We start from the raw sequence: 161,514 nt of genomic DNA on the forward strand, positions 1-161,514 counted from the left end.
CTGATGGATTCGATGGCCCAGAAGGCAAAGGCCTCCAAGGCGCTCGCCTTGGAGGCCCATGAGTTGCGCCGTGCGGCTTGGGCCGCGTTCGAGGCGGCTCTGTTCGAGCCTAGTGCCTGAAGTCGACTTACAGAGATGTCTCGTTGGTCTGGGTTGTGCCTGACAGGCGAAGCCGGTCGAGATGATCGGCCCAGTCCTGCAGCATCTGGCGGCGCTCGTCCAGATATTCGTGGCGGTTGTAGGTAGCGCGAGACTTGTTGCCGTGTACGTGGGCCAGACAGCGTTCGATCACGTCTGGGTTGGCCTGGAGCTGGTTGAAGTGCGTACTGAACGTGGACCGATGGCCGTGAGGCGTGCCCTTGCTTTGAAACCCCAAGCGGCCCATCAGTGCGTTCAAGGAGCCGCGAGCCATTGGGCGCTGTGCGCTGCGCCTGTTTGGGAAGACGAAAGGGGAGGTCCCCGCAGCCATGGCCTTCCATGAGGTAAGCAGTGCGATAGCTTGGCGCGACAGGGGGACGCAATGGGGGAGGCGCTCCTTCATTCGTTCCTTGGGAACCTCCCACTTGGCCTCATCAAAGTCGAATTCACTCCAACAGGCGCCGGTCACCTCTCCTCTTCTACCGGCGGTGAGGATGAGAAGTGTCATCGCCACCTTGGCGTGCTGTTGCATCTCGCGTCTGCGCTGACTGGCGGTGGGGGCGCTAATGCCCTTTTCGGTGACCTCCATCCAGCGCTCGAACGCGACATGGAAGGAGCTCTCCTTCTTGAGCTTCTCGGCCAGGATGTTGGCCTCCCGCATACGCTGCCGTTCTGCATTCGGGTTCTTGCCCGCTTTGACCAATTTCCGCGCGGCATCACGGAGGGCGCGTGCCTCCTTGAGCGGAAGTGAATCCTTGTCGTACACGCCGATGGAGTGCGTGTTCTCCTTGCCGCTCAGTTTGAAGCGGTACTGCCAGAGCTTTTCTCCGGAGGGCCGAACAACGAGGTGAAGGCCACCTCCGTCACGGAGCTTGGCGCCCGGCTTGGCATTTTTGATTTTTACGTCGGTGAGCAGGTTCTCTTTTCCCATGCCACCTATGTTACCCGCTGAGTTACCCGCCTATGTGCTCCGCTGTAGCTGATTTTTGTTGGATCACGCTAGACGTCGTTCTTGTCTAACTTATTGAATTTAATTGAGTTTTTTCGAGATTTTGTACGTGACTGGTCGTGGATGGATGTCAATTGACATTCCAGGTGGCGAGCTTCATGGCAGGGTTTCCAGAAAGGCGATCATCTGTTGTACGTTCTCGATGGGCCTGGGGTTGGTGGCGGTCCAGCGGTCTTGCATGACGCCTTCGGCCAGGCGAGGGATGTCCCGCCGATCGAAGCCCACCTCGGCCAGTGAGCGCGGCATGCCCAGGCTGCGGATCAGCCGGTCCAGCAGCGCGCTCGCGGGGGCGTGGGCGTCGCCCAGCGATGCGCTGATGCGCAACTGGCGTTCGCCGTTGAAGCCCTGGTTGAAGGCCAGCGAGGAAGGGGCAACCACACAGGAGGTGTGTCCGTGCGAGACCCCGAAGCTGCCGCCCAGCACGTGGCCGGTGGCGTGGCTGATGCCCATGGGGATGCCGGCGGCCAGCGGCGTCATGGATTGCCAGGTGGCGGTCATGCAACGCCCGCGTGCGGCCAGATCGTGCGGTTGTACGTGGCTGCGCGGCAGGGCCTCGACCAGTGTGCGCAGCGCACTTTCGGCGAGCGCATCGCCGTAGGCGTTGGAGCGCAGCGAACCCAGGGTCTCGACCGCGTGGTCGATGGCACGCACGCCAGTGGAGATCCACAGCCAATGCGGCGTGTGCAGGGTGATGGCGGGATCTAGGATGATCGCGCGCGGCACCATCCGCCGGTGGCCGAAACTCTGCTTGCGGCATTCGCGTTCGTTGGTGATGCCGCCGGTCTCGTAGAACTCGGCGCCCGACAGTGTGGTGGGCACGGCGATGACCGGCACATCCGGCCCTTCAAAGGCCGGTGGCAGGCGCTGTCCTTGCGGATCGACCTGCACACGGTAGGCATCCATGCCTTCGTGCGTGGTCAAGCCATGCTTCAGGCACAGTGCGACCACTTTGGTGGTGTCGATGATGGAGCCGCCACCGATGGCCACCAGCGCATCCGCACCCGCAGCGCGGGCCTGGGCGGCAACGGCCAGGACGGCCGCGCGCGAGCTGTGCGGCGGCACTTCGTGGAAGGTGCCCACATGGCGCTCACCCAGCGCCTGCTGCAAGGCTGCGACCGCGGGCGTGGCCGTGGCCAGTGTGCGGCTGCAGACGATGAAGGCGCGGCGCCGTCCGGTGCTCTCGAGTTCGTGGGTCAGTGCCGTTGCGACCGGTTCGCCCACATAGATGCGTTCGGTGGCGGATTGCGCATGGACCGCGCGGCCAGGCTCCAGGCTCATGGAGGCGTGCGGGTGTAGGTGACGAAGGCGAACGGCAGGCCCGCAGCGGACGTGTGGGTTTCGCGCGCGGTTTCTTGCCATTCGGGCCCGAGTTCCGGCGCATGCGCATCCCCCTCGAAGTCCTGCGCGATCTCGGTCACTACCGCGCTGCTGGCCAGCGGTACCGCGGCCGCGTAGATCTGCGCACCACCGATCACCCAGGCATCGGCACCGGCCGGGCAGTGCGCCAGTGCCTGCTCCAGCGAACCCGCGCGCAGTGCTCCCTGGGCCTGCCATTGCGGGTCGCGGGTGACCACGATGTTGAGGCGCCCGGGCAGCGGGCGAAATCGCGGCGGCAGCGAGTCCCAGGTCTTGCGGCCCATGATGACCGGGCTGCCCAGCGTGGTGCGCTTGAAGTGGGCCAGGTCCTCAGGCAGGTGCCAGGGCAGTTGGTTGTCGCGCCCGATCACGCCATTGGCTGCGCGCGCGTAGATGAGGTGCAGGCGCGGCCCACTCACACGGCCACCGGTGCCTTGATCGCTGGGTGATGCTGGTAGTCCAGGATCTCGAAGTCGTCGAGCCCGTAGTCGAAGATCGACGGCGGTCGGCGCTTGATGCGCAGCGTGGGGTAGGGGTGTGGCGCGCGCGAGAGCTGCAGCGCCACCTGCTCCTGGTGGTTGCTGTAGATGTGGCAGTCGCCGCCGGTCCATATGAACTCACCGACCTGCAGATCGCACTGTTGCGCGAGCATGTGGGTCAGCAGCGCATAGCTGGCGATGTTGAAGGGCACGCCCAGAAAGATGTCGGCGCTGCGCTGGTAGAGCTGGCAACTGAGCTTGCCTTCGGCGACATAGAACTGGAAGAAGGCGTGACAGGGCATCAGCGCCATCTTGTTCAGGTCGGCCACGTTCCAGGCGCTCACGATGATGCGTCGCGAATCCGGGTTGGTCTTGAGCTGGCGGACAACCTCGGCGATCTGGTCGATGTGGCCGCCTTCCGGCGTAGGCCAGCTGCGCCACTGCACGCCGTACACCGGGCCGAGATCGCCGTCCTCTCGCGCCCACTCGTCCCAGATGGTGCAGCCGCGTTCCTGCAGCCACTTCACATTGGAGTCACCACGCAGGAACCAGAGCAGTTCCACGATGATGGCCTTGGTGAACACCTTCTTGGTGGTCACCAGCGGGAAGCCCTCGTTGAGGTCGAAGCGCATCTGGTGGCCGAACACGCTGGTGGTGCCGGTGCCGGTGCGGTCGGTTTTTTCCACCCCGTGCGTGAACACGTGGCGCATGAAGTCTTCGTACTGGGAGCGGATGGTGCGCTGTTGCGGCTGGCTCATGGGCGTTGGCTGGTCTGGGTGCCGTTGATCACGGGCGAGGGCGGCGTGATGCGTTCGTCGAAAGGGTGTTGCTGCAGGGCAAAAATCTCCCTGATGCGCCGAATGTACCCCTGTGTTTCAGGAAAGGGCGGCACGCCACGGTAGCGCTCCACCGTGCCTTCGCCTGCATTGTAGGCCGCCAGTACCAGCGGCACATTGCCCTGAAAGTAGGCCAGCAGCCACTGCAGGTAGGAGAGGCCGCCGCGGATGTTCTGCTCCGCATCGAAAGGCTTGTTCACCCGGAAGCGCGCTGCGGTCTCCGGGATGAGCTGCATCAGACCCTGCGCGTTCTTGTCGGAGAGCGCGTGGACGTCGAAGTTGGACTCTGCGCGGATCACGGCGAACGCCAGCCCCGGCTGGATGCCGAACTGCGGCGCGAGCTTGTAGACGATCTTCATGATGCGCTGGCGCTCGGGCGTGTTCACCAGCTCGCGGTAGCGGGTGGTGATGGCCTCCATGTCGGCCGCCTGCTGCGCGGCCTGCCGCTCCTGCTCCACTTTCTGCTGTTCCACCCGCTCGGCCTGAAGAACGCATTCGGGTTTGTCGGCGGGCGTCCCGAGGCGCTGGAACATGGCTTCGGCATGCGTGTCGCCCAGCAGGGCGGCGCGTGCGAACCAGTGGGCGGCATAGCCATCGTTGCGCTGCGTGCCACGGCCATTGGCGTAGAGCCAGCCCAGGTTGTAGGCGGCGACCGCATCGCCAGCCAGCGCGGCCTGGCAGTACAGCCGGATGGCGGCGTCCACGTCGCGCTTGACACCCTCGCCGTGTTCCAGCGCCTGGGCCTGCTCGCGCCAGGTCTGGCGCTGGGCGGCGTCCACCGCCGCCTGCGCCGTGCCGTTGCAGAACAGGGCAAGCGCCAGCAGCCAGCCGGTCGTGGAAATGCGTGCGAGCAGTGTCATGGCGTGTGGAGAACGCGTCCGGGGTTCATCACCTGGTCAGGGTCCAGCGCCTGCTTGATGGCGCGCATCAGCGCCAGGGCGACCGGGTCCTTGTAGTGCGGCAGGTGGGCGGCCTTGAGGCTGCCCACACCGTGCTCGGCGCTGATCGAACCATGGTAGCGCGCCACCGCGTCGAAAACCAGACCGTTCACCCGGCTCTCCTGCTCCAGCAGGAATTTTTTGGCATCTCCGCCTTCGGGAGCCTGCACGTTGTAGTGCAGGTTGCCGTCGCCGAGGTGGCCAAAATTCACCAGCCGCACGCCCGGCACTTCGCGCTCCAGCAGGGCGTCCGTCTCGGCGCAGAAGGCCGGGATCGTGGAGACCGGGATGCTGATGTCGTGCTTGATGTTCAGGCCTTCCTCGGCCTGGGCCAGCGGAATGCTCTCGCGCACATGCCAGAGCCCGCGTGCCTGCGCCAGGCTCTCGGCCACCACCGCGTCGCTCACCAGGCCCTGGGCAAAGGCGGTCTCCAGCAGGCGCTCGAACTGATCGCGCGCGTGCGTTTCGGACTCGCTGTCGCTGTTCTCCAGCAGGACGCAGTACGGGCTTTCCCGCCACAGCGGCGTGCGCAGTTGGGGGAAATGCTTGTCCACCAGGCTGAGCGCGAACTGGCCCATGACCTCGAAGCCGGTGAGGCCCGCGCCCAACTGCCGGTGCGCCAGTCCCAGCAGATCCACTGCCGCCTGCAGGCCGGGCACGGCGGCCCAGGCGGTAAGCTGTGCGGCCGGCAGCGGGTACAGCTTGAGCGTGGCGGCGGTGATCACGCCCAGCGTGCCTTCGCTGCCAATGAACAGGTCGCGCAGGTCGTAGCCGGTGTTGTCCTTGCGCAGGCCGCTCAGGCCGTGCCAGACCTCGCCCTGCGCGGTCACCACCTCCAGGCCCAGGCAGAGTTCACGTGCGTTGCCATAGCGCACCACCTGCGTGCCGCCGGCATTGGTGGCAAGGTTGCCGCCGATGGTGCAACTGCCCTCGGCCGCCAGGCTCAGGGGCAGCAGGAAGCCTGCCTGTTCGGCCGCGTCCTGCAGGTTCTGCAACACGCAGCCGGCCTCCACCGTCATGGTCAGGTTGGCCGCGTCGATGCCACGCACCGCGTTCATGCGGGTCAGGCTCAACACGACCTGCGTGCCGCTGTCGTCGGGTACCGAGCCAACCACCAGGCCGGTGTTGCCGCCCTGCGGCACGATGGACACGCCCGCTGCCGCGCAGGCCTTCACCACGGCGGCCACTTCGGCGGTACTGCCCGGGCGAGCCACCGCCAGCGCCCGGCCGCGCGCGCGTTTGCGCCAGTCCTGTTCCCAGGCGGCAAGGTCGGCGCCGGGGTCGTCGTGCGTGAGCACGTGGGCGTCCCCCAGGGCCGCGCGCAACGCAGCGAGCAGTTCGGCGTGTGGGGCGTGGCTCATGGCTGGACAGCAGGCGGCAGGTTGGCGGCGGCGCGCAGGCGCATGCGCACATGCAGGGCGCAGGCCGTGAACAGCGCGATGCACAGCAGCACCTGCAGGCTCGCCAGCAGCGTGGACATGCCGCTCTCACCGCTGGTGGCGCGCACCACGCCCTCGGCGAAATACAGCCAGACCAGCAGGCTCACCCAGCGGTAGGTGTACATGCGGTTCTTCAGCAGGCCGGCCAGCGGCACGGTCAGTGGCAGCACCTTCAGCGCCCACCAGGAACCTCCCTCGCGCAGCGGTGCCAGCCAGAGTTCCCAGGCCAGGCCCAGCGCGATCAGGCCCAGCAGGCTGCCCACGGCCAGCCAGCGGGTGAAGCGCACGGCTGGCGATGCGGGGACGGAGGCGGAGGGGAGGGCGGCGGCAGAGGACGGCTGAGACATGGCAGGGGGCTCGCGGGGCAGGTGGCATGATACCGGGATGACCCTGACCGAGCGCCTGCGGGCCATCGAGACCCTGGCGCGCGCGCTGTGGCGCGACGCGCTGAAATTTCCGTGGGCCAACACGGCCATCACGCTGCGCGAACGCTTCCGGGAAGACCGCCTGGGCATCACCGCCAGCAGCCTGACCTTTACCACCACCATCTCGCTGGTGCCCCTGTTCACGGTGGCACTGGCCGTCTTCAGCGCCTTCCCCATGTTCGAGCGCCTGCAGATCACGCTGCAGCGCTGGCTGGTGCAGAGCCTGGTGCCGCCGGACATCGCCAAGCAGGTGCTCATCTACCTCAACCAGTTCGCTGGCAAGGCCGGGCAGATGGGCTGGGCCGGCGCCCTGGTGCTGCTGGTGACCGCGCTCGCGCTCATTCTTACCATCGACCGCAAGCTCAACGACATCTGGCGCGTGCGCCAGGCCCGGCCGCTGACGCAGCGCATCCTCGTGTACTGGGCCGTGCTCACGCTGGGCCCGCTGCTGCTGGCGGGCAGCCTGACCGTGACCTCGGTGGTGGTCAGCGCCTCGCGCGGCGTGATCGCCTCGCTGCCCGGCGGGGTGCGGCTGCTGCTCGAATCCCTGCAGTTCCTGCTGCTGGTGGGTGGCATCGCCGCGCTCTACCGGTATGTGCCCAACACGCGCGTGCGCTGGAGCCATGCGTTGCTGGGGGCGCTGTTCGTGGCCACTGCGCTGGAGGTGGCCAAGAAGGTGCTGGCGTTCTACCTGGCCCAGGTGCCCACGTATTCGGTGGTCTACGGCACCTTCGCCACCGTGCCCATCCTGCTGGTGTGGATCTACGTGGCCTGGGTGATCGTGCTGCTCGGCGCCGTGGTCGCGGCCTACCTGCCCAGCCTGCTCTCCGGCATTGCGCGCCGCGGCGACACGCCGGGCTGGAACTTCCAGCTTGCGCTGGAACTGCTGGCGCAGCTCAAGGCCGCGCGCGACACCGACTTCAAAGGCCTGAGCCTGCAAGGCCTGGCCCAGGTGCTGCGGGTCGATCCGCTGCAACTGGAGGAACCGGTGGCGGCCCTGGTGGCGCTGGACTGGCTGGGGCGGCTGGATGAGGACGTCGAACGCTACGTGCTGCTGGTGGACCCCTCGGTCACGCCGGTGGCCCCGCTGGTGGAGCGCCTGCTCCTCGCCCAGCAGCCCCATACCGAACGCTTCTGGTTCGAGAGCCACTGGGGCCGGATGACTGTGGCGCAGGCCTTGGGAACCTGAGGCGATCGGCCCCTCATTCCACCGCGAAATCCGCCCGCAGGAACCCCCGGAAGCGCGCCCGCCCGCCCCTCACGGGCACCTGCGTCAGTCGGTAGCGTGGGAAGCGCCGCAGGAAGCGGCCGATGGCGACGCGGCCCTCCAGACGCGCCAGGCTCAGCCCGGCGCACTGGTGGATGCCAAAACCGAAGGCCAGGTGCTTGTTGCCCTCGCGCGCGAGGTCGAGCACCTCGGGTTGGGCGAACTGCGCCGGATCCCGGTTGGCCGCGCCTATGCACAGCGTGACCAGCGTGCCGGCAGGCACGGCCACCTCGCCGATCCGCGTGTCCTTCACGGCACGGCGGTTGCCCAGTTGGTTGGACGATTCGAAGCGCAGGAACTCGTCGACCGCGAGGCTGAGCATGGCTTCCTGCGCGGCCTCATCGCCGCCGGCCTGCGCCATGGAAGCGAGCAGGCCGGCGAGCGCCTGCGGGTGTTCCTGCAGCGTGATCAGGCCGTTGCCGATCAGGTTGGTGGTGGTCTCGTGGCCCGCGTTGAGCAGGAAGATGCAGTTCTGCAGCAACTCCGCTTCGCTGAGTTGCTCGCCACCGGCCTCGCCCAGGATGAGGCGCGTGAGCACATCGCGCTGCGGGTCGCCCGGCTGGCGGCGGCGCGCGGCCACCAGGGTGCGCAGGTAGTCCAGCATGTCGGTGACGGCCTGGTTGCCCAGGGCCTGCTGCTGTGGCGTCAGCGTGGGTTCCAGCGCGCCCAGGATGGCCAGCGACCAGGCGCGCAGCGGGCCACGCTCGGTGTGTGGCACGTCCAGCAGGTTGCCGATGATTTCCACCGGGATCGCGGAGGCGAAGTCCTCGATCAGGTCGCCACCGCCTCGGGCCTCAATGCGGTCGAGCAGCCCGTCCACCAGCGTCACCAGGCCGGGCTCCATCTCGTCGATGGCGCGCCGGGTGAGCGCACCCATGATGAGCCGGCGCACCCGGGTGTGCAGCGGCGGGTCATTGAACACCAGGCTGGTGGTGTGGTGCTCGAACAGTGGCGAACCGCGACCGTACTTGGGCGCGAACTCCACCTGCTTGTCCGAACTGAAGGCCGCTGCGTCGCGGTAGACCGCCATGAGGTCGGCGCAACGCGTGAGAAAGAGGGAACCATCGGGCATGCGGCGCACGGGCTCGCTGGCGCGCAGGGCGGCGTACACCGGGTAGGGGTTGGCCAGGAAGTCGGGCGGCAGGGCACGCAGATCGAAGCCGCGCGCGATCTCCTGCGCGCGGTCTGGCGCCATGGCTGGGGTGATGTCCGTGAGGTTCATGGCCGCAGGAAATCGCGCAGTGCCGCCAGCATGGCGTCGGGCGTCTCGTTCATCTGGTGGTGGCCCACGGGCAGGCTGGCCACCTGCACCTGCCGGCCTGCCGCGCGGGCTGCTTGCACCAGGGCCTGTGCGGCCTTCGGGGGCGTCATCTGGTCCTGGTTCCCGAGCACGAACAGCACCGGGCAGGTGATGCGCGCGATGGCCGCCTCGCCACCCGCATAGTTGTCGCAGGCCACGAAGCCCCGGTGGAAGACGTTGACCTTGGGGTTGCTGCGCAGCACGCGGCGGTTGAGCGCCACGTTGGCGCCATGCACCCAGGTGCCCGGGCCCAGCGCGGATGGCGGAGCGGCCAGCGTGCTGCGGGAGAACACATTGATCATCTGGATCGCCTTTTCGGGTTCCTTGAGCGAGGACTCGATCAGCGCTGGCGACACCTTCATGGGCGCAGCCGTGCCGACGAGCACCAGATGGCTCACACGTTCGCCCAGGCGCGCGGCGGCTTCCAGCGCGATGAGCGACCCCCAGCTGTGGCCCACCAGCGCGGCGCGCTGCACGCCGGCCGCGTCCAGCAGGGCGGCGATGAAATCGGCCGCGGCCTCCACCGAAGCCGGCGCCTCGCCTTCGCTGCGGCAGTGACCAGGCAGGTCCAGCGCCAGCACGTTCCAGCCGTGGTGCGCGAGGTAGCGGCTCTGCAGGATCCACACGCTGTGGTCGTTGAGCACGCCGTGGATGAAGACCACGGTGGGCTTGCCGGCATCGAAAGGCTTGCCGCCGGTGTAGCAATAGGTCTTTGCGCCGTTGACCAGGAGTTCCATGTCGGGTCTTTCGTCTGTTCCCCTGAACTTGTCCATCGGGGCGGGTTGGGGTGGTTGGGAGGGGCTTCGACAGGCTCAGCCCGAACGGGAGGGGGCTCAGCCCGAACGGGAGGGGGCTCAGTCCGAACCGGGAAGTCGCCACGAACCGGGGGCTTAGCCTGCCTTTTCTGCGGCTTTGAGCGCGCGCTTGAGATCGTCGATCAGGTCATCAGGGTCCTCCAGTCCGATCGACAGGCGGATCGTGCCCGGCCCGATGCCTCCGGCAGCCAGTGCTTCGTCGCTCATGCGGAAATGGGTGGTGGAAGCGGGGTGGATCACCAGCGAGCGACAGTCGCCCACGTTGGCGAGGTGGCTGAAGAGCTTGAGCGCCTCGATGAAGGCTTTGCCTTGCGCGCGTGAGCCTTTGATGTCGAAGCTGAAGACGGAGCCCGCGCCCCTGGCGCCGAAGCGCAGCAGCTTTTGCGCCAGTGCGTGGCTGGGGTGCTCCGGCAGCAGCGGGTGGCCCACGCGGCTCACCAGCGGGTGGCTGGCCAGGAACTGCACCACTTTCTCGGTGTTGCCCATGTGCCGTTCCATCCGCAGCGAAAGGGTCTCGATGCCCTGCAGGATCAGCCAGGCGCTGTGCGGGCTCATGCAGGCGCCAAAGTCGCGCAGGCCCTCACGCCGCGCGCGCAGCAGAAACGCACCCACCGTGCTCTCTTCAGTGAACACCATGTTGTGGAACCCTTCGTACGGCTCGGAGAGCTCCGGAAAGCGGCTCGAGGCGGCCCAGTCGAAGCTGCCCCCATCCACCACCACGCCGCCGATCACGGTGCCGTGGCCGCTGAGGAACTTGGTGGCGGAGTGGTAGACGATGTCGGCGCCCAGCTCCAGTGGCCGCACCAGGTAGGGCGTGGTCAGCGTGGAGTCCACCAGCAGGGGCACGCCGGCCTCGTGGGCGATCTGGCTCACGGTGGGGATGTCCAGCACGTCCAGGCCGGGGTTGCCCACCGTTTCACCAAAGAACAGGCGTGTGTTGGGCCGCAGCGCGTCGCGCCAGCCGTCGATGTCGCCCGGCTTGACGAAGGTGGTCTCGATGCCGAAGCGGCGCAGCGTGTAGTGCAGCAGATTCTGGCTGCCGCCATAGAGCGCGGTGCTGGCCACGATGTGCGAGCCCGCGCCCATCAGCGTGGCCACGGCCAGGTGCAGCGCCGCCTGGCCGCTGGCGGTGGCGATGGCACCTATGCCGCCTTCGAGTGCGGCCATGCGCTGCTCGAACACCGCGTTGGTCGGGTTGCTGATGCGGCTGTAGACGTGGCCCGCGCGCTCCAGGTTGAACAGCGCCGCCGCGTGGTCGCTGGACTCGAAGACGAAGGAGGTAGTGAGGTGGATGGGCACCGCGCGCGCACCGGTGGCCGGGTCGGGCGCGGCGCCAGCGTGCAGGGCCAGGGTGTCAAAGCCGGGGTCAGCATAGCCGGGCATGGGTAATGTCTCCTGGGCAATGGATGTGGAAACGGTGGAAGCGGCCCACCACCGGACCGTGCCAGGGCAGGTCGGGCCCCTGGAAGGGGCGACCCGCGCAGCGGCGCAGCGTGGGGAATTCGGGGATTGTGGGCTATATTGCACGAACGCCAGCCCCGCTGGAGACACCCCTACACAGAGATCAAGGCAAGCCGAGGAGAACGGTCATGAAAGTCAGCGACATCCTGCGCGTCAAGGGCGGCACGCTCTACACCATCCAGCCGGAAGAGTCCCTGGAGCAGGCCGTGGAGACCATGGCGCAGTTCGACATCGGGTCCCTGGCCGTGATGGACCATGGCGACCTCGTGGGCATGCTCACCTTCCGCGAGATCATCCACACCCTCGCACGCAACGGTGGCCAGCTTGGCGGCAAGACGGTGCGCACCGTGATGGACGACCACCCCATGAGCTGCACCCCGGAGACCGAGCTGGACCAGGTCCGCCCCATGATGCTGGAGAGGCACACCCGCTACATGCCGGTCATGGACAACAAGATGCTGATGGGCGTGATCAGCTTCTACGACGTGGCCAAGGCCGTGGTGGACAGCCAGAACTTCGAGAACAAGATGCTCAAGGCCTACATCCGCGACTGGCCTGAGGAAGAGACGGGCAAGAGCGAGCCCAATTTCCCCTGAGCAGGCCGGGGCCGCTCACTCCGTCGCAGAGTGGATCATCTCCCGCACGCGCGGGTAGATCTGCTGGTTCCACTTGCGCCCGCTGAACACGCCGTAGTGGCCCACGCCGGTCTGCACGTGGTGCGTCTTCATGTAAGGCCGCACGCTGCTGCACAGGTCCTGCGCGGCCACGGTCTGGCCGATGGAGCAGATGTCGTCGCGCTCGCCTTCCACGGTCATGAGCGCGGTGCGGCGGATGGCGGCGGGGTTGACGGTGCGGCCGTTCCAGGTGAGCACGCCGCGTGGCAGGTCGTAGGTCTGGAACACCTTTTCCACCGTTTCCAGGTAGAACTCGGCGGGCAGGTCGTTGACCGCCAGGTATTCCTCGTAAAAGTCCTGGATCACGCCAGCCTCTTCGGTGCGGCCGGCCAGCAGGTGGTCGTAGATGTTGCGGAAGGACTGCTTGTGCCGGTCCGGGTTCATGCTCATGAAGGCGGTGAGCTGCACGAAGCCTGGGTACACGCGGCGCATGAAGCCCGCGTGCGGCAGCGGCACGTGGCTGATGAGGTTCTTCTCGAACCAGTCGATGGGTTTGCTGGTGGCCAGCCGGTTCACCTCGGTGGGGTTGACGCGGCAGTCCACCGGGCCCGCCATCAGCGTGAGACTGCGCGGCTGGGCCGGGTTGTCGTCTTCCGCCATGACGGCCGTGGCCGCCAGCGCGGCCACGCAGGGTTGGCAGACCGCCACCATGTGCGCGCCGGTTCCCACCGCTTCGGTGAAGCGGATCATGTAGGTGATGTAGTCGTCCAGGCCAAAGGCGCCGTGGCGCAGCGAGACATCGCGCGCGTTGTGCCAGTCGGTGATGTAGACATCGTGGTCCTGCAACAGCGTGCGCGCGGTCTCGCGCAGCAGCGTCGCGAAGTGGCCAGACAGCGGTGCCACCAGCAGCACCTTGGGCTGGGGCTCTACCCCTTCCTTGCGGAAGCGCAGCAGCGTGCCGAAGGGCAGCGTCAGCACCACCTCCTCGGTCACGGGGATCGCCTGCTCGCCCACCATCACCTGCCGGATGTTGTAGGGGGGGCGCGTGTGCGTGAGCCGCATGCGGGAGATCACGTCGCACGCGGCGGACATCTTGCGCAGCAGCGAACCTTCGGTGTTCTTGAGCCAGAGCGCCGCACTCAGGTGCTGGGCGCTCATGCGCAGGGGCGAGACCAGGTCGGATTGGAGCTGGTAGGCCTGATACATCATGGTGTTGTCCTGGTGGGAACGTGCCCTCGGTGCAGGCAAGTTGCGGGCCAACCCTCGTCCGCACCGGTGAGGTGCGCACCACCAGCACCGAGTTGGCACAGGCCTTGCTGTGACGTGGTTCCCAGAGGAGCAACCCACCATGGCCAAAGCGGTACTGACCATCAGCAGCAAGAACTACGGCGCCTGGGCCCTGCGCGGCTGGCTGATGGCGCGGCTGGCCAAGCTGGACTTCGTCGAGCATGTGATCCCACCCGACGACCCGGCCATGAAGGCCGAGATGCTGCTGCTCTCCGCCTCCATGCGCGTACCCGCGCTGGAGCACGACGGCATCCACGTCTGGGACACGCTGGCCATCGGCGAGTACCTCAACGAGATCAAGCCCAAGGCCGGCCTGCTGCCCGCCGACCGGGCCGCGCGCGCCCACTGCCGCGCCATCTGCGGCGAGATGCACTCGGGCTTCTCGGCCATGCGCTCCTCGCTGCCCATGAACATCAAGGCCTCGTTTCCCGGCTTCAAGCTGTGGTCCCGCGCGCGCACCGACATCGACCGCGTCGAGGCCATCTGGACCGAGTGCCTGGATACCTACGGCGGCCCGTACCTCTTTGGTGAGAAACCCTGCATGGCCGACGCCATGTTCGCCCCGGTGGTCACGCGCTTCATCACCTACGAGGTGGAGATCTCCGAAGCCAGCGTGGCCTACTGCGACACCATCATGGCGCTGCCCGCCATGAAGGAATGGGTGGCCGCTGCCGAGGCCGAGCCGGACGACATTGACGAGCTCGACGCCGAGTTTTGACTCACCCCCGCCGCGCCTTCTGGGCGGGCGGGCAGGGCGTGCGCAGCGCTATTTCCAGGGCGTGGGCGGCGGAATGTCGCAGACCGGGTCCACGTCCACGGTCTTGAAGTCGGCGGGGGAGACGATCTCCAGGTACTCCATGTCGGGCGAGTAGTCGAACAGGTAGTGGCGGATGCCAGGGCGCTGGTGCACGCAGTCGCCGGCCTGCACCAGGGTGACCTGGTCCTCGTACATGAACTTGGCCCAGCCCTTGACCATGATCACGATCTGGAAGTCCGCCTCGTGGCGGTGCCAGCCGGTACCGCCGTCGGGCGGCATATTGGCCTTGACCAAATGCGCGATCACCTTGCCGTGCGTGGCCTCGGCGATGCCCAGGTCGCGGTACAGGAAGAAATCGCGCAGGCCACCGCCCTTGTACTCGCCTTCATCGGCCTTGACGTGGGAGAACAGCGTGGAGGTTCTGTCGAGCATGGAAGCGCTCCTTTCTGGGGATTCACAGCCACAAATCTGCTGCGGTGCAGCACGAAGCACGAAATGTTCCCGTGTCACTTCGGCCCGGCGGGGCATGAAAGCGGCTGGTGCGTGCACCAGACTGGCTCACCGGCGCACCAGCAGGCCTCGGGGATAATCGGGTCCCATGAGCGGCAACACCTTCGGCACCCTGTTTTGCGTCACCAACTTTGGTGAGTCCCACGGCCCGGCCATCGGCTGCGTCATCGATGGCTGCCCGCCGGGCATGGCACTCAGCGAGGCCGACATCCAGGGCGACCTGGACCGCCGCCGACCCGGCACCAGCAAGTTCGTCACCCAGCGCAACGAGCCCGACACGGTGGAGATCCTCAGCGGCGTCTACGAGGGCCGGACCACCGGCACGCCCATCGCCCTGCTGATCCGCAACACCGACCAGCGCAGCAAGGACTACGGCAACATCCTGCAGACCTTCCGCCCCGGCCATGCCGACTACACCTACTGGCAGAAATACGGCATCCGCGACCCGCGCGGTGGCGGCCGCAGCTCCGCACGCCTGACCGCACCCACCGTGGCCGCCGGCGCAGTCGCCAGGAAATGGCTCAAGGAACGCTACGGCACGACCTTCCGCGGCCACATGACGCAGATCGGCGAGATCGGCATTCCCTTTGAAAGCTGGGACCACGTCCCCAACAACCCCTTCTTCGCCCCTGTGGCCGATGTCTCCGAGATCGAGGCCTACATGAGCGAACTGCGCAAGAGCGGCGACTCCTGCGGCGCGCGCCTGCGCGTGACCGCACAAGGCATGCCCGTGGGCCTGGGCCAGCCGCTGTACGACCGGCTCGACGCCGACATCGCGTACGCCATGCTCGGCATCAACGCCGTCAAAGGCGTGGAAATCGGCGCCGGATTCGACAGCGCCGGGCACCTGGGCAGCATGCACGGCGACAGCCTCACGCCCGAGGGCTTCAAGGGCAACAACGCCGGGGGCGTGCTGGGAGGCATCAGCACCGGGCAGGACCTGGAAGTCTCCATCGCCATCAAACCCACCAGCTCCATCCTGGTACCGCGCGAAACCATAGACACTTCCGGCCAGCCCACCGAGGTCGTCACCAAGGGCCGTCACGACCCCTGCGTCGGCATCCGCGCCACCCCCATCGCCGAAGCCCTGCTCGCCCTGGTGGTCATGGACCATGCCCTGCGCCACCGCGCCCAATGTGGCGACGTGAAACTGCCCACCCCCGACATCGCGGCCAAGTCGCGCACGTGAACGGACACCTGCTCGAACCGAGCGCTCGCCAGATTGAGCAGAGTCCGCAGCCTTTTGGAGCGAGCCCTGATCCGTTCATAGCGCGTCCTCGTCGGTCCCGGGTCGGTCCTGGCTGCTTCGGAGTAAGTCCTGGCCGGTTCGGAGCGAGTCCTGGCCCGTTCGGAGCAAACCCTGGTCCGTTCGAATGGAGCTCCGATCCGTTCGGACTGAGCTTGTCGAAGTCCTCACCAACCACGCACGCGCGTTTCGACAAGCTCAACGCGAACGGACATACGCTCAACGCGAACGGATGCAGACCCAATGGAAATGGATATCGACCCAATGGGAGCGGATATAGGCCCAACACACACGGATGCAAGTCCAGCGCGTACCAGCGGAAGCCCAGGCCGAACGGTGACCTGACGACGCACCAGAGACGGAGAGCACCGTGAGCCAGAACAGGCACCTGCTCGCCTTCTCCTGGCTCAGCGCGAGCTACTTCGCGCACATCGGCTTTTTCAACCCCTACCTCCCGCTCTGGCTCAAAGGCCTCGGGTTCGGTCTCATCGCCATCAGCGTGCTGACCTCGGTGCAGTCCGCCACGCGGCTCTTCGCGCCCTACGTCTGGGGTTCCCTGAGCGACCGCAGCGGCGAGCGCGTGCGCCTGCTGCGCTACGGCGCCAGCGCCGCGCTGCTGCTCTCGCTCGGGCTGTGGTTCCAGTCCATCGGCCCGGTGCTGCTGTTCGTGGTGCTGCTGCTCATGTTCAGCCACACCAGCGGCATGATGCCCATGAGCGAAGCCGCGCTGGCCCATCTCGTCAGCCGCGAAGGCAGCTTCGACCCCCGGCGCTACGGCCGCGTGCGGCTCTGGGGGTCGCTCGGTTTCCTGGTCACCGTGCTGGCCGCCGGCCTGTGGTTTGAACGCTTTGGCCTGCGCGACTTCCCCCTATGGGCCACGGGCACGCTGGCCGCCGTGGCCTTGAGCACCTGGCTGCTGCCGGACCTGCGCGAACCGCCGCACCCCGGCGGCGAACCGCGCCCCCGCATCGCTCCCGTGCTGCGCCAACCCGCCGTGCGCTGGTTCTTCGCCGCCATGTTCTTCCATGTGCTCGCGCACATCTTCATCTACATCTTCTTCTCCCTCTACCTCGACGCCCTGGGCTACAGCAAGGCCGCCATCGGTCTCTTCTGGGCCGTTTCGGTGGTGATTGAGATCGGTTGGTTCTTCACCCAGGGGCGCTGGCTGCCGCTGCTGTCCTTGCCCGCCTGGCTGGTGCTGGCCGCCGCCCTCATGGCCCTGCGCATGGGCCTTACCGCCGGCCTGCCCCTGGTCTGGCCCCTGTTGCTGCTGGCCCAGACCCTGCACGCCATTACCTTTGCCGCGCACCACACCGTGTGCATCGCCCTCATCACCCAGTATTTCCCGGGCCGCCTGCGCGGGCGGGGCCAGGCACTCTACAGCGTGCTCGGCTACGGCCTGCCCGGCGTGACCGGCGGCCTGGTCGGCGGCGTCATCAGCGCGGCCTTCGGCCTGGCCAGCGTATTCTGGCTGTCGGCATGTTGTGCACTGGCCGCCTGCCTGTGCGCCATCCGCATGCGCACACTGCCGCCGCCGCGGCCAGCCCGCGAAACCATTCGTGCCTGAACAGGCGTGACTGGTGGCGGCAACGCCCACTCTCGTCAAGCTGCACGCCCAACCCCATCGCGCGGGGCCACGATTCCCCCCGACCGCTCGGCGCTCGCCTCGGGCGGGAAGGAAGGACGACCGTGATGCACAACAGCCTGCCCCCCATCCACCTCGTACTGCTCATCGCCCTGCTGGTCTGGTCCGTGGCCGGCATCGCGTGGCTGCTGCCCATGAAATGGCGCCTGCTCAAGCGCGTGGGCTTCGACAAGAGCAATGGCTTTCTTCTGGAACTCGCCTTCAAGGGCGACCACGACGCCCAGAAACTCCACCGTTGCACCCGAGCCTATCTGGCGGTCGGGATCCTCTGTGCGCTGGGGCTGGCGCTCATCAGGGGCAGCGCGGCGGGGTGAGACGAGGGCGGTATGCGCCTCCGCATGGCATGCACCGGTCTTCGCGGCTCAGCCGGTCGGAGGCGAGGCAGATGCTTCCATTTGAACGGAGAGCACAGGGAATTCTGGCGCCATGTTGTCCCATGGGGAGATCTCCAGTTCAGGTCAACGCAATGCGGAATCATGCCCGTTGCGCAAAACTCCTCTGGACCTTTATTGAGTAACGCATGTCTTCTTTTGAAATCTTTGTAGTCGTTGTCGTGACGGCTACAGCGTGCTTTGGAATGATGAGCTACGTGTTGGAGCGTTTTTTTTACAAACGACCCGTGACTGCGCAAGAGGTGCGAGCAGGTTTTATTTACTTGCTTCTTCTGGTTGCCATCGCTTTTGCCATTTTTGAAATGTTGAAGCGGGTACTTGTTGGGTGATTGAAGATGGCCGGATAGACGACAGTGCCGCAATAGAGACGGCCAGACCGACGCGGGCGAACTGATGACGCTGGCGCAGGCAGGGGTGCTCAGGCTGAACGTGGCGTACACGGAGCACGGCAGCGGCACGGCGCTGGACGCGCAGGGCAGCCAGCACCGGCAGACGGGCAGCTATGTGGCGGCAGATGGCAGCACGCGGGCGATGAACGACGTGTGGTTTGCGGTGGATCTGGGGCAGACGGTGGACCTGAACCCCGTGCCGGTGAGCGAGGAGATCGCTGCGTTGCCGGACTTGGCGGGCATGGGCAATCTGCCGAGCCTGCACCAGGCCATGGCACGTGATGGGAGCCGAACAACAGCAACGAGGAAGAGACGCATGGCGCAGCGCCTGTGCCGCCATCGCGTGGTGGGGCCGACTGCAGCCTGAGCGGGCTCGACTTCTCCCTCAGTCTGCAGCGCGTGTACCCCTATCCGTAGTTACTGTCGCGGACCAGTCGCTTGGTGCCGCATTTCGATCGGAACGAACCAGGGTTCGTGGCGCTGTGTTGTTCATCCGTAAATAAATTCCCTCTTTCTGAGGCGCTTGAATGACGATGCGAATCTGCAAGCGCATGGCATCGAAAGCTTGGTTCGAATTGCTGTGGTTATGTCGTAGGGGTCTGTGCAAATATGTGGATGGCTGTCTTGCTATTTCTGGTTGCTATTGTTGCATTTTTTGTGGCAATGCTTGGGTATGTTGCGCTGCTCTTGAAGCTTAAAAGACCTGTCTATTTTTTTGACCTGCCAGATTATGGTCGATGTGGATATCGATTGGCATGGTGTGTTTATTGGATTTGGGGCGTCTCTGTCGGTGTGGCTTTGATTGGTGTGGCTCTTGCTCTCGTTTTATTGAATGATGCGATTGGTTTAATTTGTGCTGCAACTTGGCAAGAGACTTTTCCTGGTATGTCTTTGATTGTGTTGAATCAAAGAAGTGAAGGTTGGTTGGTGAGCTGTTTGCAAATACCAAAATCTTGGCTTGTGCAGTGGGGCATGACTCTATCGACTGGATTTTTTGATTAACAGATGACCGAAGGCCATTCCTGCCGATTTTGTATCGTAATGGTCAAAAAAGAAAGGTAATGGGATATTTAATGTGGATGCATTTCTAACTATTTTGGTCGACATAGTCTTTTACTTCTTTGGAAAAGGCGCATGGCTGATCCTTCGATTTTTGAGGGTTCCTGTGAAAGATCTTGGGCACAGCGGCTATGTAGTGGCCGGACTGCTCTTGTTTATCTTTGTGCTTGTTGTGTTATTTATATTATGGGGGTTGGATATGCTTGAATCATCGTCGACATGGATGTCTGTAATGGATTCAAAGGTTGGGAAATCCATTCTTTCTGTTGAATGGTGATAAATGTGGAGGTCTATTGGCGTGATGTATTTAATGAATGGAACTCTTTTGTGTCCTGAGTGGCGTCCCTTTGGCCTTGATTTTTGATTGACTCTATCGAGTTTTTGGGCATGAAAAAGATGAAGATTTTTATCAATATTGGCGTGGCGATTCTGTTGTTCTTGGCGCTTATAGGAGGGCTATTTTTCTCAGTCGATGATTATATTTCTTGGGTGCCGTTGGGGATCATTCTGGGTGGATGCTTTTCGATAGCTTTGGGCTGGCATTGGTTTGTGATTTTTCAGCGAAGTACGAAGTACTGTGAAGTGAAAGAGGGGGCCGCCTTGGCACATCCGATGCGGGGAGAATTGTTGTGGTTGCAGGCTTGCCATCCTCCCATTTTCTTCGGTAACTTGAATAGGCCTGCCCATGAAATTCGGCAACTTATATATTCTCATTTTCTTTCAGGGTTTATTGGGGGAGTGTGCGCCTTTTCCGTCGGCATGCTGGTTTTGATTGGAGGGGGGTATGCCTTGAGTGAGGGGTTGTTTAGATCGCTGTTTTCCACGAGGTTGGGAGAGGGCGCGTTCGTTTCGTTTTTGTTGTATGTGTTTATTTCGAGTGGTGGTGCTATTTCCTTTGGTTTGCTAGGCAAATTGTCAAAAAGGTCGAGTAGATATGGGGCTTGATTTCTTGGAGCTAATTTTTCAGATGATCGGCCGAGGTCTGTGCTGGGGGTTGCGATCGATCACCGGTTGGAAATGCCATTTGTCTGATAGTGGATATGAGATTTTTGGCTTCTTTTTTTTCTTGATCTTCATCATTGTCTCGATACTTATTTTTGGGGCGGTAAATGTCTAAATTTACAAAATTTCTAATAAAGCTTGGTGTAAACAGTGCTGCAGTTGACTCCATCGGCGGAAGGGTCGTGGGTGCAACATCATCTTTGAACTCAAGCAATGCTGGCGGCTATATGGATCCCAATAAAATTAATGGGTATACATACAACGAAGCTGATGGACAATGGTACGGTTATCCACCGAAGCCCGATTATGGGGTCTATGGTTGGTTTGATCCCGCCTCACCAGCCGCACAGGCTGAATTAAACCAAGCGCGGTACTGGCGAGAGATGAATAATCATGTCGAAGGAGCATCGCCAAGCCAAGGAGAGGCCGGCTCGCTTAGTAGCCCCTCGTTGCGGGATTTGATCAATCGCCTTCCTGAGGTTATTGATAGATATCAAGAAATAGCTCCGGATATTTGGGGTGAATTAAAGAATTACTTTGGGTTCGATTTAAATGGGCTGGTGGCAAAACTCCGCGACTTCTTCAACCTGGCCCAATCCCAGTCCTCCCCGATCATCCTGGACCTGAACGGAGACGGCGTGGTGGGCACGACGGCGCGCGGAGAAACCGGCCCGGGTTTGTTCTTTGATCTGGACAACACGGGGTTTGCCGAACGCAGCGGTTGGGTGGGCAAGGGGGATGGCCTGCTGGTGCGGGACCTCAATGGCAACGGCCGGATTGACAGCGGTGCCGAGCTGTTTGGCAACCACACGAAGCTGGCCGACGGCAGTCGGGCGGCCCACGGCTTTCATGCGCTGGCCGAGCTGGACAGCAACCGCGATGGCGTGGTTGACGCCCGGGATGGGGAGGCGGCGTTCGCCAGGGTGGGATCGAGTTCAACAACTACGGCCACAGCAGCCTGACGGACTACCTGGTGCAGGTGCAGAAGGGGGTGGGGTGGGTGTTGATATGAGGGGGTGGGTGGGGTGTTTGGGTGGGTGAGGTGTGGGTGAGGGCTTCGACAGGCTCAGCCCGAACGGAGGAGGGACTCAGTCCGAACGGAGGAGGGACTCAGCCCGAACGGAGGAGGGACTCAGCCCGAACGGAGGAGGGACTCAGCCCGAACGGGGGAGGGACTCAGCCCGAACGGGGGAGGGACTCAGCCCGAATGGGGGAGGGACTCGGCCCGAACGGGAATGGCTCAGTTCGAACGGCATGGTGGTGCTCAGTCCGAGTGGAGGGAGCCTACCTGGCCGGGCGGATTTCCTCGTCCCGTTCGCCCTGAGCCTGTCGAAGGGCTTTTCCCCGATCATCCCGAGCTTGCCCTACGGGGGGATCTGTGTGCGAGGGCTTCGGCCCTTTGGCCAGCTCCAGACAGTTTAGGTAGCCCCGTGGGCTTTTCTGGCTTCAGGACTTGCCTGCCGCTGCCTTGCGGGCGAGTCCTTCGATGCCCAGCAGGTAGCCGTCGGTGCCGAAGCCGACCACGATGCCCGCCGCCACCGGCGAGATATAGGAGTGGTGGCGAAAGGTCTCTCGGGCGTGCACATTGGAGATGTGCACTTCGATCACTGGCAGGGGTTTGACGCCGGCAATGGCGTCGTGCAGTGCGACCGAGGTGTGGGTGTAGGCGCCGGCATTGAACAGGACGCCCATGAGTTCACCTGCCTTGAAGCGTCGGCCGGCATCATGGATCTTGTCGATCAGCGCGCCTTCATGGTTGCTCTGGAAGGCTTCCAGCTCGAAACCCAGTTTTTGGGCGTGGGCGCGGGATTCGTTCTCTACGTCCGCCAGTGTGGTGGCGCCGTAGACCGCGGGTTCCCGGGTGCCGAGCAGGTTGAGGTTGGGGCCGTTGAGCAGCAGGATGGTGGTGGGCATGTGGAAGCTCCTTCTCTGTCTCTGTAGGGGTACCTGGCGGCGGGTTCAGACCAGCGGCACGGTGAGCTGCTGGATGACGGCACGGGTGTCCGGGCGCACGCCGCGCCAGAGCGTGAAGGCCTCGGCGGCCTGTTCCACCAGCATGCCCACGCCATCGGCCAGGGTGCCTGCGCCTGCGGTGCGCGCCTGGCGCAGGAAGGGCGTGAGGCCTTTGCCATACACCATGTCGTAGGCCAGGGCACCGGGGGCGAAGACGCTGTCGGGCAGCGGCAACGCCGTCTGCGTGAGGCCGGTGGAGGTGGCGTTGATGACCACGTCGAAGGCCTCGCCGCTGAGTTCGTCCAGGCCACCGGTTTGCAGCGTGACATGGGCGGCGAAGGCCTGGCGCAGGGCATGGGCCTTGTCGGCGGTGCGGTTGGCCACGGCGAGCAGGGCCGGGCGTTGTTGGGCAATGGGCAGGATGGCGCCGCGCGTGGCACCGCCAGCGCCCAGCAGCAGCACGCGCTTGCCGGCCAGCGTGAAACCCTGGTTGCGCTGGATGTCGTTGACCAGGCCGGAGCCGTCGGTGTTGTCCGCGAAGATGCGCTCGCCGGGGCCGAACTTGAGGGTGTTGGCCGCGCCGGCCAGGCGGGCCGTTTCACTGGGGTCGGTGGCGATCTCGAACGCCTGCAGCTTGAAGGGCAGGGTGACGTTGCTGCCGCGTCCGCCTTCGGAGCGAAAGCGGTTGAGGGTGTCGAGGAACCCGTCCAGGGGGGCTTCGATGGCGGTGTAGGTGAGATCCTGGCTGGTGGCCTTGGCGAAGAGGCCGTGGATCAGGGGGGACTTGCTGTGGCCGATGGGGTGGCCGATGAGGGCGTAGCGGTCGGTCATGGTGATGGTTCAACGAAAGGACCGATTGTCGCTTAAGCGGATGCAGAGGCCCTGATACGGCCACGGTCAAGCGCGCCTGCCTACCATGTGGGCCATGAACCCACCTACCCCTGCTTCCCTGAAGATCGATTTCGTGTCCGACGTGTCCTGCCCCTGGTGCGCCGTGGGCCTGGGCGCGTTGGAGGAGGCCCTGCGCCGGCTGGACGGCGAAGTGGCCGCGGACCTGCATTTCCAGCCCTTCGAACTCAATCCCCGCATGGGGCCGCAGGGGCAGGACATCGGCGAGCATTTGAGGGAGAAGTACGGTTCCACGCCAGAGCAGCAGGCGCAGATCCGCAACACCATCCGCGCGCGCGGCGCCGAAGTGGGGTTTGCATTCAACCCCGAGGGTCGCGGCCGCATCTGGAACACCTTCGACGCACACCGGCTGCTGCACTGGGCCGACGAAGAAGGCGCAGCGGGCCAGCAGCATGCGCTGAAGAAAGCCCTGATGGCCGCCTGCCATACCCGCTCCGAAGCCATGGGGCACCACGGTGTGCTGCTGGCCTGTGTGCGGGAGGTCGGGCTCGACGAGGCGCGTGCCGCGCAGATACTGGCCAGCGACGAGTTCGCCCAGGCCGTGCGCGAGCGCGAGGCCTTTTACACCGGCCATGGCATTCATTCCGTGCCCGCCGTGATCATCAACGACCGGCATCTGATCTCCGGCGGTCAGCCGGCCGATGTGTTCGAGCAGGCCTTGCGCCAGATCGCCGGCGGCGCGGCGGCGGCGTCTTCCTGAGGCGGCTTTAGCCGGGCCGTGCCAGTGCCTTGGCGATGCGGTGCCGGCCCACGCTGGCCTTGGGCACCTTGCCGGGCAGGTGACTGAACCAGGCGCGCACGTCCTCGTCCAGCCCGATACCGTGCATGTAGTTGTAGATCGCCTTGCGCAGACCCACGCCCAGCGCATCGTGGTCCACCCCCGTGGGGTCGAAGAAGCCCACGTCGTTGCGCGCGAAGGTGGCCGGCGGCTGGGGCAGGAGTTCGATGCCATAGGCGGCCGGGTCCTGCCCCACGGGCGAATGCACCGTGCAGGCGAAGCGGTGGAAGAAGCCGCTCTGGATGCAGCCGTTCTCGAACAGCTGGCGCACGTACTCCAGTGCATCCACTGTGTCTTGCACCGTCTGGGTGGGAAAGCCGTACATGAGGTAGGCGTGCACCAGAATGCCCGCATCGGAAAAGCCCTTGGTCACACGCGCCACCTGTTCCACCGACACCCCTTTTTTCATGAGGGCGAGCAGGCGGTCAGAGGCCACTTCGAGCCCGCCGGACATGGCGATGCAGCCGCTGTCGGCCAGCAGTTGGCAGAGGTCGGGTGTGAAGGTCTTCTCGAACCGGATGTTGCCCCACCAGGAAATCGGCAACTGGCGGCGCAGCAGTTCCTGGGCCAGCGCCTTGAGCGCCTTGGGTGGTGCTGCCTCGTCCACGAAATGAAAGCCGGTCTGGCCCGTCTCGCCGACGATGGCCTCGATGCGGTCGGCCAGCGTGGCGGCAGAGGCGGTTTCGTAGCGGCCGATGTAGTCCAGCCCCACGTCGCAGAAGCTGCATTTTTTCCAGTAGCAGCCGTGCGCCACGGTGAGCTTGTTCCAGCGCCCGTCGCTCCAGAGCCGGTGCATGGGGTTGAGCATGTCCAGCAGGCTGAGGTAGCGGTCCAGCGGCAGGCCGTCCCAGGTGGGCGTGCCCACGTCCTCGAAAGGAATGTCGGGCTCGACGAAGTTGATGTACCTCACCGCCGCGTCCGCGCCTTCGCCTTCTCTCGTGAAAGTGCGCACCAGGCGCTGGCGTGAACGCTGCCGGCCCAGGTACTCCAGCAGGGCGAGCAGGGGGCGTTCGCCCGCGTCCAGCGTCACGTAGTCGACGAAGTCGAACAGCCGCGGCTCGGCCAGTTCGCGCAGTTCGGTGTTGACGAAGCCGCCGCCCAGCACGATGGCGATGTGCGGGTTTTGTGCCTTGATGGTCTGTGCGATGCGCAGCGCTGCATACAGCGCGCCGGGGAAGGGCACGGAGAGCAGCACCACGTCGGGCCGCTGGCGCGCCAGCGTGGCCAGTGTGAGGGTGTGCAGCAGCTCGTCGATCAGCGTCGGTGGCGCGGCCAGCGCGGCGGCCATGGGGTCGAAGCTGGGCTGGCTGCTGGCCAGCGATTCGGCGTAGCGCACGAAGGCAAATCGCTCATCCACGGCATCGCGCAGCACGTCGGCCAGGTCATTGAGGTAGAGCGTGGCCAGATGGCGGGCCTTGTCTTGCACGCCCAGTGCGCCAAAGGCCCACGCCAGCGGGTCGCCATCTTCCTCCCCCAGGGCGGCGTCCACATAGACCGACAGCGCGTCGAAGCGCGGGCCCTCGGGCAGCAACTCGCGCGCCGCGATGCGGTGCGCCAGCGTCGAGTCGCGCCCTTGCAGGAACGCGATCACCGGGCCGATGGTGGTGCGGTAGCGCTCGAACTGGTCCAGGAAGGCATGCACGCTGGCCGAGCGCCGGGTCTCCGGCAGCGCCAGCGCGCGCCCCTGCACCGCCTGCAGTCCCGCGGGCGTGAACACCTGCAACACCAGCGCCAGCGCCAGATCCACCTGCACCGCGTCGACACCGCGCGAACGCAGGAAGCCGGTAAGGTAGGCCGTCGAGGGGTAGGGCGTGTTGAGCTGCGTCATCGGCGGAATGACGCTGAGCACGCGCAGGCTGGGGGTTTTCATGGCGGGTCCGTGGAGCTGGGGCGATCTTACGGGCTGCAGGCCATACGCTCCCAAATGAGGGTGGACGGTGATGCTTGGCCGTTCTAGCATCCCCGCTGGGCCGGATGGCCGGCCGCCTACGGTGTGGGAGTTTGCTCATGGACAAAGGATGCCTGTTCCGAACAGTGGGCCTCGCGGGTCTGCTGCTGTGTCTGGGGTCTGGCGCCACCGCGCAAGGCCGGCTCGAGGCCGACGTGCTCAAGCTCTATGGCGGGGTCTATGCGGTGGATTGCGCGCAGCCGCAATCGCCCCGCGTGCGGGTGGGCGCGGATGCCATTCTGGTGGAGCAGGGCGACCGGCGATTGACGGCGCAGTCCCTGCAAGCCTCGCATTCCTTCTTCGGCCAGTCCGCGCCGCCCGGGTTCTTCGTGGCGCTGATGGGCATGATCCAGGGTCGGCACGACATCGTGTTTCTGGTGCAGGGCGATGCCCGTGGCCAGTACCTTGCACTCGATGGCAACCCCACGGTGCTGGCCAACCTGGGCGGGCTGGCGAAGTCGACGTTCCGCAGTTGCGATGCGGCCATCAACCAGCGGGTGGCAGGCGAGATGAAGGCGGAGCAGCAGGCCCAGGCAGCGGCGAGGGCGCCGGTGGCCAGTGGTACGGCGAAATGGCCGTCGGAACTGATTCGGGATGCGCGTTTCAAGACGGCCTATGGCCGCACGCTGGGGCCATTGGCTGGCCAGGCCTGGTTGGCGCGCATGGATGGCCCGGGGGTGGAGCTGTCGCAAGCCCAGGTGGCGGGAGAGCGCTACCAGCTCGCCGCCTTCTGCAAACAGCACGACTGCGGGGACCACAACGCGGTGTTGCTCTACGATGCGCCGCGCGCCAGGGTGTATGGCCTGGTGCACATGGCCGGGCGTAACCAGTTCATTGGCTCGCCGCCACAGCCGGTGGCGGCCGAGTTGAACCGCCTGTGGCGCAGGGAGTGGCGGCAGGGGCGCTAGATAGAGTGCTGAGTGCGCGGAGGGCTTCGACAGGCTCAGCCCGAACGGGCGTGGTTTCGTCCGAACTGGCATGTTCCTTCCGAACAGGAGACGTTCCATCCGACGGGAGTGGCGGGGCCAGGCGCGGTGAGGAGCATATGTGCTCCGTTCGCCCTGAGCTTGTCGAAGGGCTTGCACAGACAGATCGCGCGAGGGCTGAAGGGCCTTTGCCGTGCCGGGGGTTTCAGCACTCGACGATGTTGACCGCCAGCCCGCCGCGCGAGGTTTCCTTGTACTGCGTCTTCATGTCCGCGCCGGTTTCCCGCATGGTCTTGATGACCTTGTCCAGGCTGACGTGGTGCACGCCGTCGCCACGCAGGGCCATGCGCGCGGCGTTGATGGCCTTGACCGAAGCGATGGCGTTGCGCTCTATGCAGGGAATCTGCACCAGCCCACCCACCGGATCGCAGGTGAGGCCCAGGTGGTGTTCCATGCCAATCTCGGCCGCGTTCTCCACCTGTGCGGGTGTGCCGCCCAGCACGGCGCAGAGCGCGCCGGCGGCCATGGAGCAGGCCACGCCCACCTCGCCCTGGCAGCCGACCTCGGCACCGCTGATGCTGGCGTTTTCCTTGTAGAGAATGCCGATCGCCGCAGCGGTGAGCAGGAAGTCGACCACGCCCTGGTCGGTGGCGCCTGGCACGAAGCGGCGGTAGTAGTGCAGCACCGCGGGCACGATGCCGGCCGCGCCGTTGGTGGGTGCGGTCACGACCCGACCGCCAGCGGCGTTCTCCTCGTTCACCGCCAGCGCGTACAGGTTGACCCAGTCCAGAACCTGCAGCGGGTCCTTCAGCGCTGCTTCGGGGTGGCTGGTGAGGTCGTGCCAGAGCTGGTGGGCGCGGCGGCGCACCTTGAAGCCACCTGGCAGCAAGCCCTCGGTGGCACAGCCGCGGCGTACGCAGGCCTGCATCACTTCCCAGATGCGCAGCAGGCCGGCATCCACCTCGGCATCGGTGCGCCAATGGCGTTCGTTGACGCGCATCACGCCCGCCACCGAGAGGCCGTGCGCCGCGCACTGCCGCAGCAACTCGTCGGCACTGCGAAAGGGCAGCGGCAGCACGGTGGCATCGGGGGCGATCACCTTGTGCCGCGAACCGTCTGAGGCCGCTTCCTCGCTGACCACGAAGCCACCGCCCACCGAATAGAACGTGCGCTCGGCCAACGGTGTGCCCTGCTCGTCCCAGGCGGTGAAGCGCATACCGTTGGCGTGAAAGGGCAGAGGTCTGCGGTAGAACAGCAGATCGTCGGCTTCGTTCCAGCCCACGCCGTGCTGGCCCATCAGCGGCAGGCGCCGTTCGCTGCGGACTTGCTGGACGAGTGGCTCGACGCCGTCGACGTCCACCGTCTCGGGTTCGTGGCCGCACAGGCCGAGAATGACTGCCTTGTTGCTGCCGTGGCCCTTGCCGGTGGCTCCCAGAGAGCCGTGGAGCGCGCACTGCACCCGCGCCGCCGAGGCCAGAAGGCCGGCCGACTGCAGTCCGGCGGCGAACATGCGGGCGGCGCGCATCGGGCCCACGGTGTGCGAGCTGCTGGGGCCGATGCCGATCTTGAACAGATCGAAGGTGGAGACGGCCATGCGGTGCCCCGTCGGTTCAGGTCAGCTCTGTCAGGGGCACGCAGCTACAGAAGAGGTTGCGGTCGCCATAGACGTTGTCCACGCGGCCCACGGGCGGCCAGTACTTGGCATGCGCACGGGTGGAGGCGCTGGCCGCGCCGGTCTCGCGTGAATAGGGGCGATTCCAGTCCCCCTTGAGAAGGCTTTCCGCGGTGTGCGGCGCGTTCTTCAGCGGGTTGTCGTCCTGCGGCCAGGCGCCTTGCTCCACCTGCCGGATTTCCTCGCGGATGGCGATCATGGCGTCAATGAAGCGGTCGATCTCTTCCAGCGTCTCGCTCTCGGTCGGCTCCACCATCAGGGTGTTGGCCACCGGGAAGGACAGCGTGGGGGCGTGGAAACCATAGTCCATCAGGCGCTTGGCCACGTCCTCGGCCATCACGCCGCTCGTGTCCTTGAAGTGCCGCAGGTCCAGGATGCACTCGTGCGCCACATGGCCATTGGCGCTGGCGTAGAGCGTCGGGTAGTGCGGTGCGAGCCGCTTGCTGATGTAGTTCGCCGCGAGGATGGCGGCCTCGGTGGCGTGCTGGAGACCGTCGGCACCCATCATGCGGATGTACATCCAGCTGATGGGCAGCACCGCCGCGTTGCCCAGGGGAGCCGCCGAGATGGCGCCCACACCATGGACCGGGATGCCGCCGGTCGCATGCCCAGGCAGGAAGGGCACGAGGTCCTCCACCACGCAGACCGGGCCCACGCCCGGGCCGCCGCCGCCGTGGGGAATGCAGAAAGTCTTGTGCAGGTTGAGGTGGCTCACGTCGCCGCCGAACTCGCCCGGCGCGGCCACGCCCACCAGGGCGTTCATGTTGGCACCGTCCACGTAGACCCGCCCGCCGTGCCGGTGCACCAGCGCGCAGAGTTCCTTGACCGTGGTTTCGAACACGCCGTGCGTGCTGGGGTAGGTGATCATCACCGCCGCCAGGTTGGCGCTGTGCTGCTCGCACTTGGCCTGAAGGTCGGCCATGTCCACATTGCCGTTCTCGTCGCATTTGGTCACGACCACCTGCATGCCGACCATCTGGGCAGAGGCGGGGTTGGTGCCGTGGGCGCTGCTGGGAATCAGGCAGATGTTGCGGTGCGCCTCTCCGCGCGATGCATGCCAGGCCTGGATGACCAGCAGGCCGGCGTACTCCCCTTGCGAACCGGCGTTGGGCTGCAGGCTGATGCCGGCGTAGCCCGTGGCCTGGCAGAGCCAGGCGCGCAACTGCTCGTCCAGCAGGCGGTAGCCCTCGCGCTGGTCGGCGGGGGCGAAGGGGTGCATGTTGGCGAACTCCGGCCAGGTGATGGGGATCATCTCGCTGGTGGCGTTGAGCTTCATGGTGCACGAGCCCAGCGGGATCATGCTGCGGTCCAGCGCGAGGTCCTTGTCGGAGAGCGCGCGGATGTAGCGCAGCATGCCGGTCTCGCTGTGGTGGCTGTTGAACACCGGGTGCGTGAGAAAGGCGCTGGTGCGCCGCAGCCCTTCGGGGATGCGCGGCTCGATGCCTTTCTCGAACGAGGCGAAGCCGGGCGCGCGGACCCCTTCGCGGGCAAACACCGACCACAGCTTCTCGATGTCCTCGCGCACGGTGGTTTCGTCCAGCGAGATGCTGACGTACTGTCCCCAGGACAGGCGCAGGTTCATGCCCGCGGCAAGGGCCCTGGCTACTGCGGCCTGCGCATCGGCGGCACTGGCTGCCCTGATCGTCACGGTGTCGAAGGCGCTGTCGCTGGTGAGCTGGCAACCCAGTTGCTCCAGGCCCTGGGCCAGGATGGCGGCGTAGGACGCGACCCGTTGCGCAATGCGCTTGAGGCCCTGCGGTCCGTGGTACACCGCGTACATGCTGGCCACCACGGCCGGCAGCACCTGCGCGGTGCAGATGTTGGAGGTGGCCTTTTCGCGGCGGATGTGCTGTTCGCGCGTCTGCAGTGCCAGCCGGTAGGCAGGTCGCCCGTGCACGTCCACGCTGACGCCCACCAGGCGGCCGGGCAGCGAGCGCTTGAATTCGTCGCGGCAGGCCATGTAGGCCGCGTGCGGGCCGCCCGCGCCCATAGGCATGCCAAAGCGCTGTGTGGTGCCCACCACGATGTCGGCCCCCCACTCCCCGGGCGGCGTGATGAGCGTGAGCGCCAGCAGGTCCGCCGCGGCGATGAAGGCCGCGCCCTTGGCCTGCACCCTTTTCACGTCGGCGGCGAGGTCGTCGATCCGGCCGCTGGTGCTGGGGTACTGCGCCATCACGGCGAAGTAGTCGTCACCGGCGAGCGCGGCGTCCCACTCGGGTGCCGAGTTGGCCAGCACGACCTGGATGCCCAGCGGCCGGGCACGCGTCTGCACCACCTCGATCGTCTGCGGGTGGCAGTCTCCGCCCAGCACGATGGTGTTGCCCTTGGCCTTCACCGAACGCCGGGCCAGGGTCATGGCCTCCGCGGCGGCGGTGGCCTCGTCGAGCATGGAGGCGTTGGCAATGGGCATGCCGGTGAGGTCGCAGACCATGGTCTGGAAATTCACCAGTGCCTCCATGCGGCCCTGGGAAATCTCGGCCTGGTAGGGCGTGTAGGCGGTGTACCAGGCCGGATTCTCCAGGATGTTGCGCAGGATCACGCCCGGCGTGTGCGTGCCGTAGTAGCCCTGGCCGATGAAGCTGCGCAGCACGCGGTTCTTGCCGGCCAGTGCCTTGAGTTCGGCCAGCGCCGCGGCTTCGGTGACGGCCGCCGGCAACTGCATGCCCTGGCTGCGAGCGATGCTGCGCGGCACGATGCCCTCGATCAGCGCGCGGCGCGAGGCCTCGCCGATGACCGAGAGCATGTGGGTTTCGTCGGCCGGCCCGATGCCGATGTGGCGGGCGACGAACTCGGACGGGTTTTCGAGCTCACCGAGGGGTTTGACGGACGGCATCAGCATGGAGGTAGGCCTTTGACCGTTCGCGGGTTCCGTGCGTCCTGAGCTTGTCGAAGGACGAAGGGCCGCGAACGGGGTTATGCGGGAGGGCTTCGACAGGCTCAGCCCGAACGGGTGTTTCAGGCGTTGGCGGCGAAGGCGTTGTAGGCGGTCTCGTCGAGCAACTTGTCGATCTGGCCGGCGTTGGACAGCCGGACTTTGAAGAACCAGCCAGCGTCCAGCGGGTCGCTGTTGGCCAGCGAGGGATCGTCACGCAGGGATTCGTTGACCTCGGTGATCTCGCCGTCCACCGGCATGTAGACGTCCGCGGCGGCCTTGACCGACTCGACCACGCCGGCCACGTCCTTCTGCGCGAAAGTCTTGCCCACTTCGGGCAGATCGACGAACACCACGTCGCCCAGTGCGTCCTGCGCATGCACGGTGATGCCCACGGTGGCGATGTCGCCCTCGACGCGGATCCATTCGTGGTCTTCGGTGTACTTGATGGTCATGTGGGCTCCAGTGGTTGAAAGAAGAAACAAGGGTAGACGGATCAGCCGCGGTGGTAGCGGTTGGGCACGAAAGGCATGGCGGTCACTTCCATGGGAACGGGCTTGCCGCGCACGAGGGCCTGTATGCGCGTACCCACGGCCGCATGCTCCGGACGCACATAGCCCATGGCCACGGGCCGGTCGGCGCTGGGGCCGAGCAGGCCGCTGGTGACTTCGCCGATGCTTTCGCCGTCGGTGTTTTGCAATTCGGTGTGTTCGCGCACGGGCACGCGCTCCAGGGCGACCAGGCCGACGCGCTTGCGCGGCAGCGCGTCGCGGCCATCGAGCTGGGCCAATATGCGGGCCGCGCCAGGGAAGCCACCAGCGCGTGCCCCACCGGTGCGGCGCACCTTCTGGATGGCCCAGGTCAAAGCGGCCTCCACGGGCGTTGTCGTGACGTCGATGTCATTGCCGTAGAGGCACAGGCCGGCTTCCAGGCGCAGCGAGTTGCGCGCGCCCAGGCCGATGGGCTTGACTTCCGGTTGGGCCAGCAGAGCCCGGGCGAGGGCTTCGGCACGGTCACCGGGCACCGAGATCTCGAAGCCATCCTCGCCGGTGTAGCCGCTGCGGGTGATGAAGAGATCGGCGCCGTTCCAGTCGAACGCGGCGCCGGTCATGAAGACCAGTTTCTCCACGCCCGGCAGGAGGCGCTGCAGCGCGGTCACCGCCTGCGGCCCCTGCAGGGCGAGCAGGCCCCGGTCGGGCAGCGGAATGACCTGGCAGCGCGAGCCGATGCGGGCCTGCATGTGCGCGATGTCACCGACCTTGCAGGCGCCGTTGACGATGACGAAGAGATCGGTACCGCGGTTGACGAACATCAGGTCGTCGATGATGCCGCCCTCGTCGTCGAGCAGCAGGCCGTAGCGCTGCTTGCCGACGGCGAGATCGATCACGTCCACCGGCATCAACGACTCGAAGGCGGCGGCGGCTTCGGGGCCGACCAAGCGGAGCTGCCCCATGTGCGACACGTCGAACAGGCCGGCGGCGGCACGGGTGTGGTGGTGTTCGGCCATCAGGCCGGCCGGGTACTGCACCGGCATGGAATAGCCCGCAAAGGGCACCATGCGGGCGCCGAGTTCGATGTGCAGCGCGTGCAGTGGGGTCTGGAGAAGATCGGTGTCGGACACAGGGGACTCGCAGGCAGAAGGGCAGACCCCGGAGGGCGGAACACGGTGCATCCGTGCGCTGCCCCACTGTCCGCTCTACCTGAGAGATTCACACGGGCGATACCGCGCTTGCTCCTTCGGTGGACGGCCTCGGGGACCGCCTCTCTCCAGGGGGGACGCGGGCCTCTCGGCCCGCGTTTGCCAGTCCTTTTGCCTGAGCGTTCAGGGCTGCGTGAGCTGCCTCCTGCGCCTTCGGCGGCCTCCGCAAGGGGAGGCGCTCTCCTGACAGTTCGAGATTCTAGTGCACGACTTCGGCGTGGGGCCTACATCCCGGAATACGTGGGGCCTCCGCCGCCTTCCGGCGTCACCCAGACGATGTTCTGCGTGGGATCCTTGATGTCGCAGGTCTTGCAGTGCACGCAGTTCTGCGCATTGATCTGCAGGCGGTCGGTGCCGTCGTCGTTCTTCACGAATTCGTACACGCCGGCTGGGCAGTACCGGCTTTCGGGGCCGGCGTACTGGGCCAGGTTGATCTGCACCGGCACGCTGGCGTTCTTGAGCGTGAGGTGGGCGGGCTGGTTCTCTTCGTGATTGGTGTTGGAGACGAACACGCTGGAGAGGCGGTCGAATGTGAGCTGGCCGTCGGGCTTGGGGTAGCTGATCTGCGGCATCTCTGCGGCGGGGCGCAACTTCTCGTTGTCCCGCACCGTGTTGTGCAGCGTCCAGGGCGGCGAGGAGACGCCGACCTTGGGCAGGAGCCACTGTTCGATGCCGGTCATGAGCTTGCCCATGAGCGGGCTCTTCTTGAACCAGAGCTTGAAGTTGCGCGTCTGCTGCAGCTCTTCGTTGAGCCAGCTCTTTTCGAAGGCCTGGGGATAGGCGGCGAGTTCGTCGCCGGCACGGCCAGCGACCACCGCCTCGAAGGCCGCCTCCGCCGCGAGCATGCCGCTCTTGATGGCGGCGTGGCTGCCCTTGATGCGCGCCGCGTTCATGTAGCCGGCGTCGCAGCCCACCAGGGCACCACCGGGGAACACGGTTTTGGGCAGCGCCTGCGGGCTGCCGTTGTTGATGGCGCGCGCGCCATAGCTCAGGCGCTTGCCTCCTTCGAGGTGGGCGCGGATGGCCGGGTGGGTCTTCCAGCGTTGCATTTCCTCGAACGGCGACATCCAGGGGTTCTGGTAGTCCAGTCCGATCACAAAACCCAGCGTGACCTTGTTGTCTTCCAGGTGGTAGAGGAAGCCGCCGCCAAAGGTGTCGTCGGTCATGGGCCAGCCGGCGGTGTGCACCACCAGGCCTGGCTTGGCCTTGGCGGGATCGATCTCCCACAGCTCCTTGATGCCGATGGCGTAGGTCTGCGCGTCCTTGCCCTCGTCGAGCTTGAACCTGGCGATCAACTGCTTGCCAAGATGGCCGCGAGCGCCTTCGGCGAAGACGGTGTACTTGGCGTGCAGCTCCATGCCGAGCTGGAAGTTCTCGGTCGGCTCGCCGTCCTTGCCCAGGCCGAGGTTGCCGGTCGCCACACCCTTGACCGAACCGTCGTCGTTGTAGAGCACTTCGGCCGCGGCGAAGCCGGGGAAGATCTCCACGCCCAGTGCCTCGGCCTGTTCGCCGAGCCACTTGACGATGAAGCCCAGGCGCACCACGTAGCAGCCGTGGTTGTGGAAATTGCGCGGCACCAGCCAGTCGGGCGTGCGGCTGGAGCCGGTTTCGGTGAGCACCAGCAGATCATCGCCGGTCACGGGCTGGTTCAGGGGAGCGCCGCGCTCCTTCCAGTCAGGGAAGAGTTCCGTGATGGCGCGGGGGTCCATGACCGCGCCGCTGAGGATGTGCGCGCCGGGTTCAGAGCCCTTTTCCAGCACGCACACGCTGATGTCGCTGCCTTTTTCGGCGGCCAGTTGCTTGAGCCGTATGGCGGTGGACAGGCCGCTGGGGCCGCCGCCGACCACGACCACGTCGTATTCCATGGCTTCGCGCGGGCCATAGGTTTCAAGAATGTCTTGGGGCGTCATGTGAGGGTCTCATTCTGGCGGGAGATCGGCTCCCGGGGAGGGGCTTGGCGGCTGCGTGGGCCGCGGTTGCGCTGGTGGCGCTCGCGGGCAGTCCGGTGTCGTGGTTGTGACCGATTTTAGTGGGCCATGGCGCACAATCCCTCGGACGGGCCTGCCAGGTTCGCCGGGTGCTCCAGCCGCACGCCGGTTTTTTGTTTTCAAGGAGGTGTTCCCATGGCATACAGCCTGGATCTTTCAGGCCGCGTGGCCTTGGTCACCGGCGCATCCGGCGGCCTGGGCGAGCAGTTTGCCAAGACGCTTGCGCGGGCAGGTGCCGCCGTGGTGCTGGCGAGCCGGCGCACCGACCGGCTCATGAGCTTGCGCGCCCACATCGAGGCCGCCGGCGGCGATGCGCACGTGGTGGCTCTGGACGTGACCGACCTGGCCTCCATCAAGGCGGCGGTGGCGCACGCGGAGACCGAGGTCGGCGCCATCGACATCCTGATCAACAACTCCGGCGTGAGCACGACGCAGCGCCTGCAGGATGTGACCGAGGAAGACTACGACTACGTTTTCGACACCAACACCAAGGGCGCGTTCTTCGTCGCGCAGGAGGTGGGGCGGCGCATGCTGGCGCGTGCAAAGGGGGCAGCGCCCGGCACCTATGTGGGGGGGCGCATCGTCAACATCGCATCCATGGCCGGGCTCAAGGTGCTGCCGCAGATCGGTGTGTACTGCATGAGCAAGGCCGCCGTGGTGCAGATGACCAAGGCGATGGCGGTGGAGTGGGGCCGGTTTGGCATCAACGTCAACGCCATCTGCCCGGGCTACATCGACACCGACATCAACCACCACCATTGGCAGACCGAGCAGGGCCAGAAGCTCATCGGCATGCTGCCCCGCAAGCGCGTGGGCCAGCCCGCGGACCTGGACGCGCTGCTGGTGATGCTGTGCTCGAACGACAGCCATTTCATCAATGGTGCCGTGATCGCTGCAGACGACGGGTTCGGCGCATGACGGCCGCCACGGTTGGGCGGCCGGTGGGTTGGCCGCCCGGCATGGCCGGTGGCGTCGCCGCCGGGCTGGGGGCCGGGGCCTTCTGGGGCACCACGTTCATCGCGCCCTTGCTCACGCCGGGTTTCAGCTTCATCGACCTCACCGTGGGACGCTACCTTGCCTGCGGCGTGCTGGCCGTGGTCCTGCTGTTGTGGGCGGGCCTGCGCGGCCAGGCCCGTTGGCCCACTCCCCGTCAGATGGGCGCCGCGCTCTGGCTGAGCCTGCTGGGCTACACCGGTTACTACCTCTTGCTGGTGCTGGCGATCCAGGCCGCCGGCGCGGCCTTGCCAGTGCTCATCATCGGAACGATCCCGTTGTGGATCATGCTGCTGGGCAAGCCGCTGGGTTTGCGGTGGCGTGCCCTGGTGCCGGGCGTCCTGCTGACGGCTGCGGGCATGGCGCTGATGGTGCGTGCCAGCGCGCACGGTGCAGACGGTGCTGTCGGCGATGGTCCCGGCTTCTGGCTGGGCATCTTCTATGCCGTGCTGGCCATGGCCGCCTGGACCGCGTTCGGGTTGCTGAACGCGCGCTGGCTGCTGCGGCATCCGCAGGTCAATTCCACCGAGTGGGCCAACTGGCTGGGTGTGGCCGCCGGCCTGGGCGCGCTGGCCATCTGGGCGGTTGCGGGCAGCGACCTGGACGTGCTGGTGCAGCGCCCGGGCTTGGGCCCGTTCCTGCTGGTCTGTGCCGTCACAGGCATTGGCGCCGCCTGGATCGCCTCCGTGCTCTGGAACATGGCCAGCCGCCGCCTGAGCCCCAGCCTGGCGGGTCAGCTCATCGTGAGCGAGACCGTGTTCGGTCTCGTCTACACCTTTGCCTGGAACGGGCAATGGCCCGCGCCGGTGCAGTGGGCAGCCTGCCTGCTGTTCGTGCTGGGTATCCTTGCGTCCATCCAGGCGCACCGTTGACGACACGCTTATCTCCTCATGAAGTACGAACTGCCCGAACACAAGAAACAGGTTTTCCGCATGACCATCCCCATCCGCTGGGGCGACATGGACGCCATGGGCCATGTCAACAACACGGTCTATTTCCGCTACCTGGAGAACATCCGCATCGAGTGGATGCGCAGCATCGGCTGCGAGCCCGACCCACAGGGCGAGGGGCCGGTGATCGTCAACGCCTTCTGCACCTTCCACAAGCAGTTGGAATACCCGGGCGACGTGGTCGCCACCATGTACGTGAGCGATGCCGGACGCAGCAGCTTCGAGAGCTGGTGCGAGCTCGCACGTGCCGATGATCCGGGTACCGTGTATGCCTCGGGCGGCGCGACGACTGTGTGGGTGGATTTCCCGAAGCAGAAGTCGGCGCCGCTGCCCGACAGCATCCGCGCGCACCTGGATTGACGCCACCGCCGGGGTCGGCCCGGCCGCACATTTGCTTGCACACGCATCCCGGTGACCGCCTAGCATGGAGCGATGCCCGCTCGCTCTCATGCTCTCTCCACCGCCGCGCTGTTGGGCGCGGCCCTCCTGGCGGCGGCCTGCGGGGGCGGCGGTGGCGAGGGGGACGGCGCCGTGCCTGGGGCAGGCGGCCCATCTCCGGCCACGCCGGGCAGCCCGGACTTCGTACCCACGACGGCGGCGCTCACGGTTACCGAGCTGGCCACGAACCTTCCCAACCCCTGGAGCCTGGCCTTTCTGCCGGATGGGCGCATGCTGGTGACCGGGCGTACCGGCGTCCTGCGCCTCTACGCCGCCGATGCGGGTTCGTTCCAGAGCATCGGTGGCTTGCCATCGGTCGCGTCGGCGGGGCAGGGCGGGCTGCTGGACGTGGCGATCGACCCGGCCTTTGCGTCCAACCGCCGCATCTACCTGAGCTTTTCGGAAAGCGACAGTGGCAACGCCACGCTCAATGGCACGGCGGTGGCGCGTGCCGAACTCGACACCACCGGGGCGACGCTGGCCAATCTCCAGGTGATCTACCGCCAGACGCCCAAGGTGGCCAGCAGTGGGCACTTCGGCTCGCGCCTCGTGTTCGACCGCGAAGGGCATCTTTTTGTGACCATGGGTGACCGGCAGAACAGCGACCAACGCCCTTACGCGCAGGATCTCTCGCGTGGTAACGGCAAGGTGGTGCGCATCACCACGGCTGGAGCCGCCGCACCCGGCAATCCCTCGCTCAGCGGTGCGCAGGCCGGCTTGTGGAGTTACGGTCATCGCAACCCGCAGGGTGCGGCGCTTCATCCGGACACCGGGGAACTGTGGACCAGCGAACATGGCCCGCAAGGAGGCGACGAGGTGAACCTGACCCAGGCCGGACGCAATTACGGCTGGCCCGTCATCAGCCATGGACAGGAGTACGGCACCACCACACCCGTTGGCGAAGGCACTGCCAAGGCGGGCATGGAGCAGCCGGTGGCGTTCTGGGAGACGATCGATGGCTCGGCATGGAGCGGTGGACAGAAGTCGTCCATTGCGCCAAGTGGCCTGGCTTTCTTCACGGCCGATGAGCCTGCGCACTGGCGGGGCAGCCTGTTCGTGGGCGCGCTCGCGGGCCAGGCCTTGTGGCGGCTGCAACTGGACGGAGCCCGCGTGGTCGGGCGCGAGCGCTTGCTGGCGGCCCGCGGCGAACGCATCCGCGACGTTCGCCAGGGGCCGGATGGCCGCCTGTACCTGCTGACCGACGGTGCCGTCGGCAAGCTGCTGCGCATCACCGGCGGCGGCTGATCGCAGTGCCGCTGGACGGTTTGCCTTACGGCTTGTTTTCGCGGGCCTTGGCCTTGTACTCGATGTCATCGGCGTACAGGCGGCCATCGCGGCGGTCGATATCGATCTCTACATAGTGGCCGACGCGCAGGTCCTCGAAACGCTTGTAGTCGTTCTCGTAGTCGGTCTTGTCGGTGACGTAGATCTGCTCGCCATTGACGGCGAAGCTGCGCGCGGAGAGGTCGATGGACTGGATGCGGCCCTTGATGTCTTCCGCATGGGCGAGGCCCGTACCCAGCGCCAGGGCACTGATGAGCAGGAGTTGGCGGACGGTGTTTGAACGAATGCCGGACATGGATGGCTCCCGGTGGTTTGTCATGGGGCCATTGAACCGTCCGTGGGCCTGGCGCGCTGTTTTCTTTTGTTGGGCGGCGGTATCCGCCCGTAAACCCGGCCTTGTCCTACAACCTGCGGCTAGCGCAGGTGTCAACCCTGAGGCTTGGCCTTGGGGACGCGGCCCATGAGGTAGAACTCCGGATTGGGCATCATGTTGCTGAAGCTGGCCAGCCGGTTGGACAGACCGAAGAACGCGGTGATGGCGGCGATGTCCCAGATGTCCTCGTCGGAGAAGCCGTGGGCGTGAAGAGGCGCGAAATCGTCCTCGGCGATTTCATGCGAACGCAGGCAGACCTTCATGGCGAAGTCCAGCATGGCGCGTTGGCGGGGCGTGATGTCGGCCTTGCGGTAGTTGACGGCTACCTGATCGGCCACCAGCGGCTTCTTCTCGTAGATGCGCAGGATCGCGCCGTGCGCCACCACACAGTAGAGGCACTGGTTGGCCGCGCTGGTGGTGGTGACGATCATTTCGCGCTCGCCTTTCGTGAGCGAGCCGTCCTCCTTGAGCATGAGCGCATCGTGGTAGGCGAAGAAGGCGCGCCATTCGGCCGGGCGGCGTGCCAGCGCCAGGAACACATTGGGCACGAAGCCCGCTTTGTCCTGTACTTCCAGTACGCGGGCCTTGATGTCGTCGGGCAGGTCTTTGATCTCAGGGGCGGGATAGCGGGTCATGGTCTCCTCCGGGTGGATGTCGCCGGCTTGTCGGCGCGGCCATCGTACAGCGCCAACAGGGCGGCCGAGTGCCGGTATGCTGCGGGTTTCGCTCTCAAGCGGTTTCCCCTTTTCTCCTTTTCTTTTTCGCAAACCGTCCTCAACCCGTCTTACCTGGAGTTGCATCCATGAGCACCCCCCAAGCCGCCACCCTTTCCCGCCGTCTGGCGATTGCCCTTGGCGCCACACTGTGCATGGGCCTGGCCCAGGCGCAGACCACGACGCGCATCCTCGTCGGTTTCCCGCCCGGAGGCGGCACCGACGCCATCGCGCGCATCCTCGCCGAACGGCTCAAGGACGAGGTCGGCCATTCGGTGGTGGTGGAGAACAAGCCCGGCGCGGGTGGGCAACTCGCGGCCCAAGCCCTCAAGGCGTCGGCACCGGACGGCGGCACCGTGTTCCTCAGCCATGACCACAGCATCACCATCCTGCCCATGGTCACCAAGAACCCGGGCTATGAGCCCGCCAAGGACTTCGTGCCCGTGGCGGGCTTTGCCACTTTCGTCAATGCGTTTGCCGTCTCGGCGGGCACGCCGGCGCAGACCTTCAAGGCGTACGTGGACGGCGTGAAGGCCGCCGGGGGCAAAGGCTCGGTGGGCATTCCCGCGCCGGCTTCGGTGCCGCAGTTCCTGGTGCAGGTGATCGCGAAACAGAACGGCCTGGACCTGGTGGCCGCACCCTACCGGGGCAGTGCGCCGCTGATGGCCGACATGCTGGGCAATCAGATCCCCGCAGGTGTAGCTTCCATCCCGGACTTCATCGAAAACCACAAGGCCGGCAAGCTGCGCGTGGTCGCGGTGCTGGGCTCGCAGCGCCAGGCCGCCATGCCCGACGTGCCCACCTTCGCCGAACTGGGCCTCAAGGGCTTCGAGGACGTGCCGTACTATGGTCTGTTCGCACCCGCTGGCACACCCAAGGCCGCGCTGGACAAGCTGGCCCAGGCCGTGCAGAAAACCATCTCGCAGCCCGACGTGCGCGAGAAGCTCACCGCGATGGGACTGACGGTGGGTTTCATGAGCGGTGAGCAGCTCGGCGCTCGCGAAGAGGCCTACCGCAAGGTCTGGGCAAAAATCATCCAGGACAGCGGCTTCCAGCCGCAGTGAGGTAGCCCCCACGCTCCGCCGCTTCGCGGGTCGCTGCCCCCCGAGGGGGCTGACCCCGCCTTGGGGCGGCCCGGCGGCGGGGTCTGCGGCCCCCACGCTCCGCCGCTGCGCAGGTTGCGGCTCTCTGCCGGGCTTTCAGCCTGCCAGCAGGCGGTGCATCAAGTCTGGCGTGCTGTGGGCTTGGTATTTGCGCATGAGCCGCGCGCGATGGATCTCCACGGTGCGGTGGCTGATGCCCAGGGCCTTGCCGATCTGCTTGCTCGTCAGTCCATCCATGAGAAAGGCCGCTACCTCGCGTTCGCGGGGTGTGAGCTCGGCCTTCACCGTGCGCTGTGAACTCAGGTCTTCGAAGCTCCATATGCCCGCAGCGTGCGGTGCATGGCGGTCCAGTGCACGGCCGGTGACGTGGCACCAGAAGGTCTCACCCTTGAGGCGTCCGCCCACGCGCTTCATGATCCGGTTGTCGGCGTAGGTGCCCTTGCGGCCCATCAGGGGCTCGATGCGCGCTCCGGTGCGTTCGTACTCGTCGGCGCTGGGGTACAGGATCTCGAAGCTCTGGCCGACCAGTTGTTCCCGGCTGGCACCGAACATGTCGCACAGGGCCTGGTTGCAGTCCACCATGGTGCGCTGGCGAGAGAGCGCCAGGCCCACGGGAGCGAGGTCGAAGGCCAACCGGTAGTCGATGTCCATGCGGGTTTCGCTTTACGAAATACTACGTATGTCTTTACGTAGTATCGTAGCGCCTTCCCCGGTTGTTCCCAGGAGACTCGCACGTGAACAAGATTTACCCGAGCGCGGCCGACGCGCTGAAAGGCATCGTGGCCGACGGCCAGTTGCTCGCCGTGGGAGGCTTCGGCCTTTGCGGTATTCCCGAGGCGCTGATCGACGCGCTGCGCGACAGCGGCGTGAAGAACCTGACCGTCGTTTCCAACAACGCTGGCGTGGACGGTTTTGGCCTGGGCAAGCTGCTCGACACGCGGCAGATCAAGAAGATGATCAGCAGCTACGTGGGCGAGAACAAGGAGTTCGAGCGCCAGTACCTCGCGGGCGAACTGGAGCTGGAGTTCACGCCGCAGGGCACGCTGGCGGAAAAGCTGCGCGCCGGTGGCGCGGGCATTCCCGCTTTCTTCACCAAGACCGGTGTCGGCACCATCGTGGCCGGCGGCAAGGAACTGCGCGAGTTCGACGGTGAGACCTATGTGATGGAGCGCTCGCTGGTGCCGGCGGTATCGCTGGTGAAGGCGCACCGGGCGGACAAGTCGGGCAACCTGCAGTTTCGCCTGACCGCGCGCAATTTCAACCCGGCCGCGGCCATGGCGGGCAAGATCTGCGTGGTGGAGGTCGAGGAGATCGTCGAGACCGGCGCGCTGGACCCTGACCAGGTGCACCTGCCCGGTATCTACGTGCACCGCATCGTGCACAACCCGAACCCCGAGAAGCGCATTGAAAAGCGCACCATCACGGAAAAAGCAGGAGCCTGACATGCCTTGGACCCAGGACCAGATGGCCGCACGCGCGGCACAGGAACTCGAAGACGGTTTCTATGTGAACCTCGGCATCGGCATCCCGACGCTGGTGGCCAACCACACCGGTGACAAAGAGGTCTGGCTGCAGAGCGAGAACGGCATGCTCGGCATCGGACCGTTCCCCACCGAGGACCAGGTGGACGCCGACCTGATCAACGCCGGCAAGCAGACCGTGACCACGCTGCCGGGATCCAGCATTTTCGGCAGCCACGACAGCTTTGCCATGATCCGCGGGGGCAAGATCAACCTCTCCATCCTGGGTGCCATGCAGGTCAGCGAGAAGGGCGACCTGGCCAACTGGATGATCCCGGGCAAGATGGTCAAGGGCATGGGCGGGGCGATGGACCTGGTGGCCGGCGTCAAGCGCGTCATCGTGCTGATGGAGCACGTGGCGAAGAAGAAGGACGGCACCGAGGACCTGAAGATCCTGCCCGCCTGCACCCTGCCGTTGACCGGTGTGGGCGTGGTCGATCGCATCATCACCGACCTGGGGGTGATCGACGTGACGCCGCAAGGGCTCAAGCTGGTGGAACTGGCGCCGGGCGTTACGCGCGAGTTCATCCAGTCGAAGACGGGTGCCCCCCTGATCTGATTTGGATAGGGTAGGCGGGTATACTTCCGCCTCACCCGTCATTGGGGAGTAGCCGACCTGCAAGCCTTTTGCAGGGGTCTGCGTCAACACACTTGGCCCCCACGGCCATGGCGCAGACAGCATCCAGCCTGGCAAGACCTTTGACCGCACTGCCTCCGGATGGGCCGGGGATGCCGTGTGGTCTTCTGGTTTGCGCCGGCCCTGGAGTCCTGTCTTGGAAGCATTCCTCATCTCCACCGGCATCGTCGCCCTCGCCGAAATGGGCGACAAGACGCAATTGCTCTCGCTGGTGCTGGCCGCCCGTTTCAAGCGCCCCTGGCCCATCGTCTGGGGCATTCTGACCGCCACCTTGCTCAACCACGCGCTGGCCGGCGCCGCGGGGGCCTGGATCATGGCCACCATCGGGCCGGACGTGATGCGCTGGGTGCTGGGCGTGTCCTTCATCGCCATGGCGGTGTGGATGCTGATTCCCGACAAGCTCGACGACGACGAGGCCGTGCCCAAGCGGCAGATGGGTGTGTTCTTCGCCACCACCTGGGCCTTCTTCCTGGCCGAGATGGGCGACAAGACGCAACTGGCCACGGTGGCGCTGGGTGCCCAGTACGAACCGCTGTTCGCGGTGGTGATCGGCACCACGCTGGGCATGATGCTGGCCAATGCGCCGGTGGTGTTTTTCGGTGATGCCATCACGCGCCGGGTGCCGATCAAGGTGGTGCACGTGGTCGCCGCGCTGATCTTCGCGGTGCTGGGCGCGCTGGCGCTGTTCGGGGTAGGGGTGGCGACTGCCGTGGGTTGACCGGGACGTGCCTGCTGTCAGCGCGCTGACAGGGTCATGGATGCGTGGACGGTGGTGTACCAGGCATGCATCTGGCGCAGGGCCTCGTTCCTTTGCTCGCGGCTCAGACTGGCCGCGATGTCGCGTTGCTCGAAGAGGTCGTTCCGGATGTCGAAGACCTTGAGCCTGTCGTTCTCGTGCTCGTAGACGTACTTGAGCGACCCTTGGCGCATCGCCATCGACGACTCTTCCAGGGTGCCGTTGTGAAACACCCTGCGCTGAGGGTCATGTTCGGTGAGCAGGGAGACACCGGGCAAGCGTCCGCCCACCATGGTCAGGCCCAGAAGGTCGGCCACCGTGGGGAGGATGTCAACCTGTGACCGGGGGCCGGCCACACGCCCAGGCGCCTTGCCCAGGGACGTCGGCAGCCGAATGAGCATGGGGACGTGCAGGACCTCGTCGTGCACGGAGATCACTCTGGCGCGCTGTCCATGTTCGCCGAAGGTGTCGCCATGGTCGCCCAGCACCATCAGCACCGTGTTCTCCCGCAGGCCTCGCTGGTCGAGCTGGGAGACCAGATCCTGCAGAAAGCTGTCAATGTAGGCGATGCAGTTGAGGTACTTGTGGTGGTCCGGCGTGACGCCTTCCCTGAAGGTTCTGTTGGGCCAATGGGCGGGGGTGGCGTAGGCATGGTGGCCCACATTGGTCATCACCTTCAGGAAGAAGGGGGTGTTGCTGCCGCGCTGCTCGTCCACCCAGGCCATCAGGGGGTCCAGCATCACACGGTCTTCCAGGCCGAAGTAGTTCACCCGCTCGGAGACCGGGCGCTTGAAGTCTCGTTCGCCCACCACCTTGTCAAAGCCGAAGTTGGCCAGGATCTGGGCCTCGTTCTCGTACTCGTCGTGTGTGGTCGAGAAAAAAGCTGAGCGGTAGCCGTGTTCCCGCAACAGCCTGGGCAGGCTGGCAAAGCGCGGATGGCCAGCTTCGCGCTGGGCCCAGTAGGCCACGGAGTTCGTTGCGCCCGCATAGATGCCCTGCAGTGCACTGATCCACGCAACCGAGGTCCTGGAGGAGGGGGCGTACATCTCTTCCACCATGAGCGACTGCTGGCTCAGAGCCAGCAGGAAGGGCGTGTTGGACAGCGCCGGATCGTGCAGCCCGGTCGAACGCGCCCGCACGGACTCCAGCATCACCACCACGACATTGAACTTGCGCGTCTGCGCGGAACCCTCCAGCCGCAGCCCCATGGACTGGCGGGCAAGGTCCAGGCCGGCGTCGCGGGCGGCCTGCGAGAGCATGTCCGGCACCGCGAGGTCGATGGTCATGCGGGAAACCACGTTGCCTTTGAGCCGTTGATGACCGTCGGTGGACAGCATCTCGGGCATGGCCAGCAGGGCCAGGCCCGGCCAGAGGAGCCGGCCCATCTGGAAGCGCGCAGTCGCCGCGCCACCGCGTGGCTTGAGGGGCGTGCTGGCCAGCAGATAGCTGGCCAGCAGCAATGCCGGCAAGGGGGCCAGCCACCACAGCAGATCAGGCAGCCGAACTTCCGTGCCGGCCAGGTCCCAGACATCCTCGGCATTGGCTATGAAATAGAGCAACAGGGCCGCGCTGCCGTTCACGCCAGTGACGAGGTAGTGCGCGAGTTCCAGCGCCAGCACGAGCGCGATCAGCAGGTTCAGGCCGACCAGTGCGGCGAAGGCCGTGCGGGTCCATCGTTCGGGCAAGGCCCCCAGAATGGCCATGCACAGCAGCAGGTGTGCGCCGGCATAGGCCAGGTCGGCGCGGAACAGGGTGTACAGGTACCAGATCTCGTGTCCCAGTTCGCCATAGACGCGGGCCAGCCACGCCAGGCCAATGGGGGATTCGAGCAGGAGCGGGTTGCCGCTCCAGAGCGCACGTCCCGTCTGCAGCACCGCCAGCAGGACCAGTGGCAGCAGGACGATCGCCAGGGCGCGCGCCCCGCGGGAGAGTGTGGGCCGCAGGCGCAGCGCCAGATACGTGAGCAGGGCCGCGGCAAGCACCACGCTGAAGGACTGGGTGAGCACTCCCGCAAGCCAATGGCCCAGCGAGGGGCGGGTCCAGCCATCGGTGTTGCCCGTGACCGGCCACAGCGCAAAGCCGAGCTTGTAGGTCTTGATGGCCATCACCAGCGACAGCATGGGCATCACCAGCGCCAGAGCCAGACGCACGGTCCGCGGCTGGATCGGCAATGCCAGGGCGGACCATAAGGTTCTGCCCAGCCCGGCTGTCGCTGTCTCCATAACTCATCCCTTCGTGGTTTTCTTGTTTGTGACGTTTGGATGACATTGTGCTGGCCCGTAGCTGCTACAGACAACATGAGGGCGATGTAAGGCTAGGATCGCGCCATGATTTCCGGATCCTGGCGTTCCGCCATTGAGGTCGATGCCTTCGCGAGCCTCACGCTGGCCATCCTGTTGCTGTTCATCGGCAAAGGGCTGACGCGGCGTGTCGAATGGCTGCGCCGCAACAACATTCCCGATGCCGTGATCGGTGGCGTGCTCTGCGCGCTGGTGGTGTGCGCGCTGTACTACGCGTTGGGCCTGCGCGTGGGTTTCGGCCTGGGCGCGCGCGACATGCTGCTGCTGTACTTCTTCGCCGCCATTGGCATGGGCACCGACATACGCACGCTGCGCGAGGGTGGCCGGCCGCTGGTGGTGCTGCTCACGCTGGCCTGCCTGTTCATGGTGCTGCAGAACGGGCTGGGCATGGCGCTGGCCGGCGCGTTTGGCATGGATCCGCGCGCCGGACTCATGGCCGGCTCGATTTCATTGACCGGCGGTGTGGGTACCACTTTGGCGTGGACGCCGTACTTCACGGAAGAACTGGGGATCGCCACCGCCGGTGAACTCGGCCTGGCCTCCAACATGGTCGGCCTGATCGCCGCCTGCGTGGTGGGTGGGCCGGTGGCGGCCTGGCTCATGCGCCGCCACCGCGTTGTGCCTTCGGGTGCCGCAGATGTGGAGGTCGGCACGCGTTACCAGGACGAAGCTCACGCGCGCCTGGACTACCACGGCGTGCTGCTGGCGCTGCTGTGGCTCAATCTCGCGCTGATCCTGGGCAACGGTGTCAATGCGCTCATTGGGCTGAGCGGCCTGCGTCTGCCGGATTTCGTAGGATGCCTGTTGGCGGGCATAGGTCTGCGAGGAGTGGGGCAGTGGCTTGCACCCAGTGGCGGACGCCTGTGGGACTGGGCCAGCATGCGCCTGGGCGTGGCCCTCATCTGTGACATCTGCCTTGGCCTGTTCCTCACCATGGCCTTAATGGGGCTGCAGCTCTGGGAACTGGAGCCGGTGCTGCGCTTCATCGCGACGGCCATGGCGCTGCAGATCCTCCTGGCGGTGCTGTTCACCGTGTTCATCGTGTTCCGTTGCATGGGGCGGGACTACGAGGCGGTGGTGATCTGTGCAGGCTTCGGGGGCATCACGCTGGGCTCCACGGCCACCGCCATCGCCAACATGGGCGCCATCGTGCGCGCCCACGGAGCCGCCCCGCGCGCCTTCATCGTCGTGCCGCTGGTCTGCGGCTTTTTCATCGACCTGGTGAATGCGCTGGTGATCGGGCTGCTGGCGCGCTAGGGGTGGGCCGAGAGGCGCTAGAATCCGCTTCCACTGCGGGTGTAGTTCAATGGTAGAACGGCAGCTTCCCAAGCTTCATACGAGGGTTCGATTCCCTTCACCCGCTCCATGAATCGCCAGCTCTGACGCTGGGAGACCTTGTAAATCAAGGGCTTACCAAGATTCGACTGTGCATGGTTCCGTGACACGTTGACATCAACCCAACGAAGAAGAAATCATGTCCAACGGCACAACCGCCCCCAGAAGCTACGCCAGCGCCTACGCCAAGGAACGCCGCGCCCCTCTTGGTTGCCGAACGCATCGCGCAGGCCGACAGCTATCTGACTGAGCGTCTGGAACGGGGCTCCAAAAGACGCATTCGGTCTCCGTGCTTTCATGGCGGGGTATCAACCGGGTGTCAGATCCAGATGGTCTTTCAGCAGACGCGGTTCGGGTAGTGCCAGACGCGGCAACGCCGCGATGCGTCCGACCAGACCCGAGGGATCTACCTCCAGATCGACGAGGCATGACGCTTTGTTTGCTGCCCTCGTGAGGAGGAAACCGTTCGGTAGCGTCAGCGACAGGATCGAGCGATAAGGGGCGCGATCGCCTGTCGGACTCATGGGATGCTGGCGGCGCGACGACGTCGTGCAACGATCCTGGTCTGGGTTGACTGCCTGTTATTTTTTCGTTCAAATATGAACCTTTATTGAATAAATAAGTTCATATTTGAGGCAATAAATGATGTCGTCTTCCGAACAGAAGCGCTCCGGCGCGCAGGTGGCCATGCCGCAGCCCGTCGCGCGCGCGCTGCGCCACCTGGGGCAAGACATCTCGGCGGCGCGGCGCATGCGCCGGCTGAGCCAGGAAGATCTGGCGCAGCGCATCGGCACGTCCCTAAGCACCGTCCGGCGCATGGAGGATGGGTATGCCGGCACCGCGCTGCACACGTTCTTGCGCGCGCTGCACGTGCTGGGCCGGCTCGACGACCTGGCCCGGGCGATGACTCTGGAGAACGACGCGCTCGGCATGGAACTGGTTCGGGAGCAGTTGCCGCAACGGGTGCGCACCTCGTCCGGCAAGAAGCGCCCGGCGGTTCGTTCGAAGACAGCGGCCGGCGAAGGCGACACGCACGGGCACTCCGATGAATTGGAGGGATTCTGATGGCAACGCCTCGACCTTCCCGGCGCCCGGACCTCGAAGTCCACCTGGGGGCGAGCGGCCGGGTCCTGGGGCGCTTGCACCTGGGCAACGGCAGGCGCAGCGCGTTCAGCTACGACGAAGGCTGGCTGCGGGATCCCCGGTTCTTCACGCTGTCGCCCGACCTCCAGCCGATGGCCGGTGTGCAGCATCCCCGGCAAGTGTTCTTCCTCGCGCTGGAGGACACCGCGCCCGATGCCTGGGGCGAGCGCGTGATCCGGCGCGCCCATGCGAGGTTGCGGCAGGAAGACCGCGACACGCCCGCATTGAACCCCGTGGACTTCGTGATGTGGGTGGACGACGAGGCGCGTGTCGGCGCGCTGCGCCTGTTCGATCCGCAGGCCGGTGCCTACCTGCGCGACGGCGGGCCGCACAGGCATGTGCCACCGCTGGTGGAGCTGGACAGGGTGCTGCACGCGGCGCGCGCCCTGGAGGACGGCACGGAGAGCGCGCAGGATCTGCGCTACCTGCTCGGGCAAGGGACGTCACTGGGCGGCGCGAGGCCCAAGTCCACGGTGCGCGATACCGATGGCCGGCTGGCGGTAGGGAAGTTTCCCAGCCAGGCGGACCGGCGCGACGTGATCCGGGGCGAAGTGCTGGCCATGCAACTGGCGGCCAAGGCCGGCATCCGCGCGGCGCCGGCCCGCGTGGAAGTGATCGGTGGCACGGCGGTCGCCGTCGTCCGGCGTTTCGACCGCACCGACGATGGCAGCCGCATCCCTTACGTGTCGGCCGCGACGATGCTCCAGTCCGATGGCCGCGATGCGACGCACGCTTACTCCGAACTGGTGGACGTGCTGCTGCAAGCAGGTGCCGATCCAATTGCCGACATCCATGAGCTGTGGCGCCGACTGGTCTTCAACTTCCTGATCTGCAACACCGACGACCACCTGCGCAACACCGGTTTCCTGTACGACGCGCGCCAGCGCGGCTGGCGCCTGTCGCCGGCCTTCGATCTGAACCCGATGCCGGGCGACCGTCGCGAGAGCAAGACCTGGCTGACCGAGGACACCGGCGTCATCGACAGCCGGGGCATGCTGATGGGTGCCGCGCCGTATTTCAGGCTGGAGACGGCGCAGGCCGAGGCGATCTGGAGCGAGGTGGCCCAGGCTGTGGCGGGCTGGCGCGCAGTGGCCCGAGGCTTGGGCATGCGCGGTACCGACCTGCTGGATTTCGAACCGGCGTTCGTCGAATCGACCACGCCCTGACGACATCGGCAGGAAATGCCGCTACGGCCGAGAATCGTCCTGGACTGTTGTCGCCAACGCCGCGCATAGCGAGCGATAGCCGATGCGTTCCTGTTCCAGCCGCAGTTGTGGCCGGATTCGATCATTACGCAAGTCGTCGTACCTGCTTGTGGTGCAGGGCAAGGGCGCGCTGGGCATGTGAGGATCTTTCCATCGTCCCAAATATCAATCAACGATTTGAGTGCGGCGTGATGCTCCCTTCACCCGCTCCATCCTCTTCTGCCCGAGTGCCTTTCCAGACCGACGTCACTTCAGCACGTCGCCGATGCACAGGTACTTGATCTCCACATAGTCGTCCATGCCGTGGTGCGAGCCCTCGCGGCCAAGGCCGGATTGCTTGACGCCGCCGAAGGGTACGTGTTCGGTGGCGAGGATGCCGACGTTGATCCCGACCATGCCGTATTCCAGTGCTTCGCCCACGCGGTAGATGCGGCCGATGTCGCGGCTGTAGAAGTAGCTGGCCAGGCCGAACTCGGTGGCGTTGGCGGCGTCTATGGCCTCCTGTTCTGTCTGGAACTTGAATACCGGTGCGAAGGGGCCGAAGGTCTCCTCCCTCGCGCACAGCATGTCGGCGCTGGCGTCGGCCACCACGGTGGGTTCAAAGAACTGGCCGCTGCCCAGGCTGGAGAGGCGCCGGCCGCCGGCCACCACGCGCCCGCCCTTGGCCAGGGCGTCGTCCACATGGCGCTGCACCTTGGTCAGCGCGGCTTCCTCGATCAGGGGGCCCTGGTTCACACCTTCGCCGAAGCCGTTGCCGACCTTGGCGGTCTTCACCTTGGCGGCGAACTTCTGCACGAACTCGTCGTACACACCGGCCTGCACGTAGAAGCGGTTGGTGCAGACGCAGGTCTGGCCGGCGTTGCGGTATTTGCTGGCGAAGGCGCCCTCCACGGCGCTGTCGACGTCGGCGTCGTCGAAGACGATGAAGGGCGCGTTGCCGCCGAGTTCGAGTGAGAGCTTTTTCACCGTGGGTGCGCACTGGGCCATCAGGATGCGCCCGACCTCGGTGGAGCCGGTGAAGCTGAGGTGGCGCACCACGTCGCTGGCGCACAGCACCTTGCCCACGGCGATGCTGTGGTCGGCGTCGGCGGTGATGACGTTGAACACGCCGGCGGGGATGCCCGCGCGGATGGCGAGTTCGGCGGCGGCCAGAGCCGTCAATGGGGTAAGTTCGGCCGGCTTGATGACCACCGGGCAACCCGCGGCCAGCGCGGGCGCGACCTTGCGGGTGATCATGGCGAGCGGGAAGTTCCAAGGCGTGATGGCCGCGCACACCCCAATGGGCTGGCGGATCACCATCAGGCGCCGGTTGTTGTCGAACTGCGGCAGGGTTTCGCCATTGACGCGCTTGGCCTCTTCGGCGAACCACTCCACGAAGCTGGCGCCGTAGGCCACCTCGCCCTTGGCCTCGGGCAGGGGTTTGCCCTGCTCGGCGGTCATGAGCCGGCCGAGGTCATCCTGGTGGGCCATCAGCAGGTCGTACCACTTGCGCAGGATCTGGCTGCGCTCCTTGGCGGTCTTGCCTTTCCAGGCGGGCCAGGCGGCGTTGGCGGCGGCGATCGCGGCCTCGGCGTCCTGCGGACCCAGGTTGGCCACGTCGGCCAGCTTCAGGCCGGTGGCGGGGTCGTTGACGGCGAAACGGCTCTGGCCAGCCACCCACTGCCCGTTGATGAGGCCATCGGTCTTGAGCAGGCTGGGGTCGTTCAGCAAGGAGAGGGGGGAGGTCTTGGTGTCCATAGTCTGTCTCCGTGGCTGGGCGTGAAAACTTAATATGTTAATCAATTGCCTGAGAGGGCTTCCGGCGAAGGTCGCGCCTTGTTGGAAAATAGCAGGTTTGGCGCCATGCGCGCCCTTCAGTTTCCCGACCATCACAAGGCTCCCATGACCCGCCCCGCTTCTGTTGCCGACATCCGCAAAAGCTTCCTGGACTTCTTTGCCTCCAAGGGCCACACCGTGGTGGCGTCCAGCCCGCTCGTGCCTGGCAACGACCCCACGCTCATGTTCACCAATTCGGGCATGGTGCAGTTCAAGGATGTGTTCCTGGGGACCGACAAGCGGCCTTACGTGCGCGCCGCCTCGGTGCAGGCCTGCCTGCGCGCCGGTGGCAAGCACAACGACCTGGAGAACGTGGGCTACACCGCGCGCCACCACACGTTCTTCGAGATGCTGGGCAACTGGTCTTTTGGAGACTACTTCAAGCGCGAGTCGCTCACGTGGGGCTGGGAACTGCTGACCGAGGTCTACAAGCTGCCCAAGGAGCGCCTGCTGGCGACGGTCTACATCGACGACGATGAGGCCTACGACATCTGGACGAAGGACATCGGCCTGCCGCCCGAGCGCGTGATCCGCATCGGAGACAACAAGGGCGGCAAGTACAAGAGCGACAACTTCTGGATGATGGCGGACACCGGCCCCTGCGGTCCGTGCAGCGAGATCTTCTACGACCACGGCCCGCACATCCCCGGTGGCCCGCCCGGCAGCCCCGACGAAGACGGCGACCGCTTCATCGAGATCTGGAACCACGTGTTCATGCAGTTCGACATGAAGGAAGACGGCAGCGTGGTGAAGCTGCCCGCGCCCTGCGTGGACACGGGCATGGGTCTGGAGCGCCTGGCGGCGATCCTGCAGCACGTGCACAGCAACTACGAGATCGACCTCTTCGAGGCGCTCATCAAGGCCGCCGCCCGGGAGACGCACACTAGCGACCTCGCCAACCCTTCGCTCAAGGTCATCGCCGACCACATCCGCGCCACCGCCTTCCTCGTGAGCGACGGCGTGATCCCCAGCAACGAAGGCCGTGGCTACGTGCAGCGCCGCATCGTGCGCCGCGCCATCCGCCACGGCTACAAGCTGGGCCAGAAGACGCCGTTCTTCCACAAGCTGGTGCCGGACCTGGTGAAGCTCATGGGTGACGCCTACCCGAACCTGGCACGCCAGGAGCAGCGCATCATCGAGGTGCTCAAGGCTGAGGAGGAGCGTTTTTACGAAACCCTGGCCAATGGCATGGAGATACTGGATGCGGCGCTGGGAGACGGGCAGAAGGTGCTGCCCGGCGACGTGGCCTTCAAGCTCCACGACACCTATGGCTTCCCGCTGGACCTCACCAACGACGTCTGCCGTGAGCGCGGTGTGGCCGTGGATGAGGCCGGCTTCGATGCCGCGATGGACCGCCAGAAGGCGCAGGCGCGCGCGGCCGGCAAGTTCAAGATGGACAAGGCGCTGGAGTACAGCGGCGCGGGCAACACCTTCGTGGGCTACGAGAAGCTGGAGGCGCCGGCCAAGGTGGTCGCGCTCTACCTCGATGGCACGCCGGTGCAGAGCCTGCAGAGTGGCCAGAGCGGCGTCGTGGTGCTCGACAGCACCCCGTTCTACGCCGAAAGCGGCGGGCAGGTGGGTGACGAAGGCACGATCAAGGCCGCCGCCGCGACGTTCGTGGTGAGCGACACCCAGAAGATCAAGGCCGACGTGTTCGGTCATCACGGCACCGTGGCGCAGGGCACGCTGTCCGTGGGCGACACCGTGACGGCCAGCGTGGACACGGCGCTGCGCGCCGCGACCGTGCGCAACCACAGCGCCACCCATCTGATGCACAAGGCGCTGCGCGAGGTGCTGGGTGACCACGTGCAGCAGAAGGGCTCGCTGGTCAACGCCGAGCGCACGCGCTTCGACTTCGCGCACAACGCGCCTCTGACGGACGCGCAGATCCGTGCCATCGAGGCCCAGGTGAACGCCGAGATCCTGGCGAACGCCGCCACGCAGGCACGCCTGATGGACATCGAGTCGGCGCAGAAGACCGGCGCGATGATGCTGTTCGGCGAGAAGTACGGCGACACCGTGCGCGTGCTCGACATCGGCAGCAGCCGCGAACTCTGCGGCGGTACCCATGTGCAGCGCACCGGCGACATCGGCCTCTTCAAGGTGGTGGCCGAAAGCGGTGTGGCCGCGGGTGTGCGCCGCATCGAAGCGATCACCGGCGCCCATGCCCTGTCCTACCTGCAGTCGCTGGAGGACACCGTGTCGCAGGCCGCTGGCGCACTCAAGGCGCCCACGGCCGAACTGACGGCGCGCATCGCGCAGACGCTGGAGCAGGTCAAGTCCCTGGAGAAGGAAGTGGCCGCGCTCAAGGGGCGCCTGGCCTCCAGCCAGGGCGACGAACTGGTGGCCCAGGCCGTGGATGTCAAAGGCATCAAGGTGCTGGCCGCGGTGCTCAGCGGCGCCGACGCCAAGACGCTGCGCGAGACCCTGGACAAGCTCAAGGACAAGCTCAAGACCGCGGCCATCGTGCTGGCGGCGGTGGAGGGCGGCAAGGTTCAGTTGGCGGCCGGCGTCACGGCCGACAGCGTGGGCCAGGTCAAGGCGGGCGAACTGGTGAACTTCGTGGCCCAGCAAGTGGGCGGCAAGGGCGGCGGCAAGGCCGACATGGCCATGGCTGGCGGCACCGATGCGGCGAGCCTGCCCAAGGCGCTGCAGTCGGTGCAGGCCTGGGTCGCGGAGCGCCTCTGAAGCTCAGCCGTCTTCGTCGGGCCAGTCCAGGGCGAGCTGGCTGCGAAAGGCGCGCGCCTCGCCCGTGACGGGGTCGTCGAATGCGATGGCGCGTGCCAGCAGGCGCAGCGGTTGCGTGAAGTCTTCCGCCTCGGCAGGCCCGCGCCGCACCCGGGGGTAGAACTGGTCGCCGGCGATGGGCATGCCCAGCGCATTCATGTGAACGCGCAGCTGGTGGCGCTTGCCGGTGACCGGTGTGAGCCGGTAGCGCGCCCAGCGGCCGCGAAGCTCCAGCAGATCGACGTGCGTCTCACTGTTGGGCTGGCCCTCCGGGGTTTCAACCATGCGGAAAAAGGCCTCCACGTCTTCCTCGATGCGGCTGCGCCGGGTCAGCGGAACCCTGAGCTCCGGTTGATGGCGTGCGATCGCCTCGTAGTCCTTGCGCACCACGCGCTCGCGGAACAGCGCGTGGTAGGCGTTGCGCTCCTCCGGCCGGATGTTGAACACCACCAGTCCCGCGGTTTCGCGGTCGATGCGGTGGATGGGGTTGAGCGTGTCGATGCCCGTGCGCTGCTTCAGCCGCACCATGAGGCTGTGCCGCACATACGGGCCGCTGGGCGTGACCGGCATGAAGTGGGGCTTGTCCGCCACCAGGAGCCGTTCATCCTGGTACACGATGCGTTCCTCGAAGGGAATGGCCTTCTCCTTGTCGAGTTGCCGGTAGTAGTAGAGGCGCGCGCCGGGCTCGCAGGGAGCCTGCGCCGCCACGGAGTGCCCCTGGTCGTCGAGCACGTCGCCGCTGGCCAGTCGCCGTGCCCACTCCAGCGGGTCGATCGCGGGCAGGCGCTCGCTGAGAAACGCCAGCACCGACGGCCAGGGCGATGGCCTGGTGGAGGGCAGCGCGACGCAGCTTGGCGAGACGCCGTCTCGCGCGGGAATCAGCGGATTCTTCGGGCGGTGCGCCACGGCACGGGCTTCAGTGGCGCCGGAACACCAGATCCCACACCCCGTGGCCCAGCTTGAGGCCCCGGTTCTCGAACTTGGTCAGCGGCCGGTAGTCCGGCTTGGGCACGTAGCCGCTGCCACCGGGCGCGGCCGTGTTGTGCAGCAAAGGCTCGGCGCTGAGCACCTCCAGCATCTGCTGGGCATAGGGTTCCCAGTCGGTCGCCAGGTGCAGGTAGCCGCCGGGCTTGAGGTGGCGCGCGAGCCGGTTCACGAACGGTGCCTGTATGAGCCGGCGCTTGTGGTGCCGGCTCTTGTGCCAGGGGTCGGGGAAAAAGATGTGCACGCCGTCCAGGCTGTTCTCGCCAAGCATGTGGTCCAGCACCTCCACCGCGTCGTGGCGCAGGATGCGGATGTTCCCCAGTCCCTGTTCGCCCGCCAGCTTGAGCAGGGCGCCCACGCCCGGTTCATGCACCTCGCAGCAGAGGAAGTTGTCCTGCGGCCGCAGGCCGGCGATGTGCGCGGTGGCGCCGCCCATGCCAAAGCCGATCTCCATGACCAGCGGCGCCGCGCGGCCGAAGGCGGCGGTGGCGTCGAATGCGCCCGGCGCGTAGTTCAGCAGGAAGCGTGGGCCGAACTGCTCATAGGCTCGGGCCTGTCCGGGTCCCATGCGGCCCGCCCGCAGCACGTAGCTCTTCACCTCGCGCAGGTAGGTGTTCTCGGGTGGCGCGGAGCGCGGCTGGGCGTGGCGGGGGTCGGTCATGGGCGGCGGTCTGAGGCGCGCTCCAGGGGCGGGCGCGGCGGGCTATTTTAGGTGGGCCAGGCCGCCGTCCAGAGTGCCAGCGCCGCTGCCGGCACATGGCTCTCCCGGGCGTCTGGCAGGCCCAGCGCGGCGGCGGCCTGGCGCAGCGCGGCCAAGGGATCCGCCAGATCCAGAGCCTGTGCCCCGTTTTGCTTGCTCAGTTTCTCGCCGTTCGCGCCCAGAACCAGCGGTGCGTGCAGGTAGTGCGGGGTCGGCAGGCCCAGCGCCCGCTGCAGCAGGATCTGGCGCGCCGTGTTGTCGGCCAGGTCCTCGCCCCGCACCACGTGGGTGATGCCTTGGTCGGCGTCGTCCACCACCACCGCGAGCTGGTAGGCCCAGAGGCCATCGGCGCGCAGGAGCACGAAGTCACCCACCTCGGCGGCCACGTCCTGCACCTGTGGCCCCAGCCGGCGATCGGTCCAGTGCACCGGCGGCTCGCCGGCCACGTCGAAGCGCCAGGCGCGGGCCGGCTTGCCTTGCAGACCTCCGCGGTCGGGGCGGCAGGTGCCGGGGTAGATGGCCGCATGGTGGCGTTCGCGCGCCACGCCCTGCGCCTGCAGCGCGGTCTCGATGTCCCTGCGCGAGCAGCCGCAGGGATAGGCCCGGCCGGTGCCGGCGAGATGGTCCAGCGATGGCCGGTAGCGCGTGCCCTGGTCCGATTGCCAGCGCACCGGCTCGTCGCTCACCAGTCCGCAGGTGGCCAGTTGTTGCAGGATGAGTGCGTCCGCGCCCGGCACGCAGCGTGGCGTGTCCACATCCTCGATGCGGACCAGCCAGGTGCCGCCATGGGCTCGGGCGTCGAGCCAGCTGGCCAGCGCGGCCACGAGCGAGCCCGCGTGCAACGGGCCGGTGGGGGAAGGGGCGAATCTGCCACGGTAGGTGGCCATGGGAGGCAGGAGCGCGTCAGGCGATCGCCAGGGCCAACGCCAGCCCGGAGACAAAGGCGTCTTCGACGCGGTGACCCAGGCACCAGTCGCCGCAGGCGCCTATGCCCAACTTGTCGTCAAACAGATGGCTGCGGCCCAGCGGTGTCTGGGTCTGGGCGAAGCGCCAGCGGTGTACCTCGGCGTGGCTGGGCGTGGCGCGGATGCCGGTGATTTCGGCAAAGCCCTTGAGCAGCTTGGCCTTGGCGCGCTCGGGGTCGTCCTCCAAGTGCTTGGCCGACCACACCGGGCTGGCCTGCACGGTCCAGCGCTCGATGGGGTCGCGCCCCGGTTTGCTCGATTCCCTTGTGAGCCAACTGATGCGGTGGTGTGTGCTGCGGGCCGCATTCCACTGCGGCCCCAGGTGAGCCAGCCCGGGCTGCATGGCCTGCGGGAAGGCCACCATGAGTGTCCAGCAGGGCGCCACATGCACCGCCGTGAGCGCCTGGCGCAGTTCCGGTGCCAGGCCCGATGCCAGCAGCAGGTCGTGCACCTGCGGGTGCGGGATGGCGAGCACCACGCGGTCGAAGCCGCCCAGCACCTGTTGGCCGCCTTGTGCGTCCTCGGCGCGAAGCTGCCATTGCTCCGGATGAAGGGCATCGCGTTCGATGCGGTTGACGTGCGTGTCCAACAGGGTACGGGCCAGCAGCCCGCCATGCAGCTCAGGGTGGGCCAGCGGCTGCGCCCAGAGCGAGACCAGCGCGTCCATTCCCGGCGAGGCCACGAAATGCGGTTCGCTGGGCGGTGGCGCGCTGGCCAGCACATGGCCGAGTTCGTCCAGCACGCGTACCGTGCTGGCGCTCCAGGGGCGCACCACGGCGCTGGTGTTCGTGGCGCGCAGCGCGGCGTCGAAGCGTGCGTCGCGCACCGTGAAGTACTGGGTGCCGTGGTCGAAGCCGCCGAATTCCGTGCGCCGCGTGGCCATGCGCCCGCCAAAGCCACGGCTCTTCTCGAACAGGGTGACGCGGTGCCCGGCCTGCAGCAGCGTGCGCGCGCACGCCACGCCAGCCATGCCGCCGCCCACCACCGCGACGTGCAGTGGCATCTTCTCTGCCGCAGCGGCGGCTCGGACACGGGACGCAGGGCGGGTGGCGCGGGCGCGTGGGGCTTGAGGCATGTCTCTGGGGCGCGTTGTGCGGTGTTGTAGCGGGTGTCGCCGACTGTATCAGCCCGCTCGCGGTTTGGCAGCGCGGTACGTCACAACTGGTGGTGCTGGTGCAGCAGCGCATGGCGCGTCTTGGCGCTTTGCAGCCGGTCCAGCCACCAGCGCAGCGCGCGCCCGGTGTCGCCCGCGGCGCGCGGCGCCCGCCAGGCGTAGGCGACGCGCAGGCTGCGGTTGGGCCGCTGCACCGTCTTCACCACCAGCCGCCCGGCATTGATGAACGGCTGGGCCAATGCCTGCGGCAGAAAGCCGCCGCCGAGCCCACGCAACTGGGCCTCCAGCTTGTGCTGCATGGTGGGCACCGTGAGCACGTCTTGCCCGGGCAGCAGGTTGTGCGTCACGCCCCGGCCGCGCTGGGTGCTGTCGGCCACGGCCACCGCGCGGTGCTCGCGCAGTTCTTCGTCGCACAGGCTGTGCGTGGCGGCTGCCAGTGCGTGGTGGGGCGCCACGGCGTACACGAATGCCACGTTGCCCAGGTGCGCGGACTGCACGTCGCTGAGCGCCAGGTCGCCGGGCACGCCCAGTGCGATGTCGGCCTGTCCGCTCTGCAGCGCCTCCACCGTCCCGGACAGCGTCTCGGCACGCAGTTTCAGCCGTGTCGGCGCGCCTTCGGCGTAGAAGGCTTCGCACAGCTCGAACAGCGTGGCGCGGGCGATGATGGCATCGGCCGCGATCGTGATCTGCGGCTCCCAGCCGGTGGCCACGCGCTTGACACGCTGCGCTACCGCATCGAGCTCATGCAGCAGGTATTCGCCTGAGCGCAGGAGTTCGGCGCCAGCGGGTGTCAGCACCGCGCGGCGCGCACTGCGGTCGAAGAGCAGCACATCCAGGGCGTCCTCGATCTGCCGCACGCGGTAGGTCAGCGCGCTGGGCACCATGCCGAGCTCGCGCGCGGCAGCGGCCATGCTGCCAAGGCGGGCAACGGCTTCGAGCAGGCCCAGGTTTTCGGGCGACAGGGCGGCGCGAGGCGAAGAGGAGGGCATGGTGGGCTGGCTCAATCGTTCAAATGATTTGAATGATGCCATCAAATTCGTGCAGACAAAACGCCATGAATGCGGCCCAGAATCCTTCCCATGCCAGCCGCCATGCCTTGAGCAAGGTGGCCAGCCCTACCGACAGAAAGGAATCCACCATGCTCCAGATCCGACGCTCCGATGCCCGCGGCTATGCCGACCACGGTTGGCTCAAGAGCTTTCACTCCTTTTCGTTCGCCGAATACTTCGACCCTGCCTGGATGGGCTGGGGCAACCTGCGCGTGATCAATGAAGACCGCATTGCCCCCGGTACCGGCTTCGGCACCCATGGCCACCGCGACATGGAGATCATCAGCTACGTGCTCCAGGGCAATCTGGCGCACAAGGACAGCATGGGCAACGTCAAAGGCATTCCGCCGGGCGACGTGCAGCGCATGAGCGCTGGCAGCGGTGTGCGCCACAGCGAGTTCAACCACGCACCCAACAGCACCACGCACTTCCTGCAGATCTGGATCGAACCCAACGTCAGCGGCATCGAGCCCAGCTACGAGCAGAAGAGCTTTGCCGACGCCGAGAAGCGTGGCCGCCTGCGGCTCGTGGCCTCCGGCAGTGGCGCCGATGGCTCGGTGAAGATCCACGCCGATGCGGCCATGTACGCGGGTTTGCTCGACGGTCAGGAGAGCGCCGAACTGGCGCTGGAGCCTGGGCGCAAGGCTTATGTGCATCTGGTGCGCGGCGCGCTGGAGGTCAATGGCCAGCGCCTGCAGGGTGGCGACGCAGCCGCGCTGACCGGCGAGAACCTCGTCAGGCTGGGCAATGGCGAGGACGCCGAAGTGCTGGTATTCGACCTGGCCGCCTGAGCATCTTTCTTTTTTTCCTCAACTGCTTTTTTTTCAAGGAGCCTTTCCCATGAACGCACTGCAAAACCCCCTGGCCCTGATCGGCCGCATCCTGCTGGCCATCGTGTTCGTGCCCGCGGGTTTCAGCAAGATAGCCGGCTTCACCGGCACCGTCGGCTACGCCACGGCCATGGGGCTGCCGCTGCCTTCCGTGGGTGTGGCCATCGCACTGGTGATCGAACTGGCGGGTGGCCTGGCCCTGCTCATCGGCCTGGGCACGCGCTACGCCGCCCTGGCACTGGCCCTGTTCACCCTGGTGGCCAGCTACTACTTCCACGCCTACTGGGCCCTGCCGGCCGAGCAGCAGATGATGCAGCAGCTCATGTTCTTCAAGAACATCGCCATCACCGGTGGTCTGCTGGCTTTCGCCGCCTTCGGTCCCGGCGCACTCAGCGTCGACGCCCGCCGCAAGGCCTGATCCCTCATTTCGCACAGGAGCATGCACATGACCAAGATCGTTGTTGTCTACCACTCGGGTTATGGCCACACCCAGCGCATGGCGCAGTCGGTGGCCGATGGTGCCGGCGCGGACCTGCTCGCCATCGACGCCGATGGCAACCTGCCTGAAGGCGGGTGGGACACGCTGGACGCGGCCGATGCCATCATCTTCGGCTCGCCCACCTACATGGGCAGCGTGAGCTGGCAGTTCAAGAAATTCGCCGACGCCTCCAGCAAGGCCTGGTTTGCCCAGAAATGGAAAGACAAGGTCGCTGCCGGGTTCACCAACAGCGCCGGCATGAACGGCGACAAGCTCAGCACCCTGAACACGCTGTTCACCCTGGCCATGCAGCACGGCATGGTCTGGGTCAGCCAGGGCCTGATGCCCAGCAACACCAAGGGCGCCCAGCGCAACGACGTGAACTACCTGGTGAGCTACAGCGGCGCCATCGCCCAGAGCCCGTCCGATGCGGGCGCGGCCGACATGCTGCCCGGCGACCTCGAAACCGCACGCCTGTTCGGGCAACGCGTCGCCGCCGTGACGGCGAAGTTCAAGGGCTGATCCCGATGTGATGAGGTCTTCATGCCGCAGTAACATCCGCGGCATGAAGATCCTCAGCATCATCCCCTGGGCCGACTGGCTGGCGCTGGCCGGCTTCCTGACGCTCTGGGTGGGGTATGCGTGGTTCGCGCGGCTTTGGGGGCGGCGGGTGGGCTCACTGATCCAGACCACCAACCGCTACCGGGCCTACTGGATGATGCAGACCACCGCGCGCGACCCGCGCATGCTGGACGGCCTCATCACCCAGACGCTGTCCAACACGCCGGCGTTCTTCTCGTCCACCTCCATCCTCATCATCGGTGGCCTGTTCGCCTTGCTGGGCACGACCGACAAGGCCACCGAACTGATGAGCGAGATCCCGTTCGCGCAGGCGACCACCCTGGTCGTCTTCGAGTTCAAGATCCTGGTGCTGATCGCGATCTTCGTCTACGCCTTCTTCCGTTTTTCCTGGTGCATGCGGCAGTACACCTTTGTCGCCCTGGTGATCGGCGCGATGCCGCCGGCGGAAGACTTCGAGGCCGGCAAGGCGGACCGCCGGGCCTATGCCCAGCGGGCGGCCGGCATGGTGGGAGCGGCCGCCGAGACCTTCAACGACGGCCTGCGTGCCTACTACTTCTCCTTTGCCGCACTGGCCTGGTTCATTTCTCCCCTGGCGATGGTCGTCGGCACACTGGCGGTGGTGGCCATTCTCTACAGCCGGGAGTTCCGTTCGGAAGTCCTGCACCTGCTCAAGGACGAAGAGTCTTCGCTGGAGTGAGGGCGCGGCGGGGTGGCGCCTTCTAAAATGGCCGGATGTTTTCTCACCTGCGCCTGCACACCGAATTCTCCATCGTCGATGGCACCAACCGCATCGACGACGTGGTGGCAGCGGCGGCGGCCGATGGCCAGCCCGCCCTGGCCATCACCGACCTGAACAACCTCTTCGGCGCGATCAAGTTCTACAAGGCCGCGCGAGGCGCGGGTATCAAGCCTCTGATCGGCGCCGAGGTGATGCTGCACGGTTTTGCCGAAGACACACCCGGTGCCATGCCCGGCAGCCACCAGCAGCAAGCGGCGCCGCGCGTGCTGCTGCTGGTGCAGGACCGCCAGGGCTACCTCAATCTCTGCGAACTGCTGGCGCGCGCCTGGACGCGCAACAGCTCACGCGACCAAGCCCTGGTGCACCGGGAGTGGCTGCAGGAGTGCCATGCCGGCCTGATCATGCTCTCCGGCGCACAGGCCGGTCCGGTGGGGCAGGCGCTGATGCAGGGAGACCAGCAGCGGGCGGCCGATCTGGCGCTGCAGCTCTCCAGCCTGTTTCCACACCGTTTCTACCTGGAACTGCAGCGCGCCGGGCGCACGGACGACGAGCGCCACGTCAGCCAGGCGGTGCAGCTGGCGGCCCGTCTGCACTTGCCAGTGGTCGCCACCCATCCTGTGCAGTTCCTGACGCAGGACGACTACGAAGCGCATGAGGCACGGGTGTGCATTGCCGACGGCGAGATTCTGGGAAACAGCCGGCGCGTGCGCCGCTTCACGCGCGAGCAGTACTTCAAGAGCTCGGCCCAGATGGAGGCGCTGTTTGCCGACGTGCCTTCCGCGCTGTCCAACACGGTGGAAATCGCGCGGCGCTGCAACCTCACGCTCGTGCTGGGCAAGCCACAACTGCCCAATTTCCCGACGCCGCTGATCGACGGCGTGCCCATGCCCATGGAGGACTTTTTCCGCCAGTCTTCCTTCGAGGGGCTGGAGGAGCGCCTGGTGCACTTGTACCCGGACCCTGTACGGCGGGACCAGGAGCGCCCGCGCTACGTCGAGCGGCTGGAGTTCGAGATCAACACCATCCTCAAGATGGGGTTCCCGGGCTACTTCCTCATCGTGGGCGACTTCATCAACTGGGCCAAGAACAACGGCTGCCCCGTGGGCCCGGGCCGCGGTTCCGGTGCTGGCTCTCTCGTGGCCTATGCGCTGAAGATCACCGACCTCGACCCCTTGCAGTACAAGCTGCTGTTCGAGCGGTTTCTCAATCCCGAGCGGGTCTCCATGCCCGACTTCGACATCGACTTCTGCCAGGGCAACCGCGACCGTGTCATCGACTATGTGAAGGAGAAGTACGGCAAGGACGCGGTCAGCCAGATTGCCACTTTTGGCACCATGGCCGCGCGCGCCGCCATTCGCGACGTGGGCCGCGTGCTGGATTTTTCCTACGGCTTCTGCGACGGCATCTCCAAACTGGTGCCCAACAAGCCGGGCATGTCGGTCACGTTGCAGTACCCGCCCAACCCCAAGAAGGAAGGCGACAAGAACAACTACGCCATCGAGATGGAGCCGCTGCTGGCCGAGCGCATCGAGAAGGAAGACGAGGTCCGCACGCTGATCGAACTGGCGCAGAAGCTCGAGGGCATGTCGCGCAACGTGGGCATGCACGCCGGTGGTGTGCTGATCGCGCCAGGCAAGCTGACCGACTTCTGCCCGCTCTATGCGCAGCCCGGCAGCGATTCGGCGGTCAGCCAGTACGACAAGGACGACGTGGAGGCCATCGGCCTGGTGAAGTTCGACTTTCTGGGGCTGGCCACGCTGACCATCCTGGAGATCGCACGCGAATTCATCATGAAGCGCCATCCCGGGCAGGAGAACTTCCGCTTCGAGGACGTGCCGCTGGACGATCCCAAGGTCTATGCGCTTTTCTCGCGCGGCCAGACCGAAGCCGTGTTCCAGTTTGAAAGCCGCGGCATGCAGGGCATGCTCAAGGACGCCAAACCCAGCCGCCTGGAAGACCTGATCGCCCTCAACGCGCTGTACCGGCCGGGTCCCATGGACCTGATTCCCAGCTTCGTCAACCGCAAGCACGGCCGCGAGCCCATCGAGTACCCGCACCCCTTGGTGGCGGAGATGCTGTCGGAGACCTACGGCATCATGGTCTACCAGGAGCAGGTGATGCAGACCGCGCAGATCCTGGGCGGCTATTCGCTCGGTGGCGCAGACATGCTGCGCCGGGCCATGGGCAAGAAGAAGCCCGAGGAGATGGCCGAGCACCGCATCATCTTCCGCGCGGGTGCGGCCAAGAATGGCATCGATGAACGCAAGGCCGACGAGGTCTTCGACCTGATGGAGAAGTTCGCGGGTTACGGCTTCAACAAGTCGCACGCAGCCGCCTACTCCCTGCTGGCCTACCACACGGGCTGGCTCAAGGTGCACTACACGGCCGAGTTCTTCTGCGCCAACATGACCGTGGAAATGGACGACACCGACAAGCTCAAGGTGCTGTTCGAGGACGCCCTCAAGATGGGCATGGGCTTCGAGCCACCGGACGTCAACCGGGGCGTGCACCGTTTCGAGCCCATCAACAACAAGTCCATCCGCTACGGCCTGGGGGCCATCAAGGGCACGGGGCAGCAGGCCATTGAAGCCATCGTGGCCGCGCGCGAAGGCCGGGGCGAAGGCCCGAGCGGCGGCGAAACCGGTCCCTTCAAGAGCCTGTTCGACTTCTGCCGCCGCGTGGACCGCACGCGCCTGAACAAACGCACGGTGGAGGCCCTCATCAAGGCCGGCGCCTTCGACTCGCTGCACCTCAACCGGGCCGAGTTGCTGGCGTCGGTGGAGCGTGCCTTTGATTTCGCCGCCGCGCAGCAGGCCAATGCCAACCAGGGCGGCCTCTTCGACATGATGGGCGAGGACGACCATGGCTCCAGCACGCAGGAGCCGGACCTGGTGGCCACCACACCATGGGGTGTGAAGGAGCGGCTCACCCAGGAGAAGACCGCCATCGGCTTCTACTTCTCCGGGCACCTGTTCGACGAGGTGGAACGTGAGGTGCGGCGCTTCGCCCGCACGCCGCTGGGTGACGTGGTGGAAAGCCGCGACCCGGTGATCCTGGCCGGCATCGTGACCGACTTCCGTGTCATCAACGGCCAGCGCGGCAAGCTGGCCCTTTTCAAGCTGGACGACAAGACCGGCGTGTTCGAGACCAGCGCCGACGAGAACCTCATCAATGCCCACCGCGGCCTGCTCAAGGACGACGAACTCATCATCGTGCAGGCGGTGGCGCAGCCTGACCGCTTCTCAGGCGGTGTGCGGCTCAAGATCCAGCAGATCTGGGACCTGGCCGCCGCGCGCTGCCGTTTCGGCAAATACCTGCGCGTGGCGGTCAATGGGCATGCACCGGCGGTGGCCGAACTCGTGCGCGAGTTCCCGCCCAAGCGCGAGCTCACCGAGCGGGGCGAGCTCGTGCGTGGCCTGCCGGTGCGCCTGGCGCTGGAGCGCCAGGGCGCGCGCTGCGAGATCCAGCTCGACGACCGCGCGCTGTTCTTCCCCACCGACGCCGCATTGGCGAGCTGGATGGCGCAGGCGCACGAACAGCGGGCGGAGATCGTGTTCGATCTGGCTTGACGCTGTTGGGACAAGCTGTTGGCGTCGGTTTCCGGCCTCGCCGCCTGGCTGCGCCACCATGCGGTGAAGCGCGGTTGACCCTGCTCAGTCCAGAGGCCGCAGGCCGATCACCAGCGACGACGGCACCGTGCCGGTGGTGTCCTTGGGCAAGGTCGCCGTGCGGTCGATGGCGCGCAGCACGGCGTCGTCCCAGGCCGCATTGCCGCTGCTCTTGACCAGACGGCGCGAGGTGATGGTGCCGTCGGGGGTGGTGCGCACCTCCACCTCGGCGCGCGGGTTGCCTGGTGCCACGTCGGTGAACACCACATTGGGCCGGATGCGCGCGGCCACACGGCCCGCATAGCCGGGGGTGGGGCCGCTGGACTGCTGTGCGGTGCCGGTGCTCTGCGAGCCGCCGGTGGCGCCCGCCTGGCCCATCATGCGCTTGATCTGGTCGTCGCGAAGCTGATCCAGGCGCTTGGTTTCGGCGGCCTGGCGTTCCTGTTCGCGTTTCTGTTCGGCCAGTTTTTGCTGGCGTTCTTTCTCTGCGGTGGCCTTCTTCTCGGCCTCGGCTTTTTTCTGCGCCGCCAGCTTCTCCGCTGCGGCCTTGTCCGCCGCGGCCTTCTTGCGCGCGGCCTCTTCCTCCCGGGCCTTCTTCTCTTCCTCGGCCTTTTTCTTGGCTTGCGCGACCGCGATATCGGCTTGCGTGGGCGCGGGCGGCGGCGGTGCTGCAGCCGGTGCCGGGGCGGGCGTCGGTGCGGGGGCAGGGCGCGGTGGCTCGGGAGGCGGTGGTGGGGGCTGCACCGCGCGCGGCGCGGCCTGCTGTGGCAGGCGGGACCAGACCTCGGCCTCGAACACCGCAGGTTCGCCATCCTGCCGCCAGTTCACCCCCCAGGTCAGGGCTCCGATGAGCAGCGCATGGGCCAGCAGCGCCAGTCCGAACGGCCTGCCCCAGCGCCGGTCGCGCGGCGGGGTGAGGTCGAGGTGGTCTGCGGTGGTCTGCATGGCGCGTGGACGAGGTGCTCAGCGCGAGGTTTGCACGGAGAGGCCGACGCGTGCAACGCCGGCCCGCTGCAAGGTGTCCATGACGCGAACAACGGCCTCGTATTTCACGTTCTTGTCCGCGCTGATCACCACCGGCACGCCGCCCTCGGGCATGCTGCCCTTGGCGGTCTGCAACTGCTGCACGCGCGCGGCGAGCTGGCCCAGTTGCACCGGCTGCGGGTCACCGCTGTCCGATCCCTCGCTCACCTTGAGCTGTTCGTCCTTGTCGATGAGCACGCGCACGAAGCGGTCCGGCTGGCGCCCGGCCTGACCCACGCTGGGCAGCGCGATCTGGCTCGGCGTGATCAGGGGCGCGGTGACCATGAAGATGATCAGCAGCACCAGCATCACGTCGATGAAGGGCACCATGTTGATCTCGTTGATGGTGCGGCGGCCGCGGCCGCGCTTGGATACGGCGGGCATGTCAGTGTCCCGAGGGCGTTGTCGACTGCGATGGCGCGTGCGCGCCCAGGTTGCGCTGCAGGATGTTGGAGAACTCTTCCATGAAGGTCTCCATGGCGTTGGCCACGCGGTCGATGTCGTGCGCGAAGCGGTTGTAGAACACGACGGCGGGGATGGCGGCAAAGAGGCCGATCGCGGTGGCGACCAGGGCCTCGGCGATGCCCGGGGCCACGGTGGAGAGCGTCACCTGGGCCAGCGCGGCCAGCCCGGTGAAAGCGTGCATGATGCCCCAGACCGTGCCGAAGAGGCCGATGTAGGGCGCGACGGAGCCCACGGTACCGAGGAAGGAGAGGTTGGCTTCGAGCGCATCGAGCTCGCGCTGGAAGCTGGCACGCATCGCGCGGCGTGCGCCATCGAGCAGGGCGCCGTTGTCGGTGATGCGCCGCTCGCGCAGTTTCTGGTATTCGCGCATGCCGCTGGCAAAGATGCGCTCCATGGGGCCTCCGTGCCGTGCGCTCTGGGCGGCTGCCGCATAGAGCTCGTTGAGGTTGGCGCCCGACCAGAATTCGCGCTCGAAGTCGTCGTTGTGGCTGCGCACCAGCTTGAGTGCGAAGACCTTGCGAAAGATGGCGGCCCAACTGATCACCGACATCACCACGAGCAGCAGCACCACGGCCTGCACCACCCAGCTCGCGTTGAGCATCAGTTGAACGATGGAGAGATCTTGGGTCATGGGTTTTCGGAGGCGGTTGAACGGAGAAAAGTTTCGCGTGCTCAGGTGGCGGGTGACGCCAGTGCGCGCAGGATGGCGTCGGGCATGCGCTGTGGCCGCAGGCGGGCGGCGTCCACCCAGCCAATGCGGATGGAGCCCTCGCACAGCAGGCCGCCTGTCTGGCCGGGTTCCGGGTTCTGCCGCAGCGCGCGCTGCTCGATTGTCAACGAGGCCCGACCTGCTTCCTGCACGCGGGCTGTAACCAGAAGCAAATCATCCAGGCGGGCAGGCTGGTGGTAGCGCAGCTGGGTGTCGGTCACCACGAACATGCCGCCGACCTCGTCGCGCAGCCGTTGCTGCGCGAAGCCCAGCGAGCGCAGCCATTCGGTGCGCGCGCGCTCGAAGAACTTGAGGTAGTTGGCGTAGAAGACGATGCCTCCGGCATCGGTGTCTTCCCAATAGACGCGCACCGGCCACGAGAATGCGGCTTCGGGGCCCAGGGTGGCGCCGCGTCCGCTGCTCACAAGGCCTGCTCCAGGCGGGTGACCGCTTCCTGCAGCTGCGCCATCGCGTTCGCGGTGGAGAAGCGCAGGTAGCGGCCCGGTTCGGCCACGCCGAAGTCCCGCCCTGGTGTGGTGGCGAGCTGGCAGCGGCGCATGATCTCGAAGGCCAGCGCCCAGCTGCCGCCCTCGTCGGGCTTCGCACCGGCGGGCGGCAGGCCCCAGCGCTCGCACAGGCCGCTGACGTCGGCCCAGGCGTAGAACGCCCCGTCGGGCATCACCGGGACCTGCAGGCCCAGCCGGTTCAGTTCGGGGATGAAGTAGTCGCGTCGGGCCTTGAACGCGGCGCGGCGGCGCTCGTATTCGGCCAGGCTGTCGGGCGCGAAACAGGCCAGCGCGGCATGTTGCGCCAGCGTGCTCGGGCAGATGAAGAGGTTCTGCGCCAGCCGCTCCACCGCAGGGACCAGGGCCGGTGGCAGCACCAGCCAGCCCAGCCGCCAGCCGGTCATGCTGAAGTACTTGGAGAAGCTGTTGATGCTGATGACCTCGTCGCCCAGCCCGTCGGGCAGGCCCAGGGCGCTGTGGCCGTAGGCTTCCTCGTAGCTCAGTCCCAGGTAGATTTCGTCGACCAGGGTGATGCCGCCGCGGTCGCGCACGCGCCTTGCGATGCGTTCGAGTTCTTCGCGCGCGATGGAGGTGCCGGTGGGGTTGGAGGGCGAGGCCAGCAGGACGCCGCGCGTGGCCGCCGTCCAGTGCGCATCCACCTGTGCGGCACTGAGCTGGAAGCGCTGTGCCGGGCCACTGGGTATGAGCACCGCCCGTCCCTCCGCCGCCTGCACGAACTGGCGGTTGCAGGGGTAGCTGGGGTCGGGCATCAGTATCTCGTCGCCCGCTTCGATGAGCGCCAGACAGGCCAGTTGCAGTGCCGCCGAAGCACCCGCCGTGACGACGATGCGACCCGGGTCGATCGAGAGTCCGAAGCGCGTGGCGTACCAGCCGCTGATGGCCTCGCGCAGCGGGGGCAGGCCGGTGGCGGGTGTGTACTGGCTGCGGCCTTCGTGAATGGCCCGTTGAGCGGCCTCTGCCACCAGCGGCGGTGCGGTGAAGTCCGGCTCGCCGATGTTGAGGTAGATCATCGGGCGCTGGTCCGCCGAGGCCTGCGCGGCCATGGCCGATGCGGCCTTGGCCAGCTCCATCACGTAGAACGGTTCGATGCGCTGCGCGCGCCGGGCGATCCTCATGAGGCCGAGGTCTTGCGTGCGCCGCCGCGCGCAGGCGCGGCCGCGACTTCTGCCGGGCGCAACTGTGCGGCGAGCTGGTGCAACACACCGTTGACGTACTTGTGGCCATCGGTGCCGCCAAACGACTTGGCGAGTTCGATGCACTCATTGAGCACCACGCGCCAGGGCACGTCCAGGCAGTGCTGCAGTTCGTAGGCGCCGATCCAGAGCACGCCGTGCTCGATCGGAGAGACCTCTTCCAGCGGCCGGTCCAGGCGCGGCTTGATCAGCGTGTCGAGTTCGGCGGCCTGTTCGATGCAACCGTGCATGAGCGCATCGAAATGCGCGCTGTCGGCCTTGTGGAAGCCGGCCAGGTCCCGGGTGAACGCGTCGATGTCGATGGCCGCATTGCGGCCCACCAGGTGCTGGTAGAGCGCCTGCAGGGCGAACTCGCGCGCCCGCGTGCGGGCCGACTTGTCGGAGGCCTTGCGGTTGGGGCCGGCGCTGGCGGTGGAGTCGGGCGAGGAGGTCACCATGGTCAGCCGATCTCCTGCAGCAGGTGCGCCATCTCCACGGCCACGCGTGCCGCGTCACGGCCCTTTTCGGTCTGGCGTGCCACCGCCTGCTCCAGGTTCTCGGTGGTGAGGATGGCGTTGGCGATGGGGAGCTGGTAGTCCAGCGAAATGCGGGTGACGCCGGCGCCGGATTCGTTGGCCACGAGTTCGAAGTGGTAGGTCTCGCCGCGGATGATGCAGCCCAGGGCGATCAGTGCATCGAAGTCGTCGCGCTCGGCCATGGCCTGCAGCGCCACGGGCACCTCCAGTGCGCCAGGCACCTTGACGTGGGCGATGTTCTTGTCCTGCACGCCCAGTGCGAGCAACTCGCTCAGGCAGGCGTTGTAGAGGGCGTCGGTGATGCCCTCGTTGAAGCGGGCCTGGACGATGCCGATGCTGAGTTTTCTGCCGTCGAGCACGCTGGCCGTGCCTTTGTCTGCGCCGAACATGGGGGATTCCGTTTCTTCTGGATGGTGGGAGAGGGTCAGTCGTTGTGGCCGAGGTAACCGGTGATCTCGAGGCCATAGCCGGTCATGCTGGGCATGCGGCGCGGGTTGCCCATGAGCTGCATGCGCAGCACACCGCATTCGCGCAGTATCTGTGCGCCCACGCCGTAGGTGCGCAGGTCCATGCGCCCGCGTTCAGGCGCCTGCGCCGAGCGGGCCGTGCCTTCGAACTGGGCCAGCAGCTGGGCGGCGGATTCGCCGCAGTTGAGCAGCACCGCCACGCCCGTACCGGCTTTCTCGATATGGCGCAGGCTGGCTTCCAGGCTCCAGGAGTGCATAGCCCGGCCCACCTCGAGCACGTCGAGCACCGACAGCGGCTCGTGCACGCGCACCGCCACGCTGTCCTGCGGGCCCCACTGGCCCTTGACCAGCGCCAGGTGCAGCGCGCCGCTGGGCTGGTCGCTGAAGGCGGTGACGCTGAATTCGCCGAAGGCGGTGTTCATGGTGCGGGTGCCCAGCTTGCGGACCAGGCTCTCGTTGCGGCTGCGGTGTTCGATCAGGTCGGCGATGGTGCCGATCTTCAGGCCGTGTTCGGCCGCGAACAACTGCAGGTCGGGCAGGCGGGCCATGGTGCCGTCGTCTTTCATGATCTCGCAGATCACGGCCGCGGGGCTGCAGCCGGCCATGCCGGCGAGATCGCAGCCGGCCTCGGTGTGGCCTGCGCGCATGAGCACGCCGCCGTCCACCGCTTGCAGTGGGAAGATGTGCCCTGGCTGAACCAGGTCCGACGCTTGCGCGCCGGCCGCGACGGCCACCTGCACGGTGCGGGCCCGGTCGGCGGCGGAAATGCCCGTGGTCACCCCTTCGGCGGCTTCGATGGACACCGTGAAAGCGGTGCCCATCTTGGTGCCGTTGCGCGGCACCATCGGCGGCAGGCGCAGGCGCTCGCAGCGTTCGCGGGTGAGCGTGAGGCAGATCAGGCCTCGTCCGAAGCGGGCCATGAAATTGATGGCCTCGGGGGTGACATGGTCGGCGGCGAGCACGAGGTCGCCCTCGTTCTCGCGGTCTTCTTCGTCGACCAGGATCACCATGCGGCCGGCGCGGATGTCGGCGACGATGTCCTCGACGGGTGAGATGGTCACGGGGGCCAGCGGTTCTCGGGCGTTCATGTGGATTCCTTGGGGGTGTTCAGACCGGCGCCCAGCATGCGCTCCACGTAGCGGGCGACGGTATCGATCTCGAGGTTCACCGGGCTGCCTTCGCGCAGGCTGCCCAGTGCGGTGTTCTGGACGGTGTGGGGAATGAGGTTGATGCTGAACTCGCAACCTGCGGCGAGGTCGTCGACCCGGTTGATCGTCAGGCTCACGCCGTTGACGGTGATTGAACCCTTGTACGCGAGGTACTTGCCGAGCTCGGGGGGGGCCATGACACGCAGTTCCCAGCTTTCGCCGACCTGGGCGAAGCGGGTGACCGAGCCGACGCCATCGACGTGGCCGGAGACGATGTGGCCGCCCAGCCGGTCATGGGCACGCAGGGCTTTTTCGAGATTGATGGATGGGCCTGCCTTGGCGAGTCCGGTGGTGCGGGCCAGTGACTCGGCCGAGATGTCGATGGTGAAGCGATGGGCAGGGAGGTCCAGGGAGGTGACCGTCATGCAGGCGCCGTTGAGCGCGATGCTGTCACCCAGGCCGACGTCGTCGAGGTACCCGGCGGGCGCCTCGATCGTCAGCCGCTTGCCATGGTCCAAAGAGCTGCCCAGGTCGTGGAGGTCGGCGATACGCCCCACGCCGGTGATGATGCCGGTAAACATCGGCGTATTTTCGCAGGTTTGCCCAAGGGCGCTTTTCCGCCCGGCCGGTGGTCATTGTTCCCAGCAGATCCGGGCGTCCAGCGGAACGGGTACCTGCGCGGTGGGGGCTTGCCCGCGCCGGCCGGTCTGGTCGAGCTGGAAGGCGCCGCAGGGGTCCGCCATCTGCGCGGCGGTGGGCATGGCGACGAGGCGGAAGCCGCGGCCATCGATGGAATCCACCGAGAGGGTGTAGCGATGCCCTTCCACCACCAGGTCACCTGGAGCGATGTCCTGGGCCAGCGGATAGCTGCCATGCACGGTGGCCGTGCGCTCCATGGCCTGCGCCAGATGGAGCAACGCGGCTCGGGCATGGGCGCGGTGGCCCCGCATGACGTACTGCCGGTAGCTCGGCACGGCTGCCGCCAGCAGCACCGACACCAGTCCCAGCACGACCACGGTTTCCAGCAGCGTGAACCCTTGCCCGCGGCGCATGCCTTTCATCTCAGCATCTCTCGCCAATCCACGCGCGCGCCCGGCCCGTTGGCGCCGAGCAGGGAGGTCTGGTCGGTGCACAAGGCTGCCGTGCAACCTGGACCGTTGCGCAGGGAGATCAGTTCCAGCCGGTTGCCCGCGCCTGGCAGACCGATGAACTCGCTGGACGGAGCCTGCACCCGGCTCACTTTCGGGGCGCCCCGGGTGGCCCCTGCCAGGGCGAACACCGGCGTGGCGGAGGGCCAGCCAGAGATCACGTTGAGCACGGAGAACCAGTGTTCGTCCTGGCGCACGCCGGCCTCGCAGCGCTCGCCCGTACCAGGGTCCGCGGGCACGGTGCTGGCAATCAGAGCCTTCTGGCCTTCAAAGTACACCGGTGCCTGCAGCACCCGCTCGCGGCTGCGCGGGAGGTCCAGGTACCAGCCGCGCGCACTCACGGCCTGGTCGCCCCGTGAGTACGCCACACTGCGCTCGGTGGACACCTGGTGTGTCGCAGGCGCCATATCCGCGGTGGCCGGGGTCTCGGCAGGCCACTGGATCACCTCCTGCCGCACCAGCGACTGGCGCCCCATCGTTGCGGGTATGGGGTCGGTGTCCAGAATGGTCAGGCGGCCGTTCTGGCGGTCAAAGCCGCTTTTGTCCCATACGCTGTAGATGGTCTGCGTCTGTGCCAGCGTCGAATCGATCTCCTGCAGGTGCTGGCCGGTGCCGAACAGCAGTTGGACGCCGCCCAGCGGGTGGGCCATCCAAAGCGGCGCGCTGGTGATGGGCTGTGCCCGGGCCGGCGTTGCCGCGTCCCGGGCGACGAAGAATGGCGTGCAGGCAGACGGGGCGCGGCAGGTTTCTCCGGTGCCGCCCCACGCGGCGACACCCCAGTCGGCCTCGCTGGGGCCAGCGAGATTGAATTTCCAGAGTTGCCCCTGGAGATCTCCCGCATAGGCCATGTCCGCCGTGCCGTCGCCGTTGGCGTCGATCAGGCGCGGCGCGGCCAGGCCATTGGAGCGGCCGGTTTGCGGGTCCGCCACCAGACGCACCATCCGGCGGTCGCCGTCCAGGTACTGGATGAGCAGCACGGGGCGCTCGTTCATGCTGTTGACGCCGTTGCCCAGGACCAGGGCCCAGCGGCCGTTGTTGAGGCGCGTGATCTGCTCGCTGCGGCCGTTGCCGGCGCTGTCAACCACCGGCGCGCCGTAGATGTGGCCCACGTCCTCGTGGCCTTCGAAGGGCGCCGCGCCGTCGCCGGGGAAGCTGCGGTCGAGCAGCACGGAGGAGGGGGAGAGCGCATTCGGGTCGGTCACGTCCAGCACGACATAGCCCCGCCCCCCGCCGGCCAGGCCGCTGGCCAGCACGGTGCGCCACTGCGGTTGGGAGGCGCCAGGCCCGCGCAGGTCCGCGTCGCCGGTGAAAGGGCTGCCGTCCGCGGTATAGCGCGCCACGTAGGCGGGGTCGGTGTAGGCGCGCAGGGAGGCGTAGGCGGCCTGCGGCACGTAGGCCGCGCGCTCGGCGCCTGTCTGCGCGTCGAAGGCGTGCAGCATGCCGTCGTTGGCGCCGACGAAGACCATGGGGGGGCGCTGGGCCATGCGGGCGCGAAAGTCCGCGTGGCCCGGGTGCTCGAAAGCCAGCCGCAGCGGCCGGCCAGTGAACCAGAGACGCGCGTTCACGATGCTGCCCAGACGCGAATCGCGCTGGCGCAGCGGCCCGCCGTATTGCGTTTCCAGGAAGCGGTGGCCGCGCAGGTAGTCCAGGCGTTGGCGTGCGCGAGCGAGGCTGTCGTCGCCCCGCAGGAGATCGCGTTGGGCAGATGACAGGCGCGACCACTCGAAGGCGATGCCACCGCGGCCGTCGTGGCTGAGGATCAGGCGTTTGGCCGGATCCAGCAGGGGAGAGTCGAGCCAGGTCGAGGCGCGCCACACCGGCTCCGCGTCGGGCGCGGCCTGGTTGGGGCCGAAGCGGTGTGCGCTGACGTCGCCGCTCCAGCGGCGGGGGTCGTAGCCCGCCACGAAAACGAGGCCGTCGCTGCGCAGGCGCTGGGTGTTGCTGGCAATGCTCACGCGGGTGGGCGGTGCGCTGGGGACGATGTCTTCGATGAGCCGGTCCAGTGCCGCGGCAAGGCCGTTGGCATCGGGCGCGGCCTGGTAGCGGCCCCGGCTGTTGAGTGCCATGTGCCACAGGTCGGGCCTTCTTTCTGCCTGCTCCTCGGTCGGCCTTGTCCGGGGCGTGCCGGTGCCATGGCAGGCCGGCTGGCCTGGTCCGTTGTCCGGGGCGGTGCAGAAAGGGGAGGGCCAGTGAGCTTCGCCGCGGATGAGGCCGCCCAGGCCGGCAAAGCCCTCACCCGCCCAGTTGGGCTGGACGGTCCAGTGAGAGGCTTGCCGCAGGCCGATGACGTGGTTCACCATGTGCTGCCAGGTCGCTGGATCGTTGCGCGGGTTCCAGTACGGCTGCAACAGGGCGGGCGCGCTGGCGGTGCCGAAGTTCTCGGCGGTGCCGGCGACCGACCAGCGTGGCGGCACCTTGTCGGGCAGGTCTGGTTGCAGGTCGCGCGACCAGTAGTGGAAGGCCAGGTCCGCCAGCGTGCTCGCGCTGGCCGTGCCCCAGGTATCGCTGTAGAGACGGGCCTGGTCGGATGCCGGCGCGTAGTCCGCGCCGTCGGGCAGCCGCATGGCCTGGTGGTCCGGGTTGTCGCCGCGCGCGACGGGCTGGCTGGAAGCGTCCGGGGCGCCGTTGCTGAGCAGCACGTGGTAGGCCTTGCGGCACGCCAGCACGGGTTCGGCCTGCTGGCCTGGCACGGCGGCCCAGGGGCTGTGGGCGTCCTGCGCCTGGGCGCTGAGGTATTGGCCGGCCGTATCCACCAGGTCATGCAGTGGTGAGCCGGGCGCCAGGCGGAGCTGCGCGGCCCAGGCCAGGAAACGTTCGCGGTGTTCTCCCGCCAGCGGCTGCAGCGTATTGATGCCCTGGCATTCGGTGGGGGGGCCTGGCAGGCCGCGGCAGCCATGCGCCGACTGCCACGCCAGACGGATGCGGGCTTCGCCCAGGCGAGGGGCGGCGAAGGCCGCTTTCAATGCTTGGCGCAGGTCCCGCAGGCCCTGGTTGCCCAGGCTGGACGCGTTGTCCACCGAGACGATCACGTTGGGTGCGGGCTCCGTGGACAGGTGCGGTGGGCGTTGCGCAAGCAGCAGCGGGGTGGCCTGGCAGGCCAGGGCCGCCAGTGCACCGGCGGTGGACAGGAGCAGGCGCAGCGTATCGGTGTGTCGCATGGGGGTGGTCCGGGTCAGGGGTTCTGGTTCTGGGGGCGCGGCACGAAGACGGTGCGCAGGTGCACGCGCGTGCCTGGCTTGAGGCCTTGTACGTAGGCGTGGATGCGGTAGATGAAGGGGTGGCGGCGATCGGGCACCGGCAGGTCGGCCACAGGGGTCAGGATGGCGGCGGCGTCGGCGTAGCGAAACACCTCGACCCAGTACCAGGCGGCGGACCTCGCCGGGTCCAGCAGTGGGTGTCCATCGGCTCCCGGCTTGGCGCCCGTGTAGCGGCCGTAGGTGGCGGCAATGGCTCGGTCGCCTTCACCCGCGGTCATGGCCGCCAGGTCCTCGGTCCAGGCCTTGGCGTCCAGGGCATCCACCGAGGCCGGCATGCAGATGCCCTGCAGGCATTGGCGGTAACCGCCTGCGAGGCGAGGGCCCAGGATGTCCAGGTCGTCGTCGTCCTGAGGGAAGTACACGCCCGTGCCGGCGGCCTGCCTGCACGCGCTGTCGATGCCGGCGGTCCGCCCGCACGGCTGGCCGTCTGCGCGCAGCCCCAGAATGTCCAGTTCCGCGTCGCGCACCAGTGCCTCGGCGGCGGCAAAGGCGCGCTGGGCGTCGCTGCCGCTGCCTGCGCGGCGTTCGCCCAGCCAGCCAGTCTGCAGGCCGCCGAGCAGCGACACGCTGGCCAGCAGCAGCACGGCCATGACCACCAGGAGCGCGACGCCCCGCTGGCGGTCCAAGGTCTGGCGGCTCATGCGGACGCGTTGCGCAGGTGGATCACGCGCATGAACACGCGGCGGATGCGGCCGTCGGCCGGCACGGTTTCGTCCTGGCAGCCGGTCAGGCTGGCGCCCCGTCCCGCCGTTCTCAGCGGGCTGGCCAGCCGCAGGCAGACCCAGACCCCCTGTACCTGGCCCCAGTCTGTCGGGGTTTCCTGGTACTGCAGGCTGTCGTCGGCCACACGCACGGCGTACCGCACCTGGAAGTCTTCGACGCCCTCGACCAGGGGGGCCGGGTTGGCCTGGCCGGAGCCCTTGCAGCGCAGGTTGCCCGCCACAAGTTCGAACGCGCTCTGCACACGGTCGCCGGTGGGGGGATTGCCCAGGCAGTCCCTGGCGTCGACAGCCGCGTCCGCGTCCGTCGCGGTGCGCAAGGTGTCCGGCTTGCCGGCGGCTCCTTGTTGGCCGTCTACCGCTCGCGGCAGTGCGGTGGCGTCGCTTGCGACCGGCCCGGCGCCGAACGCCACCTGGGCACCGCCACCGACGTTGAGCAGCCTGCGTCCACCTGCAGGCCTGACCTGCTGTTCGATGATGCGCAGCGCGATGTCGGCGTCCTGGTACAGGCGGGTGACCTCGCCGAGCAGGCCCGCGCTCAGCCTCGCGTGCGAGAGCGTGCCGATGGCGGCGATGGAGACCAGCATGCCGATGACCAGCGCGACCAGCAGCTCGACCAGGCCAACGCCCGCCTGCCGTGTTCGTGCCGTGGGGGGCTGCAGGGTGCCTGGAGCGCTCATGGCCGGATGTAGACCAGATGGCAGGCGTAGCCGGCTGGGCAGGTCGCGTCGGCCTCGTCGGCATCGGGCACCGCGTTGCCGGCGCCGTGGCCTGCGTAGAGGGCTACAGGGTCGGTCCAGCCGAGCAGCACGCCCAACTGGCTGGGGTCGGTGCGCGAACGGAACACGCGGGCCTCGCCGCCGGGCAGGGTGCTCCGGACGGTGCGTTTCCATTGCCAGAGGTCATGGCGGGCGAGCTGTTCGCCGGAGCAGACATCGCGCAGGCAATCGGCGGTTTTCTCTGGTGTGTCGCCCCATGCGGTTTCGTAGAGTGGCAACGGCGGTGGATTGACTACGGTGCGGCGAGCGAGGGCAGGGTTCGTCTGGACCCGTTCCAGCAAGTCGTTGGCCATTTGCACGGCGGCGGTGCGTGCGTTGGCGTTGCGTGCATGGGCCAGCGAACCGGCCTGCAGGCCGGCCAGCCCCAGCACACCCAGCGCGAGGATGAGCATCGCGACCAGGCTTTCGATCAGGCTGATGCCCGACTGGCACCGGCCGCCTCGGGAGCGCTTCAGCATTGGGTCGCTCCTTTGACGGTGCGCACGCGGCTGCCGGCCGGAAGGCACACCAGGACGCCATCCGCTGCCGAAAAACCGTTGCCGGCCGGGAACAGTTCCATGCGGGTGCCGGCTTGTGTGACCTGGCCGTAGCGGTCCAGTGCGATCGAACCCGGGTTCACCACGCCCGCTTTTCGCAGCACGGTCTGCGCCGGCAGCGCGCTCTCCTGCAGCACGGTCTCGTCCTTGTCCAGGGAGCCGTTGCCGTTCGCGTCGGCGAACAGACGCCAGCCGCAGCGCCAGTCGCCTGCCCCGAGCACGGCCTCACCGCAGGGCTCCAGGCGCCTGAACACCACCGGCTGACCGAGCCGGAGCGCCTCCATGCGGGCGAAGTGGAGGCTGCCGATGAACTGGTTCTTGAGTGCCTCGACCCGATGGGCGCGCGTGAGGCTGGCGAAGCTGGGGGCGGCGGATACCGCGAGCGCGCCCAGCACGGCGAGCACGGTCAGCAGTTCCAGCAGCGAGAAGCCTCTGGTGGCGGGGTGGAGGCGGACCGAAACGGGGGAAGAAGGTGGCGCCATTTGCATGGCGGCACTGTATCAGCAAAAAAGAGTACTAAAGACCTCTTTCAGGGAATACGCTGAGTTGAAAAGTGATCTTATCCGGCTGGCCTGGGTGGATGGGTCAGAAAGGCATCATGGCCGTTGACGCGGGCGCGAAGCCGCAGGTCGCCACCCACCAGGTCGGCTGACACGTAGTGCAGCGCGGTAGCGTCGTCCAGACGTTCCAGGGGCGTGATGTCGGCCAGGCCCGCACCGGGTCCCAGCAGGCTTGGCGCCAGGTAGAGCAGCAACTCGTCCACCAGGCCTTCGCGCAGGAAGGAGCCGTTGAGCTTGTGCCCCGCCTCCAGATGAAGTTCGTTGATTTCCCGCCGGCCCAGGTCCGTCAGCAGACCCGACAGGTCCACCTTGCCTCGCAGGCCTCCCGGCATGGGGATGAGGGTGGCACCGCGTGCGCGCAGGGCGGCCATCTTCGCCGGGTCTTCGTCGCTGGCATGGTAGATCCAGATCTGCCGCGCCAGGCCGTTCGCCGGGGTCTCGAACAGGCGGGCGTTCGCGGGTGTCTTCAGATGGCTGTCGACGATCACCAGGTGCGGCTGGCGAGGTGTGTCCACCAGGCGCACATCCAGCATGGGGTTGTCCTCCAGCACCGTGCCGACACCCGTGAGCACCGCGCAGGCGCGTGCGCGCCAGGCATGGCCGTCGGCGCGGGCTGCTCCGCCGGTTATCCACTGGCTCGTGCCGTTGTGCAGGGCGGTGGTGCCGTCCAGCGAGGCGGCCACCTTCATGCGCACCCAAGGCTGTTGCCTGATCATGCGGCTGAAGAAACCGATGTTGAGTTCGCGCGAGGCGTGGGCCAGCCCATGGTCGTCTGGCAGCAGCTCGACGGCCACGCCGGCATCGCGCAGGCGTTGCAGGCCGCGGCCCGCCACCAGCGGATTGGGGTCCGTGGTGGCCACCACGACCCGGGCGATGCCAGCGGCGGCCAGGGCGTCGCAGCAGGGTGGCGTGCGCCCATGGTGCGAGCAAGGTTCCAGGGTGACGAAGGCCGTGGCGCCCTGGGTGCTCTCCCCGCGCGCCTGGGCATCGCGCAAGGCCATGACCTCGGCATGCGGCCCACCGGCCTGTTGCGTGTGGCCCTGGCCGATCTCGCGGCCATCGGCGTCCGTGAGCACGCAGCCCACGCGGGGGTTGGGGTTGGAGAGGTAAAGCGCCCGTTCGGCCAGCGCCAGGGCGCGGGCCATGGCGTCGGCGCCGGTCACCTCCAGCAGCCGGTGGTGGATGCCGCGCCCTTGGCGCCCAACTGGTTGAGCGTGAGCGTGCCACATCGCGTGTCGCCGGCCTGGGGGGCGCCGGGCACGGCCTGGAGTTGGTAGGCCGTGGCGCTCGGGTTGGCGGCGAAGCTGAAGGCGTAGATGCCCGCGAGGTCGGTGCGGCAGGTGAGGTTGGGCAGTTGGGCGCTGGTGAGGTCGGTGGTGCAGCCGGCGCCGGTCTTGTTGTAGGACAGGCAGGTGGTGTAGTTGCGCTCCACCCACTGCGAAAGCTCCATCAGGCAGCCGCTGGCCGTGGCGCGGCGCGACTTCTGGATGTAGTTGAGGTAGCTGGGGTAGGCGACCGCGGCGAGGATGCCGACGATGGCGATCACGATCATCAGTTCCACCAGCGTGAAGCCGCGCTGGTGCAGCAGATGCGGGAAGTGGGTGCGGCGGCGGAAAGTGGTCATGGGTAGGGGTCCTGTGGCGGGCGCGTCAGTCCCGGATGATCTCGCGCCAGGTCAGGCGGCCTTTGACCGGCACCGCGCCGGTGTTGACGCGGATGTCCTCCACCGTGCCCTTGGAGCCGCCGACGGCCAGACGGTTGCCCACGAGGATGGCCTCGCCGGGCATGCCCACGCCGAGGTCGATCGAGCCGATGTAGGCACCGCCGAGCAGATCGTCGAGGAATTGGCCATTGTCATTGACGTCGAAGAACGGTTTGGTCAGGCGCGCGCCAGTGTAGGGGTTGATGGCATTGAGGTAGCCGTTGCCGCCCGGGGTGCATTCGTCGACCACCGGGATGATGGAACTGAAGATCAGCGTGGGCTCGGCCAGACGGAAAATTCTAGCGGCGGTGGTCACGCGCTCGCCGGATGCGGGCAGGTCCAGGTAGAAGCCTGACTTGCCGGACATGTCGTTCGCGGCCGCCGTCGCAAAGGTTCGCACGAGTTTGCCATCGAAGGTGCCGGTCTGCGAGACGGTTCTCGACACCAGGTTGGCGCGGCCATTGATGGCGGAGCCTTCGTCGATCAGGCCATACAGCGTCTGCACGCGGGTGTCGTTCGGGTCGCCGGTGCGGAAATAGCTGCCGGTGCCGAAATGCACGAAGCGCTTGCCGAAGTTCACGTCGCTGGACACATCGTTGCGCGCGATGTTGATGGGCGCCGTGATGGGTTGCGGGTTGTTGGCGTTGTCCCGGGCCTGGAAGATCGGTGATCCGCCGTTGGCCAGCGCCCAACTGGCCACGGTAGTGCCAGAGACATCGAACTTCCACACGTTGCCCTTGAGGTCGCCCGCGTAGATGAAGTCGACCTTGCCATCGCCGTTGGCGTCGAACAGGCCCGGCGTGGCCAGGCCGTTGTCGCCGGCCACGCCGGTGTCGATGGTGGTCACCAGCGCACCGGTGACCATGTTGAAGATGTAGAGCACAGCCTTCTGGTTGGTGCTGTTGTAGCCATTGCCCACGATCACCACGCGCTCGTCGTTGTTCATCGTGGCGAGTATGGGACGGCCCAGCATGTAGCCCAGGTTGGCGTCCGCCGTGTTGACGTATTCCCAGAGCACGTTGGTGGTCGAGAAGCCCGCGGGGTTGGTCACGTCCAGGCCGAACAGGCCCTTGCCGCCACGGCCCAGCGTGGCCACCAGGTAGTTGTTGGTGTGCACCGGCGTGCGCGCAGAGACGGCGATGTCGCCATCCACGAAGTACTCGTGCTGGTCGTTGTAGGCCGGCGAGGCGAGGTTCTTCATGCGCGGCAGCATGGGGCTGGGGATGTGGGCGAACAGCTCCACCCCGGTGCGGGCATTGAAGGCATGCAGCATGCCGTCGTTGGCACCCACATAGACCGTGTCGGTGTCCTTCACATAGGCCGGCGAGGAGTGGGTGATGTCGCCCAGCACCGTGGCCGGTGAGCGGTCGCGCAGGGTGCCACCTTCCTGGATCTCCAGGGTGCGCACGCCGCGCAGGTAGTTCAGCAGGTTCTCGCTGGTGATGTGCGTGCGCTCATTGGCAGACAGGCTGGCCCAGTTGAACAGCTTGCCTTTTTCGGGTCCGGTGACATCGGACCAGTAGGTGATTTTGCGCGAGCCGGCCACCGGTATGTGGTCTGCCGCCCGCCAGGACGCGATGGAGCCCACGCCCGCGTCGGTCACTGGGTAGGCCGAGAGGTCGCCGGACCAGCGTGTGCTGTTGAACGTGGCCTGGTAGACCAGCGAGTCGGTGGAAAGCACGGTGCTGTTGGCGATGATGTTGCCGCCGCTGCCGCTCTTCTCGATGATGTTGTCAAACGCCTTTTTCAGTGCCTCGCGCAGTTTCAGCGGGTTCTGCACCAGGAAGTAGGTGTCGGGTACACCGTCGCTGTTGGAGTCCCACTCGAGCGGCAGGTCCGGCGTGTTGCTGTTGTTGCGGTCCACGAAGCCCCCCCACTTGGCGGCGTACCACAGCGGGTCGCGCAGCAGGGTGGCGCCGCCCGTGCCTGAGTTGGGCGTGAAGGTGAAGACGGAGGGCGTGCTGCCGATGGTCGGCAGCGAATTGCATCCCGTGGGTGGCGTGGTCGCGTCGCAGTAACCCGGTGCGCGCCCCGCCGGCACGTTCAGGAAGTACGAACCGGAGCCCGTTTCATCGCGCGCCACCAGGTACACGCCGTCGGCTGTACTTCCTGAAATGACGTAGCCCATGTGCTGGTAGATGCCGCCGGCCTGGTAGGTCGGCTCCACGGTGACGGACAGCGTGTTGTCTGCGTTGGCCTTCACCGTGTACTTCGCGATGGCGTCCATGTCGTGGTCGGCACCTTGCTCCACGTCTTCGAAGTTGATCTGGAAGACGGCCTCGTACCGCCCTTCGTTCACGGTGGCGTCGATGTCGGCGGTGCCCGAGTTCGCGATGCGTTCGACGTAGAAGTCCACGATCTGGTTGGTGGGCTGGTACTGGCCCTTGGTGGCCGAGATGCTGGAGCCCCCCACGGACTTGGAGAACGGCACCAGGCTGATCACCTTGCCGTTGGGCAGCTTGGCTTCGATGCGCGGCAGCGGCGAACTCAACGCCACCACGTAGTTGTCCACGGACTGCTTGCCCTGCAGCGAGGTGCGCAGGTCGGTCGCCTTGGCGTAGTAGGCCATGGAGGCGGAGTAGTAGCTTCCCTGCTTGGTTGGCTCTTCCGGCGCGAGTCCGCGGATGGTGCCCAGCGAGGTCACGCTCTTCGGTGTTGGCGCCGTGTCGTAGGTCGTATTCGACTGACCGATGAAGCGCTGGCCGGTGATGTTGGACTCCACCGCGGTGATGGTGTCGCCCAGGGCCTTGACGTCCAGTCCTGTGATGTCGCCGGAGTAGCTGTTGAAGTGGCTTCCGGGCAGGCTGTCCGAATCGAAGGATGGGTTGATGTCCGAGATGGTCAGGAAGTTGGCGCGCGAGCAGTACGAGGCCTTGGCTGCGCTGGTGGCCTCATAGGGGTCGTCCCAGGTGACATTGGACAGACCCACTTCGGTGTCCACGGTGGTGGTGCCCATGAAGGCGGTGGTGGCGCTTTTCTTGCCCGCGAAATAGCGCGTGGCTTCGTACAGCATTTCACCGATCGGGTTGCCCCAGTCCGGAAACTCGCCCTCGTTGGGCGCGCGCGTGGTCACCCAGCCGTTCTTGTAGGACTGGTCGGTGCTGCCGTTGTTGTAGCCGCGGATGCGGATGCGGTCGAAGGTGCGCACGATGCGCGCGTTGCTGGTGAACACACCGGTGTTGGTGTTGACCTCGTCCTTGAAGGAAGAAACGACCTTGCGCAGGCGCCCGCCACTCATGTTCTTGTCGTAGCTGCCGGAGAGCAGGCCGAACAGCATCGCATCGGTCTCACCGTACTCGTGCAGCAGCCCCACGGGCTTGTACTGGCCATTCGGGTACTGCTTGCAGTCGTTGTGGTAGGTGGCCGTACAGACCAGGACGCGCACGGTGAAATTGCGCTCCGCTCCTGTGCCGCTGGGAAAGCTGCCGGTGGACAGGCTGTCGTGCAGCACAGGACGTTCCTTGGAGGCCCATTCCCAGATCCGGCGGTTGTTGGGAACGTTCTCGCGCACGCGCAGGATAGGCGCCCGGTTGCTGCAACTGTCCAGCGTGCTGCAGTTGCGGTCGTAGTTCGCGGTCAGGTTCCCGAAGAAGTGTCGGCGATTGTCGGCAGTGGGCTCCGCCAGCGGTGTGTAGTCGCTGATCTTGTAGCCATCCGTGGTTGCGTTGTGGTATTCCTTGCCCCAGCTGTGCGCGTCCTGCGGAATGTAGGCGCGGCGCAGAATGGTCTGGGTGTTGGTGCCCGTGCCGTCCCCATCCACTTCCCGATAGCCCCCGTACAGCACCTTGCGCAGGGCGTCGATGCGGCTGGTGGTGACGTAGTTGAGCCAGTTGCCCGACCAGCGGTGCGTGGTGCTTCCCGAACAGCGGCGGCTGTCGTCGGCCGTCGCGCCGGGGCTGAACAGGCCGGTGTTGTCGTTGCGGTCGGCCTGGTTGCTGCTGGCGCCGGTGTAGGCGTAGCACAGCGTCGAGTCGTACAGCCCATAGTAGGTGATCGAGGGCTTGAAGCGGACATCCAGCGTGCCATCGCCATCGACGTCGCTGGCGTCGTTGTAGGCCTCATAGAAGAACTTGTGGTCCCGTCCGGCCACCAGCATGGTCATGGGCTTGGCGCTGATGGTCGCCCCCAGTGGCTTGCTGGGCCAGTCCAGCGCCTGCACGCTCAGCGTGGTCGACACGATGGCGGTGATCGACGCGATCTTCAGCGCAGTGTTCAGGTGTGACAGACATTTCATGGCGAGGCTCCCAGGGAAATCGTTCGACTCATTCGGCCGCGAAGATGGACTGCAGCGTCACCGACGCACGGTCGGCGCCAGCGTTGCTGCGCGCGGTGATGCGGTAGCGCTTGCAGTCGTTGCCGGCTGAGGGCGTGCCAGGCTGGCAAGGGAAGGTGTTGCCCAGGTATTCAATGATGTACTGCGGGGTGAGGCTGATGGGCCCGTTGGCCACGGCGGCGGCGTCGTGCCAGCCGCTGAAGCTGCTGTCGGCCCACCGCGCGGTGGCGGCGGCATTGGGCGCGCCGCACACCCCGTTGACGCAGGGCGTGAGGGCGGCTGGCGTGGGCACCGTGGCCTCCACCAGCGCCTCGGCCTCACGCAGCGCAGCCTCCGCCGCCTGGAAGGACAGGCTGCGGTCAAAAGTCTGCGCGGTCATCTTTTCTTCCAGCGTCACCGTGCGCAGCGCGCTCAGACCCACCAGGGTCATGATCACCAGCAGGATCAGTGCAACGACCAATGCCACGCCGCTTTCGCGGTGTGGCATGGGGTGTGAAGGGAGGGGGCGTTCGGTCTTCATCAGGAGAGTCGGTTGCGCAGGTTCACGACATGGATGAGCTGGCGCTGCAGCGGTTGCTGATCGGTGCCTACCGGCGCCTGGGTCTGCAGTGTCAGTTTCAGGCGGACCGCCACCACCTGGGCCGTGGCTCCGGTGGTCCAGTCGGTGATCGCGTCGGCTTTCACCCAGTTGGAGTCGAGCACGCCGGTGGCGGTGTTGCGCAGCAGGTAGTCCAGTTGCATGTCGCGCACGCCTTCGGCGATTTCCTCCATGCCGGTCGCGTTCGCCCGGAAGAGCGAGCGTCCGCCGCGCTGGTTGTTGCCGACATACCAGGTGCTCGCGGTGTAGCGGGTGACGAAGCCCCCTGGCTGGAAGCTGCGCGAATTGCCCGTCGCGGACGAGCAGTCCGTGGGATAGCCCAGGCCCTTGCTGCAGTTGTCCGTCGCGCCGGCACCGTTGGCATGCAGCACATTGGCCGAGGTGCCGGACGTGGCGTTGGTGAGCTTGGCCAATGCGGCGGACTGGCCGTCGCACACCACGACGTAGTCGTCGGTGGCAAACCCATGGTCGGCCGTGTTCAGGGTGATCTGGGCGGCATCGGCATCGTGCGCCGTGATGGTGACGCCGTCGAACATGCCGCCACTGAGCACCCGTATGGCGTCGGTGCCCGCCACCCGCGAGCTGATGGCGTTGTTCGTGGCGACGATGCCCGTGGCCACCTGGTCGTTGTCGAAGCCCTGCAGCACGCCGGCGGCCCAGTCGGCCCACCAGGCCGTGCCCGAGTTGTTCAGCACATTGGCCATCAGGCTGGCGCCGCAGAGATTGCCGCCAGCCTGGCGCACCTCGCGAGCCATCAGTTCAAACGAGATGCGCGCGTTTTCCTGCAGCCGGCCGAGATCCTCGTTGGTGCGGAACGTCTGCTGGTTGGTCATGAAGATGTTGATCACACCACCGATGAGCAGCAAGCCCAGCACCAGGGCGACCATCAGTTCGACGATGCTGAAGCCGGCCTGACGCCGCCGGCCCATCTGGCGAGAAGAGAGGGGAAGAGGGCGGCTCATAGTCGGCTCTGGGTCTCGAAACGCTGGGCGCCCAGGCCGCCGGCGCGGCTGTCGTCCCAGGTGATCTGGATGGTGCAGACGCCATCGACGTCGCAGTTGATGGCGCCACAGGTCGCCTCGTCCGCGCCCAGGCTGATCTTGAGGCTCTCGATCCAGTCCTTGCGGTTGTTGTCCGCCAGGGTGCTGCCGGTGATGGCCAGTGGGCTGCAGATGGGCGTGATGACGCCCGCGCTCACCGTGCCGGTGTTGTAGGCCAGGGACACGGCGGCGGAGCGGTCCGCCCGCATGGCGTCGAGCATGTAGTAGCTGAGCATCACGGCCTGTCCACGTGCGTAGCTGCTCTGGTTGGTCTTGAGCGCGTTGGCCTGCAGGCCTGCCATGCCCAGCAGGCCGAGCGCCAGGATCAGCACCGCGACCAGAATCTCGATCAAACCCACGCCGCGCTGCCGCCGGCTCAGGGGCGGTCGCGACACGGACGCAGGCAGGGCAGGGCGCTGACGGTTTCTCATAGGTCGGGGCATGAGGCGGAGACGGAACTCGGGGTATGGGTGATGACACGGCCAGCCGCCGTGATCTCGACATCTCTGGCGCGCCGGCTGTCCGCCAGCGCGCCAACGGTGCTGCAGACCTGGAGGAAGCCGGACTGCGCGGCGCCGTTCATCAGCTTGGGCCGGCCATCGGCGCCGAAGGAAATGAAGTTCGCCACGTCGGCCGTGCCCTTGAGCGCGATGTTGGGCGGCGAGGCGGCCTGACTGGCCAGTATGGTTTCGCCCGTGTCCACGGAGGCGTCGGTCGAGGAGCGGGTCGTGTCCACGAAAACAATCCAGCCCTGGGTCCATTGGCCTGCGTTGGTGCATTGGGTGGCGTTGGCACTCTTGCACAGCGTGACCCGCGTCCCACGCCGGATCGCTTCGGTGCGGGCCAGCGCCATCGCACTGACCAGGTCGTTGGTCGTTCCGGTCAGGCGGTTGGAAGCAATGGCGGACTGGAAACTGGGTACCCCGAAGGCCAGAATGATGGCCATGATCGCCACGCCGACCATGAGTTCGATCAGCGTGAAGCCTGCCTGGGCGGTGGAACGGTGCCCAGGCGAACAGGTAAATGAATGTTTCACGGCTGAATTGTGGGCGGGATACCCGCAGCCGTACCGGACAGACGCCGAAGTGCCGTCTGGGCAGGATGGACGGTCGAAGCCGTACGGAAGATCACGAAAAGGCCGGTCGGGAGGGGGAAGCTGCCTCGCGGAAACGCCCTTCCTGGCTACTTGCGGACCTCGTCCACCAGCGCGCGGAATTCGTCAATGTCCTCGAAGCTTCGGTAGACGCTGGCAAAGCGGATGTAGGCCACTTTGTCCAGCTTCTTGAGTTCGCGCATCACCATTTCGCCCAGGCGCGCAGCGGCCACCTCCCGGGCGCCCAGGTTGAGCAGCTTCTCCTCGATGCGCTCGATCGCCGAATCCACCTGCTCGGTGCTCACTGGCCGCTTGCGCAGTGCCAGCGAGAACGAAGCCCGCAGCTTGGCCGGCACATAGTCCACCCGCCGGCCGTCCTTCTTCACCACGGCCGGAAAACTCACCTCCGGGCGCTCATAGGTGGTGAAGCGCTTCTCGCAATGCCCACACTGCCGCCGACGGCGAATGAAATCCGCGTCTTCCGAAACCCGGGTCTCCACGACCTGGGTTTCGAGGTGGCCGCAGAACGGGCATTTCATCGGTACACGGGGAAGCGCGCGGTCAAGGCGTTCACTTTGGCTCGGACCGCCTCGATATTGGCCGGGTCGCGCGGGTTGTCCAGCACATCGGCGATCAGGTTGGCCGTCTGGCGCGCTTCTTCGTCCTTGAAGCCCCGGGTGGTCATGGCCGGCGTACCGATGCGCACGCCGCTGGTCACCATGGGCTTCTCCGGGTCGTTCGGGATGGCGTTCTTGTTGATGGTCATGTGGGCGCTGCCCAGCACGGCCTCGGCCTCTTTGCCTGTGATGCCCTTGGCACGCAGGTCCACCAGCATCACATGGCTTTCGGTGCGGCCGCTGACGATGCGCAGGCCGCGTGAAGTCAGCGTTTCGGCGACGATGCGTGCATTTGTCAGAACTTGCTGCTGGTAAACCTTGAATTCAGGTGTCAATGCCTCCTTGAAGGCCACCGCCTTGGCCGCGATCACGTGCATCAGCGGGCCGCCCTGCAAACCGGGGAAGATGGCGCTGTTGATGGCCTTTTCGTGCTCGGCCTTCATCAGGATGATGCCGCCGCGCGGGCCGCGCAGGCTCTTGTGGGTGGTGGAGGTCACCACGTCGGCGTGGGGCACCGGGTTGGGGTAGACGCCCGCGGCGATCAGGCCTGCGTAATGCGCCATGTCCACCATGAAAATCGCGCCAACGGCCTTGGCCACCTTGGCGAAGCGCTCGAAGTCGATGCGCAGGCTGTAGGCCGAGGCGCCGGCCACGATCAGCTTGGGCTTGTGCTCATGGGCCTTGCGCTCCATGGCGTCGTAGTCGATCTCTTCCTTGTCGTTCAGGCCGTAGGACACCACGTTGAACCACTTGCCGCTCATGTTCAGCGGCATGCCATGGGTGAGGTGCCCGCCCTCGGCCAGGCTCATGCCCATGATGGTGTCGCCGGGCTTGAGGAAAGCCAGGAACACCGCCTCGTTGGCCGAGGCGCCGCAATGGGCCTGGACGTTGGCGGCATCGGCGCCGAAGAGCTGCTTGACGCGGTCGATGGCGAGTTGTTCGGCCACATCGACGAATTCGCAGCCACCGTAGTAGCGCTTGCCCGGATAACCCTCGGCGTACTTGTTGGTGAGCTGGGTGCCCTGGGCGGCCATGACGGCCGGCGAGGCGTAGTTCTCGCTGGCGATCAGCTCGATATGGTGTTCCTGGCGCGCATTCTCGGATTGGATGGCGGCGAAAAGCTCGGGATCGGTTTGCTCGATCAGGATGTGGCGGTCGTACATGGCAGTCCTTCAAGACGTGGAACCTTGCGCGAAGACAAGGGCTGCCCAGGCGAACGGCTGAACACCGGAGCGGGTCCGGCGGCACGCTTCCCAGTGGTTGTCCCTGCGCCGGTCGTGCAAGCGTCCAGGCAGGGGGGCCACGTCAGCGCAGTCTGAGAGCCAGAGGTTCCCGGATGCGCCTATCGCCAGTTGCGTACCCGGCTAGTTTAGCCGAGCTCAGGAGCGGGTCAGGCTGCCGCCAGCGGCCGGCATGGGGTGAAGGGCCGGACCCTCCGCCTCCAGTTCGCTGCCCGGTTTGATGGCCGGAGCGGGCGAGGCCGCATTGGCGGCCGGTGCCACCACCGGAATGGGCGCGGCCTGCGGGGGCACATAGCGCGGCAAGGGTTTGCCTTGCGCCACGCTCTGGATGCGCAGGTGCTCGGCCATCACGCGGTTGACGTACCAACTGCCGTCGGAAGTGACGGCGCCTACGTACAGGCGCAGCCCGCCTTCGATGGAGCCGGCGCGCTTGATGCAGTCCTGCAGCACGCGCACGCCCACCCGCAGGTTGGACACCGGGTCGAAGGCGGCGAGCTGGCCGCCGAAGTCGTCGTACTTGTCGGTGTGCACGCGCGTGAGCACCTGCATCAGCCCTTGCGCGCCCACCGGGCTCTGGGCGAAGGGGTTGAAGCGCGACTCCACCGCCATCACGGCCAGGATCAGGGTCGGGTCCAGACTGGCGCGGGTCCCGATGTCGTAGGCCTCGGCCACGAGAGCCCCCAGGGGCTCGGCGGCCACGCGGTACTTGCGGCTGAGCCAGTAGGTCACATTGGCCTGCTGTTTGGGCAGGGCAGCGGGCAGTGCAGCGGTGACGCGGTCCACCGCGCTGGGTTCGGCGGTGTACACCGTGTCTTCGGCCTGGGCTTCCTGGCGCTCCAGCAGCCAGCCCAGCAGTTGCTGCTCGGCGCTCTGGCGCAGGTCGGCGCGCGCGGCGAGCGTGATGAGGGCCACAGCCAGCAGGGTGCCTAGCAGAGCCAAGCTGTTGTGCGTGATATCGAAGAAGCCCTGGTAGGTGTCACGCAGGGCGGTCTTCAACGAGGCCACGGCACCTGAGGTGCTCTTCTGTTGTGGCGAAACCTGGTTCGCGGTCATGTCGTCGCTCCTTGAGCGCTGTCCGTTCCTGTCGTGGGGCGGGGCAGCGGGATGGGTCGCCATCGAACCTCTGACCTCATGGGAACAGAGGCTGACTTAGCCTTCTGGCAGCGTTGCGGGTTTACCCTGGACGGGCAAGCGAGCGGATGGTAGGGAGTTGATAATATCCAGTCAATGTTTATGATTGGATTTTTTATTCATTTTGGTAATGAACAACTGTAAGTAAACGTTGAAAAATGGGCTTCGCTAGCGCCAGGCCTTGGTGGCACAAGGCTTTCAGCGGGGCGCTTCTGTTACGACCGTTTGTCGGCTGGCAAGCACCTTTCGCGTTCCAAAACGTGATTTCCGGGGGGTGAATGGGGAGAGGGCGAGCGATTGAAAATTCGCATGGCCATTGGTCGGCCAACGTCTTGATCCCCGTACGCACCGGGAGTAACCTGAGGTCGTCTGTTCGATGACAGACAGCAGCCGATGACGCGGTGATCCGCTGATCGGCCCCATCGGGAGCAATCTGTTGCTTCCAGGCTGGAGGGACATCCAACTCCCACCGCCAAACCCGACGGCAAGTGCAGTTCGCCCGCCGTCAACCCCGGCAGATCCGCTCTGCCGGGGTTTCTTTTTTGGGGGGCTTCGTGGGGTGAGCATCTGGTGTGGGATGCGCTTGGGCGACACTGTCGCCCTGTGTCCGTTCTCCATTGCCCATGAATTTACCGACCTTCTCCTGGGCCGCCTCCCGCTGGCTGAGGCGTTTGCTCATTGCGCTGGGTGTCTTGGCGCTGGTGTGGCTGCTGAGCTGGCTGGCGGTACCGCCCTTGCTGAAGTGGCAACTGGAGAAGCAGGCCAGCCAGGCCCTGGGCCGTGCCGTCACGGTGCAGCGGGTGGACTTTCGGCCCTGGTCGCTGGAGCTCTCGATCGAGGGCCTGCAGGTCGCCGGCCTGCCGGGGAGCGGGCCGCAGTTCACGATGGCGCGCGTTTACGCCAATGCCGAGTTGCAGTCGCTGTTCCGCCTCGCGCCGGTGATCGACCGCCTCAGCCTGGAGCAGCCCAGGCTGACGCTGCGCCATCTGGGCGAGGGGCGGTACGACATCGACGATGTGCTGCAGCGCCTGCGGCCGTCCGAATCCGGGAAGCCTGGGGAACCCAGCCTTTTCGCGCTCTTCAATATGAGCCTGGTCGGCGGGGAACTGGAGTTCATCGATGACGCCAAGGGCGTGACCCACCGCCTGACCCAGCTTGAGGTGGGGGTGCCCTTCCTGAGCAACCTGCCGTCTCGCCGCGAGGTGGTGACCGAGCCCAGGCTGGCCTTCGTGCTCAACGGCAGTGCCTTCGACTCGCACGCCAGCAGCACGCCTTTTGCCCAGTCGCACCGCACCGACGCCCGCGTGGAGATTCCCGCGTTGGACCTCACGCCCTACCTGCCCTACTGGCCAGCACAGTGGCCCTTGCAGCCGCAGGCGGGCACGTTGGAGTTGGCGTTGAAGGTCGACTTCGAGGACCGGGACGCACCGCGTCTGGTGCTGTCCGGGGCTGCCGCGCTTTCGGGGCTGCGCATCGTGGAGCGCGCGTCCGCCGCGTCCGAGGCGGTGGCTCTGTTGTCTTGGGAGCGGCTGGCACTGGACCTGCACCGTGTGGAGCCACTGGCACGCCGTGCCGAGTTGACCCGGGTGCTGCTGAAAGCGCCGCAACTGCATCTCTCGCGCGACGGGCAGGGGCGTCTCAATCTTGAGCGCATGGCGCAGGCTTGGAGTGCTCCGGCTGTTGCTGCTGAAGTTCCCGCCACCCCCGCAGCCCCGGCCCCGCCGGCGCCAGACTGGCAGGTCCAGGTGGGGCAGGTGGTGCTGGAGAGTGGCTTGCTGCAGTGGTCGGATGCCGCCGTGAGGCCGGCCGCCGATCTCCGCCTGGAAGACATGCAGGCACAGGTGCAGGACCTGCGCTGGCCAATGGCCACGCCAGCGGCGTTCGAGTTGCGGGCGCGGCTCGGGCAGACTCCGCTGTCCGTGCAGGGCAGCGCCTCCGCCAGAGAAGCCCAGGCCCAGGTGGCGCTGGGGGAACTGCCTCTGCCAATGTTCGCACCCTACCTGCAGCAGGTGTTGGTACCCGAGGTGGACGGCCGCCTGAGCGCCGACCTGCAATGGCGCTGGCAGGCTGCGCAGGACACCCGGCCCCAGGTGCTGGTGGCGGGGGTCTCCAGCCTGCGCCTGGACCGCTTTCGCCTGGGCCCGGCCCGACGGCCTCTGGCCAGCCTCGCCGGCCTGGAGGTGCGTGAGGCGGTGCTGGACCTCGCGGCGAACAAGGCCGACGTCGGGCAGGTGAAGGCACGCGGCCTGCAGGTTCAGGTGCTGCGCGAAAAGGACGGCCGCTGGCAGGCGCAGGACTGGGTGCGGGCCGCGCAGCCGGCCGCGGAACAAGCCCCAGGGGTACCTTGGCGCGTGACGTTGGCCGATGTGTCGCTCGACGCCGGCCATGTGGCGCTGGAAGACCGCCTGCCCGCCCGCCCGGTGAGCCTGGACCTGCGCCAGATCCGGCTCCAGGTGCGCAACCTGCAGCCGCTGGCCGCCGAGCAGCCGGACATGCCCGTCTCGCTGCAACTCCAGCTCGCGGGTGGCGAGCAGGGCCGTGTACGCGAGGCCGGCAAGCTGTCCTTGAACGGCAACCTGCGCCTGCCAGGGGAGGGCGGTGCGGGACTGAGGGTCAAGACACGGGTGCAGGCCGAACAGGTGCCTCTGCACGTGCTGGAGCCGTACTTTGGTGACGCTCTCAATATGGAGCTCGTGCGCGCCGACGCGGGGTTCCGCGGCACGGTGGAGGCCGCCATGCCGGCCTCGGGCTTGAGCCTGGCGTTGGAGGGTCAGGTGTCGGTGGATGACCTGCAGGCCAATACGCTGGCACCGGCGGAAGACCTGCTGGCCTGGAAGTCGCTGCAGGTGCGTGGGCTGCGGTTGGCATTGGCGCCTGGCCAACCTTTGCGCCTGGCGGTGCAGGAGACCGTGCTCAGCGACTATTTCGCTCGCGTGATCGTGGATGAGAGCGGGCGCTTCAATCTGCAAGGGCTGGTGAAGTCCAGCGACAGCGCGCCTGCGTCGGCGCAGGCGGCCTCGTCGCCGCCGGCCGACATCCGTTTCGGGCCGGTCAGTCTGGTCCATGGCCGAGTGCTGTTCTCCGACCGGTTCATCAAGCCCAACTATTCGGCCAACCTCAGCGAGGTCACCGGCAGCCTCAGTGCCTTTGGCAGCACGTCGGCAGGCGCTCAGCCGGCCATGGCCGACCTAACGCTGCGAGGGCGGGCGGAAGGCACGGCGTCGCTGGAGATCGACGGCCAGCTCAATCCGTTGGCGCAGCCACTGGCGCTGGACATCCGCGGGCGGGTGCGCAACCTCGAATTGCCGCCGCTCTCGCCCTACAGCGCGAAGTACGCCGGCTATGGCATCGACCGCGGCAAGCTCAGTGTGGACGTGTCGTACAAAGTCGAACCCGATGGCCGCCTGAGCGCCAACAACCAGATCGTGCTCAACCAGCTCAGCTTTGGCGAGCGTGTGGCAGGCAGCGAAGCGCCCAATCTGCCGGTCAAGCTCGCGGTGGCCCTGCTGGCCGACCGCAACGGGGTGATCGACATCAACCTGCCGATCAGCGGGTCGCTGAACGACCCCGAGTTCCGCATCGGCCCACTGATCTTTCGCCTGATCTTCAATCTCATCGGCAAGGCCGTCACCGCGCCGTTTTCGCTCATCGCCAGTGCCTTCGGAGGCGGTCCGGAAATGAGCCAGGTGGCCTTCCCGGCGGGCCGAGCCGTATTGGACGGCGCGGCCCGCCAGCAGCTCGATGCGGTGGCCAAGGCGCTGGCCGACCGCCCGGCACTGCAGGTGACCGTGGTCGGCCATGCAGACCTCGAGTCCGAGCGCACGGGCTATCAGCGCGCCCGGCTGGATCAACTGGTACTGGCCGAAAAGCGACGTGTGCTGGCCCGCACCGGGACGCCACCGGCCGAAGGCCTGACGGTCTCGCCCGACGAATACCCGGCCTTGCTCAAGGAAGCCTACCGGCGTGCTGATATCCCCAAGCCGCGCAACCTCATCGGCATAGCCAAGGACCTGCCCCAGGCGGAGATGGAGGCCCTGCTGATGGCGGCAGCGCCGGTCTCGCCGGACCTGCTGCGCGAACTCGCGGTGGCGCGTGCGGTGGCGGTGAAGGACTACCTCGCGAGCCGTGAACTGGCGCAGGATCGCCTGTTCCTGGGCGCGCCGTTGCTGGGCCGCCAGGGTGACAACTGGCGGCCGCAGGCCGAGCTCCGGTTGGCCCCGCGCTGAACCGGGTGCCCGCTGGGGCATGGGCCGCGAACTGCGGCGACAATACGCCTGGGTCCGCGCCGCTGTGGCGCGCGCCACGTTTCGTCCAGGTTTCTTTTTCCATGTCGCTGTTTTCCCTGCGCAAAGCGCCGTCCTCGTCCAACGCTTCCGACCCCACCGTGAACACGCCCCAACCCTCCAAGCCCGCCAGCGGCGCCGCGACCCATCCGTTGGATGCCCTGACGGGCGGCGCCTTTTCCGCGCCGACTTCCGGCGAGCGCGCCGCGCGCATCCGCACCTGGCTGGCGGGCGAACCTTCGCTGGAGCAGATGAACGAGGTGTTCAAGGAGCTGTCGCACCGCGACCGTGGCGCGGCCAAACCCTTGAAGGAAAAGCTCGACGAACTCAAGCGCCAGAAATCCCAGGAACAGATGTCGGTGGAGTGGGCGCAGAAAGCGCAGACGCTGCTGGAGCAGTCTCGCCTGAACCTGGCCGACGCGCTGGCCTGGCAGCGCGATGCGGCGCGTGCCGGTGCGCCCCTTTCGCGCGAACCGCTGGCCGCGCTGCGCCAGTCGCTGGCCGAGCGCGTCAAGGCCATCGAGGACCTGCAGCACCGCGTGCAGGTTGAACGCGAAGCCGCCGTGCTGATTGCCCAGCGCATCGAGGTGCTGTCCACCAAACCCTGGCGCGAGGCGCAGCAGACCGCTCCGACACTGCAGGCCGACGTCAGCCAATGGCAGGCGCAGGCCAGCACGCTGTCGCAGGATCCGCAGTGGGCCAGCGTGGACGCCAAGTTCCCCCCGATGCTGGAGGCCTCGCGCCAGCAGCTCCAACTGGTGTGGGACGCTTTTGAAAGTGCATTGGCTCAGGCCATCGCGGCCGACGCGGATGCCCAGGCGCCGCTGCCGGCGGTGCCTGTGTGGGCCGACGAGCTGCGTGCCGCGCGTGGGCAGGAGAACCCCGTCACCAGCGAAAAGTCTGCCCAGGATGCCCAGGCTCAACAAGAGCGCCGTGCCCGTGCAGCGGCCGAACTGGAGCCCGCGCTGGCCGTGCTGGAGCGCGAGCTTGCCGAGGGCCACGGGAAGGCCACGCCCAAAGCCGCGGCCGACGTGCGCAACCTGCTCAAGAGCCATGGCCGTGCCGTTGGCGCGGCGCTGGAAGCCCGCGCCAACACGGCGCTGGCCCAGGCCGGTGAACTCGAAGGCTGGCAGCGCTGGCGTGCCGACCAGTTGCGCGAGGAACTGGTGGCCAAGGCGGAGGCCTTGCTCAAGGCGCCCGAGGGCCAACGCCTGGGTGGACGCAAGATGCAGGAAACCCTGCGCGGTCTGCGCGAGCAATGGAAGACCACCGACCAGGGCGGCCAACCCAACCATGCGCTCTGGAAACGTTTTGATGAAGCCTGCACAGAAGCGCACAAGGTGGTGGAGGCCTGGCTGGTGCAGATGCGCCAGCAAGGCGAAGCCAACAAGGCGCAGCGCACGGCCATCATCGACGAGTTGCGCGCCTGGACGGTGGCGCACGCCGAGAGCACCGACTGGAAAGCCCAGGTGCGGGAGTTGCATGCGTTCTCGGAGCGCTGGCGCGAGGCGGGCCATCTGAGCGAGAAGGCGTTCGCCGAGATCCAGCCGCTCTGGAAAGACGTGGTGCACACCGCACACGCCCGGCTGGAGGCGGCACAGGACGAGAGCATCGAGCGGCGCAAGGCCTTGATCGCCGAGGCCGAGCAGCTGGGCCAGGCCCCGGCGCTGCGCATCGACGCGGTCAAGGCACTGCAGCAGCGCTGGCAGGCAGAAGCCCATGCCGTGCCGCTGGAGCGCAAGCAGGAACAGAAGCTCTGGGAGGCGTTCCGCCAGCCCATTGACCAGGCCTTCGCGCGCAAGAGCAGCGAGCGCGAGAAGGCAGCGTCCGCATTGAGCGCGCACGACCAGCGTGTGCTGGAAGCCTCGCGTGCGCTGGAAACGGCCAGTGCGGGCGGTGATGCTCAGCAGATCCGTGCGGCCATGACCGCCCTGGAGGCAGCCCTCAGTGCACGCCCTGAATCCGTTGAGGCACCCGCTGCGGACAAAGCGGAGGCCGCCAGCCCGGCCGACGGTGCCGCCGTGGCCGCCGCACCGGCCCGCAAACTGGTGGCCATGCGAGGTGACGATCGGCCAGGCATGAAAAAGGCCGAGCCTGCGGGGCGCGATGCGCGCCGTGATGGCCGGCCCGCGCGCCCCGAGGGAGGCGGGCGGGGTGCGCCTTGGCGCGAGGAGCGCGAGCCGCGCGGTCCCCGCCTGGGCGATACCGCGTTCCGCGCGCAGCGCCAGGCCCTGGAATCGGCGCAGGCCAGTCTGCGCAAGCTGGCCGCACAGGCGCATGGCGAGGTGCTCACGCAGTTGCAGGGAGCCTGGGAGCAGCGCGACGCCGAACAACTGCCCGCCGCCCAGGCCCTGGGTGCGCGCGTGAGCGCGGCCGGCCGCGCGACCTGGGCCGCCGCCGTCTCCGCGCCAGCGTCAAAGCCGAATGCGGAGGCCCTGCTGCGCCTGGAGATCGGTGCGGACGTGCCGACCCCGGCCGATCACCTGAGTGAACGGCGCATGCTGCAACTGCAGTTGCTGACCCGCCGCCACGCGGCCGCGCCAGCGGATACCTGGGTGGAGGACGTGGCTGCCGTGCTGGCGGGCCCGTTCGAGGCTGGGGCGGCACGCCGTCTGCAGAACGTGCTCAAGGCCTTGCTCAAGCGTTGAGTGGCGGTCCGCGCGCCGGGTGGTGAGGCCGATCAGGCGGCGCGGAAGAAACCGTCGTACAGCGGCATCAGCTCGGGGAACTCCTGCGCGAAGCGCTCGCGGCTGACGAAGTAGGCCTCGCAGGTGACGGCGAAGAACTCGGCCGGATCCTTGGCGGCGTAGTCGTCCAGCCAGGGCGTTTCGCCACCAAAGCGCTCGGCCATGGACACCGCCTCGCGGAAGCGGTCGTAGGCGGTCTGCATGGTTTCTCGCCAGAGGTCCCGGGCCTGCGCGGGCTGGCGCGTGCCCATGAAGCCTGACGGCAGGGGCGGTGCGCCATCCGGCACGTCGCCCAATTGCATGCCGCGCATGTCCATCTTGTGCACGAACTCGTGGATCACCACGTTGTGGCCCTGGTGTGCACCCTCGCTGGCGCGGGCCACGTCCTCCCAGCTCAGCATCATGGGACCACGGTCCATGGCCTCTCCCGCCAGGACTTCGTCGTAGTGGTGCACCACACCCGCGCTGTCCATGGTCTTGCGCCGTGCCACGACCGCCCCGGGTTGCACGACGATGCCGACGAAGTCGCCGTACCAGTCCAGCAGCTCCAGCGGATCGCGTACCGGTTCGCCTGAGACGCCGCGCATGTGCAGCAGTGGCAGACAGGCCTGGGCCGCAATGGCCAAGGCCATGGCATCGGTGACCACAAGGCCGTTGGCCCCATGGAACTCCTTCTCCAGCAGGAAGTGGCTGCTCAGTGCACGCAGCCGGGCCTGTTCCTGCTCATCCAGCGAGGCCAGAAAGGCGTGGCTGTCCAGGGTCTTGCGCCACAGCCTGTCGGGTACCGGAGGCGGGCGGCGCAGCCTGCGCGGCAGCCAACTCTTCAGCAGGTCGAGCACGGGGGGGTGGCTCCGTCGGGCGACAACCTCAGGCGTCGCAGGCCCTGGCTGTCGAGCCGCAGAACTTCGGCTCGCGGGGGGGTGGCGCCGGCATCCCAGTCGCTGAGCACCACGCGGCACAGACCGGGCCCACCGAGCGCATGCTCGCCGGGGCGGTGCGTATGTCCGTGAACCAGCGTGGCGGCCTGGGCACTTTGCAGCCATTCGCGGGCTGCAGTGGCATCGACGTCCGCCCAGAGGCTGGGGTCGTGCCCTGTGTCGCGCTTGCGTGCTTCACTTTGCGCGCGCAGCCCACGTGCCACCGCCTCGCGTTGTTCCAGTGGCTGCGCCAGGAACTCGCGCTGCCATGCCGGTGCGCGCACCTGGGCGCGAAAGCGCATGTAGTCGGTGTCGTCCAGACACAGCGCATCTCCGTGGCTGAGCAGCCAGCGCTGCCCCAGGAAGACGAGCACGGTCGGGTCTTCCAGGCCTTGCATGCCGCAGGCTTCCAGTGCCTTGGGCCCCAGCAGGAAATCGCGATTGCCGTGCAGGAAGAACACCGGTGTGTGCAGGCTGTGGGCATGCAGTGCCTGCGCGCAGGCACGCTGGAATTCACGCTCGCCCGTGGCGGGCGTACCGGCGTCGAGCACATCGTCGCCCACCCACACCTCGAACAAATCGCCCAGGATGAACAGCGCGTCCGCGGCGCGCCCCAGCGGGGGATGCGCCAGGTACCGCTGCCAGGCCTCAAAGGTACCGGGCTCACTGGCCTGCAGATGCAGGTCAGAGATGATATCCACCACCTGCCAATGCGCGGGCGCGCTCAACTCGGCGAAGCGGCCTGCGTCCTTCACCCCAGGCCTTTCCCCGAAAAGGAAGACCCGCAGCCCTCACGTGACCGAGAGCCCCTGCGCCCTCCACCCAGAGATGCCGAGGGTCCGGCTCCGCCGGCCCAAGGTACCCGCGCGAGCGAAGCGAGGCGTCCCGATCCCAGAGATGCCGAGGGTCCGGCTCCGCCGGCCCAAGGCATCGTCCCCCCTCCCAGCGCCGCAGGCGCGCCAGAGAGGGGGGAAGCCGCGCAGCGGCGCAGGGGGGAGCCTCCCATCACACCTCGACAGCCTTCTCGATCACGACGTCCTCCTTGGGCACGTCGTCGTGGAAGCCCTTGCGGCCGGTGGGCACGCCCTCGATCTTCTTGACGATCTCGGTACCGGAAACCACCTTGCCGAACACCGCATAGCCCCAGCCTTGCGCGCTGGGTGCGGTGTGGTTGAGGAAGCCGTTGTTGGCCACGTTGATGAAGAACTGGGCCGTGGCCGAATGCGGATCGCTGGTGCGGGCCATGGCGATGGTGTAGGTGTCGTTCTTGAGACCGTTGTTGGCCTCGTTGGCGATCGGTGTGTCGGTGGCCTTCTGGTTCATGCCCGGCTCGAAGCCGCCACCCTGCACCATGAAGCCAGGGATCACGCGGTGGAAGACCGTGTTGTTGTAGTGGCCCTTGTTCACGTACGCCAGGAAGTTGGCCGTGGACTGGGGCGCCTTCTCGGCATCGAGTTCCAGCGTGATCACGCCATGTCCGGCAATGTGAAGTTCGACTTTGGGGTTGGCCATGTTCATTTCTCCAGGGTGGCTTTGAGGATGGTGATGGGTGTGCGGGGCACGTTCTGGTGCATGCCCATGTCCCCCACCGGCACGGCGCGGATCTTGTCCACGACATCCATGCCGGCGATCACCTTGCCGAATACGGCGTAGCCGTACCCGTCGGGTTTGGGGGCGTTGAGGTTGGCATTGTCGACCACGTTGATGAAGAACTGGCCGGTTGCCGAATGGGGGTTGGACGTGCGTGCCATCGCGATCGTTCCACGGTCGTTCTTCAACCCGTTGCCGGTCTCCAGCGGAATGGGTGCGCGCGTGGCCTTCTGTTCGAACCCGGAGGTGAAGCCGCCGCCCTGCACCATGAAGCCGTCGATCACGCGGTGAAAGATGGTGCCGTCGTAGTGCTTGTCACGCACGTACTGCAGGAAGTTGTCCACGGTCTTGGGCGCCTTGTCGGGGTAGAGCTCGAGCACGATGTCGCCCATCGAGGTGTTCAGCCGGACCTTGGGGGCGGCGGCACCTTGCGCGGCCACGGACAGCGGCAGGCTCATCGCGGCCAGGACCGTGACCAGCAGTCGGCGCGAGATGCCGGCGCGGGCGAGGAGGGTAGGGGTCGTCATCAGATGCTTCCTTCAAAAAAGATGGTCCAGCGGTCGCGCTCGCGCGTCCAGTACTGCCGCTTGGTGACGCCTCGGCTGTACCCGGCGGGTACCTCGCCGAAGGTGACCACCATGGTGTCCTCCTGGTCGCGCCAGCGCAGCACCGACAGGTCCTTGAGTTGCAGTTCGCGCCCACCGTTGGAGCGCAGTTCGGTTTCCACGCGCGGCCACCACTGGGCGAGGTCGCGTCCCTGGTTCATGAACCGTTCGGAATAGAAGCCCTTGAGCCGGTCTGCATCGCCCGTGCTGCGCGCCAGGCGCCAGGCCTCCAGGACCTCGTTGAACTGCTGTCGTTCATCAGCCAGCGCATCGGGCTGCACCCACTGCAGTTCCGGCGCGATCACCACCGGCGTGGTCCGGATGCGCACGGTGGCCAGCACCCGCTCCAGGTCTGGGTTGGAGAGCACGACGCAACCATCGGAGGCCTGTGGCGCGCGCGCGAACTGCTCGCTGGGCGTGCCGTGCAGCCAGATACCGCTGCCTGTCTTGCCGCGCTGCACGTCCAGCGGATTCGGGTAGTTGATGGGCAGTGCGCCCACGCCATACAGGTCAGGCAGATTGGCCGGGTTGAGGGTGCTGGTGATGAAGTAGACGCCGGTGGGCGTGCGCTTGTCGCCCTCGGCGACCTTCTCGATGCCCTGCAGTCCTACCGAGATGTAGTAGTCGCCCAGCAGTTTGAGCTTCGGCTGCGCATCGGCCCCGGCGTCGGCCTGCGGCCTGGCATTGAGGTTCTCGAACAGGTAGAGGCGCGAGCGCGCGGCATCGATCGCGATGGCGTGGCGGTTCTGGTTGGAGAGCGTCAGGAACTGCGTCGGAATGGCCCCTTCGGGTGGCCGTTCCGTGAGGGCGCGCAGGCGTCGGCGTGATTCTTCGCGCAGCGTGTCCAACTGCTGTGCGCCGGCCTGCGCCGTGGTGTCGGGCACATCGCCCAGCAGGCGCACCGGGCGCGCCTGCAGGCTGAGCAGGTCGCCATAGAGGAGTTGGGCGAGCTGGAAGTTCGGGTGGTCGCGCACCAGAACCTCGGCCCTTTGCAAGGCCTGCCTATGCTGGCCCTGGCCGATGAGCTGGTAGATCCCGATCAGCCTCGCCTCCGCATCTCCCATGAGCGGCTGGATCTGCTGCAGACGCTCCGGTGTCAGTGGTGCGCTGGTCAGGCCCGAGCGGCTGTTGCCCGCAAGCCCGCGTGCCAGGTCGTCCATGCGCGCCAGCGCGCTGTCGATCAGAGCGGGTGGGCGGGCCAGGGTGTAGGCGTTCCCGTCCGTGGGGTGCTGGGGGATGTGAGGCAGGCGACCCAGGGCCAGCGTGCCGAGCAGTGCCAGCACGAGCAAGGCGAGCAGCCCCGCAAGCGCCCGGCCCCGGGGCGTGCGCCAGCGCATGCCACCGTTGCCCGGTTCCATCAGGTCCCCCGGCAGGCCGGCATGGCCTCGCTGCGCAAACCGCCGGTTGGCCATCAGGATCCCGTGGATTCCCGCACGATGAGCCACCGGTTGCCGCTCTTGACGAGGTCCAGGGTCTTGCGGCTGGTGACGTTCAGGGTGTCCGAGGCGTATTCCTGGCGGAAGCGTGCCGTTGCGCGGTTGGCGTCCACCGCGGTGATGGTGAGTTCACTCACTTCCACGCCGATGCGCGAACGCGGCTCGATGCGTGCGCGGCGCTCGGCCTCCCATGCGGCGCGGGACTGCCCGCCGGGTGGGGTGAAGCCCGGGCCGTAGGCCGCGAGGTAGCTGGCCACATTGCGCGACGACCAGGCCTTGGCCCATGCCGCCACGGCGGCCTCCACCTCGCGCTGTGTGTCACCGCCGACCGAGGGCGCAGCGGCCGCAGCGGAGGCGGGCGCGGGCGCCGGAGCGGCCGTGGATGCGGTGGGCGCGGGGGCCGCAGCGGGTGCAGGCGCGGCCGCAACAGGCGCCGGCGGCCGCGCAGGTGCCACTGCTGGCGCAGTGGCAGCCGCCACCGGCGCGGCCAGGGCACCGGCCTTGCCGGTGTTGCCGGCGAACAGGTTGCGGATCAGGCTGAGCTTGGGTGCCACGGCGGTGTTGCCCGCATCGAGCTGCAAGGCCTTGCTGTAGGCCTGGCTCGCGAGCTTGGCATACACGTCGCCCAGGTTTTCATGGGCGGTGGCATAGCTCGGGTTGGTGCGGATCGCCATCTCCAGCGCGGCGCGGGCCTTGTCGAACTGGCTCTGGCCGGCATAGAGCACGGCCAGGTTGTTGTAGGGCTCGGGCAGCTCGGGGTAATCCTCGGTGAGCTTGGCGAAGGTGGTGATGGCCTCGGCGGACTTGCCACTCTCGGTCTGGATCACGCCCTTGAGGAAGCGCATCTGCGGGTCGCGTGGTTTGCTGGCCAGGTACTGGTCGGCCTTGTACATGGCTTCGTTGTACTGGCCGGCGCGCACCAGGCGGTTGACCTCGGCGTACTCGTCGGATTGCGCCCAGACCGTGGATGTGCCTGCCAGCAGCGCCATCGCCACGCCGAGCACGGCATGGCGCAGACGCAGGGTCCGTGCGTTGGACGGCGCGGCGGTGTTGAAGCCGGACTGGGATTTCGCGGAGTGGCGCATGGGACCTCGGAGGCGAACCCGGCGTGCCGGAATGGGGCGGCGCCGGTGAAACGTTGATCGAAGGCCCGCAGCCGCACAGGGGTGCACCAACGGGCTGGATATACTGGCGGATTGTATCTGAGGGGGTCCGGTTCCCTGGGGCTTGCCGGGCCATCCGCAGCACTGGCGGGCCCGGGTGTTGCAGGGTGTCACACAAGGCACTGCCACCGATGCCCGGATGCTGAACATTGCCTTCGTCGTCTCCTGCCCGCTGCCGCTCCATGTCCCTGAAAATCCACAACTCGCTGACCAGACGGCTGGAGGCGTTCCAGCCTATCGAGCCAGGGCATGTGCGCATGTACGTCTGCGGCATGACGGTGTACGACCTGTGCCACCTGGGCCATGCCCGCTCCATGCTGGCCTTCGATGTCGTGCAGCGCTGGCTCAAGGCCAGCGGTTACCGCGTGACCTATGTGCGCAACGTCACCGACATCGACGACAAGATCATCGCCCGCGCACTGCAGAACGGCGAGACCATCACCGCGCTGACCAACCGCATGGTGGACGCGCTGCACCAGGACGCCGATGCCCTGGGCATCGAACGGCCCACGCATGAGCCGCGTGCCACGGAGTACGTGCCGCAGATGCTGTCGCTGATCGAGCGGCTCGAATCGCGCGGCCTGGCCTACCGGGCCGAAGGCGGCGATGTGAACTTCGCGGTGCGCAAGTTCGACGGCTACGGCAAGCTCTCCGGCAAGTCGCTGGACGAGTTGCGGGCCGGCGAGCGCGTGGCCGTGAACGACGGCAAGCACGACCCGCTGGACTTCGTGCTCTGGAAGGCCGCCAAGGCCGAGGAACCGGCAGAGGCCAAATGGCCCAGCAACTACGGCGCGGGCCGCCCAGGCTGGCACATCGAATGCTCGGCCATGAGCTGCGAGATGCTGGGCGAGACCTTCGACATCCATGGCGGCGGTGCGGACCTGCAGTTCCCTCACCATGAAAACGAAATAGCCCAGAGCGAGGGCGCCACGGGGCAGCCGCTGGCGCGTGTCTGGATGCACAACGGCTTTGTGCGCGTGGACAACGAGAAGATGTCCAAAAGCCTGGGCAACTTCTTCACCATCCGCGAAGTGCTCGGCAAGTACGACCCCGAGACCGTGCGCTTCTTCGTGTTGCGGGCGCACTACCGCAGCGCGCTCAATTACAGCGATGCCCATCTCGACGATGCGCGTGGCGCACTCAAGCGCCTCTACACCGCCTTGTCGCAGGTCGCTGCGGCACCACTGGAGCGCATCGACTGGGGGCAGCCGCACGCGCAGCGCTTCCGTGCCGCGATGGACGAAGATTTCGGCACGCCAGAGGCCGTTGCCGTGCTCTTCGAACTGGCCAGCGAGGTGAACCGCACGCGCGATGCGGACCTGGCAGGTCTGCTGCGCGCGCTGGGCGGCGTGCTCGGCTTGTTGCAGAGCGATCCGGCCGCCTACCTCCAGGCCGGCGGTGCACATGGCGACGGGCCGGACGAGGCCGCGATTCTCAGCCTGATCGACCAGCGTGCCGCCGCCAAGAAGTCGCGCGACTTCGCGCTGGCCGACTGCATTCGGCAGGACCTCCTCGCACAGGGCATCGTGCTCAAGGACGGTCCCGCCGGCACCACCTGGGAGCGTGCCTGATGGCCACCGCCAGCAGCCTGCCGCAGGACGCGCCCGCCTACTGGGCGGACGCCTGCCGGCACCTGATGAAACGGGACCGGGTGATGAAGAAGCTCATTCCCCAGTACGGCGGCGCCTGCCTGCAGTCGCGCGGCGATGCCTTCGTCACGCTGGCGCGCAGCATCGTGGGTCAGCAGATCTCGGTGAAGGCCGCGCAGTCGGTGTGGGACCGGTTCGAGTGCCTGCCGCGCAAGATGACGCCGGCCTACGTCCTCAAGCTCAAGGTGGACGACATGCGCGCGGCCGGCCTCTCCGCGCGCAAGGTGGAATACCTGGTCGATCTGGCCCTGCACTTCGCCAACGACCAGGTGCACGTCAAGGGCTGGGCGACGATGGACGATGAGGCCATCATCGCCGAGCTGGTGGCCATCCGCGGCATCGGTCGATGGACCGCAGAGATGTTCCTGATCTTCCATCTGATGCGGCCCAACGTATTACCGCTGGACGACATCGGTCTGCAGAATGGCATCAGCCAGTGCTACTTTTCCGGCGAGCCTGTCAGCCGCAGCGAGATCCGCGAAGTGGCGGGCTCCTGGGCTCCGTATTGCAGCGTGGCGACTTGGTATATTTGGCGGTCGCTCGATCCGCTGCCGGTGAGCTACTGAACCCGCCGGCCCGTCGGGACGTCGTTGACAAGACAAGGAGTTGACCTTGGCCAAAAAGACCTTTCTGGATTTCGAGCAGCCGATCGCCGAGCTCGAAACCAAGATCGAGGAACTTCGCTATGTGCAGACCGAATCCGCGGTCGACATCTCCGAGGAAATCGAACAGCTCGCAGGCAAGAGCCTGCAACTCACCAAGGACATCTACAGCAACCTCACGCCGTGGCAGATCACCAAGATCGCCCGCCATGCCGACCGGCCCTACACGCTGGACTATGTGCGCGAGATCTTCACCCACTTCGTGGAACTGCACGGGGACCGTCACTTCGCCGATGACCTGAGCATCGTCGGCGGCATGGCGCGCTTCAATGGCCAGCCCTGCATGGTGCTGGGCCATCAGAAGGGGCGCGACACCAAGGAGCGCGGCCTGCGCAACTTCGGCATGACCAAGCCCGAGGGGTACCGCAAGGCGTTGCGCCTCATGAAGCTGGCCGAAAAGTTCAAGCTGCCCGTCTTCACCTTCGTGGACACGCCCGGTGCCTACCCCGGCATCGACGCCGAGGAGCGCGGCCAGTCCGAGGCCATCGGCCGCAACATCTTCGAAATGGCGCAACTGGAGGTGCCCATCATCTCCACCATCATTGGCGAGGGCGGCTCTGGTGGCGCGCTGGCCATCTCCGTGGCCGACCAGGTGCTGATGCTGCAGTACTCGGTCTATTCGGTGATCAGCCCCGAGGGCTGTGCATCCATTCTCTGGAAGACCAGCGACCGCGCCAGCGATGCCGCCGACGCGCTGGGCATCACCGCGCACCGCCTCAAGGCCCTGGGCCTGGTGGACAAGATCGTCAACGAACCCGTGGGCGGCGCGCACCGCGACCACAAGCAGATGGCCGCTTTCCTCAAGCGCGCCCTCAACGACGCCTGGCGCCAGGTCGCCGACCTCAAGGTCAAGGAACTGCTGGAGCGCCGCCACGCGCGCCTCAACAGCTACGGCCGCTTCACCGACACGAAGGCCAAGTGACCCTCTGCGGGCCGGCGCTGGCAGGGTGGTGTGAACGCCACCCGCTGGCGGTGGCCGGGTCCGCTCCCCTTGCCGTCGCCTACAGCGGCGGTGCCGACTCCACCGCTTTGTTGCTGGCGGTCCGCGACCGCTGGCCGGACCGGGCGCGTGCGTTCCATGTGCACCACGGCCTGCAGGCCGCCGGCGACGACTTCGAGGCCCATGCGCGCGCGTTTTGCGCGCGGCACGGCGTGCCGTTGCGCGTGGCCCATGTGCAAGCGGCTCACGCGCCGGGGCAGAGCCCGGAAGACGCCGCGCGCCGTGCACGCTACGAAGCCCTGGCGCGCATGGCGCAGGAAGAGGGCGCCTCCTGCGTGCTGCTGGGCCAGCACGCCGACGACCAGGCCGAAACGCTGCTGCTGGCGCTCAGCCGGGGCGCCGGCCTGCCCGGCCTCGCGGCCATGCCCGAGCACTTCGAGCGGCATGGCGTGGTCTTTGGCCGGCCCTTGCTCGACCTGCCGGCGCAGGCCTTGCGTGCCGTGCTCAACGAGGCTGGCCACGCCTTCGTGGACGACCCCAGCAACGCCGACGCGCGCTTCACGCGCAACCGCATCCGCGCCACGCTGATGCCCGCCTGGGCCGAGGCATTCCCCGGTTTCCGGCTCCTGCTCGCGCGCAGTGCCCGGCACGCGGCCCAGGCACAGCGCCTGCTCGATGAGCTGGCGGCGATCGACCTTGCTGCCTGCGGCACGCCGCCGGCCATCACGCCGCTGCGTGCGCTCTCGCGCGAGCGGCAAGCCAACGCCTTGCGCGCCTGGCTGCGTAGAGAAGAGGGCGTGGCACCCAGTGCCGCGCAGCTTGAAGAACTGCTCGACCAGATTGCCGCCTGCACCACACGCGGCCATCGCATCGAGATCAAGGTCGCCAGCGGCTGCGTGGTCCGCGACGGCGAACGCCTGTGCTACCGCGCGGGCTGACACCCCCCATCCTATAATCTCAGGGTTTTGCCTGATGCAGCCGCGTCCGTGCGGACCAGCGGTCCGCGCACCGCCGATCCGGCAACCCGAGACGACTCACCAACCCGATCCAACCGATGGCTTTGATAGTTCACAAGTACGGCGGTACCTCCATGGGGTCCACCGAGCGCATCCGCAACGTGGCCCGGCGCGTGGCCAAATGGCACCGGGCCGGCCACCAGATGGTGGTGGTGCCCAGCGCCATGAGTGGCGAGACCAACCGCCTGCTCGGCCTGGCCAAGGAGCTGGCTCCGGCGAAGACCGGCACCGCCTATGGCCGCGAACTCGACATGCTCGCGGCCACCGGCGAGCAGGCGTCTTCCGCGCTGCTGGCCATTGCGCTGCAAGCCGAAGGCCTGGAGGCGGTGAGCTACGCCGGCTGGCAGGTGCCGATCATGACCAACAACGCCTACACCAAGGCCCGCATCGAGTCCATCGACGACGCGCGCATCCGCGCCGACCTGCAGGCCGGCCGCGTGGTCATCGTCACCGGCTTCCAGGGCATGGACCCTGAAGGCAACATCACCACGCTGGGCCGTGGCGGCAGCGACACCTCGGCCGTGGCCGTGGCGGCTGCACTCAAGGCGGCCGAGTGCCTGATCTACACCGATGTCGACGGCGTCTACACCACCGACCCGCGCGTGGTGCCCGAGGCCCGCCGCCTGGCCCGCGTGAGCTTCGAGGAAATGCTGGAAATGGCCAGCATGGGCAGCAAGGTGCTGCAGATCCGCTCGGTGGAGTTCGCCGGCAAGTACAAGGTGCCGCTGCGCGTGCTCTCCAGCTTCACGCCCTGGGACATCGACCTGAACGAAGAAGCCGCCTCCGGCACCCTGATCACTTTTGAGGAAGACGAAGACATGGAACAAGCCGTCGTTTCCGGCATTGCATTCAACCGCGACGAAGCGAAGATCTCGGTGCTCGGCGTGCCCGACACCCCGGGCATCGCCTACCAGATCCTGGGCGCGGTGGCCGACGCCAACATCGAAGTCGACGTGATCATCCAGAACCTCTCCAAGGACGGCAAGACCGACTTCAGCTTCACGGTGCACCGCAACGACCACCAGAAGACGCTGGACCTGCTCAAGACCAAGGTGGTGCCCGCGCTCGGTGCCGCCGAAGTGGTGAGCGACGCTCGCATCTGCAAGGTCAGCATCGTGGGCATCGGCATGCGCAGCCACGTCGGCGTGGCCAGCCGCATGTTCAAGTGCCTGAGCGTCGAGGGCATCAACATCCAGATGATCTCCACCTCGGAGATCAAGACCTCGGTGGTGATCGACGAGAAGTACATGGAGCTCGCCGTGCGTTCGCTGCACCGCGAGTTCGACCTCGACCAGACCGCCGACACCATCGCGGGTTGAGCGTCTTCGCCGGGGCTGGAGCCCGTTGAAGTTGAGGCATAATACGCAGCTTCCGGAGTGATGACCGAGTGGCCGAAGGTGCTCCCCTGCTAAGGGAGTATGGGGTGTAGAGCCTCATCGAGGGTTCGAATCCCTCTCACTCCGCCAGAATTCAGTCCAGACTGATCCAAACTGGTCCCAAAAGCCCGCGCAAGCGGGCTTTTTCATTGGGGAATTTGCCCCCTCGATGAGAAAGCCAAAAATAGGTGCTCTCGAGCGTGGTGCTCCCTGTCCGGAGGGCGCCGATGTTCAGCGCGAGAGCAGGCTCTGTGAGCCCCGGTCGATCGCCTCGCCATCCCTGTTATTGGTGGTGACGAACACGCGCCGTCTGTCCGTGCGCACGCCAATTCGTTGGCCGTTGTACCCGAACATCCAGACTTGGCCATCCGCGCCGGTGTGCAGCCCCATGCCATAGGCCGGCGCCGACTGCCAGTAGCCTTTGGCCACCAAAGGCGAGGCGGCCTCCTTGACGAACTGGCGCATGCAGGCGCTGCCGGCCTGATCGGTCAGTCTTTCCAGGACGTACAGACCGATTCGGGCGAAGTCGCGCGTGGTGGCGAACACCAGTACCTCGGCGATGCCGTTGCCCTCGCTGTCGACGAACCAGGCGGCGGACGACTCGCCACCGGCTTCCTGCCAGACCGTGGCTTCAAACCAGGCCTGCAACGGCTGCCCGGTGGCTTCGCGCACCACCAGGCTCAAGGCTTCGGAGTCCAGTCCGTTGTAGATGAATTTCTCTCCAGGCTTGAAGCGACTGGGCGCACCGTGTTTGCCGATCAGCTCGGCCAGGCTCATGCGGTGCTCGACCATGGCGTTGAAGTCTCGCAGGTTGTGAATGCCAATGTAGCCATTGCCTCCCGGGTCCTCGGCTCCGCTGGTGTAGCGCAGCAGATCGCGCACGCTGGCGCGACCATAGGCCGTCCCCTGCAATTGCGGTGCATAGGCCTGAGCGAGGTCGTCCAGGCTCTTGATGCGGCCCGCGCACAGCGCTTCTCCAACGGCCAGGGCGGTCCAGCTCTTGGTGACCGAGTAGGCGCCGATCATCGAGTCGGCCTGAGCGCCTTGGCCGTAGCCTTCGAAGAGCACCAAGCCGTTTTCCAGCAGCAGGGTTCCGTAGGTGCCACGGGCAAAGCTCTGCACCGCCGAGATCACCGGTCGTGTGGACTCGTTGTCGGGAGCCGGTGGCAGCGGGCGCACGTTGGATGCGGGCTTGAAGCGGTAGACACGGGCGGCGTTGGCCTCCAGGCCGCTGCGCACCGCTTCCGGGTTGTCCATCTTGTGCCAGGGCTGTGCCCTCAGCGGGAGCGTGAGCGCACCGAGCAGCACGGCGACCAGCAGGCGCAGGGACATCGGCAACAGCATGGCAAGCAGTCTCCTGTCTAGAGCGTGTCAAGGCGGCTGGGTTCGCGCCAGAAAGAAGATGTCGCGCACCCAGGTGTTGCCTTGTCCCCGTTGAAGCACGCCACCGGGTTCCTGGGGTCTTGACCACCCGGTGCAGCACAGGGGCTGCTGAAGAGGGGATGGGCGCAATCTACGACATAGCCGTTGCCGGCACAAGAGAGCTTCTCTGGCCGCGTTCTACGCAGCCACCACCTGCCGCATGCGCCGAGCGTCCTGGCGGTAACGCGGTGCGAGGCTGGCTTTCTGGCGGTCGCTCAGGATTTTTCCCGAGAGCTGGAAGAACTTGCGCTCCTCCTCGCGCAGGTGGTGGTGCACCTCGTGGGAGAGTTTCCTGGCCAGTGGCTTCCATTGCGCCGGGTCGTGGCGCGCACGGGCCAGGTCCTCCACGCATTCGTCGATCTCATGGTGTTCCGCCAGCGCGTGCCGCGAGGATTTCAGCCCCATGTCGTCGAACAGGATCTGGGCGTACAGAAAGCGCTCTTCGGCGGCGGCGTGGGCGGCGAGCTCCACGCGCAGTTCCTGGAACAGCGACCAGGCCAGAGGGTTGTCGGGGGCGGTGCGCAGCAGGCGCCGGCACAGCTTGCGCTGCAGTTCGTGGCTTTCTCGCAGGGCTTCGTAGATGTTGTCCATGAGGGGTGCTCCTTTCTTTCTGTGCCAGCCCAAGGCTACGCGCCTGCACCGTGCCCGCGCGTAGGACATCGCCGACTCGGGATGTCGGACAGGCTGGTGCCTCCGTTACGATGCCGGCATGGGTATCAAACGTTTTGACCATGTGGCCATCCCCACCGCGCAGCCAGAGGCGCTGATGGCGTTCTACGCCGCGCTGGGTTTCGGTGTGCCCACGCCCGAGGCGTGGCGGGCGACCGGCAAGCCGTTCTTTGCCATCCAGTTCGGCGAGAACAAGATCAATGTGCACGCGCCCGCCGCGTGGCAGAACCCGGACTTCAGACTGCGCGGTCCCACCGCCGTACCGGGGTGCGGTGATTTCTGTTTCGTCTGGGACGGCACGGTGCAGGAGGTGCTGGAGCTGCTGGCCCGGGTGGGTGCCGCGGTGGAGGTGGGGCCCATCGAGCGCGTGGGTGCGCGCGATGGCGGCACTGCGGTGGGCACCAGCGTGTACACCCGCGATCCCGACGGCAATCTGCTGGAATTCATGGTGTACGCCTGAGGCCGTTGGCCGGCACCGCACAATGCGGGCCATGCAGTCACATACACCTCAAGGTATTTCCACCGCGGCCTTTGCCACCCTCCTGCTGATCGCCTTCATGATGGGCGCGAACCATGTGGCCGCGCGCCTGGCGTTCGACCATGGGGTGAGCGTGGCCACCGCCGTGGCGTTTCGCAGTTGCGTTACCGCGCTGGTGGTCAGCCTGATCCTGCTGGCCTACCGTGTGCCGGTGCAACTGCAGTCCCGGCACCGCAAGGCGCTGTTGCTGATTGGCGTGCTGGTGGGTGTGCAAAGCCTGTGCCTGTACGCCGCGGTGGCACGGCTGCCGGTGGCGCTGGCGCTGCTGGCTTTCAACACCTACCCGTTGTGGACGGCGCTGTGGGCGCGCGTGGTGTACGGCCAGCGCGCTGCGCCGCGCGTGCTGCGCGCCATGCCGGTGATGCTGATCGGCTTGGCCCTGGCGCTGGACGTGTCCGGCGCGGCCTCGGGACTGGGTGCCACCGGCCACTGGGCGCGCATCGGTGTCGGGGTGGCGTTCGCGCTGGCGGGCTCAGCCAGCTTCGGCCTGGCGCTGGTTGTCACCCAGCACGAGACGGTGGGGCTCGATGGCCGGCTGCGCACGGCGACCACCATGGGCATCGTCGCGCTCATCGCGCTGGCGGCTTCGGGCTTCCAGGGCGGGCTGTCGCTGCCCACCGAGCCGGTCGGCTGGATGGGCCTGGCGGGCCTGACGTTTCTCTATGGCACCGCCTTCACCATCATGTTCACGGTGCTGCCGCGCCTGGGCGTGGTGGGCAATTCCGCCATCATGAACATCGAGCCCATCTTCGCGCTCGTGCTCGCCTGGGCCATCCTGGGGCAGTCCATCGCACCGGTGCAGGTGGCCGGTGGTCTGGTGGTGGTTGCCACGGTGATGTGGCTGGGCTTGCGCAAGGGCTGAGTGGCGCCGCTGTCGCCCTCAGTCTCTGGGGTCGATGGAAGCGCTCCAGCGCTCGTTCCAGTCGCCGCCGCCTCGCAGGTGCTCGATCTGCCGCCGATCGCGCTTGGTGGGCCGTCCCATGGGCTGGCTCAGCGCCGGCTCGGGGGCGACGCGGCGCAGTTCGGCCGCCTCGCGGCGCAGCCGCTGGGATTCGGCGGTTTCCTCGTAGAGCAGGGCGGCCACGGGTGCCGGCCCCCGCACGCCGCTCAGGCCCCGCACGGTGACCGTGCGTGTTTCGTGTCCGATGCGCAGCTCCAGCACGTCGCCCGGCCTGAGCTCGCGCGCGGGCTTGGCCGGCGCGCCATTGACGCGCACGCGGCCCTTGTCGATCTCTTCGCTGCTGAGGCTGCGCGTCTTGTAGAAGCGCGCGGCCCAGAGCCATTTGTCCAGCCGTACTTTGCCTTCAGATGTCATGGTGAGGGGGTGTGTGGTCGGGTGATTCCAGCGGCAGGCGCACCGTGGCGTCCAGGCCGCGCACCTGGCCATGCTGCTCGCGGTTGTCGAGGTCGATGCTGCCGCCCAGGGACTGGACGATCTCGCGGCAGATCGCCAGGCCCAGGCCCGAGCCCGACAGGCTGGGGCCCCGGCGGTGGTCGGTGGCGAACGGCTGGAACAGCCGCTCGCGCAGAGCGGGCGAGATGCCCGGCCCTTCGTCGCTGACGGTGAGCGCGGCGGTCTGCCCGTCGGTCACCAGGGTCACCGCCAGGCGCGAGGCGGCCGGGGTGTTCTTGATGGCGTTGTGCAGCAGGTTGCGGCTGAGCTCGCGCAGTGCCCATTCGTGTGCCCGCACCGGTGCCGGGTGCGCGTCGAGCGAGAAGTCCAGCGAGCGTTCGGCGATCAGCGCGGAGAGGTCCAGCGCCACCGCGCGCAGCACCTCGGACCAGTCGACCACGGGTGTGCTCTTCTCCTGCCGCAGTTGCTCCACCTTGGCCAGCGCGAGCATCTGGTTGGCCAGTTCGGTGGCGCGTTCCACGGTGTGGCCGATCTCCTCCAGCGCCTGGCGCGGCTCCACGTCGCCGCGCAGGGCGGACTGCACCTGCGTCTTGAGTACCGCCAGCGGCGTGCGCAACTGGTGCGAGGTGTCGCGCACGAAGCGCTTCTGGTGTTCGAGCAGGTGCGCCAGGCGCTGCATGTGCTGGTTGGTCGCCTCCATCAGCGGCAGCAGTTCGCGCGGCGCGCTCTCCGTGGCCAGCGGGGAGAGGTCGTTCTCCGTGCGCGCGGCCAAGGCGTGGCTCACCGCACGCACCGGGCGGGTGGCGCGCTGCACCACCAGCACCACGACCAGCACGACCACCACCACCAGGATGGCCTGGCGCCAGAGCGTGTCGGTGAGGATCTGGCGCGCCTGCGTCTGCCGCAGTTCCAGCGTCTCGGCCACCTGGATGGTGGCCATGCCCAGGCCCTGCACGCCGGCCACCGGCTGCAGCAGCACGGCCATGCGCACCGGCACACCCCGGTAGTCGTCGTCGTAGAAACTCACCAGCGCGGCGTAGATGTTGTTCTGCGGCACCCTGGCGCGTGGCGCAGGCAGGTCCTCGAAGCCCGAGACCATTTCGCCCTGGAAGCCGCTCACGCGGTAGAAGAGGCGGCTGCGGTTGTCCGCCTCGAAGGCCTCCAGCGCCGAATACAGCATGGTGGACTGCACGCGCGCCTCGCTGCCCTGGCCGCTGACCTGGAGCTGCTCTCCCAGCGACTTGGCGGTGGCCAGCAGCGTGCGGTCATAGGCCGTGTCCGCCGCCGCCAGGGCCTGCCGGTACAGCACCAGCGTGTTGATCACCATGAAGGCCACCAGCGGCAGCAGGATGCCCACCAGCAGGTTGCGGCGCAGCGACGTGGCCGCGCGCCGGGGCGGCCGTGCGGGCTTCATGCCTCGGCCTTCTTGAGCAGGTAGCCCAGGCCACGCAGCGTGACCACCTGGGCGCCGGTGTGCGCGATCTTCTTGCGCAACCGGTAGGCCACCACCTCGATGGCCTCGGGCTGCACCTGGCTCTCGCCGGGGAACACCAGTTCGAAGAGCCGTTCCTTGGCGATCGCATGGCCCGGCTTGGCCAGCAAGGCGCGCAGCAGGGCCAGCTCCCGTGGCGCCAGCTCCAGCGGCTGGTTGTCCACGTACACCGCGCCACTGTCCTTGTCCACCTGCATGCCGCACCAGGCGGCGCTGCGCGTCGCCGCGCTGGCCGCTTCCGCACTGGTGGAACGCCGCACCAGCGCGCGCAGGCGCGCCTCAAGCTCGTCCAGGTCGAAGGGCTTGGGCAGGTAGTCGTCGGCGCCCGTGTTCAGGCCCAGGATGCGGTCGCCCACGGTGCCGCGCGCGGTGAGGATGATGACCGGTGTGGTCAGGCCGGCCGCGCGTGCCTGGCTCAGGATCTCCAGGCCGTCCATGCCGGGCAGGCTCAGGTCCAGCAGCACCGCGTCCGGTAGGCTGGCCTGCCACAGGGACAGCGCGCGTGCGCCATCGTCGCAGCCCATGACCTGTATGCCTCGGCGCTCGAAGCTGCGCCGCAGGGTGGCCTGCATGGTGGGGTTGTCTTCGATCAGCAGCAGCTTCATCTGTGGCGGCATTATGGTCGGCGGCCAAGGCCGGCGCTGTCGGGCCCTAGGGTTTTCACCAGGGTCTTGGACAGCGAACTGACAGGGTGCAAGGCCAAGATGCCAGGGTCGTTTCATTCCCTCATTCCAGGAGACAAGCCATGCGTCGCGACACCTTCCTCAAATCCCTTGCCGCGCTCGCCGCCGCGGGTGCCCTGCCCAACGCCGCCTGGGCCAGCGCGAACATCAAGATGATGATTCCGGCCAACCCCGGCGGCGGCTGGGACGGCACCGGCCGCGCGCTGGGCGACGCCATGCGCGATGCCGGCGTGGCGTCTTCCGTGACCTTCGAGAACAAGGGCGGAGCGGCCGGCGCCATCGGCCTGGCCCAGTTCTTCAACGCCGCCAAGGGCGACCCCAATGCCCTGATGGTGATGGGCGCGGTGATGCTGGGCGGCATCATCACCGGCAAGCCGCCGGTGTCGATCACGCAACTCACGCCCATCGCGCGCCTGACCACCGAATACAACGTCTTCGTGCTGCCCGAAAACTCGCCCTACAAATCCATGAAGGACGTGGTCGAGCAGCTCAAGAAGGACCCGGGCAGCATCAAGTGGGGCGGCGGTTCGCGCGGCGCCACCGAGCACATCGCGGCGGCCCAGATCGCGCAGGCCGTGGGCGTGCCCGCTTCCAAGATCAACTACGTGCCTTTCCGTGGGGGCGGCGAGGCCACCGCAGCCATCCTGGGCGGCAACGTCACCATCGGCGGCAGCGGCTACAGCGAGTTCCAGCAGTACATCGAGAGCGGCAAGATGCGCGCGATCGCCGTCACCTCCGGCCAGCGCGTCAAGGGCATCGATGTGCCCACGCTCAAGGAGCAGGGCATCGACGTGGAGATCGGCAACTGGCGCGGCGTCTACGGCGCGGCGGGCATCACCCAGGCCCAGCGCGATGCGCTGACCGCCATGATCGTCAAGGCCACGCAGAGCAAGGCCTGGGCGGCCGCGGTCGAGAAGAACAACTGGACGCCGGCCCTGCTCACCGGCAAGGCCTTCGACGAGTTCGTGGACCGCGACTTCTCCTCCCTGCGCGCGACCATGGTCCGCGCCGGCATGGTCTGATCCTTTCCTGACCCCCCTCCGCGCGCCCCACGGGCGCGCCTTGAAGAAACCGCCGCCCGGCGCCGCGCGCGCCGGGTCGGCCATGGCCGTCTTGGCCGGACAAGGAGCGTCCATGGACACCCCCCAGCCCACTTCCTCTGTCAACCACCGGTCCGGGCAACTCGCCATGGGCATCGGTGCCTTGCTGGTCGCCGCCGTGCTGGCCGTAGGCGCCTGGTCCATTCCCGCGCAGGCCGGCTACGCGGGCGTCGGCCCGAACTTCCTGCCCTGGGTGGTCAGCGCGGTCATGGCGGTCTGCGGCATCCTGCTCATTCGCCAGGTGCTGACCGGCGGCTACCGCGACATGCCCGAACCCTCGGGCGCGCCGCGCGGCGACTGGCGCGCGCTGGCCTGGGTCTCGGCCGGCGTGCTGCTCAACGCGGCGCTCATCACCACCATCGGCTTCATCCTGAGCTGCGCGCTGTGCTTCGTGCTCGCGGTGCGCGGCCTGCGCGGCAGCGAAGGCAAGCCCGCTGGCGACGCCTGGCAGACCATGAAGGACGCGGTGGTGGGCGTGCTGATCGCCGCGCCGGTGTTCTGGCTGTTCACCCAACTGCTGGCCGTGAACCTGCCCGGCATCACCTCCACCGGCTGGATCTGACATGGACACCATCAACCTCCTGCTCAACGGCTTCGCCACCGCCGGCACGCCGATCAATCTGCTGTGGGCCTTCGCGGGCTGCGCGCTCGGTACCGCCATCGGCGTGCTGCCGGGCCTGGGGCCAGCGGTCACGGTGGCCATGCTGCTGCCCATCACCGGCCAGGTGGAGCCCACCGCGTCCATGATCTTCTTCGCCGGCATCTACTACGGCGCCATGTACGGCGGGTCGACCACCTCCATCCTGCTCAACACACCGGGTGAGACCGGCACCATGGTGACCGCGCTCGAAGGCTTCAAGATGGCCAAGAACGGGCGCGCGGGCGCGGCCCTGGCCACCTCGGCCATCGGCTCCTTCGTGGCCGGCAGCATCGCCACCATCCTGGTCACGCTGTTCGCCCCCATCCTGGCCACGTTCGCGGTCAAGCTGGGTCCGCCGGAGTACTTCTGCCTCATGCTGCTGGCCTTCACCACGGTCAGCGCGGTGCTGGGGCAGAGCACCTTGCGCGGCCTCACGGCGCTGTTCTTCGGCCTGGCTATGGGGCTGGTCGGCATCGACCAGATCACCGCCCAGGTGCGCTACACGGCTGGCGTGCTGGAGTTCATGGACGGCATCGAGGTGGTGCTGGTGGCCGTGGGCCTGTTCGCGGTGGCCGAGGCGCTCTACAACGCGCTCTACGAAGGCCGCAGCGCCAGCAGCATGAACAAGATGAACAAGGCGCACATGACGCGCCAGGAATGGCGCCGCTCCTGGCCCGCCTGGCTGCGCGGCACCGCCATCGGTTTCCCGTTCGGCACCATTCCGGCCGGCGGTACCGAGATCCCGACCTTCCTGAGCTATGCCACGGAGCGCAAGCTGGCCTCGCCCGAACACAAGGCCGAGTTCGGCAGCATCGGCGCCATCGAAGGCGTGGCCGGCCCCGAGGCCGCCAACAACGCCGCCGTGACCGGCACCCTGGTGCCGCTGCTCACGCTGGGCATTCCCACCTCGGTGACGGCCGCCATTCTCCTGAGCGCGCTGCAGAACTACGGCATCAACGCCGGGCCGCAACTGTTCCAGACCTCGTCGACGCTGGTGTGGGCCCTCATCGCCTCGCTGTACATCGGCAACGTGATGCTGCTGGTGCTCAACCTGCCCATGGTCGGCCTGTGGGTCAAGCTGCTCAAGATCCCGCGCCCCCAGCTCTACGCCGGCATCCTGATCTTCGCCACCGTGGGCGTGTATGGCATGCGCCAGAGCGCCTTCGACCTCTTCCTGATGTACGGCCTGGGCCTGCTCGGGGTGGTCATGCGCCGGTACGACTTTCCCACCGCGCCGGTCATCGTCGGCCTGATCCTGGGGCCCCTGGCCGAGGCGCAGATGCGCAACGCGCTGTCCATCGGTGAGGGCAACTGGATGGTGTTCTTCGAGCGCCCGATGTCGGCCACGCTGCTGGCGGTGGTGGTCGCGGTGCTGGTGGTGCCGCGGCTGCTGTCGCGCCGCGGGCTGGGGTAAGAGGGCCGGTCCCCGCTCATGCCTGGCCCGGCATCGCCTGCCGCATGGCCTCGATGAACCGGCGCAGGCGTGCCGGGTAGAAGCGTGCGTGGGGGTAGATCAGGTGCAGCGGCAGGTGAGGGGCCTGCCATTGCGGCACCAGTTGCACCAGGCGGCCGGCGCGCAGGTCGTCCTCCAGCATCCACTGGGACCCGATGCCCACGCCCAGGCCCAGCACCGCCGCGTGGCGCAGCGCGTACAGGTTGTCGGTGCTCATGCGCGGCTGGATCGCGAAGCGCTGCACCTCGCCCGTGTGCACGTGCGCCAGAGCAACCTCCGTGCGGTAGTACGTGCTCAAGGCCAACCACGGCAGGCGGGCGAGATCCGCGACCTGCCGGGGCTTGCGGGCGCCTTTGACCAGGCTGGGCGCCGCCACCACGATGCGGGGCACATCCATCAGCTTGATGGCCACCACCGACGGGTCGCGCACCTCGCCCACCTGCAGGGCGCAGTCCACCCCGGCACCGATCAGGTCGTGCACGTCGTCGCGCAGCAACCACTCCACGTTCACGCCGGGCTGGCGCTGCAGGAACTCCGTGAGCGGGCGCACGAGCTGTTCCTGTCCGAAGGCGTGCGGCACGACCACGCGCAGGCTGCCGCGTGGCGCCTCGTCCTCCCCGCGCACATCGGCTTCGAGCGCCTCCCAGCTTTCGATCAGGGACTTGGCGTGCTCGTAGCAGCGCTCGCCGTCCTCGGTCAGCCGCATTGCGCGCGTGGAGCGCTGCAGCAGGCGCAGGCCCAGTGAACGCTCCAGCGCCTGCAGCCGGCGGCTCACCGTGGGCTGCGTGGTCTGCATCTGCGCTGCCGCGCGCGAGAGGTTGCCCGCCTCGACGATGCGCACGAAAGTCTGCATGAGTTCCAGGCGGTCCGCAGCGGGCGGGGTCGTGGATAGGGTGCGCTTATTCATGCGCTGATCGTATATCTCAAGTGCGGCTCTCGGGGCTACCGCTGTTCCATTCCTCTGGGCAAACTCCTGCTCCACGCATTCCGAATCTCCAATCACCATGTCACTCATTCAAAAAACGCATGTTTCAGGCCTCGGTGCCACGGCGGGCGACCAAGCCCTGCCACCCTCGCTCGTGCTGCTGCTGGCCAGTGGCGCGGGGCTCTCGGTGGCGTCCCTGTACTACAGCCAGCCGCTGCTGGGCCTGCTGGGCGCACAAACCGGTGCGGGCGCGCAGGCCCTGGGCCTGGTGCCCATGCTCACCCAGCTGGGTTATGCGCTGGGCATCCTGCTGACCGCGCCACTGGGTGACCGGCACGACCGCCGCACGCTGATCGTCCTCAAGTGCGGGCTGCTGGTGGCGGCGCTGCTGTGCGGCGCGCTGGCTCCTTCCATTGGCTGGCTGATGGCGGCCAGCCTGGGCATTGGTCTGGCCGCCACGGTGGCGCAGGACATCGTGCCCGCGGCCGCCACCCTGGCGCCCGACGCCCGCCGTGGCCAGGCGGTGGGTTCGGTCATGACCGGCCTGCTGCTGGGCATCCTGCTGTCGCGCGTGGTCAGCGGCTTGACCGCCGAGCACCTCGGTTGGCGCGCGGTCTTCCTGCTCGCCGCGTTGCTGGTGGCGGTTCTGGGTGTCGCGCTGTGGCGTGGCCTGCCGCGTTTTCAGCCCACCACCACGCTGCCGTATGGCGCGCTGATGGCGTCGCTGCTGGGCCTGTGGCAACGCCACCCGGCGGTGCGCCGCGCGGCGCTGTCGCAGGCGGCGCTGGGTGTCGGTTTCAGTGCCGTGTGGTCCTCGCTGGCGCTCTGGCTGTCGGGCGCACCGTTCCACCTCGGCAGCGGCGCGGTGGGGGCGTTCGGCATCGCAGGCGCGGCCGCCGCGCTGTCGGCACCGCTGTTCGGCCGCCTGGCGGACCGCCGGGGTCCGCACCGCGTCGCCCTGCTGGGCAGCGGTATTGCACTGGTGTCGTTCGCGTCCATGGGACTGGCGCCCTGGTTGCCGCGCGACGCGCAACTTGTGCTGGTGGTGGTCGCGGTGGTCGGCTTTGACCTGGGTTTCCAGGGCGCGCTCATCTCCAACCAGACGCTGATCTATGGTGCCGAGCCGGCCGCCCGCAGCCGCCTCAACGCCGTGCTGTTCGTTGCCATGTTCAGCGGCATGTCGCTGGGCTCGGCACTGGCCGGGGGCCTGTTCGCCCACTTCGGCTGGCCGGGGGTCGTCGTGCTGGCCTCGACCTTTGCGGTGCTGTCCATCGCCATCCGCGTCTGGCCCGGGGAGCGCATACCGGCTGGGGGTACCATCCGGCCATGAGCCACGACGATCGCCTGCCGCGCGATGCGCAAAGCATCCTCGAACTGACCGCGAGGTCCATGTTCGACCTGTTCGCCAACGCCAGCGAAGGCATGATGCTGGTGGACCGCGAGGGCAGGGTGGTGTGGATCAACGACCAGTACCGCCGCTTCCTGCCGGCGCTCGGCTTCGAACGGGAAGAAGACTTCGTCGGCCACCCGGTTTCCAGCGTGGTGCACAACACGCAGATGCACCAGGTGCTGGCCACGGGCAAGCCCATCCTGATCGACCTGCTCACCAACCGCGCCGGCACCTTCGTGGTCAGCCGCATCCCCCTGCGCGACGACGCGGGCGAGGTCATCGGCGTGCTGGGCATCGTGCTCTTCGACCATCCCGAAACCACGCTGCAGCCCCTGATCAGCAAGTTCGCGCGCCTGGAGCAGGACCTGAACGAGGCGCGCCGCGAACTGGCGAGCCAGCGCCGCAGCAAGTACACCTTTGCCAGCTTCGTGGGCAGCAGCACCGCCGCGCTGGAGGTCAAGCGCCAGGCGCGCCGCGCGGCGCAATCGGCCAGCCCGGTGCTGCTGCTTGGCGAGACGGGCACCGGCAAGGAACTGCTGGCCCATGCCATCCACGCGGCCTCGCCGCGCGCGGGCCGCCCGTTCGTGAGCGTGAACATGGCGGCCGTGCCCGACACGCTGCTGGAGGCCGAATTCTTCGGGGTGGCGCCGGGCGCCTTCACCGGGGCCGACAAGAAAGGGCGCGACGGCAAGTTCCGCATCGCCGACGGTGGCACGCTGTTCCTGGACGAACTGGGCGACATGCCCATGTCGGTGCAGGTCAAGCTGCTGCGTGCGCTGCAGGAAGGCGAGATCGAGCCGCTGGGTTCCAACAAGCTGGTGCGTTTCGACGTGCGCGTGGTGGCCGCCACCTCGCGGGATCTCCAGCAGATGGTGCGCGAAGGCAGCTTCCGCGAAGACCTGTATTACCGCCTCAACGTGCTGCCCATCCGTGTGCCGCCGCTGCGCGAGCGCCGCGACGACATCACGCTGCTGATCGAGGCGCTGTGCGAGGACATCGCCGCGCGCGGTGGTGGCGCGCAGCTCGAACTCGGCGCCGATGCGCAGGCCCTGCTGGCGGCGCAGCCCTGGCGCGGCAACATCCGCGAGCTGCGCAATGTGCTGGAGCAACTGGCCCTGCGCAGCGACTCGCCCCACATCGGCGCCGCGCAGGTGGAACTCGTCCTGCGCGAAGCCGGTCTGCCTGCGCTGGCGCCCACGCGCGCTTCACCGCGCGCCGATGATGCCGGCGGTCCCTTGGGCGAAGCCCTGCTGCGCCCGTTGCCCGAGCAGATCGCCGAACTGGAGCGGCGCGCCATCCAGCAGGCGCTGGCCCGCACCGACGGCAACCGCACCGCCGCCGCGCGCCTGCTCGGCATCTCCCGCGCCAGCCTGTACGACCGGCTGGCGGCCATGGGCATGCTGTCTGAAAACCAGACGGTCGTCTGAATTTCAGACAATTCCAGCCGTCTGAATTTCAGACGATGGCGGCATGGGCCACCAAAAAAGCCTTTGAAATCAACGGCGAAGAGCGTTGGCACGAAGTCTGCAAAGTCAGGCCACGGCGCGCCGCGCTGTGACCGTTCCAACCAGGAGACAAGACATGACTCACCTCACCCGCCGCCTCGCGGTCATCGCGCTCGCCTGCACGGCCTCGCTGGCCATGGCCCAGTCCAACAAGGGCGAAATCCGCATCGCCCACATCCACAGCAAGACCGGCCCGCTGGAGGCCTACGCCAAGCAGACCCAGGCCGGCCTGATGATGGGCCTGAGCTACGCCACCGGCGGCACCATGATGGTGGGCGGCAAGAAGATCGTCGTGATCGAGAAGGACGACCAGGGCAAGCCCGACGTGGGCAAGAGCCTGCTGGCCGCCGCCTATGCCGACGACAAGGTGGACCTCGCCATCGGCCCCACCGCTTCGCCGGTGGCGCTGGCCATGCTGCCCGTGGCCGAGGAATACAAGAAGATCCTGCTGGTGGAGCCCGCCGTGGCCGACTCCATCACCGGCGACAAGTGGAACAAGTACATCTTCCGCACCGGCCGCAACAGCAGCCAGGATGCGGCCGCCAACGCGGTGGCCCTGGACCAGCCCGGCAACGTGGTGGCCATGCTCGCCAACGACAACGCCTTTGGCCGCGACGGCGTGAAGGCCGCCAAGGAATACATCAAGAAGGCCAAGATCGTCCACGAAGAGTACCTGCCCGTGGGCACCACCGACTTCACCGCCGGCCTGCTGCGCATCGTCGACAAGCTCAAGGACCAGCCCGGCAACAAGTACATCTCGGTGGGCTGGTCGGGTGCGCCCACGCCATTCCCCAAGATCGCCGAGATGGACCTGGAGAAGCGCTACGGCATCAAGCTCGCCACCGGCGGCAACATCCTGCCGGCCATGGTCGCCTACAAGCAGTTCCCCGGCATGGAAGGCGCGCTGTACTACTACTTCGGCATCCCCAAGAACCCGGTGAACGACGCCATGGTGGCCGAGCACTACAAGCAGTTCAAGGCACCGCCGGACTTCTTCACCGCTGGTGGCTTCTCCGCCGCCATGGCCGTGGTGACCGCGCTCAAGAAGACCAACGGCGACACCAACACCAACAAGCTCATCCAGACCATGGAAGGCATGAGCTTCGACACCCCCAAGGGCACCATGACCTTCCGCAAGGAAGACCACCAGGCCATGCAGAGCATGTACCACTTCAAGATCAAGGTCGACCCGGCCTTTGCCTGGGGCGTGCCGGAACTGGTGCGCGAGATCAAGCCTGAGGAATTGAACATTCCGATCCGGAACAAGCGCTGAAGGAGGTTGGGCGTCGGGCGTGCGGCGTCGAGCGCCCGTCACGCCAGACACCCAGCGCTCAACGCCCAACACCCAACCGGAGTGCGCCTCGGCGCACCGCCCCCATGCTTGAAACCCAAGATCTCACGGTCCGCTTTGGCGGGCACGTGGCGGTGAAGGCTGTGTCCTGCGCGTTCGCGCCAGGCACGCTTACCGCCATCGTCGGCCCCAACGGCGCGGGCAAGACCACCTACTTCAACCTGATCTCCGGGCAGATCAAGGCCAGTGCCGGGCGCGTGCGGCTGGGTGGCCAGGACATCTCGGAACTGGGAGCGCCCGCGCGCGCCAAGGCCGGTCTGGGTCGGGCGTTCCAGCTCACCAACCTGTTCCCCAACCTCAGCGTGCTGGAGAACGTGCGCCTGGCGGTGCAGGCCAGGGCAGGTGCCGGCCTGAACCTCTGGCGCATCTGGAGCGACCGGCGCGACCTGCTGCAGCGCGCCGAGGAAGTGCTGGAACTGGTGGCCCTGGCCGACAAGCGCGACGCGCTGGCCGCGAGCCTGCCGCATGGCGACCAGCGCAAGCTGGAGGTGGGCATTCTCATGGCGCTGGAGCCGCAGGTCTTCATGTTCGACGAACCCACCGCCGGCATGAGCGTGGACGAGGTGCCGGTGATCCTCAACCTCATCCGCAGGCTCAAGGAAGACCGCAGCAAGACCATCCTGCTGGTCGAGCACAAGATGGACGTGGTGCGCGAACTCTCCGACCGCATCATCGTGCTGCACAACGGTGAACTCGTGGCCGACGGCGACCCCGCCACCGTCATCGCCTCGCCGGTGGTGCAGCAGGCCTACCTGGGTGTCAACCCGGAAGACAAAGAAGAGGAGGCCAGCGCATGAGCGAGAACCTGCTCACCCTGAAAGGGGTGCATACGCACATCGGGGCGTACCACATCCTGCACGGCGTGGACCTGGCCGTGCCGGCCAACCAGCTCACCATGCTGCTGGGTCGCAACGGCGCGGGCAAGACCACCACGCTGCGCACCATCATGGGCCTGTGGCACGCCAGCCAGGGCTCGGTGACGCTCGACGGCGTGGACATCACCCAGCGGCCCACGCCCGACATTGCCCAGAGCGGCGTGGCCTATGTGCCCGAGAGCATGGGCATCTTCGCCGACCTGAGCGTGCGCGAGAACATGCTGCTGGCCGCGCGCGGCGCGCGCACGCTGGACGACATCGACACCCAGCGCCTGGAATGGATCTTCGGCCTCTTCCCGGCCATGAAGAAGTTCTGGCTGCACCCGGCCGGCAAGCTCAGCGGCGGGCAGAAGCAGATGCTGGCCGTCTCGCGCGCCATCGTCGAGCCGCGCAAGCTGCTGCTGATCGACGAACCCAGCAAGGGCCTGGCGCCGGCCATCATCCAGAACATGATCGCGGCCTTCCGCGAACTCAAGGCCGCCAAGACCACCATCCTGCTGGTGGAGCAGAACTTCAACTTCGCGCGCCAGCTGGGCGACAGCGTGGCCGTGATGGACGACGGCCGCGTGGTGCACAGCGGCTCCATGGCCGAACTGGCCGCCGACGAAACCCTGCAAGCGAAGCTGCTCGGCCTTTCCCTGGGAGCGCACCAATGACCACCACCCTCAAGGAACTCGACTGGAAGCCGCTGGCCCTGGTGCCCGTGCTCGCGCTGGCCGCGCTGCCGGCGGTGGGCAGCCCATCCACCTGGCTCACGCTCACGGTGGCGGGCCTGGCCATGGGCATGATCATCTTCATCATCGCCTCCGGCCTCACGCTGGTCTTCGGCCTCATGGACGTGCTCAATTTCGGGCATGGCGTGTTCATCGCGCTGGGCGCCTTCGTGGCCACCACCGTGCTTGGCGCCATGGGCCACTACACCGGCGCCGACAGCCTCTGGCTCAACCTGGTGGCGCTGCTGCCCGCCATGCTGGCGGCCATGGCCGTGGCCGGCGCGCTGGGCTGGGTGTTCGAGCGCGTGATCATCCGCCCCGTGTACGGCATGCACCTCAAGCAGATCCTCATCACCATGGGCGGCATGATCATCGGCGAGGAACTCATCAAGGTGATCTGGGGCCCAGAGCAGATCGCGCTGCCACTGCCCGAGGCGCTGCGCGGCTCCTTCATCTTCGGCGACGCCGCGGTGGAGAAGTACCGCCTGCTGGCCGTGCTGGTGGGCGCGGCCGTGTTCGCCGCCATGGTCTGGACGCTCAACCGCACCAAGGTCGGCCTGCTCGTGCGCGCCGGCGTGCAGGACCGCGAAATGGTCGAGTCGCTGGGCTACCGCATCCGCCAGCTCTTCATCGGCGTGTTCGTCGTCGGCAGCGCCCTGGCCGGCCTGGGCGGCGTCATGTGGGGCCTGTACCAGCAAAGCGTGATTCCCCAGATGGGCGCGCAGGTCAACGTGCTCATCTTCATCGTCATCATCATCGGCGGCCTGGGCTCCACACTGGGCGCGCTCATCGGCGCACTGCTGGTCGGCCTCATGGCCAACTACACCGGCTTCCTCGTGCCCAAGGTAGCTCTGTTCTCCAACATCGCGCTGATGGTGGCGATCCTGCTGTGGCGTCCGCAGGGCGTGTACCCGGTGACGAACCGGTGAAAGGGAATCGCGTCATGCCGATCCATCAGCCCTATCACCCACCGTCCGGGCGGCGCCTCGCTGTGCGAGCCCTTCGACTGGCTCAGGGCGAACGGAGGTGGGGCGGGGGGGGGGGGGCTCCTCTTCTGCTCCGGCTCGGCCATGCTCCGGTTGCCATCAGCCCTTGCCTGGGGGTAGACCATTGTGTGCGGGCCCTTCGACAGGCTCAGGGCGAACGGAGGTGGGGCGGGCGGGGGTTTTTTCATCCTCTGTTCGAAATCAGCGGTAACCCATGCTGGCTTGGTCCCGTCCCGTTCGAACCGAATCTCCCCCCGCTCGGACTGAGTTTGTTCCCTCCGCGCGGGCTGAGCTTGTTCCCTCCGTTCGGGCTGAGCTTGTCGAAGCCCTCTTGCCATGTTCGCCGGCAAGCACCCACCAGCCGGCCCCGTGTGAAGGGCACTTTCATCGCGCACCGCAAAGGACGCTTCCCATGCTAGCCAGACTCCTCTCCAACGACCTGCCGCGCAGCCGCTGGCTCAGCGTGCTGCTGGTGGTGCTGTTCCTCGGCCTGGCCTTCGCGCCGTTTCTCTTCCCCGGCGTCAAAGCGCTCAACGTGGCGGCCAAGGTGCTGATCTTCGTGGTGCTGGTTGCCAGCTTCGACCTGTTGCTGGGCTACACCGGCATCGTCAGCTTCGCGCACACCATGTTCTTCGGCATCGGGGCCTACGGCGTGGCCATCGCGCTCAACGCGGCCGAGTCGCCCTCCTGGGGCGCGATCGCCGTCGGCGTGCTGGCCGCGCTGGCCATCTCGCTCGTGCTCTCGCTGCTCATCGGCCTGTTCTCGCTGCGCGTCAAGGCGATCTTCTTCGCCATGATCACGCTCGCCGTGGCCTCGGCCTTCCTCACCCTGGCCTCGCAGCTCTCGGACTTCACCGGTGGCGAAGACGGGCTCACCTTCCGCGTGCCCGAACTGCTTTCGCCCGGCTTCTCCCTGACCGAAGAGCCCTTGCAGACGCCGCTGGGCGAGGTCGACCTCAACGGCCGGCTCATCACCTACTACCTGATCTTCCTCGCGGTCACCGCCATCTTCCTCACCATCCTGCGCATCGTGAACTCGCCCTTCGGCCGCGTGCTGCAGGCCATCCGCGAGAACGACTTCCGCGCCGAGGCGCTGGGCTACCGCACCGTGGTCTACCGCACGCTCTCCAACGTGCTCTCCGCGTCCTTCGCCACGCTGGCCGGCTGCCTGCTCGCGCTCTGGCTGCGCTACAACGGGCCCGACACCTCGCTGTCCTTCGAGATCATGCTGGACATCCTGCTCATCGTCGTCATTGGCGGCATGGGCACGCTCTACGGCGCGCTCATCGGCAGCGTGCTCTTCCTGGTGGCGCAGAGCTACCTGCAAGACCTGCTGCGCCTGGCCGGCAGCGCCACCGAAGGCATCCCCCTGCTGCCCGCGCTGCTCACGCCCGACCGCTGGCTGCTCTGGCTCGGCCTGCTCTTCGTGCTCTCGGTCTACTACTTTCCCACCGGCATCGTCGGCAAGCTCAGGGAGCGGACCGCCCTGGCCCGCATGAAGAAGGGGAACGCCCCATGAAAACCCACGCACCGGTCACGCCGCGCTCGCGCTACCTCCACTGCGCCGGCCGTGAGATCCACTACATGGACTGGGAGCCCGCCCACCCCAGCGGCCCCGTGGTGGTGGCCTGGCACGGCCTGGCGCGCACCGGGCGCGACATGGACCCGCTGGCCGCGCACCTCAGCGCCCAGGGCTGGCGCGTCATCTGCCCCGACACCATCGGCCGGGGCCTCTCCCAGTGGAGTCCACGGCCCGAAGCCGAGTACTGCCTGGACTTCTACAGCCGCATCGCCACCGCGCTGGTGGACCAGCTCGCGCTCAAGCGCTTCCACTGGGTTGGCACCTCCATGGGCGGCGCCATCGGCATGGTGTGCGCCGGCGGCCCGCTGCAGGGCCGCATCGAACGCCTGGTGCTCAACGACATCGGCCCCAAGCTCGCCGACGCCGCCGTCCAGCGCATCCGCACCTACGCCGGCAACCCCGCTGCCTTCGACACCGTGAGCGAACTGGAGCAGTACTTCCGCACCGTCTACCAGCCCTACGGCTACCTGAGCGACGCGCAGTGGCGCCTGCTCACCGAAAGCTCCACCCGCCGCCTGCCCGACGGCCGCGTGACCCCGCACTACGACCCCGCCATGGTGCGCCAGTTCACCGACCACCCGCACGACTACGACCTCTGGCCGGTCTACGACCGCATCGACATCCCCGTGCTCTGCCTGCGCGGCGCCGAGTCCGACCTGCTGCTGGCCGACACCGCCGAAGCCATGCGCGACCGCGGCCCGCGCGCGCTCGTCGTCACCATCGCCGGCTGCGGCCATGCGCCCGCGCTCAACGTGCCCGAACAGTTCGAACTGGTGCAGCGCTTCCTGGCGGGGCACTGAGCCGCTTTCTGAAAAATACGGCTCAACAAATGAGCCGTATTGGGGCCATTTGCGGCTCAAACGGCGGTTTGATACCCTGAGGCGGTATCTGGCCGTGCGATGCCTGGGTTACAGTCCGCCCGCTCACGAAAAAGGTGAGCCGGGCCTGAGAACCCGAATCCCACGGCGAAGGCCGTTTGAACCGACAAGGACAGCGGCCTTTGTCGTTCGTGCTCCCATGTTTATGGCGGCTCGGACGGGAGACCCGCGAGGGTCTGCCGGTTCCCGTGGGATGCCCGGTTCTCAGCCCGTTCGGGCCGCCGCCACTCTTCAAAAGTGGCGGCGGCAAACCCAGACGAACAGGGAGTGCCGCATGCCCAGCCGGTTGCACAAGCAAAGAAACCTCGCCGTGCTGATCGACGCCGAAAACGCGTCCCACACACTGACCCGTCCCATTCTTTTGCGCGCCGCCTGCTACGGCGTCCTGGCCGTGAAGCGCGCCTACGCCGACTGGTCCCGCCCCGGCATGCGCCGCTTCAGGCAACTGCTGAACCGCAACGCCATAGAAGCCGTCCAGCTCTTCAACTACACCCAAGGCAAAAACGCCGCCGACATGGCCCTGAGCCTCGACGCCATGGACCTCCTCTACATGGGCCAGCTCGACGGCTTCTGCATCGTCTCATCCGACAGCGACTTCACCCCCCTGGCCATCCGCATACGCCGCGAAGGCCTGCGCGTCTATGGCTTTGGCGGAAGGCAGACGCCGAAGGCGTTTGTGGCAGCTTGCAATGGGTTTGTGTTTACGGAGACGATTGAAGGGGTGAGGGCGGGCTGAGGGGCTGGTTTGCAGCGGTTGCAGGCGGTCAGTCCGGACATGCGGGGGACCGCTCCTGGCCTAGGCGGTCATTCACAATGCCGGTGCTGCTGCCGTCAGCGCAGAGCGGCGTCGAGCCTTTTGCTCTAGAGTACGGCTTCGCCGCCCGCCGAGCGTATTGGTTAAGCCTCGCAGGAACATACTCCGCCCCCTACATCTCTCAGGCTGCGACCGGTCAGCGGTCTACAATCTCACGTAGTACCAAGTATCATCGAAAGCGCCAGAAATGATGCGAATTAAGGTTGAGGACTTCTCCTGTATTAAGAAAGCCGATCTCACTTTTGGCCGACTTACCGTTTTGATCGGGCCCCAGGCGAGCGGAAAGAGCGTCCTATCAAAGCTCGCTTACTTCTTTCTGGATCTAATCTCGGAGCAGTACGAAAGACTACTGGAACAAAAATCCTTTGAGGCTTTTGCCGAAGACATTAAAGGCTTGTTCTCAGACTGGTTTCCGGTTGCAGCTTGGGGCAATAACAAGTTCAAGATCGAGTTCGAGTTGGGTGAGTACAAACTTCGACTTACGCGCACCTCCTATGATGAGTCTATTAGGAACAATCTAAGGCTTTGGACCTCACCACTTGTCAAGGAACATTACAAGCGAACGTCCGAACTGACAAAATCCCTACGTCAAAAGGCCTCGCGCCGTAACAGTCAGGCGCACTTCGTCGATGTCGAACTGGGTTATGAGGTTCGCGAAGCCGCGACTAAGATCTTGCAAGAGGAGATTGGCGCGGACTTTGTCTCTTACCAGACATTTATTCCCGCCGGTCGCTCATTCTTCACAACCCTTGGTCGGGCGTTTCTGGCTTTTGACCAAGGCCGAACGCTTGATCCTGTTACGATTCAATTCGGCCGACTTTACAGTTCATTTCAAGAAGAACTTCGCTTCTTCTCAATGCGGCGCGGCGCGTCTCAAGTTGAGGAACAACTTGGAACTATCCTTGGTGGTGCGATTATTTGGGAAGGCGATCGGCCAGCGCTTAAGTCAATCGATGGCCGGATCGTCCCGTTTTCCGCACTCTCGTCGGGACAGCAGGAGTTGCTCCCTCTTGTCTTGGCGCTTTCAAGCGTCGCGCGCGTGACCTCGAGATCTCGACAACGCTCGCATCTGCTCTACATTGAAGAGCCTGAAGCGCATCTTTTTCCTAGCGCTCAGAGCGCTTTGGTACAGCGCTTGGCGGCTTTGATAAACGGACCGTCCAGTCTCCGAAGATTGGCGATTACAACCCATAGCCCGTATGTCTTGAGCAAGATAAACAATCTTATCAAGGCCGGTGCACTTGCGACCACATTGCGCGCCGATAAATTGCAACGATTGAACGGTCTTATTTCTGAGGTCTGTCGCATCAACCCCGGTGATGCTCGGGCGTACGCCATAGTGGATGGAGTCCTCCACGACATAGTTGACGACGATGGCCTGATTGCAGCCGACTATCTTGACTCCATATCCGGTGAAATCGGGCAGGAGTTCTCCAATCTGCTGGACTTAGAGTTCACCGAATGATTCCTGAAAAATGATGCTCATCTACACAGGCATCGAATGTCAAAGTATCAGATCCGAAAAGTACATCTGCAGTGTTTTTGAACCCTAGCAGGTCCCAATTTCGTCTGATTCGTTTCGATGGGTGCACTGTCAAGGGCAAAGTCGCTTGCGACTGGATAGTTGAGAAGCCAGGTGTCGGTCGCGTTGCTGTGGAACTCAAAGGCTCGGATGTGGATCACGCTGCTCTTCAAATTGAGAGTGCTTTACGCTACATGCGAGATAACGGCCTAACCGATTTGCGAGTTGCCGGACTGATCATTTGCAACAGGTACCCGAGCGTCGATACGAAGGTTCAGCGCTTGAAACAACGTATGGCTAAGGCATTTCGTGCACCGCTGAAGGTGAAGACCGACGGCCGTAATCTGTCCTTCGAGGCAATTTTGACGATGGGCTTGAATTAGCCGCGTACTAGCGAGGCCTAACGCCGCGCTCAACATGAATGCCAACGGTAGGCCACCATGCCCAGGCCGCGGGTATGCGGTACATTGTTTGCGGCTCGGTTTTGGTGGCCTGCCACCGTCACCCGGTTAGCTCCACGTTAATAGGCCACTTCCCCGGGCCGGCCCAGCACCCGCTTTGGGCGCAGAACTGCCGACCGGGCGATGACGGCGAATGTCTTTGGCCAGTCTCAACCCGCCATTCCTCGAATCACTATGCCGGAGCACTCCCCAGCGAATTGCCCAGCAGTTGCAACTCCATAGGTTGCGATCCAACCCCGAACTGTTTACGCAACTCCCCCAACGGCCTGTATTGACCCAGTGAATGCCTGCGCCGTAGCGCGGCGGTCCCCTGGGGCCTGAGGCTTCGCCGTGGGCGAAGCGGGCGCAGCGGCACAATGGCGCCTTCCTGGACTCTGCGACAGGCCGTTGATGAAACACCACGTCTCTGTGCTGGCGGCAGCGTTGCTGGCCGCTTGTGCCTCTTCGCCGGTGGTATCCACCGACTCCCTGGGCATCGCTTTCGTGCGTGTGCCCGCTGGCGAGTTCCAGATGGGCAGCGATGAGTCGCCCGAAACGCTGGAGAAGGCCTACCCGGGGCTGGAGCGTTCGCGTTTCGAAGGCCTGTCGGACGAAGCGCCGGTGCACCGTGTTCGCATCACGAAGGCCTTTGAAATGAGCCGGCACGAGGTGACGGTGGGGCAGTTCCGGGCCTTTCTGCGGCGCTCGGGCCATGTGCCCGAGTCGGTGGCGGACGGCACCGGGGGCTATGGCTACAACGCGGCCTACGATCCGGCGACGAGCAGCCGGGGCGATGCGTTCGAGGGCCGTTCGGTGAAGTATTCGTGGGAGAACCCGGGCTTCGCGCAGGGGGACGATCACCCGGTCGTCAACGTCACCTGGAACGACGCGGTGGCGCTGGCGCGCTGGCTGTCTCAGCAGGAGGGGCGCACCTACCGCCTGCCCACGGAGGCGGAGTGGGAGTACGCCTGCCGCGCGGGTGGGCGTGGCCGGTACCAGCATGGCGACGACCCCGCCGGCCTGACGCGCGTGGGCAATACCTTTGATGAGCAGGCCGCAGAGAGCTGGCCGGCCTGGCGCGAGCGCGCGGTGCCCGGCCGCGACGGCCACGCGTTCACCGCGCCGGTGGGCTCGTACGCGCCGAACGCCTTTGGCCTGCATGACCTGCATGGCAACGTGTGGGAGTGGGTGTCTGACTGGTACGGGGAGGACTACTACGCGCGTTCGCCCGTGGACGACCCCCAGGGGCCGGCGGAGGGCAACGTGAAGGTGCGCCGGGGCGGCTCCTGGCACACCTGGCCGCTGTACACGCGCTGCGCTTTCCGCAACTGGAACACGGTGCAGACGCGCTACACGCTGGTGGGCATACGGCTGGTGCGCGAGCTGCCGGCGCCCTGAGGGCTGCGCCCCCGGCTGCCGTCAGGGCGGTGGCTTGAACGCGCCCGCGCCGGGGGGCGTGGGTGGGTCGCACAAGGGCAGCACCAGGCTGGCCCGCAGCCCGCGCCCGTGGTCGGCGCTGTCCAGTTGCAGTTGCGCGCCGAGCAGTTGCGCGTAGCGCGCCACGATGGACAGCCCGAGCCCCGCGCCCAGGCCCTGGCGTTCGCCTTCGTGGCCCTGGGTCCAGCGCTGGGTGAGTTCGCGGCGGGCTTCCTCGGGAATGCCGGGGCCGTCGTCCACCACGGCCAGGGTGCAGGTGCCGCTCTCGGGGTGGGCGGCGAGCTCCACGGTGATCGTGGGTCCGCCGTAGCGCAGGGCGTTGTCGATGAGGTTGTCCAGCACGCCTTCGATGAGCGCGGGGTCGGCCCGCACGTGCGGGTGTTCGGCGCCGGCTTCCAGTCCGCGCGCGCCCAGGTCCACGCCGCGCGCATCGGCCTTGTCGAGGTGGCGCAGCACGGCTTGGCCGACCAGGGGCGCCAGCTGCAGGCGCTGCATGTGCAGGGCCAGCGCGGCTTCGTCGGCCAGCGCGAGGTCCAGCAACTGGCTGACGAGGCGGCCGGCGCGTTCGGCGCTGGTGGTGATCTGCCGCAGCTGGGCCTGCGAGACGGCGGCGTCGGGGTGGGCGAGGCCATAGTCGGCCAGGGCGCGGATGCGCGCGAGCGGTGTGCGCAGCTCATGGGCGACGTTGCCGAGGAACTCGCGCTGCGAACGCACGCTGCGGCCCAGGCGGCCAAACAGCTCGTTGACGGCCAGGCCGACCTGTTCGATTTCGTGCGTGGAAGGCGAGATGGCCACGGGTGTGAGGTCTTGCGCGTCGCGGTCGGCCAGCGCGTGCTGCAGCCGGGCCAGGGGCTGCAGGTCGCGTTCGATGCGGCGCCACAGCCAGAAGGCGAGCAGGGCCAGCAGCAGGAGCAGCGGCAGCGCGCCGAAGAGCAGCATGCGCTGCACCAGCGCGGCGCGCACGTAGGTCGTGTGCGCCATGACCACGTGGTAGGTCTGGCCGTCCACGTCGTGCCTGAGCGTGACAGCGCGCACGGGCAGGCCCTGGTAGATGATGTCGCTGTAGCGGAAGCGCTGGCTGGCGTCGGGCAGGGGCGTGGCGGGTAGCCGCTTGCCCGCCAGCAGGGAGCCGTCGGGCCGCAGCACGGCGAAGTGCACGGTCTCGGCCTGGTCGAACAGGGCGGCGGTGAGTTCGCTTTCGCTCAGTTGCAGGGCCACGTCGCCGTCTTCGTGCATCTGCACGTGCGAGGCGATGGAGTAGGCGTCGTCCACCAGGGCGCGGTCGAAGGCCTGTTCGGTGAAGTGGCTGGCCACGCCCAGCGTGGCCACGGTACCCGTGAGCCAGGTCAGCACCAGCGGCAGCATCACGTGCCGCAGCATGCGGATGCGCAGTGAGGGGGTGTGCGCGGCCGCCGGTTCGCTCAAGCCTCGGGCTCCAGCAGATAGCCGATGCCGCGCAGCGTGCGTATGGAGGCGCCGCTGCCGGCGAGTTTCTTGCGCAGGCGGGAGATGAAGGCTTCGAGGGCGTTGTCGCCCAGCGCGTCGTCGAAGCCGGAGAGCTTGTCCGAGAGTTCGCGTTTGCTCACGGCGTGGCCGGGCGGGCTCATGAGTTCCCACAACACCTCGAATTCGCGCGCCGGCAGGTCCAGCGGGCTGCCGCCGACGCTGAAGCGCCGCGCGCGCCGGTCGAGCTCCAGGTCGGCGAGGCGGGCGCGGTCGTCGGTGCCGGTGGCGCGGCGCACCAGGGCGCGCAGGCGGGCCTCGACTTCGGCCAGGTCAAAGGGCTTGCCCAGGTAATCGTCGGCGCCGCTGTCCAGGCCGTCGATGCGTTCTTCGGTGCGGTTGCGCGCGGTCAGCACCAGCACGGGTGTGCGGTCGCCGCGCGCGCGGGCTTCGCGCAGCACGGTGAGGGCGTTGCCCATGGGGCTGCCGGCGCGCGCGTGCCGAGGCAGGTTCAGGTCCAGCAGCACGGCGTCAAAAGGCTGCACGCGCCAGAGGTGCGCGGCATCCTGCACGCTGCCGGCCGTGTCCACGCGGTGGCCAGCGTGTTCCAGGCTGCGGGCGATCACCTCACGCAGCACGGCGTCGTCTTCTACCAGCAGGATGCGCATGGACGGAGGCTAGCAGATGAGGGCGCGGGCGCCATTTCAGTCGGTCATGGCCAGGTCCGGCGTGTTGCCGCGGTCCGCCTTGCGCGCGCGCAGGTTGCTGCGCAGGGTAGACCAGAAGGCCCACAGCAGCAGGGCAGCGGTGACGCTGAGCAGGGTGGCGCTGATGGGGCGCTGCAGGAAGACCATGGGGTCGCCGCGCGAGATCAGCAGGGCGCGGCGCAGGTATTCCTCCAGCATGGGGCCGAGGATGTAGCCCAGCAGCAGCGGCGCGGGCTCGAAACGCAGCACCATCAGCAGGTAGCCCATCACGCCCAGCGCCGCCACGGAGTAGATGTCGAAGGTGTTGTTGTTGACGCTGTAGACACCGAGTGCGACGAAGACCAGGATGGCCGGGTACATCCACGCGAAGGGGATGCGCAGCAGCGCCACCCACATGCCGATGGTGGGCAGGTTCAGGATCACCAGCATGATGTTGCCGATGGCGAAGCTCACCACCAGGCCCCAGAACAGGTTGGGCTGCTCGGTGATGAGGTTGGGGCCCGGCTGTATGCCATGGATGATGAGCGCGCCCAGCATCACGGCCATGACGGCGTCGCCCGGGATGCCGAGCGACAGCGAGGGCACGAAGGCAGTTTGGGCGGCGGCGTTGTTGGCGGACTCGGGGGCCGAGACGCCCTCGATGGCGCCTTGGCCGAAACGGCTGGGGTCGCGCGCCAGCCGCTTCTCGATGGCGTAGGCCATGAAGGCCGCGATGGAGGGGCCCACGCCGGGCAGCGCGCCCAGCGCCGATCCCAGCGCGGAGCCGCGCGCCATGGGTTTGACCGTGGCCTTGAACTCGTCGCGCGTGGGCACCATGGAGCGCAGGCTGACCGCTTCCACCTTGCGCTGGGTCTCGGCCGAGTTGACGCTGCGGATCACTTCGGCCACGCCGAAGAGGCCCATGGCCAGGGCCACGAGGTTGATGCCGTCGGTGAGTTCGGGCACGTCGAAGGCGTAGCGCGAGGCGCCGCTGTTCACGTCGGTGCCGACCATGCCCAGCAGCAGGCCGAACACCATGGCGCAGAGGCCCTTGATGGCCGCACCGGAGCTCATGGACGACGCCGCCACCAGGCCCAGCAGCATCATGGAACAGAACTCGGCCGGGCCGAACTTCAGGCCTACCTCGGCAATCAAGGGCGAGAACAGCGTGAGCAGGATCAGGCCCGACATGGCGCCCGCCAGCGAGGCGATGGTGGTGACGAACAGCGCCACACCGGCCTTGCCTTTGCGCGCCATGGGGTAGCCATCGAGGCAGGTCACCGCCGAGGACGGCGTGCCCGGCAGGTTGAGCAGGATGGAGGCGGTGGAGCCGCCGTACTGCGCGCCGTAGTAGACGCCGGCGAGCATGATGATGGCCGCGGTGGGCGGGATGTGGTAGCTCAGCGGCAGCAGCAGCGAGATCGCCGCGAGCGCGCCGATGCCGGGCAGCACACCGACCACGGTGCCCAGGAAGACACCGAAGAAACAGTAGAGGAGGTTGATGGGTTCGACCGCGACTTGCAGGCCGAGCCAGAGGTTGCCGAAGAGGTCCATGGTGGGTGTCCTTGGTTCGGGTCAGTGGCTCCAGGGCCAGATGGGCAGGATCATCTGCAGGCCGATGGGGAAGATCAGCGTGGTGAGCAGCGCAACGACGGCGCACACCACGAGGCGGGTGCGCATGGCCATGGCCGATGGCACCAGCGAGACCAGGGCGGCAATGAACGCGGCGAGCACCACGCCCAGCAGGTGCAGTGCGAGCGCGAAGACCAGCAGGCTGAGCACGCACCAGAACAGGTTGTTCCACTGCACCTTCACCGGTTCGCCGCGCCGCCACCAGGCCGGGATGGCCACGAGCAGGCCCAGCACCGCCAGGACCCAGCCCAGCAGCACCGGGAAATAGCCTGGCCCCATGCGCGCGGCGGTGCCGGTCTCGTAGTGCATGTGGCCGTAGACGGCGAAGAAGAGGCCGGTGCCCGCCATCAGCAGGCCACCGATCACGTCGGGTATGTCTCTCTGGGTCTTCATGGAATGTGGGTTGCGCCGAGGCGCCGTGGGTGACGGTTTCGGCGCACGCACACACACGCGCACACGCCGGCCTGGCCTCGCGCCCATGGGGGGCGGTGTCGAGGCGGTGGGCCAGCTTAGAAGGGCTTACCTGACCGGAACCTGATCCCGGCCGCTGGTCGCCGCGGCGCTCAGTCGCGCGCGCCCAGGGCCAGCGCGCGTTCGCGGCTGGCCTGCAGGTCCATGGGGTTGTCTGCGGCCTGTGTGGGCCAGCCCTGCAGGTGGCGTTCGGCCAGGTCCACCAGCGCGTGCACCCACTCGGGCTGGTCGTTCAGGCAGGGGATGTATTCGAAGTGCGAGCCACCGGCCTGGGTGAAGGCGTGGCGCGCTTCCATGTTGATTTCCTCCAGGGTCTCCAGGCAGTCGCTGGTGAAGCCGGGGCAGGCCACGTCGACGCGGCGCACCCCCTGGCGGGCGAGTTCGACGAGGGTGGGTTCCGTGTAGGGTTCGAGCCACTTGGCCTTGCCAAAGCGCGACTGGAAGGTGACGCGGTAGCGGTCCTTGGGCAGGCCCAGTTGTTCGGCCAGCAGGCGCGCAGTCTTCTGGCATTCGCAGTGGTAGGGGTCGCCCAGGTGCAGGGTGCGTTCGGGCACGCCGTGAAAGCTCATCACCAGCAGTTCGCCCTGGCCGTGCGCGGCCCAGTGAGCCCGGATGCCGCGCGCCAGCGCGCGGATGTAGCCAGGGTCGTCGTGGTAGCGGTGGACAAAGCGCAATTCCGGCAGGTTGCGCACCGGCCGCGTCCAGGCGGTCACCGCGTCCACCACGCTGGCGGTGGTGGTGCCGCTGTACTGCGGGTAGGCCGGCAGCACCAGCACGCGCGTCACGCCCTCGGCCTTGAGCTCGTCCAGCACGGCGGGAATGGACGGGCTGCCGTAGCGCATGGCATGGCGCACCGTGACCTGGTGGCCGCGCTCGTGCAGCAGGCCGCGCAGCAGCGCGGTCTGCTTCTCGGTCCAGACCTTGAGGGGCGAGCCCTCGGGCGTCCAGATGCTGGCGTACTTGGCGGCGGACTTGGCCGGCCGCGTGCGCAGGATGATGCCGTGCAGGATGGGCAGCCAGGCCAGGCGCGGGATTTCCACCACGCGCGGGTCGCCGAGGAATTCCGCCAGGTAGCGGCGCAGGGCCGGGGCGGTGGGCTCGTCGGGCGTGCCGAGGTTGCAGAAGACGATGGCCGTGCGGGGCGCTCGGCCATGGGGAGTCGCGGGTTCCGGGCGAAAGCTCATGCGCTATTCTCCCGCACACATGAATACCCCCGCCCCGGATGGCGGCGCACGGCTGGACCCCGCCCGCGTGCGCGCCATCACCATCGATCTGGACGACACCCTCTGGCCCATCTGGCCCACCATTGCGCGCGCCGAGGCGGTTCTTTCGGCCTGGCTGGCGGAACGCGCGCCAGCCACCGCGGCGCAATGGGGCAACCCGGCCTTGCTGCGCGAGGTGCGCAACCAGATGCAGGCCGAGCGGCCCGATCTGGCGCACGACCTGAGCGCGCTGCGCCGGGAGTCGATCCGCCGCGTGCTGGAGCGGTCCGGCGACGACCCCGCGCTGGCCGAACCCGCCTTCGAGGTCTTCTTTGCCGAACGCCAGCGCGTGGACCTGTTCGAGGACGCGCTGCCGGCGCTCGAATGGCTGGCCAGCCGCTACCCGGTGGTGGCGCTCTCCAACGGCAACGCGGACCTGCGGCGCGTGGGCCTGGCCTCGCATTTCAAGGGCGCGCTGTCGGCGCGCGAGTTCGGCGTGGGCAAGCCCGATGCGCGCATCTTCCATGCCGCGGCGCGGGCCGCGGGCGTGGCCAGCGCGGATGTGCTGCACGTGGGGGACGACGCCCACCTGGACGTGCTGGGCGCGCTCGGCGCGGACATGCAGGTGGCCTGGGTCAACCGCGAAGGCCACGCCTGGACGCACGCCCCGCTGCAGCCGCACACCACCGTGGCCGACCTGATGGCACTGTGCCGTCAGCTCGGCTGATCCTGCCTTTTTCCCCTTCCTTCGCCCGATCTCATGAGCCTCACCATCCACGGCATCGTCACCTCCCGCGCGCTGCGGCCTTTGTGGGCCGCCACCGAACTGGGGCTGGACTTCGTCCATGTGCGCCAGAACTACCGCGACGGTGCCACCCGCACGCCCGAGTTCCTGGCCCTCAACCCCAACGGCCACGTGCCGGTGGTGGTGGACGCCCGGCCGGAGGGCGAGGTGGTGGTGTGGGAGAGCATGGCCTGCGCGCTCTACATCGCGCGCCACCATGGCCGTGGCGACGGCAGCGACATCGCGCCGGCCACGCCGCGCGAAGACGCCGAGGCCCTGCGCTGGAGCTTCTGGACGGTGAACGAGGTGGAGGCCGATGCGCTCAGCGTGCTGATGCACCGCGTCTCCATGCCCGAAGATCGCCGCAAGCCCGAGCTGGCCGATGCGGCCGAGCGGCGCCTGAAGGTGCCGCTGCGTGTGCTGGAGCAGCACCTGCAGGGCCAGCAGGCCGCGGGCCAGGCCTACCTGGCCGCCGCCCGTTTCACCGTGGCCGACCTCTGCGTGGCCAGCGTGCTCAACTGGGCGCGCTCATCGCGCGTGCTGATGGAGAGCTTTCCGCTCACGCACGCCTGGCTGCTGGGCTGCGTGGAGCGCCCCGCGCACCTGGCGGTGAAGGCGCGGGGCTGAACACGCGCGGCGGTGTGCCGCGCGCCCAGGAACACGCAGTGACGAAGGCGGTGCGCTCGGTGCGTGACCCGCGCCGGCTCCTGGATCACCGCCAGGCCGGACCGGGCCTACCAGCCCCAGAGCAGTTGGCGGGCGATCCAGCCGCCGACGCCTTCCTCGCGCTCCACGCGCACCCAGCCGGCGCGCTTTTCCCGCGTGCGCAGCAGTTCCCCGTACTCGGCCTTGCCCACGATGCGGTGCTGGGTGCCTGGGCCGCTGCGGATGTTGGCGACGCGGGACTTCACGATGTGATGGGGGGTGCTGCCGGTCAGCGAGCGGGCCACCCAGCCGCGGTCGCCTTCGAAGTCGCTCACCTGGATCCAGTTGCCTTTGCGCTGCTCGACTTTCAGGGGATAGCCCTTCTTGAGTTCCCACAGCACCGGTGAGCTGGTGCTCGGGCCTTCGCGCATGTTGAGCGTGCTGCCGTTGACACTGACCATGCTCTGGGCCTGGGCAGTTCCCAGGGCCAACAGGCTCAGGCTGGCGGTGGCGATCAGTTGTCGGGCGGTTTTCGTCCAGTTCATCCGCAGATGCTCCTTTCCTCGGGTTACACAGAAACACCTGTGTGAACCCCTCGTGCGCCGGAGGTTCCTCGGAATGTGGACGGTTTTCAGCCCAGGGCCAGATGCGCGGCGGCGATGCCGCTGCGCACCGCTCCCTCCAGCGTGGCGGGGTAGGGGCCCTGCACATGGTCACCGGCGGCCCACAGGCCGGGCGCTATGACCGCCCCGGGCCGGGGCTGGCCCGGCAGGCAGGCGAAGGTGGCGCGTTTCTCCACCACGGTTTGCAAGGCCTGCAGGCCCGGCAGGCCGAGTTGACGGGCGCCCTGGGCCAGCACGCGCGCCTGCAGTTCCTCCCGCTCGCCACCGCTGGCGCTGACCACGAAGGCCAGCAGGCCCTGCGCGGCGGGGTCCTGCGGGGCAAGCTGGCCGCGGTCGAACACGAATTGCGCCGGCGCCTCGGTGCCGCCACCGCGCAGGGCCAGCAGCGGGGCCGCCAGGCGTGCGCCCGGGGCCTGGGCATAGACCGTGGTGATGGCGGTGTGCGGCAGGGCGGCGGCCACCTCGGCCCATTGGCGCAGCGGGGCGGGGGCGTCGGACACCTGGGCCATGGCCTGCGCGGCGGGCGTGGCGGCGGTGGCCCAGATCACGCGCTCGAAACAGTCTTCGCCCGCTTCGCTGGAGAGGCACCATTGCGTGCCGTGCCTGCGCAGGCCGGTGATGCGGCGGCCGGTGTGGACGCGGGTGCGTTCGCCATGCCGCTGTTGCAGCCACCGCTGCGCCGCCACCGGGAACAGCGCGCCCAGGTCGGTGCGCGGCAGCAGCAGGTTGGAGGCGCCAAAACCCTCGGCGCCCTGGCCGAAGAGGGCGTCGCGCATCACACGCAGGAACACCTCGCCGCTGGCCTCGTGGGTGGGCACGTTGAGGGCCGAGACACACAGAGGCTCGATGAGTTCGTCGCGCACGCGCGCGGGCAGGCCCTCGCAGAGCGCAGCGACCGTGGCATCGGGCGCGCAGGCAAAACCGGCGCGTTGCCACGCCAGGGAGGTGCGGACCAGGGCGGCGCGCTCGCGCCAGGACCAGCCGCGCGCGGTGGCGATGGCCGCCACCGCGTCCAGCGGCGCTGGCCAGCGCGCGGCCCAGGCCGGCGTGGCCAGGCCGGATCCGTCCGGGTAGGGCAGCGCCAGCGGCAGGCGCAGCAGCAGGGCCTGCGGGTCCAGGCCCACATGGCGCATGAGCGCCAGTGTCTCGCGGTAGGCGCCGATCAGGATGTGCTGGCCGTTGTCCAGTGTCAGTGACCGGCCATCCGCCAGCTCGACCACCAGCGCACGCGCCCGTCCGCCCAGGGTGCGCGCCGCTTCGAATACCGTCACGTCCCAGCCGGCATCGGCCGCCTTCACGGCCGCGGCCATGCCCGCCCAGCCCGCGCCGACGATGGCCAGCCGCCCCTTCAAAGCCGTCCCAGGGCCTGGACTTTCCAGGCCAGCCAGAACTTGCGCAGCGGCGTGAGGCTCACGCGGCGCGTGAGCACCAGCATGGGCTCGGCCTGGATCTCGCGCAGCAGGGTGCGGTAGATGCTGGCCATCATCAGGCCGGGCTTCTGGGCTCGCCGGTCGGCTGCTGGCAGCAGGGCCAGCGCATCGGTGTACGTCTGCAGCGCGCGCGTGCACTGGAATTGCATGAGCGCGGTGAAGCGGCGCTGGAAGTCCGCCGCGTCGGTGCCCGGCGCGGCGCCCCGTTGCAGCAGCTCGTGCGCGCGCACGTTGAAGCTCTGCAGCTCATTGACCGGCAGGTAGATGCGGCCGCGCACGGCGTCTTCGCCGACGTCGCGGATGATGTTGGTGAGCTGGAAGGCCAGGCCCATGCGGTGGGCGTATTCGGTGGTGCGCACCTGCGTCTGGCCAAAGATGCGCGCCGCGACCTCGCCCACCACGCCGGCCACCAGGTGGCAGTAGCGCTGCAGGTTGGCGAAGTCCAGGTAGCGGTTCTGCTCCAGGTCCATCTGGCAGCCGTCGATCACCGCCGAGAGGTGGCGGGCCTCGATCTCGTAGGTGCGGGCCAGCGGCATCAGGGCCTGCATCACCGGGTGGCTGGGGCTGCCGGCGTAGGCCTGCGCCACCTCGCGCCGCCACCAGGCGAGCTTGGTCTGGGCCACGCCGGGGTCGCTCACCTCATCGACCACGTCGTCCACCTCGCGGCAGAACGCGTAGAACGCGGTGATGGCGGCGCGGCGCTCCGCCGGCAGGAACAGGAAGGCGTAGTAGAAGCTGCTGCCGGAGGCGGCAGCCTTTTGCTGGACGTAGTCTTGGGGGCTCATCGTGGTCTGGGTCTGTGGCCAAGTGTACGCACCGCGGGAGCGGGCCCGCCGACCGGTGTCCTGGCTGGTCGGATGGGCGGGTGGCGCCCGCCTTAAGCCAGCGTTAACCTGAGCGGCACAAGATGGACAGGATTCCCTGACGAACAACCCCCACGAGGTGATTTCATGATGAAGAACCCCACGAACCGACGCGTCTTCCTGCTGCAGGCCGCCACGGTGGCCGGCGGCACCCTGGTGCTGCACGGCGCCGCTCACGCGCAGGCGGCCAACATGGTCAGCGAGAAGGACGCCACCGCCATTGCCCTGGGCTATTCGGCCGATGCCACCAAGGTCGACACCAAGAAGTACCCCAAGTACGCCGCCGGCCAGAAGTGCGCCGGCTGCCAGCTCTTCACCGGCAAGGCGGGCGATGCGGCGGGTGGCTGCGGCATTTTCCCGGGCAAGATGGTGGCGGCTAGCGGCTGGTGCAGCGCCTACGTCAAGAAGTGACGCGACGCGGTTTTTTCGTCTTGAAACCCGTGTATCCGGCCTGAAGTGTCTACAGTGCTGGCATGCCCCCGCGCGCTGCGCTGGGGCCGGAGATGAATAAGCATGCAGATCAAGGAACTGGCCCGTGCGACGGGCGTGGACGTCGAGACCATCCGCTTCTATGAGAAGGAAGGCCTGCTGCCCGAGCCGGCCCGGCTGGACAACGGCTACCGCAACTACGCGCAGCCGCACCTGGAGCGGCTGGCTTTCATCCGCCACTGCCGCGCGCTGGACATGCCGCTGGCGGACGTGCGTCGCCTGCTGGGCTTCGTGGACGATCCCGAGGGGCAGCGCCTGGATGTGGACCACCTGGTGGATGAACAGATCGGGCGTGTGCGCGCGCGGCTCAAGAGCATGCGCGCGCTGGAGAAACAGTTGCTGCAACTGCGTTCGCGCTGCGACGGCGCGCACGAGCAGGGCGCGGCCTGCGGCATCCTGGACGAACTAGTGTCCGCCGCGCACGGCGAAGCCTGTGCCTGCCACCCAGCAGCCTCCCGCCCGGTGAGCGCTTGAACGCGCTGTAGCGCGCCGTTGCGCCTGTTACGTAACAGGCCTGCCCGCCGCGCTGCCGCCACACCTAGGATGGGTATGCAGGCGGCAGCCGCTGCCTGCGCTTCTTCAACCCACACCCAGGAGGACGCATGGCACAGAGCGCACACATTGTCGGCAAGGTGGAGTTCCGCGAAGGCGACGGCCCCAACCTCGTGATCCGCCCTGGCCCGGTCAGCGTGGAAACCGGCCTGATCGACGCCACGCTGAGCTGGGAAGACGAGGACACGCACAACTCGGCCGCCATGCCCCTGATCGACTTCACGCGCTACATCGCCGAAGGCAAGATCACGCTGGCTTCCTGACGCCCGCCGGGCTGCCGGCGCGGGCGCCTCAGGTCATCTGGATGCGCGCGAGTTGCGGGAACATGTGCCTGCGCGCCTCGGCGTCGTTCTCGGTCTTGAAGCTGTGCCGCTGGCGCATCGCGTCGATGCGCGCAACCGCCGGCCGCGCGTTGATGGTGTCCAGCAGCCTGTGGATCTGCGGGTAGCGGGCGCGGGCTTCTTTCTCGTCGATGCCGAACATCATGGGAATGAGGCGCGCCCAGCCCCAGCAGGCCATGTCCACGATGGAGTAGGCGTTGCCCACCAGCCAGGTCTGCTGGGCCAGCCGGGCCTCGATGATCTTCCAGTGCCGGTCGGCCTCGAAGTCGTAGCGGTTGAGCGCGTAGGTTTTCTCGCCTTCGACGTAGACCCGGAAATGCACCGCCTGCCCGGAGAAGGGGCCGACGCCGGAAGCGATGAACATCAGCCATGAGAGCAGCTCGTGGCGGTGGGAGGCGTCCGGCAGGAACTGGCCGGTCTTCTCCGCCAGGTAGAGCAGGATGGCGTTGCTGTCGAACACGGCCCGGCCATCGTCCACGATGGCGGGCACCTTGGCGTTGGGGTTGATGGCCAGGAACTCTGGGGCGAACTGCTCGCCCTTGCGCGTGTCGATGGGTACCGGTGTGTACGCCAGCCCAGTCTCTTCCAGCAGGAGCAGGACCTTCATCGGGTTGGGGGCGAAAGTGAAGTAGAGGTGGATCACGGCACGGGTTTCCTGCGGTTGGGGAATTTTGGGCTAATGGTAAGGCCATTTTTTCCGCCCGCGTGCCGAGGCCTCACTCAGATGGCCACGCGCGTGCCCAGTTCCACCACCGCATTGCCGGGCAGGCGAAAGAACCCCACCACCCCGACCGCGTTGCGGCTCATGGCGGCGAACAGGTGTTCGCGCCAGTTCGCCATGCCACCGCCGGGCGTGGGCACCACGGTCTCGTGGCTGAGGAAGTAGCTGGTCTCGAATACGGGGATGTGCAGGCCGTGCGGTGCCGTCAGCGCCAGGGCCTTGGGCACGTCCGGTGTGTTCATGAAGCCGAAGTGCAGCGTCACGCGCCAGAAGCCGTGGCCCAGCGGTTCGACGTCGACGCGCTCTTCCATCGGCACCCAGGGCACTTCGTGGAACACCACCGTGAGGATGACGTTGCGCTCGTGCAGCACCTGGTTGTGCTTGAGGTTGTGCAGCAGCGCCTGCGGCACGGTGGCCGGATCCGCCACCGGGTAGATGGCGGTGCGCGCGGCGCGTGGCACGGACCTGGGGTCCAGGCTGTCCAGGAAGGGTTGCAGCTCCAGGCCGTCGCGGCGGATGCTTCGCAGAAGCAGGTCGCGTCCGTGCGACCAGGTGCTCATCAGGCCGAACAGGACCAGGCCCAGGGCCAGCGGAAACCAGCCGCCGTCGAAGAATTTGATGGCGCAGCCGGCGACCAGCAGGGCGTCGATGGCCAGGAAGAACAGGGTAGCGCCAACGGCCAGCGGGGCGGGCATGCGCCAGCCTTCGCGCACCACAAAGTAGGTCAACACCGTGGTGATCATCATGGTCAGCGTCACCGCGATGCCGTAGGCGCCGGCCAGCGCGGAAGAACTGCCGAAACCCACCACGGCGGCCAGCACGCCCAGCATGAGTGCCCAGTTCACCGCCGGCATGTAGATCTGCCCGGCCTCGCGCGCCGAGGTGTAGCGCACCGTCAGCCGGGGCAGGAAACCCAGCTGAATGGCCTGCTTGGTCATGGAGTAGGCGCCGGAGATCACCGCCTGCGAGGCGATGATGGCCGCCAGCGTGGCGAGCACCAGCGCGGGCAGCACCGCGTTCTGGGGGAAGAGGCGGTAGAAGGGGTTCTCGATCGCATCGGGCGAGGCCATGAGCAGCGCGCCCTGGCCCATGTAGTTCAAGGCCAGTGCGGGCAGCACCAGGCCGGTCCAGGCCAACTGGATCGGCCGGCGGCCGAAGTGGCCCATGTCCGCGTAGAGCGCTTCCGCGCCCGTGAGCGCCAGCACGATGGCGCCCACGGCGGCGAACACCTTCCAGCCCCGTTCGGTGAGGAAGTCCCAGGCATGCAGCGGATTGAGCGCGGCGAGGATGGCCGGTTGTTCGACGATGTGCAGCACACCCGTCACCGCCAGGGTGATGAACCAGAGGGTGATGACCGGGCCGAACAGCCGTCCGACCACGGCGGTACCGAAGCGTTGAACCAGAAACAGGCCAACTACGATGGCCACCGTGATCGGCACCACGTAGGGCGTGAGCACCGGCGTGACCAGCTCCAGCCCCTCCATGGCGCCGAGCACCGAGATGGCGGGCGTGATCACGCTGTCGCCGTAGAAGAGCGTGGCGCCAAAGACGCCCAGCAGCAGCAGGGCGCGGCGCAGCGCCGGGCGCGAACGCACGGCGTGGGCGGCGAGCGCGGTCAGCGCCAGGCCGCCGCCTTCGCCCCGGTTGTCGGCGCGCAGGATCAGGGTCACGTACTTGAGCGTGACCACGAGCATCAGCGCCCAGAAGATGACCGACACGGCGCCGATGAGGTTGTGCGTGTTCAGCACCACGCCGCTGGCGGGGGAGAACACCTCCTTGATGGTGTAGAGCGGGCTGGTGCCGATGTCGCCGTAGACGACGCCAATGGCGCCCAGGGTGAGTGCGGCGGTGCCCTGGCGGCGCAGGGGGCGCGCGTCGACCGCGGTGGTGCGGGCTGTCATGAAGAGGTCCTGAAGTGGAGATGCGCCGCAGCGTACCGGCGCCCGCATCAGGAACGCATAAGTCAGGGCCTAGTCTTCGCCTTCCACCAGCCGGTAGCCCACGCCAGGCTCGGTCAGCAGGCGCTGGGGATCGGCCGGGTCGGTTTCCAGCTTGGCCCGCAACTGGCCCATGTACAGCCGCAGGTAGTGCGTGTGCTCGGTGAAGTCCGCGCCCCAGACATCGGCCAGCAACTGGCGGTGCGAGACCACTTGCCCGGCGTTGCGCACCAGGCGTGCCAGCAGCTTGAATTCGGTCGGCGTGAGGTGCACATCCACCCCGCCGCGAACAACGCGGTGCGCAGGCAGTTCCACGAGCAGATCGCCATGGGTGTAGCGGGTGATGGCCGCGCGCGCGGTGGTGCCGCGGTGGCGCAGCGCCACGCGCATGCGGGCCAGCAGCTCTCCCAGGCTGAAGGGTTTGACGAGGAAATCGTCTGCGCCAGCGTCGAGCAGGCGGATGCGGGGCGCTTCGGCCTCGCGCGCGGAGATCACGATCACCGGGGTGCTGCGCGTTCGCCGCAGCTCGGCCAGCAGCGCCTCGCCATCTCCGTCGGGCAGGCCCAGGTCCAGCAGCACGATGTCGACGCCCTGGCCATGCGCCAGCAGCGCGCGCGCATCGGCCAGGCTGGCGGCGGCCAGCACACGGTAGCCTTCCACGTCGAGCGCCGCGCGCAGGGTGGCTCGCAGCTCGCGGTCGTCTTCCACCAGCAGCACGCCCAGGCTCATGCCGTCGCCTCCGGGGCTTCGCCGGCCGTGGTGGAGGCCAGCGGCAGCGTGCACTCGAAACTGCAGCCGCCGCCATGGCGCATGCGCAGCGTGAGTTCGCCGCCGTGCGCGCGCGCGATGGTGCGGCACACCGCCAGGCCAATGCCCGCGCCGCGCCTGGGGCCGCCGGGGGCGGGGGCGCCGCGCTGGAAGGCGTCGAAGATGCGCTCGCGCCACTCGGGCGCGATGCCTGGGCCGCGGTCGAGCACCGACAGGCGCAGGCAGCTGGGCTCCAGCGCAGCGCGGATCTCCACCGGCTCGGCGTCGCCGCCGTACTTCAGCGCGTTGTCCACCAGGTTGTCCAGCAACTGCACCAGCAGCACGGCGTCGCAGCGCAGCAGCGGCAGACCCGGTGGCAGGCGGGTTTGCAGGGCGCGCCCCGGGTGGCGCTGGCGCGCGCGGCGCAGCACGCTCCCCACAATCTCCTCGGCCGACTCCCAGTCCAGGTGCAAGGCCAGGCCTGGGGTGTCCAGCCGCGCCAGTTGCAGGGTGTTGTCGGCGATGCGGCCCAGTTGCCCGGCCTCGTCGACGATGGTGGCGGCCAATTGCCGGCGCTGGCCGTCGGACAGCCGCGCGTCCTGGTCGTGCAGCGAGGACGCCGCGCCGAGGATGGTGGCCAGCGGCGTGCGGAAGTCGTGCGAGATGGCGGCCAGCAGGGTGCTGCGCAGCGCGTGCGCGCGGGCTTCCTCGCGCGCGGCCGTGGTGGCGCGCGCGGCCTCCGCGCGTTCCAGCGCCAGGCCCATCTGGTCGCACAGGGCCTGGGCGTGTTCGCGCAGCGCGGTGTCGGGCTCGCCGGGCGTCTCCGGCAAGGGCAGGCGCGCCGCGCCATGGGCGGCCTGGCGGCCGCGCAGCGGCAGGTACCAGGCGGTCTGCTCATCGTGCCGGCCGGTGCCCGGGCCCATGGCCTGCGCCGCATGCAGGGCGTGCGACAGGCCTGACCAGCCGTCGGCGTCCGTCTCGCCCAGTCGCCCGTCGGGCAGCAGCAGGGCCACGGGCCGCTCCACCAGGCTAGCGAGTGTGGTTTGCAGGTCGGCGGCGCGCGAGCGCGGGTCGTCCGTGTCGCGCAGGAGGTCGCCGAAGGCGCGCAGTTGCCGCGCGCGCGAGGCGAGCAGCCGCTCGGCCTCGGTCAGCCTGCGCTGGCGTGCCATCAGCAGCGCGACGATCCAGCTCACGGCCAGCATGGTGAGCAGCAGCAGCGCGTGCTGCCGCAGGTCGACGTTGAGCAGGCCCAGTGGCGGCACGAAGGCGACGTTGAACGCCAGCACCGCCAGCGCGCAGGCCGCCATGGAGGCCAGCGGCGGCAGCCACAGGGCGGCGAGCGCGGCCGCCAGCACCAGCAGCAGCGCGAGGTTGGCCAGGTCCAGCAGATCGCGCAGCGCGAACATGGCGGCCCAGGCCAGCGCCCAGACCACGGCCGCTGGCCAGTGCCGGGAGGCCGGAGGAGGTGCCGGTGTCTGCGTGTGCGTCATCGGACGCAACGTAGCACAGCCGGCATCAGGAACGCATCAGGCTGCCTGTGGTTGCAGGAATACGCGCGCCTTCTTCGGCGACACCACCAGCGTATCGCCCTCGCGCAGGCCCAGTTCCCGGAACTGTTCCGAGGGCATGCGGGCTTCGATCAGCGGGTCGTGTCCGCCGGGTGCCTGCGCGTCCACCGGCAGCAGTTCCAACCGGGCGACGGGGCCGACCACCACGGCGCGGTCGAGCCGGGCCACGATGCCGGGCAGGCCGGCGGCGTAGCGCTGCACCTCCAGGTCGTGCGGGCGCACGTAGGCAAAGGCCTGGGCGTCGCGCGCGCTGGCGTGCTCGGGCGTGTCGATGGACACGCCGTCCAGGTGCAGCAGGCCTTCGTTGGCCCGGCCGTGGAACAGGTTCACGTCGCCCAGGAAGCCATACACGAAGGGGCTGGCCGGGTGCTCCCACACTTCCTGCGGCGCGCCGACCTGCTCGACCTGGCCTTGGTTCATGAGCACCACGCGGTCGGCCACTTCCAGGGCTTCTTCCTGGTCGTGGGTGACGAAGACGCTGGTCACGTGCAGTTCGTCGTGCAGGCGGCGCAGCCAGCGGCGCAGTTCCTTGCGTACCTTGGCGTCCAGCGCGCCGAAGGGTTCGTCGAGCAGCAGCACCTTGGGTTCCACCGCCAGCGCGCGGGCCAGGGCAATGCGCTGGCGCTGCCCGCCGGAGAGTTGCGAGGGGTAGCGCTCGGCCAGCCAGTCGAGCTGCACCAGCTTGAGCAGGTCCATCACCTTGGTCTTGATCTGCGCGTCGCTCGGGCGCTCGCCGCGCGGCTTGACGCGCAGGCCGAAGGCGACGTTCTCGAACACCGTCATGTGGCGGAACAACGCGTAGTGCTGGAACACGAAGCCCACGTTGCGTTCGCGCACGTGCACGTCGGTGGTGTCTTCGCCGCTGAAGAGGATGCTGCCGCTGTCCGGCGTTTCCAGGCCCGCGATGATGCGCAGCAATGTGGTCTTGCCGCAGCCGGAGGGGCCCAGCAGCGCGAGCAGTTCGCCCGACTGGATGTCCAGGTTGATGTTCTTCAGCGCCTGGAAGCTGCCGAAGTGCTTGTGGATGTGGCGGATCTCGATGCTCATGACGCTTGTCCCAGCAGGTTGGTGGTGGCGGCGGGCGTGGGGCGCTCCGGCGGCAGTTCGGCCAGGGCTTTCATCTCGCGCTCCATGTTCCATTCGGCCACCGACTTGATCACCAGCGTGACCAGGGCCAGCAGCGCCAGCAGCGAGGCCACGGCGAACGCGGCAACGGACTGGTATTCGTTGTAGAGGATCTCGACGTGCAGGGGCATGGTGTTGGTCTGGCCCCGGATGTGGCCTGAGACCACCGAGACCGCGCCGAACTCGCCCATGGCGCGCGCGTTGCACAGGATCACCCCGTAGATCAGGCCCCACTTGATGTTGGGCAGCGTGACGTGCCAGAAGGTCTGCCAGCCCGACGCGCCCAGCACGATGGCGGCCTGTTCCTCGTCGCTGCCCTGGGCCTGCATCAGCGGGATCAGTTCGCGCGCGATGAAGGGAAAGGTGACGAAGATGGTGGCCAGGATGATGCCGGGCACGGCGAAGACAACCTTGATGTCGTGCTCGGCCAGCCAGGGCCCCAGCCAGCCCTGCGCGCCGAACACCAGCACGTAGATCAGGCCCGCGACCACCGGCGAGACCGAGAACGGCAGGTCGATGAGGGTGATGAGGAAGGACTTGCCCCGGAACTCGTACTTGGCCACGGCCCAGGCCGCCGCGACGCCGAACGCCAGGTTCAGCGGCACGGCGATGGCGGCCGTGATCAGCGTGAGGCGGATGGCGGACCAGGCGTCCGGGTCCTTGAGCGCTTCCCAGTAGGCTTCAAAGCCCTTGCGCAGCGCCTCGGTGAACACAGCCGCCAGCGGCAGCACGAGGAAGAGGAACATGAAGGCCAGCGCCACGCCGATCAGCGTGCGCCGCACCCAGGGTGCTTCGGTGCGGGCGGCGCTCATTGCAGGTTCCCTCCGGCGCGCTGGCGCTGCCAGGCCTGCAGGCCGTTGATGAGCAGCAGCAGTGCGAAGGCGAACAGCAGCATCACCAGGGCCACGGCGGTGGCGCCCGCGTAGTCGTACTGCTCCAGCTTGCTGATGATGATCAGCGGTGTGATCTCGGAGACCATGGGCATGTTGCCGGCGATGAAGATGACGGAGCCGTACTCGCCGATCGCACGCGCGAAGGCCATGGCGAAGCCGGTGAGCAGGGCAGGGGCGATGCTGGGGAAGATGACGCGCCAGAAGGTCTGCCAGCGCGTGGCGCCCAGGCAGGTCGCGGCCTCTTCGAGTTCCTTCTCCGAGTCTTCCAGCACCGGCTGCACGGTGCGCACCACGAAGGGCAGGCCGATGAAGATCAGCGCGATGACCACGCCGTTGGGGTTGAACGCGAGCTGCACGCCCAGCGGTTCGGTGAACTGGCCGATCCAGCCGTTGCCGGCCAGCAGCGCGGTCAGCGAGATGCCGGCCACGGCGGTGGGCAGGGCGAACGGCAGGTCCACCAGGGCATCGACGATCTTCTTGCCCGGGAAGCTGTAGCGCACCAGCACCCAGGCCACCAGCAGGCCGAAGAAGGCGTTGACCGTGGCCGCGATCAGCGAGGCGCCGAAAGTCAACTTGTACGAAGCGATCACGCGCGGCGCGGTGACCGCTTCCCAGAACTGCGCCCAGGTGAGGGTGAAGGTCTTGAAGAACAGCGCCGAGAGCGGGATCAGCACGATCAGGCTGAGGTAGAGGATGGTGAAGCCCAGCGTGATGTTGAAGCCGGGCAGCACGCGGCGGCGCGGCCGCGCGCGCGGGGTGTAGGGCAGCGGGCCGGGCGCGGCGCCGGCCAGCACGGCGGAAGGCACGGGCGCCATGGTGTTACTTGCCGGCGGTGTAGATCTTGTCGAACTGCCCGCCGTCGTTGAAGTGCACCTTCTGCGCTTCGCCCAGCGAGCCGAAGTAGTCGGCCACGGTGAACAGCTTGATGGGCTTGAAGGCCGTTGCGTACTTCTTCAGCACCGCTTCGTTGCGCGGACGGATGTTGTGCCTGGCGGCGATCTCCTGGCCTTCAGGGCTGTAGAGGAAGTCCAGGTAGGCCTTGGCCTCGGCGGCCGAGCCCTTCTTGTTGACCGTGCGTTCGACGATGGCCACCGGGTTCTCCGCCACGATGGAAGCGCTGGGGTGCACCGCATCGACCTTGCCGGCGCCGAACTCCTTGTCCACCGACACCACTTCGGACTCGAAGGTCACCAGCACGTCGCCGATATTGCGTTGCAGGAACACGCCGGTGGCGTCGCGCCCGCCTCGCGCCAGCACCGGCACGTTGGCGTAGAGCTTCTTCACGAACTCGGCGGCATCGGCGTCGCTGCCGCCCTTGCTGCGCACGTAGCCCCAGGCGGCCAGGTAGGCCATGCGGCCGTTGCCGCCGGTCTTGGGGTTGACCACCACCACCTGCACGCCGGGCTTGATCAGGTCGTCCCAGTCCTTGATGTTCTTCGGGTTGCCGTTGCGCACCAGGAACAGCATGGTCGAGGTGGTGGGCGCGGCGCTGTTCGGGAACTTCTGGCGCCAGTCCTTGGCCACCACGCCCTTCTCGGCCAGGAAGTCGACGTCGGTCGTGGTGTTGAAGGTCACCACGTCGGCTTCCAGACCGTCGGCCACGGCGCGGGCCTGCGCGCTGGAACCGGCATGGGACTGGTCTACCTTGATGTCCTTGCCCGTGGTCTTTTTGTAATGGGCGACGAAGGCGGTGTTGATGTCCTTGTAGAACTCGCGCGCCACGTCGTAGGAGACGTTGAGCAGCGAGGTGGTCTGTGCGCCGGCCAGGGCGGAGGTGGACAGGGCGATCGCGGCGAGCGTCGCGCGCAAGGTGTTTTTCATGAGGGAACTCCGGAACGGAAACAGGATGTAGCGAATTCTGGGCGCCGGGTTTGAGAATCCCAACGACTTTGTTTTTGTTTTCTTATATGGATCGGATATATAGACCGCCTCAGGCCGGTTCGGTCTGGCGGATTTCGGGCACCCGAGCGCCCAGGGACTGCAGCAGCGCCAGGCCCAGGGGCCATGGGCCGTGGCCCGAGTCCACGTTGATGTGGCCGGCGTCGTTCAGCCGCACGAACTCGCTGCCCCAGGCGCGGGCGTAGGCGCCGGCGGTGCGCACCGGGCAGAACGGGTCGTTGGTGCTGGCCACGAGGATGCTGGGGTAGGGCAGGCGCTGGTAGGGCACCGGAGCGAAATCGGCCAGCACGCCGCGCCGCTCCGGGTCGGCCGGGGCCACCAGCAGGGCGCCGGCAATGCGCTGGGTCACCTCGTCGGGCAGGTGCACGGTGGCGATGCAGCCCAGGCTGTGCGCGGCCACCAGCACCGGGCCGGGGGCGCGCAAGATGGTTTCACCCAGGCGCGCCACCCAGGCCCGGCGCACCGGCGCCACCCAGTCGTCCTGCTCCACGCGCAGCGCCGAAGGCAGGCTCTCGCTCCACAGCGTCTGCCAGTGGCCCGGGCCGGAGTTGCGCCAGCCGGGCATGATGATGACGGTCGGTTCGGCCATGCGCGTGGCTCCCGCGTTCAGCGGTTGGGCTGCGGGGTCAGCCGCAGGTACGGGCGCACGGCGCGGAAGCCTTTGGGGAAACGCTGCGCGATCTCCGCCGGGTCCTGCAGGCTGGGGACGATCACCACCTCGTCGCCGTCCTTCCAGTTGGCCGGCGTGGCCACCTTGTGGCTGTCGGTGAGCTGCAGCGAATCGATCACGCGCAGGATCTCGTCGAAATTGCGCCCGGTGCTGGCCGGGTAGGTCAGCGTGGTGCGGATCACCTTCTTCGGGTCGATGATGAACACGCTGCGCACCGTGGCGGTGGCCGAGGCGTTCGGGTGGATCATGTCGTAGAGCGTGGCCACCTTGCGGTCCGCATCGGCCAGGATGGGGAAGTTCACCGTGGTGTTCTGGGTCTCGTTGATGTCCTGCACCCATTTGCCATGCGAGTCCAGCGGATCGACGCTGACCGCGATCGGCTTGACATTGCGCCGGGCAAACTCGCCTGAGAGCGCCGCCGTCTTGCCCAGTTCGGTGGTGCACACCGGCGTGAAATCAGCCGGATGGGAAAACAGCACCACCCAGGCATCGCCCGCCCATTCGTGGAAGTGGATCGGGCCGGCGGTGGAGTCCTGTGTGAAGTCGGGCGCGGTATCGCCCAGGCGAAGGGTGCTCATGAGGTTCGCTCCTTGAAAGTAGGCAGAAGCGCATTCTCTGGAGCCCGCTCAAATAACCAAACGACTATGAAGTAGTTTGTTTATAGGTGCCAGGCATATGACTTGGCCGCCTGCGGCATCGGCGCGGTGGGGGACATGCCGATGTGTCCTTGGCGCAATCGGCGGGCGCGGCGGCCGGCTCAGTACAGCCGCACCGCGACGTCGAAGTGCCAGGTGCGGCGGATCTCGATCACGTCGTATTCGCGCGCCAGTGCCGGCGGGAAGGGTGGGTAGTTGGCCTGGCTGTGCACGATGCGCGGGATGGCCTCGTCGAGGGCGGGTACGCCGCTGGAACGCAGGAAGGTGATGGACTCCACCGAGCCGTCGCTGCGGATCGCCACCGTGACGACGGGCTGGGTGTGCGCCTGTTTCGCTGCCTCGCGCACCATCTCGAAGGTCATGTTCATCTGGATCTTGCGCGCCCAGGCCTCGGCGTAGCGGATGAGCTCGGCGTTGGGGTCCGTGCGGCCGAACAGGCGGTAGCGGCGCAGACTGCTGGCCTGCGGATCGCGCTGCGCGGCCGCAGCCGCCGCCTCACGTCGGTCCGCTTCTTCATTCAACTGCCGGCCGATCTCGCGCAGCCGGGCTTCGCGCTGGGCTTCGTAGGCCTGGCGCTCCGCCGCCAGCCGGGCCGCTTCGGAAGTCGCCGCCGCCTGCTGGCGCGCGGCCTCTTGTTGTGCGGCGGCCTGACGCTCACCCTCCAGCCGTGCCGCTTCGGCCTGCGCGGCAGCCTGGCGGGCGGCTTCCTCGCGTTGCGCGCTGGCGATGCGTTCGGCCTCCTGGCGCGCGGCTTCGCGTTCGGCGGCGGCGCGCCGCTGGGCTTCCTGCCTTGCGGCCTCGGCCTGTGCGGCGGCTTGGCGGGCGGCTTCCTCGCGTTGCGCGCTGGCGATGCGTTCGGCTTCCTGGCGCGCGGCCTCGCGTTCGGCGGCGGCGCGCCGCTGGGCTTCCTGCCGTGCGGCTTCGGCCTGTGCGGCGGTAGCCTGGCGGGCCGTTTCCTCGCGTTGTGCGCTGGCGAGGCGTTCGGCTTCCTGGCGTTGTGCCGTGGCCTGGCGCTCGGCGTCCTGTCTTTCCACTTCCAGCCGCGCGGCTTCGGCCTGTGCGGCGGCATGGCGCGCGGCTTCTTCCTGCCGTGCCAGAGCGATCTGCTGTTCCATGGCGAGGCGTTCCTGTGCCTGCCGCTCGGCCTGGGCCTGGGCCTCGGCTTCAGCTTGTGCTTGTGCTTGTGCTTGTTGCGTGCTCTCGGTGCGCTGCGGTTCCTGCTCCCGTTGCGCGGCTTCGGCGTGGGGTTGTTGGGCATCCGGTGCCTGTGGCTCCTCTGGCCGGGCTGCCATCGCCTGGCGGCTCAGGTCTTCCTGTCGCCGGGCTTCCTCGCGTGCGGCCTCGGCGGCTCTGGCTGCGGCCAGCTGCGCCGCTTCCTGGCGTGCGGCCGCCCGGCGTGCGGCTTCCAGGCGCGCCGCTTCGATCCGCGCAGCCTGCAGGCGGGCCGCCTCAAGCCGCGCTGCTTGCGCGGCGGCGGCCTCCCGTTGCTGGGCGACCCGTTCGGCGTAGTCGAGCAGCGTCAGCGGGGTTGTTGCGTCCGCCGGCGAAGGCGCTTTAGCCGGGTCGGATGCCGAGGCTGCGTCAACGGGGTCGGCCGAAGGCTGCGGCGCTGGGTTGAGCACCACGCGCAGCGCGGGGACCTCGGCCCGCCGGTCCTGCCACGGCAGGCTGAAGCCGGGCAGCAGGCCGAGGCCTGCGCTGCCATAGGTGAGGGTCAACAACAGGGCGTGAAAGAGCAGAGACCCCAGCACGCCGAGCCGCATGGCGCGGCGCTCGGCCTGGTCAGGGGTCAGGCGTTTGCGCCTGCGCCGCCGGTGCGGGCGTGAGGGCGTGGAGCCTGAAGGCGGTAGCGTGGATGGGCGGGTGCTGGCGGAACTCAAGCAGCGCCCTCCGCCGGCCGTGGCCGCGCCGTCCGCTTGAGCCGCAGTTCGGCCCGGCCTTGCCATCGGCCCTGGCTGCGCTCAAGTGTTCCGCAGAGGTTGGTGCACCACATCCGGGTGATTGTCCTCTCCAAACCCCTGCTTCCGGGGTGCCGAATCTCACGGTTGCGCCAGGTGAGGCCGGCGCCGCGCCCCGAGGGGCTGGGCGATGCGGGTGATTCCGCTTTACGAATGGTTGGACTATTGGTAAATTGACATGGTACGAATACAAAATGTATTTGTACAAAACAATCAGCCAAAACCACGTTAGGAGACTCCCCATGACCTGGAACCGCCGCGACCTTCTGCTCGCTTCGGGCGCCCTTGCACTGGCCCCCGCGCTGCGGGCCCAGAGCTTTCCCTCCCGGCCCTTGAAGATGATCTACACCTACGCGCCGGGCGGCGTGGGTGATGCCCTGGCGCGCATGACCGCCGCGTCCATGGGCAACTACCTGGGCCAGCAGGTGGTGGTGGAGAACCGCACCGGTGCTTCCGGCTCCATTGGCGTGCAGGCGGGCTGGCGTGCCGCACCGGACGGCTACACCATGGTGATGACCACCATCACGACGGTGGTGCAGTACCCGCTGGTCACCAAGGACAACAGCTTCGACCCGGCCACTTCCCTGGTGCCGCTGGCCAACCTGGCGATGAATCCGCTGTGCCTGCTGGTACACCCTTCGCTGCCGGTGACGGATTTCCCCAGCTTCGTGGCCTGGGCACAGCAGCAGTCTGGTGGCGTGGACGTGGCGGTGTCGGGGCCCACGCTGGAGGTGGCCACGGCCCTGCTGGCGCATGGCGCCAAGCTGAAGTTCAACACCATCCGCTACCGGGGTGGTGCGCCGGCCTTGCAGGCCGTGCTGGGCGGTGAGGTCAAGGTCTGGTTCGAGTCCATCAATGGCGCCATGCTGGCGAACGCGCGCGAAGGCAAGCTGCGCCTGATCGCGGTGACCTCGCAGGAAGCCTTCTCGCTGCTGCCGGACGTGCCGCCGATCGCCCGCTTCCTGCCCGGCTACGTGCAGGACATCAACTTTGCGCTGTGGGCGCCGCCGGGCACGCCGGCCGAGATCGTGGCCAGCCTCAAGGACGCGATCGCCAAGGCGGCGGCGGAACCGGACATGAAGGACAAGATCGCCAAGAACGGCGTGGTGCAGGCGGCCGAAGGCGGCGAGTACGTCACGCGCGTGACGCGCCGTGAAGCGGCGGCGATCAAGCGGGCCATGGAACTGGTGCCGTCCATCAGCTACGGTGGCTGAAGCGTCCGCGGGAAAAGGCGGCGCGCTGCCGCATGCCCTGTGGGCCCTGCTGTTCGGCAACTTCGTGGTGGGCTACGGCGTGTCCGCCGTGCCCGGCACCCTGCCGGAGATCAGCGCCTCGCTGGGCGTGTCGATCTCCCGCGCCGGCCAGCTCATCTCGGTGTCGTCCCTGGTGGTGGCGTTGAGCGCACCGCTGGCCGCCGCGCTGCTGCCGGGCTGGGACCGCCGGCGCCTGCTGGCGCTCACCATGGGCTGGTACGGCGCGCTGCATGTGCTGTGTGCGTTCATGCCCAGCCTGGGCCTGCTGATGGCGGTGCGCATGCTGGCCATGGTGTCGCCCGCCATCTTCACCCCGCAGGCGGCGGCCTGCGCCGGCCTGCTGGCGCCGCCCGCACTGCGAGGCAGGGCCATCACCTTCGTGTTCCTGGGCTTCTCCGCGTCGGCGGTGCTGGGCATGCCGATCAGCGCATTCGTCAGCGGTACGCTGGGTTGGCGCCAGGCCTTCGCTCTGGTGGGCCTGTGCAGCCTGGCCAACGCGCTGTGGATATGGCGTTCCCTGCCGGCGGACGTGCGCCCGCCGGCCATGGCGCGGGACGCGTGGGGGCGCGTCTTCCGCTCGCCCGCGGTCATGAGCTGCCTGGGCGTGACGCTGATGTTCGGCTCCGCCCAGTTCACGCTGTACGCCTATTTCGCCCCCTATTTCAAGCAGCAGGTGGGCGTTTCGGCGGCCCAGCTGTCGCTGCTGTTCATGTGGCTCGGCGTCTTCGGCCTGGCAGGCAATACGCTGCTGTCGCGGCGCATCGACCGCATCGGCGCGCCGCGGGCCTTGCTCATTGCACTGGGCCTGGCCTGCGTCACGCTGGCGGCCTGGCCCCTGGGCACCGGGTTCGCGGCCATGGCACTGGTGCTGGTGCCCTGGGCGCTGGGCTACTTCGCGGCCAATTCTTCGCAGCAGGTGCGGCTGGCCGGCATCGCGCCGTCGCTGGTGTCGGGCTCCATCGCGCTCAACACCGCGGCCATCTACGCCGGCCAGGGCATAGGTGCGGCCATCGGCGGCGTGGTCATTGCCCACGCGGGCTGGGGATGGCTCAACTGGGTGGCTCTGGCGGGCATGCTGCTGTCCATGGCCGCGAGCGCGGGCGCGGCCCGGCTGGCGGCGCGACAGCGTGATCTGCGAGGATAGTGGCTGGCCGGAACCAGGCACGGCAGCCTGCCCGGAAACACCACAGCAAGGACGCGATCATGATCGACCACATGGGTATCAACGTCAGCGACATCAGGAAGAGCAAGGCCTTCTACGCTCTGGCGCTGGCGCCGCTGGGCTATGCACTGGTGATGGAGCTGCCCGCTTCGGTCACCGGTTACGCCGACACGGCCGGCTTTGGCGAACCGCCCAAGCCGGATTTCTGGATTTCCGGCGGCACGCCCAACCAGCCGCCGATCCACGTCGCCTTTCGTGCATCGACCCGCGCGCAGGTCGATGCGTTCCATGCGGCCGCCATCGCCGCCGGCGGGGTGGACAACGGGCCGCCCGGCCTGCGCCCCCACTACCACGCCAACTACTACGGTGCGTTTGTCCGCGACCCCGACGGCCACAACATCGAGGCCGTCTGCCACGCGGCCGTGTGAATCAGGTCACAGCGCTTCGACGATGCGGATGTCCCGCACCGCGCCGTCTCCCAGGGCCTTGAGTGCGAGCTGGTATGCCGGGCTGTCGTGCGTGGCGACGGCCTGCTCCACGCTGTCGAACTCAATCAGCACCGCGCGCTCGTTGACCGCCGCCTCATAGACCTTGGCCGGCAGACCGCGCGCCAGGAAACGCCCGCCCGCCGCCTGGATGGCGGGGCCGGCGATGCGCGCGTACTCGGCCAGGGCGGCGGGGTCGCTGATGGAGCGGTAGGTGGAGATCCAGTAGGCCTTGGGCATGTCGAGTTGGGCTGCTGCGGCTTTCGCTGCAGAAGGTTCATCGGCGGGAGGTCAATCCCGATCAAGTCTTTTTTGGACTTGACCGGCGCAGTATAGCGAGCGAGTAAAGGTGACTTTGATCAAGCCGGTCGGCGGCACCTCATGACGCGCATACCCATGCAACTGGAGAAAACCCGTAGCACCGCTATGGGGTGAATGACCGGTTGGGTATTTCCAACTGGTCTCGAATGCAAGTTTTGGGGAGAAAACGCCAACCTTGACAGGGGCCGCCATCAGAAAACTTTAAGCCCGTTAAATTGGGTGAGCTTTTGGCTTTTGCCATCGCTCAAACAAAGGGGGCTGCAGGTGGGAGGAAGCGCCGTATCGACATTGCCGGCACTGGGGCAGATTGCGCCTCAGAGTCCACCCACTCCCACCGAAGAGGCCTTGGGCGCTTCCACAGATGCTGACAATGCGAGGGGGCCTCACACGCCGACCTCCATTCCCCTCTCATCGCGCTCTGCCTCGTCGCGCGATTTCATCAAATCCCTTGCGAACCTGCGGTCATCGCCCACGCATTGGGTATCCCGGCCAGCCGGGCCGTTCTGGCCGAAGACGTGCTTCTCGGCGCCAGGCATGTTGGACTCAAAGCCAAGCTGACCCGCACCAGTATGGAGCGGCTGCCGCACGTCCCATTGCCTGCGCTGGCCATGCTTCGCGATCCTCGCTGCCCCGATGGCCCGCCGCGCATGGTCGTTCTGGCCCAGGTCAATGCGCAGCGGGTATTGCTCCACGATCCGGCGGCAGGCAGGCCCACCATCGAGTCCCTGGACGTGTTCGCCGACCAGTGGACGGGCGAATTGATCCTCATCTCGAGCCGTGCAAGTCTGGCGGGTGAGCTGGCCAAGTTCGACTTTTCGTGGTTCATCCCCAGTCTGGTCAAGCACCGCAAGCTGCTGGGCGAGGTGCTGTTCATCAGCTTCATGCTGCAGCTCTTTGGGTTGGTCAGCCCCTTGTTCTTCCAGGTGGTGATGGACAAGGTATTGGTACACCGAGGCATGACCACGCTGGACGTGCTGGTGATCGGCCTGGTGGTGGTCTTCGAGTCGGTCTTGACCTACCTGCGCACCTACGTGTTCAGCCATACCACCAGCCGCATCGACGTGGAGTTGGGCGCAAGGCTGTTTCGGCACCTGGTGCAATTGCCCCTGGCCTATTTCCAGGCGCGACGGGTGGGCGATTCGGTGGCCCGCGTGCGAGAACTGGAGAACATCCGCAGTTTTCTCACCGGCAACGCGCTCACCGTGGTGCTCGATGTGCTGTTCTCGGTGGTGTTCATCGCCGTCATGCTGTTCTACAGCGTCACGCTCACGCTCATCGTGCTGGTGAGCCTGCCGCTGTACTTCGGGCTGAGCCTGGCGATCGTGCCCGTCCTGCGGCGCCGGCTGGACGAGAAGTTCGCCCGTGGTGCTGAGAACCAGGCCATGCTGGTGGAGACCGTCACCGGCATCCAGACCGTCAAGGCCACGGCGCTTGAGCCGGCGTTTGGCCGTCGCTGGGATGGCCAACTGGCCGGCTATGTCTCGGCGGGTTTCAAGACACAGAACGTGGCCACCCTGGGGCACGAAGGCATCAACTTGATTGGAAAACTCGTCAACGCCGCCACCCTGTGGTGGGGCGCCCACCTGGTCATGGACCAGCAATTGACGGTGGGCCAGTTCGTGGCCTTCAACATGTTTGCCCAGCGCGTGTCTCAGCCGATCATGCGCATGGCCCAGCTCTGGACAGACTTTCAGCAGACCGGCATTTCCATGGCGCGCCTGGGCGACATCCTGAACAGCCGCACCGAGGTGCCTCCCACCAACGCCGCCCAGTTGCCACCGCTGAAGGGTCATGTGCAGTTCGATCAGGTCACCCACCGCTACCGCCCGGAGGCGGCGCCTGTGTTGCATAGCGTCAGCCTGGACATTGCTGCGGGCGAAGTGCTGGGCATCGTGGGGCGATCCGGCTCGGGCAAGAGCACGTTGACCAAGCTGGTGCAGCGGCTGTATTCGCCTGAACAGGGGCGCGTGATCATCGACGGCATCGACATCAGCCTGATCGATGCCGCTCAGTTGCGCCGGCAGGTGGGCGTGGTGCTGCAGGAAAACCTGCTCTTCAACCGCAGTGTTCGAGAAAACATTGCGATCACCGATCCGGCAGCGCCCATCGAGGTCGTGGTGCAGGTGGCCAAGCTGGCCGGCGCCCACGAGTTCATCAGCGAGCTGCCCGAAGGTTATGACACCGTGGTGGGTGAGCAGGGAAGCACGCTTTCGGGCGGGCAGCGTCAGCGCATTGCCATCGCCCGGGCGCTGTTCGGCAATCCGCGCATCCTGATCTTTGACGAAGCCACCAGCGCGCTGGACTACGAGAGCGAGGCCATCATCCAGCGCAACATGGCGCGCATCAGCAAGGGCCGCACCGTGATCATCATTGCGCACCGCCTCTCGGCCGTGCGACATGCCAACCGCATCGTGGTGATGGATCGCGGTCGGATCGTGGAAAGCGGCACCCATGACACGCTGGTGACGCAGCCTGACGGACACTACGCGCAACTTTGGCGCTTGCAGGATGCCCGGCTTCCGGAAGAGCCTGCGCAGGACGATGGAGCGCAGCCAAGGGCATCGCAAACATCTGAAGGGACGAGCCCATGAGCCATGCGCCTCATCCCGTGCTTGCGCTGCTTGGACGGTATGCGTCCATCTTCAAGCTTTCGTGGGCTCACCGCAAGGAAATGGCCGGCCCTGCGCGCCTGGC

151 protein-coding genes, 2 tRNA genes and 4 riboswitches are annotated in these 161,514 nt (G+C 67.2%); of the genes, 64 read left to right on the plus strand and 89 right to left on the minus strand.

The window, feature by feature from the left end; all coding sequences use genetic code 11:
* Nucleotides 1–127: 127 nt before the first annotated feature.
* The 7 genes from KIT53_RS09855 to KIT53_RS09885 all read right to left on the minus strand — a co-directional run bounded on the left by KIT53_RS09855 (nt 128) and on the right by KIT53_RS09885 (nt 6,542).
* Entirely contained in the window at nt 128–1,069 is a 942-nt protein-coding gene (locus tag KIT53_RS09855) for a site-specific integrase (RefSeq protein WP_297751374.1), read from the minus strand.
* 174 nt (nt 1,070–1,243) lie between these two features.
* On the minus strand, nt 1,244–2,425 hold the full coding sequence (locus KIT53_RS09860) for an iron-containing alcohol dehydrogenase (RefSeq protein WP_297751377.1): 1,182 nt from the start codon (nt 2,423–2,425) through the stop codon (nt 1,244–1,246).
* On the minus strand, nt 2,422–2,922 hold the full coding sequence (locus KIT53_RS09865) for a dihydrofolate reductase (RefSeq protein WP_297751380.1): 501 nt from the start codon (nt 2,920–2,922) through the stop codon (nt 2,422–2,424). The genes KIT53_RS09860 and KIT53_RS09865 overlap by 4 nt, the downstream gene beginning before the upstream one ends.
* Nucleotides 2,919–3,740 (minus strand): thymidylate synthase, encoded by an 822-nt coding sequence (locus KIT53_RS09870; protein WP_297751383.1) that lies wholly within the window; start codon nt 3,738–3,740, stop codon nt 2,919–2,921. Before KIT53_RS09870 ends, KIT53_RS09865 begins: the two co-directional genes overlap by 4 nt.
* Entirely contained in the window at nt 3,737–4,678 is a 942-nt protein-coding gene (locus KIT53_RS09875) for a transglycosylase SLT domain-containing protein (protein WP_297751386.1), read from the minus strand. Before KIT53_RS09875 ends, KIT53_RS09870 begins: the two co-directional genes overlap by 4 nt.
* A complete protein-coding gene (locus tag KIT53_RS09880; RefSeq protein ID WP_297751388.1) occupies nt 4,675–6,117 on the minus strand; it encodes an FAD-binding oxidoreductase in 1,443 nt (480 codons plus the stop codon). Before KIT53_RS09880 ends, KIT53_RS09875 begins: the two co-directional genes overlap by 4 nt.
* Nucleotides 6,114–6,542 carry a DUF2069 domain-containing protein gene (locus KIT53_RS09885; RefSeq protein ID WP_297751392.1) on the minus strand — a complete coding sequence of 143 codons (429 nt, stop codon included), beginning with the start codon at nt 6,540–6,542 and terminating at the stop codon, nt 6,114–6,116. Before KIT53_RS09885 ends, KIT53_RS09880 begins: the two co-directional genes overlap by 4 nt.
* Before the next feature lie 37 nt (nt 6,543–6,579).
* On the opposite strand from KIT53_RS09885, the gene KIT53_RS09890 reads away from it, so the two are divergent.
* Complete coding sequence (locus tag KIT53_RS09890) at nt 6,580–7,809, plus strand: YihY family inner membrane protein (RefSeq protein WP_297751395.1); 1,230 nt, start codon at nt 6,580–6,582, stop codon at nt 7,807–7,809.
* Nucleotides 7,810–7,822: 13 nt separating this feature from the next.
* Here KIT53_RS09890 and KIT53_RS09895 read toward each other — a convergent pair whose 3' ends face one another.
* The 3 genes from KIT53_RS09895 to KIT53_RS09905 form a co-directional block, all read right to left on the minus strand.
* Nucleotides 7,823–9,109, minus strand: a complete 1,287-nt coding sequence (locus KIT53_RS09895) for a cytochrome P450 (protein ID WP_297751398.1) — start codon at nt 9,107–9,109, stop codon at nt 7,823–7,825.
* Nucleotides 9,106–9,924 carry an alpha/beta hydrolase gene (locus KIT53_RS09900; protein ID WP_297751400.1) on the minus strand — a complete coding sequence of 273 codons (819 nt, stop codon included), beginning with the start codon at nt 9,922–9,924 and terminating at the stop codon, nt 9,106–9,108. Before KIT53_RS09900 ends, KIT53_RS09895 begins: the two co-directional genes overlap by 4 nt.
* Nucleotides 9,925–10,077: 153 nt before the next feature.
* Entirely contained in the window at nt 10,078–11,385 is a 1,308-nt protein-coding gene (locus KIT53_RS09905) for an O-acetylhomoserine aminocarboxypropyltransferase (RefSeq protein ID WP_297751403.1), read from the minus strand.
* Nucleotides 11,386–11,591: 206 nt separating this feature from the next.
* On the opposite strand from KIT53_RS09905, the gene KIT53_RS09910 reads away from it, so the two are divergent.
* Nucleotides 11,592–12,059 (plus strand): CBS domain-containing protein, encoded by a 468-nt coding sequence (locus KIT53_RS09910; RefSeq protein ID WP_297751406.1) that lies wholly within the window; start codon nt 11,592–11,594, stop codon nt 12,057–12,059.
* A 15-nt stretch (nt 12,060–12,074) separates the two neighbouring features.
* On the opposite strand, the gene phaZ is transcribed toward KIT53_RS09910, so the two are convergent.
* Nucleotides 12,075–13,286 (minus strand): polyhydroxyalkanoate depolymerase, encoded by a 1,212-nt coding sequence (gene phaZ / locus KIT53_RS09915; protein WP_297751411.1) that lies wholly within the window; start codon nt 13,284–13,286, stop codon nt 12,075–12,077.
* A gap of 139 nt (nt 13,287–13,425) precedes the next feature.
* Here phaZ and KIT53_RS09920 point away from each other — a divergent pair, with 139 nt between their 5' ends.
* Complete coding sequence (locus KIT53_RS09920; protein WP_297751414.1) at nt 13,426–14,082, plus strand: glutathione S-transferase; 657 nt, start codon at nt 13,426–13,428, stop codon at nt 14,080–14,082.
* Nucleotides 14,083–14,130: 48 nt separating this feature from the next.
* On the opposite strand, the gene KIT53_RS09925 is transcribed toward KIT53_RS09920, so the two are convergent.
* On the minus strand, nt 14,131–14,553 hold the full coding sequence (locus KIT53_RS09925; protein ID WP_297751417.1) for a cupin domain-containing protein: 423 nt from the start codon (nt 14,551–14,553) through the stop codon (nt 14,131–14,133).
* A 166-nt stretch (nt 14,554–14,719) separates the two neighbouring features.
* On the opposite strand from KIT53_RS09925, the gene aroC reads away from it, so the two are divergent.
* From aroC to KIT53_RS09965, 8 genes are all read left to right on the plus strand, one after another.
* Nucleotides 14,720–15,820: a chorismate synthase gene (aroC, locus tag KIT53_RS09930; RefSeq protein WP_297751420.1), complete on the plus strand. Its 1,101-nt coding sequence runs from the start codon at nt 14,720–14,722 to the stop codon at nt 15,818–15,820.
* A gap of 427 nt (nt 15,821–16,247) precedes the next feature.
* Nucleotides 16,248–17,444: an MFS transporter gene (locus KIT53_RS09935; protein WP_297751423.1), complete on the plus strand. Its 1,197-nt coding sequence runs from the start codon at nt 16,248–16,250 to the stop codon at nt 17,442–17,444.
* 125 nt (nt 17,445–17,569) lie between these two features.
* On the plus strand, nt 17,570–17,836 hold the full coding sequence (locus KIT53_RS09940; RefSeq protein ID WP_297751426.1) for a hypothetical protein: 267 nt from the start codon (nt 17,570–17,572) through the stop codon (nt 17,834–17,836).
* A 206-nt stretch (nt 17,837–18,042) separates the two neighbouring features.
* Nucleotides 18,043–18,243, plus strand: a complete 201-nt coding sequence (locus KIT53_RS09945) for a hypothetical protein (protein WP_297751429.1) — start codon at nt 18,043–18,045, stop codon at nt 18,241–18,243.
* 64 nt (nt 18,244–18,307) lie between these two features.
* The gene (locus KIT53_RS09950; RefSeq protein ID WP_297751432.1) at nt 18,308–18,670 is read left to right on the plus strand and encodes a hypothetical protein; all 363 of its coding nucleotides are present in this window, start codon (nt 18,308–18,310) and stop codon (nt 18,668–18,670) included.
* 248 nt (nt 18,671–18,918) lie between these two features.
* Nucleotides 18,919–19,305 (plus strand): hypothetical protein, encoded by a 387-nt coding sequence (locus KIT53_RS09955; protein ID WP_297751435.1) that lies wholly within the window; start codon nt 18,919–18,921, stop codon nt 19,303–19,305.
* A gap of 444 nt (nt 19,306–19,749) precedes the next feature.
* Nucleotides 19,750–20,307, plus strand: a complete 558-nt coding sequence (locus tag KIT53_RS09960) for a hypothetical protein (RefSeq protein WP_297751438.1) — start codon at nt 19,750–19,752, stop codon at nt 20,305–20,307.
* 164 nt (nt 20,308–20,471) lie between these two features.
* Entirely contained in the window at nt 20,472–21,326 is an 855-nt protein-coding gene (locus KIT53_RS09965; protein WP_297751442.1) for a hypothetical protein, read from the plus strand.
* A gap of 484 nt (nt 21,327–21,810) precedes the next feature.
* Here KIT53_RS09965 and aroQ read toward each other — a convergent pair whose 3' ends face one another.
* On the minus strand, nt 21,811–22,278 hold the full coding sequence (aroQ, locus tag KIT53_RS09970) for a type II 3-dehydroquinate dehydratase (RefSeq protein WP_297751445.1): 468 nt from the start codon (nt 22,276–22,278) through the stop codon (nt 21,811–21,813).
* Between the two features lie 45 nt (nt 22,279–22,323).
* Nucleotides 22,324–23,148: a shikimate dehydrogenase gene (gene aroE, locus KIT53_RS09975; protein WP_297751448.1), complete on the minus strand. Its 825-nt coding sequence runs from the start codon at nt 23,146–23,148 to the stop codon at nt 22,324–22,326.
* Between the two features lie 94 nt (nt 23,149–23,242).
* On the opposite strand from aroE, the gene KIT53_RS09980 reads away from it, so the two are divergent.
* Nucleotides 23,243–23,926: a DsbA family oxidoreductase gene (locus KIT53_RS09980; RefSeq protein WP_297751452.1), complete on the plus strand. Its 684-nt coding sequence runs from the start codon at nt 23,243–23,245 to the stop codon at nt 23,924–23,926.
* Nucleotides 23,927–23,933: 7 nt separating this feature from the next.
* On the opposite strand, the gene KIT53_RS09985 is transcribed toward KIT53_RS09980, so the two are convergent.
* A complete protein-coding gene (locus KIT53_RS09985) occupies nt 23,934–25,874 on the minus strand; it encodes a B12-binding domain-containing radical SAM protein (RefSeq protein WP_297751455.1) in 1,941 nt (646 codons plus the stop codon).
* 137 nt (nt 25,875–26,011) lie between these two features.
* On the opposite strand from KIT53_RS09985, the gene KIT53_RS09990 reads away from it, so the two are divergent.
* Nucleotides 26,012–26,860, plus strand: coding sequence for an Ivy family c-type lysozyme inhibitor (locus KIT53_RS09990; protein ID WP_297751458.1), 849 nt, complete (start codon nt 26,012–26,014; stop codon nt 26,858–26,860).
* 223 nt (nt 26,861–27,083) lie between these two features.
* On the opposite strand, the gene KIT53_RS09995 is transcribed toward KIT53_RS09990, so the two are convergent.
* The 5 genes from KIT53_RS09995 to KIT53_RS10015 form a co-directional block, all read right to left on the minus strand.
* Nucleotides 27,084–28,472, minus strand: coding sequence for an L-serine ammonia-lyase (locus tag KIT53_RS09995; protein WP_297751461.1), 1,389 nt, complete (start codon nt 28,470–28,472; stop codon nt 27,084–27,086).
* A gap of 16 nt (nt 28,473–28,488) precedes the next feature.
* Nucleotides 28,489–31,389: an aminomethyl-transferring glycine dehydrogenase gene (gcvP, locus tag KIT53_RS10000; RefSeq protein WP_297751464.1), complete on the minus strand. Its 2,901-nt coding sequence runs from the start codon at nt 31,387–31,389 to the stop codon at nt 28,489–28,491.
* A gap of 116 nt (nt 31,390–31,505) precedes the next feature.
* A complete protein-coding gene (gene gcvH / locus KIT53_RS10005) occupies nt 31,506–31,877 on the minus strand; it encodes a glycine cleavage system protein GcvH (protein WP_297751467.1) in 372 nt (123 codons plus the stop codon).
* A gap of 41 nt (nt 31,878–31,918) precedes the next feature.
* Nucleotides 31,919–32,980, minus strand: a complete 1,062-nt coding sequence (gcvT, locus tag KIT53_RS10010) for a glycine cleavage system aminomethyltransferase GcvT (protein WP_297751809.1) — start codon at nt 32,978–32,980, stop codon at nt 31,919–31,921.
* Between the two features lie 119 nt (nt 32,981–33,099).
* Nucleotides 33,100–33,203: riboswitch (glycine riboswitch) on the minus strand.
* 11 nt (nt 33,204–33,214) lie between these two features.
* Nucleotides 33,215–33,317, minus strand: a riboswitch (glycine riboswitch).
* Nucleotides 33,318–33,345: 28 nt separating this feature from the next.
* Nucleotides 33,346–35,031 carry an electron transfer flavoprotein-ubiquinone oxidoreductase gene (locus KIT53_RS10015; protein ID WP_297751470.1) on the minus strand — a complete coding sequence of 562 codons (1,686 nt, stop codon included), beginning with the start codon at nt 35,029–35,031 and terminating at the stop codon, nt 33,346–33,348.
* 213 nt (nt 35,032–35,244) lie between these two features.
* Between KIT53_RS10015 and KIT53_RS10020 the strand changes: the two genes are divergently transcribed.
* The 4 genes from KIT53_RS10020 (at nt 35,245) to KIT53_RS10035 (ending at nt 38,735) form a co-directional block, all read left to right on the plus strand.
* A complete protein-coding gene (locus KIT53_RS10020) occupies nt 35,245–36,027 on the plus strand; it encodes an SDR family oxidoreductase (protein WP_297751473.1) in 783 nt (260 codons plus the stop codon).
* Entirely contained in the window at nt 36,024–36,974 is a 951-nt protein-coding gene (locus KIT53_RS10025; RefSeq protein ID WP_297751477.1) for a DMT family transporter, read from the plus strand. The genes KIT53_RS10020 and KIT53_RS10025 overlap by 4 nt, the downstream gene beginning before the upstream one ends.
* 18 nt (nt 36,975–36,992) lie before the next feature.
* The gene (locus tag KIT53_RS10030; protein ID WP_297751480.1) at nt 36,993–37,412 is read left to right on the plus strand and encodes an acyl-CoA thioesterase; all 420 of its coding nucleotides are present in this window, start codon (nt 36,993–36,995) and stop codon (nt 37,410–37,412) included.
* Nucleotides 37,413–37,484: 72 nt separating this feature from the next.
* Nucleotides 37,485–38,735: a PQQ-dependent sugar dehydrogenase gene (locus KIT53_RS10035; protein WP_297751483.1), complete on the plus strand. Its 1,251-nt coding sequence runs from the start codon at nt 37,485–37,487 to the stop codon at nt 38,733–38,735.
* A gap of 25 nt (nt 38,736–38,760) precedes the next feature.
* On the opposite strand, the gene KIT53_RS10040 is transcribed toward KIT53_RS10035, so the two are convergent.
* Nucleotides 38,761–39,069 carry a DUF5666 domain-containing protein gene (locus KIT53_RS10040; protein ID WP_297751486.1) on the minus strand — a complete coding sequence of 103 codons (309 nt, stop codon included), beginning with the start codon at nt 39,067–39,069 and terminating at the stop codon, nt 38,761–38,763.
* Nucleotides 39,070–39,200: 131 nt separating this feature from the next.
* Nucleotides 39,201–39,782 (minus strand): peroxidase-related enzyme, encoded by a 582-nt coding sequence (locus KIT53_RS10045; protein ID WP_297751489.1) that lies wholly within the window; start codon nt 39,780–39,782, stop codon nt 39,201–39,203.
* 167 nt (nt 39,783–39,949) lie between these two features.
* Here KIT53_RS10045 and KIT53_RS10050 point away from each other — a divergent pair, with 167 nt between their 5' ends.
* Entirely contained in the window at nt 39,950–40,924 is a 975-nt protein-coding gene (locus KIT53_RS10050; RefSeq protein WP_297751491.1) for a Bug family tripartite tricarboxylate transporter substrate binding protein, read from the plus strand.
* Between the two features lie 135 nt (nt 40,925–41,059).
* On the opposite strand, the gene KIT53_RS10055 is transcribed toward KIT53_RS10050, so the two are convergent.
* Nucleotides 41,060–41,614 (minus strand): PAS and helix-turn-helix domain-containing protein, encoded by a 555-nt coding sequence (locus tag KIT53_RS10055; protein WP_297751494.1) that lies wholly within the window; start codon nt 41,612–41,614, stop codon nt 41,060–41,062.
* An 83-nt stretch (nt 41,615–41,697) separates the two neighbouring features.
* Between KIT53_RS10055 and KIT53_RS10060 the strand changes: the two genes are divergently transcribed.
* The 3 genes from KIT53_RS10060 to KIT53_RS10070 all read left to right on the plus strand — a co-directional run bounded on the left by KIT53_RS10060 (nt 41,698) and on the right by KIT53_RS10070 (nt 43,838).
* On the plus strand, nt 41,698–42,405 hold the full coding sequence (locus KIT53_RS10060; protein WP_297751497.1) for a CoA transferase subunit A: 708 nt from the start codon (nt 41,698–41,700) through the stop codon (nt 42,403–42,405).
* A 1-nt stretch (nt 42,406) separates the two neighbouring features.
* Nucleotides 42,407–43,042 carry a 3-oxoacid CoA-transferase subunit B gene (locus tag KIT53_RS10065; RefSeq protein WP_297751500.1) on the plus strand — a complete coding sequence of 212 codons (636 nt, stop codon included), beginning with the start codon at nt 42,407–42,409 and terminating at the stop codon, nt 43,040–43,042.
* 31 nt (nt 43,043–43,073) lie between these two features.
* A riboswitch (yybP-ykoY riboswitch) is annotated at nt 43,074–43,253 on the plus strand.
* Between the two features lie 3 nt (nt 43,254–43,256).
* Entirely contained in the window at nt 43,257–43,838 is a 582-nt protein-coding gene (locus KIT53_RS10070) for a TMEM165/GDT1 family protein (protein ID WP_297751503.1), read from the plus strand.
* Between the two features lie 17 nt (nt 43,839–43,855).
* On the opposite strand, the gene KIT53_RS10075 is transcribed toward KIT53_RS10070, so the two are convergent.
* Complete coding sequence (locus KIT53_RS10075; protein WP_297751507.1) at nt 43,856–46,006, minus strand: LTA synthase family protein; 2,151 nt, start codon at nt 46,004–46,006, stop codon at nt 43,856–43,858.
* Nucleotides 46,007–46,183: 177 nt separating this feature from the next.
* On the opposite strand from KIT53_RS10075, the gene gltS reads away from it, so the two are divergent.
* On the plus strand, nt 46,184–47,413 hold the full coding sequence (gene gltS, locus KIT53_RS10080; protein ID WP_297751510.1) for a sodium/glutamate symporter: 1,230 nt from the start codon (nt 46,184–46,186) through the stop codon (nt 47,411–47,413).
* 35 nt (nt 47,414–47,448) lie between these two features.
* Nucleotides 47,449–47,522: transfer RNA gene (locus KIT53_RS10085), tRNA-Gly, on the plus strand.
* A gap of 277 nt (nt 47,523–47,799) precedes the next feature.
* On the opposite strand, the gene KIT53_RS10090 is transcribed toward KIT53_RS10085, so the two are convergent.
* Nucleotides 47,800–48,015: a hypothetical protein gene (locus tag KIT53_RS10090; RefSeq protein WP_297751513.1), complete on the minus strand. Its 216-nt coding sequence runs from the start codon at nt 48,013–48,015 to the stop codon at nt 47,800–47,802.
* 121 nt (nt 48,016–48,136) lie between these two features.
* On the opposite strand from KIT53_RS10090, the gene KIT53_RS10095 reads away from it, so the two are divergent.
* Both KIT53_RS10095 and KIT53_RS10100 read left to right on the plus strand, forming a co-directional pair.
* Complete coding sequence (locus tag KIT53_RS10095) at nt 48,137–48,556, plus strand: helix-turn-helix domain-containing protein (protein WP_297751812.1); 420 nt, start codon at nt 48,137–48,139, stop codon at nt 48,554–48,556.
* Nucleotides 48,556–49,800 (plus strand): type II toxin-antitoxin system HipA family toxin, encoded by a 1,245-nt coding sequence (locus tag KIT53_RS10100; protein WP_297751516.1) that lies wholly within the window; start codon nt 48,556–48,558, stop codon nt 49,798–49,800. Before KIT53_RS10095 ends, KIT53_RS10100 begins: the two co-directional genes overlap by 1 nt.
* 285 nt (nt 49,801–50,085) lie before the next feature.
* On the opposite strand, the gene KIT53_RS10110 is transcribed toward KIT53_RS10100, so the two are convergent.
* Nucleotides 50,086–51,576: an NAD-dependent succinate-semialdehyde dehydrogenase gene (locus tag KIT53_RS10110; RefSeq protein WP_297751522.1), complete on the minus strand. Its 1,491-nt coding sequence runs from the start codon at nt 51,574–51,576 to the stop codon at nt 50,086–50,088.
* Nucleotides 51,577–51,720: 144 nt separating this feature from the next.
* On the opposite strand from KIT53_RS10110, the gene alaS reads away from it, so the two are divergent.
* Nucleotides 51,721–54,342, plus strand: coding sequence for an alanine--tRNA ligase (gene alaS / locus KIT53_RS10115; RefSeq protein WP_297751524.1), 2,622 nt, complete (start codon nt 51,721–51,723; stop codon nt 54,340–54,342).
* Between the two features lie 3 nt (nt 54,343–54,345).
* Here alaS and KIT53_RS10120 read toward each other — a convergent pair whose 3' ends face one another.
* The 6 genes from KIT53_RS10120 to KIT53_RS10145 all read right to left on the minus strand — a co-directional run bounded on the left by KIT53_RS10120 (nt 54,346) and on the right by KIT53_RS10145 (nt 59,284).
* Complete coding sequence (locus tag KIT53_RS10120) at nt 54,346–55,287, minus strand: pseudouridine synthase (protein WP_297751527.1); 942 nt, start codon at nt 55,285–55,287, stop codon at nt 54,346–54,348.
* Between the two features lie 10 nt (nt 55,288–55,297).
* Complete coding sequence (gene trmB, locus KIT53_RS10125) at nt 55,298–56,026, minus strand: tRNA (guanosine(46)-N7)-methyltransferase TrmB (RefSeq protein WP_297751530.1); 729 nt, start codon at nt 56,024–56,026, stop codon at nt 55,298–55,300.
* A 47-nt stretch (nt 56,027–56,073) separates the two neighbouring features.
* Nucleotides 56,074–56,952, minus strand: coding sequence for a tRNA glutamyl-Q(34) synthetase GluQRS (gene gluQRS, locus KIT53_RS10130; RefSeq protein ID WP_297751533.1), 879 nt, complete (start codon nt 56,950–56,952; stop codon nt 56,074–56,076).
* Nucleotides 56,953–56,968: 16 nt separating this feature from the next.
* Nucleotides 56,969–58,033: an FAD-dependent oxidoreductase gene (locus KIT53_RS10135; RefSeq protein WP_297751536.1), complete on the minus strand. Its 1,065-nt coding sequence runs from the start codon at nt 58,031–58,033 to the stop codon at nt 56,969–56,971.
* A 152-nt stretch (nt 58,034–58,185) separates the two neighbouring features.
* The gene (locus tag KIT53_RS10140) at nt 58,186–59,133 is read right to left on the minus strand and encodes a LysR family transcriptional regulator (RefSeq protein ID WP_297751538.1); all 948 of its coding nucleotides are present in this window, start codon (nt 59,131–59,133) and stop codon (nt 58,186–58,188) included.
* Nucleotides 59,134–59,152: 19 nt separating this feature from the next.
* The gene (locus KIT53_RS10145) at nt 59,153–59,284 is read right to left on the minus strand and encodes a hypothetical protein (protein WP_297751541.1); all 132 of its coding nucleotides are present in this window, start codon (nt 59,282–59,284) and stop codon (nt 59,153–59,155) included.
* On the opposite strand from KIT53_RS10145, the gene KIT53_RS10150 reads away from it, so the two are divergent.
* The 5 genes from KIT53_RS10150 to dnaE are packed head-to-tail and all read left to right on the plus strand — an operon-like array spanning nt 59,283 to nt 65,391.
* On the plus strand, nt 59,283–59,984 hold the full coding sequence (locus KIT53_RS10150) for a pirin family protein (RefSeq protein WP_297751544.1): 702 nt from the start codon (nt 59,283–59,285) through the stop codon (nt 59,982–59,984). The two genes, KIT53_RS10145 and KIT53_RS10150, sit on opposite strands and share 2 nt — an antisense overlap.
* Nucleotides 59,985–60,033: 49 nt before the next feature.
* A complete protein-coding gene (locus tag KIT53_RS10155; protein WP_297751546.1) occupies nt 60,034–60,441 on the plus strand; it encodes a DoxX family protein in 408 nt (135 codons plus the stop codon).
* A 27-nt stretch (nt 60,442–60,468) separates the two neighbouring features.
* Nucleotides 60,469–61,023 (plus strand): flavodoxin family protein, encoded by a 555-nt coding sequence (locus tag KIT53_RS10160; RefSeq protein ID WP_297751549.1) that lies wholly within the window; start codon nt 60,469–60,471, stop codon nt 61,021–61,023.
* A gap of 43 nt (nt 61,024–61,066) precedes the next feature.
* A complete protein-coding gene (locus KIT53_RS10165) occupies nt 61,067–61,780 on the plus strand; it encodes a DUF599 domain-containing protein (protein ID WP_297751551.1) in 714 nt (237 codons plus the stop codon).
* Between the two features lie 35 nt (nt 61,781–61,815).
* A complete protein-coding gene (gene dnaE, locus KIT53_RS10170; protein WP_297751554.1) occupies nt 61,816–65,391 on the plus strand; it encodes a DNA polymerase III subunit alpha in 3,576 nt (1,191 codons plus the stop codon).
* An 84-nt stretch (nt 65,392–65,475) separates the two neighbouring features.
* Here dnaE and tolA read toward each other — a convergent pair whose 3' ends face one another.
* From tolA to KIT53_RS10295, 25 genes are all read right to left on the minus strand, one after another.
* Nucleotides 65,476–66,375 (minus strand): cell envelope integrity protein TolA, encoded by a 900-nt coding sequence (gene tolA / locus KIT53_RS10175; RefSeq protein WP_297751557.1) that lies wholly within the window; start codon nt 66,373–66,375, stop codon nt 65,476–65,478.
* An 18-nt stretch (nt 66,376–66,393) separates the two neighbouring features.
* Entirely contained in the window at nt 66,394–66,837 is a 444-nt protein-coding gene (locus KIT53_RS10180; RefSeq protein WP_297751560.1) for a biopolymer transporter ExbD, read from the minus strand.
* A 1-nt stretch (nt 66,838) separates the two neighbouring features.
* Nucleotides 66,839–67,549, minus strand: a complete 711-nt coding sequence (tolQ, locus tag KIT53_RS10185; RefSeq protein WP_297751564.1) for a protein TolQ — start codon at nt 67,547–67,549, stop codon at nt 66,839–66,841.
* A 41-nt stretch (nt 67,550–67,590) separates the two neighbouring features.
* Nucleotides 67,591–68,052: a tol-pal system-associated acyl-CoA thioesterase gene (gene ybgC / locus KIT53_RS10190; RefSeq protein ID WP_297751567.1), complete on the minus strand. Its 462-nt coding sequence runs from the start codon at nt 68,050–68,052 to the stop codon at nt 67,591–67,593.
* A complete protein-coding gene (locus KIT53_RS10195; protein ID WP_297751569.1) occupies nt 68,049–69,269 on the minus strand; it encodes a pyridoxal phosphate-dependent aminotransferase in 1,221 nt (406 codons plus the stop codon). Before KIT53_RS10195 ends, ybgC begins: the two co-directional genes overlap by 4 nt.
* Nucleotides 69,266–69,784: a transcription antitermination factor NusB gene (nusB, locus tag KIT53_RS10200; protein ID WP_297751572.1), complete on the minus strand. Its 519-nt coding sequence runs from the start codon at nt 69,782–69,784 to the stop codon at nt 69,266–69,268. The genes KIT53_RS10195 and nusB overlap by 4 nt, the downstream gene beginning before the upstream one ends.
* A gap of 2 nt (nt 69,785–69,786) precedes the next feature.
* Nucleotides 69,787–70,251: a 6,7-dimethyl-8-ribityllumazine synthase gene (gene ribH / locus KIT53_RS10205; protein ID WP_297751575.1), complete on the minus strand. Its 465-nt coding sequence runs from the start codon at nt 70,249–70,251 to the stop codon at nt 69,787–69,789.
* Nucleotides 70,252–70,286: 35 nt separating this feature from the next.
* Nucleotides 70,287–71,417 carry a bifunctional 3,4-dihydroxy-2-butanone-4-phosphate synthase/GTP cyclohydrolase II gene (gene ribBA / locus KIT53_RS10210; protein WP_297751578.1) on the minus strand — a complete coding sequence of 377 codons (1,131 nt, stop codon included), beginning with the start codon at nt 71,415–71,417 and terminating at the stop codon, nt 70,287–70,289.
* On the minus strand, nt 71,414–72,058 hold the full coding sequence (locus KIT53_RS10215; RefSeq protein WP_297751581.1) for a riboflavin synthase: 645 nt from the start codon (nt 72,056–72,058) through the stop codon (nt 71,414–71,416). The genes ribBA and KIT53_RS10215 overlap by 4 nt, the downstream gene beginning before the upstream one ends.
* Before the next feature lie 51 nt (nt 72,059–72,109).
* Nucleotides 72,110–72,529 (minus strand): type IV pilin protein, encoded by a 420-nt coding sequence (locus KIT53_RS10220; protein ID WP_297751586.1) that lies wholly within the window; start codon nt 72,527–72,529, stop codon nt 72,110–72,112.
* A gap of 5 nt (nt 72,530–72,534) precedes the next feature.
* Nucleotides 72,535–75,783 carry a PilC/PilY family type IV pilus protein gene (locus KIT53_RS10225; RefSeq protein WP_297751591.1) on the minus strand — a complete coding sequence of 1,083 codons (3,249 nt, stop codon included), beginning with the start codon at nt 75,781–75,783 and terminating at the stop codon, nt 72,535–72,537.
* Between the two features lie 14 nt (nt 75,784–75,797).
* Nucleotides 75,798–76,523 carry a hypothetical protein gene (locus KIT53_RS10230; RefSeq protein WP_297751594.1) on the minus strand — a complete coding sequence of 242 codons (726 nt, stop codon included), beginning with the start codon at nt 76,521–76,523 and terminating at the stop codon, nt 75,798–75,800.
* Nucleotides 76,520–77,281 carry a PilW family protein gene (locus tag KIT53_RS10235; protein WP_297751597.1) on the minus strand — a complete coding sequence of 254 codons (762 nt, stop codon included), beginning with the start codon at nt 77,279–77,281 and terminating at the stop codon, nt 76,520–76,522. Before KIT53_RS10235 ends, KIT53_RS10230 begins: the two co-directional genes overlap by 4 nt.
* Complete coding sequence (gene pilV, locus KIT53_RS10240; RefSeq protein ID WP_297751600.1) at nt 77,278–77,838, minus strand: type IV pilus modification protein PilV; 561 nt, start codon at nt 77,836–77,838, stop codon at nt 77,278–77,280. Before pilV (KIT53_RS10240) ends, KIT53_RS10235 begins: the two co-directional genes overlap by 4 nt.
* The gene (locus KIT53_RS10245) at nt 77,832–78,404 is read right to left on the minus strand and encodes a GspH/FimT family pseudopilin (RefSeq protein WP_297751603.1); all 573 of its coding nucleotides are present in this window, start codon (nt 78,402–78,404) and stop codon (nt 77,832–77,834) included. Before KIT53_RS10245 ends, pilV (KIT53_RS10240) begins: the two co-directional genes overlap by 7 nt.
* Before the next feature lie 71 nt (nt 78,405–78,475).
* Nucleotides 78,476–79,621, minus strand: coding sequence for a bifunctional diaminohydroxyphosphoribosylaminopyrimidine deaminase/5-amino-6-(5-phosphoribosylamino)uracil reductase RibD (ribD, locus tag KIT53_RS10250; protein WP_297751815.1), 1,146 nt, complete (start codon nt 79,619–79,621; stop codon nt 78,476–78,478).
* A gap of 14 nt (nt 79,622–79,635) precedes the next feature.
* On the minus strand, nt 79,636–80,100 hold the full coding sequence (locus KIT53_RS10255) for a type IV pilin protein (protein WP_297751606.1): 465 nt from the start codon (nt 80,098–80,100) through the stop codon (nt 79,636–79,638).
* A gap of 25 nt (nt 80,101–80,125) precedes the next feature.
* The gene (locus KIT53_RS10260; RefSeq protein ID WP_297751609.1) at nt 80,126–84,412 is read right to left on the minus strand and encodes a PilC/PilY family type IV pilus protein; all 4,287 of its coding nucleotides are present in this window, start codon (nt 84,410–84,412) and stop codon (nt 80,126–80,128) included.
* 28 nt (nt 84,413–84,440) lie between these two features.
* Nucleotides 84,441–84,938, minus strand: coding sequence for a PilX N-terminal domain-containing pilus assembly protein (locus KIT53_RS10265; RefSeq protein ID WP_297751611.1), 498 nt, complete (start codon nt 84,936–84,938; stop codon nt 84,441–84,443).
* A gap of 32 nt (nt 84,939–84,970) precedes the next feature.
* Nucleotides 84,971–86,011, minus strand: a complete 1,041-nt coding sequence (locus KIT53_RS10270) for a PilW family protein (RefSeq protein ID WP_297751614.1) — start codon at nt 86,009–86,011, stop codon at nt 84,971–84,973.
* The gene (gene pilV / locus KIT53_RS10275) at nt 86,008–86,484 is read right to left on the minus strand and encodes a type IV pilus modification protein PilV (RefSeq protein WP_297751617.1); all 477 of its coding nucleotides are present in this window, start codon (nt 86,482–86,484) and stop codon (nt 86,008–86,010) included. Before pilV (KIT53_RS10275) ends, KIT53_RS10270 begins: the two co-directional genes overlap by 4 nt.
* Nucleotides 86,485–86,516: 32 nt before the next feature.
* A complete protein-coding gene (locus KIT53_RS10280; protein WP_297751620.1) occupies nt 86,517–87,125 on the minus strand; it encodes a GspH/FimT family pseudopilin in 609 nt (202 codons plus the stop codon).
* 146 nt (nt 87,126–87,271) lie between these two features.
* Nucleotides 87,272–87,721, minus strand: a complete 450-nt coding sequence (gene nrdR, locus KIT53_RS10285; protein WP_297751623.1) for a transcriptional regulator NrdR — start codon at nt 87,719–87,721, stop codon at nt 87,272–87,274.
* Nucleotides 87,718–88,962, minus strand: coding sequence for a serine hydroxymethyltransferase (glyA, locus tag KIT53_RS10290; RefSeq protein WP_297751626.1), 1,245 nt, complete (start codon nt 88,960–88,962; stop codon nt 87,718–87,720). Before glyA ends, nrdR begins: the two co-directional genes overlap by 4 nt.
* Before the next feature lie 36 nt (nt 88,963–88,998).
* Nucleotides 88,999–89,165: riboswitch (ZMP/ZTP riboswitch) on the minus strand.
* Nucleotides 89,166–89,178: 13 nt separating this feature from the next.
* Nucleotides 89,179–90,093 carry a lytic transglycosylase domain-containing protein gene (locus tag KIT53_RS10295; RefSeq protein WP_297751629.1) on the minus strand — a complete coding sequence of 305 codons (915 nt, stop codon included), beginning with the start codon at nt 90,091–90,093 and terminating at the stop codon, nt 89,179–89,181.
* A 701-nt stretch (nt 90,094–90,794) separates the two neighbouring features.
* On the opposite strand from KIT53_RS10295, the gene KIT53_RS10300 reads away from it, so the two are divergent.
* Complete coding sequence (locus KIT53_RS10300; RefSeq protein ID WP_297751631.1) at nt 90,795–94,397, plus strand: DUF748 domain-containing protein; 3,603 nt, start codon at nt 90,795–90,797, stop codon at nt 94,395–94,397.
* Nucleotides 94,398–94,498: 101 nt separating this feature from the next.
* Nucleotides 94,499–97,102 carry a DUF349 domain-containing protein gene (locus KIT53_RS10305; RefSeq protein ID WP_297751634.1) on the plus strand — a complete coding sequence of 868 codons (2,604 nt, stop codon included), beginning with the start codon at nt 94,499–94,501 and terminating at the stop codon, nt 97,100–97,102.
* 32 nt (nt 97,103–97,134) lie between these two features.
* Here KIT53_RS10305 and KIT53_RS10310 read toward each other — a convergent pair whose 3' ends face one another.
* The 6 genes from KIT53_RS10310 to KIT53_RS10335 form a co-directional block, all read right to left on the minus strand.
* Nucleotides 97,135–97,980, minus strand: coding sequence for a M90 family metallopeptidase (locus KIT53_RS10310; RefSeq protein WP_297751637.1), 846 nt, complete (start codon nt 97,978–97,980; stop codon nt 97,135–97,137).
* On the minus strand, nt 97,965–98,813 hold the full coding sequence (locus KIT53_RS10315) for a UDP-2,3-diacylglucosamine diphosphatase (protein WP_297751640.1): 849 nt from the start codon (nt 98,811–98,813) through the stop codon (nt 97,965–97,967). Before KIT53_RS10315 ends, KIT53_RS10310 begins: the two co-directional genes overlap by 16 nt.
* Before the next feature lie 250 nt (nt 98,814–99,063).
* Nucleotides 99,064–99,570 carry a peptidylprolyl isomerase gene (locus KIT53_RS10320; RefSeq protein ID WP_297751643.1) on the minus strand — a complete coding sequence of 169 codons (507 nt, stop codon included), beginning with the start codon at nt 99,568–99,570 and terminating at the stop codon, nt 99,064–99,066.
* Between the two features lie 2 nt (nt 99,571–99,572).
* Complete coding sequence (locus KIT53_RS10325) at nt 99,573–100,106, minus strand: peptidylprolyl isomerase (protein WP_297751818.1); 534 nt, start codon at nt 100,104–100,106, stop codon at nt 99,573–99,575.
* A 68-nt stretch (nt 100,107–100,174) separates the two neighbouring features.
* Nucleotides 100,175–101,665 (minus strand): L,D-transpeptidase family protein, encoded by a 1,491-nt coding sequence (locus KIT53_RS10330; protein WP_297751646.1) that lies wholly within the window; start codon nt 101,663–101,665, stop codon nt 100,175–100,177.
* The gene (locus KIT53_RS10335) at nt 101,665–102,678 is read right to left on the minus strand and encodes a tetratricopeptide repeat protein (protein ID WP_297751821.1); all 1,014 of its coding nucleotides are present in this window, start codon (nt 102,676–102,678) and stop codon (nt 101,665–101,667) included. The genes KIT53_RS10330 and KIT53_RS10335 overlap by 1 nt, the downstream gene beginning before the upstream one ends.
* 356 nt (nt 102,679–103,034) lie before the next feature.
* On the opposite strand from KIT53_RS10335, the gene cysS reads away from it, so the two are divergent.
* The 6 genes from cysS (at nt 103,035) to KIT53_RS10365 (ending at nt 108,585) form a co-directional block, all read left to right on the plus strand.
* Complete coding sequence (cysS, locus tag KIT53_RS10340) at nt 103,035–104,423, plus strand: cysteine--tRNA ligase (RefSeq protein ID WP_297751649.1); 1,389 nt, start codon at nt 103,035–103,037, stop codon at nt 104,421–104,423.
* Nucleotides 104,423–105,067 carry a DNA-3-methyladenine glycosylase 2 family protein gene (locus KIT53_RS10345; RefSeq protein ID WP_297751652.1) on the plus strand — a complete coding sequence of 215 codons (645 nt, stop codon included), beginning with the start codon at nt 104,423–104,425 and terminating at the stop codon, nt 105,065–105,067. Before cysS ends, KIT53_RS10345 begins: the two co-directional genes overlap by 1 nt.
* Before the next feature lie 46 nt (nt 105,068–105,113).
* Nucleotides 105,114–106,085 carry an acetyl-CoA carboxylase carboxyltransferase subunit alpha gene (locus KIT53_RS10350; RefSeq protein ID WP_297751657.1) on the plus strand — a complete coding sequence of 324 codons (972 nt, stop codon included), beginning with the start codon at nt 105,114–105,116 and terminating at the stop codon, nt 106,083–106,085.
* Between the two features lie 17 nt (nt 106,086–106,102).
* Nucleotides 106,103–107,041 (plus strand): tRNA lysidine(34) synthetase TilS, encoded by a 939-nt coding sequence (gene tilS / locus KIT53_RS10355; RefSeq protein ID WP_297751823.1) that lies wholly within the window; start codon nt 106,103–106,105, stop codon nt 107,039–107,041.
* Between the two features lie 116 nt (nt 107,042–107,157).
* On the plus strand, nt 107,158–108,438 hold the full coding sequence (locus KIT53_RS10360) for an aspartate kinase (protein WP_297751660.1): 1,281 nt from the start codon (nt 107,158–107,160) through the stop codon (nt 108,436–108,438).
* 54 nt (nt 108,439–108,492) lie between these two features.
* Nucleotides 108,493–108,585: transfer RNA gene (locus tag KIT53_RS10365), tRNA-Ser, on the plus strand.
* Between the two features lie 141 nt (nt 108,586–108,726).
* Here the strand turns inward: KIT53_RS10365 and KIT53_RS10370 are convergent.
* Nucleotides 108,727–109,839, minus strand: coding sequence for a serine hydrolase domain-containing protein (locus tag KIT53_RS10370; RefSeq protein WP_297751663.1), 1,113 nt, complete (start codon nt 109,837–109,839; stop codon nt 108,727–108,729).
* Between the two features lie 216 nt (nt 109,840–110,055).
* Entirely contained in the window at nt 110,056–110,508 is a 453-nt protein-coding gene (locus KIT53_RS10375) for a hemerythrin domain-containing protein (RefSeq protein WP_297751666.1), read from the minus strand.
* 118 nt (nt 110,509–110,626) lie between these two features.
* On the opposite strand from KIT53_RS10375, the gene KIT53_RS10380 reads away from it, so the two are divergent.
* On the plus strand, nt 110,627–111,046 hold the full coding sequence (locus KIT53_RS10380; RefSeq protein WP_297751669.1) for a VOC family protein: 420 nt from the start codon (nt 110,627–110,629) through the stop codon (nt 111,044–111,046).
* 31 nt (nt 111,047–111,077) lie between these two features.
* A complete protein-coding gene (locus KIT53_RS10385; RefSeq protein WP_297751672.1) occupies nt 111,078–111,986 on the plus strand; it encodes a DMT family transporter in 909 nt (302 codons plus the stop codon).
* Between the two features lie 18 nt (nt 111,987–112,004).
* Here the strand turns inward: KIT53_RS10385 and KIT53_RS10390 are convergent, their stop codons facing one another.
* The 3 genes from KIT53_RS10390 to KIT53_RS10400 are packed head-to-tail and all read right to left on the minus strand — an operon-like array spanning nt 112,005 to nt 114,575.
* Nucleotides 112,005–112,439, minus strand: coding sequence for an RNA-binding S4 domain-containing protein (locus KIT53_RS10390; protein ID WP_297751676.1), 435 nt, complete (start codon nt 112,437–112,439; stop codon nt 112,005–112,007).
* Nucleotides 112,429–113,892: a sensor histidine kinase gene (locus KIT53_RS10395; RefSeq protein ID WP_297751679.1), complete on the minus strand. Its 1,464-nt coding sequence runs from the start codon at nt 113,890–113,892 to the stop codon at nt 112,429–112,431. The genes KIT53_RS10390 and KIT53_RS10395 overlap by 11 nt, the downstream gene beginning before the upstream one ends.
* Complete coding sequence (locus KIT53_RS10400) at nt 113,889–114,575, minus strand: response regulator (RefSeq protein WP_297751682.1); 687 nt, start codon at nt 114,573–114,575, stop codon at nt 113,889–113,891. Before KIT53_RS10400 ends, KIT53_RS10395 begins: the two co-directional genes overlap by 4 nt.
* Nucleotides 114,576–114,715: 140 nt before the next feature.
* On the opposite strand from KIT53_RS10400, the gene KIT53_RS10405 reads away from it, so the two are divergent.
* From KIT53_RS10405 to KIT53_RS10415, 3 genes are all read left to right on the plus strand, one after another.
* On the plus strand, nt 114,716–115,675 hold the full coding sequence (locus KIT53_RS10405) for a tripartite tricarboxylate transporter substrate-binding protein (protein WP_297751686.1): 960 nt from the start codon (nt 114,716–114,718) through the stop codon (nt 115,673–115,675).
* A gap of 112 nt (nt 115,676–115,787) precedes the next feature.
* A complete protein-coding gene (locus KIT53_RS10410) occupies nt 115,788–116,315 on the plus strand; it encodes a tripartite tricarboxylate transporter TctB family protein (RefSeq protein ID WP_297751690.1) in 528 nt (175 codons plus the stop codon).
* A 1-nt stretch (nt 116,316) separates the two neighbouring features.
* The gene (locus KIT53_RS10415) at nt 116,317–117,807 is read left to right on the plus strand and encodes a tripartite tricarboxylate transporter permease (protein WP_297751693.1); all 1,491 of its coding nucleotides are present in this window, start codon (nt 116,317–116,319) and stop codon (nt 117,805–117,807) included.
* Nucleotides 117,808–117,823: 16 nt separating this feature from the next.
* On the opposite strand, the gene KIT53_RS10420 is transcribed toward KIT53_RS10415, so the two are convergent.
* Nucleotides 117,824–118,753, minus strand: a complete 930-nt coding sequence (locus KIT53_RS10420; protein WP_297751696.1) for a LysR family transcriptional regulator — start codon at nt 118,751–118,753, stop codon at nt 117,824–117,826.
* 97 nt (nt 118,754–118,850) lie between these two features.
* On the opposite strand from KIT53_RS10420, the gene KIT53_RS10425 reads away from it, so the two are divergent.
* From KIT53_RS10425 to KIT53_RS10475, 11 genes are all read left to right on the plus strand, one after another.
* Entirely contained in the window at nt 118,851–120,101 is a 1,251-nt protein-coding gene (locus KIT53_RS10425) for an MFS transporter (protein WP_297751699.1), read from the plus strand.
* Nucleotides 120,098–121,588: a sigma 54-interacting transcriptional regulator gene (locus KIT53_RS10430; RefSeq protein ID WP_297751702.1), complete on the plus strand. Its 1,491-nt coding sequence runs from the start codon at nt 120,098–120,100 to the stop codon at nt 121,586–121,588. The genes KIT53_RS10425 and KIT53_RS10430 overlap by 4 nt, the downstream gene beginning before the upstream one ends.
* A 154-nt stretch (nt 121,589–121,742) precedes the next feature.
* Nucleotides 121,743–122,939 (plus strand): substrate-binding domain-containing protein, encoded by a 1,197-nt coding sequence (locus KIT53_RS10435; protein WP_297751705.1) that lies wholly within the window; start codon nt 121,743–121,745, stop codon nt 122,937–122,939.
* Nucleotides 122,940–123,043: 104 nt separating this feature from the next.
* On the plus strand, nt 123,044–123,814 hold the full coding sequence (locus KIT53_RS10440; RefSeq protein ID WP_297751708.1) for an ABC transporter ATP-binding protein: 771 nt from the start codon (nt 123,044–123,046) through the stop codon (nt 123,812–123,814).
* Entirely contained in the window at nt 123,811–124,548 is a 738-nt protein-coding gene (locus KIT53_RS10445) for an ABC transporter ATP-binding protein (RefSeq protein ID WP_297751711.1), read from the plus strand. Before KIT53_RS10440 ends, KIT53_RS10445 begins: the two co-directional genes overlap by 4 nt.
* Nucleotides 124,545–125,534 carry a branched-chain amino acid ABC transporter permease gene (locus tag KIT53_RS10450; RefSeq protein ID WP_297751714.1) on the plus strand — a complete coding sequence of 330 codons (990 nt, stop codon included), beginning with the start codon at nt 124,545–124,547 and terminating at the stop codon, nt 125,532–125,534. The genes KIT53_RS10445 and KIT53_RS10450 overlap by 4 nt, the downstream gene beginning before the upstream one ends.
* Nucleotides 125,535–126,003: 469 nt before the next feature.
* Nucleotides 126,004–127,110, plus strand: coding sequence for a branched-chain amino acid ABC transporter permease (locus KIT53_RS10455; protein ID WP_297751717.1), 1,107 nt, complete (start codon nt 126,004–126,006; stop codon nt 127,108–127,110).
* A complete protein-coding gene (locus KIT53_RS10460; RefSeq protein ID WP_297751720.1) occupies nt 127,107–127,973 on the plus strand; it encodes an alpha/beta hydrolase in 867 nt (288 codons plus the stop codon). Before KIT53_RS10455 ends, KIT53_RS10460 begins: the two co-directional genes overlap by 4 nt.
* Before the next feature lie 388 nt (nt 127,974–128,361).
* The gene (locus tag KIT53_RS10465; RefSeq protein WP_297751723.1) at nt 128,362–128,787 is read left to right on the plus strand and encodes an NYN domain-containing protein; all 426 of its coding nucleotides are present in this window, start codon (nt 128,362–128,364) and stop codon (nt 128,785–128,787) included.
* Nucleotides 128,788–129,052: 265 nt separating this feature from the next.
* Nucleotides 129,053–130,330: an ATP-binding protein gene (locus tag KIT53_RS10470; protein ID WP_297751726.1), complete on the plus strand. Its 1,278-nt coding sequence runs from the start codon at nt 129,053–129,055 to the stop codon at nt 130,328–130,330.
* Between the two features lie 908 nt (nt 130,331–131,238).
* On the plus strand, nt 131,239–132,225 hold the full coding sequence (locus KIT53_RS10475) for a formylglycine-generating enzyme family protein (protein WP_297751729.1): 987 nt from the start codon (nt 131,239–131,241) through the stop codon (nt 132,223–132,225).
* 21 nt (nt 132,226–132,246) lie between these two features.
* Here KIT53_RS10475 and KIT53_RS10480 read toward each other — a convergent pair whose 3' ends face one another.
* The 5 genes from KIT53_RS10480 to hemH all read right to left on the minus strand — a co-directional run bounded on the left by KIT53_RS10480 (nt 132,247) and on the right by hemH (nt 137,680).
* Nucleotides 132,247–133,689, minus strand: a complete 1,443-nt coding sequence (locus tag KIT53_RS10480; RefSeq protein WP_297751732.1) for a sensor histidine kinase — start codon at nt 133,687–133,689, stop codon at nt 132,247–132,249.
* Nucleotides 133,686–134,375 (minus strand): response regulator transcription factor, encoded by a 690-nt coding sequence (locus tag KIT53_RS10485; protein WP_297751735.1) that lies wholly within the window; start codon nt 134,373–134,375, stop codon nt 133,686–133,688. Before KIT53_RS10485 ends, KIT53_RS10480 begins: the two co-directional genes overlap by 4 nt.
* Before the next feature lie 36 nt (nt 134,376–134,411).
* Complete coding sequence (locus tag KIT53_RS10490; protein ID WP_297751737.1) at nt 134,412–135,947, minus strand: tripartite tricarboxylate transporter permease; 1,536 nt, start codon at nt 135,945–135,947, stop codon at nt 134,412–134,414.
* 21 nt (nt 135,948–135,968) lie between these two features.
* Nucleotides 135,969–136,418 (minus strand): tripartite tricarboxylate transporter TctB family protein, encoded by a 450-nt coding sequence (locus KIT53_RS10495; RefSeq protein ID WP_297751740.1) that lies wholly within the window; start codon nt 136,416–136,418, stop codon nt 135,969–135,971.
* Nucleotides 136,419–136,588: 170 nt separating this feature from the next.
* Nucleotides 136,589–137,680: a ferrochelatase gene (gene hemH, locus KIT53_RS10500; protein ID WP_297751743.1), complete on the minus strand. Its 1,092-nt coding sequence runs from the start codon at nt 137,678–137,680 to the stop codon at nt 136,589–136,591.
* A 19-nt stretch (nt 137,681–137,699) separates the two neighbouring features.
* On the opposite strand from hemH, the gene KIT53_RS10505 reads away from it, so the two are divergent.
* Both KIT53_RS10505 and KIT53_RS10510 read left to right on the plus strand, forming a co-directional pair.
* Entirely contained in the window at nt 137,700–138,425 is a 726-nt protein-coding gene (locus KIT53_RS10505) for an HAD-IA family hydrolase (protein ID WP_297751745.1), read from the plus strand.
* Between the two features lie 33 nt (nt 138,426–138,458).
* On the plus strand, nt 138,459–139,109 hold the full coding sequence (locus KIT53_RS10510) for a glutathione S-transferase family protein (RefSeq protein WP_297751748.1): 651 nt from the start codon (nt 138,459–138,461) through the stop codon (nt 139,107–139,109).
* Nucleotides 139,110–139,216: 107 nt separating this feature from the next.
* On the opposite strand, the gene KIT53_RS10515 is transcribed toward KIT53_RS10510, so the two are convergent.
* The 3 genes from KIT53_RS10515 to hpnD form a co-directional block, all read right to left on the minus strand.
* Nucleotides 139,217–139,672: an SH3 domain-containing protein gene (locus KIT53_RS10515; protein WP_297751751.1), complete on the minus strand. Its 456-nt coding sequence runs from the start codon at nt 139,670–139,672 to the stop codon at nt 139,217–139,219.
* Between the two features lie 86 nt (nt 139,673–139,758).
* A complete protein-coding gene (gene hpnE / locus KIT53_RS10520) occupies nt 139,759–141,102 on the minus strand; it encodes a hydroxysqualene dehydroxylase HpnE (protein ID WP_297751754.1) in 1,344 nt (447 codons plus the stop codon).
* Complete coding sequence (gene hpnD, locus KIT53_RS10525; protein ID WP_297751757.1) at nt 141,099–141,965, minus strand: presqualene diphosphate synthase HpnD; 867 nt, start codon at nt 141,963–141,965, stop codon at nt 141,099–141,101. Before hpnD ends, hpnE begins: the two co-directional genes overlap by 4 nt.
* Nucleotides 141,966–142,133: 168 nt before the next feature.
* Here hpnD and KIT53_RS10530 point away from each other — a divergent pair, with 168 nt between their 5' ends.
* The 3 genes from KIT53_RS10530 to KIT53_RS10540 all read left to right on the plus strand — a co-directional run bounded on the left by KIT53_RS10530 (nt 142,134) and on the right by KIT53_RS10540 (nt 143,347).
* Nucleotides 142,134–142,454 carry a high-potential iron-sulfur protein gene (locus KIT53_RS10530; RefSeq protein ID WP_297751826.1) on the plus strand — a complete coding sequence of 107 codons (321 nt, stop codon included), beginning with the start codon at nt 142,134–142,136 and terminating at the stop codon, nt 142,452–142,454.
* A gap of 102 nt (nt 142,455–142,556) precedes the next feature.
* Complete coding sequence (locus KIT53_RS10535) at nt 142,557–143,006, plus strand: Cd(II)/Pb(II)-responsive transcriptional regulator (protein WP_297751760.1); 450 nt, start codon at nt 142,557–142,559, stop codon at nt 143,004–143,006.
* A gap of 128 nt (nt 143,007–143,134) precedes the next feature.
* On the plus strand, nt 143,135–143,347 hold the full coding sequence (locus tag KIT53_RS10540; protein ID WP_297751762.1) for a hypothetical protein: 213 nt from the start codon (nt 143,135–143,137) through the stop codon (nt 143,345–143,347).
* Between the two features lie 28 nt (nt 143,348–143,375).
* On the opposite strand, the gene KIT53_RS10545 is transcribed toward KIT53_RS10540, so the two are convergent.
* From KIT53_RS10545 to KIT53_RS10595, 11 genes are all read right to left on the minus strand, one after another.
* On the minus strand, nt 143,376–144,068 hold the full coding sequence (locus tag KIT53_RS10545) for a glutathione S-transferase N-terminal domain-containing protein (protein ID WP_297751765.1): 693 nt from the start codon (nt 144,066–144,068) through the stop codon (nt 143,376–143,378).
* A gap of 77 nt (nt 144,069–144,145) precedes the next feature.
* Nucleotides 144,146–146,047 (minus strand): potassium transporter Kup, encoded by a 1,902-nt coding sequence (locus KIT53_RS10550; protein ID WP_297751768.1) that lies wholly within the window; start codon nt 146,045–146,047, stop codon nt 144,146–144,148.
* A 69-nt stretch (nt 146,048–146,116) separates the two neighbouring features.
* A complete protein-coding gene (locus tag KIT53_RS10555) occupies nt 146,117–146,812 on the minus strand; it encodes a response regulator (RefSeq protein WP_297751771.1) in 696 nt (231 codons plus the stop codon).
* A complete protein-coding gene (locus tag KIT53_RS10560; RefSeq protein ID WP_297751775.1) occupies nt 146,809–148,320 on the minus strand; it encodes an ATP-binding protein in 1,512 nt (503 codons plus the stop codon). Before KIT53_RS10560 ends, KIT53_RS10555 begins: the two co-directional genes overlap by 4 nt.
* Before the next feature lie 36 nt (nt 148,321–148,356).
* Nucleotides 148,357–149,445, minus strand: a complete 1,089-nt coding sequence (locus tag KIT53_RS10565; RefSeq protein WP_297751778.1) for a sulfate ABC transporter ATP-binding protein — start codon at nt 149,443–149,445, stop codon at nt 148,357–148,359.
* On the minus strand, nt 149,442–150,335 hold the full coding sequence (gene cysW, locus KIT53_RS10570) for a sulfate ABC transporter permease subunit CysW (RefSeq protein WP_297751781.1): 894 nt from the start codon (nt 150,333–150,335) through the stop codon (nt 149,442–149,444). Before cysW ends, KIT53_RS10565 begins: the two co-directional genes overlap by 4 nt.
* The gene (gene cysT, locus KIT53_RS10575) at nt 150,332–151,231 is read right to left on the minus strand and encodes a sulfate ABC transporter permease subunit CysT (RefSeq protein ID WP_297751784.1); all 900 of its coding nucleotides are present in this window, start codon (nt 151,229–151,231) and stop codon (nt 150,332–150,334) included. The genes cysW and cysT overlap by 4 nt, the downstream gene beginning before the upstream one ends.
* 4 nt (nt 151,232–151,235) lie before the next feature.
* Nucleotides 151,236–152,237 (minus strand): sulfate ABC transporter substrate-binding protein, encoded by a 1,002-nt coding sequence (locus KIT53_RS10580; RefSeq protein WP_297751787.1) that lies wholly within the window; start codon nt 152,235–152,237, stop codon nt 151,236–151,238.
* A 109-nt stretch (nt 152,238–152,346) separates the two neighbouring features.
* On the minus strand, nt 152,347–152,904 hold the full coding sequence (locus KIT53_RS10585) for an alpha/beta hydrolase (RefSeq protein WP_297751790.1): 558 nt from the start codon (nt 152,902–152,904) through the stop codon (nt 152,347–152,349).
* 17 nt (nt 152,905–152,921) lie between these two features.
* The gene (locus tag KIT53_RS10590; RefSeq protein WP_297751793.1) at nt 152,922–153,563 is read right to left on the minus strand and encodes a peroxiredoxin; all 642 of its coding nucleotides are present in this window, start codon (nt 153,561–153,563) and stop codon (nt 152,922–152,924) included.
* A 179-nt stretch (nt 153,564–153,742) separates the two neighbouring features.
* Nucleotides 153,743–155,521: a TonB family protein gene (locus KIT53_RS10595; protein ID WP_297751796.1), complete on the minus strand. Its 1,779-nt coding sequence runs from the start codon at nt 155,519–155,521 to the stop codon at nt 153,743–153,745.
* 320 nt (nt 155,522–155,841) lie between these two features.
* On the opposite strand from KIT53_RS10595, the gene KIT53_RS10600 reads away from it, so the two are divergent.
* Genes KIT53_RS10600 through KIT53_RS10610 form a run of 3 tightly spaced genes read left to right on the plus strand, consistent with a single transcriptional unit; the run spans nt 155,842 to nt 158,442 of the window.
* Nucleotides 155,842–156,813 (plus strand): tripartite tricarboxylate transporter substrate binding protein, encoded by a 972-nt coding sequence (locus KIT53_RS10600; RefSeq protein WP_297751798.1) that lies wholly within the window; start codon nt 155,842–155,844, stop codon nt 156,811–156,813.
* Nucleotides 156,806–157,996 carry an MFS transporter gene (locus KIT53_RS10605; protein WP_297751801.1) on the plus strand — a complete coding sequence of 397 codons (1,191 nt, stop codon included), beginning with the start codon at nt 156,806–156,808 and terminating at the stop codon, nt 157,994–157,996. The genes KIT53_RS10600 and KIT53_RS10605 overlap by 8 nt, the downstream gene beginning before the upstream one ends.
* Nucleotides 157,997–158,055: 59 nt before the next feature.
* On the plus strand, nt 158,056–158,442 hold the full coding sequence (locus tag KIT53_RS10610; protein ID WP_297751804.1) for a VOC family protein: 387 nt from the start codon (nt 158,056–158,058) through the stop codon (nt 158,440–158,442).
* A gap of 6 nt (nt 158,443–158,448) precedes the next feature.
* Here KIT53_RS10610 and KIT53_RS10615 read toward each other — a convergent pair whose 3' ends face one another.
* On the minus strand, nt 158,449–158,739 hold the full coding sequence (locus tag KIT53_RS10615) for a DUF1330 domain-containing protein (protein ID WP_297751806.1): 291 nt from the start codon (nt 158,737–158,739) through the stop codon (nt 158,449–158,451).
* Nucleotides 158,740–159,230: 491 nt separating this feature from the next.
* Between KIT53_RS10615 and KIT53_RS10620 the strand changes: the two genes are divergently transcribed.
* Nucleotides 159,231–161,411 carry a type I secretion system permease/ATPase gene (locus tag KIT53_RS10620; RefSeq protein ID WP_297751829.1) on the plus strand — a complete coding sequence of 727 codons (2,181 nt, stop codon included), beginning with the start codon at nt 159,231–159,233 and terminating at the stop codon, nt 161,409–161,411.
* Nucleotides 161,412–161,514 lie beyond the last annotated feature (103 nt).

It is taken from the genome of Hydrogenophaga sp. (genome assembly GCF_026125785.1).
Taxonomy (GTDB): Bacteria; Pseudomonadota; Gammaproteobacteria; order Burkholderiales; family Burkholderiaceae_C; genus Hydrogenophaga.

Excerpts from the sequence above, each read along its gene's own strand:
- phaZ (WP_297751411.1), bottom strand. The coding sequence starts at position 13,286 with ATGATGTATCAGGCCTACCAGCTCCAATCCGACCTGGTCTCGCCCCTG.
- KIT53_RS10485 (WP_297751735.1), bottom strand. The coding sequence starts at position 134,375 with ATGCGCATCCTGCTGGTAGAAGACGACGCCGTGCTGCGTGAGGTGATC.
- KIT53_RS09900 (WP_297751400.1), bottom strand. The coding sequence starts at position 9,924 with ATGGAACTCCTGGTCAACGGCGCAAAGACCTATTGCTACACCGGCGGC.
- KIT53_RS10235 (WP_297751597.1), bottom strand. The coding sequence starts at position 77,281 with ATGAGCGCTCCAGGCACCCTGCAGCCCCCCACGGCACGAACACGGCAG.
- KIT53_RS09960 (WP_297751438.1), top strand. The coding sequence starts at position 19,750 with ATGAAAAAGATGAAGATTTTTATCAATATTGGCGTGGCGATTCTGTTG.
- KIT53_RS10475 (WP_297751729.1), top strand. The coding sequence starts at position 131,239 with ATGAAACACCACGTCTCTGTGCTGGCGGCAGCGTTGCTGGCCGCTTGT.
- KIT53_RS10450 (WP_297751714.1), top strand. The coding sequence starts at position 124,545 with ATGACCACCACCCTCAAGGAACTCGACTGGAAGCCGCTGGCCCTGGTG.
- KIT53_RS10325 (WP_297751818.1), bottom strand. The coding sequence starts at position 100,106 with ATGAGCCTGCCGCTGTCCGTGGCCGCGCAAGGTGCCGCCGCCCCCAAG.
- KIT53_RS10145 (WP_297751541.1), bottom strand. The coding sequence starts at position 59,284 with ATGGTGGATTCCTTTCTGTCGGTAGGGCTGGCCACCTTGCTCAAGGCA.
- KIT53_RS09945 (WP_297751429.1), top strand. The coding sequence starts at position 18,043 with ATGTCTTCTTTTGAAATCTTTGTAGTCGTTGTCGTGACGGCTACAGCG.
- KIT53_RS09925 (WP_297751417.1), bottom strand. The coding sequence starts at position 14,553 with ATGCTCGACAGAACCTCCACGCTGTTCTCCCACGTCAAGGCCGATGAA.
- KIT53_RS10135 (WP_297751536.1), bottom strand. The coding sequence starts at position 58,033 with ATGCCACTGCACGTCGCGGTGGTGGGCGGCGGCATGGCTGGCGTGGCG.
- aroC (WP_297751420.1), top strand. The coding sequence starts at position 14,720 with ATGAGCGGCAACACCTTCGGCACCCTGTTTTGCGTCACCAACTTTGGT.
- nusB (WP_297751572.1), bottom strand. The coding sequence starts at position 69,784 with ATGGTGACCTCCTCGCCCGACTCCACCGCCAGCGCCGGCCCCAACCGC.
- KIT53_RS10035 (WP_297751483.1), top strand. The coding sequence starts at position 37,485 with ATGCCCGCTCGCTCTCATGCTCTCTCCACCGCCGCGCTGTTGGGCGCG.
- KIT53_RS10220 (WP_297751586.1), bottom strand. The coding sequence starts at position 72,529 with ATGCGCCGCGGGCAAGGGTTCACGCTGCTGGAAACCGTGGTCGTGCTG.
- tolQ (WP_297751564.1), bottom strand. The coding sequence starts at position 67,549 with ATGACCCAAGATCTCTCCATCGTTCAACTGATGCTCAACGCGAGCTGG.
- KIT53_RS09870 (WP_297751383.1), bottom strand. The coding sequence starts at position 3,740 with ATGAGCCAGCCGCAACAGCGCACCATCCGCTCCCAGTACGAAGACTTC.
- KIT53_RS10415 (WP_297751693.1), top strand. The coding sequence starts at position 116,317 with ATGGACACCATCAACCTCCTGCTCAACGGCTTCGCCACCGCCGGCACG.
- KIT53_RS10565 (WP_297751778.1), bottom strand. The coding sequence starts at position 149,445 with ATGAGCATCGAGATCCGCCACATCCACAAGCACTTCGGCAGCTTCCAG.
- KIT53_RS10320 (WP_297751643.1), bottom strand. The coding sequence starts at position 99,570 with ATGGCCAACCCCAAAGTCGAACTTCACATTGCCGGACATGGCGTGATC.
- hemH (WP_297751743.1), bottom strand. The coding sequence starts at position 137,680 with ATGAGCTTTCGCCCGGAACCCGCGACTCCCCATGGCCGAGCGCCCCGC.
- cysT (WP_297751784.1), bottom strand. The coding sequence starts at position 151,231 with ATGGCGCCCGTGCCTTCCGCCGTGCTGGCCGGCGCCGCGCCCGGCCCG.
- gluQRS (WP_297751533.1), bottom strand. The coding sequence starts at position 56,952 with ATGGCCACCTACCGTGGCAGATTCGCCCCTTCCCCCACCGGCCCGTTG.
- KIT53_RS09980 (WP_297751452.1), top strand. The coding sequence starts at position 23,243 with ATGAACCCACCTACCCCTGCTTCCCTGAAGATCGATTTCGTGTCCGAC.
- KIT53_RS10440 (WP_297751708.1), top strand. The coding sequence starts at position 123,044 with ATGCTTGAAACCCAAGATCTCACGGTCCGCTTTGGCGGGCACGTGGCG.
- KIT53_RS10195 (WP_297751569.1), bottom strand. The coding sequence starts at position 69,269 with ATGAGGATCGCCCGGCGCGCGCAGCGCATCGAACCGTTCTACGTGATG.
- KIT53_RS10610 (WP_297751804.1), top strand. The coding sequence starts at position 158,056 with ATGATCGACCACATGGGTATCAACGTCAGCGACATCAGGAAGAGCAAG.
- alaS (WP_297751524.1), top strand. The coding sequence starts at position 51,721 with ATGACCCGCCCCGCTTCTGTTGCCGACATCCGCAAAAGCTTCCTGGAC.
- KIT53_RS10540 (WP_297751762.1), top strand. The coding sequence starts at position 143,135 with ATGGCACAGAGCGCACACATTGTCGGCAAGGTGGAGTTCCGCGAAGGC.
- cysS (WP_297751649.1), top strand. The coding sequence starts at position 103,035 with ATGTCCCTGAAAATCCACAACTCGCTGACCAGACGGCTGGAGGCGTTC.
- KIT53_RS10065 (WP_297751500.1), top strand. The coding sequence starts at position 42,407 with ATGCCTTGGACCCAGGACCAGATGGCCGCACGCGCGGCACAGGAACTC.
- KIT53_RS10555 (WP_297751771.1), bottom strand. The coding sequence starts at position 146,812 with ATGAGCCTGGGCGTGCTGCTGGTGGAAGACGACCGCGAGCTGCGAGCC.
- KIT53_RS10410 (WP_297751690.1), top strand. The coding sequence starts at position 115,788 with ATGGACACCCCCCAGCCCACTTCCTCTGTCAACCACCGGTCCGGGCAA.
- KIT53_RS09995 (WP_297751461.1), bottom strand. The coding sequence starts at position 28,472 with ATGGCCGTCTCCACCTTCGATCTGTTCAAGATCGGCATCGGCCCCAGC.
- KIT53_RS10015 (WP_297751470.1), bottom strand. The coding sequence starts at position 35,031 with ATGACGCCCCAAGACATTCTTGAAACCTATGGCCCGCGCGAAGCCATG.
- KIT53_RS10590 (WP_297751793.1), bottom strand. The coding sequence starts at position 153,563 with ATGAGCACCCTTCGCCTGGGCGATACCGCGCCCGACTTCACACAGGAC.
- KIT53_RS10435 (WP_297751705.1), top strand. The coding sequence starts at position 121,743 with ATGACTCACCTCACCCGCCGCCTCGCGGTCATCGCGCTCGCCTGCACG.
- KIT53_RS10390 (WP_297751676.1), bottom strand. The coding sequence starts at position 112,439 with ATGACATCTGAAGGCAAAGTACGGCTGGACAAATGGCTCTGGGCCGCG.
- glyA (WP_297751626.1), bottom strand. The coding sequence starts at position 88,962 with ATGTACGACCGCCACATCCTGATCGAGCAAACCGATCCCGAGCTTTTC.
- KIT53_RS10360 (WP_297751660.1), top strand. The coding sequence starts at position 107,158 with ATGGCTTTGATAGTTCACAAGTACGGCGGTACCTCCATGGGGTCCACC.
- KIT53_RS10110 (WP_297751522.1), bottom strand. The coding sequence starts at position 51,576 with ATGGACACCAAGACCTCCCCCCTCTCCTTGCTGAACGACCCCAGCCTG.
- ribD (WP_297751815.1), bottom strand. The coding sequence starts at position 79,621 with ATGGCCCGCGCCCTGGCGCTGGCCGAACGGGCGCTTTACCTCTCCAAC.
- KIT53_RS10530 (WP_297751826.1), top strand. The coding sequence starts at position 142,134 with ATGAAGAACCCCACGAACCGACGCGTCTTCCTGCTGCAGGCCGCCACG.
- KIT53_RS10055 (WP_297751494.1), bottom strand. The coding sequence starts at position 41,614 with ATGGACATCGACTACCGGTTGGCCTTCGACCTCGCTCCCGTGGGCCTG.
- gcvT (WP_297751809.1), bottom strand. The coding sequence starts at position 32,980 with ATGGTGCCCTTTGCGGGCTATTCCATGCCGGTGCAGTACCCGGCCGGC.
- KIT53_RS10550 (WP_297751768.1), bottom strand. The coding sequence starts at position 146,047 with ATGACAGCCCGCACCACCGCGGTCGACGCGCGCCCCCTGCGCCGCCAG.
- KIT53_RS10335 (WP_297751821.1), bottom strand. The coding sequence starts at position 102,678 with ATGGCGCTGCTGGCAGGCACATCCACGGTCTGGGCGCAATCCGACGAG.
- dnaE (WP_297751554.1), top strand. The coding sequence starts at position 61,816 with ATGTTTTCTCACCTGCGCCTGCACACCGAATTCTCCATCGTCGATGGC.
- KIT53_RS10030 (WP_297751480.1), top strand. The coding sequence starts at position 36,993 with ATGAAGTACGAACTGCCCGAACACAAGAAACAGGTTTTCCGCATGACC.
- KIT53_RS09890 (WP_297751395.1), top strand. The coding sequence starts at position 6,580 with ATGACCCTGACCGAGCGCCTGCGGGCCATCGAGACCCTGGCGCGCGCG.
- KIT53_RS10155 (WP_297751546.1), top strand. The coding sequence starts at position 60,034 with ATGAACGCACTGCAAAACCCCCTGGCCCTGATCGGCCGCATCCTGCTG.
- KIT53_RS10150 (WP_297751544.1), top strand. The coding sequence starts at position 59,283 with ATGCTCCAGATCCGACGCTCCGATGCCCGCGGCTATGCCGACCACGGT.
- KIT53_RS09940 (WP_297751426.1), top strand. The coding sequence starts at position 17,570 with ATGCACAACAGCCTGCCCCCCATCCACCTCGTACTGCTCATCGCCCTG.
- KIT53_RS10180 (WP_297751560.1), bottom strand. The coding sequence starts at position 66,837 with ATGCCCGCCGTATCCAAGCGCGGCCGCGGCCGCCGCACCATCAACGAG.
- gltS (WP_297751510.1), top strand. The coding sequence starts at position 46,184 with ATGATTTCCGGATCCTGGCGTTCCGCCATTGAGGTCGATGCCTTCGCG.
- KIT53_RS09985 (WP_297751455.1), bottom strand. The coding sequence starts at position 25,874 with ATGAAAACCCCCAGCCTGCGCGTGCTCAGCGTCATTCCGCCGATGACG.
- hpnD (WP_297751757.1), bottom strand. The coding sequence starts at position 141,965 with ATGAGCCCCCAAGACTACGTCCAGCAAAAGGCTGCCGCCTCCGGCAGC.
- KIT53_RS10225 (WP_297751591.1), bottom strand. The coding sequence starts at position 75,783 with ATGCGACACACCGATACGCTGCGCCTGCTCCTGTCCACCGCCGGTGCA.
- KIT53_RS10265 (WP_297751611.1), bottom strand. The coding sequence starts at position 84,938 with ATGCCACACCGCGAAAGCGGCGTGGCATTGGTCGTTGCACTGATCCTG.
- KIT53_RS10040 (WP_297751486.1), bottom strand. The coding sequence starts at position 39,069 with ATGTCCGGCATTCGTTCAAACACCGTCCGCCAACTCCTGCTCATCAGT.
- KIT53_RS09880 (WP_297751388.1), bottom strand. The coding sequence starts at position 6,117 with ATGAGCCACGCCCCACACGCCGAACTGCTCGCTGCGTTGCGCGCGGCC.
- ribH (WP_297751575.1), bottom strand. The coding sequence starts at position 70,251 with ATGTTCGGCGCAGACAAAGGCACGGCCAGCGTGCTCGACGGCAGAAAA.
- KIT53_RS10270 (WP_297751614.1), bottom strand. The coding sequence starts at position 86,011 with ATGAGCCGCCCTCTTCCCCTCTCTTCTCGCCAGATGGGCCGGCGGCGT.
- KIT53_RS10295 (WP_297751629.1), bottom strand. The coding sequence starts at position 90,093 with ATGACCGCGAACCAGGTTTCGCCACAACAGAAGAGCACCTCAGGTGCC.
- KIT53_RS10370 (WP_297751663.1), bottom strand. The coding sequence starts at position 109,839 with ATGCTGTTGCCGATGTCCCTGCGCCTGCTGGTCGCCGTGCTGCTCGGT.
- KIT53_RS10560 (WP_297751775.1), bottom strand. The coding sequence starts at position 148,320 with ATGACGCACACGCAGACACCGGCACCTCCTCCGGCCTCCCGGCACTGG.
- KIT53_RS10260 (WP_297751609.1), bottom strand. The coding sequence starts at position 84,412 with ATGAAATGTCTGTCACACCTGAACACTGCGCTGAAGATCGCGTCGATC.
- aroQ (WP_297751445.1), bottom strand. The coding sequence starts at position 22,278 with ATGCCCACCACCATCCTGCTGCTCAACGGCCCCAACCTCAACCTGCTC.
- KIT53_RS10510 (WP_297751748.1), top strand. The coding sequence starts at position 138,459 with ATGAGCCTCACCATCCACGGCATCGTCACCTCCCGCGCGCTGCGGCCT.
- KIT53_RS10245 (WP_297751603.1), bottom strand. The coding sequence starts at position 78,404 with ATGCAAATGGCGCCACCTTCTTCCCCCGTTTCGGTCCGCCTCCACCCC.
- KIT53_RS10430 (WP_297751702.1), top strand. The coding sequence starts at position 120,098 with ATGAGCCACGACGATCGCCTGCCGCGCGATGCGCAAAGCATCCTCGAA.
- KIT53_RS10470 (WP_297751726.1), top strand. The coding sequence starts at position 129,053 with ATGATGCGAATTAAGGTTGAGGACTTCTCCTGTATTAAGAAAGCCGAT.
- KIT53_RS10535 (WP_297751760.1), top strand. The coding sequence starts at position 142,557 with ATGCAGATCAAGGAACTGGCCCGTGCGACGGGCGTGGACGTCGAGACC.
- cysW (WP_297751781.1), bottom strand. The coding sequence starts at position 150,335 with ATGAGCGCCGCCCGCACCGAAGCACCCTGGGTGCGGCGCACGCTGATC.
- KIT53_RS10300 (WP_297751631.1), top strand. The coding sequence starts at position 90,795 with ATGAATTTACCGACCTTCTCCTGGGCCGCCTCCCGCTGGCTGAGGCGT.
- KIT53_RS09885 (WP_297751392.1), bottom strand. The coding sequence starts at position 6,542 with ATGTCTCAGCCGTCCTCTGCCGCCGCCCTCCCCTCCGCCTCCGTCCCC.
- KIT53_RS10505 (WP_297751745.1), top strand. The coding sequence starts at position 137,700 with ATGAATACCCCCGCCCCGGATGGCGGCGCACGGCTGGACCCCGCCCGC.
- KIT53_RS10165 (WP_297751551.1), top strand. The coding sequence starts at position 61,067 with ATGAAGATCCTCAGCATCATCCCCTGGGCCGACTGGCTGGCGCTGGCC.
- tolA (WP_297751557.1), bottom strand. The coding sequence starts at position 66,375 with ATGCAGACCACCGCAGACCACCTCGACCTCACCCCGCCGCGCGACCGG.
- KIT53_RS09860 (WP_297751377.1), bottom strand. The coding sequence starts at position 2,425 with ATGAGCCTGGAGCCTGGCCGCGCGGTCCATGCGCAATCCGCCACCGAA.
- KIT53_RS10345 (WP_297751652.1), top strand. The coding sequence starts at position 104,423 with ATGGCCACCGCCAGCAGCCTGCCGCAGGACGCGCCCGCCTACTGGGCG.
- KIT53_RS10330 (WP_297751646.1), bottom strand. The coding sequence starts at position 101,665 with ATGGCCAACCGGCGGTTTGCGCAGCGAGGCCATGCCGGCCTGCCGGGG.
- KIT53_RS10425 (WP_297751699.1), top strand. The coding sequence starts at position 118,851 with ATGTCACTCATTCAAAAAACGCATGTTTCAGGCCTCGGTGCCACGGCG.
- KIT53_RS10255 (WP_297751606.1), bottom strand. The coding sequence starts at position 80,100 with ATGACCACTTTCCGCCGCCGCACCCACTTCCCGCATCTGCTGCACCAG.
- KIT53_RS10230 (WP_297751594.1), bottom strand. The coding sequence starts at position 76,523 with ATGAGCCGCCAGACCTTGGACCGCCAGCGGGGCGTCGCGCTCCTGGTG.
- KIT53_RS09875 (WP_297751386.1), bottom strand. The coding sequence starts at position 4,678 with ATGACACTGCTCGCACGCATTTCCACGACCGGCTGGCTGCTGGCGCTT.
- KIT53_RS10100 (WP_297751516.1), top strand. The coding sequence starts at position 48,556 with ATGGCAACGCCTCGACCTTCCCGGCGCCCGGACCTCGAAGTCCACCTG.
- KIT53_RS09955 (WP_297751435.1), top strand. The coding sequence starts at position 18,919 with ATGGCTGTCTTGCTATTTCTGGTTGCTATTGTTGCATTTTTTGTGGCA.
- KIT53_RS10515 (WP_297751751.1), bottom strand. The coding sequence starts at position 139,672 with ATGAACTGGACGAAAACCGCCCGACAACTGATCGCCACCGCCAGCCTG.
- ribBA (WP_297751578.1), bottom strand. The coding sequence starts at position 71,417 with ATGAACGCCCGAGAACCGCTGGCCCCCGTGACCATCTCACCCGTCGAG.
- KIT53_RS09905 (WP_297751403.1), bottom strand. The coding sequence starts at position 11,385 with ATGCCCGGCTATGCTGACCCCGGCTTTGACACCCTGGCCCTGCACGCT.
- KIT53_RS10050 (WP_297751491.1), top strand. The coding sequence starts at position 39,950 with ATGAGCACCCCCCAAGCCGCCACCCTTTCCCGCCGTCTGGCGATTGCC.
- KIT53_RS10305 (WP_297751634.1), top strand. The coding sequence starts at position 94,499 with ATGTCGCTGTTTTCCCTGCGCAAAGCGCCGTCCTCGTCCAACGCTTCC.
- pilV (WP_297751600.1), bottom strand. The coding sequence starts at position 77,838 with ATGCTGAAGCGCTCCCGAGGCGGCCGGTGCCAGTCGGGCATCAGCCTG.
- KIT53_RS09855 (WP_297751374.1), bottom strand. The coding sequence starts at position 1,069 with ATGGGAAAAGAGAACCTGCTCACCGACGTAAAAATCAAAAATGCCAAG.
- KIT53_RS10495 (WP_297751740.1), bottom strand. The coding sequence starts at position 136,418 with ATGAAGACCCAGAGAGACATACCCGACGTGATCGGTGGCCTGCTGATG.
- gcvH (WP_297751467.1), bottom strand. The coding sequence starts at position 31,877 with ATGACCATCAAGTACACCGAAGACCACGAATGGATCCGCGTCGAGGGC.
- KIT53_RS10600 (WP_297751798.1), top strand. The coding sequence starts at position 155,842 with ATGACCTGGAACCGCCGCGACCTTCTGCTCGCTTCGGGCGCCCTTGCA.
- trmB (WP_297751530.1), bottom strand. The coding sequence starts at position 56,026 with ATGACCGACCCCCGCCACGCCCAGCCGCGCTCCGCGCCACCCGAGAAC.
- KIT53_RS10020 (WP_297751473.1), top strand. The coding sequence starts at position 35,245 with ATGGCATACAGCCTGGATCTTTCAGGCCGCGTGGCCTTGGTCACCGGC.
- KIT53_RS10460 (WP_297751720.1), top strand. The coding sequence starts at position 127,107 with ATGAAAACCCACGCACCGGTCACGCCGCGCTCGCGCTACCTCCACTGC.
- KIT53_RS10405 (WP_297751686.1), top strand. The coding sequence starts at position 114,716 with ATGCGTCGCGACACCTTCCTCAAATCCCTTGCCGCGCTCGCCGCCGCG.
- KIT53_RS10215 (WP_297751581.1), bottom strand. The coding sequence starts at position 72,058 with ATGTTTACCGGCATCATCACCGGCGTGGGGCGTATCGCCGACCTCCAC.
- KIT53_RS09920 (WP_297751414.1), top strand. The coding sequence starts at position 13,426 with ATGGCCAAAGCGGTACTGACCATCAGCAGCAAGAACTACGGCGCCTGG.
- KIT53_RS10045 (WP_297751489.1), bottom strand. The coding sequence starts at position 39,782 with ATGACCCGCTATCCCGCCCCTGAGATCAAAGACCTGCCCGACGACATC.
- KIT53_RS10585 (WP_297751790.1), bottom strand. The coding sequence starts at position 152,904 with ATGGCCGAACCGACCGTCATCATCATGCCCGGCTGGCGCAACTCCGGC.
- KIT53_RS10580 (WP_297751787.1), bottom strand. The coding sequence starts at position 152,237 with ATGAAAAACACCTTGCGCGCGACGCTCGCCGCGATCGCCCTGTCCACC.
- gcvP (WP_297751464.1), bottom strand. The coding sequence starts at position 31,389 with ATGCTGATGCCGTCCGTCAAACCCCTCGGTGAGCTCGAAAACCCGTCC.
- KIT53_RS09950 (WP_297751432.1), top strand. The coding sequence starts at position 18,308 with ATGACGCTGGCGCAGGCAGGGGTGCTCAGGCTGAACGTGGCGTACACG.
- KIT53_RS09965 (WP_297751442.1), top strand. The coding sequence starts at position 20,472 with ATGTCTAAATTTACAAAATTTCTAATAAAGCTTGGTGTAAACAGTGCT.
- KIT53_RS10095 (WP_297751812.1), top strand. The coding sequence starts at position 48,137 with ATGTCGTCTTCCGAACAGAAGCGCTCCGGCGCGCAGGTGGCCATGCCG.
- KIT53_RS10615 (WP_297751806.1), bottom strand. The coding sequence starts at position 158,739 with ATGCCCAAGGCCTACTGGATCTCCACCTACCGCTCCATCAGCGACCCC.
- KIT53_RS10455 (WP_297751717.1), top strand. The coding sequence starts at position 126,004 with ATGCTAGCCAGACTCCTCTCCAACGACCTGCCGCGCAGCCGCTGGCTC.
- KIT53_RS10140 (WP_297751538.1), bottom strand. The coding sequence starts at position 59,133 with ATGCCCTCCTCTTCGCCTCGCGCCGCCCTGTCGCCCGAAAACCTGGGC.
- KIT53_RS10395 (WP_297751679.1), bottom strand. The coding sequence starts at position 113,892 with ATGAAGCCCGCACGGCCGCCCCGGCGCGCGGCCACGTCGCTGCGCCGC.
- KIT53_RS10385 (WP_297751672.1), top strand. The coding sequence starts at position 111,078 with ATGCAGTCACATACACCTCAAGGTATTTCCACCGCGGCCTTTGCCACC.
- KIT53_RS10025 (WP_297751477.1), top strand. The coding sequence starts at position 36,024 with ATGACGGCCGCCACGGTTGGGCGGCCGGTGGGTTGGCCGCCCGGCATG.
- KIT53_RS10090 (WP_297751513.1), bottom strand. The coding sequence starts at position 48,015 with ATGAGTCCGACAGGCGATCGCGCCCCTTATCGCTCGATCCTGTCGCTG.
- KIT53_RS10490 (WP_297751737.1), bottom strand. The coding sequence starts at position 135,947 with ATGGACCTCTTCGGCAACCTCTGGCTCGGCCTGCAAGTCGCGGTCGAA.
- KIT53_RS10160 (WP_297751549.1), top strand. The coding sequence starts at position 60,469 with ATGACCAAGATCGTTGTTGTCTACCACTCGGGTTATGGCCACACCCAG.
- KIT53_RS10420 (WP_297751696.1), bottom strand. The coding sequence starts at position 118,753 with ATGAATAAGCGCACCCTATCCACGACCCCGCCCGCTGCGGACCGCCTG.
- KIT53_RS10380 (WP_297751669.1), top strand. The coding sequence starts at position 110,627 with ATGGGTATCAAACGTTTTGACCATGTGGCCATCCCCACCGCGCAGCCA.
- KIT53_RS10445 (WP_297751711.1), top strand. The coding sequence starts at position 123,811 with ATGAGCGAGAACCTGCTCACCCTGAAAGGGGTGCATACGCACATCGGG.
- KIT53_RS10400 (WP_297751682.1), bottom strand. The coding sequence starts at position 114,575 with ATGAAGCTGCTGCTGATCGAAGACAACCCCACCATGCAGGCCACCCTG.
- KIT53_RS09910 (WP_297751406.1), top strand. The coding sequence starts at position 11,592 with ATGAAAGTCAGCGACATCCTGCGCGTCAAGGGCGGCACGCTCTACACC.
- nrdR (WP_297751623.1), bottom strand. The coding sequence starts at position 87,721 with ATGAAATGCCCGTTCTGCGGCCACCTCGAAACCCAGGTCGTGGAGACC.
- KIT53_RS09990 (WP_297751458.1), top strand. The coding sequence starts at position 26,012 with ATGGACAAAGGATGCCTGTTCCGAACAGTGGGCCTCGCGGGTCTGCTG.
- KIT53_RS09895 (WP_297751398.1), bottom strand. The coding sequence starts at position 9,109 with ATGAACCTCACGGACATCACCCCAGCCATGGCGCCAGACCGCGCGCAG.
- aroE (WP_297751448.1), bottom strand. The coding sequence starts at position 23,148 with ATGACCGACCGCTACGCCCTCATCGGCCACCCCATCGGCCACAGCAAG.
- KIT53_RS10375 (WP_297751666.1), bottom strand. The coding sequence starts at position 110,508 with ATGGACAACATCTACGAAGCCCTGCGAGAAAGCCACGAACTGCAGCGC.